Genomic DNA, 188,698 nt, shown 5'->3' with positions numbered 1-188,698 from the left:
TAAAGCGTGGAATGGGCAGGAAGCGGTTGAGCTGTTCAGAAAAAGTGAACCTGGTGAATTTGATGTCATTCTTATGGACATTATGATGCCGGTAATGAATGGTTATGAAGCTACAAAGATGATTAGGTCTCTGGACAGAGAGGATGCAAAGGAGGTACCGATCATTGCAATGACAGCAAATGCGTTCACGGAGGACAGAATAAAAGCAAAAGAAGCAGGGATGGATGAACATGTTGCTAAGCCTGTTGATGTGGAATTACTGATAAAAGTAATTCATAAATTGGTGAAATAATTGATAGGGCAGTGTTAAATAAGCGATGAAATATAACTTTTCGGAAACTCAACGAATGAGGTTCTAACTGAAAATTGACAACTGAATATCGTGTAGAAAAAGAAATTTGAGAAAAATGAACATAAACATTGGACATAGCTGGTACTATGCCTTGAAAAATCTTATGGAATCGCTTAATATATCATTATTAGGCGGTCAATCCTAATAATGATTCTTGAAATGCCTCGATAGATGGCATTTCCCAGGCATCAAGATGTTGTAGAATCATGATGCCATAGAGGCGGCAGTACCACATCCTTGTAGAGCGGTGTCTGCCGTCTTCTAATTTATAGTCCTCTTTCTCACGCTTGTTGGAGCGTTCTACGGAAGTACTTCCATCATATTCCTTTTTCCATGCTTTACTGTCTCTTGGCGGTATGTTAAATAATCTTGGATTATCTGCCGTAAAAATGTGTACGGTTCTTCCGTATTTTGCAGGTGAACAGGGATGCTCACAGAAGCAGCCACGTGTCCGATTTGATTTTGGACAACGGTATTTCGCCCGGTGCTTAGAAGCCTCATATCCGTCTTTATGCATATGTAAGCCCATCTTACAGATCGGGACGCCGTCCTCATCAATGGTGAAATCGTCCTTATAAGTGAAATGTCCGGTATGTCCGGGATTAAGGTCGATAAAGGGAGTGATATTTTTCTGTCTGCAGTACTCATAGACAGCATAAGCGTCATGGGCGGAATCCAGAAGGAGTTTTTCAATACGGAACTCCGGAAGGTATGCTTTCATGGAGAAAAAAGAATGCAGAAAAGAAAGCATATCATGCCGGGAAGCACGCTCTAAAAGAGGGAATACGGGAAGGTCACTATGGGAATCGGAGGCCACATACATGTAGAGGTGGTAGCCGAAGAAATAACATTCCCGATGGGAGTCCCATCCCCAGTTACAATCCGGCTGGGAATGCTCATGTGCGGTAGAGTAACACACAAGAATTTGATAGGCAGCAGCCGCACTATTCCGTAAAGTAAGCGAATAATAAAAATCTTACCACTAAATACTCTAAAAATACTCTAAAAATAAGTAGAAATAAATTGCTTTTTATAGTTATTTGTTGTGTAATTTATACAAAAGGATAGTTCAGAAAGAAGGGGATCCCATTGAATTTACTTACAAAGAATAAACTTACAGAGCATGATGTATTCGAGTTTATGAAAGGGACTTTTTCTGGGACACATTGGTTGGAGGATTCTCTCTATATTCCAGAAGATTTATTTCAGCAGATGGAACTGGAAAAAATTTTTAATATTTGTTTAAATCATTTCTCTTATTTTGGAGTCACAACAGTAATTCCAAGCGAGTGGAATAATGTGAAGCAAGTAACGAAAAAAGATTTTCCATGTAGTTTTAAAATTATTGCTGAAATTGACAACTGGGTTCAAGTATGTTTTGAAACAGAAGAATGCTTCACTATCTGCGGAATATAATACCGTAGCTTTGAGTTAATATGAAAAGGAGGAAAAGTATGAAGAAATTCATTAGACATTTTGTAAGTTTCTTTTTGGTCGCTGTAATGATAGTATCTTCCAACATCACAGCTTTTGCCGCAAATGAGAAACCAGTAGATTCACGCTTCTTGCCAGAGATTACTTATACAGAAGATAATACATCTACAACAAGAGTTCCTAATTTGATTCCAATAACTGTAAATCCATATTACAATAAATTAGTTGTACATGTTGGCAACTTAGGAGTCGATAGTATAGATAGTGTTACATGGAAAGAAACGCAAGCAAAATCGAACGTATTTTCGATTTTGCTTGCGTTTCAGACGCTTTCATCTCGGCAATTGAATAACCGAGGATTCTCGCTTATTATCCTAAATCTGGGTGACCTGGTTGATCTGCCAACCAAACCTTGTGCTATTTACAGCCGTGCAGCGTAGGGTATAAGTACGGGATGCTTTTACAGTATATTGAAATACAAATTGGATGCTAGTAATGGAGTGCAAACAGGAGTTATCATAATCTTTAAATGAAGCATCTGTCAATTCAATTTCCTGGATTGAACGAATAGCGGGGAAACCATATAATCCCCTAATGATATAATCCTGTGATTCGTAGAAAAACTTTTCTGTCAAGGCAGCATCCGGCAGCAGATCAATATCCTGTTTTAATTGGGCGAAAAGCCACTGCCGCAGGCCGCGCTCAATGTGAGACCGGATAAAATCTATATTAATGGCAGTCGACTTTACAGCAGTTGCAGTTAAGAGCTGCTCAAATGAATTTGATTTTTGTTTTCTTTTGAAAAAGGGCAGTCGGTTCACACTTCATTTCCTCCTAGCTATTATATCGCAAGGATAAGGCTACATAATCACAAGGGGCAGCGTTTAGGCTCGGCGCAGCCTCTTTGTATCTGGTCATCCATCTGGAGTCTGTTGAAACATAGTCTGATACCACCTCTTCAGGGGCGTGGCTGCGCAGCATTAAAAGAATGGAAAAATTACGGAGCTGCTGCAGCGTGAAAGGACGAACTCCGGCCCGCAGGCAGGCCTTTTTGATTTCCAATAACAAGTTGCGCTGAGTAAATGGGCATTGCTTGAGTCTGGTTAGAAAAAGATTACCTGTTTCATTGTATGTTTGCTCGGAAAGCAGTAGTAGCAGTGAGAAGAGGTCAGATGGAACCTTGATAAAACGGTTCCTGATTCCCAAAATCATAATCCCACACTGATCAGTCTGGCCATTGGTAACCAGCTGCTGGATTTTTAAGCCACAAATTTCTTCCGTTGTTAAGCCCGTGCGAAGAACCAGTGAAATAATTGCAAACAAGGTTACATTCTGTTCATCCATAAGTGTAGATAATACGCGGTCGATATCCCGCATGGTTATCCCAACAACAAGTGGCTGTTCACATTCGAAAGAAAACTCTGGAAAGAGTCCGGAAAATCTTCCAGTATCTGAAATTTCTGCAGGCTCCTCACGTTGAAGATCTGGGACTACCATATCGACATCATCCGTGTCGTTGCAGGCTTCTGCATCTAAATACCGTGCAAATGCTCGCAATGCACGGATCCGTGTGCATAAGGAATGAGTGGAATATTTATCGCGCACAGAAGAAAAGTAATAATGCACATCCTCTGCAGATATCTGCTGAATGTCCTTTTTCAGTAAGTTGAAAAAATCAGCAAACATATAGGCATATTCATTCGCTGTTCTCGTATTTTTGAAATGTTTACGGTATTGAGAAAATGCATCCAGTGTAAAGTCGGAGCAATAGGGAGTAAGCCGTGATAAATCTACTGGATCCGGCTGCTCTAAAATATTCTGGAATATTTCTTCGGATATTTGCATGAAATCCTCCTCAAATCGGGTGATGATACAGTCCTAGTATAGATTTATTATACTATGAGAAAGAATTGAAATCAACGAAAGTGGAACATATATTCGAACAAATAGTGCCAGATGCGTAGTGAACTACATCGGCAATTGAATTACCGAGCATCTGATTACGAAGCATAGCTCCGTAGCTTCAGAGGTGCGTCCATGACACCCGTACTGCTACCCAGATGGGTTACACAGCTACTTTTATTGTTTTTGTACTGCTCAGCCCGGTTACGGGCATATCAATTTCTTTACCGGATACGGCATGATACTTTCTCAAAATATTATAAGCTCCTACTGCATCTACAATGCAGATGCCACGCTTTTTTTCGATTTCTTTTCTCTGCATAAATGTGCGATACTTTTTCTGACTGCGGCGGACATTGACTGGAATAGCTTTCTTCCTGTCTTATCAGGCAAATCCCTTTCATTTTAAGCTTATATTCTAACTGCATATAGATACGGGCATATGGCAGACTGTGAAGCTTCTGGTTGGTTTTCCTCCCCAGGTTTCTCTCTTTACGAATCCCCTTTATATCTCCAATTACAACCGTATGAATACAATAGTTCGTGATATATCGTGTCATCTAAAGAACTGAATGTAAATAATGTTTACGTTTACTTAGTAAACGTAAACATTATATGGAAAATATTCTACGAATACAGAAAAATGACCATAAAGTTAGAAAAAGATTGGAAAAAACATGTAATCTGCCTATAATATAATTATAAGTGAAAGCATACGCATGAATACAAGCAGTTCCATCCATATTCCTGATCATCATTGTTGGAAGATTATTTTCCTACAGATAATAGACAATCACTTATGAAGATGATAAGACATGAGCTATGAAATGCAGAAATAGCTACAGTTGGAAAGAATGATGCTTGCTAAAACATAATGGGGAGAAGAGGCGACGAAGGGGAAAAAGCAAAAAAAATACACAGAGAATCAGTCTATACAGGGTCCGGCTGGAAAAAGATCGTGATTTAATGAAAGAGCGCAGAGTGACCGGCATTGCAGCTCCGGAAGAAATTGTGGAAGTAATAAAGCCGGTTTTTGATGGGCTGGACCGAGAACAGTTTGTGGTTCTGTATCTCAATATGAAGCTGCATCCGATTGGTGTGGAAATTATAGCAATCGGGGGAAGCTATGAATGCAATGTAGAGATCAAGAACGTATTCAAAGGTGCGATTGTGGCCAATGCGGTGGCCATCGCGGTTGCGCATAATCATCCAAGCGGAGTACCAAAACCGTCGGACGGAGATTTTACATTAACACGCCAGATTGCATGGGACGGGGAAATATTAGGAATCTGCTTAATGGATCATGTAATCATCGGTGAGGATACATTTTACAGCATGAAAAAGGAAAACCCAGGTGTATCGTTAATCGACATAGGTTTAGATCAGGAAGAAATGGATGCGTAAAGCAAACTGCAGAAAACTGAAAAGTTGTGAATAACTGTGAAGCCTGGATGAATCAGGATGATCGGAAATCTTTTTGACGGATTTTTGCTGTGTTAGGAAGTTACCTACATTGACATACCCAAAATCACGATAGGATAGTGGTTCATAACTATTCGCTAAACACTGGTTTAACGAATAGTTGGAAGTAGAGAGGGGTTATCCGCATTTAAACTGACCTCTCTATGTGGTGCAATCACTGTGACATCTGGATTTTCACCTTCTCTTGTTTTATCACATGTTCTACTTGGCTTTAAGACTTTCGATTAAGTCTACTGGTTTTGCAACGATACTTTCTGTCACTTCCAGATTATCACTAAGAATATTAATGTGCCAGGAAGAAGTAAATTCATCATATTCAATACCGGTTACATGTTCCGCAAGTATCTGTCGGCGTTCCTCTGCTTTTTTCTTCAGCACACTAAGCATATCTTTTTCTGTTCCACAAAATGAATAGAATGAAACGATGCAGTCACAATCTGCAACGATAATAATATAGTTCATCAAATATTCCTCCTGACATTTAAAATTTAGGATTTCCACCACTTTGGAAATTATAATCATATTCCCGGCAGGTGAATTTCTGCCTGCGACATAAGAATTCAAACATTCAGAAAGAAAGGCGGTAAATATGGCACGTGAAATAAACGCAGAACTGCTGGATACTAAAATTGAAAAAGCACAGCAGGATCTGGTGAAAGCAAAACAGCGATATGATGTTGCGGCAGCAACATTAAAAGATCTGTTAGATAAGCGGGATGCACTTCGTCAGAAAAAGCTATTGGATGCCATAGCACAGAGCGGACGGAGCTATGAAGAAATCATGCAATACCTGCACAGTAAACCTGAAGAGGAGTGATCAAATGTTAGCGGAATACTATTTTGCAGTCAGGTATGGAGATATCATTATTCTTCTCTATCATGAAGATATGATGTCTGTACGGGAATTATTATTTAAGAACAGCCATAAGGAAAAGACAATGAAAAGATTTTTAGAATACTGCTATATGATAGATGTAAAAGTAGCATTCGAAGGTTTGAAAGGAGAAAAAACCAAAGGGTTAAAGGGAGCTCTTAAATTTGCGAAAGAACATGATATGTGTATGACTGAAGCACAGATTCAAGGTGCCAATAACATGTAAATTTCCAGCCTGAGATGCATTTAGGGCTATTTCAGGCTGGAAATTAAGGGATTTTTTCCAGCACCTTTATCTGCGTGATTCCCTAACTCGCCAGAAGCCCAATCATGCCTGCTGTGATTATTTTCACCCTTTTGCAGCACAATCTGTCCTTTGGCAATGTCTTCCCCTGCAAAACAGTAATTCTGGTATTCTTTCAATTATTGAAACACAGCAACGGTATGTACTCCGGTTACCGAAGTATCTTCCTGGCGCACTACACAGTCGGCACCTTCCGGGATCGGCGCTCCAGTCATGATCCGCACCGCCTGTCCGGGCGCTACTGTATATTGCGGTGGGTCACCGGCACATACGCAGCCAATTACCTGCAACACCGCCGGATTGTCTTTCCCCGCCAGTTCCAGATCCTGATGCCGTACCGCGTAGCCATCCAGCGGAGAGCGGGAAAATGGCGGCTGGTTCATCGGCGCAGCGATCGTGTCCGCACTGATTCTGCCCAGTGCTTTTAAAATTGGGATCCATTCTGTTCTCTGCATTTTGGTGGACCGCCTGTTCCAGCGTATGACTGCCTGCCATGTTCTTTCTCTCCTATTTCACAGCTTGGATTTGTCTATTTTTTCATTTTCTCACTCAGCTATATTTTATGAAACCTAGTATAGCACACTTTCTAATCTGTCTCCATTCTTTCACGATAATACTGACAACCATTTTGTCAACGAACACAAAAAAGCCACCGCACTGTAGAAAATACCGCCAGTGCAATGTCTTTTTATTGGTACAGGTCACACCAGCCGGCCTTTCACCTCCAGTGACAGAATCCAGCTTTCCTTAAGTGCCGGAATATCAATCACATTCCTGCCCTTCAGCGGAGTAACCAGAAGGGAAGCCTTAATGGGTTCTCCCTCTTTTTGTGTAAATTCAAAACGCCGAACCTTAAAATTCTGGGCTTCAATTTTTTCTTTCAGGGCAGACAGTTCTGCCTGATCTCCGGAAATTTCCGCGGTAATGCGGGTCACATTCGGTCCTGATGGAGAGAAACGGATACTCCGCCCCAGAAATAGTTCTACGAGTAGGATCATTCCCGTCGCAACGACTCCCAGAAAAAGCTGTCCGGAACCAATGGCCAGACCAACCCCTACGGTGGCCCAGATTCCGGCCGATGTCGTGATACCGCTGACGGTCTTATTCCTGGTAAGAATCACGCCGGATCCGAGAAATCCTACCGCGGTGACCACGCTGGCCGCTACACGGGACGGATCCACGTTGATATGATTCGCCAGAACATCATAAAATCCATATTTTGAAATGATGATCATCAGGGAAGATGCTACGCCAATGATCACATGGGTACGGAGTCCTGCCGGTTTCTGCCGGTTTTCACGTTCATATCCAATCACACCACCGCAAAAACCCGCCAGAAAAAGTCTCAGCACCATCGTCGGGCCGGAAATAGTTCCCAGAGAGCCAAATGTCAAAAATCCCATAGGCGCCTCCTTAGGTCAAGATCTTGTTAAAATCCTCATCTCCATCATCCGGATAAACCAGGAAATCCTGAAGAACCAGGCCCACATCTGCTCCCGCCTGCAGCGTGTCGTAGGTCATGGAATCCGCAGTCACGCGCAGCTCCGTATTGCCAATATCCACACGGCAGTCATTCACATCACCCAGATAGAACATGGACGCAAGCTTTCCTCTCAGGTGTCCTTCTGCCTCTGTCAGCTGGATATTTTCCGGCCGGATTGCCACGATCACATCCCCGGTCAGCGGACCGTTGTAACTTAAGGACTGGTCGATTCCTTTTAAACGCACTATGCCGCGCTCTGCTGTTCCTTTTACAAAATTTACCTTGCCTACAAAGTCTGCCACAAACTGGTTCGCCGGATGACGGTAAATCTCCAGCGGAGTGCCAACCTGCTGAACAATTCCCCGGTTAATGATAAATACCCGGTCTGACATTGTCATGGCCTCGATCTGGTCATGTGTTACATAGACTACCGTAATATGCAGTTTTTTCTGGATTTCCTTAATCTCATAACGCATGCTTTCACGCAGCTTTGCATCCAGGTTGGAAAGCGGCTCATCCAGTAGAAGCAGCTTCGGCTCTGCAACCAGGGCACGACCCAGGGCCACGCGCTGCTGCTGGCCGCCGGAAAGCTGTGCCGGCATCCGGTCTGCATACTGTTTCAGATGCACGGTTTCAAGGACTTTCTCCACTCTGGTTTTTATTTCATCCTTGGGAACCTTCTGGATCTTTAACGGATAAGCCACATTATCAAACACATTCATATGGGGCCATACTGCATAGGACTGGAATACCATGCCGATTCCGCGTTTTTCCGGTGGAACGAATACATCTTTGGAACTGACTACCTTTCCATCAATGCTGACAGATCCGGTGGTCGGTTTTTCAAATCCTGCAATAATGCGCAGCATCGTCGTTTTTCCACAGCCGGACGGGCCAAGGAATGTAATAAATTCTCCATCCCGAAAAACGGAATCAAATTCTTTTAATACCGTTACTTTTCCAAAGGATTTGGATACCTTGTCAATCTTAATTTCAGCCATATGAGAACCTCCTTAAATAGAGAACTTGCCCTTTGTCAGTTTGCCCAACAGGATATTCAGGACAATGACAGCCAGAAGGATTCCTGATGCCAGCGCTGATGCAGTCTGCTGGCTGTGATAAGTCTGATAAAGAAACAGTTCTACGCCAAGCGTCTTGGTATTATTGGAATACAGCAGGTTTGACATCGTCAGCTCATAGAAGCATGGCATGAAGATCAGAAACCAGCCGGCAACAATAGACGGAACAATCAGCGGGAACACGACATCCTTTAACCGGCGCAGCCACTTTGCGCCTGAGATCTGAGCCGCTTCCTCCAGCGACGGGCTGACCTGTGAGAATGCCGAAACCACTGTGCGCATGCCCATCAGCATGTATTTGATCATGTAGGCAATTACCATGATCAGCATAGTATTGTAAATATTGATGCCGAATTTTCCGGACATGGTCATGATCAGCGCCAGCGCGATTACAACGCTGGGTGTTCCGGAACCTACGGTGATCAGGAAATCCGGAATCTTTCTGCCTTTGGCGTTGGTCCGCTTCAGCAGATATGCCATGATCAGACAGACAATCATTCCAAGGGATGCTGCCCAGACTGCAGCAATAATACTATTCCGTCCGGAGCTTAAGATTGACTTTCGTGATGTGATAACATGCCAGTATTTTAAGGTCAGATTGCCCGGCTCAAACAGGGACTTGCCCATATTTACCGTAAAGGAAGTTGCAACCACCGATGCAAACGGGATCACGACCACGATCATTGCAAAACAGCTTACCAGGATTGTAACCGGAATCCGCCAGCGGCCCAGATCCACAATGTTCGGACGGGTGGATTTTCCAGATACGGTAATGTACTCACGTTTCCCAATCACGAAATTGGATATGTACAGGATGATCAGCGCAATAGCCATCAGAAATACCGCCAGGTTCGTCGCATCCGTCAGGCCTTCCTGGGATCCGATGTACACGTAATCCACGATTCGAGTCGTAACGGTGTAAATCTGTCCCGGTGCTCCAATGATGGACGGGATTCCATAGCAGGACGCTGCTGATACAAAAACCAGAAGTGCTGCAGCTACGATACTTGGAAACATCAGCGGCAATGTTACCGTGAAAACAGTCTTCAGCGGTGATGCGCCGGAAATGCGGGATGCCTCTTCCAGAGACGGATCCATCTTCTCCATTGCCCGGGAGATTGTGATAAACGCGTACGGATAATAGAATGTTGTCAGTACCCAGACAAGGCCTCCGATGGAATAAATATTAAAGGGGGCTTTTTCCAGACCCAGAAGATTCTGGATCAGTACATTCAGGGTTCCAACGCTGGGGTTTAACAGACGCAGCCAGGCCATGGCTCCCACATAAGGCGGAACCATATACGTGGTTACGAACAGGGTTCGGAAAATTTTTTTTCCGTAAAGATTCGTGCGGCCCACCAGCCAGGCCAACGGGAATGCCAGAAGCACACCAAACACCATGGACAGACCGGCCGTAATCAGTGTATTTTTCAGGCAGGTCCAGTTTAAGGAATAGGAATAGATCCGCTTAAAGCCTTCCAGGGAAAAATGTCCGTCCGTAAAAAAGGAACGGTAAATCAGATACAGCAGCGGGAAGACCTGAAATACGACCAGAAATGCAACAATGGCCAGAATGATCACCCACTTGATATCAAAATATCTCTCTTTTTTCAAGTGTCACACCTTCTTTCCCTCCAGGTATGACAGAAAGGGCTGATTCAGCCCCTCCCATACCAGATATCCATTCGTGTTGTTACTGTGGAACCGTTACATTTTCCTGGAATAATGTACGGATTTCTTCGCGGTCTTTGTAGCAGCGTTCCCAGTCAATCGGCATGGAATTGGAAACGATCTCGCTTGTCGGAATTGCATCATATGGTGCGTTCGGATAATCGCTGCGAACGGAATGCATCCAGCCTGCTACAATATATTTCTGTCCTTCCAGGGACATGAACCAGTCTTCCACTGCCTCACATGCTTCAATATTGTTGTTGGCACTGTGCTCATCTTTGATGATCATGATCGGAGACGGGATGCAGATTACGCCATCGGTCGGGTAGATGACTTCAAGCTGAGAACCCTCTTCTTCTCGTTTCTTTAAAACGGATTCTTCCAGAATCATGATTTCTTTACACTCACCGGTTTCCAGCTTGGTCAGTGCAACAGAACCAGACTCTACGGTTACTTCCTGTGCAGCCAGCTGTTTGTAGTAATCTTCACCATATTTGTCCAGGAGCGCAACCACTGCTGCGTAGGAGCTTCCAGATGTTAACGGGTTGCCCATGGAAATAGCACCCTTTAAATCACTGTCTTTTGCAAAATCTTCAAAGGAAGTCGGGAGACTGTCCTTGCTGTTTTTCTCCGGGTTATATGCCAGGATCATATTTAAGTTCCGCACTGGATACCAGTAACCGTCCGGATCGTAGTCAAACAGCAGCTTGTCTGCGTCCGGAATCTTATGTGGATGCAGGTAATCCTTTTCCTTTAATTCTAGTGCATAAGACGGTTCTGCAACCATCAGGATATCGCATCCTAACTTTCCGGAATCCATCTCTGCTGCTACCTTTGACTGCAGGGTTCCGGTTCCTCCCTGGAAAAATTCAATGTCCGCATTCGGGAATACTTCTTCCATCTTTTCGTTCATGGCATCAATGATGTCTTCATACATGGATGTGTAAATTACAACCTTTCCGGTTACATCCTCATAAGATGCCGGCGCTTCAGCGGCCTCTGCAGCCTCAGAAGAAGTTTCTCCTGCGCTTTCTGCCTGGGATGCAGGTGCTGCGGTAGTTGCCGGAACAGAATTTCCTCCGCCGCAGGCACTCAGTCCAACTGCCATGGATGCACAGAGAAGTGAAGTGAGTAGTTTTTTCATAGATACGTCCTCCTTTTTCAGTTTTTTTATCACGAGCTTTCTTATAATCAAATTATAGCAAATATGTATAAAAGAAAAACCAAAAATCCATTTCATTTGGATAAAATCCCAAACAGTTTTTCTATTTCACTGAATTGCCTTGGCATATTCACGGGGCGAGCAGCCCATATATTTTCGGAATACCTGGTTAAAATACTTGTAATCCCCAAAACCACAGCACTCTGCCAGGACAGAAGGATTGGTTTCTCCGCCTGCGATCAGATCCAGCGACCGCTGAATGCGGTATCGGTTTAAATATTCATTGAAGGTAATGCCGGTAGACTCCTTAAACCGCTTGTTTAAAAATGTCTCACTGTAATGAAGTTCTGAAACCAGGTCCTGCATCAAGATTTTCCGGCTGTAGTTTTGCTCAATATAGGCCAGCATTTCTGCTGCCACTGCAGTCTCCATCCCATTTTTTCCATAGGAACGAATGGGCGATGCCTCCTTGAGGCGCTCCCTGTTCTCCAGAGTAGAAGTATAAACCTCTGCAATCTTTCTGGCTTCCTTTGCCCGCTTTACCGCATCCTCAATCTCTTCCAGGCAGAGCGGCTTCAGCAAATACGCCGTTACCCTGCACTCTATGGCCTGGCGCGCGTACTCAAAATCGGAATATCCGGTCAGGATAATGGCCGAATAAGAGCAGTCTCTGGTTTCCCGCAGCATCGTCAGTCCATCCATAACCGGCATATTGATATCGACCAGCACGATATCCGGATGCTTTTCCCGGATCAGCTGTGCGCCTTCCATTCCATTGCGTGCTTCTCCAACCACACAGCAATCCATTTTTTTCCAGGGAATCGTGTAAACCAGTCCCCGGCGGATTGGTTCTTCATCCTCCGCAATCATCAGTTTATACATGATGTCCATCTCCTTCTGTCATACTTCACTTCATCTGCTTCCATCCGTCTTCGTCCTCTTTGGGACAGACAATGCGGACCATCACCTGAAGCCCGTCCGTTTTTATATTGCGCAGAGCAATGCCACTTCCCTCTCCATACTGCAAAAACAGCCGGCGCGCGATGCTGCGCAGCCCCTTATGCGCACTATCCGACTGCAGGATTGTTGCATTCAGCTGTTCCAGATCCTGCTCCGCCATACCAGCTCCATCATCCGTCACAGACAAATTCAGCACCTGATCCTGAACATAACCATCTACCCAGACATGCAGTTCCATTTGATTCTGAAACCCATATTTGATGGAATTTTCTATGATAGGCTGTAAAAGCAGCTTCGGTACCAGGCAGTTCAAACACTCATCCTCCAGAAACAGCTCATACTGAAAGCGCTCTCCGAAACGATATTTTAGAATTTCCAGATATCCATTCAGATAAGTCAGATCTTCCGAAAGCAGCACTTCCTCTTTATGGTCATCAATGCTGTAGCGCAAAATCCTGGTTAGACTGAGGATCAGCCGGTCTGCTTTCTGCGGTTCCAGCAGCATGCCGCTCCTGAGACTTTCCAACGTATTGTACAGGAAGTGCGGATTGAACTGAGCCGTAAGCTGGTTGATCTCCGCCGCCTGTTTTAACTGAATCAGTTCTGTGTTCTGCCGGTGCAGTTCCTGGATACTGTCTAACATATGATTGATCTTGCTTCCTACCCGGGCAAATTCCTCGTCGGTATCCAGACTGACCCGGTAAAGCGGATCCTGGTTTTCGATGATATCCATCTCAGAAATCAGCGTTTTTACCGATGCCGCATTTTCTGCGGCCATAACCGCCGTCATACTGCGGGCAATCAAAAACCAGAATGCGCCGGAAAGCAGAATCAGCAGCGTTCCGATCAGAAACAGGCTCCGGTTTGGCGGATCATATACCAGAGAGTACACGACTACCTGCCCGTCCAGCAGACTGCGGGCCGATACTTCATAACGGTTTTCATCCAGCATCACAGTCCAGTGCCCGTTTAAGACAAAACGGTTGATATCCTGAATAAAACTGTGCCTGCTGCTGTAAATGACTCTTCCTGCGTAATCGGTGATTACACCCTCGAAATTTGATACAGACAACAATGTCCCCCAGTCAGCCCCATGCAGATACAGGGATACATAACCCTGAGGTGTCCCATCAATCATAACCGGCGTGGCTAGAACAAGTTCTGATGACATTCCAGATAGATAATAAACACTTAAATAAACATCTTTTTCCGCATGGGCAAATGTATTATCGCAGACTGCCCGGTTAAAACTCTTGCGGTACTGGTTCCATTCCCCATTCTGGAAACTGTTGTAAATCACATTGCGTCCTTTGTCCGTTAAAATCAGATCTGCGTTCACCGGGGAAGACGCATTCTGGTTATACAGCAGATAGCGCAGATTTAACGGTGCCGCATCGTACAACAGGCAGCGGCGGCAGGTTTCCATGAGTTCATTTCCTGTCAGAAAGCTTTTGGAAGAATCATAAACCTGAAGAAACGCGGACTCAAAAAGTTTTCGGTTTTCCTCCAGATTCTTCCGGTTCGACACTTCGATTGTCAGATACATCCCTGTGGCAAACAAAAGGATACCGGTTCCAACCAGAAACAAAAGGCGGTACCAGACCATGCGCTGCAGGCGTTCCTTCAGGCTCATACTGGAGGATGACTTAATTTCCTGGTTCATAGTTTTCCGCCTCTCTTCGAATACGTTCATAATGCATCAGAATTTCCTCCCGGTGCGCATCAAAATCATCTGGATCTGCCTGAATGACAGGAATAGAATCGATATCCGGCAAAAACAGACTGGTCTGGGCATCACGCCGCACCGGACGGCTGGTCAATAGAGTTCCCAGAATATCCTGCATATCTTTTCCCGTCAGAAAATCCACAAAATGCTTTGCATATTCTGCATGGGAGCAGTTTCTTAAAATAGCTACTGTGCGCGGCGTAAACAGCGTCCCCTCTTCCGGATAGATCAGTTTCAGATCCGCGCCTTCCTGAATCAGCTGGGCACAGGAATCCTCCCGGGACAGCCCAATCATGCTACGCCCGGAAGCAATCCGCTGATAGACATCCGCAGTGTTTTCATAAATTCCACGGGGAGCCTGATAAAGCAGCTCCTTTACAAGTTCCCAGGCCTCATCAGACTGGTAACCTCCGTGGGTGTCCAGAATGTTGACCAGCTGCTCAAATCCAGAGGAAGACACTGCAGGATCTGCCAGCGCAATTTCCCCGTAAAACTCCGGGCGCAGCAGATCCGAATAGCTTTTTATCTCTCCGTACCGGCCAGCCAGCGTCTGATTCACTGCAAGACAGTTGCCATGCAGCACATAATTCGTAGCAAAGCCACAGGTATTCCGGTAAGGAGCAAGAAGATATTTATCATTGAAGGAAACATAGGGTAAAAAAAGAGATTTCTGTTCATTGAGATCTGTCAGAGATCCACCAAGAAGAAGATCTGCCTGTGGCACTCCATTGCTTTCTTGGCTTATCATCTTCAACAGCTCTTTGCTTTCCGCAGTAACCGTATAAACGGAAATTCCATATTTTTCTTCGAAAAGCGGGATGGCCGCATCCAGCAGTGATTCTCTCTCACAGGAATAAATGATCAGGGAATCCTTCTGGTCTGCTGCATCTGGCATCTCCAGTATGGGATAACGTCTGATCCAGCAAAAATAAAAGAAACCGGCGAGAAAGCACAGGAACAGGCTGATTCCTGCAATATAATGTTTTTTCACGTTTTATTCCCCTCCTTTTTGTGCAAATATATCACAAAAAGGAAAGAAAGGAAAGAAAAAAAGAGAACTGCGCAATACAGTTCCCTTCGCTGCAATGTTATCAATTCAGTTGACTATACAGTTTGTTCATTTGGAATTAGTTACTAAAACTTCCCACACCGATATGGTGTGTTGAACCTTGAAAATTCAATATTTCAGCCAATAAAAAAGGCATAAATCTGTTCCGTTTGGTATAATGGAATTGACTAGAAACCATCTTTACAAAGGAGATTTATGCCATGTCCAGTATACCACAAAACCATTCTGATGAAAAAGCCCTAATTGACTGCGTTCAGAGATTTTTTTCTAAACACCATGTCGGCAAGCTTCTTGCCAGATGTAATGGCATGAAAGAAAAAGGCGTTTCTCCGATTTCTCTGCTTCGTTACAAACTCAGTAACATTTTTGTCGGAAGAAGTATGTATATGCAGCAACAGACCGGTTCCTTTAAGGAAGCGTTTTCCAAGAACACGTTCTATCGTTTCCTTAATTCCGCAAAAACAAACTGGCTTCGTTTCACTTCTCTTCTTGCTGCAGATATCGTAAATCGCGACATCAAAGGTCTGACGAATGACAGCAGAAAAAATGTCTTCATCATTGATGACAGTCTTTTTAACCGTACTAGCTGCAAGAAAACAGACTGGGATCAAAAGTTTTTGACCACACGGATATGCGTTTCCAAAAAGGATTCCGAATGCTTACTTTAAGCTGGAGTGATGGAAATACATTGATCCCTGTAAACAGCTGTCTGCTGGCATCTGCAAAAGCTACAAATATCATCGGTCCGGTAAAGGACTTTGATAACAGAACCATTGCTGGCAAAAGATGCAGGCTTGCTCAGACAAAAGCTCCAGAAGCAATGATGGACTTGCTGGACACTGCCCTCAGCGTGGGACTGAATGCTGACTATGTTCCGTTTGATTCCTGGTTTTCAAACCCGGCACAGATCACGACCATCCATTCAAAAGGCATGGATGTGATTGCCATGATCAAAAAGAGCAGCCGGATTAAATACTCATACGGCGGTAAACAGCTGAGTATCAAAGAAATCTATTCCAAGAACAAAAAGCGCCGTGGCAGATCAAAATATCTGCTGTCTGTTAATGTTATGGTAGGAAAAGAAACTCCAATTCCGGTGAAAATCATATGCTTAAGGAACAAATCGAACCACAAGGACTGGCTTGCTTTTATTTGTACGGATACGACTCTTTCTGAGGAAGAAAAAGAGGGGATTAACAATTTCTTACATATTTCTATTGATTGGACGGAATATTTAAATTTTTCATATACGGGCATTCGGAAAGCAAAAAGGTGTTGGAATGGGATCCTGCAGGAGCTCTTAAGAAACGGTCGCAGCAGTTAAATGTAAATGTATGGCCAGGCTGCAGCATATTCCAAACAAAGAAAAACATTCAAGTTTGAATGAGCAGAAAAATATAAGACCGGCGTGACGGACCGGTCTTATTTCGTGCTTCAGGCAGACACCTACAGCGTTTCTGCCCGATCTGCAATATGCTGTTTGAAATTGATTACCTCATGCTGGTAATCGCGGTTCATATAACAGGATGTGATCATAAAATCCGCAGTAGATTTATTGACGGCCATTGGAATATCGTAGACTTGGGAAATTCTCATCAGAGCCTTTACATCCGGATCATGAGGCTGCGCTGTCAGTGGATCCGAAAAGAAGATCACGAAGTCAATGACACCCTCCACAATCTTGGCGCCAATCTGCTGGTCTCCACCTAATGGGCCGCTGTTATAACCTTTTACAGTAAGGCCGGTCTGATCTGTGATCATGCGGGCCGTTGTGCCTGTTCCGTAAAGATTATGTTTCTCCAGCTCTGCTTTATGCTCTTTGCACCATGCAATCAGTTTCGGTTTTTCGTTGTCATGAGCGATCAGGGCAATATTCTTTTTTTGCCCGATTGTAAAGGTAATGTATTCCTGGGACATGCGCGCTTCTCCTTTTCTCTTATGTATGGATTATCTACAACGTAACACAGAATGCTTCATGATACAAGAGAATTATTTTCGATGTTGCAATAATAGAAATTTATCTTTTTAAGCGGCCCTTGAAATATATGGGAATGCAGAGCTCAGAAATTTCAGATACGTAGAGAAGTCATAGGATATGGAAATCAGACAAAAAAATTGATCGTCCCCGGTAAAGAGAACGATCAATTTTGAAATAGTATGAAAATTTGTGTGTCGCATTCATTCTACAACAATTGAGCCTGGAAAGCAAGGAAAAGAAGCGTATAAGGAGTAGTTTGAGAAAGTTTTTATCTTAAAATAATACCGATTTATCTAAAAGAGCAGCAGTAACACATAATACGTCATAATTTTCGCCATATGCAATTGGATAACCTCCCTTTTTTCCCTCTCTCCCACTACTTTTTTGACCTCCCGAAAGAAAATTGGCTTCGCTACGTTCCAGCTACCTTGTTCGCACGCCCTCAGGCGTTTGCCGCCATCAGGCGGCGCACTCAATGGATAAAAAGAAAGGAAAATGGAAAGGTAAGTGAAAACGGCGCTGATGCGCCGGCAAACAAGAAAAAGAAGCAAGAGACACCCTATCGGGAGGAGAAAAAAGTCGAGGGAGCAAAGAAAATTTGAGGATATCCGATTGCATATGGCGAAAATTACGACGCATTACGAAAAATTGCTCTTCCATATATAGGATTTGCACCAGAAAATTTATATCTTTATACCGTCTTAACACCGGGCAGAATACTTTTGTACCTTCTTAAATTCAACTTTTCTATAATGATAAGTAAGAAAACCGCAGCAAGGCAGCTTGCAAAGAATGGGAGTTTATCCATGAAATCTCCTGTAAAAAAACCATTAAACTCATTTCAGATTATTGTTCTAGGCTTCGCCGGAGTGATCCTGGCCGGTGCCCTGCTCCTGATGCTTCCTATATCTTCGAGCGGTCACCACGTCACCCCGTTCTTGGATGCCCTTTTTACCTCCACTACCTCTGTCTGCGTTACCAGCCTAGTCGTTGTGGATACCGGAACCTACTGGTCCTTCTTCGGGCAGACGGTGGATCAATCGGTTCTGGCCCTGCTGCGTAAAAATCATCTGCGCATGGAACAGCAGAGGCCAGATCCAGGCCGGAAAAACTGGAATCAGCGCCAGACTCTCCCCCGCAGATTCAAACCCACATCGGAGTTGGATACCGAATGCTGCGGTTATGATGTAATCATAGAAACACCTGTCAGCCAGATTAAAATAAAGAAAAACCGCTGCTACATGGTTTTGACTTCCACGCAGCAGCGGTTCATGCTGTAATCATCTGTCTGTGCCTTTTCACCATAAGCCGACCTGCCAGGCCTTATGAGGAGCTCCGGCAGCCCGTACTATGCTGGATCTTCTTGGGCTAGTATTCCTATTAATCTGCCTTTTCTACTGAAATAATGGTTCCGGTAAAAGCATCTACCTCACTGAGTTCTCCTGTATAGGTTACCGTTACCTGATCCCCTTCCTTTACATCTGCCAGACCTTCCGGTGCAGTATCAAATGTCATGGCATATGTGCCCTGATCATTCTCGATTGTAAACATAAAGTCCTTGATTTCTTCAATCTTTCCTGTAATCACTTCCGTTTTTGCTTCTGCTTCCTGAGATGCAGCCTGTGTTGTCTCTGTCTGGCTTGCTCCCGCCTGAGTTGTTGCTGCCTGGGTCGTTTCTGCCTGAGTTGCCGCAGTTGTGGTTGTATCAGATGCCTTAGCCCCGCATCCGGACGCCAAAGCAGCGGTCATCATTAAAATTGCAATAAGATTTCTTTTCATCATAATTAAGCCTCCAAACTATAGATCTTATTCTATTTTTATTACACTAATTAGACGTGTTAGCACCCGAAAAAGTTTCACAGGATTCAAAATTTTTATTATTTTTTCATATAGATATGAAACCAATGCGTAACGTCACGCATCAGTATACGAACTGCCCTTTTCAGGGTGCAAAAAGATCTGGAAATCCCAGATTGTCTGGGATCCAGATCTTTTCATTTTCATAACCATACAACTAAATCAGGGATACTATACAGATGTCCAACCACCGTCAATATAGATTGTCTGACCTGTAGTATAAGCAGAATTTTCAGATGCAAATAACAGCAGCTGACCACACAATTCTTCTATTTTACCTGGTCTGGCAATCGGACACCTCTTTTTTAATTCTTCCAGAGCTGCATCATCAAATACCATCATTTCAGATGGAAACTCTCCTGGGCCAATGGCATTCACAGTAATACCGTACTGAGCCCATTCCTGCGCTAACCCTCTCGTAAAGTTTGGCACAGCACCCTTGGTAGTATTATAAGCCAAAATTGGATGATGGAAAGATGCAATCCGTCCATACATACTGGCAATGTTGATAATACGTCCGTAGTGATTTTTGATCATGCTCTTTGCACATTCTCTTGCCATTAAAAAATATCCCGTAATGGATAAGCGCACCACCTTATCCCAGGCTTCTAAGGTCAGTTCAGTAGTCGGACAATACGCCATAGAACCTGCATTATTTACAAGAATATCCACTTTTCCATATGTATCAATGACTTTCTGAACTCCTGCAATAATCTGATCTTCCTCCATTACATCACAGGGAACTGGAAGACATTCGCCGCCGGCTTCTTTAATCTCTGCTGCCAGCTTTTCCAGCTTTTCCTTTCTTCTGGCAAAGGCAGCCACTTTTGCACCATTCTCTGCCAATGCTTTGCAATATTCATATCCTAAGCCGGAAGAAGCACCTGTTACTATTGCCACCCGCCCAGTCAGATCCATATAATTTTTCATTCCAGATTACCGCCTTTCTTTTTGTTAAAATCATAACACATTCTCCATGTTTACTATAGAAATATATTTCGTTTTATAGTAATATATTTCTATAATTAAAAAAGGAATGATGATCTTTATGTATAATGAAACACACCTGGAAGAATTCATTCAACTGTTAAAACTTCCTGCCTATATCCTGAAATTACCTCTGGATGATCCAAAACAGGTAAATACAGACTGTCCATTAGAACTGGTAAGCCTCCTTAACCAGTTCTACCAGACCATGGATATTTCTGCCCTCCATGCCTCCCAGACTCCCTGCCATATCTGCTTTCCATTTAAGATTCATAATTTATTACTTCCACGTAAAGAAGATTATCTGCTAATCGGCCCTATCTTTACAGAAACATTATCAGAAACAGATTTTCGCCTTCTTCTGGCCGAATATGGTATAAAGCCCACAAAGGAGCTCCTGATTTATTTCCATTCTCTCACCCATATTGATGAGGAAACATTTAATAAACTGCTCAACTATCTTTCAGAGGAACTTGGAAAACCATTCACACCAATCACACCTGCCCGTATAAAGAAGTCACTGACCAGTTCGGAATCCTTTTTCCTGATTCATGAAGCTGACCAGACCGCCCATAACTATGCGTGCCAGTACATGGACTGTGTCCGGGATTTTTCTCTTCAGGATCCAAAGGCTCTGACTCTCTCTTCCAAAACATGGGAACAGACACTTCTTTTGACTTCTTCTCCATTGTTTTCCTATATGAGGGAACTGGTATTTACAGAATTTCTGCTGCTTTCCTCCGTTCTTCACGAACACCTGAAAGAGCATTCCATACCTTCCATCCTCTATCAACGCCAACAATGGGAACGATGCCGAACATCAAAAGAATTGGCAGAATTCCACCGCGCTTTAATCTCGTCCTTTTTTAACAAGATACATTTGCAGACAGAAACCGGATTTTCTGAAGGAATCGCCACCGCACGCCGTTACATCCGTCTAAATTTTACTTCCAGTCTCCGTCTAAGTGATATTGCCGCCGCATGTCATTTATCCAGAACTTATCTTTGCTCCCGTTTCCATAAAGAATGCGATCAGACTACCTCCGATTATATTCTGTCCTGCCGCATGGAACATGCAAAAAAACTTCTTCAGTACAGTTCTCTTCCGATTTGCGAAATAGCAGATCAATGCGGTTTTGGAGATGCTAGTTATTTTACAAAATGTTTTGTAAAACAAATCGGTATAGGACCTGAAAAATGGAAGGAAACACTTATAAAAAAGAAATAATTCACAAAATACCGTTTTATATTCTGTTTTCGTAAATTTATTTTCTTATATCGAATATATGGCTTGATATTTTGATTTTTTGTGATTATACTATAAGGGAAAGGAGGCTTCTAATCATGTTATGCCAGTTTACTTTTCAAAATTTTAAGTCCTATAAAAATGAAACTACGTTAGATTACCAGGCTGCCGTACTGCCTGAATTCAAAGATACACTGATCACTGAGGCTTCTGCTTCTGATCTTCTGCCGGTTAATGTCGTCTACGGTCCAAATGGCGGCGGAAAGTCAAACCTGCTGCAGGCCCTTGCCTGCGTCATCTCTACGGTGGTAAAACCGGTGAATGAATTAGGAAAAAACAGACAGGGCTTCATTCTTCAGCAGAAAATTGATGCAGTTCCCTTTCTGTTCGATGAAACCTCCAAAAATGAACCGACCGAGTTCCGGATGTTTTTCCGGATCGGAAAAAATGAATACTGCTACTACCTCGCTTTAAAAAATGATGAGGTTATATCGGAATCCCTTTACAGAAAAGCAGTCACCGGAAAAAAAACTGCCATGATTTTTGAACGTGAGGCTGACAGCATTTCCCTTGGCTATACAATCAATAAAAAAAGCCTGAACACCAGCATCAACCCCAAAATGCCGTATCTGTCCTTCCTGGCCATTAACTATGACATTCCGGTCATCAGCGAGGTTATAACCTGGTTTGAAAGCTGCATTATCCGCAGCTATGCAAATCCCGTAGTGGAGCATCAGATCCTGCTGGCCAAAGATGCGCCATATAAGGAGCAGTTCATCCGCGCTTTAAATGATATGGATATTGATATCACCGGGTACCGCTATGATGAAGATACAAAACAGCTCTTTATGCAGCGCACGTTATCTTCCCATGAATATGAATTGCCGTTCTCCCAGGAGTCCGATGGAACCAAAAAGCTTATTGCTGCCCTTCCGGTGATCTTGCTTGCCCTGAGAGAAGGACGCATGGTGATCATTGATGAACTGGATGCAAAGCTTCATCCGAAGCTTTTGCGCTATGTCATTTTCCTGTTCAAAAATAAAGAAATCAACAAATACGGGGCCCAGCTTTTATTCACATCCCATGACATGTATACCTTAAAAAATACCATATTCCGCCGTGATGAGATCTGGTTTGCCGCGGAGAATGCTTCCCATGAAAGCGAGATCTACTCGTTGCATGAAATCCGCGGGGAAGATAACGACCGAATCAAAAATACTGCGGCCTATGATAAGCAGTATCTGGAGGGACGCTATGGAGCTGATCCATACCTTTCCAACATGCTCGGAGGTGATTTTGCATGAGCTTAAAACCTCCAAAGAAAAGCGATCTTGACAAAGGTTGGATGAAGGCCCGCCGCGATAAGCCGAAAAAAATTCAGCCGGAATATCATCTGATCGTTACGGAAGGAACCGATACGGAGCCGGCCTATTTCGGTGCCATGAAGGATATCATCAACAGTGCCTATCCTGATCGCATCCAGCTCAGTATCCACGGAGCCGGTGATAATACCTTAAACCTGTTTCAAAAGGCCCGGCAGCTTGCCAGCACCTCTGCCAATGGGTATAAACACGTTTGGGTCATTTATGATACCGATGACTTCCCGGCTGATCACATCAACAAAACGGCCGAACTTTGTATACAGGAATCTACGGAGGAAACCACCTATCATGCCATATGGTCAAACCAGTGCATTGAATTATGGTTCCTTCTCCATTTCAGTTTCTTGCAGTCCGATCTGCACCAAAGTTCCTACTGGCCGAAACTGACGGAACTTTTATCTTTTCAGGGGTTTGGTTCCTATGAGAAAAACCGCACCGACATGTTCAAAATCCTGGCACCATACCTGGATACCGCTATTGTAAATGCAGAAAAGTTGGAAAAGATCAATGCCGGGAAGCTGCCTTCCGACTCTGCTCCCGGAACCATGGTCCATGTACTGGTTAAGAAACTAAGGCCCTATCTCAAAATGGATTAAAAAAATGAGTAGCAGGTGGTTTTCCCGTCTGCTACTCATCTTTTTTCATCAGGTGGTTGGTAATCCATATTTTTCATCTATAAAAATCCATAATAATTCCTGTGTATCTGCAGTGCTCTGATCATATGCTGTGATCTTAAGTTCAACCCAGCTGTCATCCAGTTTTTCATAAGTCATCGTCACCATGCCTTCAGATGCTAACTTCTCTTGTATATAATGATAATCCAGGATTGTTTCAAACCGGTCATAGTATTCCGGACGGACGAGCGCATGGTAGTATTCTCTCATAGAAGGGATAAACGATCCTTTATTACGGTCCAGCATATCCTGAAAATATGGCGGAACATAAATATAACGGCACTGATCCGTCTTCGGGTTTACCATATAAACACCCTTATATCGTGGAGCAATTACGTCCAGAAAATGATTAGCATCCCGTTTTTTCAGCAGAAGCTGCTCCAGTTTGTAATTTAAAGAGCGCATCTGCCGCAGGCCACCGTTGTTGCGGTAAAAATCCGCTTTATCATAGCGCATGGCATTTTCCGCATAATTGATGATCTCATTTAACGTCTTTGTGTCCGTGCTCTCCCCTATTCCAATGGATACTTCGTAATCCTGCTGCCGAATTGCCTGTCTCAAAGAAGAAACTTTTTCAAGCACCTCTTCCTGTCCATGGTCTGGGCACAAAACGACAAATTCATCGCCGCCAATGCGGTAAGCCAGACTTTTAGGAAAATATTCCCGGATGGCATCCGAAATCATGCACAACATCTTATCTCCAGCCTCATGGCCCAGATGGTTATTCACTTCATGAAGTCCTACCACATCCATGTAAACACAGGTCAGCCGTTCATACCCTGTAGCCTGAAACATACGGATATCCCGTTCATACTTTCCCCGATTATACAGGCCCGTCAACGCATCAATGTTATAATAATCCGGTGTTTTCTCATGGCTTTGAAGAAGTTCCAATTCCTTTTCATCAAAATATACCGTCTGATCATTGTCCGGATATTCTTCCCCATCTTGATTTTTCAAAGAAATTTCTATCTCCAGATCCTCACCTATGAGCGGATATTCCAGACTCTTTTTCTCCATATATTCCGACACTATCTGCAATGCACTTTTTACGTTGCAGCCTTTTTTACATATTATTTTCATTCCATTTCACCTTGTGAACTACTCGGTAACTAAGTTACCAGAGCATCTGAAATCTGGCGGGATACCGCCTTTTTTCAGGGTGCGTCCATGACACCACTACTGCTTGCCTTTCGGCTATACAGCTACTTTTATTATTTCTGGATTTTTTAGTCCGGTTACGGACAGTTCTTTCTGTTTTCCGGATACGGAAAGATATTTTCGCAGGATATTAAATGCTCCTACTGCATCCGCATTATATCTTACTCCATCCGTTATATACATGCCCCGCTCTTTTCGGTTTGATGCTTCTGCATATCTTTTTGATACTTCTGGTGATAACGGACTGCACTGGCTGGTATAGCTTTCTTCCTGTTTTATCAATGGTATTCCATACAGTTTTAGTTTATATTCCAACATGATATAAAGTTTATTATACGGCAGTCCGTGAAACTTCTGGTTTGCCTTGTGGCCTATCTCTTTTCCTTTACGGATATTTCGGATATCTCCTATGATTACACTGCTTATCCCTTCTTTTCTACAGTATTCTGCAAGCCATCTGGTCACCTTATGAAGGTAATCCTTTACTGCGTCCTGCTTTTTTCGGTAAATCCTCTTGATATGTTTCGATGATCGGGGATATTTTATGCCATTTCCCGACTGCTGTGCATACCATATTGATTGAACTCTGCTGATTTCTTTGTGAAAGTATCTTTCCAGTGAAAGATATTTCCTTCCCAGAATAAAAGTCCTTCCATTTCCGGAATCATAACAGGTCATCAGATTATGAATTCCAAGATCCACTGATAAATAATGGCCATTCAGGGAGATCGGTTCTGGTTCTTTGACCTCATAGACAACGATAAGGTCACATTTTCCATCTTCCGGTGGATAGATCCGCAGCTGCTTTATGTGATCCATGTTCCTGAAAATCTTATTTTCAAGATATAGAAATTTTTCATGAATCCCATAAGCTTCTTCCATATAGCTTTTCAGATCATTTGACAGAGACAGCCGCAATTGATCGGAGCCTTTCTCGTGCTGGATTCCCATCTGCATGTAAGTGATCGGTATATTGTCCTGTTTAAATCGCGGCGGATTTGGATCTTTGATCCCAACGGTCTTTTTAAGAACATAAAATGATTTCCAGGCTTTATCCAGCTGCTTGCAGGTCTCCTGCGCTGTCTGGGACGGAAGCTGTCTATACCACAGATCTCCTTTATGCGCTTTCTTCTGATAATACCAGTCAGGATACTTCTCCAGCTCCAATTCTTTATATCGACGGCGTTCATAGTTGCAGACATTCCAGAGTTTGGAAGCAGCATAACACATATGCCCTATAATATTAGAATATTCCGGCCGGATATTGACCGATGTTCTGTGTGACAGCAGCATTCCCCTTCCCCCTTCAGACAGCCATGCATATGAATATTTACAATTCACATTGAATTAATACGACTTGCTCTGATGTTCAATATAACGGCGGATATTTTCCTCAGATACAGATCCGATCGTTTCCACATAATAGGAATGGTTCCACAGTTCTCCCTTCCACAACTGGTTTCTTATTTCCGGAAAACGTTCGAATAATTTCCTGCCTGTGATCCCCTTCAGATACTTGATAATGGCTGTTATTGACAGTTTTGGTGGAGCTGATACAAAACAGTGAACATGATCACCTTCACCACATTCAAATAAATGAACGGTAAAGCCTTTATCGTCAGCTATCTGCTGCACGAGTTCCTGCAGGTATTTCTCAACTTCTGGGGTTAATATCTTCCGTCTGTATTTCACCGACCATACCATATGGTAGTTGATATTGCACACGCAAGTCCTATAATGTATAAGATTTTTTTTCATACATATAGTATAGCATATTGAATTGTAATACACAAGCATTATTCGAACGTATTTTCGTTTTTATTGTATGCCGGTTACGGCATTAATATCAAAGAATGAGGATTATTATATTATTTACTTTGTGCAGATATGCACACTCCTGAGCTTTCATCTCGGTAATTGAATTGCCGAGGATTCCCGCTTATTGTCCTAAATGGCACCGGCCACTTTCATATAGAAAGCATTATACCGCTTTTGAAAAATTTTCACAAGTTGCCTTATGATAAGCAAAACGGGTTTAGGATTAGACAGAACCGGTCTCCTGAGATATAATATCCTTAAGATTTCAAAAGGGGATTTTTATGAATTTAGATAAATATATGAGCCATGCCGTTGTATCACTTATTTCAGCCAAAGGTGGAGTTGGGACCTCCACACTAACCAAAGAGTTGGCCATTGCATTTAGTAAAAACGTTTCCGTCTGTCTGGTCGATATGGCCCTCTCCTGCCCTGCCCAGGAAACATTTTTCCGCATACTTCCAACACGAACAATGGAAGACCTGTTTCAGCACAATGCACGAGATCTATCCCCTCTGTCCTGGCAGGACCTGGACCCCTACCTTACGCCTGTCCCCGATCGGAATATCCATCTTTTATCCTCCAAACAGATGAAAAGAACATATCCTCTGCCCATTAATCGGATCATCCAGCTCATTTCTTCTTTGAAGACTTATTTTGACCTGGTTCTTATCGATACCGATATGGCATCCACGGATACTCCCGCAAAACTCATGGAATTGTCGGACCTAGCCCTGCTGATCACAGATGATACGGAGTGCTCAATTAAAAACAATCAGCGCTTCCGCCGGTTTCTGACCCAAAAGCAGATCAGTTATGATCATATGCATGTAATCGCAAATCAGATCAGGAAAGAACAGCGGATGTACTCGGATCAGGAAATAGAGGAACTTCTTCAGATTCCTGTTCTCGTAACGCTACCTTACTATGACCAGGTCTGGAAATATAACAATTCCTACCTGTCGTTATACGAAGATTCGGAAAATCTGCTCCATCCTTCCCTTTCATCACTGGTGAACCGGCTTTCCAAACTTCTGGAGAAATAAATGATGCTTTTAAATAATGATCACGGTCATCCTCTCCCGGATGTCCCAGTGTTTTACAGTGTTCTTTCCAAAAACAAACAGGAGCTGCGGGCAGCAGCCAGGGCGAACCGTATGATGAAACGCTTCCACCTGACAATCCCCTATATCGTCGCCTGTTTCATAGCTTACTATGGATTTTTTCGCTACTATCCGCAGTTAAAAACCAGTTTTTTAGGCATATGTATCCTTTGTTATGCCGCGGCGTATTTTATCCGCTGGTGTTTGGAGCCACAATATGCCCTGTTCCTTTTGCGGCGCCGGACATACTATCTCTCAGAGTCGGATGCGTATCTCTTTTTCACCCTGTATGGGCTGGAAGATGAGGACGGTAACCTGACTCAGGCCAGAGATTTGGCTGTTCTTTCCTGGATCCAGCGATGTAAAAAGCAAATCCCGGATGACAGCCCGGTTCTGCGTATTATCCAAAACAGAACTTTTAAAGATCCAGAGGAAGAAAAATATATTCCGATCAGTTTATATGAACTGATTCTCCGGCAGCTTGCCTTTCAAAATCCAGATATTTTAAATGGACTGAAATATTACAACCGACAATGTGATAAATAGGAAGAGGATCTCCAACGCCCTAGAAGCGTCCAGAGATCCCCTTTACCTTTAAAATTTATTCTTTATTTCCCGTGATAAAATAGTCACAATATTCGCCGCCGTTCGCCAGCGTCTGTTTTCGGTGCAATATGCCATGCTGGAGTGAAATCATCACCTCATCCAGTTCGCAAAACAGCGGCATTAACTCTGGAATGCCCATTCTTTCCATATAAATACAAATAGGGCAGCGGGTGATGCGGTAGTAGCATGCTCCCTCATACGGCTGCCCATCAAAGTCCACCTTGAAGGAAGTCGGGTACTGCTTCTCCTTTTCCGGCGTATACCACTTTGCGTATCTGACGATACTCTTTTTGTTCTCAGCTTTGCCCTTGTCCGTGTTCAGATCCGTTTTCGCAAAATACCATTTGATGTGGTACAGAGACTGCCGCATCATTTCCTGCACCGTCTCTGGTGGAATTTTCTTCCCGCTTGCCACATACGGCGCCACAAAGGCCAGGGCAAACAGCTCATTGTATGCCATAGGATTATCATCGCCGATGTCATCCGCCTGCTCTACCAGTTCCCGGTAGACCTGCTTGCTCTTTTTCATGACCTCCAAAACATACGCTTTGCCGTATTTCTTTGCAAGAACCTTTTTCATAGGGCCCTTAAACATCCAGAAATAGAAGCCATTATATTTCATTGCCCAGTCCTCCATGCGGTTTAGGAACATGTCAATCATATCCCCATAGCATCAAATCAACACAACAGTTTCTATATCTCACTACAGCCTACTTTTTCTCTTGCATAAATACCCTCGGAACATCCGCGCTTGTCACCCAGCCACATATTATATCTGCCGTTCAATTCTGGATATTTGGCGCATTCAAGCCTGTACGGCGCCACGCACTTAGCTTCATGATCTCCTGACGTTACTGTTCGCACGCTGTGCAAACAGCCATCTGCCTCCTATTTTAGGCAGTTTTGCCCAAATTGTCAAATCCATCCCTCGCTATATTTTGATAATTTTCTAACATTTTCTTAACGATTCCATGGAAATTCTCATCAACATCATGTATAATGAATAGGAAAGAAGGAGAAGCGTTTATGAATTTACAGCAGCTTTATTATTTTCGGAAACTGGCTGAAGTCCAGCATTACACGGAAGCAGCCAAAGCACTCTATATCACCCAGCCCAGCCTCAGCGATTCCATCGCGTCGCTGGAAAGCGAGCTTTCGGTTGCGTTATTCCAAAAAAAAGGCCGCAACGTCCAGCTCACCAAATATGGAGAAGAATTTTCCCAGTATGTCAATCAGTCTCTGGAAATTCTGGAACACGGCATCGCCCTCATGAAGGAAAAATCCGACTCCATGACCGGAACCATCGATATCGGATGTATTCCAACCCTGCTCGGAGACTTTCTTCCGGATGCTCTCGACTTATACCATGAGCATCACCCGCAGGTAAACTTTAACATTTTCCACGAAAAATCCATTCCTGTGGCGGAGGGGGTCTCCGCAGGAACCTACGACATTGGCTTCTGTTCCATGGTGGAGCACATGGACGATCTGTTCTTTGTTCCCATCACCTACCAGGAGCTTATCGTCATCGTGCGAAATGACCATCCGCTGGCGCAGTATGACTCCATCGAGCTGCCTGCCTTAAAAGACTACGCACTCTGCACCTACCGCGACACCATCCCGATCGGCAAAACCGTCCGCGCGATCCTAAAAGAGAAAGGACTTGAGGCTGCCCACTCCTACGACGACGAGATTTCCATTGCCGGGCGCATCAACCGTTCTTCCAAAGCCGCCATTGTCGCGGACACACCGTTCTTAAAACAGTTCGACAACCTCAAAAAAATACATTTAACAGACGTCCCGAAGGACACCCGCATGATCTACATGGTCTACAGCAAAAAGAATTTTATCACGGCAGCCGTGGAAGCATTCGCAAACTGTATGGTGGCGCACTGCCTTGACCTGCCGCCGGAATTTTAAATATCGGGATTTTATACAGAATTGTACAGAATATGCGTAAGGGGATTTACGGCTTCTTTTTATGGGAACGACATAAAAGAAGCCGTATCTTCTATAGGTAAAAAACCGGAAGGATGTCTTATCACACCTTCCGGTTTTAGTATAAAACAGTTTTAATCCGTATTCAAATCAATTATTTTCATGTTATAATAGATTTTATCTATCGTATATCATCACACCGTTTAAGAAAGGCAGAATACCTATGAATCTGACTCACCTGCGTTATTTCGCAGAACTGGCACATACGCACCACTATACACGCGCTGCGCAGAACCTGTGTATTACCCAGCCAAGCCTCAGCCATGCGATCTTTAAAATGGAAGAAGAACTCGGTGTTCCATTGTTTGAAAAAAGTGGAAAAAACACCGTCCTGACTGTATTTGGGGAACAGTTTCTGCGCAGTGTTGAAAGTTCCTTAAAAACACTGGATAATGGCATCGATTTTCTTCAGCGCACTGCCCGCGGCGAAGGGCTGATCCGCCTCGGCCTTGTGCGCCCCCTGGGTGTGGATTTCATTCCCTCCCTGGCGCGCCGTTTCCTCGACCTGCATCCGGACCACGATATTCATTTTTCCTTCCAGACCGATGTGACCCAGAATCTGGTAAATGACTTAAATGCCCATCATTACGACCTGATCTTCTGCTCACATCCGCAAAAAGAAAACGGACTGACATTCAAAACCGTACACCGTGAGAACCTGGTGCTGATCGTACCCCAAAATCACGAACTGGCAGGATTTGACTCCGTAAACCTGGAGCAAACCCTGCCATATCCGTATGTTTATTTTGCCGAATCATCCGGCATCCGCTATGAAGTTGATAAAATGTTCCAGGTACTGGGAAAACGCCCCCGTATCGCGTATGAGATCGTGGAGGACCAGGTTACGGCCGGCCTCGTTGCCCACGGTTTTGGCATTGCCATCGTCCCCGAAATGGAACTGCTCTCCAGCCTGAATGTCAAAGTCATCGAAATTTTACACCCGGTCGTAAAGCGCAACATCTATATGGTAAGCAGTGACCAGTTTTATATGCCGCCGGTTGTCCGGAATTTCCATGACTTTGTACTGGAAGCTGTATCGCAAAACCTTTAAATTTTAAAAGATGATTCCGACCGTTGCCATGATCGTAATAATGAATCCTGCGATCACACATGGAATCGTGGAACCCAGCACGATGTGCTTATAGCTTTCTGCCAGGGTACACTCACAAACAGAAGTCTCCATAACGACCGGAGATGCATTCGGAAGTTTGTTCAGGGTAATACCAGCTTCTACTACGATTCTGTGAAGCGCGTTGATGTTTGCGCCCGCTGCAAGGAACTGTTTTCCAAAACTCTCCAAAAACAGGGTTTCCGCTGTGATCGCGGAACCAGTCATAGCACCGCAGATCATGGTTCCCAGCCAGGTCTTTAAGTAAATCGGAAGTGTGATATTTAATACAAACTCCTGTACCGCATGGAAAGCCGGAGCCTGAGTCAGGACTTTGGAAAGGCCAATGACTGCGGCTACTGTCAGCATTGTACTTAAGCCGGACATTGCGCCCCCTTTCAGAGAGCCTTTCAGGTTTTTGATCTTTTTAAACTGCGTCACAATAATTACAAGAACACCGATCAGAAGCGCGCAGCTCAAGCTGGTGGAAGTTCCCATACTTGAAGTTGCCACTACCGCTACCAGAACCAGGATAAACGGCAGCAGAGACATAAAGAGGCCCGGAAGCTCATCATCTCCCATGACGCTCTTCTCTGTTTTGTACATTGCCATCAGTTCTGCTTCTGACAGTTTTCCCATGCTCTTCTTCTGCGCATAGTTAAAATACATCACATACCAGGTGCAGGTGATCACTGAGAAAATCACAGCCAGAACCGGCGCTACACCCAGTGAAGTTCCAAGGAAATTACTCGGGATCACATTACAGATATCCATGGAAAACGCAAATCCATTCGCATTCGCACCTCCCGCGATCATCAAAAACGGAAGCAGCCGGCGGTCCATCTTATTTTCACGAAGCAGGCTGTCTGCGATCGGATAAAGAACAAATACCATAATATAGCCGTTAATACCCAGCAGTGTGATAAAGAATGTACAGATCATAATGATCAGCCCCACCCTTTTGGCTCCAAGTGCAGCAGATAAAGATTTTGCGACCTTGGTAGCCAGCCCTGTCTGATTGACCAGTTCACCAAAAATGCCACCCAGCGCAAGGATCAAAAACCAGGAACTGCAGAACGAGCCAGCTCCTTCCGAAAACGTTTTCAGTAAACCTTCCCAAAAATCAAGTCCGCTTGTTACCAGAATGATCGCGGCTGTTACTACCGATGCCGTGATCATATCAACACCTTTCACGATCATAACGATCAGCAGCGCGATTGCTATGATTAATCCAATAGCAGATAACATATCGATTCCCCCTTCGTGATGATTTCATTATTTTTCTTTTGTCATGTGCGCATAATCTGCATCCGGCCACTTCCGGATCACATTGATGATGGTCGGTATGATCAGGGTAAACAATGTGATGATCGATGCAAATGTCAACCCTTTGGATACCAGCGCAGTCAGTCCCATCTGGGACACTGCCCATGTGATCACAATATAGACCAGCGTTAATACCGCGCCCCGCTTATTTCTCTTTGCCGCGGAAACTTCCGGGTCTTCCTGTTTTCTTTTCTGATACCAGTTTAAAATGCGGTCATTGAATCCCTGCGCGTAATTGATCGCTGTTGAAATGGTTGCAAAGAATATGGCCACCGTGATCAGCGTAAGAAGGATGGTCTTTACCGCCCCGCTTCCGACGCCATTTTGTACAACAAGAATAGTATATACCGCACGTCCATTCGACCATCCTTCATAAACAGCCGAATAATTTGCAGCCAGATTGATCACATTCATTTCCAGAAATGCCCAGTTTGCAATCACAGACAGCACAACAGCCCATCTGAGTGTTTTTTTATTGGTAAAAAGCTGCGCATGATTAACATAGGCTCCAAAACCTGCCAGATTCTGTCCTGAAAAAATATACGCCCAGCAAAAAGCGACCAGAAGATACTTTAAAAAGCTTCCTGCACCTGCGGCAACATCGCTGTGGATCTGCCGGGACATGCTGCCAAGTTCCGCAGATAACCGGCCAGACACTACATTATAAAGGATATTAGGTACATGAACTGAGATCAGCGCAATGAAAATAACGGCACTCATAAACACCGCGTTCTTCCGGACCAGGTCTGTGCCTTTCATACACAGAACAAACATCAGGACACCAATGATAAGCGTAGAATACAGATATGGAATTCCCGTCAGTTCTTTTAATGCTGAACCAGAGGTGGAGTACGCAAGCGCCATACATACGATCAGAAGCCAGTTAAAATTAAACTCATAAATGTACTGCATCGGTCTGGCAAAAATCCCGCCGCAGAAACGCGAACCATACTGCCTCAGAAAATTGCTGTAATCAAACGTGCGGAAATCCATAGCGAATTTCATAAAGAAATAAATAATAAAACAGTTGATCGCCGCTACAATAAACGGCATAAACAGACAAAAATACGGCTGCACAACAACCGGCAGCATCCCATAAAACCCCGTATTTCTAAAAAAATAAGTCCATGGCGTAGATCCGGACGCGAATCCGCCGCCACACTGCGAACTAAATGCTATCGACACAAAAACAAGAACGGTTTTCCAGTCTACTTTGCATTCCGCATTTGTTGTTTTTCCCATAGAATATCCCCCATTATCTGTATATCCCCATATACAGATTTCGTTATTAATTTAACACATTATTGTCAAAAATTACAGTATCTCACATCTTATTTGCTCCACTCTGCCACTGGGCATTCATCTTATCCAGGGGTACCGCAACGAGTCCGGTCTGTCTATCATAAACATAAATGATAAATCCTCTCTTACACCGAAATACACATTCCAGGCAGGGATCTTCATCACAGTAACAAAAAGCATCGGTATCCGCCAGGGCAAATACCATTGGCGAATGTTTTCCTTCCATTACATATTTTAAATATCCCCCCGTAAATGTTTTCAGATAAATCCACTCTGGATGACGTCCATACGGCTTCATCTTCCACGATACGCGGACAGCATTATCATTATAGCCGCCTGTGATCTGATAAGTAATATCCATCACATCCCGCACGGAATCCGCTTCTCCGGGAACCAGTCTTTCCGCTTTTTTTCCACAACACAGAATCTCTTTCTCCTCCAGGTTCGTTCCTCCTGTCACCGGATAAAGAGCCCCGCATTCTGGACAGCGGTAAAACACAACATCCGGACACTGTTTTTCCAGTGGTTTTCTCGTATCCCTGCATCTGCGCGGTCCAAATTTCTGTTCAATCATAGCGGTCATCCCTTCAAACGCTTTTCCAGCTCTTCCTTCAGCAGATATTTTTTCACCTTTCCGCTTCCTGTATGGGGAATGCGGTCGATAAGTTCCAGACGCTCCGGCCAGAAACGCTTCGGAACTTTTTTGGAGTGCAAATAGTCCAGCACATCCTCCAGCTTCAGGTCTTCATGTCCCGGAAGCGGAACCGCAAACGCGCAGATTCGTTCTCCGAGACGGTCATCCGGCATTCCGATAATGGTATGATCCCCCATTCCGGGGCATCCCTCCAGGGCATCATTGATCTCATTGGTATTTAAGTTCTCGCCACCCCGGACGATCATGTCTTTTTTGCGCCCGATAATGTGGATATTTCCATGCTCATCCATGATACAAAGGTCACCACTGTGGAACCAGCCATCGTTGTCCAGAGCTCCATCCGTGATCTCCCGTGCTTTTAAATACCCGACAAACACGCTGGGGCCTCTTGACAGCTCTTCTCCCGGAACGCCCACGCCTACGTCGTTTCCATCTTCGTCCACCACCCGGATCTCCACACCTTCCATTGCCCTTCCGGATGTCGTTCCATTCAGCGCAAGCGCCTCATCCGGACGGACAAATGCGTGCGGCACGCTCTCCGTGGATCCATAAACCTCGCAGAGAAGTATTCCATACTGTTTTGCCCTCTGCACCAGATATCCCGGCACCGGCGCTCCGCCGCACAGATAGAACTTCAAAGTCGGAACTGCTCCTCCATTGGTTTCCAGCTCTCTTAAAATATCATAGATAAACGGGGTCGCTCCCATAGAGTAGGTGACTTTTTCCCGGTTCATAAGCTCGATTGCCGATCTGCATTGGTATTTCTGCTGCAGTACCACTTTAGCGCCATGAAGCATCGGCGCGATGATCGCATGATGGAAACCGGTCGCGTGATGGAGCGGCGCCGGCATGAACATGATGTCTTCCTCGGTAAGGCCAAGTTCCCGGTTGAATGTATCTTCACTGTAACGCACATTATCGTGCGTCAGCAGAACCCCCTTCGTACCTCCGGTCGTACCGGAGGTACAGAGGATCACAGCGATATCCTGTCCGTTTTTTGTGTGCACACACCGTTCCTTCGGAAGCGGCTCGCAGGAAGCGAGGATTTCCCGAAGCAGTGGAACGTTGCTCTTCCGTTCTCTGACACTGTCGATCAGCACAACATCTTTTAACAGCGGCACCTGGTCCCGCACTGCAAGGATCCGCTCTTCATAATCGGTTTTGTAGAAGAATGTCGGTCCGAAATAGCAGCGGGACTCCGTTACATTTAAGCTCCTCGCCAGTTCCTTCTCCTCATAGGACATGGCAATCGGATGCGCCACCGCTCCGATCTTGTAACAGGCGATCGTCAGCATGGCAAACTCACTCCAGATCGGAAGCTGGTAGGAAACCACCTCGCCCGGGCGGATCCCAAGCCATAACAGGTATGATGCCACCCGTCCTGCTGCCTCATCCATCTCCCGGTATGTGTAGCGGTAACCGCGGTCATCCACCACATATTCCCGGTCCGGATACTTCTCTACCGTCCGGTCCCAGCAGTCTAAGAGCGTCTCATCCTTCCAGTATCCTTTTTCCCTGTACTGTTTTCTTAGCTCCGGGCTGATCTTCCTCTCTTCAAACATAACGTGCCTCCTTACATCCGGCAGCATGCCGTGATTCCGCCGAACGTCCGCCCTGTGCGCGGGAGGCTGCTGCAAAAGGTACTATATTCATTCTTACAGCCCGTTTGCGGCAGCCTCATGTTTTTGTCCTATGGTATTTATGCCTGCTGCTTTGCTTTTAATTCTTTTACCAGAGCCGGAACGATTTCAAAAACATCGCCCACGATTCCGTAATCCGCAACCTCAAAGATCGGCGCGGTCTCATCTTTGTTGATCGCTACGATGGTGCCGGATCCGCTCATGCCCGCTACGTGCTGCACTGCACCGGAAATGGCGCATGCAAAGTAGATTTTCGGGGTTACGGTGGAGCCGGTCTGTCCAACCTGCTTGGTCTGCGGCATCCAGCCTGCGTCAACCGCTGCTCTGGAGCATCCTACGGTTCCTCCAAGCACATCTGCCAGCTCTTTTAAGATACCGAAGTTCTCAGCACTCTTCATACCGCGGCCGCCGGATACAATGACATCTGCCTCATCGAGACGCATATCGTTGTCCTCACATGCCTTGATGAAATCCAGCACTTTGGTGCGGATCTCGCTCTCCGGGGTATGAATATCCTCTTTGATGATCTCCGGCTGATTGTTCTCGTTGCGCTCCGGCTTCTTGAACGCGCCCGGACGGCAGGTACCCATCTGCGGTCTGGTCTCGCTGCAGAGAATCTGCGCGTATAAGTTTCCGCCGAATGCCGGACGCTCCCAGACTACATTGCCGGTGTCCTCATCGACACTCAGTGCGGTACAGTCGGCAGTCAGGCCGGTACGGAGGCTGACTGCGATCTTGGATCCCAGGTCTCTTCCGTTTACGGTTGCGCCTACTAAAATGGTGTTCGGATCATATTTCTCGCAGAGCTTTAAGAATACGTTTCCGTAAGCATCTGCGGAATAGTTCTCATACTCGTCGCCCTGGATCACATAGATCTTGTCGGCGCCGTACGCTGCGGATTCCTTCACGGCTGCGTCTACATCCTTGCCGATAACAATGGCGCAGAGTTTCTGTTTCAGTCCGTCCGCCAGCTTTCTTCCCTGTCCTAACAGCTCCAGGCCGACACTCTTCGGCTGACCCTGGAAGCTCTCGATAAATACCCATACGTCCTTGCATGTATCAAAACTCATCTTGACGACCTCCTCTGTTTATTAAAGTACTTTTGCCTCAACCAGCTTTCCGATCAGGTTGTCCGCGATCTCCACCGGGCTTACGCCTTCGATGTTCACACAGTTTGCGGTTCTCTTCGGAGTGAATGTTGCTTTTACCTTGGTCGGGGATCCCTTCAGGCCCATCTTGGTGGTGTCTGCGTCCGGCAGGTCTGCCAGGGTGATCTGACCGATCTCGGTGTTGAAGGATCTCATAACGCCCTTTACGGTTGCGTAACGCGGTTTGTTGCTCTCTTTGGTTGCGGTGCAAAGTACCGGGAACTTCGTCTCGATAACTTCCACGCCCTCTTCTACCTGGCGCTCTGCAATGACCTTATCGCCCTCAACCTTTAAGCTCAGAACGTAAGTCAGACGGGTTGCGCCCAGATGCTCTGCGATACTCGGTGCGGTCTGGCCGGTATCTCCGTCGATTGCCTGCTTGCCGCCCAGGATGACATCGTAAGCGCCCAGTTTCTTGATTGCCTGGGATAAGATGTAGCTGGTAGCGTAGGTATCGGATCCGCCGAATGCGCGGTCCGTTACCAGATAAGCCTCATCAGCACCCATAGCCAGTGCCTCTCTCAAAACAGCTTTTGCCTGCGGCGGTCCCATGGAAATAACCGTTACTTTGCCGCCATACTGGTCTTTTAAGGAAAGTCCGGTCTCCAGAGCGTTCTTGTCGAACGGATTCATGATGCTCGGCACGCCGGTACGGATCAGTGTATTTTTAACCGGATCGATCTTGATCTCTGTGGTATCCGGAACCTGTTTGATACAAACAACGATATTCATCTTCAATCCTCCTGTCAATTTTTCCTATTTGTATTCTTTATTTAATACGTTGGCGATGGTCAGTCTCTGCACCTGGTTTGCGCCCTCAAAGATCTGGAATACTTTGACATCGCGCATCAGCTTCTCAACCGGGTACTCTTTGCTGTAGCCGTATCCGCCGAAGATCTGGACTGCGTTGGAGGTAACTTCCTGCGCACAGTCGGAAACGAAGGTCTTACAGATGGAACCCTCTTTCTGAACCATGATGCCTGCATCCATCATCTTCATGGTATTGTTGACCAGGCATCTGGATGCCTCGATCTTGATCGCCATGTCAGCTAACATCTGCTGTACCATCTGGAATTTGATGATCGGGGTATTGAACTGTTTTCTCTCTTTTGCGTACTTCACGGACTCATCGAGTGCGCGCTGCATGATGCCGACTGCCAGGGTTGCCACGAATGCGCGTGATAAGTTCAGGGCGTTCATAGCCAGCTTAAATCCGCTGCCTTCCGGTCCTACCATTGCGGATGCCTTTACGCGGACATTCTCAAAGATCAGGTCGGTGGTGTTGGAGAGGCGCAGGCCCATCTTGTTCTCGTGAGCGCCTACGGTTACGCCAGGAGCGTCCGCATCAATGATGAAAGCGGAAATTCCTTTGTGTCCTGCTGCCGGGTTGGTCTTGAAGAAACCTACGAAAACGCTTGCTACAGCACCGTTGGTGATAAAGGTCTTGGTTCCGTTTAAGATGTACTCGTCGCCATCTTTGACTGCGGTCGCACGCATTGCTGCCGGATCGGAACCGGCGTTCGGCTCAGTCAGGGCGAAACCAGCAAATGTGCCCGGCGCTACTTTATCTGCGAAATACTGGCCCTGCTCCTTGGTGCCTGCCAGGATTACGTTTCTTAATGCTACGAAAGAAGTGACAAAGGTGATGGCATAACCGGCATCGACCTTAGCCAGTTCCTCGAAGATCATTGCGGTGGTCTCATAGCTTAAACCAGCTCCGCCGTACTCGGCCGGAACCTCCAGCATATGAAGTCCCATGTCAAATCCCCATTTATAAAGTTCTTTCGGACACTCGCCTTTTTCATCCGCATCTTTCACATAAGGCTTGATCTCGTTCTCTGCCATCTCTTTTACAAGAGCAATCAGCGCTTTCTGTTCCTCGGTGTACATTAAGCTCATATCTGTGTCACCTTCCCCTTTCTTATTTTTAAACCTATAATTTTTTCAGTTTTGTCTCGCCGGTTGCGGCTCCGGAAGCAATGGCTTCCTCGATCTCCTCGTTGCTGTAGCCCACATGCTTCATCAGCTCTACGGTGTGCGCGCCCTGGGATCCGCCGATCACATATTCCGGCTCGCCCATGCTGCCGAAGCGGATCGGGTTGGTCGGCATAAAGCGCTCGCCAGACGGATACGGGATCTTTGCCAGGATGTGGTTGGCTGCTGCCTGCTCATCCTTGTAAATATCCTCCGGCTCCATGCAGGCCTCACACGGCATGTCGTTCGCTTTCAGGCGCTCCATCAGTTCCTCTCTGGTAAACTTCGCGATCGCGCGGTCTAACGCTGCGACAACTTCCTGGTTCAGTCCGTTTGCGTTGATGCTCTCGCAGCGGCGGTACTTCTCTTTCGCTTCCTCCGTTAACATCTCCGGAGCGTCCAGAACGGTGAACATCTTCTCGTAGTCACGGTCATACTCCGGACAGCAGATGCATACCCATTTGCCATCGCTGGTACGGAATACATCATTGAACGGGTTTACGACCTCCGTACGGTTCTTCGGATACTGGTTGCCGTACTGTGCGGAGATCAGGCCGGTGCTGAGGGCATAGACAGCTGCGTGATGCAGGCTGACGGTTACTTTGTCGCCCTTGCCGGATTTTTCTCTTCCATATAAAGCAGCGCAGATACCGGAAGCCAGAGCCAGGGAAACCTGGAAATCACCAAAGCCGTTGGTCGGGATCATCGGCGCGTCACCGCGGTTTACCGTGGTTCCGAATACGCCGCCTCTTGCCATGTAACAGGTTACATCAAATCCTGCAGTATCTTTTTCCGGTCCGTTCTCGCCGTAACCTAATACCTGTGCGAAAACCAGACGCGGGAATTTTTCTTTTAAGGTGTCATAATCCAGACCCAGTTTCTTTAAAGATTTGGTTCTGGTATTGGTAACAAAGACATCTGCCTCCGCTAACAGGCGGTAGGCAATCTCAAGACCCTTCGGGTCTTTTAAGTTCAGAGTAATAAATTTCTTATTTAAATTGGCTACATCAAAAGCCAGATTTTCTTCATCGTTATAAGGCATGTTAAACACTGCCCCCTGGGTTCTCGCCGGATCGCCTTTTGCGGATTCAATCTTCACGCAGTCAGCGCCCCACTCACCCAGTACACGCACCGTAGTCGGTGCTGCCAGATAAGTTGTCAGGTCTACAACCTTAATTCCTTCCAAAGGTTTCATATTATATTCCTCCATTTCGGTCCGGTCAGGTTCTCCTCCGGACCGGTATAAAGGGGAACAGGGCCCCAGGTCCAAGTAAGAACCTGATGACCCTGTTTTAGGCAATTCTATATTCTTTCTGGTTATCGTATGAGTGATTCCGCGTTTTCACGCGGTTTTGGAAACGTTTTGTTTTCCGAAATTACAGCACGTACTCCATATGAGCGCCGTGTTTGATGGTGTTTCTGGAAATGGTGATTCTCTGAACGGTCGGAGCGCCCTCCTCAAGCCACATTGCGCGGCAGTCGCGGTAGAGTCTCTCAACCGGGCCGTACTTGCAATCCTCGAAGTAGCCTACGCCGCCGAAGATCTCCAGCATCTCATCGCTGACTTTTCTGGTAGTATCGATACTGAACAGCTTACACATAGCAGCTTTCTCCTCGATGTACTCGCCAGTCGGGTTCTCCATGTAAGCCTTTGCGAAATCGTAAACCATGCAGCGCAGTGCGTGTACCATCATGGACATATCTGCGATCTTTACGCGGATAGCCTGACGGGTTCCGATCGGTTTGCCGAAGGTTACACGGTCATGAGCGTATGCTAAGGACAGCTCTAACATTCTCTGTGCCATACCCAGGTTACTTGCTGCGATATGAGCGCGGGATACGGATAAGGAGTGCATTGCGATCTCAAGTCCCTGTCCCTCACGGCCTAACAGATATTTCTTGTCGATGCGGCAGTTGGTGAATTTCAGATCGCCATGTCCTGCACCGCGGCAGCCCATCATGTGCGGCATGTTGATAACTTCGAATCCCGGTGCATCCATCGGTACGAAGAATGCGGACAGTCTGTCATCTTTGTCGGAATCCGGGTTGGTTACTGCAATCACATATGCGAACTCGCAGCAGTCGGTGTGGGAGATCAGAGTCTTTTCACCGTTTAATACATAGCTGTCGCCATCTTTTACTGCGGTAGTATGTAAGTCAGCGCCGGTACCGCCGGTAGCCTCAGTCAGTGCGAAGCAGGTGAACACTTCCTTGTTCTGGAACTTGGACATGTACTCTGCTTTCAGCTCCGGGCTGCCGTAATCATCGAGGATTCTCCAGTTCAGATCCATTGCGTAGTGCAGATGCATTCTCATTCCGCCCGGGCCTCTGGAGAACTCTTCCTGTACCTGTAAGATCTCAAGCTCGTTTAAGCCCCATCCGCCGTACTCTTCCGGTAAGGAACAACGGTATAAGTTGTTCTCGATTGCAAGATCGTAGAACTCCTGCGGGAATTTGTTGGTTACCTCGACTTCTTTCTGGATCTCTTCAAGTGGTCCCTCTGCCAGCTCGCGGATCTGCTTTAAGTAAGCCTGGAACTCTTCCTTTGTTAACTTGCTCATGTGATATCCTCCTTATATGAGTTGTTCATTTTGATTGTTTTCTTTTTATCTTATGTTGCGATTTCTTTAACAATCTTGATGACGTTATTATACTGTGTGGAACAGGAAATATCCAATCGGCTGTATCCGAATAAATACATCTGATTCATCGGAAAAAACTATTAATCGTTTTTTTGCTTGTAAATGGACTTTCCGGGTGCTATAGTCTAGCGTGTGAAGGTGTAAATAGCATTTTTGAAGCTTATTTTTTCTGTTTTTAGTGTTATTTTTCTGATTTGTGCAGTTAATTTCGCTATTTTTAACGTCAGAAGATTTCACTCCTGCTTCTACAGTGTTTTTTATCTTACTTCAAATATTGTTTTTTAACGAATGGAGGATTTTATGATCACAAGACCGGAAATATTAGAAGGGATCCGGCGGCACATTCAGCCGATCCGGGGACAGGAAAATCTGAAGCTGCTGGAGATTGAGCCGGGACATGCCCGTCTTTCTATAGAAATAACAGAGGAATGTTTAAACCTGTACGGCAACGCGCACGGAGGGTTTCTCTTCTCCCTCTGCGACATTGCCGCCGGGATGTCTACCTATGCTTATGAGGTTGTAAACGTAACCCAATGCGCCGGGATCAATTTCGTGAAGGGAGTCAATTCCGGAACTGTGTATGTAGAAGCGAACGCCGTTCATAAAGGAAGAAAGACCGTGGTGACACGCGTGGATATTACAGACGCGAGCGGAGAAGTGCTCGTGACGGGAAACTTTACGATGTTTCTGGGAAAGGAAATATAATACCAAAAGGTCCGAAAGAAGGCAGACCGGCATACTGCTACGCATAAATATCGATCCACTGTGTTCGGACGCTGCAAGCTGACAGTTGTTTGTGGATAGTCGGACTAATCGTCCGCCTCCCTCAAACACCAGTCGCTGCAGAGCCGGACACAGCGGTCGTATTTCTGCTTCACAGTATGCCGGTCTGCCTTCTTTCTACTATACTGGTTATTCCACAATTATAAATCACACAACCAGAACAGTACTAATAAAAACTAAAGCGTTTATCACAACAATTATGGCTTTATCAATACAGTTCTGGCTGTGTTTTATTTATCTCGCAGCGAAGCCAATACAGTAGAAGGCGGTCGGTGCGGTATCCTGCGTAGCATAAAGACAGGTATGACGTTTTCGGGAGGCGGACGATCAGTCCGAACTATCCGTAAACGGCTGTCAGCTACATCGTCCGACCACAATACCTGTCTTTTGCGTAGCGGGATACCGCACCGACCGCCTTCAGACCTATATTAATTTCGCCCTTAATTTTTATTTCGCTTTTACGAGGTCTTTGATAACTTCTGACGCAATGATGAGTCCTACTACGGACGGAACGAATGCGTTGGAGCCTGGGATGTCCCGGCGTTCAGTGCACTTGTGGGCTGCTCCCGGCGGGCAGATGCAGTGATTGCGGCAGCTGATGGACATATCTTCGATCGGTCTGGTCGGCTGCTCCTTGGAGTAAACCACTTTTAACTTCTTCACGCCACGCTTCTTTAACTCCCGGCGCATAACCTTTGCCAGCGGGCATACGGAAGTTTTGTAGATGTCTGCCACCTCAAACATAGCCGGGTTTAACTTGTTTCCGGCACCCATGCTGCTGATGATCGGCACTTTTTTCTCCTGCGCTTCTATTACAAGCTGAAGCTTTGCGGTTACGGTATCGACTGCGTCAATCACGTAGGAATACTGGGAAAAATCAAAATCATCTTTCGTTTCCGGCAGGTAAAAGCACTTATGGGTGGTTACTTTGCAGTCCGGATTGATATCGTGGATGCGCTCTTCCATCACGTCTACTTTGTATTTTCCAACGGTCTTTCTGGTTGCGATGATCTGACGGTTTAAGTTCGTCAGGCATACCTTGTCGTCGTCGATTAAGTCAATGGCTCCAACGCCGCTTCGCACCAGCGCCTCCACCGCATAGCCGCCTACACCGCCTACGCCAAACACGGCTACTCTGGACTGCGCCAGGCGCTCCATCGCCTCTTTTCCAAATAATAATTCTGTTCTTGAAAACTGATTTAACATCGTATCTACCTTTCTTTTGTTACATATCCCTGCTCTGTTCAGGACAGCCAACGCTGCTGTCCTGTGCTGCCCGGTCCGTGACTCAGGCAAGGTGCACCAGCACCATATACACCACAGTCCCTACGGTAATGCTCAGAATGGAACTTTTTTTCCAGATATGGACTGCTGCCGTCACCGCCACGCCCGCAAACAGGATCAGATTATCCTGCAGGGCAGATGCCGGGACACTCTTTAAGCAGTATACCACAAGAGTTGCCATAATTGCCATAGGAAATACATTTCCCAGATACTCGATTCGTTTCGGAAGTTCTCTTTTATTCAGCAGTAGGAACGGAAGCGCCCGCAGGCCGAATGTCAGCACTGCCGGAACCAGGATTGATAACAAAATATGCCATGGTCTCATCATTTTCTCCCCCTTCTCATACAGATTTTCCGGAAATCGTTTTTCCGATAGCAGCTTTTCCAGAAACAGGCTTTGTGGAAATCGTTTTCCCAGAAACCGCCTCTTCCATTTTCCTTTTTCCTGGTGTAAAAATCAGCAGAAATGCCGTTGTCACCATCAGAGACGGCAGCATAAACCGCGATGCCCCAAAGGCCAGAAGAAATACCACTGCGCTGATCCCGCCGATCACTGCAGGCGCATGATTCCCGCTCTTTCTCCACTGATCGATCAGAATGGTAACAAATAATGCTGTCATGCAGAAATCCACACCCTCAAAATCGAACGGGATGATCTGCCCCAGCAGCGCGCCGACCAGAGTTCCAATGAGCCAGTAGGCACGGCTGAGCCACGCAATATCAAACATCACCTGATGATGGTCCAGTTCTTTCGGATACTCCAGGGAACAGTACAGCGCGTAAGTCTCATCCGTCAGGGAAAAGATCATGTACGGATAGCACTTTCCCATACTTTTGAACTCTTTTAAGAACGTGACTCCATAAAACATATGGCGGCAGTTCATGGCCAGCGCCGTAAACGCAATCGTGGCAATGCCCGCCCCCGCAGAAAGGAACGATACGATGACAAACTGAAACGCACCGGTATAGACCGTGAGACTGACCAGATAAGCCCAGTAAAAGGGAAATCCGGCCTGGTTCATCATGATTCCGAATGCCATGCTTAAAAATAAATAACTGAACATGATCGGAATGGTCTTTCCCAGTGCGTATTTCAATTCTCGGTTCATCGGCAGGTTCCTCATCTTTCATTCTCTTGCAATACTTCTGTTCTGCGTGGTTCTTCCGGCATTCACCCGAAACCCCCACGTTTTTACAGGTATTTGAACGAAATTATAAAGCAATTCACCTACCATGTCAATATGTGTTTATAGGATCAAACTCAGTACGTTATAATAAATCGTCATAAACAGAATAAAGGTGATCGATGCCGGCAATGTTTTTTTCACCAGGTCACCAAGCGTTACATGAAAATAATCTGATGCCACCACCAGGCACACATGGGTCGGTGAAATCTGACTGGCTGCATGAGCCACGCACATCAGATATACCATAAGCGGCGCTCCTCCCGGGATTCCAGAATTCTCTGTAAAAATGTAATGAGATACAGCGATAACAGCACAGAAAACGAGGACCATGTTGTAAGCGTTTTCAAGGTCCGCTGTACAATTTCCATCGGCGGAATCCGATAGAACAAAATGGTTGCGAGAAGTCCGCCCAGAATCGCCTGGTATAACGGCCTCTTACACGCCAGCAAAATAATAATTACCGCAAATACAATCCCAAGATACACAATCTGCATGAAGGTTCCTCCTGTTTCGTAACTGTATCAGTGATCTGATTCCTTCATATTAACGGATCTGCTCCTGTTTTGAAATATACCAGCAAATTTGTAAGTCACTATCAATTTTCATAGTGAAAACGAAGCATGCCACCGGCTTTTTCTCCCGCCCCATAATGCTGACTGCGATTGATGCTGTCTGTAACCTGATTTACGTTTTCTGCTTGTAAAATCCCGCATTTCTTCATATACTTAATAGAATATACGGAGGTATCCTTATGTCTCTCATTGAACTTTTTCTTCTTGCTGTCGGACTGTCTATGGACGCGTTTGCCGTTTCTGTGTGCAAAGGACTTTCCATGCAGACGATGCGTCTCAAACACGCGTTTGTCATCGGTCTCTATTTCGGCGGTTTTCAGGCACTTATGCCATGGCTTGGCTACCTGCTTGGCATCCGCTTTCAGGGTGCCATCAAAACCTATGACCACTGGATTGCGTTCATCCTGCTTGGCATCATTGGCTTTAACATGGTCAAAGAATCCCTGGAACAGGACACCGAATCCTGCGACGCGTCTGTGGATGTGAGGACCATGCTGCTGCTCGCCATCGCAACAAGCATCGACGCGCTGGCGGTCGGCGTCACCTTCGCATTTCTGGAAGTACGGATTTTTCCGGCAATTGCCTTTATCGGATGCACCACCTTTTTTATTTCCGTGATCGGAGTCAAGGTCGGCACCGCGTTTGGAGCACGCTACAAATCCAGGGCAGAACGGACCGGCGGCATCATTCTGATTCTGATCGGCTTCAAAATCCTCATGGAGCACCTGTTCTTCTAAAAGAGCCGGTGCTTTTTTTCACTTTATTTTTTTCGTTTCTCAGCACAGACCGCGTTTTTTGTGTACATTTCTTCTATATTATGGTATGATTTTTTTATTCTGACAAAAGAAAGGTATCCCTATGTTAAACACGATCGAATCCATTAATAATGTGATCAACAACTTCATCTGGGGAGTTCCTGCCATGATCTGTATCATTGGTGTTGGCCTTTACTTAAGCTTTGGCCTGCGCTTTCTGCAGATCCGCAAATTCCCTTATGCCATCCGTGTGACCATCGGACGCATTTTCCGCAAACGCGATGCTTCCGACGGTGCCATGACTCCGTTCCAGGCAGTCTGCACAGCTCTGGCTGCTACCGTTGGAACCGGAAACATTGCCGGTGTCGCAGGCGCGATCGCCATTGGCGGCCCGGGTGCCGTCTTCTGGATGTGGGTTTCCGCGGCTCTTGGCATGTGCACCAAATTCGCTGAGGTGACACTCGCTGTCCACTTCCGTGAGAGAAACAAAAACGGAGATCTGGTCGGCGGACCGATGTACTACATCAAGAATGGTCTCGGACCAAAATGGAACTGGCTTGCTGTTCTGTTTTCCACTTTCGGTGTTCTGACCGTATTCGGAACCGGAAACGCAACCCAGGTTAACACCATCACCACTGCAATCAACTCTGCGTTAGAGAACTACCAGCTCATCAACGACCAGACAAAGCCGGTTGTCTGCCTTGTGATCGGCATCATTCTTGCCTTTCTGGTAGGCCTTGTGCTTCTTGGCGGCGTTAAGCGTATCGGAAACGTGGCTGAGAAACTGGTTCCGTTCATGGCGCTTCTCTACATCCTGCTTGCTCTCGGCGTGGTACTGCTCCACGCAAGCCGCATCCCGCTCGTGTTCTCCATGATCTTTGAGGGCGCGTTCAACCCGCAGGCGGTAACCGGAGGCATCATCGGAAGCTTCTTCACAAGTATGAAGCGCGGCGTATCCCGCGGCATCTTCTCCAACGAGGCCGGTCTTGGTACCGGATCCATCGCCCATGCCTGCGCAGATACCAAAAAACCGGTCAAGCAGGGCTTCTTCGGTATCTTTGAGGTGTTCACCGATACCATCGTCATCTGTACGCTGACTGCTCTGGTTATCCTGTGCAGCGGCGTTCCGGTAACCTACGGACAGGCTGCCGGCGCAGAACTGACCATCTCCGGCTTTACCTCCACCTACGGAAGCTGGGTATCCATCTTCACCGCAGTGTCCATGTGCTGCTTCGCCTTCTCCACCATTATCGGATGGGGTCTTTACGGCGCGCGGTGTATTGAGTTCATCTTCGATGAGAAGGTCATCAAACCATTCATGGTAGCTTACTCCCTGGTTGCGATCTTAGGCGCGACCGTAGATCTGGGACTGTTATGGAGCATCGCGGATACCTTCAATGGACTGATGGCGATCCCGAACCTGATTGGTGTGTTCCTGCTGTCCGGAACAGTATTTAAACTGACAAAAGAATATTTTGAAACGGAAGGCAAGAATGCCTAGCTGAAATAAAAACGAGAGCAGATTCTATCGATCATATCAAATAGAATCTGCTCTTATTTTTTATTCTAACGGAATCTCCTGAAATCCTTGTGGAGTTAATACCGTTACCTTGCGGAAGCCGCAGTCATAGGCAAGTTTCTGAGCCTGATCGAAGGCGTAGGCGATGGTGTCTGCGCTGTGGCTGTCGGAATTGATTATGATGCGACCGCCCATGGCGTGAAGTTCTTTTAACAGAACCGGGTTCGGGTACGGCGCGGTGCGGTAGCCGCGGGACATGGCTCCGGTGTTGATTTCAAACGGGAGTCCCTGGCTGTTTAACTTTTTCATGGCAGCGAGCGCTGGTTCGAGGTAGGCATCTTTCGTTTCATTGAAATGCTTATAGCCCTCATTGAATTTGGTGAGCAGGTCAAAATGGCCGACCCAGTCGCAGTGAAGTTTATCGTAAACCGTTGCTTCCAGCTCATAGTAATCTCTCGCGAACGCATACCAGTCGCCGTTCCAGAGTGTTTCCACCGCACAGACCAGCTTTTCCTCCGTATCATCCACCGTTACCAGATGCCCGTCTTTTAAGACACTGTGCGTGGATCCGATGGCGTATTCCGCCTGCTGCACCGGTCCCAGCGTGTCGAGTTCAATCCCGATATAAAGATTGATTTTTCCGGCATACTCTTCCCGCAGTGCTTCGAGTTCCTGCTTATACGCGGCAAGCGCCTCATCGGACATGCCAAACCCCGGTTCCCACATGGAATAATCCGCATGGCCGGAAATCCCAAGATCCGTCAGTCCCATGCGGTACGCCGCCTCCACCATCTGGCGCGGTGTGCTCTTTCCGTCACAGTAAGTTGTGTGTGTATGAAAATCTGCGCGTAATTTCATCGTATTCTCTGTCCTTTCGCTCTTTTTTGTTACGGTGCGCCTTTCCTCCTCTATCCGGCATAAGGAATCTGTTCAAAACAGTCGTACTCACTGACACCGTTAATCTTCCACTCCCATTCGCCATCCCCTTTTCGTACCGGGATCCGGCAGGTGCGTCCATCATCCAGCTCTGCTTCCACGAAGCTCATGCCATCCGTACCGGTAATGGTAAAGGAACTGCCAGACGGAATGGTTTCCGGTTTTTCCGCGTTTTTCTCCACTACCGTCACCTCAAGATCGCGGGTAGATACCAGCACGATCGGATTTTCCCGGCTGACCGGGCCAAGACGGAAGAGCGTGCCATCGCTTGCAGGTACGCCATCCTCTCCCACATGGTAGATCCGGTATGCGCTGTAGGTTCCAAGAACATCTTCCCAATCCCACAAAATGAAATGCTCCGGGTCCGTGATCGGAGAATCATACCACGCACGGCCGCAGTATGTCAGATAGACCGGCGTTCCGGTGCTCAGGTCAAAAAGATTCAGATAGCGGATGTCATTATCGTCCTGATGCTGCAGATACAGATACGTTTTCCCTTCTTCCGTATGAAGGATACAGCCTTCCGAGGAATAGCCGCCGGAAGCGCCGTAATCCTGCTCCATCAGGAAAGCGGTACTGTAAGAAGTATCACCGCAGGTCACCGTGATGGCTCCTCCGTTTCCATATTCATCGCGATCCACCGTATAGCTCACAGATTCTTTTTTTCCGTCGCCATCCACATCCACGTCTGCGGTTCCATTCTCCGGAAGTTCTTTTACATAGGAGGTTTTCTGTGTGCCATACTGCTGTTTTACCAGTCCTTCCGCAAAAGGAATTTCTACGCTGACTGGTCCTGCCGCATATGGCGCAATGTCATACTGGTTAAACCAGATGGTTACCCCTTCGTCGGTAAGGAACCAGCGTATCGAACTGTAATCCGCGTTTTCACCGTAAAACATGGCTTTTACAGTGTCCTCATACCCTTCAAAAAACATATCCGGGTCGTTCTCTTCCGGCAGTTTTGTGCAGACATAATCATAAATTCCATCGTAATCAGCCGCAATATCCTCCAGAGACAATTCTTCTCCCGTTTTTGTATCATACGTGATTCCTGTGATATAAGTATATGGATGCGCGCCGCCAAGCCAGGTATATTCCGTCTGCATCAGGCAGAGAACCCTTTCAGCTGCCCGGACCGCCGTTACGGTGAGTTCCGACTCCCAGCCATTGTTTTCCATCATCTCCGGATTGGTCTGGTACATCATGCGGGCATCTTCCCGGTTCTCCTCCAGAAATGCCTTCTGTGCATCCAGATTCTTCTGATTCAGCGCATCCAGGGATTTCTGCAATTCCGGGTGGTTCTCATCCAGAAGATGCACCTGAGATGTTTTCACGGAAATCAGGGATTTTCCATCCTCCCACTCTCCGTCGTACTCTGCCGGAATCTCTAAGAGGATTGTCCCGGAAGTTTCGTTCTGTCTGTCAGATTCTGACTCCGGCACTTCCTCTGCATCCGTCCCGGATTCCGGTTCCTGCGCAGCCGGATCCGCATCATGATTCCGTTCCTCGCCGGAGATCCGCTCCACACTCGCTGCTTTTTTTCCGCATCCTCCTGCCATGCAGGATGCCGCCATCACCGCTGCCGCCATCATCAATATCTGTTTTTTCATACTCTGATCTCCTCCATTTCCAATAGATATCTTTCTGTGTAAGACTGCCGCCAAACAGATTCATACAGAAAATGCCCTGCCGCAATCATCGCTTGCGCACAGGACATTTCATTCTGTTTTCCGGTCAAATCCGTTCCCTTCTATCTCGCGAACAATACCAGCTTCTGTGCCTGGTTCTCGGCATTGCTCCAGACAAGCAGGTTACTGCCCTGTGCCACATCTTCCAGGGAAACAATCTGTCTGGTCAGGTATGGCATGATGCGGCAGTCTGCTGCTACCGCGTACTCTGTACCTGCAGTGGAAACCAGCTTCCAGTTTCCGTCCGCGTCTGCTGTCATGGATTTTACAGTGATGTACTCCGGCGCTTTCATATCCGCCGGAATCTTTGCAATAAGGACCTCACCGCTTGTCTGCGGCGGCAGGCTCATGGTCATGGCCGGTCCGATGTAGGCGTATACGGTATCGCCTTCCTGAAGATCTTTTAAGTCAACCGGATAGCCGTTCTCCCCATCGAGGATCAGCGTATCACCGGAAATCTGTACAATGACATCGCCCTCGATCATGCTGCCGGACGGGCAGTTTAAGTCAATGCTGCTTCCATTCACACTCGTAATGCTGCCCCAGATCGGTGCCTGCGCGCTCTCCTCCTGGCTTCCTGCTGTTCCTGGTCCCGGCTGTTCTGCTTCGGCCTGCGCCGTGCTGCTTCCTGCAACAATGGTCGGGGACTGCGCCGCGCAGGCAGTGATCACGCCTGCTGCTGTCAGCAGTGCAGCCATGCCGATCGCGGTAATGGTTTTATTATTTTTCTTTCTCATAGAATCTATCTCCTGCAGGCACATTCTTATATCTTTCCTTATCATTCTCCCGGGCGAAAGGAAAATGTGTAACACGGATGATCGCCTTATCGCCAGGTTCCAGCCTTGCAAGCGGCTGATCGCTTTCATACTTTATATTTTTCATTCTTTTCCTCTACGATGCTGTCAAAATCATATATTATCAAATCAGACTATGTTTCACACAATAGCGGTACACTCCGTCTTCAGCCACATGGTCACAGGTATCTGCTGCCACTGCTTTCAGGTCATCGGATGCATTCTCCATGGCAACGCCCATATCTACCGCCTGGAACATTTCAATGTCGTTGTTTCCATCCCCAAAAGCCATGGCCTGTGACCGGTCAATGCCATAATACTCCAGCATCTTCGAAATGCCGGTTCCTTTTCCTCCGCCTGCCGGGATGATATCCACCGCGCGATCCCACCAGGACGTAATCTTAGCTTCTTGGGTATTCTGCAGCACCTGCGCATATTCTTCCTTGCGACAGGCCATTAAAAGCTGATAGACCTCTCCTCTGGAGACTTCATCAAACTCATCTGAAATCGTGACCTTCTGGTTTCCAAACGCATAGTACTCCTCCAGATCTGGATCCGTTCCATTGGAAATGAGCCTGTCCTTTGTTGCCACCGACAACGCCCGCTCCATGGAAGCCGCATTCTGTATGATTGTCTGAACATCTTCCAGAGACATTGGATTGCTGTAAATCGTTTTGCTGCCCTCATAGCAGTAACATCCGTTATAGGTCAGGTATGCATCAAATTCTACACCCTCAAACTTTGGCACTGCAAGAGGAGATCTTCCTGTGGCGATGCAGATACGGATGCCGTTTGCCCTTAGTTTCAACAAAGCTTCACGGGTTTTCGGTGAAAGATCTTTTTTCCCAAAATCCAGAAGCGTGCCGTCTATATCAAAAAAGATGATTGCCGGTCTGTTCATGTAATTTCCTCTTTTTTGCTTTATATGATTTCTGCTCTTATTATTTGATATACGATCAAAATCTTCCTTTAATGACCTGGTTTCTTCTAAAATAAGCACAGTTCATCCCCTCTATCAGTCCTGCTCCAGGAAAGATCAGCAGCGCAAACATAACTGTCATGGCTATCAGAATTTTACTGATTGCAGATCTCCCTTACCATTACTTTTTTATAAATCGCTCATATATGTATAATGCAATAATGATTGCGGGGGTGTATACAAAGACATTTGCAATAGCTTGAATAATTACTCCACCAAGATAAGTCAATATAAAACCTGATGTCATTCTTATCACCTCTCCTGTTTTTATAATTTCCGAGTATCTCTTTCGTTAAATAGCCTGTCTCAATGATTGCATTACTACATAAATGACAAATTCTTTTTATACAACAATTATATCATATACTCATTAATAATGTCATAAAAAGCATGGCTTTCATGAATGTTTAAGAATATTTACAAGACCCTAAATTTATTATTACGGCAATTCCCAATCACCTATGCTCAGCTCAAAATTCCCGCTATAAATAATAGGATTTCCCATCGCTGCCCTTTGATTGTACACCTCATAACGGCTCAGTGCTTCGGTTCCGCCCGGCATATACTTTGCCAGTGTATGAAACCGGTCAAAATTATAATACCGCGTGAGTGCAGCCGGTATCCCCTCATAGCGTTCGTTCTGATAGGTTTCAGCGATCCCGTTTATCTCACCTCCTGAATAAGTATATGCCAGGTCAGAATAGCCGGAAGAAACGCTGCGAAGCAGGCTGTTCGGATAATACCAGGTATATCTTCCACTGGTTGTGTCCGGGTCTCCGTAAATTTCGGTCTTATGCGGCAGGCTCTGGCAAGTTGCAAAATCATAATCGGATTTTTCGTCTGTCATCACATTAAAAGCATAATCATATTTCATCGCGATCTGATCAAATGCCGCATCCACATCTTTTACCGTGATCTCCCAGTCCCATACTCCCTCTGTTTCCCTGCGGTCTTCTCTTCCCATGGATGCCAGAATGGAATACATATAGAGCATCTGCCAGTCCAGCCGGAGCATACACTCCGTATCTTCGTTGCTGACCAGTATCTGCTTACTCACATATTCCTCAGCATCTTCATACCAACTTCCTTCTTCATCTTCATGCTCGATCTGGTACTCCCGTAATCCGTATACGGTGATAGAGCGTTGCAACATATACTGGGTCTCATAGTCATATGCTTTCTGCAGCAGGTACAGAAGCGTATCCCGGTCTATCTTTAAAATCCGGTAATCGCTCTCGGTCAAAACCACATCGTTTTTGATGGCATTCAACATCATGGCATTGGAAACACCGCCTGCTGCCGCACTCGTATTAAGTGAACCAATAAATGCACCGTCATAGTTTCCATCCAGGCCGCCCAGATGTGTGGCCCCATTCATAAATGCAAAGCAGGCCGCCAGCTGCTCCGTTTCCCAGCGGTTTCTCTGGGAAGGGTGCCGCCTCGCCTCTGCCTCATATATTTTGCTAAGCCATTCCCGCTCATCAATCCCTGGAGAATATGTACTCGTTGCGGACCGTAAACCATTCTTTGTATTATCCTTACTGACGGTTGCTCCGTTTCGGATGGCCAGGGACCAAATAGTACCCCGAAGGGCCGGGCTGTATTCTTTTATATTGATGCCATAATTGGATAGCATTCCACGCTGCGCCGGCAGATAATAAGCCTCGTAGGCAGTCCGGCTCTGCAGCCCTGCAAATTCATCCGGATAGTTCATATAAGCGGCGTGCCATGCATTAATCAGGGATGCACGGTTGGAATATAACGGCGGGTTTATCATACTCGGCTTTGTATCCGTCTCCTTTCGGTAGCCACTTTCAATGGAAGACATATCAATAAACTGCTGGAACGCTCCATAGTGCGCCTGATTATAGGAAACGCAAAATTTCAGGAAATCCACCAGGGAATACCCGATATCGAACTGGTAGCAGCCATATGCATATCCGCCATCGCTTCCTGCCAGGTTAAACCGTTCCCTTCCGGACTCAAATACCGTCCAGCCGGTCCAAACCGTCCCGCCCGGCACCTGCATGACGATCCCATTATCAGGCCCATACCCGGACGAATCCGCCAAAAAAGCATCATCCGAGGAATCATCGGCACTTTCATCAAGCAAATTTAGATAAGGCCGGAAAAAATATACCTGCCTTGCCGACCGGTAGCCGGTATTGGCCAATGGTTCATACACCGTGCCATATTTTTCCCCCTTTGCATGGATCACCTGTCCATTTCCCGCATACATCATCATGTGATTACCAGATGGCCGCCCATACCAGATCACATCTCCGGGCTGAAGATCCGCTTCTTCTATAAACTGTTTGTTCTTCGTCGCAAAATCCTTCCACCCAACCGTTGTCATGCACCACTGTGCTCCCATGATAGCCTTTAAGTCAAAGCCGGCCTCCTGGTAGCAACGTGCAACCATGGAAGAACAGTCCCAGGATCCCTCCAGAGTTCTCTTTGCCTGGCTGTAAGACCAGTTCAAACGTGATCGCGCTATCGCAACTGCCCGTTCCCCGATCTTATTATAGGAAGAGATGTCTCCATAAGACCAGGAATCATTTCCTGTGTTGAACTCCATATTGAACAGACTTTTCAGTGCATATTTCATGTGGTATACCGATGCAATACCAATTCCAACCGTTCCTAGTGCAACAAGCACCACACTGATTATCACAAGCCACTTTAATTTTTTTATCATTCGTCCGAACATCCGTTTTTTCATAACCGTCTCCTACCTCTAACACGCAGGAGCACCACCTCCAGTCCTTCAGTTTTCAGCCACCGCAAAGCAGATTGTCCTTTCATCCCTGCTTCCGTAACTGCAGGTCACCAATGCAAGCATTTTCTTTTGAATTTCCTCTTCCGGCAATCCTTTCCATGAATTACGGCACCATTCTTTAAAAAGCAGTTCCTCTTCCACCATTTGCGATGGTTCAAAATTTTTTGCTGAACAAACGATGGTTCCGATCACACTGTATCGCTCTTGCCTGTCTGGGAAAAATAAAGAGAGTGATTTATGGTCATTCAAAAAATCGGCATCCGTATACCTGACGATATCTTTAAACATCGTCCCATTGCGCATATGGTGCCCATATAGAACAACCAGATGCTCCTCTGCAGCAGAGGAATTGGCACCATCTAGCATAATGGCACCAAATGCCCGCCTCTCACCTTCTGCCGAATGCTTCATATAGTATTCGTTATCATTAGCCCGCCAGCAAACGGGATAATCGATCACTGTTCCAGGAATCTGTATCCATCCAACAATATCCGGATTAATACTCTTTAAGGCTTCAAAATCAATCGGTGAAGTATACGGCACCGTTTCCTCTCTGACCGGTTTCTTCACCTTACTCTCATTATCTGATCGGTTTTCTTCATTTCCGGGAAATGCCGCCTGTTTCAAATGCTCCTGTTCCATGCGCGCATCTATATAAGGAGCCGATCCCCGATAAGCACAGATACCAGCTGCCAGGATCAGCAATAGGACAACGGCCTTTCTAATCATTGCATAATCCCCTCCAGTCAATCGGCGTGCACTGCTTTTCTGTATGGAATGGAACTTTGAATGTTTCCTCTTCCTGATGTTCTCCTGTACGGTATATAAGGAATGGAATATAAGGCACCTTGTTTTGTTCCTTCACATACAGGTCCATTCGTATCCAGGGCCGTACCGGACTCTGAAGTGCCTGAAGAAATTCTGAATAGTGAAGCATGATATAATCCTGTGTGGAGTTCATCAGAAATGGAAGCGACTCAAAAGCATACCCGGTACCGAATGCTGACATTGTCGGTGCCACCTTTTTTGCAAGTAGAGCCATACCCATGGCTGCCTGATCCGTGATGTGCTCCTCACTCCCCCACTGGTTATATAACGTTCCTTCTTTCAGATAGCTCCCGTCAGCCATTTCCTCCCTGTCATTCATCAGCATGATCATAATGGTATTCTCTCTGGAAGCCGGAGGGAGCCGTACATAATCCCTTGCCCGGATAAGGCCTCCTATATCGAAACTCAAATTTTCAATCAGGACCGTAAGCTCACCCGCCATAAATACGCATCGGTAAACTGTGCCAATTCCTTCAACATCCTGTTCTTCAAACAACGGAAGGGCGTATACAGATGAAACTTTAACGCTTTCCTTGATAATCCCTAAATGAAATAGAAGCACGCCAAACTGATCGCGGAAGTATAGTTCCGGGAATAAAAATGGGATTTCCTGATCAAAATCCTGATGGGAATTACAGGAAAGGCTCATTCCATTCCTCAGCCCAGCCAACGCATAAGAATTATTCTTTCTAATCTGCTCAAACAGATCCATTCTCTTTTTCAGAGCATACTGTCTGCTGTACTCTGTTCTGGATGTTTCCAAATGATTTCTGCAAAAATCCGATATTTCTGCCATACAAGCTAAGATTTCTTTCTCTCCGGCCTGCTCCTGATTGCTGCACTGCTCCTTTAAAACATGCAAAAAGAATTCTGCATCCCGATAAAACTGTTTCTTTTCATATCCAAACGCATCACATTCTTTTACCTTTACCAGGGCCTGTTCCATTTTTCCCAAAGTTACAGAAGCCTCAAGATCCTGTTGCCGGCAGATAAAGGACAGAAATGGCAGCAGCGGCTGTTGATAACGCTTTATGGACTCAAATTTTAAAAGATCTGTCTGCTGAAGATCATCCCCAGGATCATTGCTGAAAACAAACATCACATTGATCGCCTGATGCAGGGAGATTTGCCGCATCCGGCGGTTTACCTCTGCATACGCATTGCATTTAAAAAGCAATCCTCCATGTGTACTTACCCTCTCGGTTCCCATGTCAATCTCTATACAGATCGGTCGTTCTTCCTGGTGATCCGTACATCGGTATGACAATTTTAAATCTGCAAAGACATCTCCCCGCTTCTTCGCTTGTCCGCCATACTCACGCATCGCTTCGACTGAATACGGAACCTCAAACTCCAGCTGCGTCCATTTCTCTCTATAATCTGAGAGTACCATTTTCAACGCCGCTGCGATCTCTGCTTCCTTATGCTGGGATAATTCCATATTTGTCCTGCCTGCAGCATACGCATCCAGGACCGAAACCATGTTTTGAACGGTTTCTCCTTGAAAATATTCATTTATCAATTCGTAAAGATGCTTCTTTCCAGCCTGGGTAATGGAATACAGGCCCTTCTCCCGCGCTCCCCTTTGTTCCTGCATTTTTATCCAGCCCCGTTCAATACACGTTTTGACCGTCCGCTGCCCCATACTTCCAGTTTCCTGAATGCACGGATCAATATGCTGAATCAGGAATAGGATCATCTTCCGCCTGAGGCACTTATATTTTAAGAGCAGGGCCAGAATTAAAATCACCCTTGCATCTGTTCGGCCGGGCCTGGAACTTGCAAATACATTACTTTTTAAAATCTCATCGTAAATCAATCGAAAATGTAACATGTACCACCTCATCTGTTCTCATTTATTTCTTATTTTTTCTCATACATATTTCATTGTGCCTGATCTCTGTTTTTCGGGCTCTAAAAAATATCCTTTATATGTATCCTTTTACAAGGATCAAAAACCGTTTGTTTCTGCATTTTATATGGTTCTTCCTCCTGTCTAAGCCCCATGCGCATGGCACAGTCTTTTCTGCTGTACATGGCACAACATAGTTATGCCATGCGCGGGACGTTTCTTTCCTCGCCTTAAGCACGCCCTGCACATGGCACAAAATTCCAAATATGTTCAGATCCAGTATCGTTTTAACACTGGCATCCTATATCCGCTTTCAGACAGCAAATGCGCATACCGGCTCATTAATATCTGATCCATTTCATCAATGATATGACGGTTTCTGGTATCGACTATCAACGAAAAACTGCTTGCGTCCAGCGCCACCAACTTTGCATTAGAACGTATAAAAATCGGTTCTGTTAATGCCTGCACAATGGTATATCTCGTTGCCAGAAGTATATCTGGTAGTGCATTTTGTGAGATCAAATCCTGAGAAATTTCGTAACATATAAAGGTCTGATCCTTCTTCTTTTCTTCCAAATCAAATGGCGAAAACTCGCATGACATGAAGGTCTTTCGGCACAAAAAATCACCATTCTGGCATTTGTACGATGTGCCAAAAGCATATTCTACATTCACATAATGTCGGTACAGCTTTTTTATATCTTCAGATAACAGCAGAGGCTCTTTGCTAGTCACATAGCGCTTATATAGTGCTGTCACGGAATACACATTACTGTTATCGGAAGCAGTTTCTTTCACTATATCTGCCATTGGCTGCAGCTGATCTGTCCTCTGAACCGCATTATAAAGAGCCGACAATGAATAGATTTTTGCTTTTGGCCGGATATTTCCAAGACCATTCATGGAAAGGATACGCCACACAAGGTATACCGAATATGTATAAATTGGCCGCCGGATCACATGAAGCAGATACTCAAACACAAGTGGTTTGATCATATTTTTATTCAGAAAATAGGCACATCTTCGTGACGCAACCGTTATGAATAGCCCTTCCTGCCTTTCCCGCTTCGCATAATCCATGGTCAGCCATTCTTCCAAAGATACTACGGCGCAAAACGGCAAAAAGTCTTCGTTGTGTATGTCTATCACATCTCCGTCTTCCACAAGCAGAGCACCTTCATCCGTCATAAACGCCATTGAAACCTTCTTTAGTTCCTCTTTTTGCGCCGTATTTTTATCCGATCCTGTTTCTGTCCCACCCCCTGATGTCCGACTTATATGGTCAGAGTCTGGCAAAAAATCAAGCATATACTCTGTATTTTCTGGCATAGTTTCTACTGTTTTCAGTAACTGCATTGGAACTTTTTCGCCGGAAAATGCCTGGTTTTCTCGGATTTCAAAATGCGCCTGACGATCACTATTTAGCGAATCCAACGGCAATTTATGATTATTTTTATGGGCGTCTGGAGCGGACTTACTGAAATTTTCCGGGCAGTTCAGTCCCGAAGTTTTCCGTTCTTCCTTAGCTTCATGCCCTAAAAATCCTGCACTCATACTCGCCTGACTCATCAGCTCCTCCAGTGATAAAGCCGGCCTGTCGCTGTATGTAGGAACCAATATTTTCTTTTTATGAGCGGATTGTGCTTCTTCAGGACATAGCTGTCTATCATCTTTCTGACCAAATTCCACCGCTACTGCCTCAAAAAACAGATACGAAATCTCATCGTATATACAGATATCTTCAAAAAATTGTTGTCGTTCACGTCCCTGGTAAGCAGGCGCGGCGCGAAGCTTTTTCAAACAATCCTCATACCTTTTTGCTGAGCATACCTCATTCTCTATTAAAATTGCATCCAGTAAATTCCGCAGAATTTTCCTGGCTGCCAAGACATATTGCTCTGGCAGTATTCCCCGATTTTCATTTAATATATGATCCAGCAGCTTTTCTTTGTCATATAGGAATGAAGCAGAGGTACGCTTCCTGGCATCTTTGAACGCTTTATATAGCTGTTCTCCTAAGGGTAATAAATAACCCTTTATGTGCCCCATCTGCTCTAAAATGATGCAAACCTGCATGTGAAATACATTCCTCCGTATCATTGAAACAGTCGGATTATGATACATGTAGCGCAGCACCTGCAGTTCCGCGTTAAGCTGACAATTGCAAAAATCTTTCGAGAATTCACATATTTTGCAAAGATCTACTTCCTGACATTCCGGTTCAAAGTGAAAGTTTTTATCCACTTCTACGCACTGAAATGACAGTTCCCCATATGTCTGGTATAAATCAGAAATGTAGGCTGCTTCTGGCTTTGTGTCTACCATTTTCATGTTCTTTAACTCTTCAAACACATAATCACACTGCTCCTTCGTGTATCCACATGAAGCGCATTTCTGAATTACATAGATATTTTTAAGTGCATGATCTGCTATCCATGCCACCTTAAACAGGCATGGGCATCCTTTGATATAGTGCATTTATTTTCCTTTCTGCTGCATTCTTAAAACACATAATACTTTGGAATTTTGTCACATCCCGGAACTGGATAATGTGGCTTGATCACATGTTTCCCCTGCCGTATCAGTTCACTCACCTCTGCCAGTTCCTCCTCCTTTCCACCAATCAGACCATATTCATTCAGATAAAACAGGGTGAAGCTTGCAAATTCAAGGACACGTTTTGCATCCTGCTTTCCTGCAGTTGAGGTCTTCGTAATTTTGTCATAATGACCCTTTTTAAATGGCACGATTTCTTTCACCTGAACAAACCCGGCAATGCAACAGACCATACGGTCACTACGGTATACGGCAGAAGAGAGTTTCTCCCACTTCACGCGAGGAAGCGAAATATTAAAATTCCCATAATCATTCTCACAAATCAAATATATCTGAGCGCCATACTGATCGCTGATTTTACGCACCCTTCCACAAAAGAATGCCGTTTCTCCAATCTTTGTCCTATGGGTAAGTATAAGTGAACTGTTGATCGAGATCATCGCACCAGCTGGGTCCTCATACTGATATAAGCCATATTCGTACTCCATCTGGGAAAGCACAGCATCCGCCGTCATTTGCACTGTCTGTGCACACATTTCAAATGCTCTGGCCGCAATGACCGCATTTAGGATTGTTAGATCAAATCGCTTCCACTTGTACAGGTCAAGCACTTCTCCAGAGTATATGCCGGTTTCCTTTCTGGCCCCTTTTTTGCACTTAAAGGCAACCGGAATGGAAAATCCATGCCCATAGATGAACGGAATGATACCGGCGGCTTCCGAATACTTAGCAAGCTGCTGAACGTATTCTACGCATGCTGCTGCATGTCTGCCACGTAAAAACTGAAGTTCCAAATTTTCATTGATAGTCACTTCCGCCTCATCCTCTCTGCAGCAGCACCGCAGCACCTTTCCTGTTTCTAATTCTCTTTTGATCCTGGAACGAAGTGCTAAATGATATAATACCGTTGGATATAAATAGCGTCCTTCTTCTTTTTCACCTAATTTCAATACTAAAAAACCGATTTTCTGCTTCAATACAGCCTCCTTAAATTCTTTTAAAAAAAACTGCGCATGGCTGTGACACCATACGCAGCTAAATCTACCTTCTTCGTCCACGTTTCGGGCCGCGATGCCACCGACTTGAAACGTGCTCAGGCTCTTCGGCATCTTTCGTTCTGCGCCTGACAGCGAGATATAATATGATTGCGATAAACAATAGGAAAAATACAACCGCCGTAATGTACGGATGCTTTTTTACAGTTTCTGCTATCTTTTTCAGAAACTTTATCATCTCTTCCCATAGGTTTTTAAGCCAATCCCAGCGATTGGATCCCGATGATTTTGATGTGCTTTCCGGCATAACAGAGGCATCCTTTGGCAGCAGTTCATACTGTGCACGGATCTGATACCCCTCTTCTTCCGGCAGGGTAATCACATCTTCATATGAAATTTCCAGATCGTAAACCAGCTTTTTCCCATACGCAACTGCGTTCCGATACAGAATCCCATTCTGCTCATACATATTACCGGCCCAGGCCGTATGGTCGATCTGGTATGCGTCCTTTGGCACGCCGATCAGCTTTAACAAAAGCCCCTCATTGCCCGCAAACGGATCTGCTGTCTGATTGAGTGATATCACCTCATTTCCAATCTGGAATAGTCCTGAGTCCGCATGTTCTACGACAATATCAAACGTAAAGGAATCTTCCCAGCGTTCATTTACCCGCTTTGTCTCTGTAACCGGTAACGTATAATCGGTTACCGTTTGAAACGGATTATCTGCAATTTCTACCTTATAAGTTTCCGAGATCTCGTCAATTCCTTCATAATCTTTCAGCAGCAACGTATCCTGGATATGCTTTTTTCTTCCGGAAAGAGTTTGTTCCTGCACCTCATAATCCACTAATCGGTATGTATCATTGCCTTCCACATGTTCTTCCTCTGGCAGATATGGATCCTGATCCGCATCCTTTGGAAACACCTGAGAATAATATACATAACTTCCGTCGGTCTCTCCCGGACCATAATATGGCCGCTCTCCAAATACTTCTTCCACGGTGGTAATCGCATCATCTGCGTCGCTGACCTGCTTTTCCGTTTCAGAAGACACCGCTGCATTCATATCCTCTGTAGTATTCTGCGTCTGGTTTTCTGATACCTGACTCGCCATGGTTTTCCCGGCGGGACTGGCAAATACCAGTACCGCCGTAAACATCAGGGCGCTAAAATATCTACGCCTCATCATCTTTTTTCTTTCCTTTCCTTCGTCCGATAAGCACCAGTCCCCCTGCGCCTATCGCAAAGATGGTTGCCAGTACATACCATTTGAATGAATCTGTAGTATCTCCTGCCTTCGGTTGCTTCAGCCAGTCTGGAACACCCAATCCATAGGATCCGCTGCTTCCATTCGTGCTCTCATAATGCGCATAGATCCGCCCGATACCAACCTTTTTATCAGTTTTTTCATTATAAAGTGTTGTTTCCCCAGCGATGGTTCCGTCATATGAAACAAGGAACTGCCATGGTGCTTCGGACCGCTCATATCCGTTTGCCGGCTCGATCTCCACGATACGGTAAGTTCCTGCCTTACCGGCCAGAACCTTGCACTCTCCTGTTTCATCCGTTCTGCCATGAAATACCACCTGGCCGTCCGGATCAGTCACCTGAAGCAGCGTATCTGGAACCGCTGTGCCGTCTTCTGAATCTTTCTTTTCAAGTATCACCTCCACATTTGGATAATCATACAAGGTCCGATTTTCTGGATTGGTTACTTTACCATCCTTAATATACAGGTACTGCACGGTCGGGTTCAGGTAATATCCAGCCGGTGCCTCTGTTTCCTGATATGTATAGGTTCCGTCTGTCGGCATAGTAAATATCAGATATCCGCTCTCATCTGTAATCCCTTTTAAGTACAGGCTTCCATCCACACTGTAAACAGTAAGCTCTGCTCCGGCCACGCCGATCTGGTTTACTGGATCGTACTTGCGAATGGACAGTTGACGTTTTCCCGGAGTGGTGCCACCTCCGCCGCCACCGCTACTGATTGCATAATTCACGAATCGGATTTCTTTTGTTTCCTGACCCAGTGGCATAATAAACTCCTGATCCTCAGATACCCGGTATCCACCAGGGGCTGATACTTCATGAATGACATAGGTTTCTCCGGCCTTCAGTACACCGTCAATCCGGTAAACCGTACCGTCTGGCACGAAATCAACCAGAACATTTCCGTACAGATCCTTGATCTGTATCCGGCCGCCACTAAGAAGCGTGCCATTTGGATTTACCTTGCCAAATTCTACATGGGTTACATCATCGAACATCTCCACCATATCAATGCTGCCATCTTTGGATACCGTAAATTCAATGTTCTCCGCAACCGAATAGCCATCTTCCGGTCGGATCTCAATAAGTGTATAAGTTTCTCCGGCAATCAGTTTTGCTACGATTTCGTGTGGTGTCGTCGAAGAGGTCCACTCATCCACATTTCCATTCTTATCCTTTATCACCAGATGACAGCCCGGAAGTTCTTCTTTTCCCGTAATTTTCTTCTTGGATACAACCACATGCGTCGGCTTATCCTCCATTTTGACCTGATCGACCGTTCCGTCATGGCTTACTTTAAACTGAATATCTTCCGCATAGGCCCAACCGTCTGCCGGACGAACCTCCCGTAGTGTATATTCCTCATCTGCGATCAGCTTCTCCTTAATTTCATGCGGCTGGTCCGTAGAAACCCACTCATCTACCACATTTCCATTCTTATCAATGACCTGAAGCGTACAGCCTGGCAGCTCTTTGCTTCCCGTAATCTCCTGTTTGGAAATTACAACATGCGTCGGCTTGTCTTCCATTTTGACATAATCGACCGTTCCGTCATGACTTACCTTAAACGGCACATCTTCCGCATAGGCCCAACCATCTGCCGGACGAACCTCTCGCAGCACATAACTCTCATCAACTACCAGTTTTGCAACGATTTCATGCGGCTGGTCCGTAGAGATCCACTCCTCTACTACGTTTCCGTCCTTATCTACGACCTGAAGCAGCGCACCCGGAAGTTCCTCACTGTTTGTGATCTTCTTTTTAGATAACACGATGTGAGTAGGCTTATCCACCATGATCACCCGGTCCACCGTACCATCCTCATTTACGGTAAAGGTAACATCTTCCGCATAGGAATATCCAGGTGCCGGGCTTTTTTCAACCAGTCTATAGGTCTTTCCCGGTTCCAGGAATTCTTCAAGGCTTTCCGCTACGTCAGAGCTGGTCCAGCTGTGAATCAAGTTATTTTCCTCATCGTATAATTCCATTTCACAGCCAGGAAGCTCTTTACCACCACCAATTTCCGTCTTTGAGATCATAACTTTGGTTTTCCGGTCCGCGGCTGCAATGCCCTCAACATTCACAGACTGGCCCAGAATTGTACTGATCTTATTTGTCGGAAGGCTGTCCCCATTTGCGAATACGGTTTCTTCCATAAGCACATAGGTTTCTCCCGGCTTAAATATCGTGCGTTTCGCCGTATCCTCAATATTTCTGGTAAATCTGGCTCCGTTTCCGCGAGTTGCATCTACACTTCCGGACGTCATTTTCTCCGTATGGTGCAGGCCATTCTCGATCTTTTCAATCTCATAGGTCACATTTTTATAGTAACCCGGATCGATCTTGACATATTCATTACCAGAGAGGCTGATGGTATCACCACTCTTTATCATGCCGGTCCTGCTGCCGCTGTATGAATATGTGCCTGAAAGTTCCCTTCCTGTCGATGTGTCATAGAGTTTTACCCTAAATGATGTTTTCTGATCTTTATACCTCTCCTTTCCGGATCCCGTAAGTTCGTTGAACAATACTACCTTTCCATAAGTTAATACCGGCACTGTCTTTTGGGTTTCCCTTACAATTCCGTTATATTCTGCTTTTGCCTTAATCGTAGATGCCTCACCACTTACCTGTGTTGTAAAAGCAGCGTATGCAGCTTCACCTGGCGCCACGCTCTCAAAACGGAATACCAGTTTTTCTCCGTCAAAAGTTCCTGTTCCTGGATCAATGATGCTTGTATCTGCATCGACAGTCACGGTTAATACCATATCCGCCTTTTTATGATCCGTGTTGATCACGCGGATTCTTTCAAAAATTGCCTGGTCCGGCGCTAATGCACTGGCGCCATCCGCAGACAGTCTGGTTATTACCAGATCATCTTTCTGCAGAGGATTTTTCACTTGCTTTTCCTGATTGTCCGCATCTGGAAGAAACGCAGTGATCTTGGTTCCGTCCGCATAAGATAAGGTCACATTTACACGGTCAATTTCTCTGGTTGGAATTTTAATCTCTTCATTTTCATCAAACCAGAATGTTTTGGTGAACCGATCCGTCACAAGAATGGTTCCGTCGGAATATCTGCAATACTCTGTAATGGTATAGGCCGATCCTTCTGACACGGAAGAAAGCGGTTTTCTTATCACATGTTTCTCGCCGACACCGATCCAGCTTTCTACCAGGTCTTTGTTTGCGTCCGTCAACTCATAATATATCTGGGTCACATAACGGCCCTTCAGTTTTACCTGCTCAATGCTTGTGGTATCACGATTAATCGTATCCAATTCATAATCATTCTTTGATACCCGTTGGATTTCAATACTCTCCATCTGGTTAGAAAGGCCCTGGATACTCCTTCCATCACTGGATACCGTAAACAGTACCGGCTTCATCAGATTCCACCCATTTGGCGCAGCATCTTCCACCAGAATATAGGTATGCCCTGCAATAAGTCCGATAACCTCATGCCTCTTCTCCGATTTTCTGGTGGTCCAGGTCGTAAACGGTGCATCTTTATCATATACAGGCTGATCGTGTTCATCTTTTCCTGTCACTTCATAAATGGAAAGAATTGCCCCATCTATAAAAGCACCTTCTGTATTGTCATCCCCTAAAGCATCGAAGTCCTGCTTACTAAAATACAGCCTGGTCTTCTGATCCTTTACGCTTTCCTGATGAATTACTACCGTCTCATGGGCAAAGCTCTGGCCGTCACTCTGTTTCGGCTCAAACTGCCAGGTGATGATTTCCGGATTTACACTATAACCCTCCGGCGCTGCAATCTCCTGTAACGTATAGGTATAAGGAATGATGCTTCCATCTGGCTGCATCTCACCAACAGGAAGATCCTGCACGATGATGACTGCCTCTGTTCCATAGATCATGTTTGTGGAAACCGGCTCATCCAGTTCATCCCCTTTATAGGCTTTGATCTCAAATGTCGCTCCGGCAAGTCCCTGACCGTCTTCTCCAGTCTTGGTGATAGAAAGCGCACCTTTCACCGCTTCATTGACTGCCCGGATCGTCTGTACCGAATCATCCAGATGATACTCAAATCGTACCGGTTCTGCTAAGGTATAATAATCCGGTGCTGACAGTTCTACTAAATAATAGATACCTTCTGCCAGGCCCGTTTCAATATGAAGCCTTAAATCTCCCACCTGATATCCTTCCGGGATCCTGCCATTTACTTTATCTGTCACTGTATAAATGCCGTCCGCTCCGGTTACCCATTGGCTGACCAGATACTCCTCAGACTGGTTCAGATTTCCTGATAAATCTGCTCTATACAGGGCCATGACAGCACCAGCCAGTTCCCCGGTCACACCAACAGCAGATTTAGAAAGCCAGATCTGCCCCGCCAGATCTTCGATGTGATACTGCTGGATCTCCTTCCGGTTCTCCACTACGATCACCTGGGCATCTGCTTTTAAAAATCCATCGGGAGCCTTGGTTTCTACAAGGACATACTTTTTCCCTGCAGGCAGGCCATTGATCCTTCTGGTGCCTCTGTCCGTAAGGTAGGTATCCGCATAAGCATTTATATGCTCCAATTTCTGATAATCAAACTGGTAATCAAAGACGGTTTCCGGCAAATTGCCAGATACTGCCACGCGTATAGTCTCCCCGTCGCTTGTAATCATGGTAAGGAGTGCTTTCGTTGCAAATCGGTCATGACTTCCTCCGGCGCTTGCCGCATCCATTACTGTTTTAGATGTGACGGTTGCAGATTTTTCCTGTCCATTCTCCTTCCAGCCAAACAGTGAAAGATCCACACCATAGGACGCATACGCTTTTTCAAATGCATCGCGGAAATTCTGATAATTCTCAACGGTGCCGCTCTTAAATGATGCCAGAACACGGGCATCATATACCGGCGTGCCATCCACATCGTAAATAATTTCACCTTCTGCATTTACCACTGCCTGTTGGAGACTAAATTCTGCTCCAGACAGCTGGACTTTTTCTCCATGCTCATCTGTAAAGAATTTTTCAATCTCAACCTTTGTGGTATCATTCTTCATGCAGGCAATTTCAACTTCTGACTGATCACCGATCGTAACTTCCACTGGATCTGCTGTCACAAAACCTTCCGGCGTTTCAATCTCTTCCAGCAGATAATCTCCTGCCGGGATCCGCTCGAAATAGGCCGGTTCATTTCCGCTTACCCACTCCGCAGTATTCCATACCGGATTGGAAGCAGTACTGTTTGAATCTTCCCAAACCAGTGGAGTATCCTGTGTTTTTACCATATAATATCCCTTTGGATATTTTTCCGTATCCACACTATATACCCGTCTGGCCGGATACAGCGCCAGTTTTGCTCCAGGAACAGAACTATATGTATAGGAAGCAATATCACCAGTCACCACCTCGCGCTCATACGGTTTCTCTCCCGTTTCCGGATGTTCATGGTCCATATCCAGAACTGTCATTTTGGTATCCTGCGGCGCATGGATCTTACTAATTTCAATCTTTGTGGTCCGGTCAACCATCTGAACATGCTGAAGTTCTCCCGTCTCCGCAACAGTAATGCCGCTAGGCAGCCCCTTCACATACCCCTCCGGTGCCTTTAACTCCTCCAAAATATAGGTTCCGCTCGGAAGGCGTTTTAAAACATCTGCCTGACCGTCCATTTGGAACGTATCGAATGGATCATTTGGAGTCTTGTCGGAGCTGAGCCAGGTGTTTTCAAGGATGTATCCCTCACCCAGCCTGTGATACAGATTTTTCCTGTTCGGAGACTCTTCATCCCAGGAAGAATCATACAGTTCATCGTGTTCATTGATGCGGTACGCATTCTGGTTATATTCTTCCAGATTATCTGAATCCTGGTGTCTGACAAAATCTCCATTTCGGTCATAAAGATCCTCACCCTTTTTGTAGGTTTCTGAACTTCTCTGGTAATACAAAACCAAACCATGGTCATCATAGACTGGATTGAGTTCATTTAAGAAATCACCATTATTATCATCTACCAGGACAGAGCCATTCATATCCTGCTTAAAACGGTTCTGCTCAATGCTACTCTCTTCGTGTGATTGCTCCCCATTTCCTTTCCAGGTTCCAGTAATATGGCCGGACTCCGTATGGGTATACGACGGTTTATCCGCATCCGGTATCTCCGCGGTGGAATTATTTACCACATCCAGCGTTTCATCCTCTGCATAGCCGTCCTTATTTTCGCCCACCGTAGCAATACGGGAAGTCGTAACCTTATCACGAGCAATCACATTTCCAAATTCATCCTTCCTTACGTTGACTGGCCATACCAAAATTCTTACCGTTCCGTCTTCACAGTATTCTTCGATATATGCCATTCCTGTTGCCGGATCAACCAAAGCATCGCGGTACCCGTCTTTATCCAAATGATAAATTTTGGTGCCTGCCTCCACTTCAAGCTGCTTATCATTCTTACGGTATTTTACCCTTGTAAAATCGCCTTCTGTAATCTCTAAATACGGAACTCCATTCTTAAAGACATACATTGAATGATCGCTGTCACTCTTTGCGAAATTTCTGCGGTCCCGTTCTGCCTCTTCCACAGGCGTCAGTTTGTGCATTCTGTCATACACATAGGTAATGAACTGTCCGTCAATATAGCGCTCCTGATATGGATCCAGTCCATCCAGGTCATAATATAAAATATCTGTATCCGGCCGCTGCAACGTAACCGCAGACCATACTCCGCCGGTAGCTGAAATGGAGTTTCCGTCCTTGTCAATGCCGACCGGGAAAGTTACTTCCAGTTCTTTACCTGCTTCATCCTTTTCACGAACAAACTCTACCTTTTCGCCGGCATACCCCTGCTCGATATACATTCTGGTGATATTGTTCGTGAGATTTCTTTCAATCTTCAGTCCTTTATAAGTCTCATCTCCCTCAAATCCAGAGCGTTCTACAGGAATTGCATCAAACAATGTCATCAATGCCCCTGCTACGTAGCCATTTTCATCATCTGCAGTTTCAAGAGTTCTGGTAACATATCCATAGCCCGCAAATGTTCCGTGGGAATAGACAATTTCCACCTGTTCTCCTGCTGCCTTGCGTTCCTCTAAATACTCCAGGGTTCCTTTCTGCCATGCATATCCTAAATATTTTCCATCCCGGTACGCATAAACCAGGTCCGGATTTTTTCCGATCTCGCTGTATTTTCCATCCACACGACCGGAAATCTTATAGCTGACCGTCTTGTCCGCCGTTGTATTGGCTTTCTCTGCAGAGGATTCTTTTACCTTTTCAACCTCCAACCGGATCGGAGTATTCTCCACATAGACCTGCGCCACGTTTACTTTGTCTTCCGGTTTGTTTGCATTGGTTGTCTGGTGGTCCGCATCATCCTCATAAACGACTGCCAGGACCCGATTATCCTTTGCTCCTTCCTTATAATAAGTGATCTTGTCGCTGTAAACCTCGATCGCGATTGGCTTACTCCGCGCGTATCCGGCTGGCGGATCCACTTCCGCCAGGACATAAACACCCACGCCTAAAGGCTGCGGCAGCTCCAAATAACCGACATTCTGGTCCTGATAAGAAGATCCCGTGTCTGTCATCTCATCCCGCATCAGGCCGTCCCTGGTTGTTGAATAGGTTTTAAAGGCTACAGTCTTATTCCCGTATTCATCTCCCAGGACAATCTGCTCATCCTCACTGCAGGTCGGTGTGCCCTCCGGCACGGTGCCACTATACAGATCACCGATGCCATTCTCTTTTCCGGTAATGCGATCAATCCACCTTGCAATCCGGCCTTTTGCAATCGGCCGGATGTCGATAGCCCCCATTGCCGTTAAGAATTCTTTTGTTCCGGTAAACTGCGTGGGTTCTGTCGTAAATTTTACGGTTCCCTGACCACTCTCACTGTCATCACGGGATGCCGCATACAGATTGAAAAGTGCACCGTCGTGAAGGATATTCTCATGGGTTTCTGAGTCAATCTTTTCTATTCTAAGCTTTGCCGTAAAGAAGCGGTTCACAAACTTATCGTAAGCAAATCCCCGATATGTTGCGTTTCCTCCCTGAGTCGGCTCTTCATCTGTCACCTCTGCCTGTTCATCCGTTGATGCAACCACGCTATACGGAACCAGCATGGCAGCATATTTCCCGTCATAAGCTGTCTGCATTCCTGTCATCGTTGCAACATGATCCCGGTACTGGATTCCTAACCGGTTATCTGCCGTAATATCCGCACCCGGATATGGAACGTCATCGGAAAGTCCCGCATCTTCAGACAGGGAACTATACCGGTAATTTTCTGAAATTCCTTTTCTGCCGCTCTGTCCCTCTGTCAGATAATAGGTAACTTCGGCAGCAGAACGATCATTTTCCGGATTATAATAATTTTTCAGCGGCCGCCATGGGCTTTGCGTCAATGCAAAATAGTTACCGGCTTCTGCCCGAACCCCATTTGTGATCTCATTTAGATCAAGGCCATACTTATAAACTTCAAAATCCCCATGATGATTATGGGCCTGGATCTTATAGTCCTCCTCACCAAACCGGATCTGATATTTCTGTTCCAGCTGCTGCATGGAATCAGCCCGGCCATAATTATAGAAAGAATTGAGTGTTTCCGGAGTTTCCTGTGATGCATCATAAGATGCATACACACTCGGCAAAGTTACTTCCCTTGGCTGATCAATCTGATAATGCCGGTTTTTAAAATCCTTCAGTTCATCAACATGCGGCTGCTGCTCTGCCACCACGTAGATTCCATACGGTAAATATTTCGATAACCCATAGGCATATCCACCGTCTTTTGAAAGATCTTTATCTCCATAAATCGTATTGGCAGCCAGTGTTGTTGTATCATGGTCGCTGCCTCCGTTTGCCTCGCTATCCCAGTGAATTGCGTAAAGCTCATCAAGATCATACGCAAAGAACGGCTTCAAATAATTTTCTGCTTTTTTAATGGCCTGGCGGAGTGCCAGATCATACGTTTCTTCACTGTATGCCGTCGCACCAGCACTGGCCTTCTTCTCTCCAGTACCTGCGTCTACCTCCTGCACCAGTTTTTTTACCTCATCATCCAGGTACCAGCTGATTGCAAACTGACGCACCCGGTCAGATACCCTGGCATTATCCAGCTGCTCTTCGGTACGGTTTATGAGATTTCCAATCGGCTTATAACTTGTGTAGGTCGGATGATTTTCATCCCATTTATCTCCATTGGAAACGCTGATCGCATCAAAAAACTTCTCATAATTGTAATTTTTGACCGTTCTTGTGCTGTCACCGTCCTCGACCCGATAGTCTGCCATTTCCAACAGTCTTGTGTAACCCGTGTTTGCCTCATCACTGATCAGACCGTTATGGTAATCATACAGAGCCGTATTGGCAATCGCTGCATCATTAGAATTTTTAAACAGCGGATCTGTCTGATGAGGAACCTTTGTATAGATCTTATTGACCAGCATTGGAAACGCTTTATTTGCGGCAAGCTGCTCAGCATCAGTCCGTTCAGTTCCCATACGGTCCTGCCATACAATTTCTCCATTTTCATTCCGGTACAAAGCTTCCAGATTTGACTTCAAATAGGTTTTGAAACGGAAATTATCAAGCTTTTTCGCCGAATGGTCCGATGCTCCATTCCCTTCATGGTTACCAAATAAGCGACTCCACCAGTCCTCATGGACTTCACTGTAGGAGTTCGTATTGCGGTAACTCTTCTCATCAATCGTTTTTGTTACTTTGATCTGCTGACTGATGATCCTCTCTTCTACACCTACAGGTTCCTTTCTGGTGTTCGTCCCCGGCCGTTCTGCCCCATCCTGAAATACATAGTCCTGGACCGGATAATCAAGGGCCACCGATTGTACATAAGAATTTTCCTGGCCTACTAAAAGGCTGCGATAGTTAAGGTATGCTTTTACGCTGGAACCTTTTGCCAGATAATAGGAGGCGCTACCAACCTGAATGCCGGCAAGTTCTTTTGAAATTCCAAAATCTGTGCAATCCTGCTCAGTCAGTGAAATGAACCGGGATGGAAGTTTCAGCGTATACTCATAACGTGCTGCTGCCTCGTCATTATGCTCCGCTCCATATCCATCCGTATAATTACCAGTCTGATGGGCAATCCACACATTACCTTCCTTTGTGAGAGGGATCTCCGTCCACTTGCATTCATTTACTTCCACGGAAATCTTTTCTGTCCGCTCCACATAGGTTACCTTCGGAATTTTAATGCCATTTTTATCCAGAGGTGTTTCCCCGGTTTTATAAAATTCAGTTTCGGTTACGACACCATTCACGATATCCCCGTTCTCATCTGCCTGTACAGCGGGAGAAAGGATCGCATTGACGGTGCCGTCCTCGTTCGTGGAAAAATTCTTCATTTCACCGCGGGGATCATAAATGGCATCCTCGCCGTATGCAACATAAATAGCTCTTGGCCGCATGCTGTGGTCTGCCGGCATACTTGCTACCCGGTAAAATATCGCATCCCCTGAAGAACCGTCTGCCGGAACATAAAAGAGCATCGGATAATTGGTCCGGTTTGCGTATAAACCGACCGTCCAGCTGTCCGCATTTTCTTTGATATAATCTACTCCACCATAATTGTAATAATCATGAGTATTGTAATAATCCAGAATAGAAACAATCAGTGAAGATAACGATACTGCGTCTCCGTCTGTTCCTTCCTTATTGATCGTCAATGTTACAAGAGGAGAACCGCATACCGTTTTATCAGCTGCGCTTCCAGCGCTGACACCGGATATACCATAGGTATCTGTCTCACCTTCCCATACACCGCGGTCGAATACCAATTCATCCATGCTCGAATAAGCTGTAACTCCGCTTCTTTTATAGTTCGGTGAGCTTTTTCCATTTGTGCGAAGCGCCTGCTCCACCTTGATTTTAAGAAGCGCAAAGTCATTATCCACATCTGGTACAGATGCGAGTCTTAAAAGAAGTTCATCATCAGACATTCCTGGCACAGATGCCAGGATTACATCCGTAACTTTCGCAGGATCCAACCCTTTTCGGGTCACACGGATTACGTTTTTCGCAGTAAAATTCACATTGGTCGTTTTGGTTTTAATGCTTCCATCTGCATTATATTTCGGGTACTGATGGTCGTTTTCCGCCACAACATACTCCGGCAGGCCAAAAATATTTTTGACTGGCACTTCATCATAGATACCCGTACCGGCCTCTACCTCTTTCGTCGTAGAAATACTGTCCTTCCGGTAAAGTTTTGCTCCCTCCGGCAGATTTCGAAATACAAGATCAAATCCCGAATCCCCTGTTTTTTCACTTTCAGCTGTAAAAAACAACTGGTTGTAATCAGGATCTTCCACATCTCCAGTCGACTCATCACTGATCTGTTCCTCCGCGGTAAGGATTCCCACAATTCCAGCGTAACCGGTCAAATCGCCTGGAACTCCCGCATTTACATCCTGGCCCAGATTGGTTTGCTGCTGCATTCGGTTTCCAATCGACAATTCATAGCCCTCAGAGCGGGTCAATTCCTTTACGTAATAATCCCCCAGGATCAGCGGTCTTCCAATCCAGCAGTTTCCATTCGCCAGTTTGTAATCCGGATAAGTCCTTACCACATCTGCGTCCGCCGTATACTCATCGTATGCTTCTGCATGATCATAGAGATTTTGTGGAGATGCTGCATTCCAGCCCTGGCCACGGTCCACGATCTTACCCTCTTCATAGTCATAGATCATTCCTGGTGCTTCCGTAAAGGCCATAAACGAAGCATCGCCATTTTTATCCGTTGTCGTGACTGCCACCAGATCATTTGCCATATAAACGATTCCCGTTTTTCCGTCCGGATGAATAATATCCGCTGCTGCAAACAGGCCATACACAGCTCCTTCTAATGTGGCATCTCCCTGGGTATCTCCATAGGAATCATATGCGTCGTTTGCCCCATTTTCCAGATCCAAATCCCGCTTATTGATATGGATTTCGCCCTCTGTCCGGTGATCATAGATACGCCACATATTTCCGCAGCCATCTTCATCATTGCAGTGACTAAAATGATCCGCCGGTCCTGGTGTAATAAGTACGCCCACGCTCGGTGAACCCTTTGCCGTGCTGTAGGCACTTTCAAACAATTCTTTACCAGATCCTGAAAGCTGCGCATAAAGGGAAATGTCCGGATCATCACTTCCGGATACAGTCAGATCACCCTCTTCCCTTTGCTTAGTAAATTCTACATACGCCACATAGGTCGCATTGGAGTCTGACGCAAGATCTACCTTCCTGCCGCCAAGAGCCTCTATCTCTCTGATTCGTTCTTCATCCTCAATAAATTCCTGTTCATCTTCAATATCGTCATCAAGGAATTCTTCTGAATCAATGTCTGCCAATTCTTCTTTTGAGAGATTTTCCTCATTTTTCAAATCATGATTATCTTTTACAACATCCTGAATTGGCGTTTCTTCCTTAGACGGCCTGCTTTCCTCTTCATCAGAAACATCCTCGGAATTATCGTCCCTGGTTTCTACGGCAGAAACCGGCTCCGCTTCTATATCATTGCCTGCAACACGCTCCGTTGTCTCTGCGTAAACAGTCATAATACCGAAAAGTTTTTGAATGCCTTTTTCAATCCAGCCGGAAAATACCTTTCCTTCAAAGGTTTCCAATCTCGCAGACACATCTCCAACCGCGCTGTCCAGCTCTTTAGAAGCTGCGTCATCCACACTGCCTAAATTTTCCAGGTCTCCAGAGCTATTACCTGTTTCGGAATCATTTTTCTCAGGCTCATCTTTTGAGTCCGTATCTGATATTCCGCCGTCAGGGTTCTCTACCTCACCTTTATCCTCCTGATTTTCCTCATCCTTATCCGAAGCTTCCGTGGAATCCAAAATTTCATCATCGGAACCCGATGAATCTTTATTATCACTGTCGTCGGAATCCGTTGTTTCATCTTCTCTGTCCACCGTCTCATGATCCTGAAATTCCTCATCATCTGATTTTTTTGTATCCGCAGCCGAGCCATCCACACGCTCCGGTGCCTTTGTTTCTTCAAGCTCCACTTCTTTTTCGATCTTAAATATTTTTGTAAAAAATGAAATGGCCTTTGAAAGAATTCCTTCTTTCTTCTCTTTCTCCAGTGCCGGAACATCCAGATCTTCTCCCGTCAGCTCCGCATACTCGGACTCCGTGATACTATGAACGGCGCCCTGCTCCACTCTACTCGTGAAAGAATCTGTCTCTGGAGTAGCATCTTCGTTGATCTGGATCTGATTGCTGTATTCATTCGCGAAAAATGAATTTGCACCATTTTCCGAAGAATCCGTTGTGATCACCTCAATAGGAAGGTCATCATTATGCAGATCGTGGAGAATATACCCATTTCGCGCGGTATCCTCCTGATAGGTATAGCTGTATTTCAAAGCAATAAATTTATTGTATGTCGCTTCCGCATCCTGCTTACAGCCAGAATTTACATAGGAATCCTCCCCGGATGCCGAACTGGTCGGCCCTGCATTCGGAGTGCTTCCCTCCTCGCCGCCGCTTGATGCAATGAAAGAGATTTCTCCCTGGCTGACTTCCGACATCAGCCAATGAAAGTGGACTCCCTCATAGGTACCTGCAGATGCAGTTTCGTCGCACGCATCAAAACATTCCAGCCAGCCACTTGCAAGTCTTCGGTTTTCTTCCTTTGCTTCATCAATTTCGTCCTGATTTGTAACTTCTCCTTCCTCATCTTCTTCCTCTTCCGGGACTTCGACAAAAGCCGGTGCCGGATGTCCATCACAGAAGGTTTTATCGTAATGATATTTGTGCTCTACAGTATTGGATGCATAACCCTCTTCATTGGTCGTAACGGTCGCAACAAACCGATAATCATCCCATACAACCGGATTATCCAGGTATTTTGACAGATACATTTCATGATCTGTTCCACCATACAGTTCTACTGCTCCGTCACGTTCCAGATTGACCTGGTCCTTATCATCAAAACGCTCATAAAACCGGAAACTTGATCCCTCCAAAGTTTCTCCCGTTTCATGATCATACTTAGTCAGCTGCGTATTATAAGTAGAAGTCCAGTCCTCCTCATGCCGATAACAGTTAAATTCAAGGCTGCCACTGCTGGAGGTTCCAGATGGATACGATGGCGTATTTCCACCATTCCCACCAAAACCTTGCTGGCCCCAGAAAATTCCTGTACCGAAAACTCCTGATGCTCCCACGGACGCATAATACACACTGCTAGGAAGAGCCATTTCCACGTATGCCAGTCTCTGATGCTGCTGGGCCGGCACTACCCCAATTCGCGGGAATTTCTTATGCTGACCAGCACACTGCTGAAGCACCCACAGCTGCAGACACTGTTCATACAAATCTCTGGCCGAAGCGAATGTTCCCATTGCCGTTTCATACCTTGTTCCTATTGGATCAAACTGCACATATAACGGAGTCGGGCTGTTTCCAGGATTGGTAAAGATAATCTCCGTATCCGTTTTTACATACGTCCAACCATTCGGAATTTCAGATACGTAGGAGCCGGCCTCCCCCGTCGCAGAAAATTTCAACGGTACCGACTGGATAAACCCGGCATCTGAGCCGTCCTGCGCAAACTTAATACTTAAGGTTCCATCTACTGCTACCGCTGTTTCCGGAGTGGTATGGCCTGCCAGAGTTGCCGGAACCAGTCCACCCATTGTAGCCCCAGCGGAACTACTGCTTAGTAACCCGGCTGTTTCCAACAATTTGTCTGCATTATCACTCCAGACCTTTACCCACGGATATTTTGCCCTGGTGGCAGCACTGTGTAAATACAGCTTTAAATCATCCTTTGTTACTGGTGATGTCATTGGCAACAACCCTAATGATACCGCTGCCTTCTGAAGCTGGTTTAACGCTTTATTAAGATCCTGGCTACCGCCTTGACTCACCTCTAATGATAGCAATGCAAAAAATATCTGCCCAGCCTCTGCTTCGCTCAGTGACGCATACGGGCTTACATATACGTATCGATCTGCCACTCCCAATGCATTATTCGGTGACATTCCGTCAATACAATACTGGCGAAATCCAGAGTCCTTAATATAAGCCTGCATCGTATCACCATATGTCGCAGCTTCACTGGAGATGAAAAATGCCGGGATGTTATTTAACACTGGAGACGTACTGAGAATAAATGCAAGCATCCCTGCACAAATTCGATTTTTGTTCCTTCGAAGTTTTTTCATCTTTATCTACTCTCTTTCCCTTTTTGTAATTTAAAAAAGCAGGCCATCAAAACTGATAGCCTGCTCACAAATATCTATTCTATTATTTCCAAAGATTTCCGTATTCTTCATAGCTCATTCCCAATTGCGACTGGATCTGTTCGTCTGTATAGTCTGGGAATAAATAATGAAAATACTCTCTCCATGTAATTTCACCTTTTTGGGCTTTTTCTCCCATATCTAACTGTTCCTGCAATATTTGCGCTTCTTCTGATGCAAAATACTCGTTTTTATACCGATCTCTCTCCGCCGCATAATCAACGGCCTTGCAGTTCTTCACCCCATTATTGGTTGGATCAACCACGTACCAGATTTCTCCGATCTGTACCAAACACCGCTTATGATAGGCCGAAGACTGATATGCTTCACATCTGACGCCTACCAGCTTACAAAGCTCTGCCAGTTCATTTGAAAACTGTTCACACATCCCATGTCTGGTACGAAGGACCAACCACCGCTCTTTACTGCGATTGTATCCCGCATCCGCATCATAGATATTTCCATGGTATGCTGCCCCGACTCTTTCAAAAGCTTTCTGGTATCTGGTATATTCATCTGCATGGATCCAGTCAAAACTATGAAGAAATTCCTGCAAAAGTGGATATGCCTCATCCATGTAATTGTTGTATGGTGTCTTATATTCTCCATGCGCATTTAAAATACTCTGTTCCCCTTCTTGCGGAGAATTGTACCATTCTTTTAAGTAATATTCCGGATCCGTAATTTCTGGATGCTGATCACTGAAAATAAAACCGCCGCCCATTACATCCGTTAAATCAGCTCCCGGTAAACATACAGTACCGGCACTGACTTCTGCTGCCACTTCTGAAGTTCCTGCGTATACTGACATATTCATAAACATCGCTGCGGTCAAAGCCGCACACAAAATGGTTAGTCTTTTCATAAAGCTTCTCCCCTCCTTCTCTGCTCTATAATCACTGTATACGATCCATGATGATATGTAAACTACCTACCTGATTCAAAAGCCCTTTTGAACAAAAATCATGACTATCGAACATCAATTATAGAAATTTCTTTCTCTTCCCATGCTGCGGAATATGAATATCTCAATCTGTTTGAATAAAAAAACAGGCCACCAAACGATAGCCTGTTTCTCCCATAGCCTAATTTACATGCACCATGCTCTTTAAATACTCAGCGAGCATATATAATGGAACATTAATAAGCCAGTCTTCTTTTTTATAATTTACCATGCTGCTTCGAACCGCCATGTCCGGCTGATATTTATCACAAAAAGCTTTCAGGCTCTTTGCACGAAGATTTTGTTCCGCTTTTACTTCAATCGGGATGCAATCAAGATCTCCCTGCAGCATGAAATCAATTTCACCCGTTGAACGTTCTGTCGCAAAATAATAGAGTGGATATCCAGCTGCATGCAACTCCTGCGCGACATACTGCTCTGTGAGCGCCCCTTTGAATTCTTCAAAAATACGGCTGCCGTCAAGCAACAATCTGGCCGATAAACCGGCCTTCGCTGTTAATAATCCCACATCAAACATGAACATCTTGAAACTGTTCATCTCCATATATGCAATAAGTGGAATATCCGGCTTTGATACCCTGTAGCTTCTCAAAATCAATCCTGCATCTTCGAGCCACTGTATTGCAAGCTCAAAATCTTTAGCTCGTGCTCCTTCGCGCAGCGCACCGTACATGAACTTTCGGTTTTCCTTCGCCAGTTGGGACGGAATTGAATTCCAGACCATCATAATACGCGGAACAACCTCTTTGGGAGCATGCTTGCTGAAATCTTCCTCATAGTACGTGAGAAGATTGTTCTGGATCTCACGAACTTCATACAGATCATCGGAATCAATATAAGTCTGTACCACCTCTGGCATTCCGCCCACATAGTAATACTTCTTCAACAGATCCACGTACTTTCCTGCATATGCATTGATCAGCTCATAGTCCTGGGCCTTAAGTGTTTCATACAGCCCATTTTCACCAACCGCCAAAAGAAATTCACTAAAACTCATTGGACAGAGTTTTAAAAAATCCACTTTTCCCACCGGAAAGGACGTTCCCTGATGCAATGCAACACCGAGCAATGAACCGGCTGCAATAATAGAATACTGTGGCGCGTTCTCATAAAAATACTTTAAAGATGCCAGAGCCTTTGGTGCTTCCTGAATCTCATCAAAAATAATCAGGGTATTCTCTGCCTGAAAACTTTTTCCGTATTCTATTTTAATTGCCGACAGGATCCTCTTCAAATCAAAATCCAGTTCAAATACGTCCTTCATCGCCTTATTATTATCAAAATTGATATAGACGGTTTTTTCATAGAATCTGGCTCCAAATTCCTTCATGATCCATGTTTTGCCGACCTGTCTTGCCCCCTGTATGATCAAAGGCTTTCTATTCTTTTTCTTCATCCACCGTTCCAACTTAGTAAACAGTTCTCTTTCCATAAAAAACCTCCTCCAAAACGCATATGTTTCCTACCGCCGTTTTAATTATAACATTTTTTCGGCTGTAATTCTAATTATTTTAACATTTTTTCGGACGTTATTTTATAAATCTTAACATTTTTTCGGCTGTTAACATGGAATATAAAACATTTTTTCGGTGCTTCCAGTATTTCAATTATAGTCAAAAAACGTTATTCATATTCCGCAGCATGGGAATTTTCCATACTGCATATTCTTTTGCTATCATACTATTCAGTTTTCAAGGTACACACCGCGCCTGCGGAAACTGAACCGTATCCCTTTGACAGCATACGATTCCCTGCATTGTTATTGCTGCTCATCTTTATTCTTTTCTTTCTCTGTCAAGCCAACTTTTCTTACATAATCCCGCATCTTTTCTTCCCTGGCATCAACCCTCTTTTTTAGAATTTCATACAATTCAAAAAGTAATTTCCAATCTTTTGCGGATTCTTCATCTTGATTGTTTCCCGGCTTTTCCAACGGCAGCTCCCCCTGTGTATGGTCACTTATTTTTTGATGGCGGTGCCCTTAGCAGGGCACCACCAAAATAATAAATACACCTGGTATATTTATTTTGTCTGAACTACTCCATTCACAACCCAGATACCATCTACATTTAACTGATATCCGTCAATTTCACAATTTCTTTTCATGGCTCCTCTGGTTCCATCAGAGACGGGGTTAAAGTAATAACACATTCCGTCAATCCAATACCAACCGGTTACCATACGTCCCTGTGTACCATCCGATACCGGGTTCAAATAGTATCTGTTTCCATCGACATCTGTAAACCAGCCTGTCACCATATAACCGGATTCATCAAACCGGAACCAGTCATATTCCTGCTGGCCTTTGGTTTTATCCGCATATGGATTATAAATTGCTGCCCATTTAGATGCATAAGTACGTGTATCATCGCGGAACATCCATTTATGCTGCTCAGTTTCTGTCCATGTTCCTCGCACAACATATTCCGGCAGACTGCTGGCAGCAGGTGTTGTGCCGGAGGTGGCTACTGCCTTTGAGCTGTGGCTTCCGCCACCGCCACCACCTCCGCCGCCACCGCTGGAGGATGATGAATAAGTTGTCTGGTCGGATACTGTAATTTTTAATGTCACAACGGTGCTGTCTGAACCAGTCGCATCCGTTCCGGTAATAACCGCCTGAATTGTTCCCGTATACGGACTTACACACGCCTTTCTGATCCACTTCAGACCAGCATCCTGAACTGGCCGGATCGTTCCGTCTGCAGAAACCTGCAGCACAGATGTATTGGAAGAACTGTAAGTAACCGGTCGTTTTTCCTGATATGTTGTTGCAATCACCTGTTTCTGCGGCATATCACCAAATGTATAGATTGGAGAGTTTCTTCTTCCGGTCATCGTGAGTACCAGATCCAGAGTTTCTGTTTCCGGCATCTCAATACACCTTGCAGCATAATTTAAAACGACCGTGGTTTCGCCCACTTTCTGACCGTCAACAGTCGTTGCAATCGCTTTGATCGTCTTGGTTCCAGTATACGGCGCTACATGCTCAGCATCCTTAATCCACTGTGCATTTGGATTCGGTGCCAGAAGACCGGTCTGGGAAATACTTGCCACATCCGTATCCGATACGGACCAGATTACTTCACGGTTATATGGTGTATGTAAAGCATCTGAACTACAATCCGGCAGTACGGTGCAGCTAAGCTGTACCGGATCAAATCCAGTCCGGGTTTTCACTGCAGAATTAATATCACCCTCTTTGGTTGCCTGAAGATCAAATTTCACCTGTTGCTGGCCCATCTGAACACTTTCCGGGTGAATGACGGTCTCATCCACTGTGACAAATTTCAATGTAACCTCGCAGTCTGCGGTCTGGTGGCCATTCGTAGCATCCTCACTGGTAACGGTCACATGCTCTACCTGCGTTGCTGTTCCGGAGAGCTTCTCATAAGGATCCGCATCCCGCTTCTGATTATCTGCATTAATGACATTCTGGATCCATGCAGGGTTATCAGCGCCATTCGGATCATACTTTGCTTCCACTTTCAACTCATGCTCAAAGCTTCCCTGTGGAGTAATCTTTAAATACTGTTTGGGATTCTCATCTTCCCAACGCACATTCTGGGTAAAACTCTGGGCCGGTCTGAGACTTGCTGCCAGGATCTGCGGTTCATCTGCAAAAATGGTTTCTGTCGGATTTTTCCGGTCTCCAGTGAGTTTCCTGGTAATGGTATAAGTGATATTGTTCTTGTTTAATTCCACTCCTTCAACGCGGAGCGTTGTCTCATCCACAATCTTAAAATCAACCGTGACGGTCACATTTCCGTAAACAGATTTATGATCCGGTGAGGTGTCTGCATTGGTTGAAGCTGTCAAAATTGCATTTTTGCTGGTTACAGTAGCTGGAATTGCGCTTAAGTAGTTATTATCCTGCTGCGCTTTTACCGCTTTATTTAACAGGCCATTGATCCAACTGCCGGCCATATTCGGTTTGATCTTTGCAGCCGTCTCCACATAACCTGCATCGGATGCATTTACCACAAGATCGGAATCGTCAATGCTCCAGCTGTGTGTTTTATCCGTACTTGCTCCGGTATCATTGTGTACAGCATTTACAGTAACCGGATTAACATTGATCGCAGAAAGATCATTTCCGGTATACGTTGCAAGCTGATTGTTGTTGCCATCCAATACTACTGTCTGCACCGTCGGATTTTTCCGGTCCCCGGTCCGGGTCTGTACCACATGGAACGTCACATTGGCCGGATCCATGGAAAGTTTTGAGGTTGTCCTGATGTACTCTACATCCAGCTCTGTGCTATGCTCTGGCATTTCAAACGTATATCCCCCACCGGTCTGATACGTCATATCCTGCGGATTTCCGTCCTCATCCGTATAGGTTGGTGGCTTTACGCCGCCAGGCTCATTTTCATCCGTTACCATCTGATAAATGCTTCCATTTGTATTCTTGGCTGCGGTCGTTACATGGACCGTTTCTCCCGGTCTGACAGCAGCAGAACTATCTTTATCGATGATCCGGTAAAAACTGTTGGCACCTCCCGGATATGCCGTAAAAGTAGCCACATCCTGATCAAATGTGCCATTGGAATTTGCCACATCTACACGACTAACCGACAATAAATAGCCTTTCACCGGCTGCCCATATGTTCCCGGTGCATAATGATCAATGGAAAATGGCAGGCCATTTTCGTAATCTGCTACCGTAAAATCCCGATCCAGTCTGGTAACTACAATATTGCGGATTCCGTCTTCCAGTTCTTCATAGAAATATCTGCTGGCATCATAGGTTTCATTGGCTCCATTTTTCAAATAGTAGTGAACTTCATTATCATTCCAATATCCGATGTGGGCCGCATCGGTAACGGTCGTATCTGATGATTTTCCACTTCCGACAATCGCTTTTGTCTTATTGGCTACGGTCGTGAACCAGTACGCCAGGTTCTTCCCAGAGGTTGTGCCATATTTCATATCAACGGAATCTTTGCGGGTACCGATAAAGATGCCTTCTCTTGCTGTTCCCGCATTTGTCTTTCCGATCTCTCCAAACATGCGGGCAACAACAATTTCTCCGCCTTCATAATAACCAGTGATACCGCCAACCGCATAGGCACCGTTTCCGCCAATTGTTCCGTCCACGGACACATTGTAAAGGGATGTACCGCTGCTCATTGCTCCGACGATACCGCCTACATAATATCTGCCCAGGATATTATTTCCGGTCGCGGATACACTGGTATCAACGATATAGGCATTGCTCACCTCACCGGCAATACCGCCCGTTTTACTGGTAGCACCGAGGTTCACTGTATTCACGGTTGCTGTTACATTTTCGATCGTAGCCCTGGAGCCAGAACTGCTTCCGAAAATTTTTCCAGCCAGACCACCTACCGCTGCATCAGAAGCATAACCACCAGATGATGTATTGGCAGCAGCAGTTCCTTCAACTGTCACGTCCGTGATTACGGACTCCCCTTTTATCTGGCCGGCCAGAATGCCAACATGGTTATATCCATATACACGGGCATCTTCGATGACCAGATTTTTTACAACCGCGCCATCCAAGACTCCAAAAAGGCCAACATTCTGAAGATTTTTTGAAATATTTACAATTTTCAGGCCACTGATTGTATGGCCATCTCCGTCAAAAGTACCCTTAAAACTATTGGATACATTACCGGATAACTGTGCTGCATTCTGATACCAGCCAATTGGGTTCCAGTTTCCATTATTAATGGTAAAGGAAAGATCAATATCATCCATTAACCGATAATGGGCAGTATCATAATTACCTGTACCAGCTGCAATCGCCTGTGTCATGATCATCAGATCTTCCAGATCTTCAATCTGATACGGATTGCTCTCTGTTCCGTCTCCAGTAAGATCAAAATTCCCATCGATCCAGTTATTCCAAAGATCTCCTACACTGCTTGCCATAAGTGCCGAAGCATTTGCACCCAACTGTTTTGCAATTTGCTCCTGATTTTTTTCATACCAGGAATACAGTGCGCTGTAATCTTCGTTGGTATCATCCTCCATAACACCATAAAACCAGTCCCACAGAGTTTCTTCTTCCAAATATGTAAAAAACCACTCTGAGAATGCATCACTGCCAATATCCTTCGGCCGACTCTCTTCAACCAGCTTTGTATTGAAGTCCTGATAATCTTCCGTGAGTTCCTGCAGTGGCATCGCAAGCGCGGTGGAAACATTGCAGGCACTGAACATCGCGGCAGTCAGCACCGCAAACAGTCTTCGATATCTACGTTTTTTCATGTCAGTTCCTCCACCTCTTCATCCAGTATGGCCATGTCTTCTTCTGTTTCTGCATCTACCTCGGAAGATATTTCTTCATCTGGCTGCCCGTCTTTCTCCAGGATCTTCTGATAGGCTTTAAATGCTTTATAATACAGCTTATCGTGTTCTACCGCCCAGGTAAAAAATGTGTCATCCTCTACATGCTCTGCCAGCATCTCCCATAAAAAATCCTCTTTACAGTTTTTCTTAAACCATGCTGTAAATTCTTCCGTTCCGATTTCCGGCATATCCCCGGCTTCCTCTTCTGGCGCTTTTGACGGTTCTTTCTGGAGTTCATCCGCCAGTTCTGTCTCGTCCACTACCTCCTTCTCTTCAGTCTCTTCTGTGTCTTCGTCCTCTAACTCATCTTCTTTCGATTCCAATCCCTCTGAGGCAGCATCTTCATTTTCTGATTCACTGCTCTCATCAGATTTTTCTGATTCCTTTACCTCTTCCTCTGACTCTTCGGGTTCCGATTCTTCCGTTCCTGCTTCTGCCTCATCCGTCTCCTCCAAACCCGCGTTCTCCGACTCTTCATGGTTTTCATCCTCTGCTTCTTCTGTCTGATCCATGTCCACCGGACTTTCCTCATCAACAACATCTTCCGAAGCAGCCTCCCCATTCAAAGCTATCTGACCGGCAAACTGATCAGCCAGCGCGGTTGCCGGAACAGAAGCGGTAAGTGCAGCTGCCATTAAGATCACAACGCCTCGTTTCCTCATTCAAATTCCTCCTACTAATTTTCTATGATCATCCCTGCGGTACCGCAAAGGCTGGTCTTACACCAATCGAAGTAGTTACCCTTAACTCTTCATCTGTACTGCTGCCATCCGGTTTCACTGCCTCCGGCCGGATCATTCCATTGACCAGATCCACGATATAGGCATATCCACTGTCAGCACCTGTATTCCCCATAGGAGAACGCAGCCAATATCCATTGCAGAAATTATCGGTTACATCTTCTGGATTATCCGCATCCGTATCACCAAATTTCCAAAGATAATCTTTATACTTCAATGCCTCTTCCACCGATAAACTAAAAAGTCTGGCTGTCAGTCTCTGATATCCGATGCTATGCACGTTCAAGTCTTGGTCGCTTAATTCACTGAACCGCCCCTTACCTGTGCTTCCAGTAAATGCACTGTCCACGCCAATATGGCAGTTAAAGCTCTGAAAAATTCCATTCTGATGCTTGCTCAGCCAATTATGTATCTTGGAATACTTATAATCACTTTCATCACCAAAATTTACTACCGGCCCCGGAAGAAATACCTGGCCCATAATGCCTTCTTTATCCGGTAAATAGGAATACTCACTCCCATAATTTGCCGGAATCACCTCATCACAAAGGAACAATGCCAGTTTCTGATGATTTTCGGATTTATCATAATAATTGGTATCTACACACCGAAATTCATAAGTTTTCTGATCGATCACTACTTTCTGTACATCTCCCACTGACCAATAGATTGGATCCGCGGTACCGGCATCCGGAGCACCGAGTACTACAGCCGGGCGAAGCAGCATATCATCCGTAGGTGTCACGAGACTTGTTGATCCATTATCATGCACAACCACAAGTTGTCCATTTTCTACGGTTCTTGTAATGTAATCCCCCTCTATCTGTCCCCGATATGCAAGCACTTCTTCCTTTGACAGAATAGCTGCATACGCAAGTGCACCATCCGCATCAATCGGCAACAGCGCCTGTCCTGTAATACTGAAACAGTCCGCAAATGTACCAGCAAAATTCTGGTAGGGGTTAGAAAGCATATAATCAAGGGATCCATAACCTCCAAATTCACTTGCCGGTATTCCTGTATCTGAAATGTAAAGATAGCCATTCTGGAAGTTTTCACTCACACAGACAAACTGCATCTGATATTCGCTCAGGGATGGCCTATACGTTGCCGTGATACGGTCTCCGCCATTTTGTTCCTCTGTACGCTTACCACACCTGTCACATAATGAGTCACCATTTTCATCCACATGCCCCAGGGCCGGTAACGTTTTTACTTCTGCCTTACTGCAGATACTGCAAACATATTTTTCTGATCCTGATGATAGACATGTTGCTTCTGTTCGCTTCTCCAGTTTCCAGTTATGGCTGCAAGTTTCTCCAAATATTTTATTTACGAGAAATACGTAAATTCTATATTCCGCTCCATCCAGCTGAATCGTATCCAGAAGATTTGCGCTGTACTCCACAGAAGTACTGTATAATTCCTTCAAAATTATCCCTGTTGCCGCACAGTCTTTTGCAATTACATAAACAGGAGTGGCCGCCGTATTTTTTATCTGTACAGACAGGCTTCGCAGACGATAAGAACATTTGGCGTTGCTTTCACAAATAATCTGGTCATCCAGAATTTCTTCCGCCTCTTTTCCAGTGATTGCCGCATCCGCTTTTTTAGCCCTTTCAAAATACATTTCAAATCGTTCCCGTTCCGATGCCTCTGGATCATCTATATCCCCGACAGGTCCTTCATCCGAATAAGTGATATAGATGATTTTTTCACCCGGTCCATATACATTTACCCGATATGGTGAGTCCTCATTTGCCAACCAGCGATGCCCATTTACAATAAGACTGTTCGCATATGGTACAACCAGTTCCTCACCCTCTAAAATCGTTCCACTACGCATTGCAGATAACTGGATTTGTCTGCTCTCTTCATCTACAAAATAAACCTTCCAGGAAACCAGTTCCCTCGGATCAGCTTCCGCTGTTGCATTCTGTCCTGCATCCTCTAAAATATTTCCATATGCAGAAAGCTCAAATTCTATCGGCTGTTTTATCGTATAACCATAAGACAGGACCGGTTCCGACATAATCACGATTCCCAAAAGAAAAACCGCATAACGGCTAATTAATTTTCTTTTATTCATTGCAATTCTCCATCATTTCATCAATAAATTCTGTTTTCCCGGCAGCAATTAAAAAATGACATAATGAATTCTCTACCATACGGTCTTTTCTGCTTTTCTAACTGTCAAAGATCATCCCTTGTGATCTTTCTTCATGTCAGCTGCAGCAGTCGAAACCGTAAACTATAACAAGACAATTTACTCAATATCATCTCCAATCCCCGTCCCCATCAATGCCGATTCATCCGCTTCCAGTTCAATGCGATATTTTTTACAGAGGTTATTTATTTTCTTCTGCAGATCAGTTTGAACCGTTGCAATCATACTAACCAGATAGTTTTCTGAAATTGGAAGGCGCTGCATTCTTCCACTGCCAACACGATAGGTACAGCTCAGCGAAGATTCTGGATTTTTTGTACTGTTATCCAATATTTTAAGCTGCTGAAGCAAGTCAGCCACTTCCAAAAGAGCCTGTTCCTGCGCCGTGTCCTTCATTATTTTTGCCATAAGTTTTCCTGCCTAAGTCTGCTGCCAGGCAGTCCACTCCCTCCCTTCTTATGCTTCCAGGAAATAAAAACCTGTCGCCCCAACGATCTGCCACCGGGCCTTCTCTGAATTGAATACCGGCTCTACAAAACATCCTGGTAAGACATCTGCTTTTGAAAGTGCGCTTCGTGATATCAATACCGTCCCTGTCGTAAAAACACAATGCTTCATCAGCGGCTCATCAATGCTCTGGATCATGGAAATTACTTTTTGTATGCCTTTAGCGTCTTCGCATATGATGGCCGCAAACGCAGATCCATTTCCTATAGTCTCATGGATTACTGTACGCAGAGCTGCACAAAATCCCTTAACCTTTGAATTTATATAATACGAATGATCTTTTTCGGTTACAATCCTCTCATTCGTATAGAAATTAACCGCGAAGATCACCAGGCGAGTGGGCATAACTCCTTCTTTCTTAAAATCAATAATTGCTGGCAACTCATCTATACCCTTCACATTTTTCAGGCGATAAGAAAATATATATTTTGACATATACTTCTGCTTCAAAAAAACCGCCGCAAGTAACCCCGCATTAGCCCGCTCCATTTTTGTCATCTCATTAAGCCATATTGTTTTTGAATCAAACCTTAATTGCTGATCTGCCTCCAGCATGGTCCGAAAAGCGTATGTTGCATGGGCAGTAAGAGAATACATCTGCCGGGTCTGGTGTGCTTCTGATTTTGCACTCTTCAAATATGCGTATACGCTTTCATTGATCTGAAACTTTTCAACAATAACCAAACCACTCATTGCCAACGTATCAAGGCGCTCTTTCAGGGAACGATGATCCAACTTCGGAATACAACGCGCCGGCCGTTTTTCTTCCTTAGCTTTTTGTTCTTCCTTTTCCCGTTCTGCCATCAGCACCGTACAGATTGATAACAGATCCGCATGTCCAAGCATTCGGATCACACGTAAAATATACATATCAGAAACTGTAAATGCTTTCTTTACTAATAGCGCCTGCATCTCCGCTAATGACTGCGGATTTGTAACACCTGCAACCTCAAATTTCATTCTGCTGGGATCCCATATAGAATACGGAGATGGAATGATCAATTCCGGCTTCAAATCCTCCAAAATCTGCTTTGCCAGCACCTGTGTATCATGTTCTAATGCCACGTTTCCCCCTACTTTCTTTCCACATAATCCGATTTATGAAACCATAGAGATATACAAAATAGCAACAATTTTAATAATTTAATCAACAATATTTAAAAATAAGCGGAATTATTAATAGTTTCACAGTCAAAAGCTTTCATCTGCGTTGTTTTTAAGAAAAAATAATTGTAAAATAATGTCATAAATCGGATTATGTCATTATTTTAATATTCCAATATTAGATGCCATAACCGGTTTAGGCATTTTACCTAAAAAACGACCATTATAAAATCAAAAAAAAGCAAAACTTCCATTCATTTATTTTCTGAACAAGAAGTTTTGCTTTTGTGTTCTTTGACTCAAACGCACGTTCGCTATATAATCGGAGTGTCCAATTAAAACGGAATGCGCATGAATGGAGTAATGTGATGAATACAGTCAGTTCCACTACTGTTGATATTAAAAAAATCTTGTTGCACTATATAAAAGCAGAATTTAAAGAAAAAGATCTCGATATGCTGAAGTCCTTACTTGGCAGCATTTATACAGAATTAACGAATACACCAGATATTCTGCCCCACTTAGAAAGCCCGAATTTTGCAGCTAATCCTCTGGATTGCTGTGACAGAACAAATTCTGATACCATTACTGACACACCCTCTTTCTCTCCAGATAATTTGAAACCTTATCGGGATTTTTTAATAGCAAATGAGCGGTCCAAGAATACAATTAGCAAATACATTTCTGATGTAACTGGCTTCATAACTTTTTTGTCCGGTGCAGAACTTTCGAAAGAACAATGCCTAGATTATAAAAAATATCTATTAAAACAAAACTATGCCGTTTCCACGGTAAATTCAAAACTGTGTTCCATTCATTCTTTTTTGACCTTTTTGGATCGCGCTGATTGTTTTGTTCAATTAGAAAAAGTTCAAAAGAAAGAATTAAAAGCTACCTATGCTATTCTTACCCCGGAAGATTACCATAAACTCCTGGAAGAAAGCAGTCGCCCTCAAAAAAGAAAGGTTAACCTTATGATCCGCGCCTTCGGACAAACTGGTATCCGTGTTTCAGAATTGCAGTTTATTACCGTTGAATCCATACAGCAACAGGAAATCACAATTAGAAATAAGAATAAAAACAGAAAAGTTCCTTTAATCCGGGAACTTCAGGAAATGCTTAATGATTATGTCATTGAAAAAAACATCCCATCTGGCCCTATTTTCACTGATAAAAATAAAAAACCATTGGAACGGCAAAATATTTATAATATGCTCCAGACCATTGCTGCCAATGCTGGCATTGATAAAAGGAAGGCACATCCCCATGCACTTCGCCACTTTTTCGCCAAATCCTTTTATGACAAGACGCATGATTTGGTCATGCTCTCAAATATTTTAGGACATTCCGATATCAGCACCACAAAAAACTATGTTACCGGTACGTTCGAAGAATTATGCAACGAAATGGAAGAAATAGGTATCTTATAATTTCCAAATCCGCCATTTGCATTAAGGGCAGCTCCGAGATATAGCTGCTCTCCGCATAATCTATCCCCAATATTTCATATTTTTCTGCACCATATAATTCACTATTCAATTTTTGGAAAAATGATACCCTACTACATAGATCAGGTATCATTTTCCTCATTAAAAGTCCAGTAATCCGCTTGATTTTATTGCACATTTTGAATGACCAAACCCCAAATTTTTCACCCATCTTGGATAGCAGAAAAATTTGGGGTTGTTTCCGATATAAGTAAGGTATCATTTTGCCTAATTCTGTTCTCCTTTCACCGTCTGATATGGAGCAGTCAATTCATCTAATATTTCTTTTTCCCGCTTAATTCTATTCCTAATATACAGTGTGGCTCTTGCGTCTTCCAAAGAATCATGCGCTTTATAGTTATACCCAAAATGTGCGGCGGCCGCTTCTAACGTCTGCCATCGCCGGGTTCCGTAGCGCTTATCATAGTTTCCACAAATTTCGGCAAAATCGAGCATCACATCTTCTAATTCGGTATTCGTACCTGGTTCAATACCTGCAAAGAATAAAAATCCGAGATCGAAATCACAATTATACGCGATCCATGTTTTCCCCGATGCAAAAACGCCTTTTATCTTCCCTATCTGCTCTCTGATGGTCTTACAGTTTTTTACCCGCTCTGGTGTAATGCCATTCACCAGTTCCGCATCTGGCCATGACCTGATCAGCCCTGGTCGGACATATTCATTAAGAAGTAAATCCCCGTTTCCATCAACCGCACTGATCTGTATAATTTCATTATCGTTACTGTTCAACCCCGTAGTCTCCAGATCAAACACAACAATTCCAGATGGATTATCACATGGTTCTGGAGCTACTTTCAGTGCATACTCTCGCAATTCCCAGAAGTATGTATAAATTTTTAAATGATCGGCTTCTCTTTCCCGGATCCATTTTTCTCTACATGCGCTGCAGCAAAACTGCCCCAGCAGGGATTTGCTTCCTACAGATTGCATGGCCCAATATGGCGACTTGTAATTATATGTTTCTTCCAACTTTTTGCAGCCACCGTTTTCTTCAAAAATCTTCTGTTCATCTTTATTAGAAAAATACCGGCACTCTGGATGCTCATCCAAAAAAGCCTGTAATTCCTGCTGATCATTGCCCTCATAGCTTAACGCCCTATTTAAAATCAGTATTGGTGCTCCACACTGATCGCACAGGCCATGATTCCAATAATAATAAAGCTGATATTTCTCAAAAACCCCCGTAATATTCATCATTCACGCCTTCTGCCCTCTCTCTGTATCTTCCGAACAGTTTTTCATAGCCATTAATACCATTTTTTCCATAGACTGAAAAAATCTTTCATCATCTGCATCGGTGCGCTTTCTCGGCCCCTTAATATGATTTTTCTGGCTGCTCCGCCGCGCTTTTTTGTTCAAGTGCCGTTCCATCAGCATCTGGTCAATATTTTCATTTGTATACCATTTGCCTGACTGATGAATCGCATAAGCACCTTTTCCGAGAGCCATAGCCGCTACTCCATAATCCTGCGATACCACGATATCTCCTTTATGACAAATGCTGATCAGCTTATAATCTACGGCATCCGTGCCGGCTCCAACAACCACTACCTCACTATAATCAGAATACAATACATGGTTTGTATCGCATAGCAGCGTTACCGCCACCCTATATTTTTTCGCAACTGCTTCCACAATGGAAACCACCGGACAAGCATCTGCATCAACAAAAATCTGCATAGTACCACCCTTTATCTTGTTTAGTATATGGATTATACCACAAGTATATCATACACACGAAAAATAGGTATAACCCGGCACTCAATAACAAATAAATGTTGCTGACTTCTCAGCCTGACCAATAACTGATTTCCTTGCGAAAAAGCAAGTCGGTGACAGCTCATGAGATCAGCAACAACAACGTCCAAATCGTCTGGCCGTTGACGTGGCAGAATCCATTAAACTACACCATCCTGCTCCCAGCTATCTGCGCGATGATTCCGAACAGGAGAAAAATACAATTGCCGCCATTTGATGGCGGCAATGCAGCTTTAAAATTATTTACAAATTATAGATATTTTACAATTTCATCAAGATTTATTATGAAATGGCCATATGGGGTGAAAAATATTTGTGATACTTCCTTAAGTTGCAATTGTACTCCATTTTTCTAAGAAAGATACTGTCCCAGCATCTGGTTCACACAATCCTTGATCTGGTTCATAATTCTCCTGCATTCCGCTCTCGCCATCCCAGCGGCAATGCCAACTGCCAGAATCTCCTTTTCTCCTGGATTGCGCCCATTTCCATCCACTGTGGTTGTATGTTCTCCGTAATAGGTATTGCTGTAAGTGAGATCGTATGCAGGACTCAACCGCCAGCAATCCTCTGCCTCATGGTATAGATACGTAAAATTTTTAGAATGATCATCTCGGTTATGAGCGAACACATTAAAGCACATCCTGCGGAACATATTGTTCACATCTTCTGGATGATCCCTGGTTAAAATTTTCGTCAGCTTCATCAAACTGTGGTAATCCAGACTTGGCTGTTCGAAATCTAATTCCAAAAGAGCAGCGGCGGTTAACATATGGATTCGTTTTTGACTGCCATTATCCATCATTCTGTCAAATCGTTTTGTTCCAAAATACCCTTCGCATTTGTCTGATGGAAATAATCTGGCCTTACTCATGGCAATACCACATTGTCTGGCACAGCAGGAATAATCATATTCCATCTTTCCAGCATTTCTTCCATCTACATGGGCCGGAAATTTAATGATCCACTCTTCCCCCTCAATAGTTGTCATAATTTTGGGTCTGGCTCCACCGCTGGTACCTCCCAGGCGATATAGCTCATCCAGTTTATCAGAATACTCTGTATTCAACAGTTTCTGACATTGCTCCGCAAGTTCATCCAGATTACTATGGCCCTGTTTTTCCTGCATTTCCTTTTCTGGATAATAGGTAAGCGCCCCCATTCCTGATTTTCCAACGATAGCCAGCCGCTCCAAAACTGTAAGTTTATCCGGATTTTGTCCATGGGCGCGCAGTAGTCGGTTCAACAATAATCTTCCCCAGTTGTCTGGTAAACTGTCCGCAAATACTCCAAAAAGTCCATCAAAATAGTCTTTGTTTGGAACAAAAACCTGCCTTTTCAGTGGAAGAGAAAATGGACTGATCGGGAATCCATGTTCAAGCCATTCTTCGCTATATTGAAATGCCGCTTTATGGTCTGCAGTCATCGCCAGCGTTCCAACGAGCCTTTCATCGTAGAGAACCTGCAATGCATTATTTGGTTTCATTAATAACCTCCTGAATATTCTTATATGGCACCTGTGTAAAAATACTCCTAAGCTCATCTGCAATATCCAAGGCCATAGCAATCTTGGTCAGTGAGATCAGGGAGATTTGTCCGGTAGCTTCAAATCTTTTGATAGAGCCATAGCTTACACCACTCATAGAGGATAATTTTTCCTGGGAAATGGAACGCCGTTTTCGGATGTTTCTTACCCTTTGTGCCAGCTTCTGATCCAATTCTTCCGCTGTTTCCCATATCAGTTGTTCCATTCGTTTTCACCGCCTTTATTTACAAATAATATATTATCCAAAATAGCTTAATTTATACTATTTTAGATAATATCTTAACTACTTTTATTTTAGCATTTTTATTTTTAAATAACAACAGATTATACAGAATAAAATTGAACGAGCAAAAACTATTGTTCTCTATACTTTCTTTCAATACACAAACTGTAAACCACCATGATTACTATTGTTTCTATCATTACTCCCAATACTGACAGTAAAATAAATGGAGAATTCTGTCCTGAAAGCAGCGGTAATCCCAATGCAATCAATATTGCTCCATAAATAACAAACAGCTTACCAACCGCATGATTGTAGCCCATTATATCATTTACAGATATAGATTTTATGTTTGCCCAAAAGTCAGCCACTTTTCCTGAAAGATATGCTCTTATTCCAAGACTAATGATAATAACGCCAACCATCGCCCATATAACAAACCCTATCATATTCCCAGTCATAATATTTCTCCCAATAACATCCAATTTTTCGAGTTTATGAACCGATAGAGCCTTCATTTTCCCCCTCTGGAAGCACCTGCAGCGCATCCTGCACAGTACTGAACACACGCTCGTCCAGCCAGCCGCCCTGTCTTCTGTTCTGGGCTGCTGAGATGACCGGATACTGCCAGATGGTCTTCTGATGGGTATAATTTAGCCAGGAATCAATCCACCAGTCACTTTCCTTTGCCTTGATTTCATAGGCCACGTATCCGCGACAGTTTTCCCCACTCCGCGGCAAGGAAAATTCCGCGAAAATGCTGGCATTCTGTTGACTTCCGTAAAAGAAAGCATTCATGCCGGTATCGTAATTTTCGTCCTGCAAGATTTTATAATCTGCGGTGTAAGAAGTTCCATCCTTATCGTAAAGGACCTGACCGGTAAGTTTCCACTGGGAGGTCCAGCCCCCGTTCAGTTCCTGATATGCCGGATTGATCTGTACTGCTTCTGTCCCGCGAAAGCCCGGATTTCCATTCCATAAGAAATGATGGATCACCTTCCACTGGCCTTCCTGTTCCAGTTCTACTGCCAAGCCGTCAAGCTGCAACTGCCCATCCCTGCCCCGCAGCGAATCATCGCTTTGATTCAGCATAACCTGTCTGGCATTTTTGCACGCCAGAATATCTTCTTTCTTTAAGTCATGCAAGATATCTTCCGGAAAACCAAGGGATAACAGATGTGCTTTGGTTTCTTCACATGCCGGATCCTGGGTTTCATTTGCAGTTGTCCACTCCATATGATAAGCACCAAAACATGTATAGCTGACGAACAGACCTGCCGCAGTCAGAATTGCTGCTCCTGCTGCACATCTACTGTCTGAAATCCGCACCGAATGTTCTTCCAGTACATATCCGGCCTCTTCCAGTTTTTCTGCTATATTCTTTAACTCTACAAGGATTCCAATGTATGCAGCAACGATTACAAAACCAAGGATCCAGCCCTCATATTCCTGAATCGCAAGCACCGTCACCACCGCATACCAGATGATGATATGGAGCAGAACTTCACTTTTTATTTTTTCATCACGCTGTTCCAACTCCTCACGCATTCCAAGGAAAAGACAAATCATCAGCACGACCGGCAGGATTCCGCCACAGAAATCAATTTCTTTCCATGCGTACAAAGCATAGATTTTCTCCCGTTCGAGCACACTTCCAAGCACAATTGTCACAATGGTAATCACAACTTCGAGCGCGGCGCCTGCATATCCGGCTTTCAGCCAGCGGTTTTCTGATCTCAGTTTTCGAAATCCTGTAAACAGCAAAAGGGCGCCAATGAAGGGGAGAATCTGATTGAGAAAGAGAAATTTCAATGTAATCCCAAAGAGACCCATTCCAATCAGAATCTTCTCATACGTCTGTTTCCAGAAACTCTCTTCCATGTAATCGCCCCCTTTTCACACCGTTCCTGCTGCCAATACCATGCGAGCTGCTTTTCTTATGAATTTCCGCCATTTTTCTTCCAATAAACAATTGCTGCTACAGCCAACAATACAATTCCGATCAGAATCAGTATGATAGAGAAATCACCATTCAGTTTTCCGGCAACAAACACAGCGGTAGGACCGTCTGCGCCTCCAATGACAGTAACCGCTGTTTGTCCTTTCAGCTTCATCACAGCACCAGAAATAACCAGTACTATTCCGACCATACAGCTTCCGATTCCGAATACTTTTTTCATGAATATAATCTCCTTTGCACCATTTGCATTTACTCTGTTTGCCCCTGATAAAAAACGTCTACCGCTTCTTTCATGTCGGTAAGATTCATACCACCGCCATAATCCAGCACAACCAGACGATTTCTGTCTTTTAATATCACTTCATCAAGAGTCGGCTCATCCTGATAGAAATTTTCTTCCGAAACAGGCTCAGCCCCATCTTTGCGGACCATGTACCGGCACCAGGACACTTCTGTCCCCTCGGGAAGTTCCCCCAGCTCTGCCGGAAGTTCCAGTTCCATCTGATCCCACCACTTTGTCATATCCTTTGGATAGCATTTGCTGGTTTTCGCAATGATCCAGGAAATGGGACTGGTATATACGGTAACGCCTACTGACTTTCCAGAACTGCTCATCTGAACATCATTTGCCTGATAGCTAGCGAATACCGTATGTTTTCTCCCGGTATCCGGTTCATCTGCTCCCAGAAAGTGAGTTGCTGCCGCATTACACAAGGGAATCAGAATCATGCAAAGCACACCAACTCCAACCGCATATGACATCCAGTCATCCCGGGCATTTCCGCTGCCGTTATTTCTGAGCAGGTTCCTTACAAACAGGGAAATCACTACAATGAGAATGGAAGAAAGCATGGTTCCGGCCAGGGCTCTCATGGAAGAAGAAAATGCCAGCGCCAGAACTGCCAGAATCAGGATTTCATCTAATAGAATGATACGCTTTTTAAAGCTTACCTTCCGCTGCAGATTCATTCTCGGAAACGGCCTGCCTTCTTTTATAGCCATTGTATTCCCACAGTTCCATCGAAACAGCCGCGCATAGGTTACCGTCCAGGAAATGCAGATTCCAAGCAGCAGGGGATTTAGCATAAGCGCCACGGGATCCGCAAACATTTTTCCCGGATTCTGCAGATTGCTGTATAACGACCACAAACTTAATACTACCAGTACAGGATAGGAAATTTTCGCAGACCCGTTCCAGGAAAGAGCTTTCTGAATCAGGAACTGCCTCTCTTCCGTCATATCTCCGGTCAGCTTCACGCTTTCATCGGTGGTATAAAATATCTGCCAGTAAGTTCCGCTGCATTGAAAATCCCATCCTGCTTCCTGGCACTCCTTGCGAAACTGTTCTGCCTTCCAGCTGTCCGCGCCGGTAAGGGAAGAGCTTCCCGGAACCAGAAGCGCCGCGTATCTTCTTTTTTCCGGCTGTGCCCTGTAAAATTTCATGACAGAACCGCCGACGTTTTCCAGGAACCAGCCCTGCAGCGCCATTTCTTCCAGATATTGCTGAAATGCATCTGCTTCCCATAAATTGAACGTCCACCAGATCCGTTTTTTCTGCTTCATATGGTCATCTCCTTTCCGGGACAGCTATGCCGAAATGCTCCATGCAGGAATTTATCTATGTACTTCATCCGCATCAGAATGCGAACGGAAATTCCAGTTCTTCCCCAACGGTGAAAGCGGAGTTACCAGTCACTTCCGTAACATGAAAACTTGCCCCCTTCCACCCGTCAATATGAATGATTCCCCGTACATTTCCATCATCCGATGCGAAGGCCAGTTCTCCATTTCCATGATCCGTAAAGGTTCCTCTTGTTTCTCCTGTCCGGTATACCGAAATGACCGCTTCATTCTCTCCGTTCAATCCCTCCCTGGTTACCAATGCGCTATATACATTTCCTGTCCCCTGATTATCAACAAACAGGCCGTATTTGTTTGATCTGTCCGGCAGCATGAAATCTTCTCCTTTTATCCCAGCCAGCTTACTGGCAAGAACACAGGCTCTGTTTTTCGTAATTTCTTCCAGAAAAGAATTCTGAAGGAGAGGATAAATGCTGCCATTTTCTTCGCTGCTTCCGATACTCAGCAATGTTGCTTCTTCCTTCATGGCTACCCAGTTTCTCTGTTCTGCAAGAACGCTCTCCTTTGTCTTCTGGTCAGCCAAATTCATAAATCTGCTCCAGAGATTATTGAGCTCCGTATCCCAGATCACATAAAACCATCTGGAAGATGCATTCATTTCTCCCTGCGTTTCTGCTTTCTCTGCCAATGGAGTAAACTTCTGAATGATCGTATTGATCTGTTCCAGCTCTTTCTGCAGAGATTCCGACTTCGATACCACATCTTCAATATCCGCTTTGATCTCTTCCGAATAATCATGCGTGAAATCCACCTCTCCTGATGCATCTGCTTTCTCTGCCAGAATTTCGGTTTCAAGTACCTGCCACACTGCCGATTCCTGCGTTCCCACATTTCTGCTGCAGCCACTCATAAGGCCAGCTGCAATTCCTGCTGCCAACAAGATGCAAATCCATTTTCTCATAAATTTCCCCACTTCTCTTTCCATGAACAATTACAGATATAGCCAGCAATACTCTTTCTGCCATTATTATAGATAGGATTATCCTGTCTGACAAGAACAATGGGCTTACCATTTTCTTACATATTTTGATTGAATAATATAAGATTGATGAAAGCAGATTGACAATGCATAAAGGATTCTATATCATTAAAGATACATTAGATATTCTCTTTTTTACCAAACAGGGAAGGACGGTGCAAACGAAAAATGGCATTTGGTTTTATATCAACTTATCTCGGTGGTATTCTCATTCAGGCTATTGTAAATATTTTTGTCTATGCTCCGGCAATCATTGTGGCGCTGTACTTGTATGATCGATTTATAAAAAAATAGCATTAATAAAAGAGCTGTTTTCTCGACAGCTCTCAGACTGTAGACAAAGTGGTGTTTGACTATTAGGTCAAGCACCACTTTGTCTACAGTCTGAGCCACCGACAATTGTCAGTGGTTATATTTATGGATATGCTTAAGACGTATAAGGTAAGTACAAACATATCCCAGGACTATAAATAAAATGCTCACAAACAGATAATCTATAAGTGACCACACTACCAGTTGCGAAAAATCAACGAATACAAATTGTGTCCTCAAAAATAGATATAATCCGATTTTGTTTTTTATAAAAGTATAAAGACCGCAGATTGCTAACAACACTATTATCATTCGCAAACTCCAAGTCCTGATTTTAGAGGTTTGCTGTGTAGTAGTGATTTTTCGGAATACTTCCATTATCCTATTGCCGTGCATACCGGCGTGGAAGCTCATTAGCACCAATCCCCAATAGGAAGCCAGTAGATGCACTGTCCTTGCTGTGGCTGCTCCACCAAGATGCAGAAAACGAAATACATAACGGGATAGAATCATGCCGCTGATTGGCAAAGCCAGCATAATAACTACCAGTGCCAAGTCTATCGCTGTTCCTAAAATACGGAGTGGTGTGTACTTTCCACGCAGCAGATGTTTCCACCATGCAACATTCAAAATATGATGGGCAACGAAAAGTAGAGACATTCCAATGCCGAGATATTCATGGGCGGTTTCTCCCACCAGAGAATATGCCATCAGCAAAGGCAAAAGCAAAACCATTCCACTGTCTACGGCAATTCTCAACTTTTTATTCAATAAATCCATCCTCTCTGAGCCAGTCCGTCACATTGTTTCTGGCTGTATCACGGTCATTCTGGGCAGTCGTGCCGGGAATTGCGAAACCGTCTTTCATTTTGCCTTCTGTAATATCGGCAATCGTAGATTCCGTATTGGAAAGCCCACTGCCGCCGTGGGTGCAAAACGGAACAATGGTCTTGCCCGACAGATTATATCTCTCCAAAAAATTGTAAACGATCATTGGCATATCGCCCCACCAGTTGGGATAGCCGATAAAAAGCGTGTCATAATTATCCATATTGTCCACCGTGTCGGCAATTTTCGGGCGGGAATTGTCTGCCATTTCCTGTCGGGATACATCCAGAAGCCCCTGATAGGTGGTCGGATATGGTGTTTCCGGTTTGATTTCAAATAAATCGGCTCCTGTTTACTCCGCAATCATGCGAGCGATAATGCTGGTGTTTCCTTCCTCTACTACACCAACACCGTACTGCTCACCGTCAAGAGAAAAATAAGCTACTAACATATTGCTGCCTCCTTCTATTTTTTCAGATTGTGCGGTGTCATCCGCTTGTAAAGTGTTCTGCTGCGTACTGTTTGCCGGAACTGCTGGTTCCGTTTGTATATCCTTATTATTAGATGTCCTTGTTTCACCTTCTGAAACAATTTCTGCCGAAGAACTATTTCCGCAAGCTGTGAGTGCCAATACCATAATACTCGATAGAATAAATATCAAAAATCGTTTCATAGTGTCTCCTTTACCAATCGCCCAGGCGCTCATTTTTATCCAAAGAAGCAATTTGTTCCATTTCATCCGGTGTAAGTTCAAAATCAAAAATATCAAAATTTTCCTGAATATGCTTTTCGTTATGAGAGCCTGGAATTGCAATGTGTCCATCCTGCAAATGCCATCTCAAAATCACTCACGGCTCTGCGGGAATTTGTTTACAACAGCACTGAGGACGCTTCTCCTACTGTAAATATTCCGATTTCAGAAATGAAAAAAGCAATTGTAGCGAAACGGATCACGATTGTGGGTGGTAATGAAAACTGGGTTAAAAAGCTTCGACAGGAGTTCCTAAACTGGAAATTTGTCAGCGCATCCGTATCAAGCGCCGTAGATAATATGTCCATTTTAAAGGCAGAACGGGTTATCCTCTTTACGGATACACTTGGCCACAGCAATTATTATAAATTCATGCAAACAATCCAATCCCACCATATTCCTTTCAGCTTTTTGCATGGCGTTAATATTGAGCGGAACATCATTCAAATCTATGACGATATATTTGAAAATAAATAGAAATATAATTTCAAAAACGCTTTCTCAGCACTGTTTCTAAATTTTAACCTAAGAAAGAGCCTTCTAAATGATTGCATACACATAATTTTTTTGTGCCTTTCGGCGGGGAGCAAAATGCCTATACAAGATTATTATAGAATACTTTCTGGCAAAGAACCACTATAAATTTTCCATGTACTCCCTTTTACTGTTCCTGTCTATACACATCAATCTGGCAGCTCTTCATCGTTTCCAGCGCAGCAGCTTGCTTTTCTGGTGTAACTCCGTCGCAGCAGCTTACATCCACTGAAATTATCGCCTCCGGATACTTAGCTTTCAGGATCAACGCATTGGAGACCACGCATATATCCGTGTAAACTCCAACCAGTTCAATCTCATCGTTTGATTCAAAGCCCTCCCAGTTAAGCCAGCCAAAGGTCGGTTTGTCTACATATTCGCAGTTTTCCACTTCCAGCTCCGGCACGATCTGCCAGCCTTCCGTTCCATTGATGCAGTGCTTCACTGGTAACTTTTTCCCCTCCGGCGTGTCCAGATAATTCTCCTCATGGGTATCCCTGGTAAAAATTATCCGATCCCCGCGGTCCGCATACTCTTTTACTTTTGCCTGCACATTTAGAACAATTGCCTGCGCTTCCTTATTGCCAAGAGTTCCCGTCACAAAATCATTCTGCATGTCGATCACGATCAAAACCTTACCCATTCCTCTTTCCTCCCGTTTTCCTAAATTACGGATTTCCCCTGCTATAATCAGAACGTTTCGACTTCTGATGAAAATCTGCAGCGCCCCCGAATACGTTTTCTTTCATTATACTACTGATTCCTAATTAGCAAAAGAAAAAAGAGGATGCCTCTAAAGCATTCCTCTTAAGTTTCAAGCAATCTCTACTTTTCAATCCACCCTATAAAAGTATTAATCTTTTCAATATCCGATTCATTCATAGTCCGTAATTTTTCGCACACTTTTCTGTATGTGGTATCTTCATCATCCAGTGGTGCGAAAAACTCTGCCGGCGTCATATCTAAATAGGCAATTATTTTAAACAGTTCTTTCAGAGACGGTAAGGCCGCTCCGCTAGTTATGCCACGTATATATGATCCACTTTTATCCAAATCCAGACTCATTTTGTGCTCAGAAATGTTTTTGCTTAGTCTCAATTCCGTAATCCGTCTACGAACAAAATCCTCTTGCTGCGCATTGGCCATTTTCCCACCTCCCGTTTCAATTATTTTAGTATGAATTTGAAGATGGCGTTGGTTATAAAATTATCAATTTGCATTTAATATATTGCAATTCTAATATTTTTATTATCAATATATAATTTTAATTCATATTATCAATAGCAATGCACAGCATTTTTCAAATGGAGGTATATCTATTGGGGATGTACGGGCAATCCGACTCCTGGAAACATGACAATAAAAAACCCAGGCACGATCATCACTGATCTCTGTCTGGGTTTCTTCCTATTATAATATAATCAATTTTGCCATAGTCTGGATAAACAGATTTCTCTCGTTTCCAAAAGAAATTTTCGTTCTGTTCATTGCCTCTATCAATATCGACATTACCGTATCCAAACGCTCTTCCGGTAACTTCCGATAGGCCCGTATTCCCCGCATCTGCTTTTCCGTAAGGCCTAAAAGCTTTAAAATTTCATTTTCCTTCATATCTGACAACAATAACGCTTTTTTCGCAACCCGGTAATTCCGAAGAAGCATCCCGTAAAGCTTAAGGCTATTATTCCCATGATCGAATAACTCCACCGCGAGCTTCATACCTTCCATAGGATCCAGTAAAAGCTTTGATGCCAATTCCCAGCTTTTCCCCACTGCTGCAGGAACAACCTGGTCAATCGTCTCTTTGCTCACTCCAGCATCCATGGACGCAAATGCAATCTGTTTAATGAAAATAGCTATCTGGTAAAGATCTATTGTCTCATCTTTCCCGTCCCTGCGTTCCTGGTATGCATAAGCGCTCCTGTCGATAAAATATCGCAGCATCGGCTCCGCTATTGGACAATCTAAGGACTGAAAAGCTTTTTGGATCCAACATTGATAAGACTTTCCATTCAGCTTATCACAACATATGCCATGCTTACTTTTCCATGCATTCCAGTCCTTGCTGTTGTCAAGCTTTTCCGTCCGAATGATCAAGCAGGAACTTTCCGGACACTCTTCCATAAGATGCAAGAGTTCCTTCCTCTCTTTTTTCACATCCTCCACCTTATAAATAGCGCAGGGTATCCCAAAGAATGAAATGCTTTGCAGAAATTCTTTCACTCCATCTATGGCATCAAATACCTGCACATAATATGTCGTATTTTCCGCTAATTTCCGTACTTCATGGTCAATGCGGTACGGTTCCGTTCCATATACAATTTTCACCATTTTCTCCACTCACTTTCTCAGTAATTCGTACTCAATGAAGCGAAGCCATGTCCTCATTGGTTACACTATAATGGCTGCGCTTCCTGTTCCATGACAGAACGATTGAAAAATTCTTCGACATTTCCATTTAACTTTCCATACAGCATCTGTAATAATGGGATAAGATTCCATGACAAGAAGCCAATCCCATACGTGATTTCCACATATCCATCGCAAAATCCAGTTTCTGAAGGATATATCATAATGAAAAAATCTTCAAATGAAATCACAAAATAATCCAGTTCCACGAAAATATCCGTTTCAGAAAGAAGCGGTGCATTTTCTCCCTTTATGAGTACAATGACAAACTCTCGCTCTTCTCCATAAAAATCGCATCGGAATTCATCAAATGCTCTGTAAAATGCCGCCTTCTGATCCCTGGACAATATATGATCCAAATCCTCCAATTCAGCAAATTCCAATAATTCAAACCCTAATGCCTTCATAATGGCATCTAGCGTTCTTTTCCTCTGGCCATCTGCCACTTCCAATCCCTCAGAGCATTCATCACTGACAATACATAAAAGATTTTCAACCGGTACATCCTCCATTCTTAGTTCTGCCGTCTCATACTCACAGGTTATAATACCTGCTTTGATCAGCCGGTTTACTAAATGGCTGACCCACATCTGATAATGTGGATAATACCTGGCAGATCTGCCCATGTTGGAATTTGCATACGCATATGCCTCTTCTTCGTTGCAACCACCCTGTTGAAAATAGTCCATCTGATCCAGATAACTCCACGGACAGAAAGCACCTTCTATCCTTTTCATGAGCCGGATCACCTGTTTTAATACTTCCACGCGCGCTCCTCCTTTAGCCGATAACACATTTCCAATTTCGCAGCAAGCAGACATGTTTTCCAGGCCGGCACATTATCTTTATATGTACCATAGGAAATGTAAAGACCGCCTCCATTAAACGCATTGCCAAATACGTTTAAGCCTCTTTGATCGGTCTGCTGGTTATCTTGCAGCACCAGCATAAGATACGGCTCATCCTGATCATAAAGCTTCAGTAAATTATGGTACTGTTCATATTTCATTCTGCATTTTGCAAGAATAGGTTCCAGGATCTGCTCTGCAGATGTTGTCACTCCGCAGTAAAGCACCGGATATCCTATTTTTTCGATCAGATACCGGTAAGCTTTTGCGAAACTATCATAATATTCGTATAAATTTTCTGGAAACGGTTCTTTCACAAATTCATTCGCCCATGCGTACCGGAACAATATGTATTCACAAAAGTGTTCCTTATAATCGCTCAGATTTAGCATACTCCTCCTGCCTTTCCTAACACATAAAGAACAATCCCACATAAGTCACATACCGGAGATACCGGAAACATATCTCCCCAGTCTGAGTTCTCTTCTGGATTGTACAGCCAGTAATAATGCTCACCAATTTGAATAAAATCTGTCCCGGACGAATAAGAAACACTTAAAGACTGGCAAAACAACTCATATGCTTCAAATGCGATTTCACAAAGTCTCCAGTCCCTGCATTCTTCATACCAGCGTATTACCTGCTCCACAACGTCCAAAGTAAGTACCGTAGTTCCACATTCCCCCAGGTATTCTTTCAGTTCTGCCTTTACTTCTTCTGGAAAAAGTTCCAGAGTTTCTGTATCATCCTCATAGGCAGAAACCACATCGGTAAACCCAATAATCCCAGGATATGGAGTTTCTACACAAAAGAGTACTTCTTCATTTTCACTGATGAAGTCATCTTCATCGTCTGACTCAATCCATTCAATCGATAAATCATAAACTTCCCCCACTTCAATCCCATATTCCTGCAGGATGCGTTGTACCGCTACCTGTAAAAGTTCCATCTTCATGCAGTTATCCCGAAAAGAATAATCAAAACATTTTTCATACTGCATCAGACGCTTTGCATAGGTAATGATCTTACGCAGTTCTTCCGGATGATCGAAGAGCTGCTGATAACGCTCCTCATTCACTATCTTCAAAAAATATTCCCCTTTCCGCTCCCGCATTTACCGGAATAGCATTTCCCTTAAACACATCAAAATAAACTATTTTATATGGAAGGAACCCGTTTCTTAAAATTCCGAGAGTAGCTGATAAAGCCAGCATTGCCGCAGCCATATTGGTAAACCGATGCTGCGGTGAAGACTGGTTGATCACCCCACAGCTTAATTCACTTGCCCGCTTTTCCCGGCTTCGCATGATTTCCGGAAAATAGTACGGCCTGGAAGGTGACAACATCTTTCCATTCTTTTTGACTGCAGCTACAACCTCGCCAGTGTGAAATTCATTTGCCGCATCGATCCAGATACCAGTAGGCGTCTGACGGAACCATTTTTCCATTTCCTGTCTGGCCCGGTGATTATCCACTGACCCAATCAGGATCGGGACCGTGCGTCTATAATAAGTTCCCGTCATCTGCTTAAAGACCACTTTTAACTGCTCAGCGGAGTCAATGTACATTGGATATGCTCTTACTTCGATCCCATAATGGTCTCTAAGAGCTTGTGCCAGTACCATTGCCTTATGCTGGCCAACATCCTCTTTCAGGAAGTTCTGCCGGTCAAGGTTCTTCTGCTCCACCCGGTCTCCATCGATTATGGATAATGCATAGGAGTTGCGTTCCTCCTTCGTTAAGGATGAAAGGATTGCACCTAATTCCTTCAGATAATAGGAACCGGTCCCACCAGTGCCTACCACAACCAGTTGATAATGAAAAACTTCGGTTGGTTTCCGGCCCATGGGAAGATCCAACTTCTGGTCGTTATGATGCTGTGGTCTTATTTGGGCCATTTTTTCATTCACACAAAATGTCCCACATTCAATCTGTCCTTCTTCATAAACGGCCACAATCTTTGACATGGCAAGGTTCACCAAAAACATTCTTTCCAAATGCTTCCAGACAAAATCTTCGCTTTTCTCTTCCGTATTTGAAAAAAATGGTTCCGTTCCGCTTCCGTCATCCAAATACAGCTTTGCATCTGCAAATTTCAGATACAGCTTTCTTTTCGCAGACAGTTTTTTCCATTCCGTTCGGTAGTCTCCAGGAATGCTCCCATCGCTGCAATCAACCATAAAAACATAATCCCGTTTGGAAATCTGTAATACCGGACTGCCTACAGAAAAATCTCCCGGAACAGCCGTCACCTCATAGTCATACTGTTCTTTCAAAAGTTCTGATAATAAAAGTGCCCTGTTCTGGCCAAGATCTTCCCGGATATATACCGCGCCAAGGTCCTCTTTACCGATTGAACCAGGATCAAAAACCGTAATATCCGTCCGGATCAAATTTTCCTGTTTCATATGAAGATACGCAATCATTTCCTTTAAAAAGAAGGAGCCGGTCAAGCCAGCTCCTATCACAATTACATGCAGATTAATACGCATGTTTGTTTCTCCTTTCCCTGTTTACCATAAATTCTGGCAGTTTTAACACATCCGGCATCTCTTTTGTCCTTTCTTCAGACTCCAGAACGTATTGTAAAAGAAGCGCTTCCTGGCGCTTCTGGATCCTCCTGGCCGCTGCACGCTGCCGGGATCTCTTTTCCCTTGTAAGAAAGCTATACCCCTCGACCAGGCACCGTATAATCAGCTCCATCACACCATGCAGCAATAAGGATATAACTACCACAACAAAAAATGCTTCCATAAGCACCAGAATACCAATCCCAATGATAAAAAGACTGCTATCCTCTAACAGTGCGATTTCTGTTCCTGTAAGATAGGCTCTCTCTGACTTTGCATTCAGGGATTCCTGCATTGTCATTTCGCTCTGCATCGCCCGGAATGCCCAGCCAAACAGAAACCGGCCATACTCCTCCAATTTTTCTATCATAAACATACCTCTCCGATTATAATAATGCGACCAACTGATCAGCATAACCACATCCACACAGCAAAGGATCTCCTTTTCTCCAGGTAAGCTCCTCTGCTGAGATCAGAAAATGATGATCCTGCGGACAGTAATCTTTTCGCAGGCCGCGGTCAATGGAATATACATGGAAAATACCTTCAAAAAATCGTGCCATTTCATACGATGGAACATAAATGGCCTTTGTCTTTTCCTGCCCCACCAGCACAATATAGTGGCTTCCATTTCCGATGCTCTTGTTGTAGACCTGATGAAACCAGCCCAAAACCCAGGACAGCCGATCCTCATCGGAATCATACACAACGGTTTTCATCTGTTCTTCTGTGAGAAAAATCTGTTTATCTGCCCCTAGTACGGCACGATAAACTTTCCTGTCATCGCCGCAGGATACCACGCCGTAAAGTCCAGGAAATGTTTCATCCTCATCATCTGTGGCAGAGAAAAAGGCCGGGATCCTGCCATGGGAATGAAATTCTCCAACCTTTACCAATCCTGAAACTTCATAACACTCTAAATAAGGCTCCCGTTCTGCTTCAACGGATGCATGATATACCTGCTGAAAGGGCACAAACCACTTAAAGCTCTTTCTTTTGGGGTCATAAAAAAGATGCACAGCTACTTCGCTGTCACAGTTTTCGCAAAAAAACCGTGATATAGCTAACCAATAAGAAATATCCACTTTTTCAAGTTTCCAAATAAAGAGTTTCTGGTCACTTTCCAATGAGCTTCCGCAGTAAAAGCATGGATGGTTCAGAATATCATAGATTTCTCCCTGATGCATCACCCGCTGTCTTCCGATAGAAAGCTGCATTTTATCCAATGTTTCCTTATCATCCGCACCTTTTTTGCTGCCCTTTGTTCCCACATACAGAATGTTCTTATCTTTTCCGAGCCAGGTAAATACTGCACCTGCCAGCCGGTATTCCAGATGTCCTTTTGCATCCAGGAAATTCAGCAGATCCTCTTCCGTGACGGACTTTTTACCGCCAAAATCCTCTGAAGATAAGTCATATGAGGTAAACATCAGGGATAACTTAACTCCGTCAATGGCATACTTGGTCACTTTAACCGTACTGGCACTGGATACACCAGCATACTTCGGGCCAAGATAGTATTTTTCGCCACACGGGTACAGATCATATAAGGATCCATAACCCTCAAGTTCCTTGAGCTGTTCTTCAAGTGTCTCTGCTTCTTCGCTGATTCCAATGGTAAGCTCTTCTCCTGCCTTCAGCACCCTGATCTCTTCTGTATCTTCAAATGGTACGGTGATTGCAGAAGATTCTGCCGGAAGGAGCACAACATTGTTTTCGTTTTTAAACAAAGTAAGCTTTAATCCGCTAAGCCCCTTGCTCTTTAACACATACTCAAACAGATTTGTAAGATCCACCTCACCTGTTAATGCCGTAACATCCACTGCTTCTGCCCCAAAGAACACCTGCATTCCGTCAACCGTGATGGTTCCTTTTTCCACTCCTTCATGGTTCTTTGGGCGGCACAAATATGCATCCTCTTTCTTTGAAACATCACAGATTGCAAAGAATGGGCCCTGCTCTGCCAGAAACTGCTTCACTTCTTCCTCTGTTCCCGTTCCCTCCGTCATCACCAGATCACCAGCAATACTCTTTAACGTAAGGGGCAGCTTGTAAACCGTTTTCGGCGCAGATTTTTTCTTCTGCTTTTCTTCCTTCTTCTTTCTCGGTGCCTCTTTCTTCTTTGCCTCAGCCTTCAGCTCATTAAATTCCTCAAAATCAAAAAAACTCATCTGCATAACCTATTTTCCTCCTCTTATCGCAACACATAAATTGCTTAATTGATTTCCATTTTCCTTCAGCCATTTCTGCGGGAACACTTCCATTTCCTTAAGTGTTTCCAAAAGACCGGACTGTTCTTTAAATTCCGGATGCTCCGCGATCCGGTTCTGGTACAGATCATTATTGGTTTCTGCATCAAAAAATGCCTGGATCAGCTTCTCCGCATCTTTGATCGAAGTCATTTTCGGAAATACCGTATTTCCCCAACATATTTTCCCATTATCATATACATTTCCAAATGGGTAATAACATAACCTGCTGGCCGGCCCGATCATCCCGGATTCATCCCGCTTTAAGGCAAAACAAAAAGAGGCGGATACCATCCCCTCTCTTACCTTAAACAGAAATGCCAGATCCGGAAACACAACCTGCTTTGGCACTCCAAACAGATAAATAACCCCCAGATGTGCCGAAACCGTGATGATCACATCAAAACTCTGTTCCTTATTCTGGATCAGTACCCCGTCATAAAATCCATTTGGTATCTGTCCAATTTCAAAGCATCTCTCCTGCTCTGCTTCAATCGTGCTCATGGCTCTGATGAAATCGGCCATCGTAACTGTTTTTTGAACAGCACTTCCGTCACCGAAGGAAAATTCCACTCGAACTTTTGCGAAAGTTTCCTCATCACTGACTGCTGCCCATTTTACAATATTGCTCACTTTCTCCCTCCTCTTACAGCATTCTCCGTCGTTTCACTACAGAACAGCGCTTGATCTGTTCAAAAAAGCTATGCACCAGTGCCTCCGAATTGTACCGCGTCTGATATGCCCATACTCCGGCATCAAGAACATCAAACAATTCTTCGATTGGAATTTCTCTGGTGATCGGACTCTCCGGTGAAAAAAATGCCGCTTCATTCCGTCGTTCCTTTTGCTTTTTTTCATCCCATCGCTCTTCATAGAGCAGTTCATACATCCGTGTAACCTCGGACATAGTTTCTCTCCTTTCCTGGTTCGTCTATAAAATAAAAAAAGCCAATGCACACTCATGCATTGACTAAAAAAATAGACTACCCCTTTTCAATGATCCATGAAAGATCTCATCCATGGCCAGAGGCCACTATCATCGAAAGAAATAATCTTGTTTTGATTATAACATTGCCCGGGCTAATTAACAAGGAACATTTCTCACTGCAGGATACCATTCCTGGCATATCCCATACATATACGAAGCCATTGCGCGAAAAATATAGATTAAGTTATAATTTCCTTGCAACTTTTTCTTCTCTTTATCCGTCTAATATATGAAAACAAAAAGAAAGGAAAATATGTAATGATCCATTCTAGCGCGCGGGATTCAATTACCGTACAGACCGAACAGGTCCTGATTGAAAAATATGACCGGCTATACCGGTTAGCTTACAGCTATGTTTACAATGAAGATGATGCCCTGGATATTGTTCAGGAAAGCGCCTGCAAAGCGATATGCCAGTGCAACTCCTTAAAAGATCCCTCCAAACTTTATTCCTGGATCTGCAGGATTGTAGTAAATACCACCATGGATCTTTTAAGAAGCAGAAAAAAAGAAGATCTGCCTGGAGAGCTTCCAGAACAGGCATCGGAAGATGTTTACCAGGAAACAGATTTAAAAAATGCCCTAGAGAGCCTGGAACCTCAAAACCGTACCATCGTCGTCCTACGGTATTGCGAAGATATGAAACTGGAAGATATTGCACTGGCTGTAAATGAAAATCTGAGTACTGTAAAAACCAGGCTTTACCGTTCTTTAAAAAAGCTGCGTATCAACCTGGAAGCACCTGACACCAACTAATTCGGAAAGGAGTTCTTACTATGAAAGAAAGCAATCACACTATTGATGAATTAAAGCAGGAATATGAACAGATCCCCGTTTCTCCACATGCCAAAGAACGTATTTTAGCTGGAATTGCACAGGGCAAGGCAGCAACCGCTGTCCAGTCACATTCCACAAAATCAGGCGAACGGAAAAAGAAATCACATATTATTTATATTTTACGGAACACCGGTGCAACTGCTGTGGCAGCCATGGCCGCGCTGGTAATCCTCACAAACATAAACCCTACCATTGCAAATGCCATGGAAAATGTCCCTATCCTTGGCCCAATCTCCAAAATCGTCACCTTCCGGACTTACGAAGACCAGACCAATCACTTTGAAGCTAAAGTGGATGTCCCAGAAATAGAGTCTGCACCGGCAGAGGTCAACCAGAGCATCGAAGAATATGCCAATGCCTTAATCGCACAGTATGAAAGCGACCTGCGCTCATCCCAGGGAGAGGGCAATTACTCGCTCACTTCTTCCTATCAGGTGGTAACGGATACCCCCAACTATCTCTGCCTGCGAATTGATACCACTCTGGTAATGGCCAGTGGAACCGAATATACCAAAGTTTTCACCATTGATAAACGCACCGGCAAAATGATTTCTTTGTCTGATCTTTTCCGCAACAAGCCAGAAATGCTCACTGCGATCAGCGACAATATAAAGGAACAGATGCAGGCACAAATGGCCGCCGATTCCTCTGTCACCTATTTTTACAACAGCGATATGCCAGAATGGGATTTTAAAGAATTACGAGGCGATGAAAGCTTTTATTTCAATGAAAAAGGCGAACTTGTGATCACCTTTGATGAAACGGATGTTGCCCCCGCTTACATGGGCGCGGTGGAATTCGCCATCCCGCAATCAGTAACTGGCACACTGGAATAAGCGGTAAAATACTCCTTCATTAATATAAGGAAGAAAAAGCTGTCGCAAAATCATCAATAGATGATAGCGCTGCAGCTTCCGCTTTCATACAGCAAAAGGGGCTGCGGTTCCATAGATAATCACTCATCTATGGAGCAACAGCCCCTTTCGTATGTCTATAGCATGAAACCAGGGAGGTCGTACTTATTTGCAGAGTTTCTTGAATTCATCTGCAACAAACTGTACCTGGGTTCCAATGATGACCTGTACGGAGGTCTTGCTTGGACGCATCACGCCAGCCACACCGGCGGACTTGATCAGCTTTTCATTGACCTTGGTATAATCCTTGACCTCAAGACGGAGTCTGGTAATGCAGTTATCAATAGAAGCCACATTCTCCGGACCGCCAACGCCTTCCAGAACGATCTTCGCTACTTCCGTGAAGTTGTTATTGGACAGAGTTACCTTGGTCTCATCTGCATCGTCATCCTCACGTCCCGGAGTCTTCAGATTAAACTTGGTAAGGAAAAAATGCATCCATATATTGCTGCTCACAGTCGGCATGATTGGTGTACTTACTGTTCTCTTTTTTACTGGCGAAAGTTGGCTGGGTGGCGGCTGGTATTACATACCTGACAGGGCAATCACCATCGCGCTTGTTTTCTGCATATTCTGGCAGATTGCTTTGATAACAGGGACATTTTTTCTTATCAATGCGGGTAAATAAAATCTTCTGTGGGTGGAGGAAAAGAATTGTTATGATACCGATGTTCGCGGCCGCAGCTTTTCTTTTCCTGTTTCTCGCATGGAACTGGCTGCTTTATAGTTTTCAATTTGAGGAAAAGGTGGAGCAGTATGATGAACATATTGCTCTCTATGTAAATAATACGTTTGCAAGAACACGATTTAGATACCCCCATTATATGTACGAGGAAAACTGGCTGTTTATGAGAAACCTAGATGATGAGGAACAGCAAGAAGCAGTTCTGAAATACGGAGATCCAGATAATTATTACAATGACTAAAGACATTTTAACAAAATGCGTAAAGAATACAAATCGGGATTTTTACGACAAAATATGATATGATTTCTGTAAAAATAAACAGGATAACTTTCAATAGGGAGAAAATTGAAAAATGATAGAGACACTCTGGAATTTCTTTCGATTGTATACGGCGGATGCCGATTATTTACCGGACTTTTGGCTCACAATGATACTTCTTTATCTGAATGCAGGTCTGTATCTTAACGATCTATATAATCTGGTGAAGCGAAAGTCAAAAGCAGAAACATTCAGTCTGATGGCGATACCAGGAGTCTTTGCAGTACTCTTTGTGTCGGTGCTATCAATTTTTGCGCATGTGCCGAATCTTCAGAGCACAGCTTCACAGGCCAAACGCCTGAGCCTGATCATAACGACAACGCAGCCACAAACGAACCTTGCGCTGCTTCTTATTGTATTTCTTTATCCAATTCTATGGGGAATCGGGCTCTTACGACAGAGGAGGCATGAGCACGGCAGCCGCAAACGCTGGGTGCTGTCTTGCATTCCTGATTATATTGCATGGATCATATTGATATTGGGCATCGGTTATCACCTGTTTTTCGGGGAAAATATCCTGAATAGTGTTCTGGAAAATGCGAAGGTTGGAGATTTACTGGCCCTTTATGGCTCCTACGGAACCTGGCTCCATATATGGATGTATGGAATTTATATCCTTGCATGTAAGGAAGCGGTACTGCTTGTCGGCCTTTTATCTGAACTTTTGCTTATGCGGATTCCGCTTCGCTACCACAGTGGGCAGAATGCTGTTACCTTTGTCAGCTTTTATTATCTGTTTTGCCAGAATGCCATTTTTCGTGGTATCTCCCTACTGGAAGCTGCGTTGGTGATTCCGCTTTGTGGAGTGATGCTTCGGGAAGCGGCATCGCCTTTCAGCGATTACTCGTCGATTATGATATACGCAGCCTTTATGCTGCTGACAGGCGCAGTGTTTGTCGTTCTTATCGTCATTGGTCCAGTCATGCGGACACTTTCATACTTTTATTCATGGGGACAGCGCAAGCAGATCAGAGAGCTTTTCTGCACGGAATATTTTCTCATGCAGCCGGTTTCCAGAAACAGATCGTTCACGGTCACTTATCATTTTATCATTGATGAACAGGACGCCGCCGGTGTTTACTATCTTCCACTTCTCACAGACATCAGCGGATGGATCTCCCCGAAAAAGAAAGCAGGCAAATGGAAAATGCTCTCTTTCGCAGATGGCAGAACCTTTGAAGTATCAGAGCATGAGGCCGAAGCAGCCAAGGAAATGCTCTCTTATGCGTCAAACCGTCTCTATGCCCAGAAAGTAACTGGAGAAAATAGGAACAATATACCGGACGCAAAGGAAACATGGAACCCACTCATAAATCCAGCAACAACGATATATCAGAAATTGGTCAAGATATTTTTAGGCCTGATGGTTATTCTTTTTATGATGAGCTATCAGATACTGAAGTAATTAAACATCCGGTTTTCACTGCCGGAATAAATCAGGATTGGATTTATTCCGATGATGGCACAGCACAGTTCTGGCCGGTCGATAACTATTATCCGCCCGGAGAACGGCACACAAATTTTTTAGATTACGATGTTGTGAAACAACACCATACTTTAACGCAGATTTTGATGGGATTGCTACATAATGGCTTTACACTACAGGCTGTGGAAGAAGCTATGCCGTCCCCAGATATGCTGGATATTCCAGGCATGAAGGATGAACTACGCCGTCCCATGATGCTGTTGGTAAAAGCGCAAAAAAGATAATGGGCCCGTGAGCGGAGAATCCTCCTCGGAAATCCCCTTACTGCATATCAAATATAGACAACTGCTCGAATTCCTGCCTCTGCTCCAAAAGCGGAGGTGTCTTCGTCAGAAGTCTTTCTGCCGTGCTCCAGTCCTGGATCCATGGCTGTATTTCCTCTGGTGTCAGTACCAGTGGCATCCGGTCATGTACCGATGATACAGAGCTGTTAGGAACAGTTGTTATGATCGTAAACTGGCTTTCTTTTTCTGTTGGCTGCCAGACACCGGCCATGTAAAGAATATCTGACTGCGGCATGGTAAAAGAGATTTTTTCTTTTTCTTTATTCCATTCATAAAAACCAGCTGCAGGAATTACACACCGGCAATTCCGCACGCTGTTCCGAAATGCAGGCTTCGATAAAATACTCTCGGCCCTGGCATTAATAAGCAGCCAGTCTTGATACTTACTTGTAAATCCCCACCGCATTGCCTCCAGATGCACATTCTTCATTCCAGTCAGAACCATGGCCATATCGGTAGGACGCACATCTCCCACTGTCACTTTCAATTTTGCAGCATCAATCTGTTTGCAGATTTTCCTGATTTCCCGCCACATTTCATCATCTATAAAATATCTTCCACACATAAGCTGCTCCTCACACCAGCATCACCCATTTACAAGCCTCCAGGAAAAATATCAGTTTAAATTCCCGAATCAACCCACCAATTACGGCTTCGCATCCATATTCACGGCTCGGTATGCCAGAATAATTCTTTTCTTCCGTATATTTCACTAGGATGTCCTTTACTGTTTGAACCTCCCCGGCATCATCCTCAAACTTAAAATATCTTGGCATAGTCTGGCCAGTTGATGTAAACCATGCCGAACAGGCGATATGGTACATGTTTCCTTTAGGGATCCCGCTATCTACATCTATTCCATATTTTGTTGCTTGCGCAAATCTGGTCACGTTCATCAACCCCTTATATTATAATATTTTCTCCTGGGAATAATCAACCGTCCGCTTTTCCCGGCTGACGCCTCCACCCATATGGTCTATTTCTACAGATCCTGCAGATGGCAAAAAGCATGCCCTTTTTATGCTATCCATTCCAAACCTTTTCCGTATCTGATCCACAGTTTTCTCCATCTTCCGGTATTTTTCATAGTCGATCGTTTCAAAAAATTGCATCTGGCGAAAGGGATCTGATGATACACGGCTGGTATGGATCCCGAGATGCCGCAGCGGAATCCCATTCCACAATTCAGATAAACACCGACAGGCTGCAGCATAAATTTCCAGGGTCAGATCCGTTGGAACAGATAGTGTAATTTGATGTCCGTAAAAACGCAGATCCCAGTCTTTTAGACTGATAGAAACAACGCTAATCTTTACTCCATCTGCCCTTAACCTGGCTGAAATGGTTTCCGATAACGATAAAAGATACTGCCTGGCAGTTTCACAATCCATAACATCATAAGGCGTGGTGAGAGAATTTCCATAGCCTTTGGCCGGCGGAGGTGAGCTGATCACTGCAGATTCATCTATACCATTTGCATATTGCCAAATAAGTATTCCCTGTGACTTCATATGCGCGCGCAAAATTGCAGGATCCATAGCTGCCAGTTCTCCAATCGTATGAAATCCCAATTTTTTCAACTTGTATAAAGAGGCATGGCCCACATAAAACAGATCACCCACCGGAAGATGCCACATTTTTTCTGACATTTCTGATTTCCAGAGCGTATGAACGTGATCCGGCTTCGTAAAATCTGAAGCCATTTTTGCCAGAAGCTTATTTTCGGAAACACCAATATTTACAGTGAACCCTAATTCTGCATGCACACGATTTTTTATTTCATACGCAGTCGTTATCGGATCCTGGCAGCAGCCGGTCATATCCAAAAAAGCCTCATCTATACTATATTGCTCGATCTTGTCCGTATACTCACTTAACAGTTTTATCAGAGCTTTTGAAGATCGGTTATAGAGATCATAATTGGGCGGCACCAGAACCAGGTCCGGACATTTTTCCTTTGCAGAAACAACCGTTTCCCCGGTCTGAATATGATATTTCTTTGCCGGAATAGATTTTGCCAAAATGATCCCATGTCTTTTCTCCTGATCTCCTCCCACGGCACTCACCAGCTGTCGCAAATCCTGCTTTCCCCCCAGATGATGGATCCTGTAACACGCCTCCCAGGATAAAAAGGCGGAATTCACATCTACATGAAAAATAACTTTTTTCATATCCGCTCCTTTAAATCGAACATTTGTTCTATTTTCATTTTAAGCATTTCATTCCCAGATGTCAATATGGGATTTTCAGGCAAAAAAAGCGGCTGACCTTTTCGATCAACCGCTCATAGGTATTATTTCACACATTTAGCATTCTGCTATACCAAGACTCTGCTCCGCAAGATCCTTATACTTCCCAGAGTCCCCGCTGTCTTCCCTTTTTTGCGAACCGCTCCTCTAAATCGAAAATCGTATACGGCGGCTTATATGGCTCTTCGATATAACTCTGAAGAGCTCTAAGCTTGTCCCAATACTGCGGCAGGTTATGATAGATTGCATTCAACTCCCGCAAATTTTTGTTCCGGCAGCACCAGCAGCTTACCCTGTCAAGAATGGAATACAGCTCTATGCCTCCCTCCAGCCAGTTATATCCCTTCGCATAACAATACTGAAGGCACTGATATTCAGTCCAGCCCCATTCGACCAATGGATAGCACTTTTCCTTTACTCGGCCAGATTCATCTGCTGCGATCCCTATGTATTCCACCGCAGTTGCTCCGAGTGATTTTACATATTTTTCGCAGGCATTGATCTTAAGGCGTGTCATCCAGCGGCATGGCCCACCGCACCAATAGCTTCCATAGTGCGATGATCCGTCCCGGCACTTGATCCGTCGAAGGAGCATTTCTTCCAGGAAATGCCTTTCCGGCTGTAGAATAACAAGTTCGCACCCATACTGCTCCAATTCCAGTCGGACTTTCTCTATATTTTTCCGAATGCATGAAAACTCCATACCGGTATCAAAATAGACGCAGTGCGTTAACGGCCAGCCCTTTTCCATAAGCCCTAAAACCATTGCCATGGAGTCCTTTCCTCCTGAGATGGAGGCAACATATCGTTTTTCTTTTTCCATAATCACCATATTCCAGAACTGGATATGGCAGCACCTGTAGCCTCCCATGCTACTAATCATTCCTGATCCTCACGCTGTTTTCAGGTGCTTTATGCGAAGTACAACACTCTCATCGCAACCTGGTCTACCAGGATCTGATTATTTTCCTTTCTCTGAGTTCTCTTTCCCGGCCTTCAAAACGAGTTCCCCCGTACCAGCAAAAGAAATTTTCTTAAATCCCACAGAATCGCAAAAGAATAATTCTTTGCCATCGATCTGAATAATATCTCCTACCGACATGGAACGCATTGTTTTTCTATTGGGACGATCTGGGCGATTTAATCTCTCATACAGACCCTCCATAATTTCTGATACATTCAATGCCGTTCCCTCCTGCTCTTTCACTTCCGTCTCATAAGCAATTTCATAATCCGCGCGAGTAGGATTAAGCTTCAATTTCTGAAGCTGCTCCAGTGAAAGAAACATCATTCTTACCCCGCGTTCATTATTCTCTTTCAGCATCAATATCTCGATCTTCATAATCTTCCTTTTCTCTTTGATAAGCTCTACTCCAGTCAACCGGCTCTCCAAAATAGGCCGGTGTCATATCAACACCGCCATACCCTTCAGGAAAGCGCTCTGTAATATCCGGTATATACTGCTTCATTTTCATTTCCCTTTCATAAAATAAAGAAGGCTCTGAAAAATCAGAACCTCCTCTAGCATGCACATATTTAGTTAAATGGCAAACTCTCATCTTCTACGCCATCCGGTATTGACATAAAGCCATCACCGATCGGCTTTCCCATTTCTGGTGCCTGTTTTCCTCCAGCGGACGCATTTTTACTATCAGCAAATTCCTGATCATCTGCGATGATATCTGTGGTATAAACACGCTGACCTTCTTTGTTGGTGTAACTGCCAGTCTGGATGCGTCCGGACACCAGTACACGCATCCCCTGACGAAAATACTTCTCTGCAAACTCACCTGCTCTGTCAAATGCCACGATATTAATAAAATCGGCAGTCTGCTCATTTCCGTCCTGGCTCTTTCTTGCTCCTCTCCGGTCAACTGCCAGTGTATATCTGGCAACGGCCATGGAGCGCTCACCCTGAGTGTACCTGACTTCCGGATCCCTGGTCAATCGACCCATCAATATAACTCGATTCATGCTCTATCCTCCATTTCATTATTTTTTATTCTTTTACAGATGGTTCCTCAAAAACAATTCGTCGCTGGCCATGAAATTCATCTTTACGTCCATAAAAGGCCAGTTCTTTTCCTTCCCGGTAGGTACGCACAAATTTTGAAAACTCTACATATTTCTCAATCTTTGAGTACTGACCACTAAAAATTACGAACAGGAACTTTTCTTCTGTCGCTATATCCACACAATCTGCCTTATAGCATTTGTTACCCGCAGAAAGGGAAGACGTAAAACGAATTTTATATAAATTCTTTTCTTCCCTGCGCTGCTTAGTGCCATTCTGTCCTCTGCGCTGCTTGCCGCTCCTGATCTGGCTGATACCAATCTGAAGCAACTTACATACATTTTTGAAACTTTCCGATTGTGCAGCTGCGATATCCGTTTTTAAACTGGACGGCTTTCCAGTATCTTTGACAACAATGATATTACTGCCTCCAAGCGCAGACTTTCGGATCAAGGCATTCCGTTCATCATCATAGATAATCAGAATCGTCTTGGCCACTACCACAAAGCGCCCGAGAACTTCCTGGATACCTTCATACGTAACCAAAGTATCATAGTTTAAAACCCCGATGACACTGTTCAAACGGCTCTCCAGGCTTTCAACCGGAATATACGTTTCATTTTTTTCATTCTTCTTAAGTTCCTCTTCTGGAAACGGTGCCTTCAATTCACTCAGCACCTGATCCAAAGATTTTCCATTCACTGTGCCTTTCATCGCACACCTTCCTCCTCTATTTTTGAAAAAAAATAGCCAATGTAACATTCACATTGACTTAATCTAAGAATCCCATTTCAATACAGATGCAGTCACAAACCCACACTCTGTAAAAATAACTTACATGAAAAGCTATTATTAATGGGAGTATAACATTGCCATCAATGCCTGTCAACAGATCTAAGGCCACACCAAACTCTCAGTGCTGCGCTTTGATTTTTAGACTCTGATAGAAGCTTTCCAAAATGCGGCTGACTATTTTCAGCCAGCCGCTATATCCGTAAGATCCGTATTTAATCTGGAAATAGCACGGAATACTTCTTCTTCCTCTCAGGAGAAAACGTTATTTATATAGAAAGCATACGCTACTTCTGCTATCTCCACCTTAAGGAAAGCTGCTTTTTCTGCAGATGACAGACCATCATCCAGTGTCAGATAACGTTCCGTTAAATCATGCATCTTTTTAATTAACGTGTAATCATCCAGATCCTCTTCTTCATCCTCTGATGAGCTCTTTTCCCCGTGGAGTTCCCGGTACGCGCATACTCCGTCCGGATCAAATTCTTCCAGCCGGTCAAGATCAAATGCTACCTTCGAAAAAGTGCAGTATCCTGATACGGCTGTTTCAGGTAAAATTTCTCCCAGCTGATACTTTTTAATGAACTGCAATTTGGACTCGAAAAAATTGTGATCAATGAATGCTTCATTCTTTTTTACATCTTCATGAGGCAGATTTACAGTCAGATTACCAAAGTCCTCCCATTCTCCGTTTTCTTCTTTGTATAATCCAATATAAAGCCGTTTTCTGTCAGCATAGGATAATACTCTGATGATCAAATCCTCATGGCCACATTCCCAGTCATACCCCAGTGTTTTAAATTCTTTCATAGTTATCCTCTCTTTCCTGTTTTCATTTTCCTGGTTTTCTTAAAAATAAATCATTTTTTCACAGGTCATTGCATATTGATTGAAACAACTAAATAAAGATTCCATCGCGGCAAAACCGGATAAAATCCACTTTCATAAGTTTCATCGACATCGTCCTCCTTTCTGGCACGAAAAAAGGAACCTCCGACAGGAAGTTCCTCCAATGTGTATATATTCTGTTTATTTGCAGAATTCCTCCATTACTTGGTCTTAACTGACTCTCACTTTGCCAGAAGCAAATATAATTGAAATGAAAGAATTTGTAATTATTTTACCATTGAATTCTTTCCAAAGCAAGGATTGTTATACTAAAAAGCAAATAATCAAACAGATATGCTTGTGCAGCTGACATTCTATAAATATAAAAAATATAAAAGACATAGAAGACATGGATCTCTTTGTCGTATATATAGGGATTCCCGATAGATATTTCAGGCAATATTTGCAAACAATAGGTATTATTTTCTGATAGAGTTGAAATAAGGTTCTTTTGGATGATTTATTTCCTCTTCACAATCACTCTCTCCGTAAGGGGCTAGTCGCGGAACGCGTTTTATTTAAAAGAGCTAAAAAACATAAAAAAATTCAAAGACATAAAAGACATGTAAAAACATGAGTAATTTTCTGCTGTCAAAGGAGCTATTTCAGGCATTATTTTTTGGATCAGCCGATTTTTAGAAGCAAATGCAGTTTTTATTTTAAGAAAGATGATTTTCTGATGAAAAGAATGGTTTTTTTATAAAAAGGGTGATTTTTTTCTGAATCAAATAAAAGAAATTGTGGATAACCGACCTGGAAATTTAGATATTGCTGAAAAAAATACACATTGAAAAGCAATAAATAGGAAAAAAATTACCCAGAAAACGGGTATGAAAATACAGAATGGAACGAGAAATAGGCATCCTAGCGGATGCCGGTGAAGCGAAACTTATGCAATTTGTGGATTTTGGATTAATTCCCTTATGATGGATCGAACGAGCGAGCCAGGCCCTTTCTTTGCATCATAGAGTTTTGTGAGGATATAACGGTTATAGAAAAGGTGCAGTGCATCAAGAACCGTACCAATTTCATAGTCCTGTGCCATGATGGTAAGATCATGATACTGAGTTTCTTCAAAATCATAGATAGGAAGTAAATGCTCAGCATCCAGGGTAGGTGTCTGATCGAAGGCAATGCCATATTCTGTTTTCAGAATCTCCTCATACTGCATTCTCTCTCTTAACTTGTCCTCAAACAGGTAAGTGTTAAAGGTGCGGATCACATCATCCATTTCAGTGGTAAAAGAAACAATTTCGGAGTAGGCTTCCTGACGGACCTGGTTTTTGGTAGTCGCTCCATTAAAACAATCATTGAGCTTTGCAGCAATATAGCGTTTTTTCCTGGTGTACTCTTCCTTAAAAATAGTTTTGAAGGAGTTGGCATGATCCAAAATCTGCTTTACCACACCTGGTTTTACATATTTTGGTAAACCGGCAAGTAATTCTTTAAATGTGAGTTTGGCCACGGCCAGCTTTGCAGAACTCTGAAGTTCAGTGGTGATCGCTTCACAAAGAAGCATAAGGATCACTCGTAGCTCATTAATGGATTTGATCTGCAGGAGCTGCTCAAGCAAATCATATGTACACTGGATATAACCACCGCCAAGACCGATAGGATTATACATTTTGGTGTAGTCATGGATTGTAAAGGTATACTCTTCTGTGACCGGATCCATAGATACATCAAAAAAGCCGCAGGACTCCAACCGGAGAATATTGCTGCGAACGGTTTTGATGTTACAATCAAGTGCTTGTGCCAGATCTTCCAAATCGAGTGGTGAAGTGATGCCGGTATTTGCGTTGGCATAGAAATGGATCAGAATGAACAGCCGAACAGAGCAGCTTTTTAATAGCTGCTTCTCGAATGAAGTATGAATGATTTTCTTTATGGATGGAATGCTTACATTCGCAAAACGTTTCACTCTGGATCCACCCCCTTTCCGCAATGTAATGTTAATTATAAAGGGAAATAAAAAAATTTGGAATATTGCCAAAGTGTGGGAAAACGGGTAAAAAAGGACTGTTTTGTGAGATGTGTTAATGAGAAAATAAATGGGGAAAATAAGACTGAAAATGGGGGAAGTATTGTAAAATAAGGGTTTTTCCGGGAAAAACTACCGCACTTTACCGAAAATGGTTACCGCACTTTACCGAAAATAGCTACTGCACTTTACCGAAAAATTTACCGCAGTTCTCCGAAAAATATAGCGCAGTTCTCCGAAAAAACTACCGCAGTTTACCGAAAAAGCTACCGCAGTTCTCCGAAAAAGCTTAGCGCAGTTTACCGAAAAGCTATAGTATTTTGCCGAAAGGCTACTGCAGTTTATTGAAAAATAGTTGTATTTGCGCTGAAACGGGCCGATTAGCGCAGTTCTCCGAAAAGTGGAGCATCTAAGCTGGAACTGTTTAGCTAGTGCAGTTTACCGAAAAATAGCTGCATTTGGGCTGGAACTGACCAGATAGCGCAGTTCTCCGAAAAGTTGGTTATCTGGGGCGGAGCCGTTCAGATAGCGCAGTTTACCGAAAAGTAGTACATCTGAGCTGGAGCCGCTTGGATAGCGCAGTTTACCGAAAAATAGCTGCATTTGGGCTGGAACTGGCCGGCTAGCGCAGTTTACCGAAAAGTGGAGCATCTGAGTCGGAGTCGTTCAGATAGCGCAGTTCTCCGAAAAGTAGTGCATCTGAGGTAGAGCCGCTTGGATAGCGCAGTTTACCGAAAAATAGCTGCATTTGGGCTGGAATTGACCGGCTAGCGCAGTTTACCGAAAAGTAGTGTATCTGAGTCGAAGCTGTTCAGATAGCGCAGTTCTCCGAAAAGTGGCTGTATCTGAGCTGCAGCTGTTTAATTACTATACTATGCAAAAATGTATCTGTATTTGAACTGCAGTTGATCGGTTAATGCATTTTCTAAAAATTACTAAAGATATTTGGTTTGAAGTTATGTAGCCACCACATGATAGAAAACCGAGAACAGTATGTCCTCGGTTCGAGTTACTTTTTTTTGATGAAGTGCAGCTTCATTTCGTTTAAAGTACTTACAGTTGGAATTCCCAAAAGTTCTTCAGAGAAAACCATATAAGGATAATGCTCTTTCAATGTAGTCTTTTTTTCCAACAACTCATAAGCTTTCGAAAAAGCACGCTTTAATAGAGTATTTTTATTCGCTGTACGGATTGTATTGTTAAGCGCTTCTACTAATTGAGGAGAGCGATCAAAAATATCCCGAACGGTGATACATACATTTTCGTCTGTAGATTGCTCAATCATTGTCACAATGGCGAAAACAATCTCTACGGCGCGTTTATTTCTTTCTTTAGCAATTGATGTATAAATGATATCGGTATGTTCTGATATTAAGAACTTTGCAGGTTCAGTAATCTTATTTAAGTTGAGTTTTGACTGTCGTACCTTTACATTATACAGTGTCTGAATTAAGCGAAGCATGTAGGGAGAGGAAAAACGTATTGTGTTCGTGGTGTCATCATAACCCAGTGAAACCAAAAGCGGTAAAGCGGATCCGATTCGTTTTGGATATTTTGGATCGCGAATAATCCCGTAGATGGTTTGGAATGCTCCTGTCTTATTTCGCAGCATGATTATATCATTATCACTTAAATTACGTCCTTTCCCCATAAGTTCGGCCAAATCGGGTAAGTAAATAGTAAAACTTTCGTTTATCGCATACTGGTTTTGGTTGATAGTATTTTTAATATCGGCAAGAATAATACTGTAAAATAGTTTTAATAAGGGCAGATCAAATTCACCGATTTCAACAACCTTACCACGACTAATTTCTTCCAGTTTTGCTTCTGATACAGGTACTCCTTCAAAATAAAGTTTTCCGGTATTAGCATCATAATTGAGGCCATCTGTTGATTCCAGAGGTGTTAGATATGCACTTCCGCTTTTGCGTAAACTTAAACCAGATTCATACTCCTGATCAATGATCAGGGAGATGTGCTTGGTCAATGAAGTATCGACATAGTCTTTTTTTCTTGTTCGGTTGGTCCTTTTTTTGGTTTCGTGTTCTATGGATTCTAGAGAAGATGCATTAGGTTGTGCGTTGTATGCGTTATCAGCGGCAAAAACCGGCAGCTCCTGAAGAACCACTTTGAGAGCCTCATATACACGATTTTCATTTTCTGTCAAAGGTGGGCCAGACTTCATACGAGCTTGAAGTTCCTGAAAGTGCAGGGCATAATGTTCGGGAATTGGCGCATATACTTTTCCGGTTTCAGGATCCTTTGACCACCACTCATTTTCGGTTTGATAATTGATCTCATGACCAACAGGTACCATCTCGGTTTCAACATCAATGGGGTGCTCTTTTCCATCTTTATCTGTTACTGAAATCTGAACAGTTTTCTTTTTATTTAATAAATCTGAATCTTTTTCCATTATTCACGCTCCTAAAAGCTAAAAAATAAACCCTAGCTTATATTATACAGAAAGAGTGGATTTCCTGCAAGACAAATGAAAGTAGAAGGGGAATTGTTTAAGATTGACTCTTTTGTAAGGTATCATAAGTACTGTGAGAGGTATAAAAAAGAAAAACTGATAAACTGCAGCTTTTATAATTGGCTGCAGTTTATCAGTCTATACATACTAACTATTGAAAACGCTGTGTAGAAATGATATGCACTTTAGGTGTTGAAGGCCGGAAGTTAATGGGCTTCCCAATCATTGTGCATATTCTAGGTTCCTTAGTGAAATCCAACCATTTTAAAATAGAAATCCACCAATTCTTCATTGTCTCCAGCAATCAGTTCAAGAAGCACATATAGTGGATCTTCCTCGTTTCGCAATTTTTCAAGTGATGCAGTAATGGTAGAAATTGTATCTTCGTAGTCATCGGCATCAGTAATATCGTTTAAATTACTAATGTCAATACCCATATTTACAAGTATATTTGCGATTATAGAAACATCCAGATCATCAATGAAATCCATATATATCCCCCTATTCTAAATAAAATTTTTTACAGTATAGTTCCGTAATCATGTGTGATAAGTATTCATGAGGACCATAAACAATTGCGGTTCATGGTCCCTGTGTAGTTAGCAGATTGTAATGTTTTTTATGCCACTTGCAGCAATAAATAACAGGATATCTTCTTTGTATTCTGGCAGCACCTTAAGTAAAAGGTTCTCTTCCTGCGTGATCCACTCAGCAGAAAGAAGTTTTTCCTTTATGACAGGGTCATTGCTGATTCTCTCGGACAAACTTTTTTGTGCAAGTTCTCCCGCAGAAAGAGCCGCAGAAGTTTCAGAAACTGTTGCTGTCTCTTGGAAAGAAGTGCCAGTTTCCTCTGCACTTTCAAAAAATCCGGGTTCGTCCGTATTATCAAAGGAGTCAAAGCCCCAGTCACCAAAAAGTGCGTCAAAATCTGTAGTTTCTGTTTGCGCAACTTCAGAGGTTTTGGAAGGAGTGATTAAAACAGGTACACTCTCCTCGGGTAAGTCGGGCTGAGCAGAGCTATTGGAAGTTATCGGGATATTGGTTTCTGCTTCCAGAGCCGTATCGACCGGTTTCGAAAATCCGACGGATTTTATAGACTTTAGTTCGGCAGACAGCCTGAACATCTGATCTTCCAATGATTTTAATTTTCCAGCAAGACCTGATTCACCAGTGTTCAGATCTTTTGTCGCATGGATATAGGCTGCTATTCCGCTGCCGGCAGCATTTTTTAGTTCATCATTCAGCCAGTTTATTTTAGCAGACAGCTCGCAAAGCCGTTCTAGTGTATAGTTTTCTGCGATAGCTGAAGATGATGATGGCTGCCCTGTTTTGGCCAGCAGCAAGGATGTGGATTCATTTAGGAGCTCTTCCGTAAGGCTTAGAAGAGATTTTCCGCTTTTGGCAATGGAATTTAAAGATTCCAGCAGCTTTGTGTAATTTCCAGAAAGCATCGCTTGGATGATTCGGAGCAGCTCATCTTTTTCAGACATCCCGAGAACAGATCGAACGACATCAGCCGTGATTTCATCTTCGCCATTTGATAGCTGTTCCAGCAGTTTTAAGGCATTTCGCATCGCACCACCAGAATAGGAAGCAATCAGTTCTGCAGCTTCCGGCTGAATACGGATTTGAAATTCTGTCGCAACTTCAAGAAGATGTTCACAGATGATGGCCTCTGGGATCTGCGTGATGGTATAGCAGGCAGATCGCGACCGGATGGTTGCCGGGATCCGGTCTGCTTCTGTTGTGCAAAGAATGATCAGTGCATAAGCTGGTGGTTCCTCCAGTGTTTTTAAAAGGGCGTTGAAAGCCTGACGGGAAAGCATGTGTACCTCATCAATGATAACGATTTTCCGCTTTCCGAGTGGGCGCTCGTGTAGCCAGTCTGTCAGGTCCCTTACATGATCAACTCCGGTGTTACTGGCACCGTCGATTTCCAGAAAGTCTACAGATCCACTAGATATAGATCTGCATCCATCACAGGTACCGCAAGGGTTTCCATTCTTATCTTTGTTTTTACAGTTTGCTGCCGTGGCCACGATCCTGGCAAGTGTTGTTTTCCCGGCCCCGTACTGCCCGGCCAGAATAATTACCTGAAAGAATTTGTCGCGGATGGACTGCATTCTCAGATTATTTACAGTAAATTCCTGCCCCTTTACCTCATCGAAGGTTTTTGGGCGTATCTTGGTATAAAGAGTCATAATTCCCCCTCTTTCATCATCTGGAACAGGAGTTCCAGAAAATCATGTTTTGTGTAGAGTAGCTTTTTGCCCCGGATATTGTGTGCCTGTTCAGAAATCTGGTAAGCCTGTTTAGCAGAAATAGGCAGTTCCGTCATATACGGGAATAATTTGCTTCCAACAAGTTTATGCAGGTATTGATCTGCATAGATGGCTTCCAAAAGCCTCACGATTGCCAGACGGGCGGCCGGTGAAAATGCTTCCAAAGCAAATTCGTCTTTTTCTTTCAGGAGACCGAAGGTTGACAGAAGATCCGCATGATTTTGTTGGTTCAGTGCTTTTATCATTCTGGCGGTCATAGATATGAAAGCGTCATCAGCATTTAGCTGTCGGAATAGTCCGGGACAGCCATTAGAAGCTGTAACCACCTCTAATGATACAAGATCTCCCTGTTCCATAAAAAACTGTGCCATATCATCTTCATTTACCGGAAGAAAACGGATTTCAAAGCATCGGCTGCATACCGTGCGGATCAAAGGCTTGTGTGCTATAAAAATGAATACACATTGCCCGTCTTCCAACTCTTTTAGCAGGCTGTTGGCCACGTTTGGGGTCATCTGATTCGCATTATCAATCAAAACAACGCGGCGCACAGTACTGGAATAGGAAATAAATTCTCTTAGGTCCTCCGTATCAGACAATTTGATGCTTGCCTGGTCACAGTCCAGACAGAAAAAATCTGCGCAGGAATGGAGTGGCTTATCAAGTCTGATGTCCAGGAGAAAGTGTGCCAGGATATCTGCACAGGTCCGCTTTCCAGTACCCTGAGGGCCTGACAGAATTAAATGCTGAGCATTTTTTTGTCCTTTGTCCATGTATTGCTTCAGAGCATTTTTCACATATGGGTTTAAAATCAGTTTTTCAAACATTCCTCTCCTCCTCGAAAGACCTCATAACCCAGATAGTCGCAGAAAGCTTTCCGGGTCTTATCGGTCGGATGCATACGGTCAGACTCGAAAAAGATCTGATCGATAGAATTCAGCTCTTTGCTCATTCGTACTGCGTTGGTGACAATAACTGCCTCCTTGGTTTTAGGCGGTGTCGTTCCATTGGCAGCTTCCAGAATATGTAAAAGTGCGGACATATCCGTAACTCGTTTCTCCTGTTCTAATCGGCTGTTTGTGCAGACTGCCATTAAAACCGCATCTGTGGAGGAACTCAAAAGGCGGGCCCGGTCCGTGAAGATGCCTTCCGCAGCGCTGAGTGTGAGCTGGGAAAGCACGCCGCTTGCGTGAAGAAGCGCACCGGCAATGACCAGCGATGGATCCGGCCGGATCACTTCATTTGGGCTGCCTTCGCAGATAGTAAGCGCCATATCAGCCAGGTTTGCAACATTGATGGTATGCTTTAAAAAACCGCCAAAGTATGGATGTGTGGCTTCCTCGGTCAGTGGGAATTCCAAAAACCGTTCGTATCTGGCAGTCCCCATACCGAATACAGCGCAGCATAAACTATACAATTTGGGATCCTCAATTTCATCGAGGAGTTTTTTTAAGAGGGTGATACTTTGTTCTACATCGTAGCTGGACAAAGTAACCCGGAAATCTGCCGGATCGTATGTTTCAGCCGGACTGATCCGGACAATCCGCAGCGTACACTGCTCCCGGAAAAGCTCAACTTTTCCGACAACACGGACAATTTTTCCAACATAGTTATCCGTTTCATCCGAGATGTGTTCGGACCAGCATTTTCCGTATACAATACCACTCTTATCACTGAGCGTAAGGTCCTGCCAGCGCCGGCCATCCGCGATCGACAATTTGACATTCCGAAGTAAAAACTCCGTTGCAATTTCCTTTTCGACCATGTTGGCCAGGTCCTTGATAAAAAATTTCTTCATAATGATATCTCCTCCGTTAAAAAATGCTGATCATAATATTTTTTGATCAGCTCCAATAATTTTTCGTTTTCCGGATAGTCAAATCCTCTTTCAAATTTCAGAAGAGAATTATCTACACCACGAAAACGCGTAAAATACAGTTCCCCGCAGCGGGCAAACACTTCCGTTGGGACCAAATAGTAATCCAGGTTGTATTTGCTGTTTCCATTCAGCCGTGCTTTTAAATCCGGATCTTCACAATCCGAAAGATATTCCTGCAGGCAGGCCTCATACTGAAGCCGGATTTCTTTGAAATCATAGCCTTCACTCAGCATTCCATGAAAGTGATCGTACATGTGCAGAAATTCGTGGACGTAGCTGCTAGGGGAGCGGACATCAATGCATACGCACTGGTAGGCCGGGGAATAAAGGCCGGAAGCATGGTGTCGGCCAAGCTTGCGGAAACGAATGGAAGCATCATAGGGATGCTTTCCCAAAATATCCCCAAGAGCAAGAAATTCTTTTTCCAGTTCCTGCATTTTGTCAAGATCACAGTCTTCGTCTACCTCTATATAGCGGTAAACTGTTAAGAAACGGCTCTCTTTCATGTAATCCTGATGCTTTGGCGGAATATTCTTTTTGGTCATAAATGCATTGGCTACCTCTGTGTTATTTCGATGATAGCGCTCATCCGCTTCCTGCATTTTGTGCTGTTCCATCAGGGCTTTTATAATGATGAGATATCCCTCTGGAATATTATCATTACATAGAAAATCCACTGTGCTGATAGAATACTGATTTAAGATCGGCAGGATCTGCTGCAGGAGTGAAAATTGAAATATAATTCCGTGCGCTTGTTGGCCGGCTATTCGCTCCTTTACAGGAATTTCCAGCTTGTCAAAAAATTGCATGACTTCTGGATACAAAACCTGCTCTTTTTCATAAGCATATACGGTACACATTTTCCCAAAAGCCTGGTATCTACGGGCAATTTCATCCAGAATGGACATATAGACCAGGTCATGGTCTTTAGACTCAATGGAATGGATGTAGCGCTTGTATTCAATCCGGATACGTTCTATGACTGCCAGTGTTGCAAGATAATAGGAATCCCATAAGATACATTTTCTCTTATCGTCTTTCAAATAGATTTTGCGGTTCCGGTTTCTGGGCTTTAGTTTTCCGAAGACCAGAAAGTATTCATTTTCAAATACAGTCATTTGAAAAATACAGTCCGTTGGCATACCGGTTGCTCCAACCAGCCTCGTTACCTGCTCATCATGGCATTGCGATAGAGAAATGCTAAATCCCAGAATCTCCTGCAGTTTTTCAGAAATCTCCTGTTCCGTGATCTGACCGGCCAGAAAATCTTTGTAAAGGGTATTTACAAAAGGATCGATCACCTTTTTCCAGTAGGTCTTGATCAGATATTCCGTGAAATCTTTTCGGCTGTTGCTCTTTTTCCAGAATTGGTCTCTGGAAAATAATTTGAAAAAGTCATTCATGGAATAAGTCCGGCGGGTTTTGATCCGGAGCAGTGACTGGATCCGGTCCTCTCCTTTGGCCAGATAATTGGTAGTCACCGTATTTTCTGGCAGAAAATCAAAAAGGTCGAAAAAATCTTCATCCGAAGATTCCATCGCCCCCTCATTTGTGTCTGGTTCATTGAAATTGAATAGCGCAGACAAATTGTACGGCAGTTGTAAAATAGCCATAGGTTCCTCCTCTCTTTGTTGTGAATGCACAAAAAAAGACCAAATTAGAATTCCTCTAATTTGGTCCGCATCTGTGCAGACTCATCCCCTTTTAATAAGCAATGTGCTTGAAACGAAGACAGAGTCTATTGTGTTTGAAATAAATTTTATCAAGGATAGTTTAACATAGATCAAAGGTGAGCGCAACGCCAAGAATGGACAGAAAAGAAGGAGCTAAGAATGGACAGAAAAGAAGGAGCCTTAGTGCCGGGAGGTCTGTTAATCAGAAAAGCTGTTTCAAACGCATAATACGTTAGAAACAGCTTTTTCTCAAATCTTTCTTTTGGAGAGTTCGTCCATGTATAATTCGGCAATATAGGATGGGCCATTGCACCATAATCGGGTCTGCTCATCGTAAAGTGCCTTGCCGGTTTTGGAAGAATAAAATTCCGGCAATATTTCCTTTGGACTTTTTCCTGTATCTTCTGCAATTTCTTCGACGGCCATGGTAATAAGAAGGTCAATCGTATAGTCTATTCGCTCTTTTGAAATCATTTCTTCAGCCATATTTTCTCGCTTTCCACAAAATGCAGGCAATCAAGCGCTGCAGTTGTTTTAAAACAATACTGATCCTTTAACTTATTCGGAAGTAGCTGTTTAATACAAAAATCATCAGCTTCTTTGCTTCCGGCTATTCCAAAGGCGCCGACTAGGTATGCAGCCAGCGTTGCATTTGTCGCGTCATCCGCAATTTTCCCAGCAATAATATCATATTTTGCCATAGTATCTTCAACATCCAGAAACAAAAGTCTTTTTCGATGAGCCGCAACACAGTGCAGCCATTCCACATTTGCATCATCAAATGCATATGTGGATAATTCTGGTGAAGGTCTTAACTGAAAGATGGAAAGATAGCCATAATCCTGATTCTCTTTAATGCTTCCATTTGCGAATGCTTTAGCAATGGAAGTCTTGAGAAAACGAATAGCCTGGTCCTTGGAGGTGGTCCAAAGTCTTTTCGTCTGGCGCATCTTTCCAATAAAGGCTTCTTTACCTCACAATAGCTGCCATGGTAAAGGATAAGCCCATCTGTAAAATCAAGAACTAATTTGGATCCCCTTTCTTTGAAGAAATTCCGTGATGTCTTCTAATACAGCATCATCTCCTTCGCAGTGAAAAATCCCATAACATTTTTCGATATAGCCAAGTACATCTGCTTTTCCGAAGATGTTAAAAATCTCATCCACAGGAAGATGCCATTCCTTTGATGCTAAACGTACCAATCGGGTCTGCATGAATATGATCTCTTCTTTTTCGCTCATCGCGAAATCCTCCTTTCCGAGCTATTTCTATACTCCATATTAACATAATATCTGCGCGTGAACAAGATGACGATGTGGCAACCAATTTAGTAAGCTTTTTAGTCAAGCTCGTCAACTACAATAGATCTTTTATATTCCTGCTTTCCTTCATAATCTCCGGTATAACCACTGGCCAGAAACCAATCTGACATTGCCTTCCTCTTTTGAAGGCCGCGCAATGCTTTTTCGTAATCAAAAACATAGGAATCTGCTATAAAATTTTTGCACAGTTCCCGGATATATATTATGTCATGTTCTGATTTACCCTGAAAACCGTATTCCGTTTCGTAATTCGGGTTGTCAGAGTAGCTCTTGCGGTGTCCGGCATAGAAGATAACGTCATAGCAGCATTCGCGACGAATCTTCCGTTCCAGGTCTGATTGCTGCCAGTACGGATCACTATAGTCGGTAATCTTAATGTCGAATACCTTCTTTTCATCCATGTCAAAAAACTGGACACGGTAACGGCCGTCCCCTTCTTCAATCCACTCAAATTTCATAATCCTTTTCCTCCTGGTTATTTTTACTTTCCGTATATGCCATATAGTATTTTTTTTGATCAAGGGTTCTATGGTGACCGGGAGCTATGTAATTCTCCCCCCACTATTTCCATACCCCATCTTAACACAATATCTGTGCGTGAACAAGATGCCGCGGCAGCGGTCAATCGACATAGTTTTTAAACTCCGGATACAGTGGGGCATCGGAAAAACTACCCTGCAAAAGAAAGAGGTTTCGTTTGGCCCGGGTCATGGAAACATACAGTAGGTTCCGGCCCTCTTCTGATTCTTCAAACTCTTCTACTCCATAAATTACTACGGTGGGAAATTCTTTCCCTTTTGATTTATGAGCAGTAAGAAGGGTAATCGTATCGGGGCTTGCGGGATATTCAACCTCTGCTGTATCAGAAAATTCGATCATGGCATTCATATGGTTAAGAAATTCGGAAGCCGTATTGATAGCCCGCATTTCGATGCGGGAGCACAACTCTTCTACTGCCGGATGTTCCTTCTTCTGCCAGAGAAACTGGTAAATGGACCGAACGGCATCGGACAGATCCTGGGCATACAGAAGTTTTTTACAGGAAGAAAGTGTCCTGGCAAGTGCGATACCGGGACTGCCGGATGCTTCATATATTTCAAGCAGATCCGGATCATATAAATCTGGTTCTGGAAGATTGAAATATTTTAAGAAGCTTTCCAACATGTGGTCTCGCTCGACAGGAATGTCCAGTTCATATCCATTACGTTTCAGCTGTCTGTAAAGCGCCAGTGGATCATGAAAATTGGTCACGTAGAGAGAAAATGTGTCACGAATGGCAATAAATACCTCATCCTTTATGAGTAATGTTTTGGGTGAAGTTGCAAGGTAAAAACCATCTAAACTTTTTTTGATCTTTTCCAGCGCTTTATTTTTGCGCGCAATGATGGCAATATCTCCAGGTTTATAACCAGAGCGTTCTGCGGATGCAACCAGATCCCGGATGGTATCTACCAGAACATTTTTCCGATAAATCGGCCGAACCGTAGCGCGGTGATGGGAACGCAGAGATTTGCGATACCGATTCGTATTATTGGCAATCAGCGCATTTGCAGCTTCCAAAATGTGGTCTACCGACCGGAAATTATCTGGAAGAATCACGATTTTACTGTTGCTCCACATCTCCTGAAAATGAAGCAGGTAATAGTTGCTTCCTCCGCGCCAGGAATAAATACTCTGATCATCGTCTCCCACAACCACAATATTTCCATGGGATGCGATGGCGTATACCAGATCGACCTGATCTGACGAGATATCCTGGAATTCATCAATCATTACATAGCGAAAACGCTGCTGATAGCTTTTTAATACATCTGGATATTCGCTAAACAGTTGGTTGGTAAGCTGGATCTGTTCATCAAAGCAGATATACCCCTCTTCTTTCATTCGTTCCTTCAGTTTCTGATAAAGGCACCCTAAACCATCCGGATCAGGAAAATCCGCATGTTTTTTCCACTCTTCCAGTCCGTCTTTCTCAATGGAAAGTACAGCGTTGTAAATCCTGCTCAGCAGGCCGAAATCACCGGTGAGTCCGTCATAGTCAATGCCGGACAATGGAGAGATTTCATCAATGATCTGCAAAATCAGACGATAGTAGTCTACCTTCTCTGCAATTTTTAAGGATTTTCCTATGAAGTCCTCATGTTTGCGAAGAATCGTGTAGCCAAGGCTGTGGAAGGTAAAGATGGCCGGCAATGCACTTTCTTCACCGAGCACCCGTCTGGCACGTTCCAGAATTTCGCCAGCGGCCTTTTTGGTGAAGGTGACAAAAAGAATTTGTTCCGGCAAAATCCCGTTTTTGATCATTCGTACCATACGTGCAATCAGACAGTGAGTCTTGCCGGCACCAGGTACCGCGATGACTGCCATAGGGCCATCCATGTGTTCAACAACTCTCCGCTGCTCCGGTGTCAGTCCTTTCTCTAAATCGACTGTTTCCGCTGGAACAGGGATGGAAGTTTCTTCTGGTTGTTTTTCCGGTGCCAATGCGGAAGTATTCTGCTGATGGCATACATCTGTATAGCGGCAGTATTCACATTTTTGAGGTACGGAAAGCTGGATCGTGCTCAGGAGAGCCTGGGTGGCCTCCGCTATCCCGCCGTATCCCATTTGAAGATAGCATTTCCCTTCCGTATACTGTGAGGCCAGAAAATCAGCCTTATCCTCTTTGGATTTTAAGTAGCAGATCATGGAAATCGTTTCCTGTCCATAGGCTGGAGCGCTGATCAGGTATTGTGATAACAGTTCCAGGCTGTAATATGCCTGGGTCTCTTGCTTCCTGGCTCTCACAGAATACTGTGGTTCATTCGGGAAAATACTTAAAGCATAGACATGCTCCCCCTTTTTAAGAACCAGATCTGCTTGTGCAGATAATTCAGACACCGCTACGTGGTTGCAGCTTGTATTGACTGAAATCGCTGAGCAGAGCCTGGTCTTCAAAATCTGATAACCCTGCTCAAAGAACCAGTCAGCAAAGCGATGCCACCTGGCAAGGTCCTGATCCCGGCAGGTTTCATACTGGCGGTTATTAAGGAACCAGTCTCTGCTGTATTCCAGAAATGCTTTTTCGAGTGCTTCTGAAAATGAAGTAGGCCCTTTGGATAATGCTAAAATTAAAGAGTCCTTCTTTTGATAAAAAAACTGGGTACGTTTTGATGCAGCATATAATCCCAGCTTTCCGAGACGGTAGTGGCTTTCGCAGTGGCGAAGCCGGATAAGATCCCTGATTGTAAGTTTCATAGGCTAAGTCCTCCTTTTGGGCACGAAAAAAGGAACCTCCCAAAGGAAGTTCCTCCAACGTACATATTATTCTGTTTATTTTTCCAGAATTCCCCCACTCATTCGGTCATAAAATGGCGTGCGCTTTGTCAGAGACAAATGTTGTTGAAATGAAAGAATCTATGAGTATTTTACCATTGGATTTGGGGCAAATCAAGGATTATCAGATGATGGTATGACAACTTATGTAGATTAATGGGAAGAAATGTGCTATGCTAAAAAGGCTGCCGAACCTCCAGCAGAAAGGAGGTGAGTCGGATGGGAGATTTTATCATCACATTTTTTGTCTCTGTTTTAGCAGGTGTAGTTAGCTACTACATATGCAAATGGCTGGACAGAGATAAATAGGCAGCAACAGCCTAAACGGTCGGTTCGCCGTAATGAACAAGAAAACCCCAGAGGAGGCACCCTCTGGGGTTTTCGTTTTGCCGCATGGGAAATCATCACATTTCTTAGCTGCCTACATTTTATTATATTTTCATCGAAAAGTCAATATTCCTATGAATGCCCGTTTATCGCTGTATGAATATCTGGTTATCGTTTGTTATAATTAATAGTTTTGTAATGGAGAATTAAAGATAAAGGTTCACTTTTGTGCTACCATATTTATAACAAATAATTTGAAAAAGGGGCGATTACATGGAAGAGAGTTTCTGGAAACAGACATATGAGAAGATTCTGATTGGAATGGGTCTCTTTGGGATTACATTGAATTTTCTCTTTCTCAATCAGATTCTTCCCTTCCTTGGTGCCCTTTTGCTGTTTACGGGATTCCGAAAACTGAGACTGGAAAACCGCTGGCTGAAAGCCGGATACGCAGGCGCCGCGCTCAAAGTTGTGATTACCATCGTGAACATTGTGATTGGAAGTGTGCTCGAACGGGAGAAAATTTATGTTTCATATGTATGGAAAGTGATTGTTTTCTGTGGCGGAATTTTGCCGGTTTTTCTGATGGTTTGTCTCTTCCTTGGTATGCGTGAGGAACTGGAAAAGCGTAAGGCGGAAATAAAAAATGAGGTCGTGCTCCATATCATCATCTGGTATGTGGTGGTGACCGTGCTTGCGGTTCGGGAATATGAGGGCTGGATTCTTGGCCTGGCGATCGTTGCCGCATATATTGGAATCCTTGTGGAGTTAAAGAATATAGCAGAAAAACTGGAACAGGCCGAATATGTACTGGAAGAGCATCCGGTGCGGATTTCAGATGGAAGATACGCAGCGGGAGCAGCAATTCTGACTGCGGCAGGCCTGCTCATCGGCTATACATGTTTTGGTTCCTATCACATGGCGTGGACAACTGCAAAAGAAACGCAGGATTCGGCGAGTGAAGAAATCAAAGCACATCTGTTATCCCTGGGTTTTCCGGAAGAGATTTTGCATGATTTAAAGGAAGAAGATATTCTGGCATGCAAAAATGCCAGACAGATTTTGCTGAATCAAAGCGATGATTTGCTGCGGGACGGGGATGAGCGGCTGCAGCTTGACGGCGTGGCAGTGGAACTGGAACAGGAAGGGCAGTGGAAGGTAATCCATCATTTCTTATGGAACGGAAATTCGGGCTTTCGCGGGACAGAGGCAGTGCAGATCAATCCTGCATACCAGGAATTGAACGGCGGTTGGACTGCCCAGGGAGAACTTACCGGCCAGGTCCTTTACGATAAGGATGGGACTTCTTACACCGCAGAGTATGCGTCTTTACAAAATGAAGCATACGATACCAACCAGAATTTTCCATTTTACGGAAGCCAGCAGTATGCCAGCATTTTTGCAGAATTTTCCATGCCACATCGCGGGGAAAACTGCCGCGGATACGTGGCTTACGAAATCAAGGCAAAGGAAAGTGACTGGTGGATTGATTCCTGGCTCAATTACACCCATCAAAAGACCATCTGGCAGTACCCAGTGATATCTGCGGCCCAGAACAGAAAACAGGGAGGCTGGCTGAATGAGCGTGTGTTCAGTACTGTGCAGGATGCGCTGCAGGTGTTACCGGAGGGAGAACGTGAGAATTCTGTCGGCTTAGGAATGTAAAATAGGGAGTTGCAGAGGTGTTTTTTATGAAAAGAATCACATGCATTTTACTGACTTGCATATTATGTTTTTCTATTTCAGGCTGTACAAAGACATATAAAGGTACGGATGAACTGATAGAAAAAGCCAGAGAAGAAATTCCAGTTTCCGATGCGGATACGATTGATATGCAGTATGGAGGTATGTGTACCGTAGATGATACGGCACTCGTTTGGTTTATTTCTGGCAATCAATATCAGACGCATTACTACCTTCCTATGGAAGTAGAAATCAAAGGAGAAGCAGAATATGCTTATGTTCGGACATACAAACCGATGTCTCCTTTCATGGATATTGCTGTTTTGAACTGGAATCGTGGGTATGCCTTTATTGTGAACAATCCAAATTGTGTTTCTGTAAAAATTACGGATGAAGCAGGTACACATGAAGAAATGATAGAAAAAGATGCCTATCCGTATGTGTTCTATTGTTCATCTGTCCCATCGGAGTACGTTTTTATTGATGCTGAAGGAAATGAACTTAACTGAAACCTCAGCAACTTCAAATTTGAAGGGAGGCAGTTAAGATGATTTCTTGTAATAAGAAATTGAAGAGTGCAGCTAAGGGATTTCTATGTGGAATGTTGCTATATCTATTTATGATATTTATGACGGGGCATTTCACCTTTTTCAGATTATCTGAAATTCCGACGTATCTTTTGAGACGACTCCCATACGGAATAATGAAGTGTTTCTCCTTTGGAGTGGTTGGTTACCTAATAAGTTTGTGTTATTACATTGAGAAAAGAAAATTCAATAAATGATAAAAAGTGGGCTTCTAGGAATAATCGCAAAGGCTGCCGTCCTGGTATTTGTTAGGCGGTAGCCTTTGCTTATGCAAGAATGAAAATGTGCTTTTATATGTTGATTGACTCAGTTATTCATTCCTATGATCACAACTCTGCAGAATTTCCAGGGTCCTATTATCTCTTTCTCCACCGAAAAATTTTTTGAGTACTTTTTCAAATACATCAATTTCCGGAGCTACAGTATCAAATAGGGTCATACAGGACTGGAGCTTTCTATCATCTGGTTCACCCATTACTTTCTTTGCATCGTTGTCTTTAATTTCCAGCAGGACAGTGGATATTTCAATCAGATTATGGCCGAGGGTTGGATCCGTAATATAGTTTTCAGCTTCCTCACGACTTTCAATGGCATAGTATATCGCCATATTACTGTATCCGAGACCACGAATCTGGGGGAATATGAACCACATCCAATGGCTTCTCTTTTTACCTACCTTTAATTCCTCATAAGCGTCATGATAGTAATTCTGCTGTGCTATTAGGAAACGATCTAATGATTTTTTCATGAATGGCTCCTTAAAAATATTTACTTTGGCGAGGCTTCTGCAGGTGACAGTTGTTCAATTTTTGCCTGCAGCTTTGCATTTTCTCTATCCGCTTCTCTGATACGCTCCTGCATTTCACGCTCTTTATCCATGACGGCGCGCTCTTTATCAATTTCCGCACGCAATTTGCTTTCATTTAACTGAGACTGTAGGGCTGAAAATTTGTCCTGGAGCTCTTTGTACTGCTCCTGTAAATCCTTGTATTTTTCCAGATCGGCTTCCATACCAGTCATTTTTTTGAGAAGAAGATCATTGCTGGCAGTTTTTTCATTGGCAATCGTGCGGGCATCATCACGCTCACGGCATGCATGCTCTTTTTCACTCATTACTTTTTCAATTTGAGCAGTGGTTTCTTTTTTTATGGCTTCAATCTGGGCAGCGGCATCCTCCTCTGCTTTATTCATCGTATCCATGGCCTCTTTTTGGAGTCTGTTAGCCAAATCAGTATTTTGCTGGGCCCTATCCATATCAATTTGGGCCTTTGCAATAGCCTGTTCTTTTTCTGTAATCGCAGCATTTAATGCTTCCTGAAGCCTAGAAATTTTGGCATCCTGGCCGACTGCTATACCATTAAGTTGTTTAATTAATGTAGAGATCGTGGCTTCAACTGCCAGTAAGGGGCCTTCTAACTCAGGATGTGTCCCTCTGATATTGTCGGACTCTGCAATATCAAGAATGCGCAGAATAGCATTCTCCTGCTGCTCGCCTTTTGGGTCTTCCAGATTTTTATACAGATCAATGATGTGCATCAGCCGTTCCGATGCTGTTGCGGTCAAGCGCATGCTGACCGGCTTTTTGGCAGATTTTTCTTTGATTTCTTCCATGGGATGCTCCTGATTGATATAAATGTTTACGTTTACATTATATACGTTTACTTTAATTGTATTATAGCATCATACAGGCCACATAACAATAGAAAGTTTATTTTTAGTGAAAAACGTAAACTTTTTATTGCGAGAAATGTAAATAAAAATAGCCCTGGACATTTTTGCCCAAGGCTATATCATGCAGCATCAATTTTACTTTGCAATTAGGCGAATACACAATGAATTTCACGATATATGTTGAATTTAAAGTGCACGTGGTCACTGATTCCCACATGTGATAATTCAGCAGACAAGTACGGCAAATATTTTTGATTTGGAGTTGTTTAGGCATTTTAGAACAAAAAGTTTACGTTTACGTCGTAAACGTAAACTTTTATGGAGATGAGCAACGATTATAGCATATAGAAAGAAAAATTCCATAAATAATGCTATTCTACCGTTCCAGTGGAAGATCTAATCCAGGATCTTTTCAGGCTTAAAATTGAGGTAGTCTCCAGAAACCAGGTGATACCGGATCCCATGGTGAACTCCGTGGATACTGTCGCCGTAACGGGACTCTCCGTGGCAGTGGGAATATACAACATGCTCCACTCCGTACTCTTCGGCCATCCGCGTGAAGATACTCTCCTCTTCCACGATATTTGTTGGCGGATAGTGGAGAAACATAATATATTTACGGAAGCCGGCCTCTCTGGCGCTTTCAAAAGAAATCCGCAATCGTTCCGCTTCCCGCGCTACCAGCTTTTTGGCCTGTTTCTCATTGGCTTCATCCCATCCGACAATCTGCCCTTTTGAATTGATGTAGAATGGTCCCTCAAAGGTATATCCTTTTGTTCCTACAAGGGCATAATCCTGGTAATGATAGTGATTATTCTGCAGGAAATGCAGCTGTGGTTCATATTCTTGATTTAGAACTGCAGTTTTCTTGGCATCCCAAAACATATCGTGATTTCCCCGCAGCAAAATCTTATTTCCGGGAAGATCTGCGATAAAAGCAAGATCTGTTTTTGCTTCGGACAGATTTTTGCCCCAGCAATGATCTCCAGTGATGACAAATGTATCTTCATTTCCAATCAGTTTTCTGCAATTCTTTTCGAGTTTTTCTTCATGCTTTTTCCAGACTTTCCCGAATCTATCCATAGGTTTGTCTACGGAAAAGGCCAGATGCATATCTCCCAGAGCATATAGTGCCATGTTTTCTGAGCCTCCATTTAAAATGAATGTTTGCTGAGCAGGCCGGACAATACAAACTGCGATGTTATATGGGGAGGATGCTCAACGATATTTTTAGTATAATGGGTTGCTTCGGGAGTGTCAATTCGATTTGCATTCACCTACATCTGGCCGGCTTAGGCCAGGAGGCTGATTGGCAAAACAAAAAGAGGATATGCCCATAACAGACATACCCGCTAAAATTACTTTGTTGTCTGCATCAAAGTTTAGAAATAAAAAAGTTTACATTTACAGCGTAAACGTAAACTTCCAAAGAAAGTGGCAGATTTTTCATGCATCATCTGTAAATGATACGACATCGTTGGGCGTGCAGGACAGATATTTGCATATGCGTTCTAATGTTACCAAGGTTATATTTTGGCCTTTTTTGAGCCGGTCAAGCGTATGATTGTCAAGGACCTTATCCTTCAACAGAGTATACTGTGTAATTTTGCGTTTCTGCATCGTGTCCCATAACGGGCTGTAATCAACCATTGAAAAGTCCTCCTAAGAACAATCATAGCTGAATTACGGATAAATCAACATTGTGCATATATGCACAATGTTGTATACTGGTTAGAAGGAGGTAAGAGAATATGCAGGAATTTGACTATAGTAATGAAACATCGAATGATTTGTATGATGCGGTGGATGGGCTGTCTTATGAGGAAGCGGTATTTGCCAAGGAAGCTATTGAAAAAATAAAAGAGGAAAAAGAAGAGAAAAAGGTCATGAAATTTAAAAAATGGTTTAATGAGGCTCTTTTCCCGATTCTTAATGAATTTGCTGCTGTTTCCGGATGCTGCCTTAAAATTGATCAGGATGCGTGTGGCGGTATGACAGTAACATTAAGGAGCAAGTATGGCGTTGATATCACTGCAAACCAGAAACAAATGCACATGGCAATAGCATTCGCAGACCACATTGCTGTAAACAAGTGGTCTGGAGCTGATGAGGTGGAACTTACTCTCATATATGGTATTCCTGAAGAAGATTAAGAATTGAATGGATGAGAAAAGGTTCATCCTATTAGCAAAACACTAATGAGATGGACCTTTCATTGAATTCTCTTAATAAATGCAGTATTGAGGTGCTCCCCCGGATGCCAGAAGATCATCAATACCTTTTCCATTTTCTTCTTTCCAGTTTGCAATTACGACTGGGATGCCAGCGGTTTTTAGTCCGTCTGCCAGTGATTTTTCGCACGATAAAACCCGCTCATTATGAAGCTTGTCTGCATCAAATGCAACAACAACCATTTTCATTCCCAGTTCTTTCATTTGAGAAAGGACACCGTCATCTAAAATAAGAGAATAGGAATTGACCCCGGGAAGAGTTACCACCGGAGTCGATAAGGCGTTGGATGCAAATAGTCCTTTTGGCTCACCCTCCGTGATGTACCAAAGGGAGGATGTTTTGGCAAAAGGAAGGCCGTAAAAACTGCATTGGTTTGCAGCCGCGCAGCCCTTTTTATAGATGTTGGCCAATATTCCACGTGTTGCAGCCTGAGAATCCTGATAGTAGGAAGCCAGGGTTCTGTATTTTCCTTTTTGCGGGAGAAATTCTTTCTCTCCTCCAGGGGTTACAAAGTAAACTCCCTTCATGCTGATGAAATATTTTTTACCTTCGGCATAGTAGAAACGATCCTGGCCGGAAGTGATCACGGTTGCATCAATGTCAGAAAAATCTTTCCGGATCCGAAGACGAAAGGTGTTCCCATCGAGGTCATACATCGGAAATACCAGTCCACTTGGGCCGGCAAAGGTCCACTGCTCTCCTTTTAAATACGCCCCGGGAATTCCTTCGAGTGAATTTGATCCAAATTTCTGTAGAATTAGATCTGCAAGCCTGGCTCTGGTTATATTTCTGGTGCGGTATCGGTTATGGTACTTTACCCGCAGGCTGTCCTCTTCTGGAAATGATACAATATGATGCTTTTCAATCAGTTCATCCGTCCAACCCTGGCTATGAAGATAAGCCTTGTGTGCCGGGTCAAGGATCAGAAGATTTTGCATATAGGTGTAAATACTGCTGCAGTTTTCATTGTTTTTGGGCACAATCTGATCAACCGGTTTCAGTTCCCTTTTTTGTGGTTTTGAAATATGCGAATAATTCATTCCGGTTTTCTTTTTCCGGAGCAGTTCGTACTGAGTGCGTTCTTCATAGATGGAACTGCCGGAACCTTTTGCGCTTCCGATGAACACATATTCCTGGCCATCGGAACCGATCATATTGCACTTTTCTTTATCACGCTGGCAGCAGATGAGCTCACCACCGTAATCTTCCGGTGTCCAATAGCCACACCAGTCTTCATGCTGACAAATGGGGCATTTTCTGGCCCTGCTTACCCCTTTCCATGCATCGCTCATGTTCTTCTCCTCCTGTAAATATGATATTTGTTTGCTTTTTACCGCCATGTAGCGGAGTATGTCAGTCCTGCTGACGCATATGATTGCCTGTCGGCATCATTTTCGCATAAAAAAGGGCATATCAATCCCGGATGAGATCGTATGCCTTTCACATAGCGAATTATATTTGAAAAAAATGAGTACCGTTTTATTATATCTGCTTCACAAATGCTTGTCAACAGCGCTGAAACCCTGTTCGGCGAAGGGAAAGCCTTTGAAAGGACTGCAAGTTAAACACTCATGGGAAGGTTAAGAGATGCAGACCAGTCAGATTAATTCCAATATCTGTTGGATGTTCTTTTTGCCAAATGAGGTTTTATCCTGATTGATAATCAGACAGGGAACGCTCATAACATGATATTTTTCTTTTAAATCTGGAAAATGGGCAATATCATATACTTCAGCCGTTACGAGAGGGTTTAGGGAAGCAATCCTCTGTGCGGCCGTCACAAGATCCGGGCACATGGTACAGGAAAGTGATACCAGGACCTGCAGATGAACGTTATGCTGGATTGCCAGTATTTTTTCTCTTATTACAGGATCAAGTGGCTGCCCAGGCCCTGCAGCATTATATAATCCCAGAATAAAGGACGTAAATTCATGCCCTCCAGGGACGCCGTGAAAAGCCAGCCCTGTCTGCTCTCCGCTTTCGGTTAATACATCCACAAAAGGAAGCGAAGCACCGGTCTCTGCAGAAGGGACGCGTTCGTGCACAGTCAACTTATCTGTATATTTTGCCAGTTCTGTCATATAATTTTCTAATTCCTGGCTCACGGGCCGGGAATCCAGATGCAGCTCAAGCTGCAATTTCCGTTCCATTTTGGCAAATACCGTATTTAACTGGTTTATGATATCCTGTGAGAAAAAACTATTTGAGGATTTTACATCTGGCGCGGCACCTTTTTTAACCGCCTGTTTTGCATGGATACCGGTTCTTCCCTGCATGGCAGCCGCATATTTTTCCAGCTCCGTAGCGGCGGTAGCACCATCTCCCACTGCCGTTACTACCTGGCGCAGATTTTTCTGGCACACATCACCGGCTGCATAAATTCCTTGGCAGCTGGTCTGCCGGCTCTTATCGGTTATCACATATCCATGGGGATCCAGATTTACCAGTTCTTTTACCAGTGATGTGTTTGGCTCATAACCTGCAAATACAAACACTCCGAACGTGTCATTTGCAGAATCAAAGAGAGTTTCCTTTCCGGTATTTCTATTTCTGTAGCAGATCCTGCGCAGCATGTGGTCACCCTCAACACAAATAACTTCGGTATTTGTCAGGACGGTAATCTTAGGATGATTTTTGGCTGCTTCTGCAACAGCTTTTGCGCAGGAAAAATCATCGTCTCGGATCAAAATGGTCACATGGCTTGCGAATTTGGTGAGGAATACACTCTCTTCTGCCGCTGCAAATCCTCCGCCGATTACAAAGATTTCTTTCCCGTAGAAGAATTCTCCGTCACAGGTTGCACAGTAAGCTACTCCATGACCGCGGAACTCTGCCTCACCTGGAAAGCCGATCATTCTTGGATGGGCGCCTGTTGCAAGCAGAATTCCAAAGCTTTGGAAGCTGTCCTTGTCTGTAGTGCTTTCCCAGAGTTCTGCTCCGGATGCAGTTTCTTCTTTTTTTAGCGCAGTAACTTCCCTTAATAGAAATTCAGCTCCAAAAAACTCGGCCTGTCTGCGCATGGTTTCTGTCAGTGCTCTCCCGCTGGTTTTCTCAATGCCTGGATAATTTACCACTTCATCAGTGATGGTGACCTGGCCGCCGAATTTCTCTTTTTCAAGGATAAGGACACGATAGCGGGCACGTGCAAGATATAATGCGGCGGTCAGTCCGGCCGGCCCTCCGCCGATCACTACTACATCATAGAAATTTTCCTTTTCCATCAGAGCATACCTACCAGATCAAGGCTTGGTTTTAAGGTTTCTGCACCAGGTTGCCATTTGGCCGGGCATACTTGATCGCCATGTTCTGCTACGAACTGGCATGCCTGAAGGCGGCGAAACAGTTCATCCGCATTACGGCCAACATTGCCCGCATTTATTTCGTATACAACGATTTTTCCCTCTGGATTTACGATGAAGCTTCCTCTCTCGGCCATTCCATCGGACTCAATCAATACCCCAAAGTCCTTACATAATACATGAGCGGGATCGGCCAGCATTGGGTATGCGATCTTACCAATTCGCTCAGAGTGATCGTGCCATGCTTTGTGTACGAAATGAGAATCTGTAGAGACCGAATAAACTTCGCATCCTGCTTTTAGAAACTCTGGATATTTGTTCTGAAGATCTTCCAGCTCCGTAGGGCATACAAAGGTAAAGTCTGCCGGATAGAAGAAAAAGAGACTCCATTCTTTCATGATATCGTTTTTGGTTATGGTTTTAAATTCACCATTCTGATAAGCCTGAACAGAAAAATCATTTATTTCTTTGTTGATCATTGACATCTTCGCAGTCCTCCTTTATGGAGTAATGGTTCCCAGAAGCACATCAAGTTATGCGGAGACCGCGCTGCAACAATGACGTTTGCATAGAGAAAGGCATCAATCTTATGGCAATCAGAAACAAAAAAGACATACAAAGTCCATTGGGCTTATATGTCTTTTACCTGCAGCTCCTAAAACCAATCTGTTACGATATGGTACGGATCCATGGTTTCTGCAGTGATATAGTATTCGCCGGTTGCAGGGACAGGCTGCCCGTCCGGGCCGATGATCTTTGCATCAGCACTTATTTCTGCCAGGGGAAGTAAGGTTGTGCAGGGTTTGATTAAGCACAGTGGGTTGTTCTCAACAATTTTGTATAGATACTTTCTTTTGTCCCCGAACCGCTCTACCACAACGCCGGCTCTGGGACTTCTTAAGGTCATTTTCATATTCATATCCTTCTTAAGGCCAGTATTCCAGAAAAGATCATGCTCCGAATGATACACGCAGTGGTGGGCCATTTGTCAGGCATGATCCTGCTTCACCAATTCTATCATTATTTGCGAGTTGCATCAATACAAAAAAGAGGCATTAAACACTGTGAAGAACACCAGGCCTTCATCGTCTATCACCACATTGCCGTGCATGGACGAAAACAGAAGGAATCAGCGATATTTAGTATTGCGATGGGTACAATACTGCGTTAGAACGGTTTCCTGTGCTAAATCATCAATAGCCTGGTCATATGGGGATTTGTTCTGTACAATGCAGAAAAGAAGCGTTGCAAGAAACAAGAAAAGTAAGAAACATATCAAATACATCGTAATTTTTGTCCTCCTGTGGTATTGAAACGGTTACTGATTTAAGCTTCGATCTTTCTTAGGTATCAGAAAGTGCCAGGCACTCCATATGCCCATTCGTGAATTGGTATAAGTGTTTAAGAAGTGGAATTTCTGGGTTCTTCAGCGAAGCATCGGTGCTAAAGAGTAAAGGTGTTTTAAAATGGCTGGTGTCCAGAAAGTGGTTCAATTTCCTTGCATCATCTAAAGTTTCGGCGATCACTATGCATGTCTGATAGGAAGTGGCATTTTGACGATCCAGTTCCGCTTTTAATGCCTTTTTATTTGAACGGTAGGGAAATACTAAGATCTGCCCCTGCAAACGCGTCTTAAGGCAGATATGGGGAATAGATGGGGCATTCTCAATGGCCTGCGCAAGGAATATCTGGTGATTGCTTCTCAGAATATTGATGCAGGCGCTATTGCGGACCAGAACTGTTAAAATTGTGGATGGATCATTTGCAGTACGGTTTGGAAAATGATCAAAAATTCTGGGATGCGGGAATAATAATTCCATTAATTTATTTGTAAATGAGCTTAACTGCAGGATAGACGGTCCGCTTGCTGTTCCGCCGCGAAATATGGAAAGTGGGATCAACAATCCTTTGCGTATCAGAGCATGGATGGGGTTTCGATAGGGATTACCGTTTCCGTCGGAAAAACGCTTGAATCTGTTTTCACACCCACAAAACAATAGAAAATCTCTTACCTGAGATGCGGTACAATACTGCAGCTCATAGACTATGGATAGGATGAGCAGTTCCAGATCAGACAATTCATTTTTTGTGATGGATTGCCATGCTCCTGATGATCTAGGGACCTGAATGGATTTAATGGTTGTGGTGCTATCAAATCGAAATGGGGAATAGGACATGGTATATGCGGTGGTATTCGCGTTCCTTTCATTTTCATTCACCGAAGAAGATGCCATCGGTGTGTTCCGTGGGGGTTATGATATGGGTCGGCTCTACTGGCGTTTGATCTTCTGCATCTGAGACAGCTTCAGTTGTTTCTGTGGTCAGATCCGTCTGGACCTGGGGTTCTGGAATGGATTTTTTATTTCCTGCGAGGAAATAATTTCCTGGTTTGCCTGAAGAAAAATACCCGTTTGATGATATGTGGGCAACGCTGAATCGTTTTTCAAAAACGGATGGATGCAACGGTCCTGGCATGAATGGCTCCCATTCGATCTTTAGTCTTGGGGCGCTCTTCTCTCTCGGTTTGGGCAGAAAATTCACTTTTCCCCTAAAGGGATAAATGGGTGAAGAATTGTTTACGGAAAAGAATATAACTTCCTGAAAGCCCAAATACCGGAATACCGTGCCAGAAAAACGTTCGGATAAGGTAGGTGTAGAGCGCCTGGAATATGAGTAAGCCGGTAGCTCTGCGGTGATTGCTGTTTCCGTAACAGTTTCCTGTGTGACGTGTTCCAGGGTCTCGCCAGCCATTTTGGAAAAGATATCCATTTCCGTGGTGCTTACGCGTCCAAATATGATCTGGTGTGCGCAGTTACCGAGCATGATGCTGTCAAGCTGTATCTTCTTTACCTGATCCAGTGTCTGGATGGCACAGATGACAGCAACCCGGTACTGGCGGAACAGTGTGAAGAAACTTTGCAGTTTCGGATGCAGGAGCACAGGAAGCTCATCGATGTAAATAAAATTTTTGATACGGTCATTTTCTGATCCAGGACGCCTGAGGACGGCCGTTTCATAGGAAAGCAGGAAAAACAGGCCAAAACCGGTTGCCACAGAATCGCCTCGCTCAAGGGCATAATTTAATATGATGATCTCACCGTACTCCAGGGCTTTATCAATATCAACGGTCTCTTCTGCTTCAAAAACATCGCGGACCAGAGGATCATTTAGGAAATTGTTGATCAGGTTTCGCAGACCATTGCAGCGATCGTACATATTTGCTTTATTTTCGCCCAGAAGGTCATTGTTGATAGTGGTGTATACCTGCTGCCACTGCCCTACATCCACAACTTCAGCAACCTGTTCTGTGCGGTCATTTCCGCTGTCTCTGACGCTGTGAACGGAATAGTGCTTAATAAGTGCATCCAGATATGGGCGGCAGCGACTACAGTCGTTGATCAGGTTCTGCACATCGGATGCTTTGGGAACCTGTCCGGGGTGCACCAGATGGTAAGTCAGCATTAATAGTTCTGCTATGCTGACAGTTACTGTTTCGTTGAGACTCGAAAAATAAGGATCGGATACGCCTGACTGGTCATAAATGGACTGGACTACGGTAGCGAAATTGGAGGCCTGGGCCGTGATGGTGGTTGCCAGCTCCTTTCCGGTCAGTGCGGGATCGATTTTAAAAGGATTGAAGCCGGTGAAACCTTCTTTGTGTTTTCTGTCTTTTAAAATCGGGTCAATCCTATGGATCTTCAGTTTGCGGTTTTTGGCCATATGGTAGCACTGATCCGCCCATGCCGCATTGGGCGCAACCACGGTGATGCCAGCGGATTGAGAGTCAAACTTGAGATGCCGGTACAACTCTCTTCTGCTGGCATTTTCTTTTTCAATCTGTTTGTCTGCGTTTGGATTTTCTAAAAGTATCGGCTCAAAGTAATTGATGGAAAAATCAGTTCCATTGAATGGGGCGCAAATCCGTAATTTCCCCTCTTTCAGGGCTTTGTAGCAGGCTTTTTTCTGATAATCCTCGTTATATACTTTCTGATCAAGGTCGTCCGCAATGGCAACCGTGAGCACACTGGATGTTTTTGCGGTGCCGGTTGTACCGTCACAGTACATATGCAAAAATCGGTCCAACTCTTTTACAACAAACTGGGATCCCGTTGAAAGATAGCGGACTGCTTTAAAATCATAAGCAAATTCTTTGGATTTCCGGAAATCTATGTACTGATCGAGTTTAAAGCGATCGATTTCATCCAGGACTAGGTCCGAAGAGAATGTGCCATATAACTTGCATCCGATATAGATGGGGATCAGAGGCGGAAGTCCGGCAAATAAGAAAACGCCCAGCTGCATGATCATGTCCTTACCAATGTACTCTCCCACCGGAATAATTGAGAGAAAATGGATCAAGGACGGATAAAAGCTGCTCATTATGAACTTCTGGATGATTATTAGATCATTCAATGCTAGGAGGATGAGACTACCATATTTATACAGATGGTAGTTCCAAAAAACGTATCTGGTAGAATACATCCAGATAATCGGAGGCACAAATAGCCAGAAAAGTGCCATTACGAGCGATAATAAATGATTTCTTAAGCAGTGATTGGAAAGATTAGAAATGGACATGATAATAATAAATAAATTTATTATTATGTTGAGAAGTAAAAATACATAAAATACACCGATCAGAGCAGGGCTCTGGCTATACTTTTTAAAATCCTTCCAGAAATCGGATACAGTTACGGTGTCGGAATCAAGGATATAGTCCTGATCATCCCCAAATGGTAAGGGCTGCATCTTTCGATTGATGGAATTGTACAACTCTCCTACTTTATCGCGTAGTATTTTTAAAATCAAACTGAGCATAAATGCATTCCTGCCTTTTCATTGAAAATATGTTACTGGTTACTGAATGAGACTGCCATCGGATTGAAAACTATAGGTTTTCCCTTGGATCACTACCGTGTTAAGGTTTAGAGATCCGTTTTTATGGAACAGATATATCTTTCCGTGAATTTTTTGCCAGCCCGTGACCATGGCTCCAGACTGATCGAAATAATATCTTTGATGATCGATCGTCCGCCAGCCGGTGGTCATAATGGATGACGTGGGATCAAAGAAGTATTTTTTGCCTGCTTTTGAATACCACCCGCGAACTGCTCTTCCGCTGTTTTCATCGTGATATGTCCATTGTTCATTGAATGATTGCCATCCAGTCAGCAGCTCGCCGCTTTCGTTAAAAGTGTAATAGTCTCCGTTTATGAGGTATCGGCCACTTATAAGGTATTCGCTATCATATTCAGCGCGTTCGGTGGAAGTAAGTTTATAGAGTTGCGAACCATTTTTCTTCTGCCAGTATCCTGTATAATAGCCGATATCTTCAGAAGATAGATATTTTGAATGATTATAAGCCAGCTCTGCTTTTTTACTGGTATACAGGTACGTTTGGTCGCTGGCAGCTTCGACTTTAAAAATATAATCTCCTGGTTTTGAATATAGAATTTCTCTGGTGTTGATAGAGGTTGTGCTGCATGTAAGTTCTTTTCCACGTTGGGTAAGACGGCCGTCCTTTTCGATGGTGTATATAGTCACATGATATGAGTCGGCATGCTCAACAGGATCCCATTCTGCGTCCGTCCCTTTCCAGCGGAGTTGCTGTGGCTGATTTAAAACCATTGGAAGCGGATAGGCATGAAGGGTAAAACTGCAGGATGAGTAATCTTCAGATATAGAGAGTCCCTGTATTGTCCCGGAATCTGAAAGACAATTTCGCTCTTTTAACCATTCGAAATCATACCCTTTTTTAGCATTAAGGGTAATCTTATAGTCCATATAAGAACCGATTGGTAAATCGCTGGCATCATACATTCCCTGATAAGTGATGGTATACTCGGAACGGCCGGGCTTAAAAGATACTTGATCTGGATTGATTTCGCCCTCCTTTGCTTTATAAATTCTCTGGATGTTTACGCTGGTGATCTTTTTGGTGTCAGCGGCATATGCTGGGATCGTCAATATGATGAACATGAATATGAGGAAAATAATGGGAACTGATTTCATTTTTATCATCTTAAAATCCTTTCACAAATTCAAATTTTGGGCACAAAAAAACATAACATAATCGGCTGCAGCAATTCTGCAGATTGATTATGTTATGCCGGAAAGCGGGTTTTGTAATAGGTATTTTATCACATCAGATGAGCTTTGTAAATTCTTACCTGATCAGAAATACTTATCAACGCTCAAACGATAATTTTTCACTTACCATATTGAATTCGCGAAAAAGCTTTTCACTATCATCTTTTTTGATAATGGATGTAATGGTGGTTCGGTTGAGACCGCTAATGGCGGTCAGAAGTTCGATCGACTCGCCCTGACGGTGCAGTTTGACAATTGCATCTCGTTTTTTCTTTGTTATATGCATGGTCATCATCCTTTTTATTCTAGGCCAGCAAATGCACTGTTCATGAATATATTATCGGAATTATTTTCCTCGGTAGTTCTACTTGAAGCGGTTTCGGTATCCTTATTTTCAGAAACAACTTTTGAGGTATCCTGTTTCATGGAAGATGTTGATTTCGTTATCGCTTCATTGGAACTATTATCAGTAGGATTTTCGTTTACCACCGGTACATATGAAAGTGCCACACTACTCTTCTCTTCTCGGGCTGTTGATCCGAAAGTAAGCTCGGCTATTTTCATATCCATTTCTGCTTGTGTATAACGGATGGGCGTATCTGTACTGATGGATTGTTCCAATATATACTCAATCGTTCGGCGTTTATTGAGGCTTGCCATTTTTAAATCGTTTTCCCATTTGACAAGTGATTCATTGCCTTTAATGCGGATCTGAAATACTTTTGGAAGCTCTTCAAGGGAAATGTCTTTCGGTGCGTAGCCGATTAAGAGAAATTGCCGCTTGATTGCGTAATTTAGTACGGCAGCGGTCAAGAATGACATTGCTTGACCGCTGCGGTTATGATACCACGTAGCGAAATGTGGCGCATTAGCTGTATTGATGTTGATTTGAATGTAGCTAGCCATTATTTGTACCTGTTTTTGAGCTGTTTATGCAGTCCGATTACAATAGCGTACATTGGAGAAATTTCGGATCCATCATCAGCACGATTTGTTAAAACCACTTTTGTAAGTCCATGATGTTCAGCCATGTATTTTTTTATGTGAGGATAATATGCGATTCCGGTGCCGCCGGTTATGAACATATTTTCAACGTCATCCAATGAATATTTTCCTTCTAATAGGCTACACAGTTTGATAGCTTCTTCTGCCAAAACTTTTTCGTAGATATCCTTTACATTGATCACGGTTGTGTTCTTACGAACTGCTGGATTACCTTCGCCTCTGGCATGATACTGTACCTGAAGATAACTAAAGTCCTCTCTTCCAGCATCTTTTACCTTCTCTTCAACATACTTATCAATGTTGTACATTGCATGATCTGTATCACTGAACGCGGTTTCTGGATTGATCGACAGATTCTTTGCCAGTTCAAATAATCCAACTGTTTTATATCCAGCATCCATCATGATACACGGTAAGGCCTTCTTATCAATAGTTAAATTACCGTCTGATGATGCACCTTGGAAAAGAAAAGCTGTGATTACCTGTGCGTTACATAAGAAATTCGCGTTTGAAAGATCCAGGTCAAAATCAAAAGTACAGGATTTGCTACCACGGCGGATTTTGAAATGATGGCGCTGCTTCAAAAATTCCTTGATCTGTGGCCATTCATTCATGCTGCCATAAGGCAAACCAATACCGATAAAATACTGCAAGTTACTGAGGTTTCTAAAAAGATGTTTGTCAACATCTTTTTCAGGATTATAGACGGTATCATATGCTACTATCGAGTATCCGATTGCTGCGAGTAAACTAATATGGAAAGTTCTGTCTTTAAAACGTTGTTTGTTTCGGTTACTATCAAGTTCTTCAGCATACATTTTTAAATTGGATTTCATACTGATGATTTGATCGATACTGTCACCGAACATGTATACAGATCCCTTGTATTCTATGTAGGTGTTGTCGCCATCTGCTACTGATAAAGCATTAATAGAATTGGTGACATCAATCATTTTAGATGAAAAGGCGAGTAAATAGTCGCCGATACAGCACTTAAATTTATCAAATCCGCAGTCAACACTCAAATATAATTTCTGGTCCATTCTTTTTCCTGCTGCTCACCCTCTCTTTTTATTACATAGATGGCAGCTTTCCCTTTCTTTTTAATTAACATCAATTTTATTATTATATCTTATGTTTTCGATGCTGTAGAACTACTAAGCCAATTTATTATTATCAAAAATAATAATGACGTTACCATTATAATACTGTGTATTTACGGAAATGTCAATATTATTATCTTCTTGAAATAGGATTGATCTAAATAAATGGCGCAAGAATTGCGTATTAGTGGCACTATAGTTGCACTGAAATGGCGATATAATGTCGCGATGATGGCATATAAATGGCGCGCTATAACCTTGATTTTGGTAAATGGCATAATAATTGCGTGATAATGGCATAATGATTGCGCTTTGATGGCGTTACTACTCTCCCACTGCTGATAAAACATAAAAATAAATTTGATGAATTCACAAAGAGAATTTTACTAATTAAACAAGTTCGAAGATGTACTTACTGAATGAAGTATCTCATGATCGATAAATAGAAATTTATCATATTTAAAATAAATCAATTCATAAAAATGATAATAATAAATATGAGAAGAAAACCGCCATAGAAAAATATAGTAAATGAATTATCAATTTTGATAATAAGAATACAATTCAAGAAACAATATAGTAATAATAACATCATCACTACTATATTAAAATGAAAATGAATGATAAATATATTTATCATTATCAAATATAGTAATAACATTATTATCATATTTAGTAATAATAAATATTCTATACATACAAAAAGGTAAAAATAAATTATTATTATCATAGCAAAAGGCCTGATTGCTGAATAAATAGCAAACATATATCTGTGTAATTTAAAGAGATTCGAACTGGAATTAAAGAATAATAGAAAATTAAGATGAGAGTAGGAGAGTGGGGTAATCAAGTAAATAAAAGAAAAAGCAATCATTAAGTATGATTGCTTTTCTAGGTATAGGATATAAATTTGTAAGATGGTATCAAATTAAAGTCCAAATAATCTTGAAAAAAACCCTTTCTTTTCTGAAGTTTGTTCACCATCATGTGAAAGCTCATCCTTTAATTTTTCGATATATTCGGATTGTTTCAATATGATTTCTTGAGCATCGCTGATAACTTGGTTGTTGAGTTCATATACTTCTTTTGAAGACGATATAATATTTTGTGCATCAGTTAACTGTTTTTGCAGCTTGTCATTTTGTCCTTTTAAAATCTCATTCTGTTTTTTTGTCTCGGAGAGTGCAGATTCATAAAACTCCCTTTGCTCTAAATAAACATCGCTAACTTTTTGGAGCAGATTTTCTATAGCTTTTTGATTTCTGGCATTAACCAAATTAAATTCATTAATAATTTGTTGATCACGTTCTGAAAGTTTATTCTTATATAAAGCCAGGATTCGCTTTCCTATAATATCAATCTGATCATCCTCATTATCGTTGTTATCATCAGCCGGCCCGTTTTCTAAAAGCTTCATGATTTCAGCATTCTGAATTCCCTTTTCTTTATAAGCAAGAATTTGCTTAAGGGTAGCATAATCAGATTCTGAATATTTGAAATTTGCACGTTTAGCATTTGCGGAAGTTGTAACGGCAACAGGATGAATATAATCGCGGAAAGTATTGATTAAGTATCGCAGATTATTCTCTGGTTTATTTAACAATTTGGCTAGCTGGCCATACGTATATAAGCCATCTATATCACTTACAATAGGACCATTATGTTCGCCTTGTTCATTTATAACAGAGCCATTATGACTACTTTGTTCAGTATCAGTTGAAGTGTCGTCAGAGTAAACAGAAGAAGAATTATCCTGAGTATCAGACTCCGCAGTTTCAGTTTTAACATCATCAAAACTCGATCCTGTGGTGTTGCTTAAGTCCTGATCAGGAACATTTTCATCTGCTTTATTACCCATAAAGTTATATTTCATGAACTCCAAAATATCACCTCTTTCATAATAACACAGTTTATTATTACTAAAAATAGTAAAAACACATGTGAAATTATTATTATTATACTAAAGCAGAATACAAAAATCAACAAATTAAGTACTGGTGGGATGAATTCTTCAATGGAGAAATCGCAGTATCATGCCACTACCCATATCCATACTTATAGTAGGTTGATACAAGGTGCGGAGTAATGACGAAATACCGGAGGAAATCTTGAGACTTTGTTTATATTATGGTAAGATAACATTGTACATTATTAACTTTCAAAAACAGGTCGTTTGGATCAGGAAGTGGCTGGAGCGTGGCTCTGGCATTAATGGCAGGAATAGAATAATTTAAAATGAGTGGGCATTGCCCTGAGGTCGATATGATCAGGGCATTGTCTATGGAGAGACTTTCCCTGTTTATATAAAACATTACAGAGAAAGTGAGGAAGATGAATGGATTTTGAGAAGAAACATCAGGAAGATCTGCAAAGACTTAGAGGTTTCCGCTTATTGGACGATGACTTCATGACTAAAGTATTTGAAGATATCTCGTGTGCGGAACTGTTACTGCGGATAATCCTGAACGATGAAGGTATCCGTGTTCTGGAAGCACACAGCCAGCGTGGTATTAAGAATTTGCAGGGACGATCCGTAAAGCTGGACATTCTTGCAGTCGATAGTCACAATCGCGTATTTAATGTAGAGGTTCAACGGAGTGACAGAGGTGCCGGCGCTAAGAGAGCCCGATACAACAGTGCACTGATCGATGCGAATGTCACCGAACCAGGTGATCAGTATGAGGATCTGAATGAGACTTTCGTGATCTTTATTACAGAAAATGATGTCATGAAGGCGGGACTCCCGATCTATCATATAGACCGGGTAGTAAGGGAAACTGGAAAATTATTTGAGGATGAGGAACATATTATATATGTAAATTCCCAGATTAAGGATGAAACAAAACTTGGACGATTGATGCATGATTTTAGTTGTACAGATGCAAAGGATATGTACAACAAGGTTCTTGCAGATCGTGTCCGGTATTTTAAAGAAGATGAGAGAGGAGTGGAGATTATGTGTCGTGAGATGGAAATAATGAGAAATCAGGCACATGAGGAAGGCATTGAAAAAGGCAGAATTATGCAGTTAATTAAGCAAGTCTGTGTAAAAATGCAGAAATTTTCTTCCGCAGAGGAAGTTGCAAATGATCTTGTTGAGCAAGACGTTCCTTTGATTCAAAAAATTATGAATGTAGCTCCTGACTTTGCTCCGGATTATAACGTTAATGATATTTATAATGCATTAAAGTTGTAGAGCTGCCAAAACGCTCCTTATGCAGAAACAATACATTAAAAGATATTTCTCTAAGGGCTTCCGAGAGGGGGCTCTTATTTTGTTCCTTACCAAATAAATGCACATCCACATTTTCCACAAAATAAGTGGAACCAAAATTCCGTCAGACTTATTGCAACGGGGTGTTGCGGTGATTTTGGTGAATTAATATTAAGTATAACGTTTTACTTTTGCGACTTCCTTTTTTCGCACCAGTTAGTTATAATTAAATTGCAACATATGCCCCCTTAAAAAAGGGAGTACTTTGTTTTTGACAATATACCAATCACAAAGATATAAAGCATTCGACAATTGCGAAGCGATCTATGGTATATTTAGCAAAAATGGTTGACATAAAGAATGAGGATATGGCCAGGAATAATATAGAAATATACTTGATTAACAAGATAAATGTTTGCTATTAAAATGGATAATTGAGTGAGAATCATATGTAGTTTACAGACAATTTTGTAAAATGAGATACGGAGGTGTATGTCAGATGATGGAAAATGAGGCATTACAGGTAATTCAGAAAATGAATGTTAAAATAAATGGAACAGAGGACGAAGTAAAGAAATTTCACGAAGCCATGGAAGTTGCAAAGAGAGCACTCAAAAAGGGAATAGAGGTTCATCCACTTGGAGCCTTGCATGATGTAAAAAAAGGTACGCTGTATACATGCTCCAATTGTGGTACCCGTTTGGGCTGGGGGCCAAATGCAGCGAGATTGGCGAATTATTGTCATGGATGCGGCCAAAAATCGACTGGAAGGGGACACCTAGAGAATAAACAATACAGCATTATAAAATATTATGCCTAAAGGGAGAGATAAAATGATATTAGACAGAGAACAGAGAGCGTCCGATCTTGCGACAAAAGCAGACAGAGATATAAGCCCAAAGCTTACAGATGAGCAGTATCATGCTCTGCTGCATTATACCTTTAAAGCCGGTTTTAAGCATCCGGTGCAGCTTCTGGAAGCGTTTGTTGGTGATTTAAGTGGATGGCACAGAAATGGATCAGATGAGGAGGAACTTGCAGGCGAATGGTTTTCGCGGGCCTATAGCGGAATGGGCGGTAGTGATTCATTCCTTTACTACCTCTACGACCACGAGACAGATATAAATGAGCTTGAGCATATTGCGGTTACGTTTGATCACGATCCGGAAGAGGTGTATGACGAAGATCCAGAAGAAGACTACAGAGAAACTTATGGGGACATTTATCCTTATGACTGGTATGAAGATTACCTGATGGATGTTCATGATGAGATCGATGCTGACCCGCGGGAAACCTGCGTGAAACTGATACGTTACCTTCTGGAAAACCAGGTAGACGGATGCATTGATTGGGGACATATAGATTTTCAATAGCTACGACCGATTCTGGCAGGAAGAGAGGGCAGGGCTGCATGAAATTTCAGATGCCAGTGCAACATATTCCACGAGTCAGGATCATCAAAAGCCCCCGCTTCAATTATTCAGAAATTGAAGCGGGGGTTAATAAGTTATCAGGATATGCAGCGGGTGTGTTGCCAGTTTCGATATTGCAATCTTAGAATTGCTTTGTTATAATCCCATCTTTGACATTTTATAAAGCCAAAAACAGCCATAGCCCCAGTGTTTATCAGGGGCGTGGCTGTTTTCGTTTTTGCATTGATATGTACTATTTTTGAAATTGTGCTATTTTTTCTGCTTCGTTTCTTTGATGATTGTCCGCATATCTGCCTTCGAGATGAATTCATAATCCGTTCGGAAACCGAAGGCTGTGTGCAGGGCATCTGTTAGTTTCGTGCGTTTGTAGGAAGGAATGTAGCCGCTGTCTTTGGACAGCAGAGTTATATTCATTTCCCGGAGTGCCTTCAAAATTTCGCTGCAAGTGAATTCTTCTCCAAGCTTCTTTTCCAGCAGGCGGTACACCAGAAGGCTGATGTAACAGGTCAGAAAGTGTGCTTTTATGCTGTCTTCCCGTCTTACAAAAACAGGTCTTGCTTCGAATTCTGTTTTTATGATCCGGAAGTTTTCTTCGATCTCCCAGCGGCGTCTGTTAATTATATTTATCTGGACGAACTCTTCAACGAAAAAGCTGTTTAATTCAATTACCCATATCCATACTTATAGCAGGTTGATACAAAGTACAGAGTAATGGCCAAATATCGGAGGAATCTTGAGACGTTGTTTTAATTATGGTAAGATAATATTGTACATTATTGGTTATCGAAAACAGATCGTTTGGATCAGGAAGTGTCTGGAGCGTGGCTTTGGCACTAGTGGCAGGAGTAGAATAATTTAAAATGAGTGGGCATTGCCCTGAGATTGATATGATCAGGGGAATGTCTACGGAGAGACTTTCCCTGTTTATATAAAATATTACAGAGAAAGTGAGGAGGATGAATGGATTTTTTTGTAAAACGAAATACGGAGGTGTATGTCAGATGATGGAAGATGAGGCATTACAGGTAATACAGAAAATGAATGTTAAAATAAATGGAACAGAGGATGAAGTAAAGAAAGTTTACGGAGCGCTGGAAGTTGCAAAGAGAGCACTCAAAAAGGGAATAGAGGCTCATCCACTTGGAGCCTTGCATAATGTAAAAAAAGGTACGCTGTATACATGTTCCAGTTGTGGTACCCGTTTGGGATGGGGACCAAATGCAGCGAGACTGGCGAATTATTGTCATGGATGCGGTCAAAAAATCGACTGGAGGGGCACACCTAGAGAGTAAACAATACAGCATTTTAAAATATTATGCCTAAAGGGAGACACGAAAAATGATATTAGAAAGAGAACAGAGAGCGTCCGATCTTGCGACAAAAGCAGACAGAGATATAAGCCCAAAGCTTACAGATGAGCAGTATCATGCTCTTCTGTATTATACATTTAAAGCCGGTTTTAAGCATCCGGCGCAGCTGCTGGAAGCGTTTGTTGGTGATTTAAGTGGATGGCACAGAAATGGATCGGATGAGGAGGAACTTGCAGGCGAATGGTTTTCGCGGGCTTATAGTGGAATGGGCGGTAGTGATTCATTTCTTTACTACCTCTATGACCACCAGGTAGATATAGATGAGCTTGAACGGATTGCGGTTACGTTTGATCACAATCCAGAAGAGGTGTATGACGAAGATTCAGAAGAAGACTACAGGGAGACTTATGGGGATATCTATCCTTATGATTGGTATGAAGATTACCTGATGGATGTTCGTGATGAAATTGATGCTGACCAACGGGAAACCTGCGTGAAACTGATACGTTACCTTCTGGAGAACCAGGTAGACGGCTGCATTGACTGGGGTCATATAGATTTTCAATAGCCACAACCGATTTTGACAGGAAAAGAGGATGGTGGCTGCCTGAAATTTCTAATACCAGTGCGGCATATTCCAAGAGACAGAATTATCGGAAGCCCTCACTTCATATTTATAAGAAATTGAAGTGGGGGTTGGTAATTCATCAGGATATGCAGCGAGTATGTTGCCAGTTTCGATATTGCAATCTTAGAATTGCTTTGTTATAATAATTTCATTAGATTATTTTTTTCAAAGATACCGCTTTTGGCGGTGAGTGAGCCCATATGGGCCTTTGGAGGGAATAGTCTATTTTTTTATATTCAAATCCCGGTTAGCGATAACTGGGATTTTTTTTATTTTAAGACTATTCCAAAAGGAGGAAACGGTGATGGAGCAAATCATCAAACAGAATACGTTCTCAAGAACGGTATTTAATGACAGTAAGCTTGGCGCTTACTACACGGATCCGGTGCATGCCACTAAAATAGGAAGGTTGTTCCGATTGCAGGGAGAATGCTGCGTTTTGGAACCATCGTTTGGTAATGCAGAAGCACTGAAGGCGTTTTTAAGTCAGTGCGAGAGGGCAGATGAAGTCGGTTCTGTCCATACATTTGGTGTGGAACTGAATCGGGAAACCTTTGAGCAGTATAAGCAGGAGATTGAATTTCCAGTATGTGCAGATTTCATTGGCGGGATCCGGGCATCGAACCGGTCATTTACATTGTGTTTTGCCAATCCGCCATATGGCGTAGGCGGAGATGATGGATCAACAAGACTAGAAAGGCTCTTTGTTGAACGCATCTTCCAGTTAATGAAAACGAAAGGATATCTTGTCTTGGTTGTTTCCTTTACCACAATGAACCTGGATGAATTTGCAAAGTCTCTGCTGGCAAGGTTTAAGCCTGTGGCCTTCTATCGTTTTGACGATGAGGAGTTTGCGAAATACAAACAGGTGGTTTTCATTGGTCAGAAGCGTGCATCGATCGGGCTATACCGGAAAGAGTACGAGGAGTGGATGAGTACAAATCCTGGGGCACCGCTTGAGAATATTCCGTACATTCCCAAAGACCCAGATACACGCATGGAAGTTCCCGTATCGCTGGAGAGTGAGATTGAGCTCTTTACAACGAAGGAATTCGATGAGGCAATTCTGCTTCATAATACGAGTGCATTGGTGCCAGTGCTTAAAAAAGCTCTGCAGACCAACGAATATCAGTCGGTTGGCCTTGGAAAGCCAATTGTTCCGCTGAAAAAAGATCTGCTGTATCTGTCTGCGATTGCGGGAGGCGGACAGGGCCTGGCCGGAAATGAAGACCGCGGCGATTTACACCTGCAAAGAGGACAGGCAAAGCCAGTTCGGGTCGAAACTCCGGAGATTAATGATGATGGAGATATTCATTCTGTTTTAGTCACAACACGCAACCAGATCACGCTGCATGTGATTGATAATTTCGGGACGATCCGAGAGTTAGCATAGGGGAGGGCAGTGTGATGAAAAACGGAATGATTAGAATCGGTATGTTTGAGGCTTATCTGGAGCGAATGCTGATCCGGGGAATCAGGGCTGCTTACATCAGTTATTTTACCCGGACATTACAGGAGGCAAAGGCGATAGCAAGTACGATGTGCACCACCGAGCAGAACACAATCTGGCTGAACAAAAACGGACAGGAGAAGCGGTATAACGTGTTTGGCAGCTATAAAGCTTACTATGTGCCGATCATGCGCGGAAAAGAGCGGTTTTATCATGGAGTGATCTTAAATGCAGCGATTGGAAACGATTTGTTCGTTTCAAAAGAAGAAACTGCAGGAGAAGAACTTTATGAAATTCTGATGAAAAAATATCCGCTGCCACTGCTTAAGTGGTGGGGAAAACCAATCCTTTCATATGCACTGAGAGAGGGTCTGATCAATGCTTATTCCAATCGGCTTCATACGGAATGCGTTGAGACGGAATATTCTCTACAGGGAACGGATGACCTGAAAGAAATGCAGATATATGATCTTGTAACCTTTGATTATGAGGCTTTAAAGTCTGCTATCCAGGTCCTGTTTGAGCAAAAACAGATCTGGATCTCAAAGAAAGAGCAGCGCTCGATCAACTTTAACAGCATGGATGAGTATTTTCGACAGTACGGATCGACGCTCGTGGAAAATCTTGAAAATCTGCTGAGCCCGGAAAGCGAACTGAAAGGTGAGGTGGATGCATTTACCCTAAACTCTATCCGACTTTACCCTCAGCAGGCAGCCATGGTGAATGGTGTTACCACACACCTCTTAAATGGCGCAACTTTTTCCATCATCTGTGAGGGGATGGGCACAGGAAAGACAGCGCAGGCTGCTGCAATCTGCGAAAGCTATTTTGTGCAGAAGGAAATGCGACGCAGCCATAGAGCACTCAAGGATATTTATATGGATGAGTCCCTGGTAAAATACAGGAATCTCGTCATGTGTCCTGGTCATCTCCTTGAAAAATGGAAAGGGGAGATCGAACGCCAGATTCCATATGCAAAGGCAACGATCATAACCGATTTTTCCCAGTTGCTGGAGATTAGAAAGCGCGGGAGTCTGAGGGTTGGAAAAGAATTTTATATCCTCTCGAAAGATTTTGCAAAGCTCTCCTATAGCTTGAAGCCGGTACCGAAAAAGGAAATTGCTAAGATGGCGTATATGAAAAAATGCAGGAATCCAGACTGCGGAGTAGAAAATATGCCCGTCCGAAAATGTGTTTCCTGCGGCGGTAAAGACTTTGAAAAAGGGACAACTAAGATCGAGACAATCTATGGAATGAAATGCCCGTATTGTGGAGAGGTGCTTGCTGCCTATACAGCGTCAGGCGGTATCTGCGGGCTTACTGCTAACGACTTTGCGTATAAAACAGGGAGGAATTCCAACTGCATCTGGTGTGGGGAATCTTTATGGATGCCGCATGTAAAAAACATCGGTGCAAAGAAAATCAGCCCCTGGTACCGGGCAACATACTTCAGAAACAAAGCCCAAAAAGGAAAGACTACGGTCTGGGTACATAAAGAATATGCAAGAAAGTATTACGCAGAGAATGAGACGGAACCGATATCTGTTTCAGAAAGAGATGGGGTAAGAAAATACTCGCCTGCTTCGTATATTAAAAAATACATGAAAGGGTATTTTGACATCGCTATTTTTGATGAGTGCCATGTGTGTAAGGACGGAGACAGTGCCCAGGGAAATGCAATGCACTGCCTGATCAAGGCAACGAAGAAACAGCTTGCACTGACTGGAACCATCGCCGGCGGAAAAGCAGAGGATCTTTATTACCTGATTTACCGGCTGGCACCGTGGAAAATGACATCGAAGGGGTACCGCTGGACAGATGTTGCGAATTTTTCCAAGCAATACGGAAAAGTGGAGCAGCGCTATGAATATGCGGGATCATCTTCGGAGGAGGATCTTGCGGAGAAAGTATCTGCCCGCGGCCGGAGTTTATCGTCGCCAAAGACAAAGCCGGGAATCAGCCCTACGATCTTTACAGACTTTTTGCTGGATTGTGCCGTTTTTCTGGACCTTTCGGACATGTCATCCTATTTGCCGGATCTAAAGGAGATGGTTGTGACCGTTCCGATGGCAAGAGAGGTGGCCCGGGATCATTCCATTCTGGTGTCAAGACTGACTGCGTATGCAAAAAGAAGAGAAAGCGGTGGATTTGCGTTACTCAGCCAGGCATTACAATATGGGCTTTTTTATCCGGACATGCCGTATGGCAACGAAGAGATCCGTAATCCGGTTGATGGAGACATTCTGATCAGAGCCGCTCAGCACGATGAATACCGTTCGGGAGAAAAACTGCTGCCGAAAGAAGAAAAGCTCATTGAACTGATAAAATCAGAGCTTTCGGAAGGCAGAAAATCCGTAGTATTCGCTGAATGCTCCGGAAAAAATGAATGGAATGTCACACACCGGCTCCGGGATATTTTGGAAGCCGCGGGGATCTTTGCCGTTGTTGTGGAAGCGGAGAGCCCGGGAGCATTAAAGAGGGAAACCTGGATTCGTGAGCGGGCAAAGGACGGCGTGGAAGTATTTATCACCAATCCAAAACTCATCGAGACAGGAGTTGATCTGTGCTGGACGGAAGGCGAGAAGAAGTACAACTATCCGACCCTGATCTTTTATCAGCTGGGATACAGTCTTTTTACTGTCTGGCAGGCTTCCAGGCGTCACTACCGGATGAACCAGACCATGGAATGCAGAACGTACTATATGGCTTACGAAGGAACCGCGCAGGCGAAAGTGATTGAACTGATCGCGGAGAAGCAGGTTGCAACGGCAGCCATTCAGGGAAAGTTCTCCGTGGAAGGAATTTCTGCCATGGCAGAGGGTGTCGATGCGAGGGTTGCACTGGCATCAAGCCTGGCGGATCAGGATGTAAAGTCTGGAAGTGCCCTGCAAAAGATGTTTGATGTGCTCCACAGCTCTGACAAACAGGCTGAGTCGTATGTGACGATGCAGGTATACGAGGAGTTGCTTGGAAAAGAAGAGGTAGAACGACGTAAAAAAGCAAAGGAAGATGAGCTGTTTGAAAATCTGTTCGGCCAGTGGGATGAAGATTTTATGGATCTGCAGGAGCCGGAAAACGAGGAACCGGCAGTGGTAGTGCCACAAAAGCAGCCCATGGCAGGTATGGCAAATATTTTTTCTTTGTTTGATTTCTAAAAAGGAGGACGTTATGAACCGATATAAAAATGATAAAGCGGATGAAACACGCATGATCCGCTTCATTGATCCGAATTACCGGGAGCTGTTTCAGATCCCGGATGGTGCGTATGTAGAGGTGAAGTATCCGAACAGCACAGTCATTGTGGCCTGCGGATGTATGGATGAGTATCATCTGCGTTTTGGCAGTGAAGTTTACCATATCTGCGAATTGGCAGAACGTCTGGAACGATGCCAGGCAACCTGTGCTCCGGAGCCGGAGATTACGGAAGATGAGTGTGCCTGGAAGTTGGGTAATAAGGGCTATTTATATGTTCAGGTTTCGGAAGGTGGCTATGATTACCAGTTATACCATTCCGATTTTTCAGAGTGGGATGGCGGCCAGGTAGATACGGACGGCACCATGAATGAAGCCAAAAGGATGATTTTGGAAATGTATGAAATGGATACGCAGACGCATGAGCGTATCTTAACAGATGAACTGGAAAATTCAGTGGAAGAGAAAGGGGAAACATATGAGTAAGATGATGATCGTTGCAGCTACCAGCGAAAAGATGTTGGAACTGATGGATAAGATCACGATTGAAGAGGGGGTTATCAGCTTTCTGGCCAGTAATAAGGCAACGGCAAAAGGTTACCCGTGTATGTTTTCCGTAGAGGGAAAAACGACCACCGCCAGCGTGAAGTTCGAGGCTAAGATCAAAGGACTTGATGAAAAGGGTGAAGTGGTGCCGGTTGAGAAACTTTCCGTTTACTTGCCGGCGCGGTTTGCTGGTTCGGTCAGAGCTGTTGCGGAGCAGACCGACATTGTATATATGCAGTTTGAGGAAAAGCAGGTGACACTGCTTTCCCAAAAACCAGCTATTCAGATCCCGGTAGGCTTCGTGGAAGAACCGACCAAGGTGAAAAATCCGAAAACGGATGCATTTAGCATGAGTATTCCGTTGGAGAAAATCTCACAGTATTTACCCCACATGGCAACTACAAAAAGTGGGATCGGCTTCCTTCCGGTATTATCCGGAGAGGGCCCGATTTTGAAAATGGCATCCACGGATCGCCAGAACACGATGTTAACGGTGGATTTATCTCCAACGATGGTCCGTTTTGAAAGTAAAGACCGGTCTGAGGTAAAAGAGGAAGATTATAAACCTTATGTAGATGCAATTTCGACCTATCTGACGATCCAACCGGGAACACTGATCAGGATTCTGGCATGCAACAAAAGCTATAATCAGCTCGGTATTTCATTCCAGTTTGATGAGGAGCATAAAAACATCATTGGTATCGCTCTTAAGTGGCCGGATGCGATTTATCAGCTTCGCTTGAATATACAGAGCGCTGTTGATAAGCGGATGTATGAAGCGGCTTTCAGAAATACGGAAACCGTGCAGTATGAATTTCAGGCCAACAGCAACAGTTTAAGACGCGCGCTTAGCGTTATGAATGCAGGTGCCCAGAAGGTTGATACGGTAAAAGTTTCATTTGAAGGACAGATGATGAGCATCTCTGACATGAAGAATGATAACTTTGTATCAGCTATTGATGTCAAGACGACTGCGGAAAGCGGAGAGTGCTTTTACGAGAAGCTGTCCCTGTTTATGAATTTTCTGAAACCGTATACGGAAGATGTGAAAATTTATAAGGGCTGGTGCATCTGGACCAAGGATGATGAAAACCATTTCATTCATCTGGTAACGCTGCATACAGGACCGGGCAATCAGTCGACAAAAGGGGAAGAAGATCAGGAAGAGGAAACACAGGAAGAAGAAACGGAAGAAAGTTCCGAAGAAGATTCCAACAAGTAATTTGTTTGTTTATGGGAAAGCTGCTGCATCTGCGGCAGTTTCCCATGAATTTCTGGTTGTTCTGCATATATCCAGTATCCCAACCAAGTTAGGGTAATGGATATGGGCAGAAACTGTTCATAACCAATAGAAAAGATGAAGGAGGACATCAGGAATGTTCAGAAGATGGAAAGAAAATGGAAGGAAGGCACTTCTGACCATGCAGGCGGCAGTCTTAAGTGGAATGATGACGATCTGCTCTTATGCGGAGACGGTCCAGGATGCAAATTGGATGAAAGAAGATGCGACAAGCGGAGGACTTTTTACGGAAGCAATCACGAAGGTGCAGGATGTGTTCCGAAGCGGCTACTCTTTTGCGATTGTGGTGGCTGTGGGACTTTTTGTACTGCTCTTTATCTATGCAGGCGTAAAACTGTCATTTGGTGATACTTCTGACGCAAAGCAGACGAAGCAGAAGATATTCCGGATCTTCGTGGGCATGATCTGTGCGTTTGGGGCAATCTTCTTTGTAAGTCTGGTTTATAAGGCGGCTGGTGATGCGTTCCAGTAGAAAAAAACGGCCAGGTGCATGGATCGGAATTGTTTTAGCGAGTTCCTTTTTGCTGGTAGGTGCGATGAAAATGAGTGCCTATGCGGAACCGGCAGAATCAACTGAAACGGCAGAAATCACAGAGTCTTCAACCGGCGCGGGACTGTCGGATATGGATTTTGGAATGGGAGATGGGCAGATTGAGCTGGATCCATACGATCAGGTATCCGACTTTGGGTTTAGTGACAGCGAAGCGTTACAGAGCCCGATTGCCTCTTTTTACAGTTTATGCCTGTATTTGTCCATAGGCGGTATGGTTCTGTCATTGATCGTAGCAGGAATTAAGCTGGCGGCAAATGATACCGGCCATGGGAAACATCAATTTCTTGACGTGGTTGGAGCGAAAGTGATCGTGTTTTTTAGCATTAGCTGCTTAGTGGGACTTATCAATTTGTTTTTGGGCATGCTGCAGCATTAGAAACGGAGGAATGGCATGGATCAGCTGACAGAACTTAGACCACCGGATTTTACAGATGTGACAAAATGGTGGATCTTTTCAAACAAATCATTACTGGTGTGCCTGGGCGGCGGAGTGATTGCCTATCTTCTTTTTAAGATCACGGCAATGATCCACTTGGCTTTTCTGGGTGTGTGGCTTGGCGTGATGCTTGAGGCAGGACTTTTTACCGGGGTCACTTTTCCGGTCCCCGATTTTGGCAGTTCCCTGCTGGCATTTGGTGGACGTACTGCCGATGAGCTCATTATCAGTCTGATTGCGCATCGGTTAAATCGCAGAACTTATTACAAAAACACGGAATGGGAGGAAGAATTCTAAGATGGAAAGTATCAATCATCTTACTAGGCTTACGGCTGCGTTTTTAGGGCTGACCATTCTGGCTCTGGGAATAGCTGCTATCTGGCTTATCCGGATGAGAAAAAAGAACTTAAAGACAAAAAAGGCAGAAACAGAAGAAAGAGGGCTGTTTTCCCAGACGGATGAACTGGTACCGATTGATGAGATCGGGCCGGGGGTCATCGTGACAAATGGTGGGAAGAAATTTGTTGTTGTACTAAAATGCGGTGGCAGCGACTTTTACACAAAGCCGATTGGGGAAAAAGTAAGGGTCAAAAATAATTATGCTGCCTTTATTTCAGAATTTACGTCCAGGGTTACATACCGCATATATGGGGAAGACATTAACATGGATGGCACTGTCCGGGAATATGAGAAGATCTTAACCGGTCTTCAGGACATGCTTTTTGAGACGAATGAAGATTATAAAGCTCTCCGGAAAGAATTTGAAACAGTAAAGAGTGATTTTGATTCCGCAGAAACCCGGGAGCGTTCCAAACAACTGCTCCTGCTCCAGAAAAAGATAAAAGCATACAGTTGGCGCATCCGTCATGTGGAAAGCCAGCTGGCCTATATCGCGAAAGTGTCAGGACCGGATGCAGCTAGGCAGAACCTTATTCAGACATATGTACTTTCCTGGAGCGCTCCGCCGGACCTGGCAACGGTCCTAACGAAAGAGGAACTGTATCAGGAAGCTACAAAACATTTAAAAGAAGATATCAAAAAGCTGCTTCACAACCTGGTGGAGTGTGATGTAAAAGCGGTGCCCTGCAGTAAAGCGGAGCTCTTTAATATGCTCCATACGCATTATCACCCGATTACTGGAAATAGGTTCCGCTATGATGATCTGCTGGAGTCCAATTGGGACAGCCGGATCATGCCGTACCGGGAGGACACGGATTTAGAGGAATCCTTTACGGACGAACTGATTGATGAAATGTTATACGGAGGACTGCAAAATGGTTGATTTTCTTATGATGTTCAGTCTGTGCATCTGCGTTTTGTCGGGCGTGACGTTACTGATCGTACATATCGGGTCTAAGAAAAAGCAGAAAAAAGAAGAGGCGGAAGAGAAAACAGGATGTACTGTTTTTCATAGCGGGACGAAGAATGTGCCAAAGCCCATAAAAGAGCGTGCCGGGATTTTACAGGTGCTTGCGCCGGATGGTGTGAATACCATGCCGGTATCTTACATGACGCTGGATGATAACGGGATTGAACTTTATTATGCCGGTCTCTATATCGACAAACTGCCTGTAGAGGGCCGGTTTGCCCATAGTTTTGCCGGGATCTTCAATATGGATTATGTGGAGTCCACGGTCATCATAGACCCGCTCTTAGAGGAATCCCAGAAAAAGATCAACCGCCGGATCCGGTCACTGGACATGGAACGATCCGGGGAACGGGACAGAAACAGGCTCAGAATTTTGGATGGAAAGATTGCGGATGCAGAGCGGTGGGCCAGACAGATCGACTCTGACCAGTCAACCCTGTTTGAAACATATTTTCTATTCTTGATCCGCGCGGAAAGCTTAAAGCTTTTAACAGAACGGATTTCCGAGTTTATTTCCAGGGGAAAGGGGATTGGTTTTCGTTCCTGTTATGCGATGCATAAGGAGGCTTTTTTAACATCCCTCCCACTTAATGAGATATTTGAAGCAAAAATATCTGTCGGGAAAAATCTGAGTGTGAGTAAAAAGCCGATCAAGGGACATATTTTAAGCCAGGCCTATTTATCCCTGATCTTTAACCATACCACGAGCGAATATTTCCATGAAAAGGGCTGCGTATTTGGCCGATCTATCTATTCTGGAATGCCAGTTACGTTTGACCCGTTTGATAAGACCCATTTCTCCTATGGAGCCGTGATCGCTGGGCAGTCCGGATATGGAAAGTCGGCAACCGTGAAGCAGCTGTTTTCCAGGCAGGTGGATTTCGGCGTGCATATCGCGAACATTGACTATGAACCGCTTCCTGGCGATGGAAAGAGAGGTGAGTATTCTATAGTGGCAGAAGCAGTAGGAGGAGTCAATTATCTGATTTCCAATTATTCCGACTCCCAACTTAATTTTTTTGAGATCAGCGATGAGTATGAATATAACCGGGCAACCGGAGAGGAGATACCAACGCTGTATCTGGAAGAAAAGATTGTGGACATGACGAATATCCTGATGGTACTGGCAACCAGTTTTACGACCAATGGCATGGTCGGTGAATTTGAGCCGACGGAATATTCCCGTATTAAATCCATTATTTCAAAGAATGTAAGGAAAATCTATGCTGACTGCGGCCTTCGGGACAAGGATGCAGCGTCTCTTTATGAAACGGTGCCAGCATCCGGAGGATCCTTTGGGTCAGGGCGGAGAAAGAAGCGGCTGCCCCAGATGCATGATTTTTATCGTGCAATATTATTGGATGCGCGGGAGAATGTGGACAACTTCAAAGAAAACGCGTTCTCCCTCCTGTTGGATATATTTGAGGATCGCGTGCGTGAAATGTATTACTGTCCTCATTGCATGAAGGAATTCACAAGAGAAGAGCTGTCCACATTAAAAAGAACCGAGAGAGGTGCCCATGTCTGTAATAATCATGAAGAAGGCAAGATCTATTATCTGCGGGAAATTCATGGCAGTCAGGCATACCTAGATTGCCAGTCCACGCTTTCTATTGATATGTCGCTGCCGTTTCATAATTTTGATCTGTCGCAGATCACAGATGAGACGGAGCGTATTAACATGATCATGGTCGTGCAGTCTTATATTGAAGAAAACTTTATCAAGAAAAACTCTACCAATCCGAATAAGGCCCGGAAACTCATAGTGTCCACCGATGAGGCACACCGTATCCTGAAATTTGAAGGAGCACGCATGTTTGAGAATGCCCTATACCGCGTAGCGCGTAAACGTCATACAGCTCCATGGCTGATCCTCCAGTCCGTAAAGGACTTTGCAAAATACCAGGATACAGAGGAAATCTTAAAATCCACGGAGACCTTTATGCTGTTTCGCCATAACTATCTGGATGGGCAGTACATCAAAGATACTACAAACCTTACCCAGTCCCAGGTAGATACGGTACTTAATCTGGGCGGTACATCCGAGGCGAAAAAATATGGAGAGCTATGTCTGGTTGACATTCCTACGAAGCGCGCAGTGTTCATCCAGGCGGATTATCTAAAAGACAGCGAGTTTGATGTAGTGGAAACAGACGTAGAAAAGATTGCAGAACACGCAAGGATGAAACAGGGGGCATGAAGCAAATGAAACATATGCAGAACATCAGCAGAAAAACAATCCAGCTGCTGCTTCTTATATTTGTACTTACATTCTGCATGGCACCGGTATCTTCTTATGCGGATGGGCCGTGGACGGACCGTGCGGACCAGAGTATTTATGATTCCGCCGGGGACGCACCTGATTCCAGTACACCGGACATGCTGGACGGAGGAATTTTCGCCGAACTGCTGGGGGAGTTTTGTATAGGAATTGGTGACGGGCTGAATTTTTTGCTGACTTCTTTTGGGTGTGACTTAAACGCGATCATATTCGGAAGAGTGGGAGGTGCCTCTGCCCGTACTGGGGACGTGGCGCTGTTTTCCTTTGACATGGGGACCGGCAACATATATGGCCTGGTGGGTATGGCGATGTATGGGTACCTGCGGAACCTGGTTTTTACGCTTATGGTGCCAGTATTCTTATACTACCTGGTTGGTTTCCTCTACTCAAATGGCAATCCGCGGGTCAAGGAACGGCTGCTGGACATGACAAAACTATTTGTTGCCAGCAGCATCGGTTTTATTCTGTTCCCGCAGCTTTTGGGAATTGCTTTATACCTGAGAGATGCCATGCTCCATGCGCTCATGACTGGAAGCCAGTCGATGATCCTTAAGGTGGCGGACAGTGTTGGCTCCGGCGTCAACATGGGGGATAATTCCTATGCCTTTTTCTTTGGTTCGGGAGGAGACTACAACCTGATCAGCCAGTTCCGTGCAATGGCAAAGCCCAACGGTAAGGTCGTGTTTATTAATTCGATATTATATGTAGGCGCGGTCGTTTATCAGGCGTACCTGGCAGTCTGCTATATTTCCGCTGCCGTCTGCATGGTGGTTTTGGTGCTGTTGTTCCCGTTTGCTGCATTGTTTGAAATGGTCGAGCGGGGAACGATATCCAACTGGATGCGGCAGGTGCTTGGAATTTTATTAAACCCGGTGATTGATTCCTGCCTGCTGCTCATCCCCATGTTTTTTATGATCATCGGGACGGCCCAGGAAAGCAAAGGTTATGCCCTGATTGCACTCATTATCTGTGGCTGTATCATACCGGCGCGGGGGGTCATCCGTGGGTTTCTTCATATCGGAAATGGAATGGGAATGGAGCTTGCCGGGTTTGGAACCATTATGGGGGCCACAAGCCTGATGCGATCCATTGGAAGCGGGATTGGAGCAGCGGCCGGTGCGCTGGCCCATGCGTCCTCTGACGCAAAATCCGATAAGAGGAACGCGGATATGATGGATGATCTAGCAGATGTTCAGAAAAAGAAAGACCTGGAAGATGTAAATAAGGGCGAGGAACTCCAGAGTGAAATGGAAGATATCATAGGCAATCATCCGGATTTGAATGCGGATGATGCGGATACATCCTTCGCTTTTGGCTATCGGCCTACACCGAAAGAGGACATACATGAGAAAAGCCCTCATGCCCAGGCAGCAGCGACCGCGCAGAATATTGCCAGTGGTATTGATGCCATCGGAAGAAAGAAGGATTCTTTAAATGAGGATATCCGCTCCAATGATTCTAAAATTGCGTCCATTGGGGAAGAAATTGCCATGGATAATGAACAGATTGCGTCTATGAAGGCTGAAAAACAGGCGATCCAGGCGGAGCAGAATGAACAGAAAAAACGGGGGGATACCCCATCGGTGGATGGATATGCGAGGATCCGGGAACTGGATCAGGGAATTGGCGAAGCGGAGCATTCGCGGTCCATCCGTATGGAAGAACAGTCCAGGCTCCGCGGTGAGAATGCCCGGACGAAGGAGGAAATTGGACGTATTGATGCTCTGTCGGCCAGGGCCCAGAGTGCGATTTCACCATCCAGAAGCAGCTTTGGAGGCGGTGTGAGCGGACTAGGAAGTGGTATATCACAAGAAGAGCAGGAAATACTGGATCAATATGCAACCATTGATAATTTTGAGTCTCCGCAGTTTAAAAATATATCCCTGGAACGGAAAGCGGCGCTGTACCGGGAAAGAGCTGCAAAGACCAGGGTGAGAGGTGCGACAACCGCGGCAGGCACCATGGCCGGGATGACCTTTGGGGCAACGGCTGGGATGGCCATGACCGCATTCAGTTCTCCGGCAGCAAAGATGCAGATGACGGCCATAGGCGGCGCAATGGGTGCAAATGCCGGAAGCATTTTGGGCGAAGTTATGGCCGAGCCGGTATATGAAGGCGGTGTCGAACTTGTAAGAATGGGAGGCCCTCTTCTGCAGAAAGGTGCAACGATCCTGAAAGACAAGGCAGAAGCCTACAGAAACAATCCGGAAGGACTGAATGTTTACGAAGAGGAGCCGCAAAAAATGTTGGAAGTAAATGTGCATTCCTCATCAAAGCCGGCTGTTACGACCGTATCCCAGTCACAGGATAATAATCAGTCATCCGTAGAGACGGTTTCAGGACCGGGATCAAAGGAACAGCCGTCCTATCAGTCAGAAGTGGAAGCAGTAGGAAAAGATGCGGGAGCACAGTCTGGGCCGCAGGTGACTTATACAGAAACGGTTTCAGATGAAGATGCAGCGATCATGCAGCAATTCTATGAGGCAGAAATCCAAAAGCCTGAATTTCGCAGAACTATGCACCATGCGTATACGGACAGCGCGGTGAGTGCAAGGCAGGTTTATTCAGGGCTTAAAAACCGCATGGTAAATGCCACAAAAGAGGAACGTGCGGTTGCGAATGAGCAGATCATTGAAACAGCTTTTATGCAGTATACGAACACGATATTGGATAGTCTGGATGCTCCGGAGCATGTGGATCAGATCACATATCAGCAGGCGGTGGAAGACCGGCTACGGGAAGATGAACGCGGCCGGATAGAAAAATATTTAAGGAGTAAACATTTATTGTTTTAACGGAGGAGTATGAACATATTTACAAAAAGGATACAAATGAGGAAACAGAAACGGCTGAAACGAAAAAGTCTGGAAACAGAACGAATAAAAGCACAGCATGGCCTGGAGGATTCAACGGATATCATCATTGTGGAGCATCCCGATACGTTCTCCGTTATAATCCAGGCAGCCGGGCAGATTGTGCGGTTTTTTGCAGCCACTATTTTTGTCGGGTTCTGCCTGCTTGGGCTTTCGTCCGTATGTTTCCCGGGACCGCGCAAAGAAATGGTGGAAATCGGGATCGCACTGATCACACAGCTGCGGGAGTATCTTCCGTTTCTGAATGCAATTTTTTGGAGGTAGATTATGGCAAGACCAGTTCGGACTTCGAACTTATTAAAGGAAACGGCTGCGGATCATGAAAATCTGGACAGGATGGCAGACCAGGAAAGATTGGCGGTCAATAGGGCAGCCACTCAACCGCCTGTTCAGGAAAATGAATCCGTAATAGAGAAAGCAGAGGAAAAAGAGCCGTCTGTACAGGAAAAACTGGATGCGATCCTTCCGGATGACTTTTTTGGTGAATTTGAGGATCTGTTTAATAGTGAAGATGTCCATATAAAAGAGCAGATAAAACAGGATATGTCGCCGGATATTTTGCTGAAGGCCCCTGCAACTGTGACTGACGATGGGGCAGCGCAGGCGGTTTCAGAAGCAGCAGAAGAAAAAGCTGATGAAGAAGAAATTGCCCAGGCAGTCAACGAAAATACTGCTGAAAAAACGGGCAAAGAGATTTCTGTAGAGGCAGTAGAGAAAGCAGAGGAAGCGTTAAGACCAGAACCAGCTGCGGCCAAAACAGAAAAAATGCCAGACCTTTTGCCGGATACCCAGACACAGGAACCCAAACCCACAGTGACTGCCGGTAGAAAAGCTTTGGTAGAACCCATTCCAGAAACACGGGAACCGGAGAAAGTTATCAGACGTATGCCGGCGGAAGAGGATCTAACGCCAATGCATACGATAAACAGGGCAGTCCGGCGGACCTATAAACAGATCGGTTTAAGCCAGCCGGTTACAAGCGTGTCATTGCAGCAGATGACGATCTCTGTATATTCCCCAAAAGGTGGCGTAGGGAAATCCACCATTGTGAGGGAATTAGCCCATGTCTTATCGGATATGAAGAGAAATGGAAGACGGCTTAAAATTTTGGTGCTTGATGCAGACTGGGAATTTGGGGATGTGGACAGTGCGTTTGGTATCTGCCCATCACCCAATGTAATGGACTGGGTAAAACGGATCTGTAAAGACCGAGAGTGTCTGGGATACATTCCGGCCTATTCGCCGGTGGACATCGTATCCAGATATGTAATCGAATACGATGATCAGATTCATATCCTGGCCGGAAGTGATAATGCAATGGAAGCGGCGCGTCTGGATTGTGGCATTGCAGAGGTGATTATGGATAATCTGCGACGCTGCGATTATGACCTGATTTTGGTTGACAATTGCAACACCTTAAAGGATACGACCGTCATTCCACTGGAAAAATCGGATCTGATCCTGCTGATCCTTTCACTGGACACCTCCACGGTGCAGGATGCCCGCAATTTTCTGGATGCGCTCAGTGAATTTCGGATAGAAAAATCAAATATCCGAATGGTTATAAACCAGGTGCCGCTTGATGATAAAAAATGTGAGCTTGGCATATCCCATGTAGCCAGAATCCTTAATATGGAACCGACCTGTATCATTCATACAAATCAGGATGCCAGAAGTTTTGCGAATGTCGGGGAAGCAGCATCAAGTGATAAAAGATCCCTGTTTTCAAAAGAAATCAGAGCCCTTGCCAGGATAGCAGTCGCGGTAGATGAAGAACCGGAGAAGCCAGACAAGGGTTCCGGGGGATTTTGGCGCAGACTATTTGGCAGAAAGAGGTGAGTATGGAAAAGGAATTAGACCTTCTGATCGCAACGGAAATGAGTGGAGACGGTGATTCGGTAGCAGAAGAACTTCGGAGTGTATTTGCAAAACGCGGAGTCACGGTCCACAGAATAGAATTTCGCTCTGGAAAAGACAGTGTGATCCGGTCTGTCCGGGCCAATCCACAAATACACGCGGTGGTACTCAGCCAGTACCAGGATCAGGAAAAACTTTCCCCGCGCGACATTGATCAGATCTGCTCTACGGCGGAAGGTGATCTGCAGGTTTTTGTGGTAGTGTCTGAGATGCGTGGCAGTGACTATATGAAAGAAATTGAAAGCCTGGGAATTTATACGGCCGTCTATCAGGAAGATGCCAGTTTTGAAAAAATCGCAGAATGGTACTGCAACGGCCGGACGAAAAAAGAGGCCCGGGCATATTACGGGGTCGCCGGAGGGGACCATGTGGTCCAGTATCGCAACATGGACGTGAATGCCAGTATCCAGTATCTTTTGGAATATGACGGATCGTACACGGACCTGATCCAGAGAATGTCTGTACTGGTAAATGGGATTCCGGCCAGTCAGGTGGCATCTATCGTCTGCCAGCTCCCGGATCCTATATGTGATATGTTAAAACGGGAGCCGCGCTTTGCCCTGATCTGTCAGATGGCGGAAGAACAGTATGCATACCTTTATAAGCCTTCCGGTCAGCCAGAGAAAGAGGATGCAGGGGAAAAAGCGGACACGGCAAGGGAAGAGCAGCCGAAGAATAAGGCAATACGGCGATTTTTAAGAAGAAAACAGGAGAAAGAGACAGAATGTAAACCGGCAAAGAGGCAGGCATGTGAGATCGGGGTTATGGCGACCAACATAGGGGTTGGATGCACAACCATTTCCATTCTTCTTGCTAATACACTGGCACATGAGGGAAAGCGCGCTGCGATCGTTGAACTGGATGATGCGGATGGATGCTTTGAGCAACTCTGCCGCCAGGAGCGGGAGGAAGAGCAGGTGGATGGGATCACAAAGTTTGCAATCGGAACGCTGGATTACTATTACCATGTTCCGCTTCAGAAATTCCAGCTGGACTATAAGCCCTTATATGATTTTATTGTCTATGATTTTGGGTGTCTGGACCAGAAAACGATTTTTCATGTGTATGCGAGGATGCAAAACCGCTTCATTGTAACATCAAAGGCAGAATGGAAACAGCATGAATTAAAAGAACTTCTGAAAGATATAAAGGGAATGCCTGGGGAAGATGAGTGCAAGGTACTGATCAGTTCCCGCTGTGTCGGTTCGGACTTTGGAGATGTAAAGGAACTTTTGCCGGAGAATATGGTCCTTGCAGCAATTCCATATGAGAGCAATCCATTTTATCCAGGAAAAGCGTGCAGGCAGATCTTTTTAAAACTTCTGGATGGTACATACAAGGAAGAAAAATATAAAAGGAGCAATTCTGTTGAGCAGCGTTTTTCAGAACGGCCGCGCGACTTTAAAAAATTTGGGTTCCGGATAGTGACGGGAGCGCTATTAGTGGCATGTATGGGATTTATGGTATCGGCCTGCAGCGCAAACAACAGGTATAACCGGATGATCACGAAGGCAGATACATTCATTACAGGACTTGAGGAAGAAAACCGGCAGGCGGAAGATGAACTGCAAAAGAAAGAAAAGGAATTAAAGGCCCTGGAGCATGAGGTATATTATGCGCAAACCGACATTCCGGCCGGTCAACTGATAAGCGGAGACATGGTTAAAAAGGAGATCGTGCAGACAGAATTTGATGATAGCTTCTTTATCAATGCTTCGGATTTGGGAAGTGTGGCTGCCAGCATACCGATCAAGGCGGGAACGCCACTTATGAAGGCATTTACTGGTCAGATGTTTCAGGATCCGCAAAATGGTGATAATGACCTGCCGGATCTGGCAGATCTTGAGGATATTGGAATGGAAGGAGTGGAGAGTGCAGATGGTGATTAAACCCTGGTGCAGGTACTTTACAGGAAAATTCATCAGAGCATGGCCGGCAATTACTTTGCATGCTCCGGATATGAATGAAAAACTCTGGGATAAGAAACGGAAGCTGGAGGATGCGTATGACCGCGTCATGTCGGAACTGGAGAATTATAATGGGCCCACTTATGGCGGGGTTACGGAAACGGTGTTTGCATTGTTTGAACAATTTTACCGGAAGGTGCGGATGCTGGCGTTGCCGGTGAGTGGCTTTTCTCTGGTAATTGGTTTTTTGCTTCTATTACTGGTGCGCAGGGACAAGTTGTTGTTCCGCAGGATTTTTTTGACATTTATTGTGGGAATTCCGGGATTTTTTCTCCTGTTTACATGGGGAATCGGAATATTATTAAATTAAGAAGAGGAGGACAAATATATGAGTGAGAATGGAACCGGATTAGAATTATTAGGATTTTTAGGAGGAACCGCGAAATCTAAGGAGGCAGAAGCCCAGAAAAAACTAGATCAGTATGGGTACCTAATGGAGAAGGGAGAACTTTTGACGGACATCCGGTTTACTCAGGAAATCAAGGATAAGGGGTTGCAGGCATATGACGGGGATGTTCAGCTGATTATGCCGACAGAGGAATCCACGCTGTATAAAGGGATTTTCGGTTCAACTTATCTGCTGGAGCGCTGCTACAACGTGAAGATTACCAAAGTTGACCGGGAAACAATGACGGTTTACCTAAGTTATCGGGCTGCGCAGGCGGAATACCGGCCGGCAGCTCTGGAGAAGATAAAAAAATCCATAGAGTCAGGGGAAGAGTTAGAAGTAAAAGCTATCGTGGTCCTGTGCCGGGAACTTCAGAATTACATTGTGGTTGATCTTCTAGGGCTTTCAATACCAGGCGTGCTTCCATTTTCGGAATGGATCCATGGATATGCGGCAAACATCAAGGAACAGGCAGTTTCCGGAAAAATCATTGATGTGAAGATCAAAGGCTACACGAATAAGTCTACAGAAGAAGAGCCGCGGTTCCTTGTTTCCAGAAGAGATTGTGTAGAATCTGAATGGATCGGTATCGAGGAACGTTTCCCTCTGCATAGCAACATTATCATTGAGTGTGTGGAGATGCAGGGGAAGAACTGGATCGGCAAAATTCCGGGAGTTCCCAATATTTCTGTATACTGTTTTTATCCGAACCGTTTATCTCCGACAACAGGCGGACCGATCATTATCAAGATTGGCGGGCAGTATTCCTGTTTTGTGGCAGCCATTGATGCGGAGAAATGTATATTCCGTGTCAGGGTGAAAGATATGGTGGACCGGGGGTGAACTACATAGGCAATTGAATTACCGAGCATCTGATTACGAAGCATAGCTCCGTAGCTTCAGAGGTGCGTCCATGACACCCGTACTGCTACCCAGATGGGTTACACAGCTACTTTTATTGTTTTTGTACTGCTCAGCCCGGTTACGGGCATATCAATTTCTTTACCGGATACGGCATGATACTTTCTCAAAATATTATAAGCTCCTACTGCATCTGCATTGTAGATAACTGCATCTACAATGCAGATGCCACGCTTTTTTCGATTTCTTTTCTCTGCATAAATGTGCGATACTTTTTCTGACTGCGGCGGACATTGACTGGAATAGCTTTCTTCCTGTCTTATCAGGCAAATCCCTTTCATTTTAAGCTTATATTCTAACTGCATATAGATACGGGCATATGGCAGACTGTGAAGCTTCTGGTTGGTTTTCCTCCCCTGGTTTCTCTCTTTACGAATCCCCTTTATATCTCCAATTACAACCGTATGAATATCATTCTTTACACAATAGTTCGTGATACATCGTGTCATCTTATGAATATAATCTTTGATACAGTCATTTTTCTTTCGATAGAGTTTCTGCAGATGCTTAGATGTTTTCAGATCCTCCATTTCTCTTGCAGCCTGGATCCAGCCCCATTGTGACTGGACTCTCGCGATTTCCTTGTTATAAAAATAAAAATAAGAAAGAGAAAGATATTCCCTTCCAAATAAAGAAGGAAAATATCGGCCTGATCGAAGTAATGGGACTGGCTGTTCTTCCAGCGCGGCTGAAAAAAGAAATGGCTCTTCTGGAACAATATATCCTTGAAAAACAGGATATCCGCAGTAATCCGCAGATCGAAAAGCACGCAGACTGGGTGGATACATGGATAGGCTCCTATGAAATTACAGAGGGTAACATTCATTCCATTCTGCAGAAAGAAATAGGAAAAGTGTTTGTCCGGGTTCTGGAATGCGCCGGTGTATATAAGAATACAAAAGAGGGAAGAATTGCTTTCGGACGGTTTATCGAAACTTTGTAAAAGCCGATACGAACTGACCGGCAGCATGCGGTTTCAATTTCATAATTTTTACAGAACCCTTTCTATTAAGAAACTTCATAGGGATGGCCTATACAAGGTCGTCTTTGTGAAGTTTTTTACTAGGGCTTGCGCAGGCAGAGTATATTTGTTAGAATAGAGAACAAATGTTTGCAAAAAATAGAAAAACAATTTCCGGAAACTTCAATTTTGGGAACCGGAAACAAAGAAGGACTGATTATATATGCAGAAGAAAATGATACTGAAAAGTGATATGCGGGTGTATTTTGATATGGATGGGACGATTGCAAAATGGCGCGATGTTCCAGTGGAGGAAAGCAGAAAACCCGGATATTATACAGACCTGGAACCGGAAACAGAATTATTGGACTTTTTAGGTGCCGCCCTGAAAGCAGATGAGAATATGAATATCTTATCCTCATACTATACAGATACCAGAGCGCTTCTGGAAAAGAAAAAATGGCTGGATAAGTACCTGCCGGGAATCAGCTCTTCGCACTGTCTCTTTGTTCCTTATGGGGAAAATAAAGCGGAATTTGTTGAAACCATGCTGCATCGGAAACTGGGAAAGATGGACATCCTGGTCGATGACCATACACCAAACCTTAAGCGCTGGGAAACGGCCGGAGGTACGGGCGTAAAATGGCTGAACGGAATCAATGGAAAGAATGGCCGGTTTGAAGGCATCCGGGTAGGCAGTGTTAAGGAACTGAAAGCAGCATTCGATGAGATTGCGGATAGAAAATAATACGATATTAGAAGGACTGCAGGCATTTTGTTCTGCAGTCTTTCTAATATATACATATGGTTGCGCCAGAAATTATGGAAAGGCAACCGCAGTAAACCTGGCATCTGGATGAGCGCACAAAGATGATGCACCCTATCAGATAAAGACGGAAGCATAAAAGATACCATATTCATAGCGAAATTCAGTTATGCCATGATGACGCTGCGCAATGGCCCAGACCGAGGCGGTTCCGGTGCCAGAGCCTTCATGCTGCCGACAGCCTTTGCCTTTCAGTTCTAATAAAACACCTAAATGCTCCTGCATGGAACACATGATATTGATGTCGCCAAGCACATATTTACTTTCATATCCGTATTTTCCATAATCTTCATAAAGCATATAATCAGATTTCAGCTGTAATACATCACGAATAATCGCCAATGCGTCCGTAGTAGGAAAGCGGACACGGAAGTAACCAATCAACAGGAAAAGAGGTTCTTGTGGATTGAAACGCTCAATCTGTTTTTCTAGGACTTCTTTTAATTCATCATTCAATGGCTGTTTTCCTTTTTCAATGCGGTTGTAATATTCACGGCTGATACCACAGGCAACAGCAAGCTTTGTTTGTGTTACTCCGTATTCCTCACGCTTTTGTCTTAGTTCTTCAATAAAGTTTTTATCATTCATTTTTAAATTCCTCCAATTAAAAAAGGCAACTACCATGTATTGATAATTGCCTACATTTCTGTTAAAAAAAGACAATCAATTTCTTATTTGAAATCAACTGTCTTTCTTATGTCTTATTCAATTTTTCATAGTGATAATGGCATAATTTATATCACGCCATGTAAAATGCGGTTTTACCTTATAAATACAGCGTTTTCCGCTTGTTAGTGTATATTGTCTCTTGTTTTTTGTGCCCCCCTTGTTAGATAACGGGGGCTTATAAGGCTCGCTAAAGCTCGCCCAACCGCCAAAGTGAACCAGCCACAGCGTCGGAAAGTCTGAGGACTTCCGCCACCGTGTCTGGATCACTCCGTCGGTTTGTTAGTTTTAAACTTATTCTCTGATATAAACTGGGATTTGTATGTTATTCAATCCAACGCTTCATATAATCGCCCTCTTGATAGTTATATACTCGTTTGCCTGCTTCTTTTTTCAATTACTTCAGTATCTGATAGCTCATCATAAAAAGAATAACCATCAGGCCTAAAAATATCTTGACCAGTTTCTGATACATCGATGTTGCCGGACTTATGAGTGGGTTCCAGGTTTCCTCTGTGCCAGGCATATTGTTTTTATTGCTCCAATTTTCTCCAGTTATCTTCTGGGCATAGAGACGGTTGGATGCATAAGAGAGCATTTCCTTGGCGGCTTCTGCCTCGTGTTCTGACAATTCAAGGGTTCTGCCATCTGCGAAAGAGAGCATTTTCCATTTGCCTGCTTTCTTTCTCGGGGAGGCCCATCCGCTGATGTCTGTGAGAAGCGGAAGATAGTAAACACCGGCGGCGTCCTGTTCGTCAATGATAAAATGATGAGTGACCGTGAACGATCTGTTGCTGGAAACTGGCTGCATGAGAAAATATTCCGTACAGAAAAGCTCTCTGATCTGCTTGCGCTGTCCCCATGCATCGAAGCAGGAAAGTGTCCGCATGACCGGACCAATGGCGATAAGAACGAGAAACACTGCGCCTGTCAGCAGCAAAAAGACTGCGTATATCATAATCGACGAGTAATCACTGAAAGGCGATGCCGCTTCCCGAAGCATCACTCCACAAAGTGGAATCACCAACGCAGCTTCCAGCAGGGAAATCCCACGAAAAATGGCATTCTGGCAAAACAGATAATAAAAGCTGACAAAGGTATCAGCATTCTGCCCACTATGGTAGCGAAGCGGAATTCGCATAAGCAAAAGTTCAGACAAAAGGCCGACAAGCAGCACCACTTCCTTGCATACAAGGATATAAATTCCATACATCCATATATAGAGCCAGGTTCTGCGGGAGCCATAAAGGGCCAGTAAATCTCCAGCCTCCGCATTTTCCAGAACACTACTCAGGATATTTTCCCCGAAAAACAGGTGATAACCGATGCCCAATATCAGTATGATCCATGCAATATAATCAGGAATGCAGGACAGCACCCAGCGTTTGCGGCTACCGTGTTCAGGCCTCCTTTGTCGTAAGAGCCCGATTCCCCATAGAATCGGATAAAGAAATACAATAAGAAGCAGCGTAAAATTCGTTTGTGGCTGTATTGCCGTTATAAGCAGGCTCAGGCGTTTGGCCTGTGAAGCTATGCTCTGCAGATTCGGTACATGCGCAAAAATTGATAGTATCGACACGAAAATTACTGCAAAGACTCCTGGTATCGCCATCAGACTGAATGTTTCCGCTTTTGACTTGCGTTTCACCAGATTATATAGGTCGCTAAGATACAGACCTGCATTCAGATAAAGAAGTATCATTGTAAGCCAAAAGTCTGGTAAATAATCGGCATCCACCGTATATAATTGAAAGAAATCCAAGAACGCCTCTATCATTTTTTACTCTTCTCCCTATTGAGATTTATCCTGTTTATTCTTACGGAAACACCCTTGTTCATAGTCATTAAAAATGTCTCCTTTACAAATTCTAATTTGTACATCTTTTTGTGTCTACATTATATCATTTTCTAATGCTTGCAACAATAATTCAAAATCTTAAGGTTACTATTTTTTTCTGCTTTTGAAAAATTACTTACCCGTCTATGATTTGTAAAGGGTGCTAAGCATTGCTTACGCAACAAGCCCTTGGCAAATCATATCCCGATAAGTTTAGAGTAATCAAGCATAAATGAAATAGTCTGTTGTTTCAAGGCAACGAAAAAGAGATACCAGCACATTTATGCAGTATCTCCAACTTAATAGCATTATTCTTTTATTCGCAAGCAGGTAAACACAGGTTATTCCTTAATATCCTTTTGTTTGGGAAACTCCAGGAAAATTATCACCAACCGCTGTAGGTCAGCATACGATGACGGCAGAATATGAACTCACAAATACAGAGAGCACAAATTATCAGAAACCAGATCAGGCAGCTTTTTCGTTTGAAATCGGTAAAGCCGATGAAAACGAGGTTCAGATCGTGACTGTGGATGGAAAAGTTTATGGAGATGCACCATTTGACCTGGAAGTAAGCGGACAAAAAGGTACGGGAGCAGTAATCTATTCAGTGCCGGAAGATAACGGCGTTTTAGAATTGCCTGACAATCATGGCAGCGATGTGAAGATTATCGGTGCCGGATCTGTCATGGTAACAGCTCAGATTGCAGGCGATGAGAAATGTAATGGTACGACTGTGACAAGAAAGATCACCATTGGTAAAGCAGCTGCACCGCAGATCATCTGGCCAACTGCTTCCAGTGTAGAGGCAGGAAGTTCCTTAAGCGCATCTGTTCTGGCCGGAGGAAGCACGGAGTATGGAAGCTTTACCTGGAAAGATCCAGCGCAGCTGGCAGAAGCAGGAACACACAGCTATGAAGTGGAATTCACACCGAATGCAGGGGCAGCCCTAAATTATGAGATCCAACCGATGATCGGAGTTGTAGAACTTACAGCAACAATGCCAGCATCAGATAACAGGAATCACAATACAGCTGACAGAGATTCTTCCTCTGACCGTGATGCATCCTCTGCCGCAATCAGAAAAGATCCGATCGAGGGAAGGATCAGCAGTGATCGTGGCATCATAACCGGCGCAGCTAACAGTACGGCCAATGACGGTTACAGTCACTGGATACAGGATGCATATGGATGGTGGCTCCGTTTTGCGGATAACAGCTATCTGAAAGGAAGATCCGGTATTTCGTATGCATGGGAACATGTAAACGGAAGCTGGTGGGCATTTGATGAGAATGGTTACACCAAAACTGGGTGGTTACGGGATGAAACATTTGGCGGCTGGTTCTATATTGATCCAAAACGAGGTATGCAGACTGGCTGGGTTCTGATTGACGGTGTATGGTACTATTTCCATCCGGTATCTGATGGTAGAAAGGGCATTATGTATGCCGGACAGAAAACACCAGATGGATATTATGTAGATGAAAATGGTGCATGGGATGGCAAAGAAAAATAAATCATCCGGAATATTAATGGTCGGAGGTGTGTATGAAAAGAGTTAAAATCCTGGTGTGTGGGTTTAGCCTTGCGATCGCACTGGTAGCATTGCCGTTCCCGTATATAGACGATATCACATCGGGCCTCGGTTTCAGCATTGCTGCAGTGCTTTTGGCCTGGTTTGGTATTCTGGAGAGGAGAGGAGCAAAAGATGGTTACAAACGTGATGTGCGGTTATATTCAGCCAGTACCATGATGAAAGTGGTGCATGTGGAAGAGTCTGAATATGACAGGTGGGAGGATCAGCCTGATGGAAGTTCAAAGCTGCGCCGCGAAAAGGCATATCTTCCAACTTACGAATATTCGGTGAATGGAATAACATACCGGTACCTCAGTTTTCAGTCGGTTTCCGGTAAACGAGATGTGGGAAAGCAGGTGGTTGGATATTATATGCCAGACCGGACGGATCTCATCACGGAAAACCGCCCAAGAAAGCCAGTGTTTGGTGGATTTTTATATTTCTACGGTGCTGTGATCTGTCTGTTTTTCGGAATTGAGACATTTACTGGAATGTGATGGCCAGATGTTGATATCATATAGGGCGCGACTTATAGTAAAATATTCCTGGCATATTTTAATGAAGCATTAAGTAGTTTGTTTGACGAGCACACATTATTTTGTTGTAATTTAATGTGTGTTCGTCATTTTTTGATTGACATTCACACATTATTTCTGCATAATATAATGTGTGAATGTTAAAGTGAGGTGAGAAACATGACCACCAGGGAAAAAATAGAAGAACTTCTGGAAGCATCGAAGGATGGTACAATATCCACATCCCAGGTGACGGAAGCCGGACTTCACCGCGGCATTCTGCAGGAGTATGTTAAGAGTGGTGAAATGTACCGTTTTGGTCGCGGCCTGTATGTGCTGAGCAATGTGTGGGAGGACGATTTTTACCTTTTGCAGCGTAAGTATGGACGCGGAATCTATTCCCATGATACTGCACTGTACCTGCTGGGTTATTCGGACCGTACCCCGGCGAAATATACGATGACCTTTCCGAAAGGCTACAATGCACCGTCTTTGAAGCAAGAGAACTTGATCATCAAGCGTGTTGTACCGGAAAATTATGAGTTTGGGCAAATCCAAATTAAATCTTTGTCCGGCAACCCAATCCGCGTTTATGATTTGGAGCGGACGCTATGCGATATCCTGCGCGGCAGCGGCAGCGATATCCAGATCGTCAGTGAGGCTATGAAACGCTATGCGGCCTCCAAAGACAAAAATATTCACAAACTGATGAAGTACGCAGATCAGCTTCGCGTGAAGCCGAAGGTCCTGCGTTATATGGAGGTTCTCTTATGATTACAAAAAATCCAATGCAGTTAAAAGCCTTTATCAAAAATAAGGCAGCAGAGAAGCATATTTCTGCACAGCTTGTCATGCAGAACTATATGCTAGAGCGACTGCTGGAACGAATTTCGCTTTCGCCCTATAAAAACAATTTTATTCTCAAAGGCGGTTTCCTGATTTCTGCTATTGTAGGGCTGGATACGCGGGCAACCATGGATCTGGACACGACAATCAAAGGGTTCACTCTGACCCATGAAGCGATCCGGAAAATTTTTACGGATATCTGTACTGTACAGATTGCCGATGATGTGCAGTTTGCGGTTGTCGGAATTTCTGATATACGGGAAACGGATGATTATCCCGGCATCCGGGTTGGGCTGAAAGCAAACTATCCGCCGATCAGTGTACCGCTGACGGTGGATGTTACTACGGGCGACATGATAACGCCCCGTGAGGTGGAATACACATTTTCCATGCTGTTTGATGATCGCCAGATCAGTATTCTTGCCTACAATCTTGAAACGGTGCTGGCGGAAAAGCTGGAAACGGTGTTATCCCGCAACATTGCAAATACCCGTCCGAGAGATTATTACGACATACATATCCTGTATGCGCTGCGCGGTGAAGAGTGTGATAAAGAAACACTACGCCAGGCTCTGGAACGGACAACAAAAAAGCGCGGCAGCGGAGCGATTCTTACGGACTACATGGAAATCTTGAAAGAAATCCGAGAAAGCGATACCCTTCGTAAGTTGTGGGAAAAATACAGACGCGAATATGACTATGCAAAAGATATTTCTTTTGAAGATACCTGCAATACCGTTCAGGAAATTATGAAAGCAATTATATTGTAAGCGAAAGATTACAGGGCGTAGAGCCTCACAGTAACGGAAAAAAGAATGCGTATGATTACTGCTACAGCAACAGAAATGCAGAATAATTTCGGTCATTATCTCAACTTTGTGATGTCTGTACAGGAGAGTATCGTAACAAAGAATGGAAAAGAAGCCGGAAGGTTTACTTCAAAAGAGATAGCGGTATTTTACTCTGGCAGATTCCTTTACGGGAATTTACTTTGGAAAGTTTTAATGTACAATTTTTAACGATATTGAACTTGGTACAATAAGGAAATCGGCAAACCAGATGAAAGTCTGGGACGCAAAGCTACAGGGCCTGTAAAATGGCAGCCAGTTGCATGAAATGACGTGCACTGTCTGTTTGACAGTGTTTTTTTACGGAGTTATTTCACAGACGTAACAATAATGATTTTATCAGGAAAGAAAGAGGTAAAGTATGAAAAAGGCAAAACGTTGTTTGATAGCAGTGGTGTCAGGTGTACTTGTAGCAACTGCTGTCTTGTCT

General features: G+C 44.1%; 173 protein-coding genes, 5 pseudogenes and 1 riboswitch. Of the genes and pseudogenes, 57 read left to right on the top strand and 121 right to left on the bottom strand.

The genetic code is table 11. From position 1 onward, the window contains the following. The coding region (locus DWZ40_RS20060) for a response regulator (RefSeq protein ID WP_243035298.1) at positions 1 to 292 on the top strand (292 nt) is incomplete at its 5' end. 187 nt (positions 293 to 479) lie between these two features. Here the strand turns inward: DWZ40_RS20060 and DWZ40_RS10135 are convergent. Further along, positions 480 to 1,073, bottom strand: coding sequence for a hypothetical protein (locus DWZ40_RS10135; protein ID WP_243032080.1), 594 nt, complete (start codon positions 1,071 to 1,073; stop codon positions 480 to 482). Positions 1,074 to 1,441: 368 nt separating this feature from the next. Between DWZ40_RS10135 and DWZ40_RS10130 the strand changes: the two genes are divergently transcribed. Next, positions 1,442 to 1,768 (top strand): hypothetical protein, encoded by a 327-nt coding sequence (locus DWZ40_RS10130; RefSeq protein ID WP_118542929.1) that lies wholly within the window; start codon positions 1,442 to 1,444, stop codon positions 1,766 to 1,768. Between the two features lie 38 nt (positions 1,769 to 1,806). After that, positions 1,807 to 2,226, top strand: coding sequence for a hypothetical protein (locus DWZ40_RS19295; protein ID WP_147353364.1), 420 nt, complete (start codon positions 1,807 to 1,809; stop codon positions 2,224 to 2,226). Here DWZ40_RS19295 and DWZ40_RS10125 read toward each other — a convergent pair. From DWZ40_RS10125 to DWZ40_RS10115, 4 genes are all read right to left on the bottom strand, one after another. Next, positions 2,161 to 2,607: a hypothetical protein gene (locus DWZ40_RS10125; RefSeq protein ID WP_118542928.1), complete on the bottom strand. Its 447-nt coding sequence runs from the start codon at positions 2,605 to 2,607 to the stop codon at positions 2,161 to 2,163. The genes DWZ40_RS19295 and DWZ40_RS10125 overlap by 66 nt on opposite strands. Positions 2,608 to 2,620: 13 nt before the next feature. Next, positions 2,621 to 3,631 (bottom strand): site-specific integrase, encoded by a 1,011-nt coding sequence (locus tag DWZ40_RS10120; protein ID WP_118542927.1) that lies wholly within the window; start codon positions 3,629 to 3,631, stop codon positions 2,621 to 2,623. A gap of 220 nt (positions 3,632 to 3,851) precedes the next feature. Then, on the bottom strand, positions 3,852 to 4,010 hold the full coding sequence (locus DWZ40_RS19565) for a hypothetical protein (RefSeq protein ID WP_182431711.1): 159 nt from the start codon (positions 4,008 to 4,010) through the stop codon (positions 3,852 to 3,854). Further along, positions 3,946 to 4,248, bottom strand: coding sequence for an IS200/IS605 family accessory protein TnpB-related protein (locus DWZ40_RS10115; RefSeq protein ID WP_118542926.1), 303 nt, complete (start codon positions 4,246 to 4,248; stop codon positions 3,946 to 3,948). The genes DWZ40_RS19565 and DWZ40_RS10115 overlap by 65 nt, the downstream gene beginning before the upstream one ends. A 406-nt stretch (positions 4,249 to 4,654) precedes the next feature. On the opposite strand from DWZ40_RS10115, the gene DWZ40_RS10110 reads away from it, so the two are divergent. Next, the gene (locus DWZ40_RS10110) at positions 4,655 to 5,092 is read left to right on the top strand and encodes a JAB domain-containing protein (RefSeq protein WP_118542925.1); all 438 of its coding nucleotides are present in this window, start codon (positions 4,655 to 4,657) and stop codon (positions 5,090 to 5,092) included. Between the two features lie 279 nt (positions 5,093 to 5,371). Here DWZ40_RS10110 and DWZ40_RS10105 read toward each other — a convergent pair whose 3' ends face one another. Then, a complete protein-coding gene (locus DWZ40_RS10105) occupies positions 5,372 to 5,632 on the bottom strand; it encodes a hypothetical protein (RefSeq protein ID WP_118542924.1) in 261 nt (86 codons plus the stop codon). 127 nt (positions 5,633 to 5,759) lie between these two features. On the opposite strand from DWZ40_RS10105, the gene DWZ40_RS10100 reads away from it, so the two are divergent. Both DWZ40_RS10100 and DWZ40_RS10095 read left to right on the top strand, forming a co-directional pair. After that, positions 5,760 to 5,987 carry a hypothetical protein gene (locus DWZ40_RS10100; RefSeq protein WP_118542923.1) on the top strand — a complete coding sequence of 76 codons (228 nt, stop codon included), beginning with the start codon at positions 5,760 to 5,762 and terminating at the stop codon, positions 5,985 to 5,987. Positions 5,988 to 5,991: 4 nt separating this feature from the next. Next, positions 5,992 to 6,270, top strand: a complete 279-nt coding sequence (locus DWZ40_RS10095; protein ID WP_118542922.1) for a hypothetical protein — start codon at positions 5,992 to 5,994, stop codon at positions 6,268 to 6,270. Between the two features lie 26 nt (positions 6,271 to 6,296). Here DWZ40_RS10095 and DWZ40_RS19815 read toward each other — a convergent pair whose 3' ends face one another. The 9 genes from DWZ40_RS19815 to DWZ40_RS10055 form a co-directional block, all read right to left on the bottom strand. After that, positions 6,297 to 6,467, bottom strand: a complete 171-nt coding sequence (locus DWZ40_RS19815) for a hypothetical protein (RefSeq protein ID WP_195715012.1) — start codon at positions 6,465 to 6,467, stop codon at positions 6,297 to 6,299. Beyond that, positions 6,468 to 6,803 carry a hypothetical protein gene (locus DWZ40_RS10090; protein WP_118542921.1) on the bottom strand — a complete coding sequence of 112 codons (336 nt, stop codon included), beginning with the start codon at positions 6,801 to 6,803 and terminating at the stop codon, positions 6,468 to 6,470. It lies immediately after the preceding gene. Between the two features lie 246 nt (positions 6,804 to 7,049). Continuing rightward, positions 7,050 to 7,751, bottom strand: a complete 702-nt coding sequence (locus DWZ40_RS10085; RefSeq protein WP_243032081.1) for an MgtC/SapB family protein — start codon at positions 7,749 to 7,751, stop codon at positions 7,050 to 7,052. A gap of 10 nt (positions 7,752 to 7,761) precedes the next feature. Continuing rightward, positions 7,762 to 8,832, bottom strand: coding sequence for an ABC transporter ATP-binding protein (locus DWZ40_RS10080; RefSeq protein WP_118542920.1), 1,071 nt, complete (start codon positions 8,830 to 8,832; stop codon positions 7,762 to 7,764). 12 nt (positions 8,833 to 8,844) lie between these two features. Further along, positions 8,845 to 10,524 (bottom strand): iron ABC transporter permease, encoded by a 1,680-nt coding sequence (locus tag DWZ40_RS10075; protein WP_118542919.1) that lies wholly within the window; start codon positions 10,522 to 10,524, stop codon positions 8,845 to 8,847. Positions 10,525 to 10,603: 79 nt separating this feature from the next. Continuing rightward, positions 10,604 to 11,725, bottom strand: coding sequence for an ABC transporter substrate-binding protein (locus DWZ40_RS10070; protein ID WP_118542918.1), 1,122 nt, complete (start codon positions 11,723 to 11,725; stop codon positions 10,604 to 10,606). 126 nt (positions 11,726 to 11,851) lie between these two features. Continuing rightward, the gene (locus DWZ40_RS10065) at positions 11,852 to 12,625 is read right to left on the bottom strand and encodes a response regulator (RefSeq protein ID WP_118542917.1); all 774 of its coding nucleotides are present in this window, start codon (positions 12,623 to 12,625) and stop codon (positions 11,852 to 11,854) included. Between the two features lie 25 nt (positions 12,626 to 12,650). Beyond that, positions 12,651 to 14,366 (bottom strand): histidine kinase, encoded by a 1,716-nt coding sequence (locus tag DWZ40_RS10060; protein ID WP_182431709.1) that lies wholly within the window; start codon positions 14,364 to 14,366, stop codon positions 12,651 to 12,653. Further along, complete coding sequence (locus DWZ40_RS10055; protein ID WP_118542915.1) at positions 14,350 to 15,420, bottom strand: extracellular solute-binding protein; 1,071 nt, start codon at positions 15,418 to 15,420, stop codon at positions 14,350 to 14,352. Before DWZ40_RS10055 ends, DWZ40_RS10060 begins: the two co-directional genes overlap by 17 nt. A gap of 278 nt (positions 15,421 to 15,698) precedes the next feature. On the opposite strand from DWZ40_RS10055, the gene DWZ40_RS20055 reads away from it, so the two are divergent. Together DWZ40_RS20055 and DWZ40_RS20050 are read left to right on the top strand one after the other, a co-directional pair. Continuing rightward, complete coding sequence (locus tag DWZ40_RS20055) at positions 15,699 to 16,166, top strand: hypothetical protein (protein WP_243035296.1); 468 nt, start codon at positions 15,699 to 15,701, stop codon at positions 16,164 to 16,166. Beyond that, positions 16,154 to 16,822, top strand: a complete 669-nt coding sequence (locus DWZ40_RS20050) for a hypothetical protein (protein ID WP_243032082.1) — start codon at positions 16,154 to 16,156, stop codon at positions 16,820 to 16,822. The genes DWZ40_RS20055 and DWZ40_RS20050 overlap by 13 nt, the downstream gene beginning before the upstream one ends. A 122-nt stretch (positions 16,823 to 16,944) precedes the next feature. On the opposite strand, the gene DWZ40_RS10045 is transcribed toward DWZ40_RS20050, so the two are convergent. Further along, entirely contained in the window at positions 16,945 to 17,415 is a 471-nt protein-coding gene (locus DWZ40_RS10045; protein WP_118542914.1) for a methylglyoxal synthase, read from the bottom strand. Positions 17,416 to 17,814: 399 nt separating this feature from the next. On the opposite strand from DWZ40_RS10045, the gene DWZ40_RS19810 reads away from it, so the two are divergent. Beyond that, entirely contained in the window at positions 17,815 to 18,078 is a 264-nt protein-coding gene (locus tag DWZ40_RS19810) for a hypothetical protein (RefSeq protein WP_118542913.1), read from the top strand. Positions 18,079 to 18,282: 204 nt separating this feature from the next. Then, positions 18,283 to 18,537, top strand: a pseudogene (locus DWZ40_RS20045) (Trk family potassium uptake protein); the annotation flags it as partial. Between the two features lie 319 nt (positions 18,538 to 18,856). On the opposite strand, the gene DWZ40_RS10025 reads toward DWZ40_RS20045, so the two are convergent. Both DWZ40_RS10025 and DWZ40_RS10020 read right to left on the bottom strand, forming a co-directional pair. Beyond that, entirely contained in the window at positions 18,857 to 19,258 is a 402-nt protein-coding gene (locus DWZ40_RS10025) for a DUF1344 domain-containing protein (RefSeq protein WP_243032083.1), read from the bottom strand. A gap of 246 nt (positions 19,259 to 19,504) precedes the next feature. Beyond that, entirely contained in the window at positions 19,505 to 20,263 is a 759-nt protein-coding gene (locus tag DWZ40_RS10020; protein WP_118542912.1) for an SDR family NAD(P)-dependent oxidoreductase, read from the bottom strand. Positions 20,264 to 20,381: 118 nt separating this feature from the next. On the opposite strand from DWZ40_RS10020, the gene DWZ40_RS10015 reads away from it, so the two are divergent. From DWZ40_RS10015 to DWZ40_RS10005, 3 genes are all read left to right on the top strand, one after another. After that, entirely contained in the window at positions 20,382 to 21,548 is a 1,167-nt protein-coding gene (locus tag DWZ40_RS10015; protein ID WP_182431707.1) for a helix-turn-helix domain-containing protein, read from the top strand. A gap of 116 nt (positions 21,549 to 21,664) precedes the next feature. Then, positions 21,665 to 22,870 carry an ATP-binding protein gene (locus tag DWZ40_RS10010; protein WP_118542910.1) on the top strand — a complete coding sequence of 402 codons (1,206 nt, stop codon included), beginning with the start codon at positions 21,665 to 21,667 and terminating at the stop codon, positions 22,868 to 22,870. Then, positions 22,867 to 23,544, top strand: a complete 678-nt coding sequence (locus DWZ40_RS10005; protein WP_118542909.1) for an RloB family protein — start codon at positions 22,867 to 22,869, stop codon at positions 23,542 to 23,544. The genes DWZ40_RS10010 and DWZ40_RS10005 overlap by 4 nt, the downstream gene beginning before the upstream one ends. A 48-nt stretch (positions 23,545 to 23,592) precedes the next feature. Here the strand turns inward: DWZ40_RS10005 and DWZ40_RS10000 are convergent, their stop codons facing one another. The 3 genes from DWZ40_RS10000 to tnpA form a co-directional block, all read right to left on the bottom strand. Then, positions 23,593 to 24,705: a GGDEF domain-containing protein gene (locus DWZ40_RS10000; RefSeq protein ID WP_118542908.1), complete on the bottom strand. Its 1,113-nt coding sequence runs from the start codon at positions 24,703 to 24,705 to the stop codon at positions 23,593 to 23,595. A 114-nt stretch (positions 24,706 to 24,819) separates the two neighbouring features. Then, a complete protein-coding gene (locus DWZ40_RS09995) occupies positions 24,820 to 26,076 on the bottom strand; it encodes a transposase (RefSeq protein WP_243107315.1) in 1,257 nt (418 codons plus the stop codon). A 54-nt stretch (positions 26,077 to 26,130) separates the two neighbouring features. After that, on the bottom strand, positions 26,131 to 26,547 hold the full coding sequence (gene tnpA / locus DWZ40_RS09990) for an IS200/IS605 family transposase (protein WP_118542937.1): 417 nt from the start codon (positions 26,545 to 26,547) through the stop codon (positions 26,131 to 26,133). Positions 26,548 to 26,882: 335 nt separating this feature from the next. On the opposite strand from tnpA, the gene DWZ40_RS09985 reads away from it, so the two are divergent. Then, on the top strand, positions 26,883 to 27,644 hold the full coding sequence (locus tag DWZ40_RS09985) for a P-loop NTPase (protein WP_118542907.1): 762 nt from the start codon (positions 26,883 to 26,885) through the stop codon (positions 27,642 to 27,644). Further along, positions 27,645 to 28,247: a hypothetical protein gene (locus DWZ40_RS09980; RefSeq protein ID WP_118542906.1), complete on the top strand. Its 603-nt coding sequence runs from the start codon at positions 27,645 to 27,647 to the stop codon at positions 28,245 to 28,247. Positions 28,248 to 28,302: 55 nt separating this feature from the next. On the opposite strand, the gene DWZ40_RS09975 is transcribed toward DWZ40_RS09980, so the two are convergent. Further along, positions 28,303 to 28,968, bottom strand: a complete 666-nt coding sequence (locus DWZ40_RS09975) for an L-2-amino-thiazoline-4-carboxylic acid hydrolase (protein WP_243035295.1) — start codon at positions 28,966 to 28,968, stop codon at positions 28,303 to 28,305. A gap of 365 nt (positions 28,969 to 29,333) precedes the next feature. Between DWZ40_RS09975 and DWZ40_RS09970 the strand changes: the two genes are divergently transcribed. Next, on the top strand, positions 29,334 to 30,227 hold the full coding sequence (locus DWZ40_RS09970; RefSeq protein ID WP_118542904.1) for a LysR family transcriptional regulator: 894 nt from the start codon (positions 29,334 to 29,336) through the stop codon (positions 30,225 to 30,227). Between the two features lie 241 nt (positions 30,228 to 30,468). Next, entirely contained in the window at positions 30,469 to 31,356 is an 888-nt protein-coding gene (locus DWZ40_RS09965; protein WP_118542903.1) for a LysR family transcriptional regulator, read from the top strand. A gap of 3 nt (positions 31,357 to 31,359) precedes the next feature. Here DWZ40_RS09965 and DWZ40_RS09960 read toward each other — a convergent pair whose 3' ends face one another. From DWZ40_RS09960 to DWZ40_RS09920, 9 genes are all read right to left on the bottom strand, one after another. Beyond that, positions 31,360 to 32,661 carry a GntP family permease gene (locus DWZ40_RS09960; RefSeq protein ID WP_118542902.1) on the bottom strand — a complete coding sequence of 434 codons (1,302 nt, stop codon included), beginning with the start codon at positions 32,659 to 32,661 and terminating at the stop codon, positions 31,360 to 31,362. Positions 32,662 to 32,688: 27 nt separating this feature from the next. Next, positions 32,689 to 33,981, bottom strand: coding sequence for a hypothetical protein (locus DWZ40_RS20040; RefSeq protein WP_243032084.1), 1,293 nt, complete (start codon positions 33,979 to 33,981; stop codon positions 32,689 to 32,691). 82 nt (positions 33,982 to 34,063) lie between these two features. Beyond that, on the bottom strand, positions 34,064 to 34,615 hold the full coding sequence (locus DWZ40_RS09950) for a hypothetical protein (protein ID WP_118542935.1): 552 nt from the start codon (positions 34,613 to 34,615) through the stop codon (positions 34,064 to 34,066). Positions 34,616 to 34,620: 5 nt separating this feature from the next. Then, on the bottom strand, positions 34,621 to 36,258 hold the full coding sequence (gene fadK / locus DWZ40_RS09945) for a medium-chain fatty-acid--CoA ligase (protein WP_118542901.1): 1,638 nt from the start codon (positions 36,256 to 36,258) through the stop codon (positions 34,621 to 34,623). Between the two features lie 137 nt (positions 36,259 to 36,395). Next, entirely contained in the window at positions 36,396 to 37,406 is a 1,011-nt protein-coding gene (locus DWZ40_RS09940; protein WP_118542900.1) for an electron transfer flavoprotein subunit alpha/FixB family protein, read from the bottom strand. Positions 37,407 to 37,427: 21 nt separating this feature from the next. Further along, positions 37,428 to 38,216, bottom strand: coding sequence for an electron transfer flavoprotein subunit beta/FixA family protein (locus DWZ40_RS09935; RefSeq protein ID WP_118542899.1), 789 nt, complete (start codon positions 38,214 to 38,216; stop codon positions 37,428 to 37,430). Between the two features lie 24 nt (positions 38,217 to 38,240). Then, complete coding sequence (locus DWZ40_RS09930; protein ID WP_118542898.1) at positions 38,241 to 39,383, bottom strand: acyl-CoA dehydrogenase family protein; 1,143 nt, start codon at positions 39,381 to 39,383, stop codon at positions 38,241 to 38,243. A 34-nt stretch (positions 39,384 to 39,417) separates the two neighbouring features. Continuing rightward, entirely contained in the window at positions 39,418 to 40,653 is a 1,236-nt protein-coding gene (locus DWZ40_RS09925) for a CoA transferase (RefSeq protein WP_118542934.1), read from the bottom strand. A gap of 181 nt (positions 40,654 to 40,834) precedes the next feature. Continuing rightward, the gene (locus DWZ40_RS09920; protein ID WP_118542897.1) at positions 40,835 to 42,019 is read right to left on the bottom strand and encodes an acyl-CoA dehydrogenase family protein; all 1,185 of its coding nucleotides are present in this window, start codon (positions 42,017 to 42,019) and stop codon (positions 40,835 to 40,837) included. 381 nt (positions 42,020 to 42,400) lie between these two features. On the opposite strand from DWZ40_RS09920, the gene DWZ40_RS09915 reads away from it, so the two are divergent. After that, positions 42,401 to 42,805, top strand: a complete 405-nt coding sequence (locus DWZ40_RS09915; RefSeq protein WP_118542896.1) for a PaaI family thioesterase — start codon at positions 42,401 to 42,403, stop codon at positions 42,803 to 42,805. Positions 42,806 to 43,330: 525 nt separating this feature from the next. On the opposite strand, the gene DWZ40_RS09910 is transcribed toward DWZ40_RS09915, so the two are convergent. From DWZ40_RS09910 to DWZ40_RS19555, 5 genes are all read right to left on the bottom strand, one after another. Next, complete coding sequence (locus tag DWZ40_RS09910) at positions 43,331 to 44,089, bottom strand: tRNA threonylcarbamoyladenosine dehydratase (RefSeq protein ID WP_118542895.1); 759 nt, start codon at positions 44,087 to 44,089, stop codon at positions 43,331 to 43,333. A gap of 82 nt (positions 44,090 to 44,171) precedes the next feature. Beyond that, on the bottom strand, positions 44,172 to 44,495 hold the full coding sequence (locus DWZ40_RS09905) for an AzlD domain-containing protein (protein ID WP_118542894.1): 324 nt from the start codon (positions 44,493 to 44,495) through the stop codon (positions 44,172 to 44,174). A gap of 13 nt (positions 44,496 to 44,508) precedes the next feature. Further along, entirely contained in the window at positions 44,509 to 45,276 is a 768-nt protein-coding gene (locus DWZ40_RS09900) for an AzlC family ABC transporter permease (RefSeq protein WP_118542933.1), read from the bottom strand. A 138-nt stretch (positions 45,277 to 45,414) separates the two neighbouring features. Next, a complete protein-coding gene (locus tag DWZ40_RS09895) occupies positions 45,415 to 45,600 on the bottom strand; it encodes a DUF401 family protein (protein ID WP_207664503.1) in 186 nt (61 codons plus the stop codon). Beyond that, positions 45,588 to 45,848, bottom strand: coding sequence for a hypothetical protein (locus DWZ40_RS19555; protein WP_182431710.1), 261 nt, complete (start codon positions 45,846 to 45,848; stop codon positions 45,588 to 45,590). Before DWZ40_RS19555 ends, DWZ40_RS09895 begins: the two co-directional genes overlap by 13 nt. Positions 45,849 to 46,105: 257 nt before the next feature. Between DWZ40_RS19555 and DWZ40_RS09890 the strand changes: the two genes are divergently transcribed. Together DWZ40_RS09890 and DWZ40_RS09885 are read left to right on the top strand one after the other, a co-directional pair. Next, on the top strand, positions 46,106 to 46,663 hold the full coding sequence (locus DWZ40_RS09890; protein ID WP_118542892.1) for a manganese efflux pump MntP family protein: 558 nt from the start codon (positions 46,106 to 46,108) through the stop codon (positions 46,661 to 46,663). A gap of 121 nt (positions 46,664 to 46,784) precedes the next feature. Continuing rightward, positions 46,785 to 48,182, top strand: a complete 1,398-nt coding sequence (locus tag DWZ40_RS09885; RefSeq protein ID WP_118542891.1) for a sodium:alanine symporter family protein — start codon at positions 46,785 to 46,787, stop codon at positions 48,180 to 48,182. Between the two features lie 60 nt (positions 48,183 to 48,242). Here the strand turns inward: DWZ40_RS09885 and DWZ40_RS09880 are convergent, their stop codons facing one another. The 20 genes from DWZ40_RS09880 to DWZ40_RS09795 form a co-directional block, all read right to left on the bottom strand. Continuing rightward, complete coding sequence (locus DWZ40_RS09880; protein WP_118542890.1) at positions 48,243 to 49,058, bottom strand: histidinol-phosphatase; 816 nt, start codon at positions 49,056 to 49,058, stop codon at positions 48,243 to 48,245. Between the two features lie 50 nt (positions 49,059 to 49,108). Next, the gene (locus tag DWZ40_RS09875) at positions 49,109 to 50,746 is read right to left on the bottom strand and encodes a DUF3298 and DUF4163 domain-containing protein (protein WP_118542889.1); all 1,638 of its coding nucleotides are present in this window, start codon (positions 50,744 to 50,746) and stop codon (positions 49,109 to 49,111) included. Between the two features lie 140 nt (positions 50,747 to 50,886). Next, positions 50,887 to 51,561 (bottom strand): hypothetical protein, encoded by a 675-nt coding sequence (locus DWZ40_RS09870; protein ID WP_118542888.1) that lies wholly within the window; start codon positions 51,559 to 51,561, stop codon positions 50,887 to 50,889. Beyond that, positions 51,545 to 51,706, bottom strand: a complete 162-nt coding sequence (locus tag DWZ40_RS19550; RefSeq protein ID WP_154106745.1) for a hypothetical protein — start codon at positions 51,704 to 51,706, stop codon at positions 51,545 to 51,547. Before DWZ40_RS19550 ends, DWZ40_RS09870 begins: the two co-directional genes overlap by 17 nt. Before the next feature lie 36 nt (positions 51,707 to 51,742). After that, a complete protein-coding gene (locus tag DWZ40_RS09865; RefSeq protein WP_118542887.1) occupies positions 51,743 to 52,519 on the bottom strand; it encodes an HAD family hydrolase in 777 nt (258 codons plus the stop codon). A gap of 517 nt (positions 52,520 to 53,036) precedes the next feature. Further along, positions 53,037 to 55,295 (bottom strand): NlpC/P60 family protein, encoded by a 2,259-nt coding sequence (locus tag DWZ40_RS09860; protein ID WP_207664502.1) that lies wholly within the window; start codon positions 55,293 to 55,295, stop codon positions 53,037 to 53,039. 69 nt (positions 55,296 to 55,364) lie between these two features. Then, positions 55,365 to 56,003, bottom strand: coding sequence for a class B sortase (locus tag DWZ40_RS09855; protein ID WP_182431706.1), 639 nt, complete (start codon positions 56,001 to 56,003; stop codon positions 55,365 to 55,367). 94 nt (positions 56,004 to 56,097) lie between these two features. Then, positions 56,098 to 58,038 carry a hypothetical protein gene (locus DWZ40_RS09850; RefSeq protein WP_118542884.1) on the bottom strand — a complete coding sequence of 647 codons (1,941 nt, stop codon included), beginning with the start codon at positions 58,036 to 58,038 and terminating at the stop codon, positions 56,098 to 56,100. 288 nt (positions 58,039 to 58,326) lie between these two features. Further along, the gene (locus DWZ40_RS09845; protein WP_147354179.1) at positions 58,327 to 60,390 is read right to left on the bottom strand and encodes a hypothetical protein; all 2,064 of its coding nucleotides are present in this window, start codon (positions 60,388 to 60,390) and stop codon (positions 58,327 to 58,329) included. A gap of 170 nt (positions 60,391 to 60,560) precedes the next feature. Next, positions 60,561 to 61,592 (bottom strand): hypothetical protein, encoded by a 1,032-nt coding sequence (locus DWZ40_RS09840; RefSeq protein WP_118542882.1) that lies wholly within the window; start codon positions 61,590 to 61,592, stop codon positions 60,561 to 60,563. A 64-nt stretch (positions 61,593 to 61,656) separates the two neighbouring features. Further along, positions 61,657 to 62,802: a hypothetical protein gene (locus DWZ40_RS09835; protein WP_118542881.1), complete on the bottom strand. Its 1,146-nt coding sequence runs from the start codon at positions 62,800 to 62,802 to the stop codon at positions 61,657 to 61,659. After that, on the bottom strand, positions 62,789 to 77,968 hold the full coding sequence (locus tag DWZ40_RS09830) for a SpaA isopeptide-forming pilin-related protein (RefSeq protein ID WP_147354178.1): 15,180 nt from the start codon (positions 77,966 to 77,968) through the stop codon (positions 62,789 to 62,791). The genes DWZ40_RS09835 and DWZ40_RS09830 overlap by 14 nt, the downstream gene beginning before the upstream one ends. A gap of 154 nt (positions 77,969 to 78,122) precedes the next feature. Beyond that, positions 78,123 to 78,983 (bottom strand): hypothetical protein, encoded by an 861-nt coding sequence (locus tag DWZ40_RS09825; RefSeq protein WP_118542879.1) that lies wholly within the window; start codon positions 78,981 to 78,983, stop codon positions 78,123 to 78,125. Between the two features lie 220 nt (positions 78,984 to 79,203). Continuing rightward, positions 79,204 to 80,514, bottom strand: coding sequence for an ATP-binding protein (locus DWZ40_RS09820; RefSeq protein ID WP_118542878.1), 1,311 nt, complete (start codon positions 80,512 to 80,514; stop codon positions 79,204 to 79,206). A gap of 327 nt (positions 80,515 to 80,841) precedes the next feature. After that, complete coding sequence (locus tag DWZ40_RS19545) at positions 80,842 to 81,015, bottom strand: hypothetical protein (RefSeq protein WP_182431705.1); 174 nt, start codon at positions 81,013 to 81,015, stop codon at positions 80,842 to 80,844. Positions 81,016 to 81,104: 89 nt separating this feature from the next. Next, entirely contained in the window at positions 81,105 to 85,316 is a 4,212-nt protein-coding gene (locus tag DWZ40_RS09815; protein WP_118542877.1) for a hypothetical protein, read from the bottom strand. Next, on the bottom strand, positions 85,313 to 86,059 hold the full coding sequence (locus tag DWZ40_RS09810) for a hypothetical protein (protein WP_118542876.1): 747 nt from the start codon (positions 86,057 to 86,059) through the stop codon (positions 85,313 to 85,315). The genes DWZ40_RS09815 and DWZ40_RS09810 overlap by 4 nt, the downstream gene beginning before the upstream one ends. A gap of 28 nt (positions 86,060 to 86,087) precedes the next feature. Beyond that, complete coding sequence (locus DWZ40_RS09805; protein WP_118542875.1) at positions 86,088 to 88,226, bottom strand: DUF6273 domain-containing protein; 2,139 nt, start codon at positions 88,224 to 88,226, stop codon at positions 86,088 to 86,090. 177 nt (positions 88,227 to 88,403) lie between these two features. Further along, positions 88,404 to 88,712, bottom strand: coding sequence for a hypothetical protein (locus tag DWZ40_RS09800; RefSeq protein WP_118542874.1), 309 nt, complete (start codon positions 88,710 to 88,712; stop codon positions 88,404 to 88,406). A gap of 48 nt (positions 88,713 to 88,760) precedes the next feature. Further along, positions 88,761 to 89,852, bottom strand: coding sequence for a hypothetical protein (locus DWZ40_RS09795; protein WP_147354177.1), 1,092 nt, complete (start codon positions 89,850 to 89,852; stop codon positions 88,761 to 88,763). Positions 89,853 to 90,283: 431 nt separating this feature from the next. On the opposite strand from DWZ40_RS09795, the gene DWZ40_RS09790 reads away from it, so the two are divergent. Beyond that, positions 90,284 to 91,345 (top strand): tyrosine-type recombinase/integrase, encoded by a 1,062-nt coding sequence (locus tag DWZ40_RS09790; protein ID WP_118542872.1) that lies wholly within the window; start codon positions 90,284 to 90,286, stop codon positions 91,343 to 91,345. A 285-nt stretch (positions 91,346 to 91,630) separates the two neighbouring features. Here DWZ40_RS09790 and DWZ40_RS09780 read toward each other — a convergent pair whose 3' ends face one another. From DWZ40_RS09780 to DWZ40_RS09725, 13 genes and pseudogenes are all read right to left on the bottom strand, one after another. Further along, the gene (locus tag DWZ40_RS09780; protein WP_118542870.1) at positions 91,631 to 92,623 is read right to left on the bottom strand and encodes a 3'-5' exonuclease; all 993 of its coding nucleotides are present in this window, start codon (positions 92,621 to 92,623) and stop codon (positions 91,631 to 91,633) included. After that, positions 92,624 to 93,106, bottom strand: coding sequence for a YaiI/YqxD family protein (locus DWZ40_RS09775; protein ID WP_118542869.1), 483 nt, complete (start codon positions 93,104 to 93,106; stop codon positions 92,624 to 92,626). Between the two features lie 430 nt (positions 93,107 to 93,536). Further along, complete coding sequence (locus tag DWZ40_RS09770; protein WP_118542868.1) at positions 93,537 to 94,670, bottom strand: type II toxin-antitoxin system HipA family toxin; 1,134 nt, start codon at positions 94,668 to 94,670, stop codon at positions 93,537 to 93,539. Further along, positions 94,657 to 94,935, bottom strand: coding sequence for a helix-turn-helix domain-containing protein (locus DWZ40_RS09765; RefSeq protein ID WP_118542867.1), 279 nt, complete (start codon positions 94,933 to 94,935; stop codon positions 94,657 to 94,659). The genes DWZ40_RS09770 and DWZ40_RS09765 overlap by 14 nt, the downstream gene beginning before the upstream one ends. A gap of 149 nt (positions 94,936 to 95,084) precedes the next feature. Beyond that, positions 95,085 to 95,414: a hypothetical protein gene (locus DWZ40_RS09760; protein WP_118542932.1), complete on the bottom strand. Its 330-nt coding sequence runs from the start codon at positions 95,412 to 95,414 to the stop codon at positions 95,085 to 95,087. 34 nt (positions 95,415 to 95,448) lie between these two features. Continuing rightward, a complete protein-coding gene (locus DWZ40_RS09755) occupies positions 95,449 to 96,834 on the bottom strand; it encodes a hypothetical protein (RefSeq protein ID WP_118542866.1) in 1,386 nt (461 codons plus the stop codon). Positions 96,835 to 96,890: 56 nt separating this feature from the next. After that, on the bottom strand, positions 96,891 to 97,133 hold the full coding sequence (locus tag DWZ40_RS09750; protein WP_118542865.1) for an LPXTG cell wall anchor domain-containing protein: 243 nt from the start codon (positions 97,131 to 97,133) through the stop codon (positions 96,891 to 96,893). A 29-nt stretch (positions 97,134 to 97,162) separates the two neighbouring features. After that, complete coding sequence (locus DWZ40_RS09745; RefSeq protein WP_118542864.1) at positions 97,163 to 98,476, bottom strand: DUF2812 domain-containing protein; 1,314 nt, start codon at positions 98,474 to 98,476, stop codon at positions 97,163 to 97,165. Positions 98,477 to 98,549: 73 nt separating this feature from the next. After that, positions 98,550 to 99,455 (bottom strand): lysozyme inhibitor LprI family protein, encoded by a 906-nt coding sequence (locus DWZ40_RS09740; RefSeq protein WP_118542863.1) that lies wholly within the window; start codon positions 99,453 to 99,455, stop codon positions 98,550 to 98,552. A gap of 480 nt (positions 99,456 to 99,935) precedes the next feature. Next, complete coding sequence (locus DWZ40_RS09735; protein WP_118542862.1) at positions 99,936 to 100,625, bottom strand: DUF4405 domain-containing protein; 690 nt, start codon at positions 100,623 to 100,625, stop codon at positions 99,936 to 99,938. Further along, positions 100,609 to 101,013, bottom strand: a pseudogene (locus tag DWZ40_RS20035) (flavodoxin); the annotation flags it as partial. The gene DWZ40_RS09735 and the pseudogene DWZ40_RS20035, both read right to left, overlap by 17 nt. 12 nt (positions 101,014 to 101,025) lie before the next feature. Then, positions 101,026 to 101,346, bottom strand: a complete 321-nt coding sequence (locus DWZ40_RS20030) for a hypothetical protein (protein WP_118585022.1) — start codon at positions 101,344 to 101,346, stop codon at positions 101,026 to 101,028. Positions 101,347 to 101,356: 10 nt separating this feature from the next. After that, positions 101,357 to 101,521: an aldo/keto reductase gene (locus DWZ40_RS09725; RefSeq protein ID WP_118542861.1), complete on the bottom strand. Its 165-nt coding sequence runs from the start codon at positions 101,519 to 101,521 to the stop codon at positions 101,357 to 101,359. 74 nt (positions 101,522 to 101,595) lie between these two features. Between DWZ40_RS09725 and DWZ40_RS09720 the strand changes: the two genes are divergently transcribed. Then, complete coding sequence (locus DWZ40_RS09720) at positions 101,596 to 101,901, top strand: DUF2325 domain-containing protein (protein WP_118542860.1); 306 nt, start codon at positions 101,596 to 101,598, stop codon at positions 101,899 to 101,901. A gap of 184 nt (positions 101,902 to 102,085) precedes the next feature. On the opposite strand, the gene DWZ40_RS09715 is transcribed toward DWZ40_RS09720, so the two are convergent. The 11 genes from DWZ40_RS09715 to DWZ40_RS09665 form a co-directional block, all read right to left on the bottom strand. Beyond that, entirely contained in the window at positions 102,086 to 102,601 is a 516-nt protein-coding gene (locus DWZ40_RS09715; protein ID WP_118542859.1) for an isochorismatase family cysteine hydrolase, read from the bottom strand. A 182-nt stretch (positions 102,602 to 102,783) separates the two neighbouring features. After that, positions 102,784 to 103,104, bottom strand: coding sequence for a helix-turn-helix transcriptional regulator (locus DWZ40_RS09710; RefSeq protein ID WP_118542858.1), 321 nt, complete (start codon positions 103,102 to 103,104; stop codon positions 102,784 to 102,786). Between the two features lie 264 nt (positions 103,105 to 103,368). Further along, positions 103,369 to 104,289, bottom strand: a complete 921-nt coding sequence (locus tag DWZ40_RS09705) for a hypothetical protein (protein WP_118542857.1) — start codon at positions 104,287 to 104,289, stop codon at positions 103,369 to 103,371. 65 nt (positions 104,290 to 104,354) lie between these two features. Then, positions 104,355 to 105,134: a hypothetical protein gene (locus DWZ40_RS09700; RefSeq protein WP_118542856.1), complete on the bottom strand. Its 780-nt coding sequence runs from the start codon at positions 105,132 to 105,134 to the stop codon at positions 104,355 to 104,357. Next, positions 105,122 to 105,607, bottom strand: a complete 486-nt coding sequence (locus DWZ40_RS09695) for a hypothetical protein (RefSeq protein ID WP_118542855.1) — start codon at positions 105,605 to 105,607, stop codon at positions 105,122 to 105,124. The genes DWZ40_RS09700 and DWZ40_RS09695 overlap by 13 nt, the downstream gene beginning before the upstream one ends. Beyond that, positions 105,601 to 106,302 carry a hypothetical protein gene (locus DWZ40_RS09690; RefSeq protein ID WP_118542854.1) on the bottom strand — a complete coding sequence of 234 codons (702 nt, stop codon included), beginning with the start codon at positions 106,300 to 106,302 and terminating at the stop codon, positions 105,601 to 105,603. The genes DWZ40_RS09695 and DWZ40_RS09690 overlap by 7 nt, the downstream gene beginning before the upstream one ends. Continuing rightward, the gene (locus tag DWZ40_RS09685) at positions 106,286 to 107,707 is read right to left on the bottom strand and encodes a ThiF family adenylyltransferase (RefSeq protein WP_118542853.1); all 1,422 of its coding nucleotides are present in this window, start codon (positions 107,705 to 107,707) and stop codon (positions 106,286 to 106,288) included. The genes DWZ40_RS09690 and DWZ40_RS09685 overlap by 17 nt, the downstream gene beginning before the upstream one ends. After that, a complete protein-coding gene (locus tag DWZ40_RS09680) occupies positions 107,697 to 108,155 on the bottom strand; it encodes a hypothetical protein (RefSeq protein ID WP_118542852.1) in 459 nt (152 codons plus the stop codon). Before DWZ40_RS09680 ends, DWZ40_RS09685 begins: the two co-directional genes overlap by 11 nt. A 16-nt stretch (positions 108,156 to 108,171) precedes the next feature. Then, positions 108,172 to 109,962: a Mov34/MPN/PAD-1 family protein gene (locus tag DWZ40_RS09675; protein WP_118542851.1), complete on the bottom strand. Its 1,791-nt coding sequence runs from the start codon at positions 109,960 to 109,962 to the stop codon at positions 108,172 to 108,174. Between the two features lie 3 nt (positions 109,963 to 109,965). Next, positions 109,966 to 110,667, bottom strand: a complete 702-nt coding sequence (locus tag DWZ40_RS09670; RefSeq protein WP_118542850.1) for a hypothetical protein — start codon at positions 110,665 to 110,667, stop codon at positions 109,966 to 109,968. Between the two features lie 13 nt (positions 110,668 to 110,680). Continuing rightward, entirely contained in the window at positions 110,681 to 110,941 is a 261-nt protein-coding gene (locus DWZ40_RS09665) for a hypothetical protein (RefSeq protein ID WP_118542849.1), read from the bottom strand. 339 nt (positions 110,942 to 111,280) lie between these two features. Between DWZ40_RS09665 and DWZ40_RS09660 the strand changes: the two genes are divergently transcribed. Continuing rightward, positions 111,281 to 111,778 carry a sigma-70 family RNA polymerase sigma factor gene (locus DWZ40_RS09660; RefSeq protein WP_118542848.1) on the top strand — a complete coding sequence of 166 codons (498 nt, stop codon included), beginning with the start codon at positions 111,281 to 111,283 and terminating at the stop codon, positions 111,776 to 111,778. A 20-nt stretch (positions 111,779 to 111,798) separates the two neighbouring features. Continuing rightward, positions 111,799 to 112,695 (top strand): RsiV family protein, encoded by an 897-nt coding sequence (locus DWZ40_RS09655; protein ID WP_118542847.1) that lies wholly within the window; start codon positions 111,799 to 111,801, stop codon positions 112,693 to 112,695. A 183-nt stretch (positions 112,696 to 112,878) separates the two neighbouring features. On the opposite strand, the pseudogene DWZ40_RS09650 reads toward DWZ40_RS09655, so the two are convergent. After that, positions 112,879 to 113,199, bottom strand: a pseudogene (locus tag DWZ40_RS09650) (glucose PTS transporter subunit EIIB); the annotation flags it as partial. Between the two features lie 37 nt (positions 113,200 to 113,236). On the opposite strand from DWZ40_RS09650, the gene DWZ40_RS19805 reads away from it, so the two are divergent. The 4 genes from DWZ40_RS19805 to DWZ40_RS09635 all read left to right on the top strand — a co-directional run bounded on the left by DWZ40_RS19805 (position 113,237) and on the right by DWZ40_RS09635 (position 115,487). Then, complete coding sequence (locus DWZ40_RS19805) at positions 113,237 to 113,401, top strand: hypothetical protein (protein WP_207664501.1); 165 nt, start codon at positions 113,237 to 113,239, stop codon at positions 113,399 to 113,401. Positions 113,402 to 113,432: 31 nt separating this feature from the next. Further along, positions 113,433 to 113,699, top strand: coding sequence for a hypothetical protein (locus tag DWZ40_RS09645; protein WP_118542846.1), 267 nt, complete (start codon positions 113,433 to 113,435; stop codon positions 113,697 to 113,699). 187 nt (positions 113,700 to 113,886) lie between these two features. Next, entirely contained in the window at positions 113,887 to 115,182 is a 1,296-nt protein-coding gene (locus DWZ40_RS09640) for a hypothetical protein (protein ID WP_147354176.1), read from the top strand. Continuing rightward, positions 115,074 to 115,487, top strand: coding sequence for a hypothetical protein (locus DWZ40_RS09635; RefSeq protein ID WP_341460297.1), 414 nt, complete (start codon positions 115,074 to 115,076; stop codon positions 115,485 to 115,487). Before DWZ40_RS09640 ends, DWZ40_RS09635 begins: the two co-directional genes overlap by 109 nt. A gap of 37 nt (positions 115,488 to 115,524) precedes the next feature. Here the strand turns inward: DWZ40_RS09635 and DWZ40_RS09630 are convergent, their stop codons facing one another. The 21 genes from DWZ40_RS09630 to DWZ40_RS09535 form a co-directional block, all read right to left on the bottom strand. Beyond that, positions 115,525 to 116,112 carry an SOS response-associated peptidase family protein gene (locus tag DWZ40_RS09630; protein ID WP_118542844.1) on the bottom strand — a complete coding sequence of 196 codons (588 nt, stop codon included), beginning with the start codon at positions 116,110 to 116,112 and terminating at the stop codon, positions 115,525 to 115,527. 10 nt (positions 116,113 to 116,122) lie between these two features. Next, positions 116,123 to 116,437 carry a hypothetical protein gene (locus DWZ40_RS09625; protein ID WP_243032085.1) on the bottom strand — a complete coding sequence of 105 codons (315 nt, stop codon included), beginning with the start codon at positions 116,435 to 116,437 and terminating at the stop codon, positions 116,123 to 116,125. A gap of 18 nt (positions 116,438 to 116,455) precedes the next feature. Further along, positions 116,456 to 117,718, bottom strand: coding sequence for a DNA polymerase IV (locus tag DWZ40_RS09620; protein ID WP_118542842.1), 1,263 nt, complete (start codon positions 117,716 to 117,718; stop codon positions 116,456 to 116,458). Between the two features lie 175 nt (positions 117,719 to 117,893). Then, positions 117,894 to 118,619 (bottom strand): phosphoadenosine phosphosulfate reductase family protein, encoded by a 726-nt coding sequence (locus DWZ40_RS09615; protein WP_279220650.1) that lies wholly within the window; start codon positions 118,617 to 118,619, stop codon positions 117,894 to 117,896. 138 nt (positions 118,620 to 118,757) lie between these two features. Beyond that, positions 118,758 to 119,120: a YodL domain-containing protein gene (locus DWZ40_RS09610; protein ID WP_182431701.1), complete on the bottom strand. Its 363-nt coding sequence runs from the start codon at positions 119,118 to 119,120 to the stop codon at positions 118,758 to 118,760. Further along, positions 119,104 to 119,355, bottom strand: a complete 252-nt coding sequence (locus DWZ40_RS19290; protein WP_118656554.1) for a hypothetical protein — start codon at positions 119,353 to 119,355, stop codon at positions 119,104 to 119,106. Before DWZ40_RS19290 ends, DWZ40_RS09610 begins: the two co-directional genes overlap by 17 nt. After that, positions 119,333 to 119,770, bottom strand: coding sequence for a single-stranded DNA-binding protein (locus tag DWZ40_RS09605; protein WP_118542839.1), 438 nt, complete (start codon positions 119,768 to 119,770; stop codon positions 119,333 to 119,335). Before DWZ40_RS09605 ends, DWZ40_RS19290 begins: the two co-directional genes overlap by 23 nt. Positions 119,771 to 119,795: 25 nt before the next feature. After that, positions 119,796 to 120,524 carry a hypothetical protein gene (locus tag DWZ40_RS09600; protein ID WP_118542838.1) on the bottom strand — a complete coding sequence of 243 codons (729 nt, stop codon included), beginning with the start codon at positions 120,522 to 120,524 and terminating at the stop codon, positions 119,796 to 119,798. A gap of 330 nt (positions 120,525 to 120,854) precedes the next feature. Next, positions 120,855 to 121,412 (bottom strand): DUF4313 domain-containing protein, encoded by a 558-nt coding sequence (locus DWZ40_RS09595; protein ID WP_118542837.1) that lies wholly within the window; start codon positions 121,410 to 121,412, stop codon positions 120,855 to 120,857. A gap of 967 nt (positions 121,413 to 122,379) precedes the next feature. After that, complete coding sequence (locus tag DWZ40_RS09590) at positions 122,380 to 123,411, bottom strand: hypothetical protein (RefSeq protein WP_118542836.1); 1,032 nt, start codon at positions 123,409 to 123,411, stop codon at positions 122,380 to 122,382. Between the two features lie 1,069 nt (positions 123,412 to 124,480). Further along, positions 124,481 to 125,887, bottom strand: coding sequence for a hypothetical protein (locus DWZ40_RS09585; protein ID WP_118542835.1), 1,407 nt, complete (start codon positions 125,885 to 125,887; stop codon positions 124,481 to 124,483). A gap of 305 nt (positions 125,888 to 126,192) precedes the next feature. Further along, complete coding sequence (locus DWZ40_RS09580) at positions 126,193 to 126,438, bottom strand: hypothetical protein (protein ID WP_118542834.1); 246 nt, start codon at positions 126,436 to 126,438, stop codon at positions 126,193 to 126,195. A gap of 108 nt (positions 126,439 to 126,546) precedes the next feature. Continuing rightward, positions 126,547 to 128,148: a DNA polymerase III subunit gamma/tau gene (dnaX, locus tag DWZ40_RS09575; RefSeq protein ID WP_118542833.1), complete on the bottom strand. Its 1,602-nt coding sequence runs from the start codon at positions 128,146 to 128,148 to the stop codon at positions 126,547 to 126,549. Then, entirely contained in the window at positions 128,145 to 129,056 is a 912-nt protein-coding gene (locus DWZ40_RS09570; RefSeq protein WP_118542832.1) for an AAA family ATPase, read from the bottom strand. The genes dnaX and DWZ40_RS09570 overlap by 4 nt, the downstream gene beginning before the upstream one ends. Continuing rightward, entirely contained in the window at positions 129,041 to 130,027 is a 987-nt protein-coding gene (locus tag DWZ40_RS09565; RefSeq protein WP_118542831.1) for a hypothetical protein, read from the bottom strand. The genes DWZ40_RS09570 and DWZ40_RS09565 overlap by 16 nt, the downstream gene beginning before the upstream one ends. After that, positions 130,024 to 131,721 (bottom strand): hypothetical protein, encoded by a 1,698-nt coding sequence (locus DWZ40_RS09560; RefSeq protein WP_118542830.1) that lies wholly within the window; start codon positions 131,719 to 131,721, stop codon positions 130,024 to 130,026. Before DWZ40_RS09560 ends, DWZ40_RS09565 begins: the two co-directional genes overlap by 4 nt. A gap of 309 nt (positions 131,722 to 132,030) precedes the next feature. Further along, a complete protein-coding gene (locus DWZ40_RS09555; RefSeq protein WP_118542829.1) occupies positions 132,031 to 132,267 on the bottom strand; it encodes a hypothetical protein in 237 nt (78 codons plus the stop codon). After that, the gene (locus DWZ40_RS09550; RefSeq protein ID WP_243032091.1) at positions 132,252 to 132,731 is read right to left on the bottom strand and encodes a DUF3990 domain-containing protein; all 480 of its coding nucleotides are present in this window, start codon (positions 132,729 to 132,731) and stop codon (positions 132,252 to 132,254) included. Before DWZ40_RS09550 ends, DWZ40_RS09555 begins: the two co-directional genes overlap by 16 nt. Positions 132,732 to 132,797: 66 nt before the next feature. Further along, positions 132,798 to 133,022 (bottom strand): DUF3791 domain-containing protein, encoded by a 225-nt coding sequence (locus DWZ40_RS09545; protein ID WP_118542828.1) that lies wholly within the window; start codon positions 133,020 to 133,022, stop codon positions 132,798 to 132,800. A gap of 98 nt (positions 133,023 to 133,120) precedes the next feature. Next, a complete protein-coding gene (locus tag DWZ40_RS09540) occupies positions 133,121 to 133,561 on the bottom strand; it encodes a hypothetical protein (protein ID WP_118542827.1) in 441 nt (146 codons plus the stop codon). A gap of 163 nt (positions 133,562 to 133,724) precedes the next feature. Beyond that, positions 133,725 to 136,340, bottom strand: a complete 2,616-nt coding sequence (locus tag DWZ40_RS09535) for an ATP-dependent helicase (protein WP_118542826.1) — start codon at positions 136,338 to 136,340, stop codon at positions 133,725 to 133,727. A gap of 678 nt (positions 136,341 to 137,018) precedes the next feature. On the opposite strand from DWZ40_RS09535, the gene DWZ40_RS09530 reads away from it, so the two are divergent. Continuing rightward, complete coding sequence (locus tag DWZ40_RS09530; RefSeq protein ID WP_118542825.1) at positions 137,019 to 138,410, top strand: hypothetical protein; 1,392 nt, start codon at positions 137,019 to 137,021, stop codon at positions 138,408 to 138,410. A 26-nt stretch (positions 138,411 to 138,436) separates the two neighbouring features. Next, complete coding sequence (locus DWZ40_RS09525; RefSeq protein ID WP_118542824.1) at positions 138,437 to 138,937, top strand: hypothetical protein; 501 nt, start codon at positions 138,437 to 138,439, stop codon at positions 138,935 to 138,937. Between the two features lie 388 nt (positions 138,938 to 139,325). On the opposite strand, the gene DWZ40_RS09515 is transcribed toward DWZ40_RS09525, so the two are convergent. The 4 genes from DWZ40_RS09515 to DWZ40_RS09500 form a co-directional block, all read right to left on the bottom strand. Then, positions 139,326 to 139,763, bottom strand: a complete 438-nt coding sequence (locus DWZ40_RS09515; protein WP_118542822.1) for a DUF1810 domain-containing protein — start codon at positions 139,761 to 139,763, stop codon at positions 139,326 to 139,328. A 20-nt stretch (positions 139,764 to 139,783) separates the two neighbouring features. Further along, the gene (locus DWZ40_RS09510; RefSeq protein ID WP_118542821.1) at positions 139,784 to 140,626 is read right to left on the bottom strand and encodes a hypothetical protein; all 843 of its coding nucleotides are present in this window, start codon (positions 140,624 to 140,626) and stop codon (positions 139,784 to 139,786) included. 456 nt (positions 140,627 to 141,082) lie between these two features. After that, positions 141,083 to 141,823, bottom strand: coding sequence for a metallophosphoesterase (locus DWZ40_RS09505; protein WP_118542820.1), 741 nt, complete (start codon positions 141,821 to 141,823; stop codon positions 141,083 to 141,085). Between the two features lie 309 nt (positions 141,824 to 142,132). Next, a complete protein-coding gene (locus tag DWZ40_RS09500) occupies positions 142,133 to 142,306 on the bottom strand; it encodes a helix-turn-helix transcriptional regulator (RefSeq protein ID WP_243032099.1) in 174 nt (57 codons plus the stop codon). A 131-nt stretch (positions 142,307 to 142,437) separates the two neighbouring features. Between DWZ40_RS09500 and DWZ40_RS09495 the strand changes: the two genes are divergently transcribed. Then, positions 142,438 to 142,839: a hypothetical protein gene (locus tag DWZ40_RS09495; protein WP_118542818.1), complete on the top strand. Its 402-nt coding sequence runs from the start codon at positions 142,438 to 142,440 to the stop codon at positions 142,837 to 142,839. 72 nt (positions 142,840 to 142,911) lie between these two features. Here DWZ40_RS09495 and DWZ40_RS09490 read toward each other — a convergent pair whose 3' ends face one another. The 11 genes from DWZ40_RS09490 to DWZ40_RS09435 form a co-directional block, all read right to left on the bottom strand. Then, positions 142,912 to 144,210 carry a DUF3854 domain-containing protein gene (locus tag DWZ40_RS09490; RefSeq protein WP_182431700.1) on the bottom strand — a complete coding sequence of 433 codons (1,299 nt, stop codon included), beginning with the start codon at positions 144,208 to 144,210 and terminating at the stop codon, positions 142,912 to 142,914. Positions 144,211 to 144,516: 306 nt separating this feature from the next. Next, a complete protein-coding gene (locus DWZ40_RS09485; RefSeq protein ID WP_118542816.1) occupies positions 144,517 to 146,139 on the bottom strand; it encodes an FAD-dependent oxidoreductase in 1,623 nt (540 codons plus the stop codon). Beyond that, positions 146,139 to 146,702 carry an alkyl hydroperoxide reductase subunit C gene (gene ahpC, locus DWZ40_RS09480; protein WP_118542815.1) on the bottom strand — a complete coding sequence of 188 codons (564 nt, stop codon included), beginning with the start codon at positions 146,700 to 146,702 and terminating at the stop codon, positions 146,139 to 146,141. Before ahpC ends, DWZ40_RS09485 begins: the two co-directional genes overlap by 1 nt. A gap of 170 nt (positions 146,703 to 146,872) precedes the next feature. Continuing rightward, entirely contained in the window at positions 146,873 to 147,136 is a 264-nt protein-coding gene (locus DWZ40_RS09475; RefSeq protein WP_147354175.1) for a hypothetical protein, read from the bottom strand. 424 nt (positions 147,137 to 147,560) lie between these two features. Beyond that, positions 147,561 to 148,451 (bottom strand): hypothetical protein, encoded by an 891-nt coding sequence (locus tag DWZ40_RS09470; protein ID WP_147353369.1) that lies wholly within the window; start codon positions 148,449 to 148,451, stop codon positions 147,561 to 147,563. Next, positions 148,429 to 150,549, bottom strand: coding sequence for a TraM recognition domain-containing protein (locus DWZ40_RS09465; RefSeq protein WP_207664499.1), 2,121 nt, complete (start codon positions 150,547 to 150,549; stop codon positions 148,429 to 148,431). Before DWZ40_RS09465 ends, DWZ40_RS09470 begins: the two co-directional genes overlap by 23 nt. Before the next feature lie 525 nt (positions 150,550 to 151,074). Next, positions 151,075 to 152,238 carry a hypothetical protein gene (locus DWZ40_RS09460; RefSeq protein ID WP_118542811.1) on the bottom strand — a complete coding sequence of 388 codons (1,164 nt, stop codon included), beginning with the start codon at positions 152,236 to 152,238 and terminating at the stop codon, positions 151,075 to 151,077. A gap of 166 nt (positions 152,239 to 152,404) precedes the next feature. Beyond that, positions 152,405 to 152,593, bottom strand: a complete 189-nt coding sequence (locus tag DWZ40_RS09455) for a hypothetical protein (RefSeq protein ID WP_118542810.1) — start codon at positions 152,591 to 152,593, stop codon at positions 152,405 to 152,407. Positions 152,594 to 152,607: 14 nt separating this feature from the next. Further along, entirely contained in the window at positions 152,608 to 153,213 is a 606-nt protein-coding gene (locus DWZ40_RS09450) for a hypothetical protein (protein ID WP_118542809.1), read from the bottom strand. Continuing rightward, positions 153,213 to 154,355 carry a hypothetical protein gene (locus tag DWZ40_RS09445; RefSeq protein ID WP_118542808.1) on the bottom strand — a complete coding sequence of 381 codons (1,143 nt, stop codon included), beginning with the start codon at positions 154,353 to 154,355 and terminating at the stop codon, positions 153,213 to 153,215. Before DWZ40_RS09445 ends, DWZ40_RS09450 begins: the two co-directional genes overlap by 1 nt. Before the next feature lie 988 nt (positions 154,356 to 155,343). Next, positions 155,344 to 156,273, bottom strand: coding sequence for a MerR family transcriptional regulator (locus DWZ40_RS09435; protein WP_195715018.1), 930 nt, complete (start codon positions 156,271 to 156,273; stop codon positions 155,344 to 155,346). A 477-nt stretch (positions 156,274 to 156,750) separates the two neighbouring features. On the opposite strand from DWZ40_RS09435, the gene DWZ40_RS09430 reads away from it, so the two are divergent. The 3 genes from DWZ40_RS09430 (at position 156,751) to DWZ40_RS09420 (ending at position 159,002) form a co-directional block, all read left to right on the top strand. Continuing rightward, entirely contained in the window at positions 156,751 to 157,611 is an 861-nt protein-coding gene (locus DWZ40_RS09430) for a PD-(D/E)XK nuclease family transposase (protein ID WP_118542805.1), read from the top strand. Between the two features lie 517 nt (positions 157,612 to 158,128). Then, a complete protein-coding gene (locus DWZ40_RS09425; protein ID WP_118542804.1) occupies positions 158,129 to 158,449 on the top strand; it encodes a hypothetical protein in 321 nt (106 codons plus the stop codon). 13 nt (positions 158,450 to 158,462) lie between these two features. Further along, positions 158,463 to 159,002 (top strand): hypothetical protein, encoded by a 540-nt coding sequence (locus DWZ40_RS09420; protein ID WP_118542803.1) that lies wholly within the window; start codon positions 158,463 to 158,465, stop codon positions 159,000 to 159,002. 309 nt (positions 159,003 to 159,311) lie between these two features. Here the strand turns inward: DWZ40_RS09420 and DWZ40_RS20450 are convergent, their stop codons facing one another. Then, the gene (locus DWZ40_RS20450; protein ID WP_347560068.1) at positions 159,312 to 159,476 is read right to left on the bottom strand and encodes a hypothetical protein; all 165 of its coding nucleotides are present in this window, start codon (positions 159,474 to 159,476) and stop codon (positions 159,312 to 159,314) included. Between the two features lie 587 nt (positions 159,477 to 160,063). Here DWZ40_RS20450 and DWZ40_RS09410 point away from each other — a divergent pair. The 17 genes from DWZ40_RS09410 to DWZ40_RS09330 all read left to right on the top strand — a co-directional run bounded on the left by DWZ40_RS09410 (position 160,064) and on the right by DWZ40_RS09330 (position 180,115). Next, a complete protein-coding gene (locus tag DWZ40_RS09410) occupies positions 160,064 to 160,354 on the top strand; it encodes a hypothetical protein (protein ID WP_118542802.1) in 291 nt (96 codons plus the stop codon). A gap of 46 nt (positions 160,355 to 160,400) precedes the next feature. Continuing rightward, positions 160,401 to 160,940 carry a hypothetical protein gene (locus DWZ40_RS09405; RefSeq protein WP_118542801.1) on the top strand — a complete coding sequence of 180 codons (540 nt, stop codon included), beginning with the start codon at positions 160,401 to 160,403 and terminating at the stop codon, positions 160,938 to 160,940. 364 nt (positions 160,941 to 161,304) lie between these two features. Further along, complete coding sequence (locus tag DWZ40_RS09400; protein ID WP_118542800.1) at positions 161,305 to 162,393, top strand: DUF6094 domain-containing protein; 1,089 nt, start codon at positions 161,305 to 161,307, stop codon at positions 162,391 to 162,393. 14 nt (positions 162,394 to 162,407) lie between these two features. After that, positions 162,408 to 165,605, top strand: a complete 3,198-nt coding sequence (locus tag DWZ40_RS09395) for a hypothetical protein (protein WP_118542799.1) — start codon at positions 162,408 to 162,410, stop codon at positions 165,603 to 165,605. Positions 165,606 to 165,618: 13 nt separating this feature from the next. Next, positions 165,619 to 166,128: an LPD16 domain-containing protein gene (locus DWZ40_RS09390; protein ID WP_118542798.1), complete on the top strand. Its 510-nt coding sequence runs from the start codon at positions 165,619 to 165,621 to the stop codon at positions 166,126 to 166,128. Then, the gene (locus DWZ40_RS09385; protein ID WP_118542797.1) at positions 166,121 to 167,410 is read left to right on the top strand and encodes a hypothetical protein; all 1,290 of its coding nucleotides are present in this window, start codon (positions 166,121 to 166,123) and stop codon (positions 167,408 to 167,410) included. Before DWZ40_RS09390 ends, DWZ40_RS09385 begins: the two co-directional genes overlap by 8 nt. A gap of 154 nt (positions 167,411 to 167,564) precedes the next feature. Further along, positions 167,565 to 167,960, top strand: coding sequence for a hypothetical protein (locus tag DWZ40_RS09380; protein ID WP_118542796.1), 396 nt, complete (start codon positions 167,565 to 167,567; stop codon positions 167,958 to 167,960). Continuing rightward, positions 167,947 to 168,417 carry a hypothetical protein gene (locus DWZ40_RS09375; protein ID WP_118542795.1) on the top strand — a complete coding sequence of 157 codons (471 nt, stop codon included), beginning with the start codon at positions 167,947 to 167,949 and terminating at the stop codon, positions 168,415 to 168,417. Before DWZ40_RS09380 ends, DWZ40_RS09375 begins: the two co-directional genes overlap by 14 nt. Positions 168,418 to 168,432: 15 nt before the next feature. Further along, entirely contained in the window at positions 168,433 to 168,774 is a 342-nt protein-coding gene (locus DWZ40_RS09370) for a hypothetical protein (RefSeq protein WP_118542794.1), read from the top strand. Between the two features lies 1 nt (position 168,775). Continuing rightward, a complete protein-coding gene (locus DWZ40_RS09365) occupies positions 168,776 to 169,759 on the top strand; it encodes a hypothetical protein (protein ID WP_118542793.1) in 984 nt (327 codons plus the stop codon). Beyond that, positions 169,752 to 172,046, top strand: coding sequence for a hypothetical protein (locus tag DWZ40_RS09360; protein ID WP_118542792.1), 2,295 nt, complete (start codon positions 169,752 to 169,754; stop codon positions 172,044 to 172,046). The genes DWZ40_RS09365 and DWZ40_RS09360 overlap by 8 nt, the downstream gene beginning before the upstream one ends. Positions 172,047 to 172,051: 5 nt before the next feature. Then, complete coding sequence (locus tag DWZ40_RS09355) at positions 172,052 to 174,922, top strand: hypothetical protein (protein ID WP_118542791.1); 2,871 nt, start codon at positions 172,052 to 172,054, stop codon at positions 174,920 to 174,922. Positions 174,923 to 174,958: 36 nt separating this feature from the next. After that, positions 174,959 to 175,264 carry a hypothetical protein gene (locus DWZ40_RS09350; RefSeq protein ID WP_118542790.1) on the top strand — a complete coding sequence of 102 codons (306 nt, stop codon included), beginning with the start codon at positions 174,959 to 174,961 and terminating at the stop codon, positions 175,262 to 175,264. A 3-nt stretch (positions 175,265 to 175,267) separates the two neighbouring features. Then, complete coding sequence (locus DWZ40_RS09345; RefSeq protein ID WP_118542789.1) at positions 175,268 to 176,839, top strand: AAA family ATPase; 1,572 nt, start codon at positions 175,268 to 175,270, stop codon at positions 176,837 to 176,839. 2 nt (positions 176,840 to 176,841) lie between these two features. Then, the gene (locus DWZ40_RS09340; RefSeq protein ID WP_118542788.1) at positions 176,842 to 178,806 is read left to right on the top strand and encodes a hypothetical protein; all 1,965 of its coding nucleotides are present in this window, start codon (positions 176,842 to 176,844) and stop codon (positions 178,804 to 178,806) included. Further along, complete coding sequence (locus DWZ40_RS09335; RefSeq protein WP_118542787.1) at positions 178,796 to 179,194, top strand: hypothetical protein; 399 nt, start codon at positions 178,796 to 178,798, stop codon at positions 179,192 to 179,194. The genes DWZ40_RS09340 and DWZ40_RS09335 overlap by 11 nt, the downstream gene beginning before the upstream one ends. Before the next feature lie 18 nt (positions 179,195 to 179,212). Further along, a complete protein-coding gene (locus tag DWZ40_RS09330; RefSeq protein WP_118542786.1) occupies positions 179,213 to 180,115 on the top strand; it encodes a hypothetical protein in 903 nt (300 codons plus the stop codon). Between the two features lie 98 nt (positions 180,116 to 180,213). Here the strand turns inward: DWZ40_RS09330 and DWZ40_RS09325 are convergent, their stop codons facing one another. Next, entirely contained in the window at positions 180,214 to 180,741 is a 528-nt protein-coding gene (locus DWZ40_RS09325; RefSeq protein ID WP_243035300.1) for an IS200/IS605 family accessory protein TnpB-related protein, read from the bottom strand. Between the two features lie 80 nt (positions 180,742 to 180,821). Between DWZ40_RS09325 and DWZ40_RS09320 the strand changes: the two are divergent. Next, positions 180,822 to 181,136: pseudogene (locus DWZ40_RS09320) on the top strand (galactose-1-phosphate uridylyltransferase); the annotation flags it as partial. A gap of 241 nt (positions 181,137 to 181,377) precedes the next feature. Continuing rightward, complete coding sequence (locus DWZ40_RS09315; RefSeq protein ID WP_118542784.1) at positions 181,378 to 181,902, top strand: hypothetical protein; 525 nt, start codon at positions 181,378 to 181,380, stop codon at positions 181,900 to 181,902. A 249-nt stretch (positions 181,903 to 182,151) separates the two neighbouring features. Here DWZ40_RS09315 and DWZ40_RS09310 read toward each other — a convergent pair. Both DWZ40_RS09310 and DWZ40_RS09305 read right to left on the bottom strand, forming a co-directional pair. Next, positions 182,152 to 182,568: pseudogene (locus tag DWZ40_RS09310) on the bottom strand (helix-turn-helix domain-containing protein); the annotation flags it as partial. A gap of 475 nt (positions 182,569 to 183,043) precedes the next feature. Then, positions 183,044 to 184,024 (bottom strand): hypothetical protein, encoded by a 981-nt coding sequence (locus DWZ40_RS09305; RefSeq protein WP_118542783.1) that lies wholly within the window; start codon positions 184,022 to 184,024, stop codon positions 183,044 to 183,046. Between the two features lie 871 nt (positions 184,025 to 184,895). Here DWZ40_RS09305 and DWZ40_RS09300 point away from each other — a divergent pair. From DWZ40_RS09300 to DWZ40_RS09285, 4 genes are all read left to right on the top strand, one after another. Continuing rightward, the gene (locus tag DWZ40_RS09300) at positions 184,896 to 185,999 is read left to right on the top strand and encodes a hypothetical protein (protein WP_118542782.1); all 1,104 of its coding nucleotides are present in this window, start codon (positions 184,896 to 184,898) and stop codon (positions 185,997 to 185,999) included. Positions 186,000 to 186,031: 32 nt separating this feature from the next. Then, a complete protein-coding gene (locus tag DWZ40_RS09295) occupies positions 186,032 to 186,556 on the top strand; it encodes a hypothetical protein (protein ID WP_118542781.1) in 525 nt (174 codons plus the stop codon). A 198-nt stretch (positions 186,557 to 186,754) separates the two neighbouring features. Beyond that, positions 186,755 to 187,348, top strand: coding sequence for an AbiEi antitoxin N-terminal domain-containing protein (locus DWZ40_RS09290; protein WP_118542780.1), 594 nt, complete (start codon positions 186,755 to 186,757; stop codon positions 187,346 to 187,348). Next, positions 187,345 to 188,190: a nucleotidyl transferase AbiEii/AbiGii toxin family protein gene (locus tag DWZ40_RS09285; protein ID WP_118542779.1), complete on the top strand. Its 846-nt coding sequence runs from the start codon at positions 187,345 to 187,347 to the stop codon at positions 188,188 to 188,190. Before DWZ40_RS09290 ends, DWZ40_RS09285 begins: the two co-directional genes overlap by 4 nt. 269 nt (positions 188,191 to 188,459) lie before the next feature. Next, positions 188,460 to 188,535, top strand: a riboswitch (cyclic di-GMP riboswitch). Positions 188,536 to 188,698: the final 163 nt, after the last annotated feature.

This window comes from Clostridium sp. AF32-12BH, from assembly GCF_003477935.1.
Classification (GTDB): domain Bacteria; phylum Bacillota; class Clostridia; order Lachnospirales; family Lachnospiraceae; genus Brotaphodocola.
Note: the sequence above shows the minus strand (reverse complement) of the source record. Positions and strands in the feature narration are given on the sequence as shown.

What these genes read in the sequence shown, in the direction of transcription:
- DWZ40_RS10135 (WP_243032080.1), bottom strand. Translation starts at nt 1,073, where the DNA reads ATGAAAGCATACCTTCCGGAGTTCCGTATTGAAAAACTCCTTCTGGAT.
- DWZ40_RS19295 (WP_147353364.1), top strand. Translation starts at nt 1,807, where the DNA reads ATGAAGAAATTCATTAGACATTTTGTAAGTTTCTTTTTGGTCGCTGTA.
- DWZ40_RS10120 (WP_118542927.1), bottom strand. Translation starts at nt 3,631, where the DNA reads ATGCAAATATCCGAAGAAATATTCCAGAATATTTTAGAGCAGCCGGAT.
- DWZ40_RS19565 (WP_182431711.1), bottom strand. Translation starts at nt 4,010, where the DNA reads ATGCAGAGAAAAGAAATCGAAAAAAAGCGTGGCATCTGCATTGTAGAT.
- DWZ40_RS10115 (WP_118542926.1), bottom strand. Translation starts at nt 4,248, where the DNA reads ATGACACGATATATCACGAACTATTGTATTCATACGGTTGTAATTGGA.
- DWZ40_RS10110 (WP_118542925.1), top strand. Translation starts at nt 4,655, where the DNA reads ATGAAAGAGCGCAGAGTGACCGGCATTGCAGCTCCGGAAGAAATTGTG.
- DWZ40_RS10105 (WP_118542924.1), bottom strand. Translation starts at nt 5,632, where the DNA reads ATGAACTATATTATTATCGTTGCAGATTGTGACTGCATCGTTTCATTC.
- DWZ40_RS10100 (WP_118542923.1), top strand. Translation starts at nt 5,760, where the DNA reads ATGGCACGTGAAATAAACGCAGAACTGCTGGATACTAAAATTGAAAAA.
- DWZ40_RS10095 (WP_118542922.1), top strand. Translation starts at nt 5,992, where the DNA reads ATGTTAGCGGAATACTATTTTGCAGTCAGGTATGGAGATATCATTATT.
- DWZ40_RS10090 (WP_118542921.1), bottom strand. Translation starts at nt 6,803, where the DNA reads ATGCAGAGAACAGAATGGATCCCAATTTTAAAAGCACTGGGCAGAATC.
- DWZ40_RS10085 (WP_243032081.1), bottom strand. Translation starts at nt 7,751, where the DNA reads ATGGGATTTTTGACATTTGGCTCTCTGGGAACTATTTCCGGCCCGACG.
- DWZ40_RS10080 (WP_118542920.1), bottom strand. Translation starts at nt 8,832, where the DNA reads ATGGCTGAAATTAAGATTGACAAGGTATCCAAATCCTTTGGAAAAGTA.
- DWZ40_RS10070 (WP_118542918.1), bottom strand. Translation starts at nt 11,725, where the DNA reads ATGAAAAAACTACTCACTTCACTTCTCTGTGCATCCATGGCAGTTGGA.
- DWZ40_RS10065 (WP_118542917.1), bottom strand. Translation starts at nt 12,625, where the DNA reads ATGTATAAACTGATGATTGCGGAGGATGAAGAACCAATCCGCCGGGGA.
- DWZ40_RS10060 (WP_182431709.1), bottom strand. Translation starts at nt 14,366, where the DNA reads ATGAACCAGGAAATTAAGTCATCCTCCAGTATGAGCCTGAAGGAACGC.
- DWZ40_RS20055 (WP_243035296.1), top strand. Translation starts at nt 15,699, where the DNA reads ATGTCCAGTATACCACAAAACCATTCTGATGAAAAAGCCCTAATTGAC.
- DWZ40_RS20050 (WP_243032082.1), top strand. Translation starts at nt 16,154, where the DNA reads ATGCTTACTTTAAGCTGGAGTGATGGAAATACATTGATCCCTGTAAAC.
- DWZ40_RS10045 (WP_118542914.1), bottom strand. Translation starts at nt 17,415, where the DNA reads ATGTCCCAGGAATACATTACCTTTACAATCGGGCAAAAAAAGAATATT.
- DWZ40_RS19810 (WP_118542913.1), top strand. Translation starts at nt 17,815, where the DNA reads ATGCAATTGGATAACCTCCCTTTTTTCCCTCTCTCCCACTACTTTTTT.
- DWZ40_RS10025 (WP_243032083.1), bottom strand. Translation starts at nt 19,258, where the DNA reads ATGATGAAAAGAAATCTTATTGCAATTTTAATGATGACCGCTGCTTTG.
- DWZ40_RS10020 (WP_118542912.1), bottom strand. Translation starts at nt 20,263, where the DNA reads ATGAAAAATTATATGGATCTGACTGGGCGGGTGGCAATAGTAACAGGT.
- DWZ40_RS10015 (WP_182431707.1), top strand. Translation starts at nt 20,382, where the DNA reads ATGTATAATGAAACACACCTGGAAGAATTCATTCAACTGTTAAAACTT.
- DWZ40_RS10010 (WP_118542910.1), top strand. Translation starts at nt 21,665, where the DNA reads ATGTTATGCCAGTTTACTTTTCAAAATTTTAAGTCCTATAAAAATGAA.
- DWZ40_RS10005 (WP_118542909.1), top strand. Translation starts at nt 22,867, where the DNA reads ATGAGCTTAAAACCTCCAAAGAAAAGCGATCTTGACAAAGGTTGGATG.
- DWZ40_RS10000 (WP_118542908.1), bottom strand. Translation starts at nt 24,705, where the DNA reads ATGAAAATAATATGTAAAAAAGGCTGCAACGTAAAAAGTGCATTGCAG.
- DWZ40_RS09995 (WP_243107315.1), bottom strand. Translation starts at nt 26,076, where the DNA reads ATGCTGCTGTCACACAGAACATCGGTCAATATCCGGCCGGAATATTCT.
- DWZ40_RS09985 (WP_118542907.1), top strand. Translation starts at nt 26,883, where the DNA reads ATGAATTTAGATAAATATATGAGCCATGCCGTTGTATCACTTATTTCA.
- DWZ40_RS09980 (WP_118542906.1), top strand. Translation starts at nt 27,645, where the DNA reads ATGATGCTTTTAAATAATGATCACGGTCATCCTCTCCCGGATGTCCCA.
- DWZ40_RS09975 (WP_243035295.1), bottom strand. Translation starts at nt 28,968, where the DNA reads ATGATTGACATGTTCCTAAACCGCATGGAGGACTGGGCAATGAAATAT.
- DWZ40_RS09970 (WP_118542904.1), top strand. Translation starts at nt 29,334, where the DNA reads ATGAATTTACAGCAGCTTTATTATTTTCGGAAACTGGCTGAAGTCCAG.
- DWZ40_RS09965 (WP_118542903.1), top strand. Translation starts at nt 30,469, where the DNA reads ATGAATCTGACTCACCTGCGTTATTTCGCAGAACTGGCACATACGCAC.
- DWZ40_RS09960 (WP_118542902.1), bottom strand. Translation starts at nt 32,661, where the DNA reads ATGTTATCTGCTATTGGATTAATCATAGCAATCGCGCTGCTGATCGTT.
- DWZ40_RS20040 (WP_243032084.1), bottom strand. Translation starts at nt 33,981, where the DNA reads ATGGGAAAAACAACAAATGCGGAATGCAAAGTAGACTGGAAAACCGTT.
- DWZ40_RS09950 (WP_118542935.1), bottom strand. Translation starts at nt 34,615, where the DNA reads ATGATTGAACAGAAATTTGGACCGCGCAGATGCAGGGATACGAGAAAA.
- fadK (WP_118542901.1), bottom strand. Translation starts at nt 36,258, where the DNA reads ATGTTTGAAGAGAGGAAGATCAGCCCGGAGCTAAGAAAACAGTACAGG.
- DWZ40_RS09940 (WP_118542900.1), bottom strand. Translation starts at nt 37,406, where the DNA reads ATGAGTTTTGATACATGCAAGGACGTATGGGTATTTATCGAGAGCTTC.
- DWZ40_RS09935 (WP_118542899.1), bottom strand. Translation starts at nt 38,216, where the DNA reads ATGAATATCGTTGTTTGTATCAAACAGGTTCCGGATACCACAGAGATC.
- DWZ40_RS09930 (WP_118542898.1), bottom strand. Translation starts at nt 39,383, where the DNA reads ATGAGCTTAATGTACACCGAGGAACAGAAAGCGCTGATTGCTCTTGTA.
- DWZ40_RS09925 (WP_118542934.1), bottom strand. Translation starts at nt 40,653, where the DNA reads ATGAAACCTTTGGAAGGAATTAAGGTTGTAGACCTGACAACTTATCTG.
- DWZ40_RS09920 (WP_118542897.1), bottom strand. Translation starts at nt 42,019, where the DNA reads ATGAGCAAGTTAACAAAGGAAGAGTTCCAGGCTTACTTAAAGCAGATC.
- DWZ40_RS09915 (WP_118542896.1), top strand. Translation starts at nt 42,401, where the DNA reads ATGATCACAAGACCGGAAATATTAGAAGGGATCCGGCGGCACATTCAG.
- DWZ40_RS09910 (WP_118542895.1), bottom strand. Translation starts at nt 44,089, where the DNA reads ATGTTAAATCAGTTTTCAAGAACAGAATTATTATTTGGAAAAGAGGCG.
- DWZ40_RS09905 (WP_118542894.1), bottom strand. Translation starts at nt 44,495, where the DNA reads ATGATGAGACCATGGCATATTTTGTTATCAATCCTGGTTCCGGCAGTG.
- DWZ40_RS09900 (WP_118542933.1), bottom strand. Translation starts at nt 45,276, where the DNA reads ATGAACCGAGAATTGAAATACGCACTGGGAAAGACCATTCCGATCATG.
- DWZ40_RS09895 (WP_207664503.1), bottom strand. Translation starts at nt 45,600, where the DNA reads ATGGTATATCTGATGTGCGTGGCTCATGCAGCCAGTCAGATTTCACCG.
- DWZ40_RS19555 (WP_182431710.1), bottom strand. Translation starts at nt 45,848, where the DNA reads ATGCAGATTGTGTATCTTGGGATTGTATTTGCGGTAATTATTATTTTG.
- DWZ40_RS09890 (WP_118542892.1), top strand. Translation starts at nt 46,106, where the DNA reads ATGTCTCTCATTGAACTTTTTCTTCTTGCTGTCGGACTGTCTATGGAC.
- DWZ40_RS09885 (WP_118542891.1), top strand. Translation starts at nt 46,785, where the DNA reads ATGTTAAACACGATCGAATCCATTAATAATGTGATCAACAACTTCATC.
- DWZ40_RS09880 (WP_118542890.1), bottom strand. Translation starts at nt 49,058, where the DNA reads ATGAAATTACGCGCAGATTTTCATACACACACAACTTACTGTGACGGA.
- DWZ40_RS09875 (WP_118542889.1), bottom strand. Translation starts at nt 50,746, where the DNA reads ATGAAAAAACAGATATTGATGATGGCGGCAGCGGTGATGGCGGCATCC.
- DWZ40_RS09870 (WP_118542888.1), bottom strand. Translation starts at nt 51,561, where the DNA reads ATGAGAAAGAAAAATAATAAAACCATTACCGCGATCGGCATGGCTGCA.
- DWZ40_RS19550 (WP_154106745.1), bottom strand. Translation starts at nt 51,706, where the DNA reads ATGAAAAATATAAAGTATGAAAGCGATCAGCCGCTTGCAAGGCTGGAA.
- DWZ40_RS09865 (WP_118542887.1), bottom strand. Translation starts at nt 52,519, where the DNA reads ATGAACAGACCGGCAATCATCTTTTTTGATATAGACGGCACGCTTCTG.
- DWZ40_RS09860 (WP_207664502.1), bottom strand. Translation starts at nt 55,295, where the DNA reads ATGATAAAAAAATTAAAGTGGCTTGTGATAATCAGTGTGGTGCTTGTT.
- DWZ40_RS09850 (WP_118542884.1), bottom strand. Translation starts at nt 58,038, where the DNA reads ATGTTACATTTTCGATTGATTTACGATGAGATTTTAAAAAGTAATGTA.
- DWZ40_RS09845 (WP_147354179.1), bottom strand. Translation starts at nt 60,390, where the DNA reads ATGAAAATGGTAGACACAAAGCCAGAAGCAGCCTACATTTCTGATTTA.
- DWZ40_RS09835 (WP_118542881.1), bottom strand. Translation starts at nt 62,802, where the DNA reads ATGATGAGGCGTAGATATTTTAGCGCCCTGATGTTTACGGCGGTACTG.
- DWZ40_RS09825 (WP_118542879.1), bottom strand. Translation starts at nt 78,983, where the DNA reads ATGAAAAGACTAACCATTTTGTGTGCGGCTTTGACCGCAGCGATGTTT.
- DWZ40_RS09820 (WP_118542878.1), bottom strand. Translation starts at nt 80,514, where the DNA reads ATGGAAAGAGAACTGTTTACTAAGTTGGAACGGTGGATGAAGAAAAAG.
- DWZ40_RS09815 (WP_118542877.1), bottom strand. Translation starts at nt 85,316, where the DNA reads ATGAAAAAACGTAGATATCGAAGACTGTTTGCGGTGCTGACTGCCGCG.
- DWZ40_RS09810 (WP_118542876.1), bottom strand. Translation starts at nt 86,059, where the DNA reads ATGAGGAAACGAGGCGTTGTGATCTTAATGGCAGCTGCACTTACCGCT.
- DWZ40_RS09805 (WP_118542875.1), bottom strand. Translation starts at nt 88,226, where the DNA reads ATGAATAAAAGAAAATTAATTAGCCGTTATGCGGTTTTTCTTTTGGGA.
- DWZ40_RS09800 (WP_118542874.1), bottom strand. Translation starts at nt 88,712, where the DNA reads ATGGCAAAAATAATGAAGGACACGGCGCAGGAACAGGCTCTTTTGGAA.
- DWZ40_RS09790 (WP_118542872.1), top strand. Translation starts at nt 90,284, where the DNA reads ATGAATACAGTCAGTTCCACTACTGTTGATATTAAAAAAATCTTGTTG.
- DWZ40_RS09780 (WP_118542870.1), bottom strand. Translation starts at nt 92,623, where the DNA reads ATGATGAATATTACGGGGGTTTTTGAGAAATATCAGCTTTATTATTAT.
- DWZ40_RS09775 (WP_118542869.1), bottom strand. Translation starts at nt 93,106, where the DNA reads ATGCAGATTTTTGTTGATGCAGATGCTTGTCCGGTGGTTTCCATTGTG.
- DWZ40_RS09770 (WP_118542868.1), bottom strand. Translation starts at nt 94,670, where the DNA reads ATGAAACCAAATAATGCATTGCAGGTTCTCTACGATGAAAGGCTCGTT.
- DWZ40_RS09765 (WP_118542867.1), bottom strand. Translation starts at nt 94,935, where the DNA reads ATGGAACAACTGATATGGGAAACAGCGGAAGAATTGGATCAGAAGCTG.
- DWZ40_RS09760 (WP_118542932.1), bottom strand. Translation starts at nt 95,414, where the DNA reads ATGACTGGGAATATGATAGGGTTTGTTATATGGGCGATGGTTGGCGTT.
- DWZ40_RS09755 (WP_118542866.1), bottom strand. Translation starts at nt 96,834, where the DNA reads ATGGAAGAGAGTTTCTGGAAACAGACGTATGAGAAGATTCTGATTGGA.
- DWZ40_RS09750 (WP_118542865.1), bottom strand. Translation starts at nt 97,133, where the DNA reads ATGAAAAAAGTATTCGGAATCGGAAGCTGTATGGTCGGAATAGTACTG.
- DWZ40_RS09745 (WP_118542864.1), bottom strand. Translation starts at nt 98,476, where the DNA reads ATGAAGCAGAAAAAACGGATCTGGTGGACGTTCAATTTATGGGAAGCA.
- DWZ40_RS09740 (WP_118542863.1), bottom strand. Translation starts at nt 99,455, where the DNA reads ATGAGAAAATGGATTTGCATCTTGTTGGCAGCAGGAATTGCAGCTGGC.
- DWZ40_RS09735 (WP_118542862.1), bottom strand. Translation starts at nt 100,625, where the DNA reads ATGGATTTATTGAATAAAAAGTTGAGAATTGCCGTAGACAGTGGAATG.
- DWZ40_RS20030 (WP_118585022.1), bottom strand. Translation starts at nt 101,346, where the DNA reads ATGAAACGATTTTTGATATTTATTCTATCGAGTATTATGGTATTGGCA.
- DWZ40_RS09720 (WP_118542860.1), top strand. Translation starts at nt 101,596, where the DNA reads ATGAAAAAAGCAATTGTAGCGAAACGGATCACGATTGTGGGTGGTAAT.
- DWZ40_RS09715 (WP_118542859.1), bottom strand. Translation starts at nt 102,601, where the DNA reads ATGGGTAAGGTTTTGATCGTGATCGACATGCAGAATGATTTTGTGACG.
- DWZ40_RS09710 (WP_118542858.1), bottom strand. Translation starts at nt 103,104, where the DNA reads ATGGCCAATGCGCAGCAAGAGGATTTTGTTCGTAGACGGATTACGGAA.
- DWZ40_RS09705 (WP_118542857.1), bottom strand. Translation starts at nt 104,289, where the DNA reads ATGGTGAAAATTGTATATGGAACGGAACCGTACCGCATTGACCATGAA.
- DWZ40_RS09695 (WP_118542855.1), bottom strand. Translation starts at nt 105,607, where the DNA reads ATGCTAAATCTGAGCGATTATAAGGAACACTTTTGTGAATACATATTG.
- DWZ40_RS09685 (WP_118542853.1), bottom strand. Translation starts at nt 107,707, where the DNA reads ATGCGTATTAATCTGCATGTAATTGTGATAGGAGCTGGCTTGACCGGC.
- DWZ40_RS09680 (WP_118542852.1), bottom strand. Translation starts at nt 108,155, where the DNA reads ATGATAGAAAAATTGGAGGAGTATGGCCGGTTTCTGTTTGGCTGGGCA.
- DWZ40_RS09675 (WP_118542851.1), bottom strand. Translation starts at nt 109,962, where the DNA reads ATGCAGATGAGTTTTTTTGATTTTGAGGAATTTAATGAGCTGAAGGCT.
- DWZ40_RS09665 (WP_118542849.1), bottom strand. Translation starts at nt 110,941, where the DNA reads ATGTCCGAGGTTACACGGATGTATGAACTGCTCTATGAAGAGCGATGG.
- DWZ40_RS09660 (WP_118542848.1), top strand. Translation starts at nt 111,281, where the DNA reads ATGATCCATTCTAGCGCGCGGGATTCAATTACCGTACAGACCGAACAG.
- DWZ40_RS09655 (WP_118542847.1), top strand. Translation starts at nt 111,799, where the DNA reads ATGAAAGAAAGCAATCACACTATTGATGAATTAAAGCAGGAATATGAA.
- DWZ40_RS19805 (WP_207664501.1), top strand. Translation starts at nt 113,237, where the DNA reads ATGATTGGTGTACTTACTGTTCTCTTTTTTACTGGCGAAAGTTGGCTG.
- DWZ40_RS09645 (WP_118542846.1), top strand. Translation starts at nt 113,433, where the DNA reads ATGATACCGATGTTCGCGGCCGCAGCTTTTCTTTTCCTGTTTCTCGCA.
- DWZ40_RS09640 (WP_147354176.1), top strand. Translation starts at nt 113,887, where the DNA reads ATGATACTTCTTTATCTGAATGCAGGTCTGTATCTTAACGATCTATAT.
- DWZ40_RS09635 (WP_341460297.1), top strand. Translation starts at nt 115,074, where the DNA reads ATGGAACCCACTCATAAATCCAGCAACAACGATATATCAGAAATTGGT.
- DWZ40_RS09630 (WP_118542844.1), bottom strand. Translation starts at nt 116,112, where the DNA reads ATGTGTGGAAGATATTTTATAGATGATGAAATGTGGCGGGAAATCAGG.
- DWZ40_RS09620 (WP_118542842.1), bottom strand. Translation starts at nt 117,718, where the DNA reads ATGAAAAAAGTTATTTTTCATGTAGATGTGAATTCCGCCTTTTTATCC.
- DWZ40_RS09615 (WP_279220650.1), bottom strand. Translation starts at nt 118,619, where the DNA reads ATGGAAAAAGAAAAACGATATGTTGCCTCCATCTCAGGAGGAAAGGAC.
- DWZ40_RS09610 (WP_182431701.1), bottom strand. Translation starts at nt 119,120, where the DNA reads ATGCTGAAAGAGAATAATGAACGCGGGGTAAGAATGATGTTTCTTTCA.
- DWZ40_RS19290 (WP_118656554.1), bottom strand. Translation starts at nt 119,355, where the DNA reads ATGAGAGTTTGCCATTTAACTAAATATGTGCATGCTAGAGGAGGTTCT.
- DWZ40_RS09605 (WP_118542839.1), bottom strand. Translation starts at nt 119,770, where the DNA reads ATGAATCGAGTTATATTGATGGGTCGATTGACCAGGGATCCGGAAGTC.
- DWZ40_RS09600 (WP_118542838.1), bottom strand. Translation starts at nt 120,524, where the DNA reads ATGAAAGGCACAGTGAATGGAAAATCTTTGGATCAGGTGCTGAGTGAA.
- DWZ40_RS09595 (WP_118542837.1), bottom strand. Translation starts at nt 121,412, where the DNA reads ATGAAAGAATTTAAAACACTGGGGTATGACTGGGAATGTGGCCATGAG.
- DWZ40_RS09585 (WP_118542835.1), bottom strand. Translation starts at nt 125,887, where the DNA reads ATGGAAAAAGATTCAGATTTATTAAATAAAAAGAAAACTGTTCAGATT.
- DWZ40_RS09580 (WP_118542834.1), bottom strand. Translation starts at nt 126,438, where the DNA reads ATGGATTTCATTGATGATCTGGATGTTTCTATAATCGCAAATATACTT.
- dnaX (WP_118542833.1), bottom strand. Translation starts at nt 128,148, where the DNA reads ATGACTCTTTATACCAAGATACGCCCAAAAACCTTCGATGAGGTAAAG.
- DWZ40_RS09570 (WP_118542832.1), bottom strand. Translation starts at nt 129,056, where the DNA reads ATGTTTGAAAAACTGATTTTAAACCCATATGTGAAAAATGCTCTGAAG.
- DWZ40_RS09565 (WP_118542831.1), bottom strand. Translation starts at nt 130,027, where the DNA reads ATGAAGAAATTTTTTATCAAGGACCTGGCCAACATGGTCGAAAAGGAA.
- DWZ40_RS09560 (WP_118542830.1), bottom strand. Translation starts at nt 131,721, where the DNA reads ATGGCTATTTTACAACTGCCGTACAATTTGTCTGCGCTATTCAATTTC.
- DWZ40_RS09555 (WP_118542829.1), bottom strand. Translation starts at nt 132,267, where the DNA reads ATGGCTGAAGAAATGATTTCAAAAGAGCGAATAGACTATACGATTGAC.
- DWZ40_RS09550 (WP_243032091.1), bottom strand. Translation starts at nt 132,731, where the DNA reads ATGCGCCAGACGAAAAGACTTTGGACCACCTCCAAGGACCAGGCTATT.
- DWZ40_RS09545 (WP_118542828.1), bottom strand. Translation starts at nt 133,022, where the DNA reads ATGAGCGAAAAAGAAGAGATCATATTCATGCAGACCCGATTGGTACGT.
- DWZ40_RS09540 (WP_118542827.1), bottom strand. Translation starts at nt 133,561, where the DNA reads ATGAAATTTGAGTGGATTGAAGAAGGGGACGGCCGTTACCGTGTCCAG.
- DWZ40_RS09535 (WP_118542826.1), bottom strand. Translation starts at nt 136,340, where the DNA reads ATGAAACTTACAATCAGGGATCTTATCCGGCTTCGCCACTGCGAAAGC.
- DWZ40_RS09530 (WP_118542825.1), top strand. Translation starts at nt 137,019, where the DNA reads ATGGAAGAGAGTTTCTGGAAACAGACATATGAGAAGATTCTGATTGGA.
- DWZ40_RS09525 (WP_118542824.1), top strand. Translation starts at nt 138,437, where the DNA reads ATGAAAAGAATCACATGCATTTTACTGACTTGCATATTATGTTTTTCT.
- DWZ40_RS09515 (WP_118542822.1), bottom strand. Translation starts at nt 139,763, where the DNA reads ATGAAAAAATCATTAGATCGTTTCCTAATAGCACAGCAGAATTACTAT.
- DWZ40_RS09510 (WP_118542821.1), bottom strand. Translation starts at nt 140,626, where the DNA reads ATGGAAGAAATCAAAGAAAAATCTGCCAAAAAGCCGGTCAGCATGCGC.
- DWZ40_RS09505 (WP_118542820.1), bottom strand. Translation starts at nt 141,823, where the DNA reads ATGGCACTATATGCTCTGGGAGATATGCATCTGGCCTTTTCCGTAGAC.
- DWZ40_RS09500 (WP_243032099.1), bottom strand. Translation starts at nt 142,306, where the DNA reads ATGCAGAAACGCAAAATTACACAGTATACTCTGTTGAAGGATAAGGTC.
- DWZ40_RS09495 (WP_118542818.1), top strand. Translation starts at nt 142,438, where the DNA reads ATGCAGGAATTTGACTATAGTAATGAAACATCGAATGATTTGTATGAT.
- DWZ40_RS09490 (WP_182431700.1), bottom strand. Translation starts at nt 144,210, where the DNA reads ATGAGCGATGCATGGAAAGGGGTAAGCAGGGCCAGAAAATGCCCCATT.
- DWZ40_RS09485 (WP_118542816.1), bottom strand. Translation starts at nt 146,139, where the DNA reads ATGGAAAAGGAAAATTTCTATGATGTAGTAGTGATCGGCGGAGGGCCG.
- ahpC (WP_118542815.1), bottom strand. Translation starts at nt 146,702, where the DNA reads ATGTCAATGATCAACAAAGAAATAAATGATTTTTCTGTTCAGGCTTAT.
- DWZ40_RS09475 (WP_147354175.1), bottom strand. Translation starts at nt 147,136, where the DNA reads ATGAATATGAAAATGACCTTAAGAAGTCCCAGAGCCGGCGTTGTGGTA.
- DWZ40_RS09470 (WP_147353369.1), bottom strand. Translation starts at nt 148,451, where the DNA reads ATGGCATCTTCTTCGGTGAATGAAAATGAAAGGAACGCGAATACCACC.
- DWZ40_RS09460 (WP_118542811.1), bottom strand. Translation starts at nt 152,238, where the DNA reads ATGATAAAAATGAAATCAGTTCCCATTATTTTCCTCATATTCATGTTC.
- DWZ40_RS09455 (WP_118542810.1), bottom strand. Translation starts at nt 152,593, where the DNA reads ATGCATATAACAAAGAAAAAACGAGATGCAATTGTCAAACTGCACCGT.
- DWZ40_RS09450 (WP_118542809.1), bottom strand. Translation starts at nt 153,213, where the DNA reads ATGGCTAGCTACATTCAAATCAACATCAATACAGCTAATGCGCCACAT.
- DWZ40_RS09445 (WP_118542808.1), bottom strand. Translation starts at nt 154,355, where the DNA reads ATGGACCAGAAATTATATTTGAGTGTTGACTGCGGATTTGATAAATTT.
- DWZ40_RS09435 (WP_195715018.1), bottom strand. Translation starts at nt 156,273, where the DNA reads ATGGGTAATAAAGCAGATGAAAATGTTCCTGATCAGGACTTAAGCAAC.
- DWZ40_RS09430 (WP_118542805.1), top strand. Translation starts at nt 156,751, where the DNA reads ATGGATTTTGAGAAGAAACATCAGGAAGATCTGCAAAGACTTAGAGGT.
- DWZ40_RS09425 (WP_118542804.1), top strand. Translation starts at nt 158,129, where the DNA reads ATGATGGAAAATGAGGCATTACAGGTAATTCAGAAAATGAATGTTAAA.
- DWZ40_RS09420 (WP_118542803.1), top strand. Translation starts at nt 158,463, where the DNA reads ATGATATTAGACAGAGAACAGAGAGCGTCCGATCTTGCGACAAAAGCA.
- DWZ40_RS20450 (WP_347560068.1), bottom strand. Translation starts at nt 159,476, where the DNA reads ATGAATATAACTCTGCTGTCCAAAGACAGCGGCTACATTCCTTCCTAC.
- DWZ40_RS09410 (WP_118542802.1), top strand. Translation starts at nt 160,064, where the DNA reads ATGATGGAAGATGAGGCATTACAGGTAATACAGAAAATGAATGTTAAA.
- DWZ40_RS09405 (WP_118542801.1), top strand. Translation starts at nt 160,401, where the DNA reads ATGATATTAGAAAGAGAACAGAGAGCGTCCGATCTTGCGACAAAAGCA.
- DWZ40_RS09400 (WP_118542800.1), top strand. Translation starts at nt 161,305, where the DNA reads ATGGAGCAAATCATCAAACAGAATACGTTCTCAAGAACGGTATTTAAT.
- DWZ40_RS09395 (WP_118542799.1), top strand. Translation starts at nt 162,408, where the DNA reads ATGAAAAACGGAATGATTAGAATCGGTATGTTTGAGGCTTATCTGGAG.
- DWZ40_RS09390 (WP_118542798.1), top strand. Translation starts at nt 165,619, where the DNA reads ATGAACCGATATAAAAATGATAAAGCGGATGAAACACGCATGATCCGC.
- DWZ40_RS09385 (WP_118542797.1), top strand. Translation starts at nt 166,121, where the DNA reads ATGAGTAAGATGATGATCGTTGCAGCTACCAGCGAAAAGATGTTGGAA.
- DWZ40_RS09380 (WP_118542796.1), top strand. Translation starts at nt 167,565, where the DNA reads ATGTTCAGAAGATGGAAAGAAAATGGAAGGAAGGCACTTCTGACCATG.
- DWZ40_RS09375 (WP_118542795.1), top strand. Translation starts at nt 167,947, where the DNA reads ATGCGTTCCAGTAGAAAAAAACGGCCAGGTGCATGGATCGGAATTGTT.
- DWZ40_RS09370 (WP_118542794.1), top strand. Translation starts at nt 168,433, where the DNA reads ATGGATCAGCTGACAGAACTTAGACCACCGGATTTTACAGATGTGACA.
- DWZ40_RS09365 (WP_118542793.1), top strand. Translation starts at nt 168,776, where the DNA reads ATGGAAAGTATCAATCATCTTACTAGGCTTACGGCTGCGTTTTTAGGG.
- DWZ40_RS09360 (WP_118542792.1), top strand. Translation starts at nt 169,752, where the DNA reads ATGGTTGATTTTCTTATGATGTTCAGTCTGTGCATCTGCGTTTTGTCG.
- DWZ40_RS09355 (WP_118542791.1), top strand. Translation starts at nt 172,052, where the DNA reads ATGAAACATATGCAGAACATCAGCAGAAAAACAATCCAGCTGCTGCTT.
- DWZ40_RS09350 (WP_118542790.1), top strand. Translation starts at nt 174,959, where the DNA reads ATGAGGAAACAGAAACGGCTGAAACGAAAAAGTCTGGAAACAGAACGA.
- DWZ40_RS09345 (WP_118542789.1), top strand. Translation starts at nt 175,268, where the DNA reads ATGGCAAGACCAGTTCGGACTTCGAACTTATTAAAGGAAACGGCTGCG.
- DWZ40_RS09340 (WP_118542788.1), top strand. Translation starts at nt 176,842, where the DNA reads ATGGAAAAGGAATTAGACCTTCTGATCGCAACGGAAATGAGTGGAGAC.
- DWZ40_RS09335 (WP_118542787.1), top strand. Translation starts at nt 178,796, where the DNA reads ATGGTGATTAAACCCTGGTGCAGGTACTTTACAGGAAAATTCATCAGA.
- DWZ40_RS09330 (WP_118542786.1), top strand. Translation starts at nt 179,213, where the DNA reads ATGAGTGAGAATGGAACCGGATTAGAATTATTAGGATTTTTAGGAGGA.
- DWZ40_RS09315 (WP_118542784.1), top strand. Translation starts at nt 181,378, where the DNA reads ATGCAGAAGAAAATGATACTGAAAAGTGATATGCGGGTGTATTTTGAT.
- DWZ40_RS09300 (WP_118542782.1), top strand. Translation starts at nt 184,896, where the DNA reads ATGACGGCAGAATATGAACTCACAAATACAGAGAGCACAAATTATCAG.
- DWZ40_RS09295 (WP_118542781.1), top strand. Translation starts at nt 186,032, where the DNA reads ATGAAAAGAGTTAAAATCCTGGTGTGTGGGTTTAGCCTTGCGATCGCA.
- DWZ40_RS09290 (WP_118542780.1), top strand. Translation starts at nt 186,755, where the DNA reads ATGACCACCAGGGAAAAAATAGAAGAACTTCTGGAAGCATCGAAGGAT.
- DWZ40_RS09285 (WP_118542779.1), top strand. Translation starts at nt 187,345, where the DNA reads ATGATTACAAAAAATCCAATGCAGTTAAAAGCCTTTATCAAAAATAAG.